This window comes from Acidovorax sp. Leaf191 (assembly GCF_001424425.1).
In the GTDB taxonomy this organism is placed as follows: Bacteria; Pseudomonadota; Gammaproteobacteria; order Burkholderiales; family Burkholderiaceae_C; genus Acidovorax.
Genome location: NZ_LMPT01000018.1, coordinates 1 through 229652 on the forward strand (window position 1 = coordinate 1; position 229652 = coordinate 229652).

General features: G+C 66.6%; 191 protein-coding genes and 5 pseudogenes (1 of these 196 running past the window's edge). 100 read left to right on the forward strand and 96 right to left on the reverse strand.

Features of this window, described 5'->3' with window-relative positions; all coding sequences use genetic code 11:
* Window positions 1-94: 94 nt before the first annotated feature.
* The 3 genes and pseudogenes from ASG27_RS11795 to ASG27_RS25950 all read right to left on the reverse strand — a co-directional run.
* Window positions 95-316: pseudogene (locus ASG27_RS11795) on the reverse strand (helix-turn-helix domain-containing protein); the annotation flags it as partial.
* Between the two features lie 444 nt (window positions 317-760).
* The gene (locus ASG27_RS25945) at window positions 761-1747 is read right to left on the reverse strand and encodes an RHS repeat domain-containing protein (RefSeq protein WP_082485956.1); all 987 of its coding nucleotides are present in this window, start codon (window positions 1745-1747) and stop codon (window positions 761-763) included.
* Window positions 1744-5127, reverse strand: a complete 3384-nt coding sequence (locus ASG27_RS25950) for an RHS repeat protein (RefSeq protein ID WP_200912428.1) — start codon at window positions 5125-5127, stop codon at window positions 1744-1746. The genes ASG27_RS25945 and ASG27_RS25950 overlap by 4 nt, the downstream gene beginning before the upstream one ends.
* An 804-nt stretch (window positions 5128-5931) precedes the next feature.
* On the opposite strand from ASG27_RS25950, the gene ASG27_RS11805 reads away from it, so the two are divergent.
* Window positions 5932-6924 carry a hypothetical protein gene (locus ASG27_RS11805; protein ID WP_056417170.1) on the forward strand — a complete coding sequence of 331 codons (993 nt, stop codon included), beginning with the start codon at window positions 5932-5934 and terminating at the stop codon, window positions 6922-6924.
* Window positions 6925-7143: 219 nt separating this feature from the next.
* A complete protein-coding gene (locus ASG27_RS11810; protein WP_156370701.1) occupies window positions 7144-8049 on the forward strand; it encodes a hypothetical protein in 906 nt (301 codons plus the stop codon).
* Window positions 8050-8646: 597 nt separating this feature from the next.
* Here ASG27_RS11810 and fusA read toward each other — a convergent pair.
* Window positions 8647-10689 carry an elongation factor G gene (fusA, locus tag ASG27_RS11815; RefSeq protein ID WP_056417174.1) on the reverse strand — a complete coding sequence of 681 codons (2043 nt, stop codon included), beginning with the start codon at window positions 10687-10689 and terminating at the stop codon, window positions 8647-8649.
* Window positions 10690-11228: 539 nt separating this feature from the next.
* Window positions 11229-12125: a LysR family transcriptional regulator gene (locus ASG27_RS11820; protein WP_056417177.1), complete on the reverse strand. Its 897-nt coding sequence runs from the start codon at window positions 12123-12125 to the stop codon at window positions 11229-11231.
* A gap of 87 nt (window positions 12126-12212) precedes the next feature.
* Between ASG27_RS11820 and ASG27_RS11825 the strand changes: the two genes are divergently transcribed.
* The 9 genes from ASG27_RS11825 to maiA all read left to right on the forward strand — a co-directional run bounded on the left by ASG27_RS11825 (window position 12213) and on the right by maiA (window position 19894).
* Entirely contained in the window at window positions 12213-12593 is a 381-nt protein-coding gene (locus ASG27_RS11825; protein WP_056417180.1) for a carboxymuconolactone decarboxylase family protein, read from the forward strand.
* A gap of 244 nt (window positions 12594-12837) precedes the next feature.
* Entirely contained in the window at window positions 12838-14100 is a 1263-nt protein-coding gene (locus ASG27_RS11830; protein ID WP_056417183.1) for an aromatic ring-hydroxylating dioxygenase subunit alpha, read from the forward strand.
* A 2-nt stretch (window positions 14101-14102) separates the two neighbouring features.
* Complete coding sequence (locus ASG27_RS11835; protein ID WP_056417184.1) at window positions 14103-14576, forward strand: aromatic-ring-hydroxylating dioxygenase subunit beta; 474 nt, start codon at window positions 14103-14105, stop codon at window positions 14574-14576.
* Between the two features lie 9 nt (window positions 14577-14585).
* On the forward strand, window positions 14586-14900 hold the full coding sequence (locus ASG27_RS11840) for a non-heme iron oxygenase ferredoxin subunit (protein ID WP_056417185.1): 315 nt from the start codon (window positions 14586-14588) through the stop codon (window positions 14898-14900).
* 28 nt (window positions 14901-14928) lie between these two features.
* The gene (locus ASG27_RS11845; protein ID WP_056417186.1) at window positions 14929-16206 is read left to right on the forward strand and encodes an NAD(P)/FAD-dependent oxidoreductase; all 1278 of its coding nucleotides are present in this window, start codon (window positions 14929-14931) and stop codon (window positions 16204-16206) included.
* An 82-nt stretch (window positions 16207-16288) separates the two neighbouring features.
* Window positions 16289-16996: a fumarylacetoacetate hydrolase family protein gene (locus ASG27_RS11850; protein ID WP_056417187.1), complete on the forward strand. Its 708-nt coding sequence runs from the start codon at window positions 16289-16291 to the stop codon at window positions 16994-16996.
* Window positions 16997-17028: 32 nt separating this feature from the next.
* Window positions 17029-18153 carry a cupin domain-containing protein gene (locus ASG27_RS11855; RefSeq protein ID WP_056417190.1) on the forward strand — a complete coding sequence of 375 codons (1125 nt, stop codon included), beginning with the start codon at window positions 17029-17031 and terminating at the stop codon, window positions 18151-18153.
* A gap of 98 nt (window positions 18154-18251) precedes the next feature.
* A complete protein-coding gene (locus tag ASG27_RS11860; RefSeq protein ID WP_056417191.1) occupies window positions 18252-19253 on the forward strand; it encodes a Bug family tripartite tricarboxylate transporter substrate binding protein in 1002 nt (333 codons plus the stop codon).
* A 2-nt stretch (window positions 19254-19255) separates the two neighbouring features.
* On the forward strand, window positions 19256-19894 hold the full coding sequence (gene maiA, locus ASG27_RS11865; protein ID WP_056417192.1) for a maleylacetoacetate isomerase: 639 nt from the start codon (window positions 19256-19258) through the stop codon (window positions 19892-19894).
* A 2-nt stretch (window positions 19895-19896) separates the two neighbouring features.
* Here maiA and ASG27_RS11870 read toward each other — a convergent pair whose 3' ends face one another.
* Window positions 19897-20883, reverse strand: a complete 987-nt coding sequence (locus ASG27_RS11870; RefSeq protein WP_056417193.1) for a 2Fe-2S iron-sulfur cluster-binding protein — start codon at window positions 20881-20883, stop codon at window positions 19897-19899.
* A 97-nt stretch (window positions 20884-20980) separates the two neighbouring features.
* On the opposite strand from ASG27_RS11870, the gene ASG27_RS11875 reads away from it, so the two are divergent.
* Window positions 20981-21919: a LysR family transcriptional regulator gene (locus tag ASG27_RS11875; protein WP_056417194.1), complete on the forward strand. Its 939-nt coding sequence runs from the start codon at window positions 20981-20983 to the stop codon at window positions 21917-21919.
* A 9-nt stretch (window positions 21920-21928) separates the two neighbouring features.
* Here the strand turns inward: ASG27_RS11875 and ASG27_RS11880 are convergent, their stop codons facing one another.
* The gene (locus ASG27_RS11880; protein ID WP_056417195.1) at window positions 21929-22171 is read right to left on the reverse strand and encodes a hypothetical protein; all 243 of its coding nucleotides are present in this window, start codon (window positions 22169-22171) and stop codon (window positions 21929-21931) included.
* Window positions 22172-22409: 238 nt separating this feature from the next.
* On the opposite strand from ASG27_RS11880, the gene ASG27_RS11885 reads away from it, so the two are divergent.
* Entirely contained in the window at window positions 22410-23297 is an 888-nt protein-coding gene (locus ASG27_RS11885; RefSeq protein WP_056418238.1) for an alpha/beta fold hydrolase, read from the forward strand.
* 186 nt (window positions 23298-23483) lie between these two features.
* On the opposite strand, the gene ASG27_RS11890 is transcribed toward ASG27_RS11885, so the two are convergent.
* The 9 genes and pseudogenes from ASG27_RS11890 to ASG27_RS11935 all read right to left on the reverse strand — a co-directional run bounded on the left by ASG27_RS11890 (window position 23484) and on the right by ASG27_RS11935 (window position 32880).
* Window positions 23484-24236, reverse strand: a complete 753-nt coding sequence (locus ASG27_RS11890; RefSeq protein ID WP_056417196.1) for an Hpt domain-containing response regulator — start codon at window positions 24234-24236, stop codon at window positions 23484-23486.
* Window positions 24233-24943 carry a helix-turn-helix domain-containing protein gene (locus tag ASG27_RS11895; RefSeq protein WP_056417198.1) on the reverse strand — a complete coding sequence of 237 codons (711 nt, stop codon included), beginning with the start codon at window positions 24941-24943 and terminating at the stop codon, window positions 24233-24235. Before ASG27_RS11895 ends, ASG27_RS11890 begins: the two co-directional genes overlap by 4 nt.
* A 135-nt stretch (window positions 24944-25078) precedes the next feature.
* Window positions 25079-25585, reverse strand: coding sequence for a chemotaxis protein CheW (locus tag ASG27_RS25955; RefSeq protein WP_082485957.1), 507 nt, complete (start codon window positions 25583-25585; stop codon window positions 25079-25081).
* Between the two features lie 29 nt (window positions 25586-25614).
* Window positions 25615-28143 (reverse strand): sensor histidine kinase, encoded by a 2529-nt coding sequence (locus ASG27_RS11905; RefSeq protein ID WP_235504022.1) that lies wholly within the window; start codon window positions 28141-28143, stop codon window positions 25615-25617.
* Window positions 28144-28145: 2 nt separating this feature from the next.
* A complete protein-coding gene (locus tag ASG27_RS26720; RefSeq protein ID WP_156370703.1) occupies window positions 28146-29165 on the reverse strand; it encodes a hypothetical protein in 1020 nt (339 codons plus the stop codon).
* Window positions 29162-29911 (reverse strand): ABC transporter substrate-binding protein, encoded by a 750-nt coding sequence (locus tag ASG27_RS11920; RefSeq protein ID WP_235504050.1) that lies wholly within the window; start codon window positions 29909-29911, stop codon window positions 29162-29164. Before ASG27_RS11920 ends, ASG27_RS26720 begins: the two co-directional genes overlap by 4 nt.
* 75 nt (window positions 29912-29986) lie before the next feature.
* Window positions 29987-30756: pseudogene (locus ASG27_RS11925) on the reverse strand (HD-GYP domain-containing protein).
* Window positions 30753-31124 carry a response regulator transcription factor gene (locus ASG27_RS11930; RefSeq protein ID WP_056418243.1) on the reverse strand — a complete coding sequence of 124 codons (372 nt, stop codon included), beginning with the start codon at window positions 31122-31124 and terminating at the stop codon, window positions 30753-30755. Before ASG27_RS11930 ends, ASG27_RS11925 begins: the two are co-directional and overlap by 4 nt.
* 130 nt (window positions 31125-31254) lie before the next feature.
* A complete protein-coding gene (locus tag ASG27_RS11935) occupies window positions 31255-32880 on the reverse strand; it encodes a methyl-accepting chemotaxis protein (RefSeq protein ID WP_056417215.1) in 1626 nt (541 codons plus the stop codon).
* Window positions 32881-32999: 119 nt separating this feature from the next.
* On the opposite strand from ASG27_RS11935, the gene ASG27_RS26725 reads away from it, so the two are divergent.
* The 7 genes from ASG27_RS26725 (at window position 33000) to ASG27_RS11965 (ending at window position 41929) form a co-directional block, all read left to right on the forward strand.
* Window positions 33000-33314: a hypothetical protein gene (locus ASG27_RS26725; protein ID WP_156371524.1), complete on the forward strand. Its 315-nt coding sequence runs from the start codon at window positions 33000-33002 to the stop codon at window positions 33312-33314.
* A gap of 67 nt (window positions 33315-33381) precedes the next feature.
* Window positions 33382-35103, forward strand: coding sequence for a methyl-accepting chemotaxis protein (locus tag ASG27_RS27870; protein WP_056417221.1), 1722 nt, complete (start codon window positions 33382-33384; stop codon window positions 35101-35103).
* A gap of 234 nt (window positions 35104-35337) precedes the next feature.
* Window positions 35338-37251 carry a hybrid sensor histidine kinase/response regulator gene (locus ASG27_RS11945; protein WP_162240446.1) on the forward strand — a complete coding sequence of 638 codons (1914 nt, stop codon included), beginning with the start codon at window positions 35338-35340 and terminating at the stop codon, window positions 37249-37251.
* A 225-nt stretch (window positions 37252-37476) separates the two neighbouring features.
* A complete protein-coding gene (gene paoA / locus ASG27_RS11950) occupies window positions 37477-38121 on the forward strand; it encodes an aldehyde dehydrogenase iron-sulfur subunit PaoA (protein ID WP_056418246.1) in 645 nt (214 codons plus the stop codon).
* Window positions 38118-39068, forward strand: a complete 951-nt coding sequence (locus ASG27_RS11955; RefSeq protein WP_056417225.1) for an FAD binding domain-containing protein — start codon at window positions 38118-38120, stop codon at window positions 39066-39068. The genes paoA and ASG27_RS11955 overlap by 4 nt, the downstream gene beginning before the upstream one ends.
* A 4-nt stretch (window positions 39069-39072) precedes the next feature.
* On the forward strand, window positions 39073-41313 hold the full coding sequence (gene paoC / locus ASG27_RS11960; RefSeq protein WP_056417227.1) for an aldehyde oxidoreductase molybdenum-binding subunit PaoC: 2241 nt from the start codon (window positions 39073-39075) through the stop codon (window positions 41311-41313).
* 199 nt (window positions 41314-41512) lie between these two features.
* Window positions 41513-41929 carry a surface-adhesin E family protein gene (locus tag ASG27_RS11965; protein WP_056417229.1) on the forward strand — a complete coding sequence of 139 codons (417 nt, stop codon included), beginning with the start codon at window positions 41513-41515 and terminating at the stop codon, window positions 41927-41929.
* A gap of 43 nt (window positions 41930-41972) precedes the next feature.
* Here the strand turns inward: ASG27_RS11965 and ASG27_RS11970 are convergent, their stop codons facing one another.
* Entirely contained in the window at window positions 41973-43529 is a 1557-nt protein-coding gene (locus ASG27_RS11970) for a methyl-accepting chemotaxis protein (RefSeq protein WP_056417232.1), read from the reverse strand.
* A gap of 389 nt (window positions 43530-43918) precedes the next feature.
* Between ASG27_RS11970 and ASG27_RS27990 the strand changes: the two are divergent.
* From ASG27_RS27990 to ASG27_RS12015, 11 genes and pseudogenes are all read left to right on the forward strand, one after another.
* Window positions 43919-44668: pseudogene (locus ASG27_RS27990) on the forward strand (exodeoxyribonuclease III); the annotation flags it as partial.
* A gap of 51 nt (window positions 44669-44719) precedes the next feature.
* Window positions 44720-47350 carry a DNA ligase D gene (gene ligD / locus ASG27_RS11975; protein ID WP_442854092.1) on the forward strand — a complete coding sequence of 877 codons (2631 nt, stop codon included), beginning with the start codon at window positions 44720-44722 and terminating at the stop codon, window positions 47348-47350.
* 123 nt (window positions 47351-47473) lie between these two features.
* Complete coding sequence (locus tag ASG27_RS11980) at window positions 47474-49681, forward strand: hybrid sensor histidine kinase/response regulator (protein WP_056417238.1); 2208 nt, start codon at window positions 47474-47476, stop codon at window positions 49679-49681.
* A gap of 248 nt (window positions 49682-49929) precedes the next feature.
* Window positions 49930-51162, forward strand: coding sequence for a SpoIIE family protein phosphatase (locus tag ASG27_RS11985; RefSeq protein WP_056417242.1), 1233 nt, complete (start codon window positions 49930-49932; stop codon window positions 51160-51162).
* 14 nt (window positions 51163-51176) lie between these two features.
* On the forward strand, window positions 51177-51749 hold the full coding sequence (locus ASG27_RS11990) for a SiaB family protein kinase (RefSeq protein ID WP_056417249.1): 573 nt from the start codon (window positions 51177-51179) through the stop codon (window positions 51747-51749).
* A 33-nt stretch (window positions 51750-51782) separates the two neighbouring features.
* Window positions 51783-52172 carry a DUF1987 domain-containing protein gene (locus tag ASG27_RS11995; protein WP_056417252.1) on the forward strand — a complete coding sequence of 130 codons (390 nt, stop codon included), beginning with the start codon at window positions 51783-51785 and terminating at the stop codon, window positions 52170-52172.
* Complete coding sequence (locus tag ASG27_RS12000; protein ID WP_056417255.1) at window positions 52173-52934, forward strand: GGDEF domain-containing protein; 762 nt, start codon at window positions 52173-52175, stop codon at window positions 52932-52934.
* Entirely contained in the window at window positions 52924-55182 is a 2259-nt protein-coding gene (locus tag ASG27_RS12005; RefSeq protein WP_156370707.1) for a putative bifunctional diguanylate cyclase/phosphodiesterase, read from the forward strand. Before ASG27_RS12000 ends, ASG27_RS12005 begins: the two co-directional genes overlap by 11 nt.
* Window positions 55183-55236: 54 nt before the next feature.
* Window positions 55237-55485 carry a hypothetical protein gene (locus tag ASG27_RS26730; RefSeq protein WP_156370709.1) on the forward strand — a complete coding sequence of 83 codons (249 nt, stop codon included), beginning with the start codon at window positions 55237-55239 and terminating at the stop codon, window positions 55483-55485.
* Window positions 55482-55778, forward strand: a complete 297-nt coding sequence (locus ASG27_RS12010) for a hypothetical protein (RefSeq protein WP_056417258.1) — start codon at window positions 55482-55484, stop codon at window positions 55776-55778. The genes ASG27_RS26730 and ASG27_RS12010 overlap by 4 nt, the downstream gene beginning before the upstream one ends.
* 321 nt (window positions 55779-56099) lie before the next feature.
* On the forward strand, window positions 56100-58697 hold the full coding sequence (locus tag ASG27_RS12015; RefSeq protein ID WP_056418250.1) for a membrane-bound PQQ-dependent dehydrogenase, glucose/quinate/shikimate family: 2598 nt from the start codon (window positions 56100-56102) through the stop codon (window positions 58695-58697).
* Window positions 58698-58706: 9 nt separating this feature from the next.
* Here ASG27_RS12015 and ASG27_RS12020 read toward each other — a convergent pair whose 3' ends face one another.
* On the reverse strand, window positions 58707-59651 hold the full coding sequence (locus tag ASG27_RS12020; RefSeq protein WP_056417261.1) for a LysR family transcriptional regulator: 945 nt from the start codon (window positions 59649-59651) through the stop codon (window positions 58707-58709).
* Window positions 59652-59827: 176 nt separating this feature from the next.
* Between ASG27_RS12020 and ASG27_RS12025 the strand changes: the two genes are divergently transcribed.
* Window positions 59828-61477 carry an argininosuccinate lyase gene (locus tag ASG27_RS12025; protein ID WP_235504023.1) on the forward strand — a complete coding sequence of 550 codons (1650 nt, stop codon included), beginning with the start codon at window positions 59828-59830 and terminating at the stop codon, window positions 61475-61477.
* A gap of 69 nt (window positions 61478-61546) precedes the next feature.
* Here the strand turns inward: ASG27_RS12025 and ASG27_RS12030 are convergent, their stop codons facing one another.
* From ASG27_RS12030 to ASG27_RS12060, 7 genes are all read right to left on the reverse strand, one after another.
* Entirely contained in the window at window positions 61547-63625 is a 2079-nt protein-coding gene (locus tag ASG27_RS12030) for a TonB-dependent receptor family protein (RefSeq protein ID WP_056417265.1), read from the reverse strand.
* Window positions 63626-63848: 223 nt separating this feature from the next.
* A complete protein-coding gene (locus ASG27_RS12035; RefSeq protein ID WP_056417268.1) occupies window positions 63849-65204 on the reverse strand; it encodes a PQQ-dependent sugar dehydrogenase in 1356 nt (451 codons plus the stop codon).
* A 276-nt stretch (window positions 65205-65480) separates the two neighbouring features.
* Window positions 65481-68105, reverse strand: coding sequence for a diguanylate cyclase domain-containing protein (locus ASG27_RS12040; protein WP_056422964.1), 2625 nt, complete (start codon window positions 68103-68105; stop codon window positions 65481-65483).
* 158 nt (window positions 68106-68263) lie between these two features.
* Window positions 68264-68980, reverse strand: coding sequence for a glutamine amidotransferase (locus ASG27_RS12045; RefSeq protein ID WP_056417274.1), 717 nt, complete (start codon window positions 68978-68980; stop codon window positions 68264-68266).
* Between the two features lie 88 nt (window positions 68981-69068).
* Complete coding sequence (locus ASG27_RS12050) at window positions 69069-69332, reverse strand: DUF2024 family protein (RefSeq protein ID WP_056417277.1); 264 nt, start codon at window positions 69330-69332, stop codon at window positions 69069-69071.
* A gap of 90 nt (window positions 69333-69422) precedes the next feature.
* Window positions 69423-70196 (reverse strand): hypothetical protein, encoded by a 774-nt coding sequence (locus ASG27_RS12055; protein ID WP_235504024.1) that lies wholly within the window; start codon window positions 70194-70196, stop codon window positions 69423-69425.
* A 256-nt stretch (window positions 70197-70452) separates the two neighbouring features.
* On the reverse strand, window positions 70453-72603 hold the full coding sequence (locus tag ASG27_RS12060) for a hybrid sensor histidine kinase/response regulator (protein WP_056422967.1): 2151 nt from the start codon (window positions 72601-72603) through the stop codon (window positions 70453-70455).
* Window positions 72604-72898: 295 nt separating this feature from the next.
* Between ASG27_RS12060 and ASG27_RS12065 the strand changes: the two genes are divergently transcribed.
* Window positions 72899-75295, forward strand: a complete 2397-nt coding sequence (locus ASG27_RS12065) for a catalase (RefSeq protein ID WP_056417284.1) — start codon at window positions 72899-72901, stop codon at window positions 75293-75295.
* 106 nt (window positions 75296-75401) lie between these two features.
* On the opposite strand, the gene ASG27_RS27875 is transcribed toward ASG27_RS12065, so the two are convergent.
* Window positions 75402-77030, reverse strand: a complete 1629-nt coding sequence (locus ASG27_RS27875) for a methyl-accepting chemotaxis protein (RefSeq protein ID WP_326938713.1) — start codon at window positions 77028-77030, stop codon at window positions 75402-75404.
* 341 nt (window positions 77031-77371) lie between these two features.
* Window positions 77372-78265 (reverse strand): non-homologous end joining protein Ku, encoded by an 894-nt coding sequence (ku, locus tag ASG27_RS12075; RefSeq protein ID WP_056417287.1) that lies wholly within the window; start codon window positions 78263-78265, stop codon window positions 77372-77374.
* A gap of 139 nt (window positions 78266-78404) precedes the next feature.
* On the opposite strand from ku, the gene ASG27_RS12080 reads away from it, so the two are divergent.
* Complete coding sequence (locus tag ASG27_RS12080; RefSeq protein WP_056417290.1) at window positions 78405-78746, forward strand: hypothetical protein; 342 nt, start codon at window positions 78405-78407, stop codon at window positions 78744-78746.
* 67 nt (window positions 78747-78813) lie between these two features.
* On the opposite strand, the gene ASG27_RS12085 is transcribed toward ASG27_RS12080, so the two are convergent.
* From ASG27_RS12085 to ASG27_RS12120, 8 genes are all read right to left on the reverse strand, one after another.
* Entirely contained in the window at window positions 78814-80484 is a 1671-nt protein-coding gene (locus ASG27_RS12085; RefSeq protein ID WP_056417292.1) for a response regulator, read from the reverse strand.
* A gap of 18 nt (window positions 80485-80502) precedes the next feature.
* Window positions 80503-82020 (reverse strand): ATPase domain-containing protein, encoded by a 1518-nt coding sequence (locus ASG27_RS12090; protein WP_056417296.1) that lies wholly within the window; start codon window positions 82018-82020, stop codon window positions 80503-80505.
* Window positions 82021-82397: 377 nt separating this feature from the next.
* On the reverse strand, window positions 82398-84146 hold the full coding sequence (locus ASG27_RS12095) for a RecQ family ATP-dependent DNA helicase (RefSeq protein WP_082485964.1): 1749 nt from the start codon (window positions 84144-84146) through the stop codon (window positions 82398-82400).
* Window positions 84147-84249: 103 nt separating this feature from the next.
* Window positions 84250-85614, reverse strand: a complete 1365-nt coding sequence (locus tag ASG27_RS12100; protein ID WP_056417299.1) for an iron-containing redox enzyme family protein — start codon at window positions 85612-85614, stop codon at window positions 84250-84252.
* Window positions 85615-85910: 296 nt separating this feature from the next.
* Entirely contained in the window at window positions 85911-87245 is a 1335-nt protein-coding gene (locus ASG27_RS12105; RefSeq protein WP_056417301.1) for a phosphoribosylamine--glycine ligase, read from the reverse strand.
* Window positions 87242-88189 carry a methyltransferase gene (locus ASG27_RS12110; protein ID WP_056417304.1) on the reverse strand — a complete coding sequence of 316 codons (948 nt, stop codon included), beginning with the start codon at window positions 88187-88189 and terminating at the stop codon, window positions 87242-87244. Before ASG27_RS12110 ends, ASG27_RS12105 begins: the two co-directional genes overlap by 4 nt.
* Before the next feature lie 23 nt (window positions 88190-88212).
* Window positions 88213-88695: a hypothetical protein gene (locus ASG27_RS12115; protein ID WP_056417307.1), complete on the reverse strand. Its 483-nt coding sequence runs from the start codon at window positions 88693-88695 to the stop codon at window positions 88213-88215.
* Window positions 88696-88888: 193 nt separating this feature from the next.
* A complete protein-coding gene (locus ASG27_RS12120; protein ID WP_056417310.1) occupies window positions 88889-90898 on the reverse strand; it encodes a S9 family peptidase in 2010 nt (669 codons plus the stop codon).
* A gap of 242 nt (window positions 90899-91140) precedes the next feature.
* Here ASG27_RS12120 and ASG27_RS12125 point away from each other — a divergent pair, with 242 nt between their 5' ends.
* The gene (locus ASG27_RS12125; protein ID WP_056417314.1) at window positions 91141-91377 is read left to right on the forward strand and encodes a hypothetical protein; all 237 of its coding nucleotides are present in this window, start codon (window positions 91141-91143) and stop codon (window positions 91375-91377) included.
* A gap of 45 nt (window positions 91378-91422) precedes the next feature.
* Here the strand turns inward: ASG27_RS12125 and ASG27_RS12130 are convergent, their stop codons facing one another.
* Window positions 91423-91878, reverse strand: coding sequence for an IPTL-CTERM sorting domain-containing protein (locus ASG27_RS12130; RefSeq protein WP_056417317.1), 456 nt, complete (start codon window positions 91876-91878; stop codon window positions 91423-91425).
* A 387-nt stretch (window positions 91879-92265) separates the two neighbouring features.
* Between ASG27_RS12130 and ASG27_RS12135 the strand changes: the two genes are divergently transcribed.
* From ASG27_RS12135 to ASG27_RS12155, 5 genes are read left to right on the forward strand one after another with little or no spacing between them, the layout of a single operon-like run.
* Window positions 92266-93726: an NAD-dependent succinate-semialdehyde dehydrogenase gene (locus ASG27_RS12135; protein ID WP_056417320.1), complete on the forward strand. Its 1461-nt coding sequence runs from the start codon at window positions 92266-92268 to the stop codon at window positions 93724-93726.
* Between the two features lie 18 nt (window positions 93727-93744).
* Window positions 93745-95112: an aminotransferase class III-fold pyridoxal phosphate-dependent enzyme gene (locus tag ASG27_RS12140; RefSeq protein ID WP_056417323.1), complete on the forward strand. Its 1368-nt coding sequence runs from the start codon at window positions 93745-93747 to the stop codon at window positions 95110-95112.
* Window positions 95109-96395, forward strand: a complete 1287-nt coding sequence (locus ASG27_RS12145; protein ID WP_082485966.1) for a Tm-1-like ATP-binding domain-containing protein — start codon at window positions 95109-95111, stop codon at window positions 96393-96395. Before ASG27_RS12140 ends, ASG27_RS12145 begins: the two co-directional genes overlap by 4 nt.
* The gene (locus ASG27_RS12150) at window positions 96392-97063 is read left to right on the forward strand and encodes an HAD-IA family hydrolase (RefSeq protein ID WP_056417327.1); all 672 of its coding nucleotides are present in this window, start codon (window positions 96392-96394) and stop codon (window positions 97061-97063) included. The genes ASG27_RS12145 and ASG27_RS12150 overlap by 4 nt, the downstream gene beginning before the upstream one ends.
* Window positions 97064-97095: 32 nt before the next feature.
* The gene (locus ASG27_RS12155; protein WP_056417330.1) at window positions 97096-98484 is read left to right on the forward strand and encodes a transaminase; all 1389 of its coding nucleotides are present in this window, start codon (window positions 97096-97098) and stop codon (window positions 98482-98484) included.
* Between the two features lie 70 nt (window positions 98485-98554).
* Here the strand turns inward: ASG27_RS12155 and ASG27_RS12160 are convergent, their stop codons facing one another.
* Genes ASG27_RS12160 through ASG27_RS12195 form a run of 8 tightly spaced genes read right to left on the reverse strand, consistent with a single transcriptional unit; the run spans window position 98555 to window position 107000 of the window.
* Entirely contained in the window at window positions 98555-99694 is a 1140-nt protein-coding gene (locus ASG27_RS12160) for an ABC transporter substrate-binding protein (RefSeq protein ID WP_156370711.1), read from the reverse strand.
* Window positions 99691-100635: a branched-chain amino acid ABC transporter permease gene (locus ASG27_RS12165; protein ID WP_056417337.1), complete on the reverse strand. Its 945-nt coding sequence runs from the start codon at window positions 100633-100635 to the stop codon at window positions 99691-99693. Before ASG27_RS12165 ends, ASG27_RS12160 begins: the two co-directional genes overlap by 4 nt.
* Entirely contained in the window at window positions 100632-101498 is an 867-nt protein-coding gene (locus ASG27_RS12170) for a branched-chain amino acid ABC transporter permease (protein WP_056417341.1), read from the reverse strand. Before ASG27_RS12170 ends, ASG27_RS12165 begins: the two co-directional genes overlap by 4 nt.
* Window positions 101499-101504: 6 nt before the next feature.
* Window positions 101505-102203, reverse strand: coding sequence for an ABC transporter ATP-binding protein (locus ASG27_RS12175; RefSeq protein ID WP_056417344.1), 699 nt, complete (start codon window positions 102201-102203; stop codon window positions 101505-101507).
* A complete protein-coding gene (locus tag ASG27_RS12180; RefSeq protein ID WP_082485967.1) occupies window positions 102190-102915 on the reverse strand; it encodes an ABC transporter ATP-binding protein in 726 nt (241 codons plus the stop codon). The genes ASG27_RS12175 and ASG27_RS12180 overlap by 14 nt, the downstream gene beginning before the upstream one ends.
* Before the next feature lie 12 nt (window positions 102916-102927).
* Window positions 102928-104241, reverse strand: coding sequence for an ABC transporter substrate-binding protein (locus ASG27_RS12185; protein ID WP_056417350.1), 1314 nt, complete (start codon window positions 104239-104241; stop codon window positions 102928-102930).
* A gap of 30 nt (window positions 104242-104271) precedes the next feature.
* Window positions 104272-105339, reverse strand: a complete 1068-nt coding sequence (locus tag ASG27_RS12190) for a CobW family GTP-binding protein (protein ID WP_056417353.1) — start codon at window positions 105337-105339, stop codon at window positions 104272-104274.
* On the reverse strand, window positions 105336-107000 hold the full coding sequence (locus ASG27_RS12195) for an amidohydrolase (protein WP_056417356.1): 1665 nt from the start codon (window positions 106998-107000) through the stop codon (window positions 105336-105338). Before ASG27_RS12195 ends, ASG27_RS12190 begins: the two co-directional genes overlap by 4 nt.
* A 162-nt stretch (window positions 107001-107162) precedes the next feature.
* Between ASG27_RS12195 and ASG27_RS12200 the strand changes: the two genes are divergently transcribed.
* Complete coding sequence (locus ASG27_RS12200) at window positions 107163-108305, forward strand: helix-turn-helix transcriptional regulator (protein WP_056417359.1); 1143 nt, start codon at window positions 107163-107165, stop codon at window positions 108303-108305.
* Window positions 108306-108307: 2 nt separating this feature from the next.
* Here ASG27_RS12200 and ASG27_RS12205 read toward each other — a convergent pair whose 3' ends face one another.
* On the reverse strand, window positions 108308-109246 hold the full coding sequence (locus ASG27_RS12205) for a SphA family protein (RefSeq protein ID WP_056417362.1): 939 nt from the start codon (window positions 109244-109246) through the stop codon (window positions 108308-108310).
* Window positions 109247-109447: 201 nt separating this feature from the next.
* Between ASG27_RS12205 and ASG27_RS12210 the strand changes: the two genes are divergently transcribed.
* Both ASG27_RS12210 and ASG27_RS12215 read left to right on the forward strand, forming a co-directional pair.
* Window positions 109448-110470 (forward strand): helix-turn-helix domain-containing protein, encoded by a 1023-nt coding sequence (locus ASG27_RS12210; protein ID WP_162240447.1) that lies wholly within the window; start codon window positions 109448-109450, stop codon window positions 110468-110470.
* A 325-nt stretch (window positions 110471-110795) separates the two neighbouring features.
* On the forward strand, window positions 110796-112913 hold the full coding sequence (locus ASG27_RS12215; protein ID WP_235504025.1) for a putative bifunctional diguanylate cyclase/phosphodiesterase: 2118 nt from the start codon (window positions 110796-110798) through the stop codon (window positions 112911-112913).
* 183 nt (window positions 112914-113096) lie between these two features.
* Here the strand turns inward: ASG27_RS12215 and ASG27_RS12220 are convergent, their stop codons facing one another.
* Window positions 113097-113585 (reverse strand): hemerythrin domain-containing protein, encoded by a 489-nt coding sequence (locus tag ASG27_RS12220; RefSeq protein ID WP_056417371.1) that lies wholly within the window; start codon window positions 113583-113585, stop codon window positions 113097-113099.
* Between the two features lie 229 nt (window positions 113586-113814).
* Here ASG27_RS12220 and ASG27_RS12225 point away from each other — a divergent pair, with 229 nt between their 5' ends.
* Window positions 113815-115548, forward strand: coding sequence for a hypothetical protein (locus ASG27_RS12225; RefSeq protein WP_156371525.1), 1734 nt, complete (start codon window positions 113815-113817; stop codon window positions 115546-115548).
* Between the two features lie 34 nt (window positions 115549-115582).
* On the opposite strand, the gene ASG27_RS12230 is transcribed toward ASG27_RS12225, so the two are convergent.
* The 7 genes and pseudogenes from ASG27_RS12230 to ASG27_RS12260 form a co-directional block, all read right to left on the reverse strand.
* The gene (locus ASG27_RS12230; RefSeq protein ID WP_056417377.1) at window positions 115583-116347 is read right to left on the reverse strand and encodes an SDR family oxidoreductase; all 765 of its coding nucleotides are present in this window, start codon (window positions 116345-116347) and stop codon (window positions 115583-115585) included.
* A gap of 236 nt (window positions 116348-116583) precedes the next feature.
* A complete protein-coding gene (locus tag ASG27_RS12235) occupies window positions 116584-117576 on the reverse strand; it encodes a Bug family tripartite tricarboxylate transporter substrate binding protein (protein WP_056417379.1) in 993 nt (330 codons plus the stop codon).
* Between the two features lie 192 nt (window positions 117577-117768).
* Window positions 117769-118083, reverse strand: coding sequence for an HU family DNA-binding protein (locus ASG27_RS12240; RefSeq protein ID WP_369817143.1), 315 nt, complete (start codon window positions 118081-118083; stop codon window positions 117769-117771).
* A 140-nt stretch (window positions 118084-118223) separates the two neighbouring features.
* Window positions 118224-118970, reverse strand: coding sequence for an amino acid ABC transporter ATP-binding protein (locus ASG27_RS12245; protein ID WP_056417380.1), 747 nt, complete (start codon window positions 118968-118970; stop codon window positions 118224-118226).
* The gene (locus tag ASG27_RS12250; protein WP_056417383.1) at window positions 118967-119698 is read right to left on the reverse strand and encodes an amino acid ABC transporter permease; all 732 of its coding nucleotides are present in this window, start codon (window positions 119696-119698) and stop codon (window positions 118967-118969) included. Before ASG27_RS12250 ends, ASG27_RS12245 begins: the two co-directional genes overlap by 4 nt.
* Window positions 119699-119714: 16 nt before the next feature.
* The gene (locus ASG27_RS12255; protein ID WP_056417386.1) at window positions 119715-120410 is read right to left on the reverse strand and encodes an amino acid ABC transporter permease; all 696 of its coding nucleotides are present in this window, start codon (window positions 120408-120410) and stop codon (window positions 119715-119717) included.
* Between the two features lie 92 nt (window positions 120411-120502).
* A pseudogene (locus tag ASG27_RS12260) lies at window positions 120503-121342 on the reverse strand (ABC transporter substrate-binding protein).
* 356 nt (window positions 121343-121698) lie between these two features.
* Here ASG27_RS12260 and ASG27_RS12265 point away from each other — a divergent pair.
* From ASG27_RS12265 to ASG27_RS12315, 11 genes are all read left to right on the forward strand, one after another.
* Window positions 121699-122586 (forward strand): TauD/TfdA dioxygenase family protein, encoded by an 888-nt coding sequence (locus ASG27_RS12265; protein ID WP_056417390.1) that lies wholly within the window; start codon window positions 121699-121701, stop codon window positions 122584-122586.
* A gap of 30 nt (window positions 122587-122616) precedes the next feature.
* Entirely contained in the window at window positions 122617-123627 is a 1011-nt protein-coding gene (locus tag ASG27_RS12270; RefSeq protein ID WP_056417393.1) for an ABC transporter substrate-binding protein, read from the forward strand.
* Window positions 123628-123629: 2 nt separating this feature from the next.
* Window positions 123630-124523, forward strand: coding sequence for an ABC transporter ATP-binding protein (locus ASG27_RS12275; protein ID WP_235504026.1), 894 nt, complete (start codon window positions 123630-123632; stop codon window positions 124521-124523).
* The gene (locus tag ASG27_RS12280) at window positions 124520-125392 is read left to right on the forward strand and encodes an ABC transporter permease (protein ID WP_056417396.1); all 873 of its coding nucleotides are present in this window, start codon (window positions 124520-124522) and stop codon (window positions 125390-125392) included. The genes ASG27_RS12275 and ASG27_RS12280 overlap by 4 nt, the downstream gene beginning before the upstream one ends.
* 81 nt (window positions 125393-125473) lie before the next feature.
* A complete protein-coding gene (locus ASG27_RS12285) occupies window positions 125474-126826 on the forward strand; it encodes an LLM class flavin-dependent oxidoreductase (protein ID WP_056417400.1) in 1353 nt (450 codons plus the stop codon).
* Window positions 126823-128052: an N-methyl-L-tryptophan oxidase gene (solA, locus tag ASG27_RS12290; protein ID WP_235504027.1), complete on the forward strand. Its 1230-nt coding sequence runs from the start codon at window positions 126823-126825 to the stop codon at window positions 128050-128052. The genes ASG27_RS12285 and solA overlap by 4 nt, the downstream gene beginning before the upstream one ends.
* Before the next feature lie 165 nt (window positions 128053-128217).
* Window positions 128218-128697 carry a rhodanese-like domain-containing protein gene (locus ASG27_RS12295; protein WP_056169053.1) on the forward strand — a complete coding sequence of 160 codons (480 nt, stop codon included), beginning with the start codon at window positions 128218-128220 and terminating at the stop codon, window positions 128695-128697.
* 23 nt (window positions 128698-128720) lie between these two features.
* The gene (gene epsC, locus ASG27_RS12300) at window positions 128721-129659 is read left to right on the forward strand and encodes a serine O-acetyltransferase EpsC (protein ID WP_056418269.1); all 939 of its coding nucleotides are present in this window, start codon (window positions 128721-128723) and stop codon (window positions 129657-129659) included.
* On the forward strand, window positions 129656-129928 hold the full coding sequence (locus ASG27_RS12305; protein ID WP_056417404.1) for a helix-turn-helix domain-containing protein: 273 nt from the start codon (window positions 129656-129658) through the stop codon (window positions 129926-129928). Before epsC ends, ASG27_RS12305 begins: the two co-directional genes overlap by 4 nt.
* An 82-nt stretch (window positions 129929-130010) precedes the next feature.
* On the forward strand, window positions 130011-130943 hold the full coding sequence (locus ASG27_RS12310; RefSeq protein ID WP_056167209.1) for a family 2A encapsulin nanocompartment shell protein: 933 nt from the start codon (window positions 130011-130013) through the stop codon (window positions 130941-130943).
* 6 nt (window positions 130944-130949) lie between these two features.
* The gene (locus ASG27_RS12315; protein WP_235504028.1) at window positions 130950-133082 is read left to right on the forward strand and encodes a family 2A encapsulin nanocompartment cargo protein cysteine desulfurase; all 2133 of its coding nucleotides are present in this window, start codon (window positions 130950-130952) and stop codon (window positions 133080-133082) included.
* Between the two features lie 136 nt (window positions 133083-133218).
* On the opposite strand, the gene ASG27_RS12320 is transcribed toward ASG27_RS12315, so the two are convergent.
* From ASG27_RS12320 to ligD (ASG27_RS12330), 3 genes are all read right to left on the reverse strand, one after another.
* Window positions 133219-133647, reverse strand: coding sequence for a surface-adhesin E family protein (locus tag ASG27_RS12320; protein ID WP_156370717.1), 429 nt, complete (start codon window positions 133645-133647; stop codon window positions 133219-133221).
* Window positions 133648-133729: 82 nt separating this feature from the next.
* On the reverse strand, window positions 133730-134230 hold the full coding sequence (locus tag ASG27_RS12325; protein ID WP_056417410.1) for a flavodoxin family protein: 501 nt from the start codon (window positions 134228-134230) through the stop codon (window positions 133730-133732).
* Between the two features lie 96 nt (window positions 134231-134326).
* Window positions 134327-135268 (reverse strand): non-homologous end-joining DNA ligase, encoded by a 942-nt coding sequence (ligD, locus tag ASG27_RS12330; protein WP_082485968.1) that lies wholly within the window; start codon window positions 135266-135268, stop codon window positions 134327-134329.
* A 96-nt stretch (window positions 135269-135364) separates the two neighbouring features.
* On the opposite strand from ligD (ASG27_RS12330), the gene ASG27_RS12335 reads away from it, so the two are divergent.
* Window positions 135365-135577, forward strand: a complete 213-nt coding sequence (locus tag ASG27_RS12335; protein WP_156370719.1) for a hypothetical protein — start codon at window positions 135365-135367, stop codon at window positions 135575-135577.
* A gap of 79 nt (window positions 135578-135656) precedes the next feature.
* Here the strand turns inward: ASG27_RS12335 and ASG27_RS12340 are convergent, their stop codons facing one another.
* The 8 genes from ASG27_RS12340 to ASG27_RS12370 all read right to left on the reverse strand — a co-directional run bounded on the left by ASG27_RS12340 (window position 135657) and on the right by ASG27_RS12370 (window position 145168).
* Window positions 135657-136820: an SDR family oxidoreductase gene (locus ASG27_RS12340; protein ID WP_082485969.1), complete on the reverse strand. Its 1164-nt coding sequence runs from the start codon at window positions 136818-136820 to the stop codon at window positions 135657-135659.
* 58 nt (window positions 136821-136878) lie between these two features.
* The gene (locus ASG27_RS27285) at window positions 136879-137025 is read right to left on the reverse strand and encodes a hypothetical protein (protein WP_200912429.1); all 147 of its coding nucleotides are present in this window, start codon (window positions 137023-137025) and stop codon (window positions 136879-136881) included.
* A 108-nt stretch (window positions 137026-137133) separates the two neighbouring features.
* Window positions 137134-137904 (reverse strand): alpha/beta hydrolase family protein, encoded by a 771-nt coding sequence (locus ASG27_RS12345; protein ID WP_056417416.1) that lies wholly within the window; start codon window positions 137902-137904, stop codon window positions 137134-137136.
* Window positions 137888-139054: a DUF3182 family protein gene (locus ASG27_RS12350; RefSeq protein WP_056417419.1), complete on the reverse strand. Its 1167-nt coding sequence runs from the start codon at window positions 139052-139054 to the stop codon at window positions 137888-137890. The genes ASG27_RS12345 and ASG27_RS12350 overlap by 17 nt, the downstream gene beginning before the upstream one ends.
* 300 nt (window positions 139055-139354) lie before the next feature.
* Entirely contained in the window at window positions 139355-140638 is a 1284-nt protein-coding gene (boxA, locus tag ASG27_RS12355) for a benzoyl-CoA 2,3-epoxidase subunit BoxA (RefSeq protein WP_056417421.1), read from the reverse strand.
* Between the two features lie 149 nt (window positions 140639-140787).
* Window positions 140788-142215 (reverse strand): benzoyl-CoA 2,3-epoxidase subunit BoxB, encoded by a 1428-nt coding sequence (gene boxB, locus ASG27_RS12360; protein WP_056417424.1) that lies wholly within the window; start codon window positions 142213-142215, stop codon window positions 140788-140790.
* A 123-nt stretch (window positions 142216-142338) separates the two neighbouring features.
* A complete protein-coding gene (gene boxC / locus ASG27_RS12365) occupies window positions 142339-144009 on the reverse strand; it encodes a 2,3-epoxybenzoyl-CoA dihydrolase (RefSeq protein ID WP_056417427.1) in 1671 nt (556 codons plus the stop codon).
* 217 nt (window positions 144010-144226) lie between these two features.
* Entirely contained in the window at window positions 144227-145168 is a 942-nt protein-coding gene (locus tag ASG27_RS12370) for a helix-turn-helix transcriptional regulator (RefSeq protein ID WP_056418279.1), read from the reverse strand.
* Between the two features lie 241 nt (window positions 145169-145409).
* Between ASG27_RS12370 and ASG27_RS12375 the strand changes: the two genes are divergently transcribed.
* The 10 genes from ASG27_RS12375 (at window position 145410) to ASG27_RS12420 (ending at window position 154924) form a co-directional block, all read left to right on the forward strand.
* Window positions 145410-145877, forward strand: a complete 468-nt coding sequence (locus tag ASG27_RS12375) for a 4-hydroxylaminobenzoate lyase (protein ID WP_056417430.1) — start codon at window positions 145410-145412, stop codon at window positions 145875-145877.
* A gap of 98 nt (window positions 145878-145975) precedes the next feature.
* Window positions 145976-147526 carry a 3,4-dehydroadipyl-CoA semialdehyde dehydrogenase gene (locus tag ASG27_RS12380; RefSeq protein WP_056417433.1) on the forward strand — a complete coding sequence of 517 codons (1551 nt, stop codon included), beginning with the start codon at window positions 145976-145978 and terminating at the stop codon, window positions 147524-147526.
* Between the two features lie 79 nt (window positions 147527-147605).
* The gene (locus ASG27_RS12385) at window positions 147606-149156 is read left to right on the forward strand and encodes a benzoate-CoA ligase family protein (protein ID WP_056417435.1); all 1551 of its coding nucleotides are present in this window, start codon (window positions 147606-147608) and stop codon (window positions 149154-149156) included.
* A complete protein-coding gene (locus tag ASG27_RS12390) occupies window positions 149153-149968 on the forward strand; it encodes an alpha/beta fold hydrolase (RefSeq protein WP_056417438.1) in 816 nt (271 codons plus the stop codon). Before ASG27_RS12385 ends, ASG27_RS12390 begins: the two co-directional genes overlap by 4 nt.
* Entirely contained in the window at window positions 149965-151137 is a 1173-nt protein-coding gene (locus ASG27_RS12395) for an ABC transporter substrate-binding protein (RefSeq protein ID WP_056417441.1), read from the forward strand. Before ASG27_RS12390 ends, ASG27_RS12395 begins: the two co-directional genes overlap by 4 nt.
* Window positions 151138-151179: 42 nt before the next feature.
* Window positions 151180-152052, forward strand: coding sequence for a branched-chain amino acid ABC transporter permease (locus tag ASG27_RS12400; RefSeq protein WP_056417445.1), 873 nt, complete (start codon window positions 151180-151182; stop codon window positions 152050-152052).
* 5 nt (window positions 152053-152057) lie between these two features.
* Window positions 152058-153092, forward strand: coding sequence for a branched-chain amino acid ABC transporter permease (locus tag ASG27_RS12405; protein WP_082493206.1), 1035 nt, complete (start codon window positions 152058-152060; stop codon window positions 153090-153092).
* Window positions 153089-153841: an ABC transporter ATP-binding protein gene (locus ASG27_RS12410; protein ID WP_056417446.1), complete on the forward strand. Its 753-nt coding sequence runs from the start codon at window positions 153089-153091 to the stop codon at window positions 153839-153841. The genes ASG27_RS12405 and ASG27_RS12410 overlap by 4 nt, the downstream gene beginning before the upstream one ends.
* Before the next feature lie 37 nt (window positions 153842-153878).
* Complete coding sequence (locus tag ASG27_RS12415) at window positions 153879-154580, forward strand: ABC transporter ATP-binding protein (protein WP_056418285.1); 702 nt, start codon at window positions 153879-153881, stop codon at window positions 154578-154580.
* Between the two features lie 65 nt (window positions 154581-154645).
* Window positions 154646-154924 carry a hypothetical protein gene (locus ASG27_RS12420; protein ID WP_056417450.1) on the forward strand — a complete coding sequence of 93 codons (279 nt, stop codon included), beginning with the start codon at window positions 154646-154648 and terminating at the stop codon, window positions 154922-154924.
* A gap of 45 nt (window positions 154925-154969) precedes the next feature.
* Here ASG27_RS12420 and ASG27_RS12425 read toward each other — a convergent pair whose 3' ends face one another.
* Window positions 154970-155665, reverse strand: a complete 696-nt coding sequence (locus tag ASG27_RS12425; RefSeq protein ID WP_056417453.1) for a Crp/Fnr family transcriptional regulator — start codon at window positions 155663-155665, stop codon at window positions 154970-154972.
* A gap of 132 nt (window positions 155666-155797) precedes the next feature.
* Here ASG27_RS12425 and ASG27_RS12430 point away from each other — a divergent pair, with 132 nt between their 5' ends.
* The 16 genes from ASG27_RS12430 to ASG27_RS12505 all read left to right on the forward strand — a co-directional run bounded on the left by ASG27_RS12430 (window position 155798) and on the right by ASG27_RS12505 (window position 174322).
* Window positions 155798-156721: a 3-keto-5-aminohexanoate cleavage protein gene (locus ASG27_RS12430; RefSeq protein WP_056417456.1), complete on the forward strand. Its 924-nt coding sequence runs from the start codon at window positions 155798-155800 to the stop codon at window positions 156719-156721.
* A gap of 74 nt (window positions 156722-156795) precedes the next feature.
* On the forward strand, window positions 156796-157791 hold the full coding sequence (locus ASG27_RS12435; RefSeq protein ID WP_056169065.1) for a Bug family tripartite tricarboxylate transporter substrate binding protein: 996 nt from the start codon (window positions 156796-156798) through the stop codon (window positions 157789-157791).
* A 55-nt stretch (window positions 157792-157846) separates the two neighbouring features.
* The gene (locus ASG27_RS12440; protein WP_056417459.1) at window positions 157847-158797 is read left to right on the forward strand and encodes a 3-hydroxyacyl-CoA dehydrogenase NAD-binding domain-containing protein; all 951 of its coding nucleotides are present in this window, start codon (window positions 157847-157849) and stop codon (window positions 158795-158797) included.
* Window positions 158798-158856: 59 nt separating this feature from the next.
* Entirely contained in the window at window positions 158857-160656 is a 1800-nt protein-coding gene (locus ASG27_RS12445) for a feruloyl-CoA synthase (RefSeq protein WP_056417461.1), read from the forward strand.
* Window positions 160657-160802: 146 nt separating this feature from the next.
* Entirely contained in the window at window positions 160803-161315 is a 513-nt protein-coding gene (locus ASG27_RS12450) for a sigma-70 family RNA polymerase sigma factor (protein ID WP_056417463.1), read from the forward strand.
* Complete coding sequence (locus ASG27_RS12455; RefSeq protein ID WP_235504029.1) at window positions 161312-162394, forward strand: FecR family protein; 1083 nt, start codon at window positions 161312-161314, stop codon at window positions 162392-162394. The genes ASG27_RS12450 and ASG27_RS12455 overlap by 4 nt, the downstream gene beginning before the upstream one ends.
* Window positions 162395-162624: 230 nt before the next feature.
* Window positions 162625-165081: a TonB-dependent siderophore receptor gene (locus ASG27_RS12460; RefSeq protein WP_056417466.1), complete on the forward strand. Its 2457-nt coding sequence runs from the start codon at window positions 162625-162627 to the stop codon at window positions 165079-165081.
* A gap of 157 nt (window positions 165082-165238) precedes the next feature.
* Window positions 165239-166861, forward strand: a complete 1623-nt coding sequence (locus ASG27_RS12465; protein WP_056417469.1) for a PepSY-associated TM helix domain-containing protein — start codon at window positions 165239-165241, stop codon at window positions 166859-166861.
* A 79-nt stretch (window positions 166862-166940) separates the two neighbouring features.
* Window positions 166941-167591 carry a nickel uptake transporter family protein gene (locus ASG27_RS12470; protein ID WP_056418291.1) on the forward strand — a complete coding sequence of 217 codons (651 nt, stop codon included), beginning with the start codon at window positions 166941-166943 and terminating at the stop codon, window positions 167589-167591.
* A gap of 6 nt (window positions 167592-167597) precedes the next feature.
* Window positions 167598-167909, forward strand: coding sequence for a DUF3649 domain-containing protein (locus ASG27_RS12475; protein WP_056417471.1), 312 nt, complete (start codon window positions 167598-167600; stop codon window positions 167907-167909).
* Window positions 167906-168268 carry a DUF3325 domain-containing protein gene (locus ASG27_RS12480; RefSeq protein ID WP_056417474.1) on the forward strand — a complete coding sequence of 121 codons (363 nt, stop codon included), beginning with the start codon at window positions 167906-167908 and terminating at the stop codon, window positions 168266-168268. The genes ASG27_RS12475 and ASG27_RS12480 overlap by 4 nt, the downstream gene beginning before the upstream one ends.
* 163 nt (window positions 168269-168431) lie before the next feature.
* Window positions 168432-169067, forward strand: coding sequence for a hypothetical protein (locus ASG27_RS12485; RefSeq protein WP_056417477.1), 636 nt, complete (start codon window positions 168432-168434; stop codon window positions 169065-169067).
* Entirely contained in the window at window positions 169067-170380 is a 1314-nt protein-coding gene (locus ASG27_RS12490; RefSeq protein ID WP_056417479.1) for an efflux RND transporter periplasmic adaptor subunit, read from the forward strand. Before ASG27_RS12485 ends, ASG27_RS12490 begins: the two co-directional genes overlap by 1 nt.
* A gap of 59 nt (window positions 170381-170439) precedes the next feature.
* Window positions 170440-172407 carry a MacB family efflux pump subunit gene (locus ASG27_RS12495; RefSeq protein ID WP_326938717.1) on the forward strand — a complete coding sequence of 656 codons (1968 nt, stop codon included), beginning with the start codon at window positions 170440-170442 and terminating at the stop codon, window positions 172405-172407.
* A gap of 35 nt (window positions 172408-172442) precedes the next feature.
* Window positions 172443-173852 (forward strand): efflux transporter outer membrane subunit, encoded by a 1410-nt coding sequence (locus tag ASG27_RS12500; RefSeq protein WP_235504030.1) that lies wholly within the window; start codon window positions 172443-172445, stop codon window positions 173850-173852.
* Window positions 173849-174322 (forward strand): transcriptional repressor, encoded by a 474-nt coding sequence (locus ASG27_RS12505; protein ID WP_056417484.1) that lies wholly within the window; start codon window positions 173849-173851, stop codon window positions 174320-174322. Before ASG27_RS12500 ends, ASG27_RS12505 begins: the two co-directional genes overlap by 4 nt.
* A gap of 81 nt (window positions 174323-174403) precedes the next feature.
* Here the strand turns inward: ASG27_RS12505 and ASG27_RS12510 are convergent, their stop codons facing one another.
* From ASG27_RS12510 to ASG27_RS27795, 3 genes are all read right to left on the reverse strand, one after another.
* Complete coding sequence (locus ASG27_RS12510; protein WP_056417487.1) at window positions 174404-174892, reverse strand: HU family DNA-binding protein; 489 nt, start codon at window positions 174890-174892, stop codon at window positions 174404-174406.
* 252 nt (window positions 174893-175144) lie between these two features.
* Complete coding sequence (locus ASG27_RS27290) at window positions 175145-175318, reverse strand: hypothetical protein (RefSeq protein WP_200912430.1); 174 nt, start codon at window positions 175316-175318, stop codon at window positions 175145-175147.
* Window positions 175287-175415: a hypothetical protein gene (locus ASG27_RS27795; RefSeq protein WP_255593410.1), complete on the reverse strand. Its 129-nt coding sequence runs from the start codon at window positions 175413-175415 to the stop codon at window positions 175287-175289. The genes ASG27_RS27290 and ASG27_RS27795 overlap by 32 nt, the downstream gene beginning before the upstream one ends.
* Before the next feature lie 169 nt (window positions 175416-175584).
* On the opposite strand from ASG27_RS27795, the gene ASG27_RS12515 reads away from it, so the two are divergent.
* Together ASG27_RS12515 and ASG27_RS12520 are read left to right on the forward strand one after the other, a co-directional pair.
* Entirely contained in the window at window positions 175585-176589 is a 1005-nt protein-coding gene (locus tag ASG27_RS12515) for a M14 family zinc carboxypeptidase (RefSeq protein WP_056417489.1), read from the forward strand.
* A gap of 43 nt (window positions 176590-176632) precedes the next feature.
* Window positions 176633-177457 carry an alpha/beta fold hydrolase gene (locus ASG27_RS12520; protein WP_056417492.1) on the forward strand — a complete coding sequence of 275 codons (825 nt, stop codon included), beginning with the start codon at window positions 176633-176635 and terminating at the stop codon, window positions 177455-177457.
* Window positions 177458-177497: 40 nt separating this feature from the next.
* Here ASG27_RS12520 and ASG27_RS12525 read toward each other — a convergent pair whose 3' ends face one another.
* From ASG27_RS12525 to ASG27_RS12535, 3 genes are all read right to left on the reverse strand, one after another.
* The gene (locus ASG27_RS12525) at window positions 177498-178280 is read right to left on the reverse strand and encodes an SGNH/GDSL hydrolase family protein (RefSeq protein WP_056417495.1); all 783 of its coding nucleotides are present in this window, start codon (window positions 178278-178280) and stop codon (window positions 177498-177500) included.
* 211 nt (window positions 178281-178491) lie between these two features.
* On the reverse strand, window positions 178492-179988 hold the full coding sequence (locus tag ASG27_RS12530; protein ID WP_056417498.1) for an SPOR domain-containing protein: 1497 nt from the start codon (window positions 179986-179988) through the stop codon (window positions 178492-178494).
* Between the two features lie 228 nt (window positions 179989-180216).
* The gene (locus ASG27_RS12535; protein WP_056417499.1) at window positions 180217-181278 is read right to left on the reverse strand and encodes a YcjF family protein; all 1062 of its coding nucleotides are present in this window, start codon (window positions 181276-181278) and stop codon (window positions 180217-180219) included.
* 393 nt (window positions 181279-181671) lie between these two features.
* On the opposite strand from ASG27_RS12535, the gene ASG27_RS12540 reads away from it, so the two are divergent.
* The 3 genes from ASG27_RS12540 (at window position 181672) to ASG27_RS25965 (ending at window position 184808) form a co-directional block, all read left to right on the forward strand.
* Window positions 181672-183186 (forward strand): AMP-binding protein, encoded by a 1515-nt coding sequence (locus ASG27_RS12540; RefSeq protein ID WP_056417502.1) that lies wholly within the window; start codon window positions 181672-181674, stop codon window positions 183184-183186.
* A gap of 216 nt (window positions 183187-183402) precedes the next feature.
* Entirely contained in the window at window positions 183403-183663 is a 261-nt protein-coding gene (locus ASG27_RS12545; protein WP_056417505.1) for a hypothetical protein, read from the forward strand.
* A gap of 227 nt (window positions 183664-183890) precedes the next feature.
* Complete coding sequence (locus ASG27_RS25965) at window positions 183891-184808, forward strand: tripartite tricarboxylate transporter substrate-binding protein (RefSeq protein WP_235504031.1); 918 nt, start codon at window positions 183891-183893, stop codon at window positions 184806-184808.
* Window positions 184809-185227: 419 nt separating this feature from the next.
* On the opposite strand, the gene ASG27_RS12555 is transcribed toward ASG27_RS25965, so the two are convergent.
* Window positions 185228-186298 (reverse strand): MBL fold metallo-hydrolase, encoded by a 1071-nt coding sequence (locus ASG27_RS12555; protein ID WP_235504032.1) that lies wholly within the window; start codon window positions 186296-186298, stop codon window positions 185228-185230.
* 183 nt (window positions 186299-186481) lie between these two features.
* On the opposite strand from ASG27_RS12555, the gene ASG27_RS25970 reads away from it, so the two are divergent.
* Window positions 186482-187150: a response regulator gene (locus tag ASG27_RS25970; RefSeq protein WP_082493200.1), complete on the forward strand. Its 669-nt coding sequence runs from the start codon at window positions 186482-186484 to the stop codon at window positions 187148-187150.
* Entirely contained in the window at window positions 187147-188562 is a 1416-nt protein-coding gene (locus ASG27_RS12560; RefSeq protein ID WP_056417510.1) for a sensor histidine kinase, read from the forward strand. Before ASG27_RS25970 ends, ASG27_RS12560 begins: the two co-directional genes overlap by 4 nt.
* A 111-nt stretch (window positions 188563-188673) precedes the next feature.
* Here the strand turns inward: ASG27_RS12560 and ASG27_RS12565 are convergent, their stop codons facing one another.
* From ASG27_RS12565 to ASG27_RS12575, 3 genes are read right to left on the reverse strand one after another with little or no spacing between them, the layout of a single operon-like run.
* Window positions 188674-190182 (reverse strand): tripartite tricarboxylate transporter permease, encoded by a 1509-nt coding sequence (locus ASG27_RS12565; RefSeq protein ID WP_056417514.1) that lies wholly within the window; start codon window positions 190180-190182, stop codon window positions 188674-188676.
* Entirely contained in the window at window positions 190182-190625 is a 444-nt protein-coding gene (locus ASG27_RS12570) for a tripartite tricarboxylate transporter TctB family protein (RefSeq protein ID WP_056417517.1), read from the reverse strand. The genes ASG27_RS12565 and ASG27_RS12570 overlap by 1 nt, the downstream gene beginning before the upstream one ends.
* A 3-nt stretch (window positions 190626-190628) precedes the next feature.
* Window positions 190629-191609 (reverse strand): Bug family tripartite tricarboxylate transporter substrate binding protein, encoded by a 981-nt coding sequence (locus tag ASG27_RS12575; protein WP_056417520.1) that lies wholly within the window; start codon window positions 191607-191609, stop codon window positions 190629-190631.
* A 436-nt stretch (window positions 191610-192045) separates the two neighbouring features.
* On the opposite strand from ASG27_RS12575, the pseudogene ASG27_RS25975 reads away from it, so the two are divergent.
* Window positions 192046-192835 (forward strand): annotated as a pseudogene (locus ASG27_RS25975) (IS5 family transposase).
* A gap of 15 nt (window positions 192836-192850) precedes the next feature.
* Here ASG27_RS25975 and ASG27_RS12585 read toward each other — a convergent pair.
* The 5 genes from ASG27_RS12585 to ASG27_RS12605 all read right to left on the reverse strand — a co-directional run bounded on the left by ASG27_RS12585 (window position 192851) and on the right by ASG27_RS12605 (window position 198113).
* Window positions 192851-193240, reverse strand: coding sequence for a hypothetical protein (locus ASG27_RS12585; RefSeq protein ID WP_235504033.1), 390 nt, complete (start codon window positions 193238-193240; stop codon window positions 192851-192853).
* Window positions 193233-193688 (reverse strand): hypothetical protein, encoded by a 456-nt coding sequence (locus tag ASG27_RS12590; protein ID WP_056417528.1) that lies wholly within the window; start codon window positions 193686-193688, stop codon window positions 193233-193235. Before ASG27_RS12590 ends, ASG27_RS12585 begins: the two co-directional genes overlap by 8 nt.
* A gap of 73 nt (window positions 193689-193761) precedes the next feature.
* Complete coding sequence (locus ASG27_RS12595; RefSeq protein ID WP_056417531.1) at window positions 193762-196068, reverse strand: TonB-dependent siderophore receptor; 2307 nt, start codon at window positions 196066-196068, stop codon at window positions 193762-193764.
* Between the two features lie 222 nt (window positions 196069-196290).
* A complete protein-coding gene (locus tag ASG27_RS12600; RefSeq protein WP_056417534.1) occupies window positions 196291-197142 on the reverse strand; it encodes an AraC family transcriptional regulator in 852 nt (283 codons plus the stop codon).
* 380 nt (window positions 197143-197522) lie between these two features.
* A complete protein-coding gene (locus ASG27_RS12605) occupies window positions 197523-198113 on the reverse strand; it encodes a hypothetical protein (RefSeq protein ID WP_156371526.1) in 591 nt (196 codons plus the stop codon).
* Between the two features lie 591 nt (window positions 198114-198704).
* Here ASG27_RS12605 and ASG27_RS12610 point away from each other — a divergent pair.
* Window positions 198705-199361, forward strand: a complete 657-nt coding sequence (locus tag ASG27_RS12610; RefSeq protein ID WP_056417539.1) for a DsbA family oxidoreductase — start codon at window positions 198705-198707, stop codon at window positions 199359-199361.
* A gap of 384 nt (window positions 199362-199745) precedes the next feature.
* Here ASG27_RS12610 and ASG27_RS12615 read toward each other — a convergent pair whose 3' ends face one another.
* The 3 genes from ASG27_RS12615 to ASG27_RS12625 form a co-directional block, all read right to left on the reverse strand.
* A complete protein-coding gene (locus ASG27_RS12615; protein WP_369817146.1) occupies window positions 199746-200273 on the reverse strand; it encodes a CreA family protein in 528 nt (175 codons plus the stop codon).
* A gap of 44 nt (window positions 200274-200317) precedes the next feature.
* Window positions 200318-202906, reverse strand: coding sequence for a cyanophycin synthetase (gene cphA, locus ASG27_RS12620; RefSeq protein WP_056417542.1), 2589 nt, complete (start codon window positions 202904-202906; stop codon window positions 200318-200320).
* Between the two features lie 237 nt (window positions 202907-203143).
* On the reverse strand, window positions 203144-205348 hold the full coding sequence (locus ASG27_RS12625; protein ID WP_056417545.1) for a cyanophycin synthetase: 2205 nt from the start codon (window positions 205346-205348) through the stop codon (window positions 203144-203146).
* Window positions 205349-205589: 241 nt separating this feature from the next.
* Between ASG27_RS12625 and ASG27_RS12630 the strand changes: the two genes are divergently transcribed.
* The 3 genes from ASG27_RS12630 to ASG27_RS12640 all read left to right on the forward strand — a co-directional run bounded on the left by ASG27_RS12630 (window position 205590) and on the right by ASG27_RS12640 (window position 209376).
* Window positions 205590-207899, forward strand: coding sequence for a cyanophycin metabolism-associated ABC transporter (locus ASG27_RS12630; protein WP_056417549.1), 2310 nt, complete (start codon window positions 205590-205592; stop codon window positions 207897-207899).
* Window positions 207900-207919: 20 nt separating this feature from the next.
* Window positions 207920-208444 (forward strand): cyanophycin metabolism-associated DUF1854 family protein, encoded by a 525-nt coding sequence (locus ASG27_RS12635; protein WP_056417552.1) that lies wholly within the window; start codon window positions 207920-207922, stop codon window positions 208442-208444.
* A gap of 500 nt (window positions 208445-208944) precedes the next feature.
* On the forward strand, window positions 208945-209376 hold the full coding sequence (locus ASG27_RS12640; RefSeq protein WP_056167321.1) for a hypothetical protein: 432 nt from the start codon (window positions 208945-208947) through the stop codon (window positions 209374-209376).
* Between the two features lie 378 nt (window positions 209377-209754).
* Here ASG27_RS12640 and ASG27_RS12645 read toward each other — a convergent pair whose 3' ends face one another.
* The 4 genes from ASG27_RS12645 to ASG27_RS12665 form a co-directional block, all read right to left on the reverse strand.
* Window positions 209755-210144: an EF-hand domain-containing protein gene (locus tag ASG27_RS12645; protein WP_082485996.1), complete on the reverse strand. Its 390-nt coding sequence runs from the start codon at window positions 210142-210144 to the stop codon at window positions 209755-209757.
* Between the two features lie 251 nt (window positions 210145-210395).
* Window positions 210396-211316, reverse strand: a complete 921-nt coding sequence (locus ASG27_RS12650; protein ID WP_056417558.1) for a 5'-nucleotidase — start codon at window positions 211314-211316, stop codon at window positions 210396-210398.
* A 181-nt stretch (window positions 211317-211497) separates the two neighbouring features.
* Window positions 211498-212730, reverse strand: coding sequence for a type II secretion system inner membrane protein GspF (gene gspF / locus ASG27_RS12660; RefSeq protein ID WP_056417563.1), 1233 nt, complete (start codon window positions 212728-212730; stop codon window positions 211498-211500).
* A gap of 162 nt (window positions 212731-212892) precedes the next feature.
* Window positions 212893-213933, reverse strand: a complete 1041-nt coding sequence (locus ASG27_RS12665) for an LLM class flavin-dependent oxidoreductase (protein ID WP_056417566.1) — start codon at window positions 213931-213933, stop codon at window positions 212893-212895.
* A gap of 200 nt (window positions 213934-214133) precedes the next feature.
* Here ASG27_RS12665 and ASG27_RS12670 point away from each other — a divergent pair, with 200 nt between their 5' ends.
* The 3 genes from ASG27_RS12670 (at window position 214134) to ASG27_RS27585 (ending at window position 216309) form a co-directional block, all read left to right on the forward strand.
* Window positions 214134-214619, forward strand: coding sequence for a CZB domain-containing protein (locus ASG27_RS12670; RefSeq protein WP_056417569.1), 486 nt, complete (start codon window positions 214134-214136; stop codon window positions 214617-214619).
* Window positions 214620-215005: 386 nt separating this feature from the next.
* Window positions 215006-215797 (forward strand): NlpC/P60 family protein, encoded by a 792-nt coding sequence (locus ASG27_RS25980; protein WP_082485973.1) that lies wholly within the window; start codon window positions 215006-215008, stop codon window positions 215795-215797.
* A complete protein-coding gene (locus ASG27_RS27585; protein ID WP_156370725.1) occupies window positions 215797-216309 on the forward strand; it encodes a hypothetical protein in 513 nt (170 codons plus the stop codon). Before ASG27_RS25980 ends, ASG27_RS27585 begins: the two co-directional genes overlap by 1 nt.
* Window positions 216310-216447: 138 nt before the next feature.
* On the opposite strand, the gene ruvC is transcribed toward ASG27_RS27585, so the two are convergent.
* From ruvC to ASG27_RS12685, 3 genes are all read right to left on the reverse strand, one after another.
* On the reverse strand, window positions 216448-216996 hold the full coding sequence (ruvC, locus tag ASG27_RS12675; protein WP_056417572.1) for a crossover junction endodeoxyribonuclease RuvC: 549 nt from the start codon (window positions 216994-216996) through the stop codon (window positions 216448-216450).
* 68 nt (window positions 216997-217064) lie between these two features.
* Window positions 217065-218057, reverse strand: coding sequence for a phosphatidate cytidylyltransferase (locus tag ASG27_RS12680; protein WP_056418300.1), 993 nt, complete (start codon window positions 218055-218057; stop codon window positions 217065-217067).
* Window positions 218058-218062: 5 nt separating this feature from the next.
* Entirely contained in the window at window positions 218063-218854 is a 792-nt protein-coding gene (locus ASG27_RS12685; RefSeq protein WP_056418302.1) for a lysophospholipid acyltransferase family protein, read from the reverse strand.
* A 146-nt stretch (window positions 218855-219000) separates the two neighbouring features.
* Here ASG27_RS12685 and ASG27_RS12690 point away from each other — a divergent pair, with 146 nt between their 5' ends.
* Both ASG27_RS12690 and ASG27_RS12695 read left to right on the forward strand, forming a co-directional pair.
* On the forward strand, window positions 219001-219492 hold the full coding sequence (locus ASG27_RS12690) for a tetratricopeptide repeat protein (RefSeq protein ID WP_056417575.1): 492 nt from the start codon (window positions 219001-219003) through the stop codon (window positions 219490-219492).
* Window positions 219489-220574 carry a hypothetical protein gene (locus tag ASG27_RS12695; RefSeq protein ID WP_156370727.1) on the forward strand — a complete coding sequence of 362 codons (1086 nt, stop codon included), beginning with the start codon at window positions 219489-219491 and terminating at the stop codon, window positions 220572-220574. The genes ASG27_RS12690 and ASG27_RS12695 overlap by 4 nt, the downstream gene beginning before the upstream one ends.
* 76 nt (window positions 220575-220650) lie before the next feature.
* Here ASG27_RS12695 and ASG27_RS12700 read toward each other — a convergent pair whose 3' ends face one another.
* Together ASG27_RS12700 and ASG27_RS12705 are read right to left on the reverse strand one after the other, a co-directional pair.
* On the reverse strand, window positions 220651-222480 hold the full coding sequence (locus ASG27_RS12700) for a M48 family metallopeptidase (protein WP_162240448.1): 1830 nt from the start codon (window positions 222478-222480) through the stop codon (window positions 220651-220653).
* A gap of 212 nt (window positions 222481-222692) precedes the next feature.
* Window positions 222693-223604, reverse strand: a complete 912-nt coding sequence (locus tag ASG27_RS12705; RefSeq protein ID WP_235504035.1) for an AraC family transcriptional regulator — start codon at window positions 223602-223604, stop codon at window positions 222693-222695.
* A gap of 76 nt (window positions 223605-223680) precedes the next feature.
* On the opposite strand from ASG27_RS12705, the gene ASG27_RS12710 reads away from it, so the two are divergent.
* Window positions 223681-225156 carry a cytochrome P450 gene (locus tag ASG27_RS12710; RefSeq protein ID WP_082485975.1) on the forward strand — a complete coding sequence of 492 codons (1476 nt, stop codon included), beginning with the start codon at window positions 223681-223683 and terminating at the stop codon, window positions 225154-225156.
* A gap of 39 nt (window positions 225157-225195) precedes the next feature.
* Here ASG27_RS12710 and mtgA read toward each other — a convergent pair whose 3' ends face one another.
* The 4 genes from mtgA to ASG27_RS12730 all read right to left on the reverse strand — a co-directional run.
* Window positions 225196-225930, reverse strand: coding sequence for a monofunctional biosynthetic peptidoglycan transglycosylase (mtgA, locus tag ASG27_RS12715; protein WP_056417582.1), 735 nt, complete (start codon window positions 225928-225930; stop codon window positions 225196-225198).
* 144 nt (window positions 225931-226074) lie between these two features.
* The gene (gene aroE / locus ASG27_RS12720) at window positions 226075-226923 is read right to left on the reverse strand and encodes a shikimate dehydrogenase (protein WP_056417585.1); all 849 of its coding nucleotides are present in this window, start codon (window positions 226921-226923) and stop codon (window positions 226075-226077) included.
* A gap of 127 nt (window positions 226924-227050) precedes the next feature.
* Window positions 227051-227911, reverse strand: a complete 861-nt coding sequence (locus tag ASG27_RS12725; RefSeq protein WP_056417588.1) for a TonB family protein — start codon at window positions 227909-227911, stop codon at window positions 227051-227053.
* Between the two features lie 53 nt (window positions 227912-227964).
* Window positions 227965-229652: the 3' portion of a ribonuclease catalytic domain-containing protein gene (locus ASG27_RS12730; protein WP_056417591.1), read on the reverse strand. The gene runs 391 nt beyond the window's last position; only the last 1688 of its 2079 coding nucleotides appear in the window; the start codon falls outside the window, past its right edge; it ends in the stop codon at window positions 227965-227967.

Genomic DNA, 229652 nt, shown 5'->3' on the forward strand with positions numbered 1-229652 from the left:
AGCCAAGAACTTATCCACAACGTGAGCGTGAAGCTCACGAACCAGGGTGGGTCAGATCGAGATGGAAATGGTGGGTTACGGTTGCATGGAAATCAACATGCACCACCACGGTTTCTTGCGCAGGCGTGAGCACGGTCTGCAAGTGATGGGCCGTGTGCGAGCGGTCCCCAAAGACCTCGCGGTTCTTCCACTTGTAGACCGTTTGCTCGGTGATCCCAAAACGCTGGGCCAGGACACTGGCAGTCTCGTTGCTGGCCGCAATCTCGGCACGCACGGCAGGCTTGGTGCGAGCGTTCTTGTGCAGGGCAATCAACATGGCTTCACTCCCCGGGTGGATTGCAAGGACTCTATCAACTCTTGCAGAACCGCTCGGGCAATGAAGAGTGGATAGCGTTTTGGATCGATGCAATCATTCGGGATGCGACATTTAATTGCCCAGAATACCCCCTCTTAATTGCCGACTCGTTAAACATCGGACTCGTGACGTATACCGTCAGAATTGATTCTGCAACACCATTTCACGTGCGCTCCCCATCCAGAAGATTTATTTTCTTCTACCGTGCCGCTGGCGACCAAGTTATCAGAGTCGCCTCGCTCATTGAAGTCCTCCATAAATAAATCAACTGCCATTCCGGGCCTCAAGGTAACCGTTTCGCCAAGCCAGTTTGTTCTTGCATCTTTTTTTGCTAGCAATACTAGGTCCGGTTCTAGCATCTCGTTAAAGTCGACTAAAAATCTGGGCGTCATCATTTTTTAAAAATTAATTGCCACGTTGTGCTGGAGGCACAGGATTATGACGTGTCGGTGAAAAAAGCTTCTCAAGCTGTTGTCCCGTCAAACCATCAACAGTTGCATGATTAGGGTTTTTGCTGTTGCCATCGGCTGTTACCCTGCCACCTGCACGTCTAATATCACCCACCGTGGTAATACCAATTTGGTTATTTTTGAATGGTTGAGCAAGTTCGGCAACGGAGCCGCCATTCTTACTTTGCGTAGAAACTCCACTAAGCGTACCGTCAGCAGCCTCCTTTACACCACTACCTTTCACGAAATTTTCTGCTTTACATTCTCCGCCGCGACAGACAAGGGCTGAGTCTTCCAAGACTTTAGCGGCAGTTGCAGCTCTATGAGCGGAGATAGCTGCTCCGGCACCACCGGGTACCAAAGGGATTGCAGCTGCAGCGCCGTCAACGCCGATGCCAAACCCATCCATTGCCGCACCGCTCCAATTGCCTGCCCGCAGATTACTAACAAGGCTCTGAAATCCCAAAGCGATGTTGAAGGCGTCCCAAACCGTCTCCGCAATTTTTCCATCCGGATCCACGTACTTGTACGGATTATTGTTCGCATACGCATACCGGTTAAAGCTGTGCGGCTGCTCAGGAACAATCCCCACAGGGTCGATGCCGGTAAACCGCCCCAGCAGCGGCATGTAGTACCGCGCCCCCATGTACGACAGCTGCGTCTCCGGGTCATACGCCTTGCCCGTAAACCACAGTTTGTTTCCGCCGCTGGCCGGGTCTGCCACTTGGCGGTAACCATAGGGCAGATAGTTCTCCTTCCACACCACGGCGCCAGCAGCGTCGGTGGCCAGCATCGGGGTGCCAGCAATATCGTTGTGGAAGTACGTGACGGTCTGCGCAGAAGCCGTGCCGAGCGTGCCCAACACCAGGGTGAGCATCAGCACCAGACGCGCCACGAAGCGGGGCATGGAAGTTCGCATAGCAGTTTTCAATGCGGTGATCATTGTGCGGACTCCTTCTGGGCGATGCGCTTGCCGTTGAGGTAGATGTATTCCACCAGCTTGCCGGGCACGCCGGGCGTGTATTCCGCCAGCAGGTTGCCGTGCACGCCGTGGAACTCGTAGGTCTTCACGCCTGCCTTGGTGACCGATGTCCGCTTCTGGTCGCCGTCGTAGGCGTACTGGATGCTGGTGGCGGGCGTGGAGCAGTTCACGCACGTGAGGTTGGGCACGGAGTCGTAGGTATAGGTGCGGCCCGACCCACTCGCGATGTTGCCTAAAGAGTCGTAGGTGAACGTCGTCGACAGCGTATTGGGTGTCGCCGTAAGTGCGCTCAGGCGGTTGTCGCTGTTGTACTGATAGTTCAACTGCTCACCATCGAAAGTCTGGCGGGTGATGTTGCCAACACCGTTGTACGTGATGGAGCCGGAGCCACCCCCGAAGGACATCGTGGTCAGGCGATCCATGTTGTCGTAGCCAAGGGTGCGGCTGTAGCTGTCGTCGCTGGTGTCGCTGATCCGGGTCAGGTTGCCCACGTCATCGTAGGTATAGGCCGCATTGGTGAACAATGAACCCGAGCGCGACGTTCTGAACGAACTGGGCCACAAGCGAGAGTTCTGGCCGTATTCCGATTGCGTGCCGTTCGCATACGTGATGCTGCGCAGCTGTCCTGACGGCCAGTAGGACACCGATGTCGCATACCCCGACACGGCCGTCGGCCTGCCCAAGGTGTTGACCGAGTAGTTCACCGTGGTGCCCGAGCGCGGGTAGGTGACGGAGGTCAACTGGTCGTTGCCGTTGTACCCATACTCTGCCCGCCAGCTCACTGCACCAGCATCCAGTTCTTCCTTGGTGAGATTGCCGTTGCCGTCGTAGGTGAAGTCCCGGGTCGCCTCCGAGGAAGTAGTTCTGAGCAGTCGATGACGCCGGTCGTAGGTATGTGAAACCGAGGGGGCTGAGCCTGGGTAATTGATGGTGCTCAAGCGGTTCTGGCTGTCGTACGAATACGAGATCGAGCCGGCCGAGCCCACGCTCTTGGAGGTCATGTTCCCTGCAGCATCGCGCCCAAAGGTGGTCGTGCCGGTCTCTGGGTGAGTCGCCGATGTCAGGTAGCCATTGCTGTTGTAGCCAAAACTGCGTGTCCAGCCATCCTGGGTCGCAGAGGTGATGAGATCCTTGTTGTTGCGGTCATAGCGCACGCTGGAACTGCTGTCCGGTGTGGACACTTCCATCAAGAAGGTCCTGTCAGGATCACCGTATGCGCGGTACGAGTAGCTGGTGGAATAGTTGCGCTCGTTTCTCACCGTCTTGGAGCCCGAGCCATACGAGATGGACTGCGTTGAACCGTCTGCGTTGCGGACCTCCTCCAGCCGATTGAGCATGTCGTAGCGGTAGGTCTGGCCCGATGAGCTGTCCGGGTCTGATGTGAAGGTGATACGCCCCAACGCATCCACTGTGTAGCTTCTGGAAATGCCGCCTCGGGTGACGCCCGTGACCCGGCCAAAGCTGTCGTACGAGGTGGTCTCGGACAGCGATCCCCGCGTGACTTGCCGGCTGGTGGCCGAGTAGCTGATGCTGATGCTGTTCCCTATCGGAAAATCGATCGACGTGAGCCGGTTGAGATCGTCATACCCATAGCGGGTCGTGCGGCTGTTGCCGTCAGTCTCCGAGGTCACGTTGCCCGCATCGCTGACTTGGCGTGATATCGAAATGCTTTCGGGCTGCGTCTCGCTTTGCGGCACTCCACGCATGTAGTTCGAGTACCGGTGTGTCAGCGAACGGGGAAAGGTCGTGCTGCTCACGTTGCCTTCTCCGTCGTAAGTGCGGCTGACGGAGACGCCGTCTTTGGTCTCGTTGGTCAGATTGCCGGAACTGTCGAAATCGCGGCTGACTGAGTGCCCAGCGGAACTTTCGTTCTCAGGCTGCTTGATGATCCACTTGGAGGTGTTGGTGTAGTAGCTGATGGTGGTCGTTCGACTGCCACCGTTGGGCCCGGACTCGGACACCGTGCGAGGATTTCCGTAGTTGTCGAAGCTGCTGAACGTGGTGCGGTAGGTTGCACCATTGCGGGTGATGGTCTTTTGCGCCAGCAGTGGCGCGTTGGTCTGCAGATAGTCAATTTTGGTCAGAAAAGCACCGGGCCGAAAATACGTCTCGTTGGAGATGGTCTGCTTTTCCCACACGTATTGCTCCACCTGCTCCGAGCCGATGCGCTTCTCGGCCAGAAGCCCCACCTTCCAAACACTTCCAGAGCCGGCATATCCCGGGCCGAAGTGCTTGTAGACGATGCTTCCAGCGGGTGTCGATACCGTGGTGGTGTCCAGCGAGCCCGTTCCCCCGGGCGCGTAGCTGAAAGTCCAGGTCCCGCCCGTGCTCATGGTCTTTCTGCTGACCACGTTGGAGCGGCTCGCGGGGTTGGATTGCGAGTCGAAGTACTCGAAGTCATACGAGTAACTGGTGGTCCCGCCTTGAGGCGTCTTCGCGGAGCGCATCAGGTAGCTGCCCGCCGACGTTCCGTTGTTGCCGTTGTACTCGTACGTCCAGTCGTTGTTGTCGGGGCGCACCACGCGAGTGAGCTGGTAAATGCCGCTGATGCCAGATGCTTGATAGCTGTACTGGTAGGTCTGGCCCGCACCCGTGATGGAGCGGATGCGCGGTATCGCACTGCCCGCGCCGTCGTAGCTGAAGGTCAGTGAGCGCCCGTCGCTGGTTGTTACGGTGCGGATCTCCGAGCTGCTGGCCGAGGCGTAGTTGATGGTGATGGAATTGCCATTGCGGTCCGTGATCTTCTTGGTGTGCCACTCGTACACCGGCGAGGAGGTAGACGAAAAGCCCAGAGCCTGCGTCATCTGGTACTCCACCCCGTCCGGCGATGTAACGATGAGACCGTCACCACCCGGGTTGCAGTCAGCCCGCCAGCGCTGAGTGGTCAGCGCCATGGGGGAGTTCTGGTTGGTGAAGGTGAGCAACTGACGGCTTCCGTCCGGCAACTCCAGCACTGGGTTCTCGGCGACTGTTTCCACGTTCTTGTTGAAGCACGGAAAGCCTTCGCGGGCTTTGAGGATGCGGCCGAAGTGAATGGTCCAACCCCACCCAGCCGTGGTTCTGGGCTGGCCGGCGCTGGCCGGGTCGACGTTGCTGCTGTTGTATGAGCGGATGACTTTGAGGTCCAAGCCGCCATTGCCCGGAATTCGGATGTCCACGTAGTGCCGCTGCAGCGAGCCGGTGAAGGGGTCGATGCTTTCGTGGTGGCTTTGATTGACCGCGTCGCGGTTGGGCTGGATCCCGGGCTCCTTATAGAAGTCGGGGATGACCTCCTGGGCTTGTGCTGCGCTGGCGGCAGCGATCAAGGCGAAGCTGATTCGCCGAAGGGTTGGGTTTGACACTGGGCTCTCCTCCCGTTGATGGTGATAAATCACTCAGCAAGCACATGCGTGGGGCGGCCTCACATGTGCTCACGTCTTGTCGCAATCTATCTCTTCAATATCTACCAGCGATGAAAACCTTAAAAACTACCTATGTGGTCTTATGCATAAGTTGACCGGAGAAGTCAATTTGCTTTTGTAGCGCGCAAATTTTCACCAGTATTCGGCGGAATCGTATTGTTTAGGGAAAGCAAAATGCAAATTAGTATCAGTGGCGAAGGTTGATTGCTGTTTTGCACACAACCTATTTGCTTTTGAATGTGACAATAATTCGAAATTTGCAACAAACGAAACGATTCACTTTGCTGTGGTGTATGGCGAAGTTAATTTGTAAGCATTAATTTGTTTTGCAACTAAACGATTCAAAAATCTCACATGTGTTAGTGATGAGGATATGGCGCCAATAAGCACAATCATGCAGTAAGTGAACACTTCCGCATACTTTCACTCACAAACAGCCCTTTTCAGAAACCATTGAAGCTTGCTTAATACAAATCAATCGCAATGGGTGGCTAGGCGGTGTTGTTTAAGGGCACCTATCAAAAATGATATTGCATCAGTTGCAGCTGCTGCATTATTTGCCGGTTATTGCGATTGCGCGCGTGAATAAGGATGAGGGATCTGCGACGTCTCGCGATGGAGCTGTCCTTGCACATTGCAAGTGAACCCTGCTGAAGTTCCACTGATGCAGATGAAACACCTTATTTACCGCATTGCTTGCCTTGCTGAAGTACCGACCTTGACCTCAACCAGGAGATTTTTCGCATGAAGCACATATTCCTTTCGGTGGCACTGCTCGCATCCGTGGCTGCGTCGGCCCAGGAGTTCGAGAAGGACAACGGTGTCATCCGCATCAAACTGAACGAGGCCATAGCGCCCTACGGAACCAACTCGCCGATGATCACGAACATGTGGATCGCCGGCCGGAAGGTGGTGCCCCACGACAACGCCGGCGCAGACTTTCAGATGACAAGCCGCAGTAGCCAAGGCAACAACTACAACCCGACGCAGGGTGGTGATTGCGCAGGGCGCACCTCAGTGCTGACGGGCTCGATTCCGAATTGGAATGGCGCCCAGCTCGGAACCCCGGCCAGCAACGGCATCCTGCTCGGAATCGATCCACTGCTCTATGACGAACCGGGCCTCTCCGGTACCTGCAATGGCGGGCAGCCAGGCGTTGCTCCGTACGACATGGCATTCGGCGTGACGTTGGGCGACGGCATTGCGGTACCGCGCGAAGCGATGGTCGTGGACATGTCGATTCGCAAGGACGGCCCGGCATCTCCTGACCTGGTCAAAGCCCTGTCGGAACTGCCGGTGGCTTTTGTGGATGCCAACTTCTTGCGCTATGCCTACTACAGCGTCGACGGAGTGAATTTTCAGCCACTGCTAGGGTCGACCGGACCTAGCGTCAGTCACGATATCAAGCAATGGGTCTGGAACGATAACTTTGAGCGGAGTGGTCACGCGATTGCACTTTGTGACCGCGCGGATGCGATCGAGCAGCCGGCTCAAGGTACGTGCATGGCGTTCTATGCGCACGAATTTACCCGCGTCTACGCGAGCCGGCGCCAGGGATCGCCGAACGAACTGGCGTTGATGTCCGTACTGGGTGACAACACAGCTGCACCCACCATCTCCGACACGCAGTGGCACACAGCCCGCCGGTTGGTCGCCGTCGGCAACTTGTCGACTGTGGCTGCAGTGATTGGACATGCCGAGCAGAACTACCCTGCGTCTGGATGGGCGCGCTGGTAGGACTGCGCTTGTACTTAACAAGCCCGGCCGCCGGGACGATGTGGGTGGGCAACCCCCATGACGTCACTCGGATTGGCACCTGATCAAGTGCCATATGCCGACATGACAAAAGTCGGCTTCGCCGCGGGCGGGTGCGCCGTGCAGCGAACCATCGTCCCGCGCACTTCCTGCCCAGGCCCGCCCATCGCGGCGCCGAGCCACCACCACTGAGGAGCTGTTATGAACATTGCACAATGTCGTCCCTTATTGCCCGCTCTGCTGCGTCTTGCCGCAACCGCAGCAGTGTCGGTCCTGCTGCTGGCGCATGGCAGCTTGCTGCATGCGCAAGTGATCCCCAAGAAGATCGCTGTCTATACCGACTCCATCGGGGACGGAGGCAACGTCGGTGGCAATCCCACTACCGCTGCTGGCGCACCTTTGGGTACGGGCCCAATTTCTCAGTTCACAAGCTACCCGGCTCATGGTGCACACCCCAGCCTCTACGATCTGGCGTGGCGTATCTTCGGTGCCAGCGGCGCCTCCAGCTACGACGCGCAGCAGTTTGGCGGAAGCACGCTCACCGGTATGGTCAACGGCTATCGCAAGAGCTACGCCACCGACCCCGCCAGCGACGTGTTGGCATGGGGCGGCCTGACGCTGGTGCAGCACGCTGCAGCCATCCAGGCTGATACCGTCATCATCCACCTCGGTGGTAACGACGGCGAGGGTGAAGGTGTTTTTAACACGACCGACAAGCACAACATCGTGGCCTACCAAATCGGCATGCTTGGCAAGCAACTGGCCGCCCAAGGTCGCCGCCTCGTAGTGATCGAAGCACCCTACACGGTGCCCGAAGACGCCTACGCTGCTGGTCTCGTAACGCCCGGCCTCACTCCAGCCTACATTGCTGCGAAGGTTTCGGAGTGGCAGGCGTATTTCCCTGCGACAAACACCGGCATCGACGCTGGTGTGGCCGAAGTGAATGCCCATTACCCCGGCTTCGCCATCCGCTCCAACTATTGGAGCGACGGCACCGTGGCGATGAACCCCGGCACGACCCACGAGGGCCTGCACCCGACGCTGGCAACGCACGCAGCCATTGCTGCGGCGGTGGCTGCGGACTTGAAGGCGTTTCGAGGCTGGTAAGCATGAGGGCTTAGGCCATCGTGGAGTGAAACATGGATCAGCTTCTCATAAGACTGATCTCTGTGGGCTGATTTGCATGGCGCGCTGAAGCAGAAAAGCCCGCAGACGATTCCGCGCCATCCAAGTCGCTGCAGAGAGTCTGCCGGAACCTTAGGCCGAAACACGGGCTACCCTGCAAGCCTTCGCCTCGGAAAACGACGGCGGTCGGGTATGCATGCGCCGATAGCTGGCGCCTAGGACTCGACGACCGTTGTGACAGTGCGCTTTCGCGTTCACGGTACTTCCCTGATCACAGGTCTGCAGGTTGGCACAGCGTGAAGTTTCGCGCTGAGCGTGTAGAGGGGGAAAACGCCCTGACTTCGCTCCGTGGAATGGCCCGTGTGTGCGGTTTCAGCCATGTGATTGACGCGACGGCCTTCTGTAAGGGCCCAACTGCACGTGTTTGGTTCGATAGTGATCCTGGGCTCGAGTGATCAAACTCAGCGGTGCACGCAGCCACAAAAAAAGGGGCGCAGACATGCGTCCGCACCCCTTCCTGCTTGTCGCTGGCACGCCCGGGCCATCCCGCCTGGCCTGGCGCGGTCCAACCCACTATGGCTACAAGGCAGCCATCTGCGCCGCAGGCACCACCTCGTAGTGGTCCAGCTGCATCGAGTACTGCGCTCTCCCTGAGGACAAGGCGCGCAGGCTGCCGATGTAGCCGAACATCTCCTTGAGCGGCACCTGGGCCTCGACCGTGGCCGCGTTGCCGCGCTGGCCCTGGCCGCGCACGAGGCCGCGGCGTCGGTTCAGGTCGCCGATGCTGTCGCCCAGGTACTCGGCCGGCGTGATGACTTCCACAGCCATCACCGGCTCCAGCACCTGCGGCCCGGCCTGCGCGAACGCCTCGCGGAAAGCGGCCATGGCCGCCAGCTCAAAGGCCAGCGTGGACGAGTCGCGTTCATGGAAGCTGCCATCCACCAGCGCGGCCACGAAGTCTACCGCCGGAAAGCCGGCCACCACGCCCGAGAGGGCGGCGCGGCGGATGCCGGTCTCCACCGCGGGGATGAACTCGCGCGGCACGGCGCCGCCGACGATGCGGCTTTCAAAGCGGATGCCTTCGCCCCGGGGCAGGGGTGCGAGCTGCAGCCTCACCTCGGCAAACTGGCCGGGGCCGCCCGATTGCTTCTTGTGCACATGACTCACCTCCACACTCCGTGAAATGGTTTCGCGGTAGGCCACCTGGGGGCGGCCGACCGACACGTTGACGCCGTGGCGGGCGCGCAGCTTCTCGATCGAGACTTCGAGCTGCAGCTCGCCCATGCCGGACAGAATCGTCTGGCCGGATTCGGCGTCGTGCTGCAGCCTGAGGCTCGGGTCTTCGCGCAGCAGGGACTGCAACGCCTTGGACAGGCCTTGCTGGTCCGCGCTCGTCTTGGGTTCGATGGCCACATGGATCACCGGCTCGGGCACGCTGATCTGCTCCAGCACCACGGGGTGTGCGGGGTCGCTCAGGGTGTGCCCCGTCAGCGTGTCCTTCAGGCCCACGACGGCGGCGATGTCGCCCGCCACCAGCTCGTCGCGCTCGATGTGCTGGTCGGCATGCACTTCGTACAGGCGCGACACCCGCTCGGTCTTGCCCGTGCTGGTGTTGAGCACCACATCGCCCCGGCCCAGCCGGCCGCTGTACACGCGCACGAACACCTTGGCGCCATGGTCGTCGGTGACGACCTTGAACGCCAGGGCCGCGAAGGTGTCGGCGGCCGCACCGGGCTTTCCACTGCCTTCGCGCACGATGTCGTCCGGCGAGGGCAGGTAGTCCACCACGGCGTCGAGCAAAGGCTCCACGCCGCGGTTCTTGAACGCCGAACCGGCCAGCGCGGGCACGAAGGCGCCAGCTAGCACACCCTTGCGGATGGCGGCACGCAACACATCCACAGCGATCTCCTCACCGTTCACGTAGGCCTGCAGGGCCGCGTCGTCTTGCTCCACCGCGGCCTCCACCAGGCGGGTGCGGGCGCGCGCTGCCTGATCGGCCAGATCGGCAGGCACATCGGCTTCGCGGTAAGGGGCACTCGCGTCGTCCTTGTCCCAGATGCGGGCGCGCAGGCTCAGCAAGTCCACCACGCCGCGGAAGTCGCCTTCCACGCCGATGGGGATCTGCAGCGGCACCACTTGCACGCCCAGGCGCTCTTGCATCATGGCCACGACGCGGTGGAAGTCGGAACCCACGCGGTCAAGCTTGTTGATGAAGGCGATGCGGGGTACATGGTACTTGTCGGCCAGGCGCCAGTTGGTCTCGGTCTGCGGCTCCACGCCGGCCACGCCGTCGAACACGACGACCGCCCCGTCGAGCACGCGCAGCGAGCGGTTCACCTCGATGTTGAAGTCGATGTGGCCGGGCGTGTCGATAAGGTTGAGCTGCGTGCCCTTCCAATGCACCGTGACGGCCGCACTGTTGATGGTGATGCCGCGCTTTTGCTCCTGCGGGTCGAAGTCCATGTGCGCCGTGCCGTCGTGCACTTCGCCGATGCGATGGCTCTCGCCCGTGTAGAACAGGATGCGTTCGGTGGTGGTGGTCTTGCCCGCGTCCACGTGGGCAATGACGCCGAGGTTGCGCAGTTGCGCGTTGCTGTGCGGGTTGCGTGAATTCTTGGTCATGGCGAATCTTTCAATCTGTCTTGCGGCTGCACTCGGCTCTGCGAGCAGCTGCCGCCTGGTTGGCTTTGCGCCAGCCCAGGCAAGATGGATTCGCCTGGTCGCTAGCGTCTGGGATGTGTGCTGTCGCCGGAGCCCGGGCGCACGGAACTCAAGCTCCGGCGGTCGGGAATCGTGGCGATCAACTTGTCGTAGGTACGCATAGGTGGGTGAGGGTGTCGATGGATCTGAAAGCAAAAAACCCCGGAGGGATGGGCCTGCCGGGGTTTGTTGGACCGGAAGGCGCACAGCCCTCCGACACGCGATCGAGGGGCGCAGCTAGGTGGCGAACGATGCCTTGATCACGTTGGTGAGAATTTTCATAAGAGCGAATTATCCTCCTCGCGCAAAAAGCTTGCAAGCGACCGTGCTGCCGGTGCCACGGGTCCGCATCACGTGCGCAGGCGGTGCCTCCAACGCCCGGGCCGGGCGCAGGTCTTGTCGCGCAGCGGCGCCACCGCCGCGCTGCATTGAGCGAGGCAGCGTGCGCTCAGAGGGCGCGATCAGACTGACTGCCGCACAAGTTCAAGAAACGACTTCAGGACGGGCGACGGATTGTTCTCAGCGTAGGCGACGGCAATTCCGCTGGAGAGATCCCTGGCTTCGCTCTTGAGCGGCCGAAAGACCACTCCGCGCCGTTTGACATTCTGCAGCGAGGGCGAGATGAAAGCGATGCCTTGCCCTTCGGCGATGAGCCCGAGCAGGATGTGATGGTCGTGGGGTTCCGGGATCGCGCGGGGCTTGAAGTCGATCCGTTCGAAGAAGGCTTGGCAGTGATCGTAGAAGCCGGGATTCAACCGGCGCTCGAAGCGGTAGATCGACTCGCTGCGCAGGTCATCGAAGCCGATCTTGCGTTTGCGAGCGAGCGCATGGCCTGCGGGCATGGCGACCAGGAGGGATTCTTCCCGCAATGTCTGCACCCGCAGGCCTTGGGCTTCGGTGTGCAGGCCGATGAATGCGGCATCCATCGTGCCGTTCTGGATGTCTCGCACCAGGCTGATGGAATGCTTGCCTTGGGTGACGATGCGCCATGCCGCGAAGCGCTCCTGCAAGCGCGCGGTCACGTCGGGTATGGCGCTTTTGTCGAACACCGTGGTGTATCCGATGACGAACTGCTGGCGCTTAGGGCCTCGCGCGGCTTTGGCGGCGGCCACGGCCTTGGCGGCCTGGGCGAGTGTCCGCTTGGCCTCCGGCAGGAATGCGGTTCCCGCCTCCGTCAGCGTCACACCGACCTTGGTGCGGACGAACAGCTCGACGCCCAGTTGATCTTCCAATTGTCGAATCTGCCTGCTCAGGGGCGGCTGGGAGATGTGCAGGCGCGCAGCCGCTCGACCGATGTGGCGTTCCTCGCTGACGGCGAGAAAGTATCGGAATTGCCGCAGGTCGATGGATGTGTTCATACCAAAAAGGTATCACACAAACGGTATTGGATGAACCTGCGGCACATCCGTAGAGTGCGCTGCATGAACACATGCAAAGGAAACGTCATGGACAGTGAACGCTATATCCGGGGCTGGAAGAGGCTGAAGGAAGTGGATGGACAGGCGGGCGAAAACGTCATCGAGAGTCTCAAGGACATCGCACCCGACTTCGCACGCATGCTCATTGAATTCCCATTCGGCGACATCTATTCGAGGCCGGGCCTCGACCTGAAGGTGCGGGAGCTCGCGGTGGTGGCAGCGCTCACCGCGATGGGAACAGCCGTGCCGCAGTTGAAGGTGCACATCCATGGCGCCCGCAACGTCGGCTGTACCCGTGAGGAGGTCGTCGAAGTGATCATGCAGATGGCTGTCTACGCCGGCTTTCCCGCGGCGCTCAACGGCCTTTTCGCGGCCAAGGAAATCTTCTCTCAGGAGACGCCTGCGTGAAGCAACGCCCGACGCTTGCCGGCGCGGACTTGCGGATGTGAGTTGCGGGGGGGCCTGCGTGGGCACTGTCGCGGCCCGGGGCCTGATGGATGCCCTGGTCATGGGTCCACGCAATATTCACATGGGTGATGTGAAACATCACTGTGGGTCCATTGACTGATATTGCAGTGGCGCGAATGATCGGTCCCCAGGCGCTGAATGCATCTGCATCGGCACCTGCCGACATGACAACAAGGAGACGCCCATGCATGAATGCCCCGTCACTGTCTTTCCGCAGCAGATACGCTGGGAAACGGACGGCACCAGCCGCATTCCTTTCCAGGCCTATACCGACGAGGCGCTTTACCGCAAGGAGCTGGACCGGCTGTTCTACAACGGCCACTGGTGCTACGTCGGCCTGGAAGCCGAGATTCCCAATGCGGGTGATTTCAAGCGCACCGTCATCGGTGAACGATCCGTGTTGCTGGTGCGTGACAAGGATGCTTCGATCCACGTGGTGGAGAACGTCTGTGCGCACCGCGGTATGGCTTTTTGCCGGGAGCGGCATGGCAACCGCGACAGCCTGACCTGCCCGTACCACCAGTGGAACTACACCCTGTCGGGTGACTTGCAGGGCGTGCCGTTTCGGCGTGGCGTCAAGCAGGATGGCAAGGTCAATGGCGGCATGCCGGCGGACTTCCAGCCAGCGGACCATGGCCTGACCAAGCTCAAGGTCGCCACGCGCGGCGGGGTTGTGTTCGCGTCTTTCGACCATGGCGTGGCGCCGCTGGAGGACTTCCTGGGGCCCGAGATCCTGGGCTACTTCGACCGGCTGTTCGATGGCCGCAAGCTCACGATCCTGGGGTACAACCGCCAGCGGATTCCGGGCAACTGGAAGCTGATGCAGGAGAACATCAAGGACCCCTACCACCCGGGCCTGCTGCACACCTGGTTCGTGACCTTCGGGCTCTGGCGCGCCGACAACAAATCCCAGCTGCTGATGGACGCGCAGCACCGCCATGCGGCCATGGTGTCCACCCGCGGCGCGGCAGGCAAGGCGGCCGACGTGACCCAGGTGTCCAGCTTCAAGGCGGGCATGCAACTGCACGACCCGCGCTTTCTCGACATCGTGCACGAAGACTGGTGGGGCGCGCCCACGGCCGTGATGATGACCGTGTTTCCGAGCGTCATCTTCCAGCAGCAGGTCAACAGCGTGTCCACGCGCCACATCCAGCCGGATGGCCAGGGCGCCTTCGATTTCGTCTGGACGCATTTCGGCTTCGAAGACGACAGCCAGGAGATGACGCAGCGCCGCCTGCGCCAGGCCAACCTCTTCGGGCCGGCAGGCTTCGTCTCGGCGGACGACGGCGAAGTCATCGAGTGGTCGCAGGAAGGCTTCGAGACCAAGCCGGCGCACCGCACGCTGGCCGAACTGGGTGGCCGGGAGGTGGGCGATACGGACCACATGGTCACGGAGACGCTGATCCGCGGCATGTACGAATACTGGCGCAAGGTGATGGAGGCGTGACCATGGAGTTCCAGACCTACTACGAGCTGACGCAGCTCTATGCCCGCTACGCAAGTGCACTCGATGCCGCGGATTGGGATGCCTGGCCGGAGTTCTTCATCGACGACTGCAGCTACAAACTGCAGCCGCGCGAAAACCACGAACGCGGTTTCCCGCTCGCCACGCTGGCTTTCGACAGCAAGGGCATGTTGAAGGACCGCGTCTATGGCATCCGCGAGACGCTGTTCCATGACCCCTACTACCAGCGCCACGTGGTGGGTGCGCCGCTCGTCCACCAAGTCGGTGCCGATGGCCGCATCCACAGCGAAGCCAACTATGCGGTGCTGCGCACGCGGCTGTCCAAGGAGTCGACCGTTTTCAACGTGGGCCGCACGCTCGATGAAGTGGTGCGCACGCCAGAGGGGCTGAAGTTCGCTTCGCGCCTGGTGATCTACGACAGCGAAATGATCCCCAATTCGCTGATCTACCCCATCTGAGGAACTGCCATGACCACGAACTGGATTGACGCGGCCGCGCGGAGCGACGTGCCGCAGGATGATGTGATGGGCCTGGCCGTTGCAGGACGCGACATCGCGCTGTATGGCGTGGACGGCGAGGTCTTCGCCACCGACAACATCTGCACCCACGGCCATGCACGGCTGTGCGACGGCTTTCTGGACGGGCACGAGATCGAATGCCCCCTGCACCAGGGCAAGTTCGATGTGCGATCCGGCCAGCCCACCTGCGCACCGGTGACCGAGCCGCTGCGCAGCTACCCCGTCAAGATCGAAGGCGGCCGCGTCTGGCTGGCCTTCGACTGAGCGCTGCCACCCCCCGCAAGGAGAGCCCATGACCGCCGAGCGACCAGAGGTTGCGGCCGCCGCATGGCCGGATAAAGGCGCGGACGCCCGCCCGATCCACACCATCGTGATCGTCGGCACCGGCCAGGCCGGTGGCTGGGCCGCGCAGACGCTGCGAAGCGAAGGCTTCAGAGGCCGCATCGTGCTGATCGGCGACGAGGTCCACCCGCCGCATGAGCGGCCGCCACTGTCCAAGGCGGTGTTGTCTGGTGCGGCACAGCCCGAGACCACGCGGCTCATGAAGCCCGAGGCCTTCGATGCCCTGGGTGCGCAATGGCGGCCCTGCGTGCGGGTGCGCCGCATCGACCGCGCTGCCAGGCAGGTGCTGCTGTCCGATGGCGAAGCGGTGCTGTACGACAAGCTCATCCTGTGCACCGGAGGGCGGGCCCGCACGCTCGCGCTGCCAGGGGCCGACCAGGTGCCGCTGCACACGCTGCGCACCATCGAAGATGCGATGGCGCTGGCACCCGCACTTGTGCCCGGCCGCCGCGTGGTGGTGGTGGGCGGCGGCTGGATCGGCCTGGAGGTGGCGGCCACGGCACGCCAGCGGGGCGCTGACGTCGTGGTGGTCGAGACGCAGGCCCGCCTGTGCGAACGCACCGTACCCGCCGAGATTTCCGACTACTTGCTCGCGCTGCATCGCGCCCAGGGAACACGCGTTGTGCTGGGCGCTGGCGTGCGGGGCTTTGCGCGCGCGGCAGATGGGCGCTCGGAAGTGCTGCTCGCTGATGGCAGCATGCTCGTGGGCGACACCATCGTGCTGGGCATCGGCCTCGTGCCCAACGACGAACTGGCGCGCGAGGCGGGCCTGGCCTGCGAAGGCGGCGTGCTGGTCGATGCCCGGTGCCGCACGTCAGACCCCGACATCCTGGCCGCTGGCGACGTGGCCGTGGCTCCCAACCCCTGGGCCGGGCGCAGGTTGCGGCTCGAGTCGTGGCAGAACGCGCAGGACCAGGGCATCGCTGCCGCGCGCTCGGCACTGGGGCACGCGGTGGACTACCAGCCCTTGCCCTGGTTCTGGTCCGACCAGTACGGGATGAACCTTCAGATCTACGGCGTGCCGACGCCGGCGCACCGTGTGGTGCAACGCGGCGACCAGGCCAGCGGCAGCTTCGTGAAGTTCTACCTGGCCGGCGATGTGGTTCAGGCGGCCATCGGCCCCAACGCGGCCCGTGACCTGCGCTTCGCGCGCCGATTGATCGAGCAGTGCAGGCCGGTCGATACCGAGCGCCTGGCGGACATGGGCACGCCGATGTCCAAGCTGTGAATCGGGCGCCCGTTGCTTCGCTGCCCAAGGCTTGAACCCTACCCCACCCCACCACCCTCACTTTCAAACAAGGGAAACCCCGATGACATCCACCTCCTATCTCTGGACTCCACCGCCGGTCTACGCGCTGCCGGTGCGTGGCCGAAGCGAGCGGCTACCGATCCAGCGGCTGTTTTTTGTCGGCCGCAACTACCACGCGCACGCGGTCGAGATGGGCCGTCCGGTCGACAAGTCGGTCGAGGTGCCTTTCTACTTCACGAAGGCACCGTCCACGCTGGTCGCGTCCGGTGCCACGGTGGCCTACCCGCCCGGTACCCAGGACTACCACCACGAAATGGAACTGGTGGTGGCCATCGGCGCGGCCGGCTTCCGTGTGAGCGATTCCGAGGCGCCGCGCCTCATCTATGGCTATGCCTGCGGTCTGGACATGACGCGCCGCGACCTGCAGCTCGCGGCGCGCGAGAAGGGCCGCCCCTGGGACCTGGGCAAGGATGTGGAGCAGTCCTCCGTGGTCTCGGAGGTCGTTCCGATGCCCCAGGTCGTCCTGAGCCAGGGCGAGCTGGCGATGTCGGTCAATGGAAAGGTGCGCCAGAAGTCCGACCTGTCGAAGCTGATCTGGAACATCCCCGAGCTGATTGCCGACCTGTCCAGGTTCTACCACCTGCTCCCCGGCGACCTGATCTTCACCGGCACGCCCGAAGGCGTGGGCCCGGTGCAGCCCGGTGACCACATCGAAGGCCGGATTGCCGGCGTGGGCAGCATCGTGCTCGACGTCGGTCCGGCGGAGTGACATGGCTGAACACCTTGAGGAGACAAACCACCATGACCACCGACCTGACACCTTCTCCCGTGCGGCTGCATGCCGTTGCGGGGCGGGGCCAGCCCGACCCCACGCCCGCACTGGAGCAGCTGTACCGAGGATTCGAGCAGGAACTGCTGGTCCCGCTCTGGACCGAGATCGGCGACCTGATGCCCCGGCATCCCCAATCCAGAGCCGTGCCGCACTTGTGGCGCTGGGACCGGTTGAAAGCGCTGGCCGCGCAGGCCGGCGAGATCGTGCCTGTGGGCCGCGGTGGCGAGCGGCGTGCGATCGCGCTGGCCAACCCGGCGCTGGGCGGCCGTCCATTTGCCACACCCACGCTGTGGGCCGCCATTCAGTACCTCATGCCGGGCGAAGACGCCCCTGAGCACCGGCACACGCAGCACGCCTTCCGGTTCGTGGTGGAGGGCGAGGGCGTCTGGACCGTGGTCAACGGCGATGCCGTGCGCATGTCACGGGGCGACTTCCTGCCGCAGGCAGGCTGGAACTGGCACGCCCACCACAACGCCGCCACCGAGCCCATGGCCTGGATCGACGGCCTGGACATCCCCTTTTCGTACTACACGGAGAGCCAGTTCTTCGAGGTCGGGCGCGATCGGATCTCGCCTGCCGAGCGCACCACGGCCGAGCGTTCGTACTCCGAAAGGCTCTGGGGCCACCCTGGCCTGCGTCCGGTGTCGATGGCGGGGGCGCAACTCGCCACGCCGCTCCTGGCCTACCGCTGGGTGGACACGGACCGCGCACTGGCCGACCAGCTCGCCCTGGAGGCCGAGGGCCAGGCCGGCACGCTGAGCCCGGGCCATGCGGCGGTGCGCTTTACCAACCCGGCCACCGGCGGCGACGTGCTGCCGACGATGCGCACCGAGATGCACCGCGTGCGCGCGGGCGGCGCAACGCGCGTCCATCGCGAGGTGGGCTCGTCGGTGTTCCAGGTGTTCGACGGCAGTGGTTCCGTGACGGTGGGCGATCGCACCTGGCAAGCGGCGCGTGGCGACTTGTTCGTGGTGCCGTCGTGGCAGCCGTTCTCGGCCCAGGCATCCGCCTGCGGTGCGCTCGACCTCTTTCGGTTCAGCGACACGCCGATCTTCGAGGCGCTGCACGCGCACCGCGCCCAGACCACCGGGTGAGCCGGCAGCCTCCGGCCCGCATCCCGCGCTTGCCCAGCCCACTGACCAGCCACGAAACAACAGGCCGATTCCGGCCCCAATGACAAGGAGACATAGCCATGATCACAGCCATCCGTACTTCCATTTTCCGCACGGCCACTGCGCTTTGCGCCTGGGCCCTGCTGACCGCCGCGGGCCTGCCCGGCGCAGCGGCGCAGACATACCCCGGCAAGCCCGTGCGCTCCGTCGCGCCGTATTCCCCGGGCAGCGGCCCGGACGCGGTAATGCGCATCCTCAGCGAGAGGTTGTCGCGCCACTGGGGCCAGCAACTGGTCATCGACAACAAGCCGGGCGCCAACGGTTTCATCGCCATTGGCGACGCCAAACGCGCAGCGCCTGACGGCTACACCGTGCTGCAGGTGGACAACACCCACATGGCACTGCAGCCGCATGTGTTCAAGCAACTGCCCTACGACCCGCTGAAGGACTTCGAGCCGGTGGCCCCGGTGTACTTCACCAACTTCTTCGTGGTGGTGGCGGCCAACTCGCCGTGGAAAGACGTGGGCGACCTGATCCGGGCGGCCAAAGCGGCACCGGGCGAGATCACCTATGGATCATGGGGTATCGGCAGCGTGGCCCATGTGGGGGCGGCGATGCTCGAAGCCGCGACCGATACGAAGATGATGCATGTGCCCTACAAGGACATGGGGAACGTCTACACCTCCGTCGCCACTGGCGACATCAAGTGGGCGTTCGGCACGGCGGCGACTGCCGGACCGATGTACCAGGCCAAGAAGGTGAAGTTCCTGGCACTGGCCGCGCCCAAGCGCCTGGCGGGCTTCACCGATGTTCCCTCCGTCGGCGAAGCGGGCGGACCGGCGGGGTTCGAGGTGAAGACCTGGGTCGGCCTGTTCGCGCCTGCAGGCACACCGAAGGCGGCGATCGAGAGAATCAACGCCGACGTCGGCAAGGTGCTTGCGACCGCCGAGGTCAAGGAGCGTCTGGCGACCTTCGGCTTCGAGCCCTACATGGGACCGCCCGGCGAGCTCACCAAGGCCATCGAACGCGACTCACGCACGTTCGGTGATGTCGTCAAGCGCGCCAAGATCGCTCTGGACTGATCATGAAGCTCTACACCTTTTTCCGCAGTGGAACATCCCACCGCCTGCGCATCGCGCTGAACCTGAAAGGCCTCTCGTACGACCAGGTCGCGGTCGATCTGCGGCGCGAGGAGCACCTGGCGCAGGCCTTCAAGGCGATCCATCCGCAGCAGTTCGTGCCCGTGCTGGACACGGAAGACCGCTTGATGATCCAGTCGCCGGCCATCATCGAATGGCTCGAAGAACGCCATCCGGATCCGCCGCTGCTCCCCAGCGACGTCGCAGAGCGTGCACAGGTGCGCGCGCTCGCAGCCATCGTGGGCTGCGACATCCACCCGGTCAACAACCGGCGCATCCTGGAGGCGTTGCGCCACCGCTTTGCCGCGGACGAGGCGGCGATCAACGACTGGTGCGGCACCTGGATCGGCGCGGGCTTCGACGCCATCGAGGCCTTGCTGGCGAGTGACCGGCGTCGTGGAGATTTTTGCTTTGGCAACCACCCGACGCTCGCGGATGTCTACCTGGTGCCGCAGGTGGAGAGTGCGCGCCGCTTCAAGGTGGACATGGCGCGTTGGCCGCGGGTTCGGGCTGTGGACGCGGCCTGCGGGCAACTGGACGCGTTCCGCCAGGCCGCGCCCGCTGCGCAGCCCGATGCGGGCTGACCTCAGTCGCCCTGCATGTAGAAGGCCTCGGCATGGATGTGGGCCGCCTCCATGCCCTTGCCGAGTGCGAGCAGTGTGGTGGTCTCCACCATCGGCGGCGAGCCGCACAGATAGGCGCTCCATCCACGCAAGTGGGTGTGGTCCTGTTCGATGGCCTGGGTCACCAGCCCGCGCCGCTGCGTGGCAGGGTCTGCACCCGAGGCCATCACCACATGCACTTTCAACGCAGGGTGCGTGCTGCGCAAATGGTCCAGCCATGCGAGTCCGTACAGGTCGCGCGGCGAGCGGAGCCCGAGGTACAGGTGGATGGGGTTGCGCATGCCGGCGGCCACGGCGCCCCGCACCACCGAGAGCACCGGTGCCAGGCCCGTGCCCCCTGCCACGCACAGCATGGGTCCGGCGTTCTGCTGGCGCAGATAGGCGGCGCCGAGCGGCCCGCTGACCTTGACCTTGTCCCCCACCTTCAGCTGTTCGGCGATGTAGCTGCTGACGCGGCCCTTGGGCATCAGCTGCACGTGAAACTCCAGCAGATCATCACCCGGCAGGTTGGCCATGCAGTAGGGCCGCGAGTGCTGTGGGGTCAAAGCGATCTGTGCGTACTGACCCGGAGAAAACGCAATCGGGTTGGCGACCTTGAGCAGCAGGCGCCGGATGTCGGCCGCCAGGGGTTCGATGGCGACGACGGAGGCCCTGGCCACACGCGCCCGGTGCACGACGGCCTCTTCAGGCGCTGGCACTTCGATCGTGCAGGCTTCGGTCACATAGGTCTGGCAGGCCAGTACGGCGCCGTCCATGCCGTCCAGCGGGCGCTGCTGCTCGCGCCCACCATCGAGCACCTCGCCATCGAGCACCCGGCAGCGGCAGATGCCGCAGCGGCCGGAGAGGCAGGAATAGGACATGGGAATCTGCGCCGCGCGCAGGGCGTCCAGCAGATTCGCACCGGGTGTGGCGCGGATCACGCGGTTAAGCGGCTGAACAAGGATGTCCACGGCGGTCGGCCTTCGGGGTCATGCACGCCATTGTGCCCACGAATCACCGGCTGCAATACCATTGCCGTTTCACATCATCGGAGATGATGGAGGCACCATGGAGCTATCCGATATCGATCTGAACCTGCTCGTGCTGTTTCAGCAACTCATGGTCGAGCGGCGCGTATCGCAGGTGGCCGACAACCTGGGGATCACGCAGCCGGCCGTCAGCAACTCGCTGGCCAAGCTGCGCAGAATCTTCGGCGACGAGTTGTTCCTGCGTACGTCCGGCGGCATGGTGCCCACACCGTTTGCCGAGCAACTGAGCGAGCCGGTGGGCTACGCGCTGGGCATGATCCACAGCGGGCTCAATCAGCGCACGCAGTTCACGCCGGCCACGCTCAAGCGCACCATTACCATCGGCATGACGGACATCGGCGAGATCGTCTTCCTGCCAGCCTTGCTGGAACGCCTGGGCCGGGAGGCGCCCGGCGTGACGCTCAACACGGTGCGCAACAACGCCACCAATCTGCGCGATGACATGGAAGCGGGCAAGGTGGATCTGGCCATCGGCCTGTTGCCGCACTTGAAGGCGGGCTTCTTTCAGCGCCGCTTGTTCCGCCAGCGGTATGTGTGCCTGTTTCGCCGCGGCCACGCGCTCGACAGGCCCAAGTTGCGGCTGGCTGACTACAAGGCGGCGGAGCATTTGGTGATCGTGTCCGCAGGCACGGGGCACGGCAAAATCGATGAGCTGATCCACAAGGCCGGCATCGATCGCCGCGTGCGGCTGAGCGTGCCGCACTTCGTGAGTGTGGGCCACATCCTTCAGAGTACGGCGCTGGTGGCGACGGTGCCCGAACGCCTGGCGCTCAAGCTGGCCGGGCCCTTCGGCCTGGTGCTGCGCACGCACCCCGTCCCCTTGCCCGATGCACCCATCAGCATGTTCTGGCACGCCAAGGTGCATCGCGAGCCCGTGAATCAATGGCTGCGCAGCATGGTGTTCGACCTGTTCGGAGGCGACCGGCCCGTCGACGGTGGTTCCGACGGTACAGGTTGAGTGGCCGCTTCAGCGGTCAACGCGCGGCGTCGATGACCATTCCGCCGTCGGGTGCCAGGCTGTAGGCTGCAGGCTGTAGCCGGCGATGCACTGCGCACCCTGGCTGGCCGGGAACAGGATCACCGGTGCGATGTCGTGCTCGGGCGATCCGTTGCGGTCGAACCAGGTGGGCAACAGCGGCCTGTCGCGGCCAAAGGTGTCCGCATTCAGCATGACGTTGTGGACGGTGATCTGGTCGGCGCCTCCATTCACGCGAGTTTGCAGAGATACCGCGGCGTGTCCAGTACGAGATGACGCAAAAACGCCCGCGGGCTGGGGCCGACGACGAAAGCGCCCATGGACTGGTGGGGCGATTACCGATACAGCGTGCCCGTCAAAAAGGCCGGGCGGGGCCGCACATTCCAGGCTGCCGCACCGGCCAGGCGGTGATGGCCGGCGCGGTCTAACGCGCGCTCTTCGTGCGGCTGCGCCGCCGTGTCAGAATGAAATGATGAGCACGTCGACATCCTCCTTCCTCTCTGACGCAGACGGCACGCAGGTCGTCACATACACCTGGGCCGACGTGTCGGGCCCACCGTTGGGCGTGGTGCAGATCTCGCACGGCCTTGCCGAGCATGGCGAGCGCTACGACCGGTTTGCCAAGGCGTTGAATGCAGCCGGATTCCTGGTGCATGCCGCCGATCACCGCGGGCACGGGCGCACGGCCATGGGCCAGTGGGGCAACTTCGGCAAGGCGGGGTTCGGCGGGCTGATCGCCGACGTGGTGCAACTGGGCGCAGCGCTGCGCGCGCAGCATGCCGGCCTGCCGCTCTTTCTGTTCGGGCACTCGATGGGTTCGTTTGCGGCGCAGGCTGCCATCCTCGAGCACGCATCGACGTGGTCGGGCGTGGTGCTGTCCGGCTCCACGGCGCTCGACGTGCTGGCCGCCGGCATGGCCAATGCGCCGGCCGACGCGCCCTCCGGGCTGGCGGCATTCAATGCGGGCTTCGAACACCGCACGGGGTACGAGTGGCTGTCGCGCGACGCCTCCGAGGTGGATGCCTACGTCGCTGACCCTTGGTGCGGATGGGATGTTCCGGACGATGTGATTCCATCACTGTTTGCGCCCGCATCCCGGCTGGCCGATCCTGCGCTGCTGGCGGGCATCCGCAAGGACCTGCCCCTCCTGATCGCCTCTGGCGACGCAGACCCGCTCGCTGGCGGTGGCGCGCTGATCCAGCTGCTGGGGCAGCGCTACCGCGATGCCGGTATTGCCGATGTTACGGTCACGCTGTACCCGGGTGCCCGCCACGAAATCTTGAACGAGACCCATCGCCTTGAAGTGACGGCCGATATCGTCGCCTGGCTGCGTGCGCACGCGGACTCCGCGGCGTTTTAGCCATCAGTTGCGCCAACACCTGTCCGGCGCACGGATGCGATCAACTTGCCGTGGGCCGTCGGGTCGCGGAGAGCGACGCCGGCTCTCCGCGCTGGCGCAGCACCATCGGCGATAGAACCGTGCAGGGCGAGCGCTCAAGGCCATCATCCTGATGTGGCCACCGCGCGGCATGGCGGCTCCCGGCAGTCAGTGGTCGGCCATGCTGAAAAGCAGACGTCGCAACGGGGCCCACGCAGTGGCCGAGGCGGTAGCATCGCCGGTGGCGGCCACGGTTTCGAGCCGTTGCGCCATGGAGGCGCCCTCTGCCGCTCCCAATGTACGCAGCACGGTGCGCAGGCTGTGCGCCAGCCGACGCAGCGCCCCCAGGTCTCCCGCGTGCAAAGCGGTATCCCCGTCTTTCAAGTCTTGGGAAAACTGGGCTGCGCACATGGCTTTGTATTCGCGAAACAGTGCGGCATTCCCACCGAAATAGGTATTCAGAAAGTCGCCGTCCTCGGCCGCGGGGGCCTCGCGGCACGTCGGGACCGCCGTGGCGGGTTTGTTTCGCTCCTCAGCCAGTGCGTCCTGCACACAGCTTTGCAGCTGCGCCACGGACGCGGGCTTGTACAAGATGCGCCATACGCCCATGCCTTTGAGCCCATTCTCGACACCTGCATTCATGCCTGCACTGAAGACCACGATCTTCGCCGCTCCGAGTCTTTCGGGGTGGTGCTGCAGCCGTTCGACCAACTCATAGCCAGATACGCCTGGCAGCATCAAATCGGTAATGATCAGCCGCACAGGCCGTTCGTCCAGCGATGTGAGAGCGCTCTCCGCGTCTGCGCAGACGACCAGATCAACCTGCTGGTCCTCCAGGGCCATGCCGATGAAGCGTGCGATCGAAGCATCATCCTCCACCACCAGCACACGCCGGACCGGAGTGTCCCCGGCGTGTGTCATGGATGGAGCGCGACAGCGGCGCTGGCATCCAGTCCGCGTGCCAGAAGCAAAGGCAGCTCGGTGACCAAGCGGGGCTTGTGGATGACATCCACGCCGTCGAGCGCAAACGCATAGGGAGCGCGTTGGGATTCGTCCAGCGAAGTCACGACAACAAGGCTGCTGTGGGTGAACTGGGGATGCGAGCGCAGCGTCATGATGAGCGCTCCGCCATCAATGCCGGGCAGCAGAAGATCCACGATCAAGATATCGGGTTGGATCTGGCCATACATCGCCAGCCCGGCAATGCCGTCATTGGCGATGTGCAACTGCCAGTCTGGGAAGTGCTGTTTGATCAGCAGGGATACCAGGTTCTGGAAATGGATGGAGTCCTCGATCAGCAGGATCTTCACGGCACCGGAGGCTTGGGCCTTGCGTTCACCCGTCTCCTGTGCCGTCCGGCCTGCAGGAGTGAACGGCTCTTGCGCGTGCGCATTGCTTGCGCGTGCACCTGGGCCTGGGTGCGTACCGCCGGAGCGCGAACGCAGCCACTGGGCGACCGAATCCCGCGAAATGCGCCGGTGCCCACCCGGTGTCTTCCAGGCTTGCAGCTCGCCGCGATCCACCATGAGTTGCACGGAGCGCACCGCCATGCCCAACATCCGCGCGGCCTCAAACGTAGTCAGTTGGTCGCCAGCAGTCGATGCGTCGAAAGGTGTGTCATTTTTCATGAGCACACCATTTTAGGTAAAAACAATGCTATTTATCTCGCATTGAAATGATCAAAATGAATTTTTTGAAACATTTGGTTTGCTGGGTGTCCATGGGCGAGCCATATGGCGGGACAGCCGGACGGCGGGCATCTGTCAGCACGCCACGGAGAGGTCGAGGGACGCGCAGTCGCGAATCCTCGAAATCATCTGGGAAGCGTCCAGGAGCAGCAGGGTGCGGTGCGAGCCCTCGTGCGTGACCTGTGCGATGCCGATGACCCCGTGCGAGTCTTCCGTACCGACCATGCCGGGCACCTCGCGGATTTGATCCCTGGTCAGCTCGACCACATCCGACACCGAGTCAACGACCATCCCAAAAGTGTCGTTGCCTACATTCGCGACCACCGTGACAGTGCTCGCAGTGAAGAGGGCGGTGATCCCGAGGCACACGCGCAAATCGATCAACGGCACGCTTTCACCTCGAAGGTCCAGCACACCCAGGATATGGGTGGGTGACCCTGCGATGCGTGTAGGCGATTCATAGAAGCGGATTTCCCGTACTCCCGAGATGGCGAGGCCATACTCCTGGTCGCCCAGGCAGAATGCCAGATGTTCTCCCGTTGTCGTGGGGCGTACGTTGCTGATGGTTGTCGATGTGTTCATATGCGCAGATGGCCGGTAAGGTGGAGTCTTCAGTTAAGTTCCGCAGGCATCGTGTCACTGGTGCGCGCGGGGAGGGTGATATGGAATACCGCGCCATGCGGTTGCCGGTTTTCGGCATAGATCTGGCCGCCCAGGGCTTCAAGAATCTTTTTGCAGATGGCCAAACCCAGGCCGGTGCCGCCCGATCCATCCTTCGTGGTGCTGGACTGCTTGAACGCCTCGAAAATCGTGGTGAGTTCGAAGGGCGGTATGCCAGGGCCGCTGTCGCCTACCGCAATGCGGATCTGCCCCTGGCTGTCCACTCTGGCATGGATCTGTATCTGGGACTCTTCAGGTGAGAACTTGATGGCGTTGGCCACCACATTGCGGATGACCTGCTCAAAGCGCACGGGATCGACCTTTGCGGTCAATGGCGCGTCGCCCAGGTTCAGATCCAGCAGGAGCCTGCGCTGCGCCAGCAAGGGCTGCAACTCCCGAAGCACTGGCCGTATGACCCCGCGTAAATCGACCTTTTCCAGATGGAAGGTTCCCACCGTGCTTTCCAGCTTGGCCACATCGAGCAAATCGTTCACCAGGGACAGCATGCGTTCACCCGCGCGGTGAACGTCCTCGAACATGGCAGCGAAGGCTGGGTGCGCTTTGGCGCGGTACATGCCCAGTTCTGAAAATCCCATGATGGATTGCAAAGGCGTGCGCAACTCGTGGCTCATGTTGGCGACAAACTCTGATTTCGAACGAGATGCTTCTTCGGCCGAGTCCCTCGCTTCGCGTGTCACCCTTTCAGCCTCACGGAAATCGCTCACGTCCATCAAGGTGCACAGAATGCCGGTGGAGACACCCTCGGAGTCGGCCACGATGGCCTTGGTCACCCGGGTGTCGCGCCAGGACTGGTTTCCATTCAGAACGCGCGTTTCGAAGCGGACCGTGCCACGCTCTCGCTTCAGTTGCTGGTCGGCCGCTTCGTGCACAACGGCTTCTTCCGAGGGCAAGAAGTCCTGCAGGCGCAGCCCGATGACGTCTTTGCGCCGTCGTCCCTTGTATTCCTCCCAGGCGCGGTTGACCAGCAGCAGGCGTCCATCCATGTCCGTCATGGAGATCGGAAGCGGGTTCATTTCCAGCAGCAGTCCGCGAAACTCCAGCTCGCTTCGCAGCTTTTGCTGAGCGATCCACCGCTCGGTAACGTCGACCGCACTGCCGGCAAAACCCACTACTTGCCCCTCGTGGAGCAAGGGGACCAGTGCCATGTCAAAAAGCTTCCTACGGCCATCATCAAGACGGACCGACGCCTGGCAATGGCGTGCCTTTCCACTGGCTCCGTTCTGGAACAGCTGGGCTACGGACTGTTGTGACCGGGGCTCCACCAGCTCGTGCAGCGGACGGCCGACTGGCGATGTCTGTCCATGGCTGCCAAGCGCTATCCACTGGGCGTTCACGAAGGTGATGTGGCCACTTTCATCGGTGCGAAAGATCACCTCCTGCACGCTTTGCATCAGCACGGCAAGCTCTCGCTCGCTCTGAGCGATCCTGTTTTGCGCATCCTCAGCCAGCAGTTGGGCGGACTCCCTCAGCCTCAAGCCGCGCCATGCGACCAGCGACAGGAGCAGCATCAATGCGCACGCACCACCGCCCAGCCAGAGGTAACCGACGGAGTCGTCCAGCCACCGGCTCAGCGCCAGCGCGCGCGGTTCCTCCACCACGATCACGACAGGGTGTGTCCTGGAGACGCGGAATGCCACGATCTGCTGCTCCCCACCCAGTCCTCTGCCAATGAAGCTGGCGTGTTCGCGCGCAGGGAGATGCTCTTGGAAAATGGGGAGCGACTGCATGCCGCTGGTCGGCAGGGTGATCGTCCCCGCTCCGGCCAGAAACTCTCCCTTGTAGGTCGCAACCGCCGAACTGTAGCCAGCTTTCTCGACGGCAAGCTGCTGGATGTTGGCGAGCGCGTCCGGGTTCAGGAGGCCCACGGCATAGACGGACTGCTGGTTCAGTGTCTTGAGCTTTCGCAGCAGCGGTATGAAGCCCAGTCCCTTGGGTGCCGCGATCTTGCCTGTGACGGAGGCCAGGCTACTGATCCCTCGTCCTGCGATCAGAGGTCCGATGGCGTTTTTGTCGTCCGCGGGCAAAGGACCCAGCCGGCGCATGTCTATCTGTATGCCCAGCTCGTCCGACGAGTTGCTGGCCAGTATCCGGCCTTCGCCGTTGATGACCAAGAGGCCTCTCATGAAGGGGACACCAAGCAGGGCATGTTTGAGCGCTTCGTCGCCACGGGACGGGCTTTCGATGATGTCCTCAAACACCCGCGACTCCGCAAGCGTAGCCAGTACGAAGAACGCGCTGTCCATGGTCCTCGTGGTTTGATCTTCCAGCATGCGCGCGAGCAGCTCGGCCTTCTCTCGATCGGCCTGGATCAACTGGTTGCGGTCCGTGGACGCCACCCAGGTGGTCGCCAGCCCTACCCCCAGCGTGAGCAAAACGCCCGACAGGAGGGCGACCGTGCTCAGTTGCCGTATCGAAAACGACGGCATGCGGCGCAGCGGAGAGCGTGAGGTGATGAACATCGCTAGCCTTCACTTGCCAGGTTCTTTGGCTCGCTCAGGACGAGTGCGAGCACCAGGGATGCGAAGCTCCAGCCTACGCCCGCCCACAGCCATTTCGCAAGGCCATCGTGCTTCTGTCCGATGGCGAGACGCACCGGTATTTCAGCAACCACCACCAGCGGCGAAATCTCCGACGAGCGAAATGCAACCACTTGCTGGCTGCCTTGAACGCCACGACCGATGTAGCTGTCAGCCTTGCCTGTCGAAGCAGGATGGCCAACCACTGGCAGTGCGCTGATGCGGCTTTGAGCGGGCATTGAGGCCCCAGTGCTCGCAACGATCAGGCCAGCGCTTGTCGCCAACGAGTACTGAAAATCAGGACGGCCCTGGTGCGATGCGCCATCTTGCAGCAAGGCCTGGGGATTGATCAGGGCCAGCAGGTGCATACGCCCCCTCGCGCTGTTGAGAAAGGAATGGTGAAGGACAAGTGCATGGGGCGGCGAGCGAAAAATCACAGTACGGGCATCCGATAGGCAGTCATGGGTGCTCCACCCGGCAGAGAAGGCGCCGGTAACGCCCCTCTCACCGGATGGCATTGCACCAAGACCATGAAGATCCACGAATTGACCCTGCTCGCCAGTGCGAGTGCTTGCATGCACACGTCCTTCCTCGTCCAGCAAGAGGGCGCCACACAGAGAGGGGGCGCTTGCCAGCACATTTCTCAATGCCTCGTTCAGCGAGATGGCGCCAAGCGGCTGCGCTTGCGAAGACAGCCTATCACCGAGATGGTCGAGCGCCAACATGCCGATGCGCAGCGTGCGACTGACCTGCTCCTCAGCCAGATCCACCGCAGCGCGGGCATGGCTTTCTCCCTGGTGCGCGGCCTCTTCGGGGGCAAGGATTGCCACGCCCACCGCGGCGAAAAACACCGCGGCGGCACCGAAGACACCTGAAAAGAGGCACAAGACAGCGAGCCCGGTTCTTCGTGGGCAGGAACGTGCCGGGCTGGACCGCCAGGCCTGCAAGCCACCAAGGCGCATCATGGCATCACAATGCTGCTGAGTCCGTTGCGAGCCGCCGCCGCCGCCAAGCGGCCGTCGCGCTTGATCCGGACCACGAAGTCATCCATGGTCTTGAGCCAGGCATCGTCGCCGGGTTTGACGGCATAGGCATACGGAAGCACGAACACAGGCTTGGGGGGGATCACCAGGCGCGCCCAGTCTGCGTTGTCGAGCAGGCGGCGGCTGTAGGGGTAGTCCGTCATGAACACATCGACGCGGCCACTTTCCAGTTCCCGCTCACGCGTCGCTGGCGGAGAGATCTTCACGACCTTTGCGTGCTTGAGCCGCTCTGTCATGACCGGCTCCATGAAGGTTCCCGTCTGCACCGCCACCGCAACCCCCGGCTGGTCGATGTCAGCCCACTCCTTGACCACGGCATTGCTTTTGGTGGTGACACCGTAGATGTCGCTGCTCAGGTAGGGCTGGGTGAATTTGAGCGCCGCCATGCGCTGCGGCAGCATGCCGATGGCGAACATCGCCACGTCGCAGCGGTCGCCGCGCAGGTCGTCGATCAGCGTGGCAAAGGACGAATCGACGTACTCCACTTTCGCTTTCAGGTCGTTGCCCAGTGCAGCAGACAGTTCGATGTCGATGCCACCCAGTTGCTGGGTGCGCGGGTTTCGGTAAGTGATTCCGTAGTAGTCCGGCCAGATGCAGATGCGAACGGAACGCTGGCCTTGAACCTTGTCCAGCACGGTGCCAGCCGTAGCAGGAAAAGCAGCTGTCATGCAGAACGCGAAAGCCACAGAGTAGGAGCGCGGGAGTGAAGGCATGGTCGGAGTCCTGAGTGTGTAAATGGGGTTTCAGGCCGCGTCGATGAGGTCCGAAAACGTCGGGCGGTCCCGAGTGATCTGAAGGCGCAGGGCGTCGAGCGTGGCGATGTTGTCGACGAACGCATCCACCACGACGGGGTCGAAGGCCGTGCCGCGCAACTCCACCAACATCTCCAGCGCTTTCTCCGCGCTGAACGCAGGGCGGTAGACGCGGTCCATGGTCAGCGCGTCGTAGAAGTCCGCCACCGCGGTGATGCGGCCGCAGAGCGGGATGGCCTCACCGCTCAAGCCTTTGGGGTAGCCTGTTCCGTCGAAGCGCTCGTGGTGCGTCAATGCGACTTCCGCGGCCAGGCGGAACACGGGAACGCGCGAGCTGCTGAGGATCTTGGCGCCCATTTCGGGATGCTGCTTCATCACGGCGCGCTCTTCGTCGGTCAGCGGCCCCGCCTTTTTCAGGACGTGATCCGGTGTGCCAATCTTTCCGATGTCGTGCATGGGGGCTGCACGGCGAAGCATGCGCGCGAACATTGTGTGGACCCCAGATGCAGCGCCAGTGCTTCGGCCAGATATCCGATCCGGATGATATGAACGGATGTGTCGTCGTCGCGGAACTCTGCCGCCATGGAGAGGTGCAAAAGCGCTTCATGGTGCGCGCGTGTGACCTCCCGCAATGCCTCGTTGCGCTCCCTGTACATGTGACCGAAGTCTTCAACGAAGCGCTCCATCTGCGCGGCCGCCTCTTCTGCAAAGCAGCGGGGCTCTTCCCGGGGCGCCAGCGGTGTCGTTCGGACGGCAGTCATGCCGCTGCTTCCGCGCGGTAGACGGCTTCCAGGACCTGCAAGGTGCTGAATGGTTTGACCAGATACTCGTCAGCACCGGCCTTTTCGCCGTCGCGCCGATCTTCCGCCTGGCCGCGGGCGGTCAACATGATCACCTTGGTATGTTTGAGCGCAGGATTGGACTTGATGCACCTGCACACGTCGAGGCCCGACAGAGCGCCCGGCATCATGACATCGAGCAGCACGACATCCGGCAAGATGTCGCGTGCCATCTGCAAGCCCGCCTCGCCGTTCGCTGCTTCATGGATGTCGAAATCCTCGAACTCCATCGTCATCTTCAGAAGCTTTCGAATGTCTACATGGTCTTCAACGATCAATACGGTTTTCATGGCTGCCTCTTGCATGTCTGCTGTGTGTCCGTCATCCGGGCCCCGGGATGCGGGAGATGAGAACGGGTAAAAAATTGGAGTGGCCAGGGGGCTCACCGCCCATCCACAACCGTCTTGTGGTCGTGAGCCTCTAGGCCGAGATGAGCTGGGGCGATGCATTCGATCGGCGCAGCCCGACGGCATCGATCTGGCTCAAGGACGTTTCACCCGACTTCAGGCGGAAAAGTCGCATGGAGTTGCTCACGCCCTGGACCTGGCCGTGCACGGATTGCGCCGCGGCGGCGAGTTCCTCCACCATCGACGCGTTTTGCTGCGTGATGGAATCCATGTGGGACACCGCTTCGTTGATCTGGGAGACGCCGACCTTCTGCTCTCCGGCCGCGGTGCTGATTTCATCCAGGACCGAGTTCACCTTCCCGATGGACTCCAGAACCGCCTGCATGCGTTCGCGTGCTTGTGCGGCGCTGGTCACCCCCGCCGTGACGCGCGTCCCGGATTCGATGATCAAATCCTTGATGTCCTTCGCGGCTGTGGCCGTGCGTTGCGCCAGGGCGCGAACCTCCGAAGCCACCACTGCAAATCCGCGGCCCTGATCTCCTGCGCGTGCGGCTTCGACGGCGGCATTGAGGGCCAGGATGTTGGTCTGGAAAGCAACCCCTTCGATCAATTGAATGATGTCCTCGATGCGCTTGGAGGAGGCAGCAATGTCCTGCATGGTGGCCGCAAGGCTCTGCACGGCTTCGTCGCTGCGGCGAGCGACTTCGGCAGTCGTGTGCGCCATGTGGGCTCCGTGGTTGGCGGAGCTGGCGCTATTTTGGATCGTGCCGTTGATCTGTTCCATGGAGGCGGCAGTCTGTTGCAGGTTGCCCGCCTGCGCTTCAGTGCGCGCCGAGAGGTCGTTGTTTCCAGAGGCTATCTCCTGGACGGCGATGTCCAGATGACCGACTTCTTCACGGACATCGCTGACCACGGTGCGCAGGTTCACGCTGACCTGGTTGAGCGCCTGCTGCAGTTGGCCCACGACGTCGCTCGCACCGGTTTCCACTGCGTGCGACAGGTCGCCGGATGCCAGGCAATTGGCGTCCCTGACCAAACGACGCAGTGGACTGACGGCAAAGGCGCGGATCAGCGCGAAGCTCCCGAGCACCGCGGCCGTTGCGACGGCGCCAGTCACATACCAGGCGGCACCCAACAGGGCAGGGGTCACGGTGGCCGTTGCAGCGGCCGCCTGCACGGCCATCACCTTGCTGGCCACTGAGGGGTGGGCCAGGCGCTTGATGCGCCCGAGCAGGCCCCTTTGCACGATGGCGCCGCGGTGCAGGCCATAGCTGGCCCGGCCTGAATTGCTCTGCCGGTTCAGTATCTCGTAGAAGGCTTCTGCTGCCCGCACCTGCTCCCTCGTCGGGGTCGTGCGCACCGAAAGAAAGCCTGTGATCTGGTTGCCGTCCATCATCGGAGTGGCATTCGCTTGAACCCAGTAGTGGTCGCCATCCTTGCGCCTGTTCTTCACGATACCCGTCCATGGCACGCCGGACTGGATCGTTTCCCACATGTCGCGGAAAGCTTCCGACGGCATGTCAGGGTGCCGCACGAGATTGTGTGGCTGCCCCAGCAACTCCTCTCTCTGGAACCCGCTGACCTGCACGAAGGCCCGGTTGCAGTAGGTGATGCGGCCCTTCAGGTCGGTCACAGACACCAGGGTTTCGTTCGCGGGGAATGTGAACTCTCTTTGGCTGACTGGGTGGTTGTTTCGCATCTTGGCTCCTTCGCTGAGTGGTCTGTCCGCAGTCGCGGCTGTCTGAAATCATCTTCAAGTTGCTTAAATGATAATTCTATCGCCTGGGAGATGTCAAATATGATTTTGCAGTTTTTGACTTGGATCAAGACTCTGGCTGTGCAGTGCACCGTTCTGACGCCGACGAAATGCAGAATTACTGCTCGAAGGCTGCTAAAGATCGAAAAAAATTGCGCGTTGTGCGAATTTTTCACGCCATCAATGATTTTTGCCGGCGTTTTGAGCAAGGCATGGCCGTTGGCTTTCATGACATCGCAATGTCAAAAACTGCCTTTCTCCGTAAGTTTCGCTTAAGAAATGATAAATATGATCTAAATGAATTCGGATTTCGCAGCCTGCCAGAACCCACGGTTAGCGCCGGGGCGGTATTCGAAGAAGAAGTAAGAGGTCTGTGAGCTCTGCGGGTGCGCCCGAGAGCTCATGGGCCACCAGAGGCCGTCATACCCAAGAGGGGCATCACTTATGAAAAACTTGAAGATTTCCACACGTCTCTACGGCACCTTCGGCTTGCTGGTGCTTTTGCTCGTGGGGCTGGCCGTCGTGGCGCTGCTACAGATGGGCTTGGTCAATGCTGCGACCACTGATATCGCGGACAACTGGTTGCCCAGCGTGCGGACTGCCAATGCGCTCGATGCCAAGGTCAAGGAACTGCGCATAGATCTGCTCAACCACGTGTTGAACACCGACGCTGCCACCATGGCCAGCATCGACCAGCGGATCGAGGCGGACCGCAGCGCGGTCGGCAAGCTCCGCAGCGAGTACGAGAAGCTGATCAGCAGTCCCGCAGAGCAAAAGTTGTATGAACGCTTCTCGGAAACTTGGCGCCAATACAGGGAGGCCAACGACCATGCCTTGGACTTCTCGCGCAGGAACGAGAACGACAAGGCGCGTGAAGTGCTGGACGGCGAGTCCCTGAAGTTCCACACCCAGATCAAGGCTCAGCTGGACGAGCTCGTCAAACTCAACAGTCAAGGAGCCGATGCTTCGCGCGATAGTGCTCATCAAGCCTACGCAAACGCTCAAAAAACTTTGCTGATCATTGCGATCGTCGCCATATCAATGGCAGTCGCCGCCGCCATATGGCTGGTGCGCTCCATCACACGCCCTTTGGCCGTGGCGGTGGGGGTGGCGCAACGGGTCGCTGCGGGAGACCTGACGGCCACCATCCAGGTGTCCTCCCGCGACGAGATGGGGGAACTGCTGGGTTCGCTGCAAAGCATGCAGCAAAGCCTGGTTCGTACCGTGGGCCTGGTGCGCGAAAACTCCCAGAGCGTGTCCACTGCATCTTCAGAAATATCTCAGGGCAACAGCGACCTGAGCAGCCGCACGGAGCAACAGGCCAGTGCGCTGGAGGAAACCGCGGCATCCATGGAGGAGCTGAACTCCACAGTCCGCCAGAACGCGGACAATGCACGGCAAGCCAACCAATTGGCAATGAGCGCCTCGTCGGTGGCCGTGCATGGCGGCGAGGTGGTCGGCCAGGTCGTGGCCACGATGCGCGAGATCAATGAAAGCAGCCAGAAGATTGCCGACATCATTGGCGTCATCGATGGAATTGCATTCCAGACCAATATTCTGGCGCTCAACGCCGCAGTCGAAGCGGCCCGCGCCGGAGAGCAGGGCAGGGGCTTTGCTGTGGTCGCCTCCGAAGTGCGGAACCTCGCGGGCCGCTCGGCTGATGCGGCCAAGCAGATCAAGGCCTTGATTGGCGCCAGTGTGGAGCGCGTGAGCCAAGGTGCGTCCCTTGCCGACCAGGCTGGCGAAACCATGAGCGAAGTGGTGGGCTCGATCAAGCGCGTCACCGACCTCATGGGTGAGATCAGCGCGGCGAGCACCGAACAGAGCCAGGGCGTGGCCCAGGTCGGCGAGGCGGTGACCCAGATGGACCAGGTGACCCAGCAAAATGCCGCGCTGGTCGAGGAGATGGCCGCTGCCGCCAGCAGTTTGAACAATCAGGCGCTGGAACTGGTGCGCGCTGTCGACTTCTTCAAGCTCTCCGACGAGCGTGAGGCCGCGTTCGGCTCCGTACCCGCGGCGGCGCCCGCGCCGACTGCGGCTGTGCGATTGAGCAAGCCCGCCAATGCACGCACCATCGCCGCGGGCCGGAGGCCCGATGCGCGACCTGTGTTCGCGGCGCCCCAGCTGGCTGCTGCCGCAGGCAATGTGGATTGGGAAGCCTTCTGAGGCGGGTGTGTGTGGCGGGGAGCTTGGCGCAACCCCGATGGGTTTCGGCGGAATCCAGGCGCGATGCCCAGCTGCATTTCTGCAATCTCGGGGAAGGACTTGGATAGCTTCACAGCCCAACGGCTCGGCAGCGGGGAGAATGGGCGGAAACCACCCGCAGTGCGGGGTGCAGGCGCAAGCCGTCGCCGCTAGGCTACGATTTCCGATCTGAAACCCTTGATGCCACCAGCGAACATGGAACAACCCGCCGAGTACAACGCAGCCCGCCAGGGCGACTCCGACGGCAGCCCGCGGCCAAGCGAGCGGACATGGTCGGTGACACCCGACGTGATGATGGTGGCAGACGGTGCGGGGCGCCTTCTCGATGTCAATCCGGCTTGGACGCGCACATTGGGGTGGAGCCGGGAAGAGAGCCTGGGCCGGAGCTTCGAATCGTTCGTCCATGCCGCGGATATGCCCGCGACCCAGGAGGCCTTCAGGCAGCTGCAGCGCGGCGAGCCGGTGCTGCGGTTCGAGAACCGCTACCGTGCCAAGGATGGAAACTACCGCTGGCTGTCGTGGATCGCGGTGCCTGAAGGCAACGAGTTTCGGTGTTCGGCGCGGGACGTCACGCAGGACAAGACAGCGTCCGAAGAGCGCTCGAGGCTCTGGGCGCTCTCTTCCGACATGCTGGCCAGGGCCAACTACGAAGGCATGATGACCGCGGTGAACCCCGCGTGGACGGCGGTGCTGGGCTTTGCACCCGAGGAGTTGCTGGCCACCCCCTATGTGGACTTCATGCACCCTGAGGATGCGGGCGTGACGCTGGCCGCGCTGGAGTCCATGGGGCAGACCGGCGATCCCACGCGGTTCGAGAACCGCATCCGCTCTGCCGACGGGCAATGGAAACACATCGAATGGACGGTGTCACCAGAGCCGGGTGGCGTCTATTTCGTGGCGGTGGGCCGTGACGTGAGCGAGCAGAAGGCCCGCGAGCGCGAGTTGGCCGAGGCCCAGGCGCTGCTGCGGCAGGCGCAGAAGATGGAGGCCGTAGGCCAGCTCACCGGCGGCATCGCCCACGATTTCAACAACCTCCTGAACGCCGTATCGCTCAATCTCGAGATGCTGTCGCGCCGCGTGGAGTTGGGGCAGTACGACGGTCTGGCCAAGTACATCGGCACGGCCCATGCATCGGTCAAGCGCGGCGCCACCCTCACGCAGCGCCTGCTGGCTTTCTCGCGGCGGCAGACCCTCGATCCCAAGCCGATCGATGTCAACCGGCTGGTGGCCGGGGTCGAAGACATCGTTCGTGGCGCCGTAGGCCCCTCCATCCACGTCGACGTGGTGCTGGCAGACGACCTGTGGCCCGCCAACGTGGACGCGTCGCAGCTGGAGAACTCCATCCTCAATCTGTGCATCAATGCCCGCGATGCGATGCTGCCGGAGGGTGGCAGGTTGGCCATCGAAACCGCCAACCTGTGGCTCGACAGCCACCAGGCGCGCGCGCGCGAGCTGCCGCAGGGCGAGTACATCTCTCTGGCGGTGTCGGACACGGGGTCGGGCATGGCGCCCGACGTGGTCGCGAGAGCGTTCGAACCCTTCTTCACCACCAAGCCCCTGGGGCAGGGCACAGGCTTGGGGCTGTCCATGGTGTACGGCTTCGTTCGGCAATCGGGCGGCCAACTGCGGGTGCAGTCCGAGGTGGGCCGGGGCACGACGATCCAGCTGTACTTTCCCCGCCATGTCGGCGCAGTGGCCGCGCCGCAGCCGCTGGCCGCCGATGAGGAATCCGCCACGGGCGGTGGCGAGGTCATCGTGTTGATCGACGACGAGGAAGCGATTCGCGTGGTGGCGGCCGAGGCCCTGGGCCTGGCCGGCTACCAGGTGTTGCAAGCGCAGGACGGGCCCTCCGGGCTGGCGGTGCTGCAATCGGGCCGACGGGTGGACCTGCTCGTGACGGACGTGGGCCTTCCCGGAGGCATGAACGGCCGGCAGGTCGCCGATGCCGCCCGGGTCGTCCGCCCGGGGCTCAAGGTGCTGTTCATCACCGGCTACGCAGCGACGGCGGCCGTTGGCAACGGGCATCTCGATGCGAACATGCGGGTGCTGACCAAGCCTTTCGAAATGGCCGCGCTCGCGAACAAGATCGACGAACTTCTCAAGCACTGACCACAGGCCCTCGCCACCCCGCGGTCGGCGGATGGCCAGGCGCGCGGCGGGCCGGTGTCGGGGCATGGCCCATGGTCCATCACCCCGTGCAGCCCCCTGCCGACGGCATGTGGCGCCGGCCAAACTGCGCCCTCGACCTACACAAGAAGTCTGTCCATCGGGTGATGCTGTTCGATGTGCCTGCTGCGGCGTGCACATCCCCACGACGACACGATGGACACACCCATGGACCACCATACCCAGCTTTCTGTTTCGCGGAGGGGCCTGCTGATCGCCGGTGCTTCCACAGCCGCCATGACCGCGGTGCCCGGCCAGGCGGGGGCGCAGACACCGCCCACACCCGTGCCCGAGGTGCCACACCAGCGCATGGCCTTGAAGGTCAACGGCACGGAGCACACCCTCCACCTGGACACGCGCACCACCTTGCTGGATGCCTTGCGCGAGCACTTGCAGCTCACCGGTACCAAGAAGGGCTGCGACCACGGCCAGTGCGGCGCCTGTACCGTGCTGGTGAACGGACGGCGCGTGGTGTCTTGCCTCAGCCTGGCGGTCATGAACGAGGGCACGAGCGTCACCACCATCGAGGGCCTGGGGACACCGAAGGCGCCCCACGCCTTGCAGGCGGCCTTTGTGCGGCACGACGGATACCAGTGCGGCTACTGCACGCCGGGGCAGATCTGCTCGGCTGTGGGCGTGCTCGACGAAATCAGGCAGGGCATGCCCAGCCATGCCAGTCCCGACATCGTGGCCCAGCCCCTGGTCTCGGCCGACGAACTGCGCGAGCGGATGAGCGGCAACCTGTGCCGCTGCGGCGCGTACTCCAACATCATTGATGCCATCACCGACGTGGCGGGGAGGGCTCGCACATGACCCCCTTCACCTACGAACGCGCAACATCGCCCGTGCAGGCCGCAGCCGCCTTGGCCGCACGGCCCGGCGCCCGCTTCATTGCCGGTGGCACCAATCTGCTTGACCTGATGAAGCTGCAGATAGAGACGCCCGTGCACCTGGTGGACGTGAACGCTGCCGGCATGGGCACGGTGGAGCCCACGGCGCAGGGTGGCCTGCGCATCGGCGCGCTGGTGCGCAACAGCGACCTGGCGGCCCACCCCCGGGTGCGGCGTGACTACGGTGTGCTGACCCGCGCGCTGGTGGCGGGCGCGTCGGGCCAGTTGCGCAACATGGCGACCACCGGCGGCAACCTGCTGCAGCGTACGCGCTGCCCATACTTCTACGACACCCACATGCCCTGCAACAAGCGCCTGCCCGGCAGTGGCTGCTCGGCGCTGGGCGGCGTCAGCCGCCAGCATGCGGTCATCGGCGCCAGCCAGGACTGCATCGCCACCCACCCGAGCGACATGGCCGTGGCGTTGCGCGTGCTCGATGCCACGGTGGAGACCGTCGATGCCGCAGGCCAGGCGCGCGTCATCCCGATTGCGGACTTTCACCGCCTGCCCGGCAACACGCCGCACATCGAGACCGCTCTGCAGCCCGGCGAGCTCATCACCTCTGTCACGCTGCCCGCCCCGGTGGGTGGCACGCACACCTACCACAAGGTGCGCGACCGGGCGTCCTATGCTTTTGCATTGGTGTCGGTGGCCGCCATCGTGCAGCGCGACGGCAGCGGCCGGGTGGCGCTGGGCGGCGTGGCGCACAAGCCCTGGCGCGTGGGGGCGGCCGAGGCGCTGCTGCCGCAGGGCGCGAAAGCCACGGCCGACCGCCTGCTGGCGGGCGCGCGCCCCACGCACGACAACGCATTCAAACTGCCACTGGCCGAGCGCACGCTCGCTGCCGTGCTGCAACAGGCCAGGAGCTGACGCCATGAAGTTCGACACCCCCGCCACCGTCAATCCCATTGACCAGCTCAAGATCATCGGCCAACCGGTGGACCGCATCGATGGCCTGCTCAAGACCACCGGCACCGCCCCCTACGCCTATGAGCGGCACGATGTGGCGCACCGGCCCGCCTACGGCCACGTGGTGGGCGCGGCCATCGCCAAGGGGCGCATCCGCAGCATCGACCTGGCGCAGGCGCGCCGTGCGCCGGGCGTGCTTGCCATTGTCACGGCCCAGACGGCCGGCAAGCTCGGGCAGGGCAAGATGAACACGGTCCCGCTGCTGGCCGGGCCACAGGTCGTGCACTACCACCAGGCGGTGGCCCTGGTCGTGGCCGAGACCTTCGAGCAGGCCCGCGCCGCGGCACAGCTGGTGCGTGTGGACTATGAACGCACCCCGGGCGCCTACGACCTGGCTGCGGCCAAGGACTCGGCCACTGTGCCCGACAGCATCAACGGCGACGCGCCGGACACGGCCATCGGTGACTTCGACGGCGCCTATGCCGCAGCGCCGGTGAAGGTGGATGCCACCTACACCACGCCCGACCAGTCGCACGCCATGATGGAGCCGCATGCCACGCTGGCTGCGTGGAAGGGCGATGAACTCACCGTGTGGACATCCAACCAGATGATCGCCTGGGGCCAGGGCGAACTGGCCACCACCCTGGGCATCCCCAAAGAGAAGGTGCGCCTGGTGTCGCCTTTCATCGGCGGAGGTTTTGGGGGCAAGCTGTTCCTGCGCGCCGATGCGCTGCTGGCCGCGCTGGGCGCCCGAGCGGCCCGGCGGCCGGTCAAGGTGGCGCTGCAGCGCCCGCTGATCGCCAACAACACCACCCACCGGCCCGCAACGATCCAGCGGGTGCGCATCGGCGCTGCCGCGGACGGCCGCATCACCGCCATCGGGCACGAGAGCTGGTCGGGAGACCAGCCCAAGGGCTCTGCCGATGGCGCCGTGGACCAGACCCGGCGGCTGTATGCGGGGCCCCACCGCATGACCGCCACCCGCCTGGCCGTGCTGGACCTGCCCGAGGCCAATGCGATGCGCGCACCCGGCGAGGCCACGGGCCACATGGCGCTGGAGGTCGCCATGGACGAGCTGGCCGAAAAGCTGCAGATCGACCCCGTGGAACTGCGCATCCGCAACGACACGCAGGTCGTGCCGGACACCGGCAAGAAGGGCCGGACAAAAGACAGCGCCGCAGCGGACAAGCCCTTCTCTCGCCGTGAGCTGGTGCAGTGCCTGCGCACGGGCGCCGAGCGCTTTGGCTGGAAAGAGCGCAAACCGCAACCCGCCCAGCGCCGCGAGGGGCGCTGGCTGGTGGGTCTGGGCGTAGCGGCGGCCTACCGCGGCGCGCCAGTTGAAAAATCGGCGGCCCGCGTGCGCCTGGATGGCCAGGGCCTCATCACCGTGGAGACCGACATGACCGACATCGGCACCGGCAGCTACACCATCATTGCCCAGACTGCGGCCGAGATGATGGGCGTGCCGCTCGAGCGGGTGCGGGTGCGGCTGGGAGACTCCAATTTTCCCGTGTCCTCCGGCTCGGGCGGGCAGTGGGGTGCTGCCAGCTCCACGTCTGGCGTGTATGCGGCCTGCGTGAAGCTGCGCGAAGCCATCGCCCGCAAGCTGGGCATGGATCCGGCGACTGTGCAGTTCGCCGACGGCCAGGTGCAGGCCGGCGAGCGCAGCGTGCCCTTGGGGCAGGCGGCCGCTGATGGCGACATCACGGCCGAAGACGCCATCGAATTCGGCGTGCTGGACAAGAAGACGCAGCAGTCCACCCTTGGCGCGCATTTCGTGGAGGTGGCTGTGGACGCCTACACCGCGGAAATCCGGGTGCGCCGCATGCTGGCCGTGTGCGCCGCGGGCCGCATCCTGAACCCCAAGTCCGCGCGCAGCCAGGTGATCGGCGCGATGACCATGGGCGTGGGCGGCGCGCTGATGGAGGAGCTGGCGGTGGACACGCGCCTGGGCTTTTTCGTCAACCACGACCTGGCGGGCTATGAGGTGCCGGTGCACGCCGACATTCCCCACCAGGAGGTGATCTTCCTCGACGAGGTGGATCCCATGGCATCGCCGATGAAGGCCAAGGGTGTGGGCGAGCTGGGCATCTGCGGCGTGAGCGCAGCCATCGCCAACGCCATCTACAACGCCACCGGAGTGCGCGTGCGGGACTACCCCATCACTCTGGACAAGGTCCTGGCCGGCATGGCCCGCGCCGCATGAGGACTGTGCCGTCACGGCATCAGCGCTCATCCATGGCTTGAAGGGGAGTGGCAGCACCCAATGAACTATGGGGCACTGCGCAGAGCTTCGACGCGCAGGCGGGAGTAGACTGCGCGCTTCATTCAATCCTTCGCCCACCGGCTTCCGGCACGGCCTGGCTGCACCAGCCACGCCATGCGCCTGCCATCCAAGGCCCACCATGATCTGCGCGATGTTGCTGTGCGTTGCTGCTGCGTCCTCCGCAGGCGCTGGGGAGGACCTCTGGTTTCCGCTGTACGGCGATCCGCAAGAGACGGGCGTGAACCTGGTGGAAGTCAAGCCCGAGCCCGTGGGATTGGACCAGCGTGTGATGCTGGACCTGCGCGTCTCGCGCGACAGGCCGCGCACATCCTTCCAGGGCCAGAAGTACCGGTCCTACTATGCGAAGGTGGTGGTGCATTGCCCGTCGCAAACGGCTTGGTATCTATCGCTGTCGTACTACGGACTTCCGCTGTGGAAGGGAGAGGTCGTGGGCCGCGAGGACTATGCGGAGGGCAAGGCCCCTGTGCTGTTCAAGGACGTGCCGGGGGAGCCCTACAAACGCATGATCGCTGCGGCCTGCAAGGTCCGGGGATAGCGGCGCGCCCCGCCCTGGCCTGGGCTGTTTCTGCAGTGGCCTCTCAGGCGGGTTCGTGCCCGAGCCGGAACACGGACACGGCGTGCACCAGTTCCTGCGACTGCGTGCTCAAGCTGAGCGCCGCCGCCGACATCTGTTCGACCAGTGCCGCGTTCTGCTGGGTGGCGGCATCCATGTGCACCACCGACTGCACCACCTGAGACACTTCGTGGTGCTGGTGCCTGCAAGCGGTGTTGATCGCAGCCACCAGCTCGGACACCTTGTGGATGGCGCTCACCGCCTCGCCCATCGTCGCACCGGCGCTGTCGACCAGGCCTGAGCCGTGCTCCACCCGGCTGACACTGGTATCGATGAGGTTCTTGATTTCCTTGGCGGCCTGGGCGCTTCTCTGCGCCAGGTTGCGCACCTCGCTGGCAACGACCGCGAAGCCGCGGCCCTGATCGCCTGCGCGGGCCGCTTCCACGGCGGCATTGAGCGCCAGGATGTTGGTCTGAAAGGCGATGCCGTCGATGACGCCGATGATCTCGGAGATCTTCTGGGAGCTGTCGTGGATGCCCTTCATGGTCTTGACCACTTCCTGCACCACCGAGCCCGCGTTGTTCGCCACCGAGGCGGCGACACCTGCGATGCGGTCCGCTTCGGTCGCGTTGTCGGCATTCTGGCGAACCGCCGAGCTCAGCTGCTCCATCGTGGCGCTGGTTTGCTGCAGCGTGCTGGCCTGGTGTTCGGTGCGGGTCGACAAATCCTGGTTGCCGTTGGCGATCTCCTGGCTCGCGGCTGCCACGTTGTCTGCGTTGTGCCTGACGGTGCGCACGGCGTCGGACAGGCGGTGCGACATCGTGGCGAGTGCGGCCATGGCGCTTTCCGAATCCCCGTCGCGCAGCCGGATGGCGCGGGCCAGGTCGCCGTCGGCCACCGACTGGGCCACATGCTTGAGCGCATGCGGGTCCGCGCCCAGTTGCCGCACCACGGAACGCAAGTACAGCGACAGTCCCAGCAGCGCTGCCGCGATGCCTGCCATGACGGCAATCACGATATTGCGGTCCAGCGATGCCAGCGACTGGATCTCCTGAATGCGAAAGGCCAGGCGGTTGCCTTGGCGGGTTTTTTCTGCCGCCAAAGGCTGCAAAAGCCGGTTGCGGGCCGGAATGGTCTTGTCCACCAGGAAGGCGAACGCTTCCTCCTTTTTTCCGGCCTGTATGAGTTTGACGTTCTCCTCGCCCACGGCCCAGAACTCCGTCATCAGCGAGGGCAGCGGGGCGAACGCCCGGCGCCCATCCTCGTCCATCATGTTCTTGCCCAGGTGGTCCAGATGGTCGAGCAGCAGCTTTTTCTTGGCCCCGATGTCCGCAAGCGTCTCCGCGAGCTCCGCAGGCGTGCGGGCCAGGATGGCATGGCGAAGCTGCAAGGACGTGCGGGTGACGTTGAGCTCCAGTTCCCCGATGGTCACCAGCTGCGGGACGTTGGTGAGGTTGACGCGGTCCGCTGCCTCCGTCACCTTGTCCATCATGGACCAGACGATGACTGCTGCGATCACGAGCACGCTGATCAGCGACCCATTGATGAGCGCAAGCCGTTGCGCCAGAGAGAGACTTTTCATCGGATTTCCTGTGGTCGTCAATCTTTTGAAATACCGACCGGATCGCGTGCCTGTTTTGCGCAACCCAACAGGGCATGCGCCAACTCCCTGAGGGGGAATAACTCCCTGTGGGGGAAGGTTTTCCCCGCATGGCCGCGAGCACGTCCAAATGCCGTCCAGACCAGTGTAGGGAAAGCACAAAATGCTGCAAGTTTTTTCTTGCGTGCTTGTCGTCCGCTCCTTTGATGGAAGCCTGGCCACATCCGATGCCGTCCCAATGGCGCTTTACATTGGACTGTGCTTCGATGAGCCGCCGCAGGAAGTTTTGCGCCCAAGTCGCGCTGCTGGCTGACACCGTTGAGCGGGTCGCGCCGTAGCATGATCGACTGGATCAAAAAGCCATTCACGCCGTGCGCATCGCGACCTGGAACATCAACCACATCAACAAGCGGATCGACCTGCTTGTGGACTGGCTGCGCCGCACCAGTCCGGATGTCGTTGCGCTGCAGGAGCTCAAATGCCCGGCGTCGGACTTTCCGGCTGCGGCCCTCGAAGCCGCGGGGTACCGGTCCCTCGTGGTGGGACAGCGAACGTGGAACGGCGTCGCGCTCCTCTCGCGTGGACAAGAAGAACCTCTGGCGGTGGCAACCGCACTGCCGGGCGATTCCTCGGACAAGCAGGCACGCTATGTAGAGGCTGCCATCCATGGGGTGCTCTTCGCCTGCCTGTATCTGCCCAACGGCAACCCCCAGCCGGGCCCCAAGTTCGACTACAAGCTCAGCTGGTTCGACCGCCTGCAGCAGCGTGCACAGGCGCTCTGGGACTCCGGCCACCCGGTGGTACTGATGGGTGACTGGAACGTGGTGCCGACCGACGCGGACATCTACAAGCCCGATACCTGGCGCAACGACGCGCTGCTGCAGCCCGGGCCGCGCGCCGCCTTTGCCCAGGTGCTGGCGCAGGGCTGGACCGATGCCATTGCCAAGGTGCATCGCACCAGTGTGCCGTTCACGTTCTGGGACTATCGGCGCAAGCGCTGGGAGCGCGATGCGGGTCTTCGCATCGACCACATCCTGGCGGGGCCGTCCCTGAAGGTGGTGGATGCCGGTGTGGACCGTGAAGAGCGTGCGCGGGAAGGCGCCAGTGACCATGCGCCGGTGTGGGCCGAACTCTCGCTGGGCAAGGCGCGCGCCCGGCGCAAGGCGGCGAGCCTGCCGGCGCCCGCCCGCTCGCGCACCGCGACCCCGCGGCCCGCGCCTGAAGCGCCGGCCGATCCGCCGCTGTCCCGCTACAACGCCAAGCGTGATTTCACGAAGACTGCAGAGCCCTCGGGCGTCATGCCCAAGAAGCGGCCTGCCCCACGGTCCGGGGCTGCGCAGCCGCTGCACTTCGTGGTCCAGAAGCACTGGGCGTCCCGCCTGCACTACGACTTTCGCCTGGAACTCGATGGTGTGATGGTCAGCTGGGCGGTCCCGAAAGGCCCGTCCTTCGACCCCGCCACCAAGTCGATGGCGATCCAGGTGGAGGACCACCCCATCGACTACAACACCTTCGAGGGCACGATCCCCAAGGGCGAGTACGGTGCGGGCACGGTCATCGTCTGGGACCGGGGCACCTGGGAGCCGGTGGACGATGCGCGGGAAGGCCTGCGCAAGGGCAAGGTCCTGTTCAGGTTGCACGGCCAGAAGCTCGCGGGCCTGTGGGAGCTGGTGCGCATCTCCAAACCCGGAGAAAAGAAGCAGGACCAGTGGATGCTCTTCAAGAAGCGTGGTGACGCCTGGGCGCGGCCGCGCGCCGAATACGACGTCATCACAGCGCTCCCCGACAGCGTGGTCGACAAGCCGCTCGGCCTCGTCGAAGAGCGGGAGCCGCGGGGCAGCGGGGCCGCGCCGCAGCGCGCGGCGCCTGGCGCATCCGACGCCGTGCAGGCGGCTCGCAAGGCCCGGCTCCCCGCCAGGCTGCAGCCCCAGCTCGCCACGCTGGTGGCGAGTGTGCCGGAGGGCGACTGGGTCGTCGAGACCAAGTTCGATGGCTACCGGGTGCTGGTGCGCATCGACGGCGAAGAGGTGCGCATCTTCACGCGCAACGGCAACGACTGGACCGCCAAACTGCAGCCCGTGGCCGTTGCGGTGGCCGCGCTGGGCCTCACGAGCGCCTGGCTCGACGGTGAGATCGTCGTGCTCAACGACGCAGGCCTTCCGGACTTCAACCGGTTGCAGAACGCCATCGACAGTGCCCGTCCGCGCGACATTGTGTTGTTCGTGTTCGACGTGCCGTTCCTGGGCGGCCGGGACCTGCGTGCCGTCCCGCTGGCAGCACGGAGAACAGTGCTGCAAGCGCTCTTCGATGAGCGCCACAGCGACACCGTGCGGTTCAGCGCGTCTTTCGATGCGCCGCCATCCCAGCTGCTCGGCGCCGCGTGCCAGATGGGCCTGGAAGGCGTGATCGCCAAGCGGGCGGACGCGCCCTACGTGTCGGGGCGCACCGAGACCTGGCTGAAGCTCAAGTGCCAGCACCGGCAGGAGTTCGTGGTGCTGGGGTTCACCGACCGGTCGCATGCGGCCCGGGAGGTCGGCAGCTTGCTGCTGGGCTACCACGAGGGCGGAAAGCTGCACTCCGCGGGCTCGGTGGGAACCGGCTGGGATGCCGCTACCGGCAGGCAGCTGTACACCAAGCTGGCCAAACTGGAGGTGGCGACCTCGCCGGTGAGCGCAGACGAGGTCAAGCCGGGGCGATGGTCCCGGCGCAAGGCCGGCAGCGAGCGGTGGGTGAAACCGTCCATGGTCGTGGAGGTGGCTTTTGGTGATTGGACGCCGGATCTGCGCATCCGGCACGCCGTGTTCCGGGGTATCCGGACCGACAAGCCTGCCCGCGCGATCGTCCGTGAACAGCCGCAGGCGCCGCTGCAACCTCCGCAAGGTCGGCAGCAGGAGGCCCCAATGCCGCAGAAGACCGCTCTGCGGCGCAAGGCCGGCACCGTGAAGATCACCCACCCCGAGCGGGTGGTCGACCCCAGCACCGGCCTGCGCAAGATCGATCTGGTGCACTACTACGAGAGCATTGCCGACAGGATGCTGCCGCACCTCAAGAACCGGCCTGCCTCCCTGGTGCGCGCGCCGACCGGCATCACGGGGCAGCTCTTTTTCCAGAAACACCCCGACAGCAAGATGCCGGGCGTGAAGGCACTGGACCCCGCGCTGTGGCCTGACCACGCGGCGCTGCTAGCCGTCCACTCGGTGGAGGCGCTCGTCTCGGCCGCGCAGATGAATGTGGTGGAGTTCCACACCTGGAACTCGAAGATTGCGCGCATCGACCAGCCCGACCGCATAGTGCTGGATCTGGACCCCGGTGAGGGCGTGACCTGGCCCATGCTGCAAGAGGCGGCCGAACTGACCCGCGTCATGCTCGCCGAACTGGGGCTGGAGAGCTGGCTCAAGACCAGCGGGGGCAAGGGCTTGCACGTGGTGGTGCCCATCACGCCGCAGCTCGACTACGACGCGGTGAAGGCCTTTTCCCAGTCGGTCGTCAAGCACATGGCCCGGATCATCCCTTCCAGGTTCGTGGCCGTCATGGGTGGCAAGAACCGCGTGGGAAAGATCTTCATCGACTACCTGCGCAACGGCCACGGGCAGACCACCGCCTGTGCTTTTTCTGCCCGTGCGCGGCCCGGCATGGGCGTGTCGATGCCCGTGGCGTGGGAGCAGCTGTCTGACCTCCAAGGCGGGGCGCAGTGGACGGTAGCGACAGCGCGGGAGTACCTGAGTTTTCAGAAGCAGGACCCGTGGGAAGGCTACTGGAAGAAGCGGCAGTCGATCCAGCAGGGCATCAAGATGCTGGCCTAGGGCTATCCGAAGCCCGGTGTGCGGCCTCAGAGGGCGGGCGCTATAGTCGGCCACCATCTCGTGGCCCCGAGGACGCGATATCTCCCCGTTTGTACCGCCAGATTCCTGTCTTGATCTGTGGCCATGCGCATCAAAAGTCAGCTGTTCGCTCTTGTCCTGTCCGTCCTCGTGCCTGCGTCTGTGGCTGCGATGCTGGCCATCTGGTACGTCTACCAGGAACAGCAGGCCACGCAGGAGACGGGGCTGAAGGAGGCGGCGCGCACGTTCTCGCTCCTGGTGGACAACGAGCTGCAGTCGCGGCAACGGGTGTTGCGCACCATTGCCAATGCACCTTCGCTGGCCAGCGGCGACATGGCAACGTTCTACGAATTCGCCATCAAGAACGCACCGACGCCGGACACGACGATCATCCTGTTCGACACGAGCGGCCGGCAACTGCTGAACACGCGGGTCCCGCTCGGCACCGCCCTGCCGACCCAACGGGCTTCCAACATCAACGATCTGATGCAGGGGGACGGAGGCGTCTCGCCCCTCGTGTCCGACGTGTTTTTCGCGCCGCTCGGAAAGCGGTACGACTTCGTTGTCCAGGTCCCTTTCATGGAGGGCGGCGTCGTTCGGTACTTCGTGGTGATGGGGGTGAATGCAACGGCCATCCAGGCGCTGCTGTCGGAGCAAAACATGCCGGCCACCTGGCTGAGCACCATCGTCGACCGCAAGGGGACGGTGCTGGCGCGGTCGCGGGATCCCGACAAGTTCGTGGGCAAGTCGTCGGACGAGCGGCTGCACAAGCTGTTCTCGTCGACCACCCAAGGCGTGACCCGCTCGGTCACGCTCGACGGCGTGGCCGTCAAGACGTTCTACCAGCGCGTTGACGCCTCCGACTGGACCGTCGTGCTCAGCATCCCCGAGAGCGAGATTCAAAGTTCGGCGATCCGGGGCGCTGGCATCTTCGCCCTGGCGGCGGTACTGCTGCTGGTCATATCGTTGCTCGTGGCGCGGCGCATCGGCGCAGGCGTCATTTCGCGGATGCACCGGCTTGAAATGGCGGCGGAGGCACTGGGCCGTGGTGAACAGGTGAACTACTCATCACAGGGCCTCGTGGAGGTCGATGCGGTGGGCATGCGCATCGCACAGGTCAGCGACCGGTTGCTGCTGAATCAGCGCGAACTGGAGCTGCGCGTTGCCCAAGCGGTCGCCGATACCGAGCGTGCGCAAAAGGCTTTGCTTCAGGGGCAAAAGATGGAAGCCTTGGGGCGCCTGACCGGCGGCATCGCCCACGAGTTCAACAACCTGCTGCAAACCTTGTCCACCTCGCTGCAGCTGGCCAAACGGGCCAATGAGTCCGAACGCGTGCAGGGGCTGCTCGATACCTGCACCAAGGCGCTCCAGCGCGCCAAGGCATTGACCGGGCAGCTCAGTGCGTTTGGCCGCACGCAGGACGCGCGGCTGGAGACCGTCAGCCTGCCCAAGCACATCCAGGATTTTCGCCAGCTGGTGGACAACGTGCTTCCGGCCAGCATCACGCTGGACGTCAGCATGTCGCAAGACGCGTGGCCCGTCACCATCGACCCCACGCAGTTCGAACTGGCCTTTCTCAACCTCGCCATCAACGCCAAGGATGCGATGCCGTCCGGCGGCACCATCCGCGTGGTGGTGGGCAACGAGCCCGGTGCGTCCCCGGCCGAGGGCCTGCCGGTGGGCGACTATGTCCGGCTGCGGTTTTCGGATTCGGGCATCGGGATGACGGCGGAGATCATGGCCAAGGCGCTCGATCCCTTCTTCACCACCAAGCGGGTGGGCGAGGGCACGGGCCTGGGGCTGCCCCAGGCCTTCGGCTTTGCGCGGCAGGCCGGCGGCACGCTGGTGCTCCACAGCCGCGAAGGGCAGGGTACCCAGGTGGACATCTACCTGCCCAGGGCGACAGGGGCGGTTGCAGGGCCGCAAGCCAGTGCAGTGCGTGCGCCGGAGGCTGCGGGCGTGAGCGGCGGCACGCTGCTGTTCGTCGAAGACGATGCCCTGGTGCGTGAAAGCGTTGCGCCCGCGCTGGAGGGCGGCGGGTTCTTCGTGATCATGGCCGAGAGCGCCGATGCGGCGCTGGCGTGCCTGGAGGCCGGCACCAAGGTCGACTTCGTCTTCTCTGACGTGGTGATGCCCGGCACGCTGAACGGAATCGATCTCGCACGCACGGTGGTGAGCCGTTTTCCGCACATCAAGGTGGTGCTGGCCACTGGCTATTCGGAAAACCGTGTGTCCATGCCCGGCGTCCAGGTGCTGGCCAAGCCCTACGATGTAGCGGATGTGCTGCGTGTGCTGAGAAAAGCAGCGGATTGACGGGCCGGTGCTCCGGCGCACCGGGTTCAGTGTCGGCGAGCGGCTGACGGGTTTTTCGTTGGTGTCCGTGCGCCAGCTGGGCCAGCGTCAGGGCCTGCTCTGGCGGTCGGCAAAGATTCGCTCGCGACCGCTTTTGGGGAGGTCGTAGCAGCAGTCGGGAGCAATGGCGCGGAATCGGTGTGATGGCGTCACAAAACCGAAACATCGTGTCGGTAACATTTGCTCACACCGATTCCCTGGCGCTGTCCATGCCCGCAACCACTGAGTACCTGAGCGACTTCCGGCCGCGTTTTCGCCAGCCCAGCGCAGCCGACCTGTGCATCGAAGTGCCGTGCATGACGACGGACGAGACCAATGAAAATGTGATGGAGGTGTTCAACCGCCACCGCGACCTCGTGAGTCTGCCTGTGGTGGAGGGCAGCCAGCCGATCGGCCTCATCAACCGGAGCATCTTCCTGTCGCAGATGAGCAAGCAGTTCCGGCAGGAGCTCTACGGCCGCAAGAGCTGCATCGCGTTCATGGACAAGGAGCCGCTGATCGTCGACGCGGGCCTGGACATCGACGCACTGACTTTCAAGACCGTCGAGTATGGAGAAAAGGCGCTGTCCGACGGCTTCATCATCACACGCGACGGGGCCTATGCGGGCGTCGGCAACGGCCTTCAGCTCATGCGGGTGGTGGCGGACATGCAGGCCTCCCGCAACCGCCAGATCATGCACAGCATCGAGTACGCCAGCGTGATCCAGCGGTCCACGCTGCGCAGCTCGCTCGACGCCATGGCGCGCGCCTGTCCGGCGGCCAGCCTGGTGTGGCAGCCGCGGGACATCGTGGGCGGCGACTTCTATCAGTTCAGCACGGACGCAGACGGCTGGTTCGCCACGGTGGCCGACTGCACGGGCCACGGCGTTCCCGGCGCCTTCATGACCCTGATTGCGTCCACCAGCCTGAACCAGGCCATCGAGCAGAACGGCCCGCGCGATCCTGCGAGCCTGCTCGGCCACGTGAATCGCAGCATCAAGCAGATGCTGGGCCAGGTGGATGGGCAGGATGGCACGCCGGGCTCTGACGATGGCATGGATGCAGCGTGCTTCTGGTTCGAGCCCGCGGCAGGCCGTCTCATCTTTGCGGGCGCGCGGCTGGCGATGTTCATGGTGCGCCCCGGGGCCGACACGGTGGACGTGCTGGAGGGGCAGCGCAAGGGTGTCGGCTATGTGGACAGCGAATTCGACTACGCATGGAAGAACCAGGAAGCGAACCTCCCCGTCGGCAGCCTGGTGTTCGTGAGCACCGACGGCCTGATCGATCAGATCGGCGGGGCCCGCGGCATTGCATTGGGCAAGCGCCGCGTGCGGGAGCTGTTGCTGGAGCACAAGGACAACACCCCGTCAGAGGTCAACGCAGCGCTGCTGGAGGCGCTGCGGGTCTGGCAGGGCGACCACCACCGGCGCGATGACCTGACCTTCTTTTGCTTTCGCACCTAGACAGACCACGACCTATGCCATCCCTCACGATCGCCAACAAGTACGGCTCGTTCTTCAATCTGGCGCGCCAGCACCAGATCATCTTCTACTACGTGGGGTACTTCTCGCAGCACATCGTGGCCGCGATGGCCGATGCGGTGAAGCTGCAGCTGGAAGTGGCCGGGGTTGCCGCTCCCACGCGGCGCAAGCTGTTCTCCTCGTTCGTCGAGATGGCGCAGAACATCATCCACTACTCGGCGGATTCCCTGACCCCTGCGAGCCAGAACAATGGCGAACTGCGCCACGGCTCGGTGTGCATTCGCCGCGAAGAGGACGGCAGCTTCTCGCTGCTGTGTGCCAACCCCATCGAACGCCTGGTGGCCGAGGAACTGCGCGTCAAGCTCAGTGCGCTGCGCAGCATGACGCTCGAGGAGATCAAGCAGGCCTACCGGCAGACGCTGCGCGAGGAGACGCCCGAAGGAAGCAAGGGCGCAGGCATGGGGTTCCTCACCGTCGCGCGCGATGCCCGCGAGCCTCTCGAATTTGATTTCGATGCCGACGATGACCATGGCCAATCGCCCGTCTTCTACCTGAAGGCGGCCATCTAGGCGCTGAGCGCTCGCAACGAATCGAGACTACTGATGGAAAACCTCTACATCGCACCCACGCCCAGCTCGCCTGAGGTGGACTTCAAGTTTGACACGCGCACGCTGAGCCTGCGGGGCGAGTCCTATCCCGAGAACGCGGCGGCCTTCTATGGCGACATCATCACGCGGCTGGGCGAGTTCCTGTCCACGCAGCACGGCGCCGCGCTGGAGGTGAACGTGGCGCTCGCGTACTTCAACAGCTCCAGCACCAAGATGCTGTTCAACCTCATCGAGGCGCTGAGCAACGCGGCCGAGGCCGGCAACCGGGTGGTCCTGCACTGGTACCACGATGAGGAAGACGACACCATCCTGGAGTTCGGCCAGGAGTTGAGCGAGGACTTCCCGGCCATCGAGTTCGTGACCCATGCAGTGGGAGCTGCTTGAATGGCAAGCACTGCGACGGGGCCGGCGCCCGATCTTTTCGATGCGGAGAACCAGACGCTCCTGGCCGCGAGAGCAGCCCACAGTGCCTGCGCCAGCGCCGCGCAGGACGCATGCGCACAGACCCTGGGCGAGCTGATCCTGGCGTACGAGCGGCTGCTGCGGGAGACGCGCAGGCTGGTGCGCCGCAGCGACAGGGCCGAGCTGGAAATGAACCAGATGAACACGCGGCTGCAGGACCTGGCGGCCGAGCTGGAGCACCGGGCCAACCACGATCCGCTCACGGGGGTGCTCAACCGTGCGGCCATCATCGAACGGGTCAACCGCCACTTCGTCCGCGAAGACCTGGCCCTGGTCGTGCTCGACATCGACCATTTCAAGCGCATCAACGACAGCTTCGGCCATCCGACGGGCGACAGGGTCATCCTGGGGGTGGTGGCCTGCCTGAAGGCCGTCGTTCCCGCCGCCGCGCAGATCGGGCGTGTCGGCGGCGAGGAGTTCACCGTCGTGCTGCCGCGGCATGGCGGCGCGGAATCCGAACGCGTGGCGCAGGAGCTGCGGCGCGCCATCGAGACGCATGGTTTCGACTTGCCGGACGGCAGTGGCGTGACGGCCAGCTTCGGCGTGTGCTGGGCACCTGCCGGCAGCGATTTCGACGGTGCCTATGGGCTGGCCGACGAAGCGCTCTATGTCGCAAAACGTGGGGGGCGCAACCAGGTCCGCATGGCGGCCCCGACCCTGCCCTCCCTCGAGCATGTGGTCTGAGGCCGAGCTGCGCAGGGCAGAACCCGGGTGGGCTGCCGTCGACGCCGCGCGGCGCGCTGGGCGCAGCCAGGGCACCCACTGGCGGATACTCGTGGTGGACAACGATCCCGATGTTCATGCCGCCACGCTGGCCGCGCTGGAGGGACGCACGCTGTTCGAGCGGCCTCTGGTGTTCATGCACGCCTTCTCGGGCGATGAAGCCAAGGCCTTGCTGCTCACCGAGACCGACCTCGCCATGGTCATCATTGACGTGGTGTCGGAGCAGCCCAGCGCAGGGCTCGATCTGGTCGACTTCATCCGCCATTGCGCGGGACTGAGAAACACCCGCATCGTCCTGCGCACCGGTCAGCCGGGCCAGGTGCCGGACCTGGAGACACTGCTCAGGTACGACATCAACGACTACCGGACCAAGGCCGAACTCACCCCGGACCGGCTGCTGGCGATGGTGGTGACCGCCGTTCGGTCGTACAAGCAGCTGTGCGCCGTGGATGCCAGCCGCGTCAGCCTGGAGCTGATCGTGCGCTCCAGCGCATCGCTGCTGGAAACCAAGGACGCCCACGAGTTCGCGTCGGCCGTGCTCACCCAGCTCGCCGCCTTGCTCCAGGTCCCCCGGGAAGGCCTGGTGTGCGTGCAGCGCGGTGAGGGCCGGCGCGACTACCATGTGCTGGCCGCTGCCGGCAGGTTCTCCGAACTTGCAGGCCTGCCACTCGACCTGCTGTCGCAGGGGCCGGAGCTGGACCTGCTGTGCGCCTCCATCAAGCGGCGGTACAACGTCTTCGGAGAGTCCGGGGGGCTCGCACTGCACATCGGGCACAAGGACGAGCAGGATTTCGTCGTGTTCATGGACGTGCCCGGGAACCACCGCGGCCTGGAGCCTCAGCTGCTCGATGTCCTGTGCGCCAACTTGAGCACGCTGCTGCACAACCGCGGCCTTCTGGGGCGACTGCACGAGAGCGCCTACCACGACCCGCTGGTGAACCTGCCCAACCGCGCGCACTTTGTCGAAGAGGTCCATGACTGCGCGCGGCATGGTGCCACCGACTACGTGCTGGCGCTGATCGACATCGACGACTTCAGTGCCACGAACGACGTGATGGGCCACCGGTTCGGTGATCGACTCCTGGAGCAGGTGGCCCGGTGCCTGGAGGCAGCGCTTCCACCAGGTGTGCTGCTGGCGCGCCTGGGCGCGGACACCTTCGGGGTGCTCGGCTCCCAGCGGCAGGTACAGCCCAGACAACTGCTCGATTGCGTGCGGCAGCCGCTGAACATCGACGGCGTTCCACACAAGGTTTCGCTTACCTGCGGGTACGTGCTGCTGCCGGCCGAGCCGCAAGCCGGCGTGGACCTGGTCAAGGACGCCACCATTGCGCTCAAACGCGCCAAGCGAGACCACCGCGGGCAGGACCTCCAGTACGCCGCGCAGATGGGGGCCGAGGCACGGGCCAGGGCGCTGCTGCGTTCGGAGTTGCGAGAGGCCATCGACGGCCAGCAGCTCTTCCTCGTGTACCAGCCCCAGCTGAACCTCAGCACCCATGCACTGGTGGGGCTGGAGGCACTGCTGCGATGGCGCACCAGCGACGGCAGGTTCGTCCCGCCGGACCAGTTCATTCCGGTGGCCGAACATTCCGGGCTCATCGTCGGGCTGGGCCAGTGGGTGCTGGCCACGGCCTGCGCCACCATGCGCGAGTTGCTGGATGCGAACGCAGCGCCGCAGCGGATGGCGGTCAACGTGTCCACCGTGCAGCTTCAGGACCCAGGGTTCTTCGACCTGGTGTGTGCCGCGCTCGAGCGCAGCGGGCTGCAGGGGCGGCACCTGGAGCTGGAGATCACCGAGTCGGTGGCAGTGCTTCCCACGCAGTTTCTGGAGCGCACCCTGTCCGCGCTGCGTGCCCAGGGGATCTCGATTGCGATCGACGACTTCGGGACCGGGTACTCGTCGCTGAGCTACCTGGAGCGCCTGCCGCTGGACCGGATCAAGATCGACCGCTCCTTCGTGCACCAGCTGGGCGAACCGCGCGGCGCCCGCATCGCAGAAATGGTGGCGCAACTGGGGCGCAAGCTGGGGCTGAAGGTGCTGGCGGAAGGGATCGAAGACGCGTCCGTCTGGCAGCCGCTGCTGGCCATGGGGTGCGAGGAGGGGCAGGGCTATTACATCGCAAGGCCCATGGAGAAGGACGCTCTCATCGCCTGGATGGAGCGCCAGGCTCGGCACAACGCGTGCGGGCCTCGGGACGCCCTGGCCGGTTGAGGGTTGTGCAAGGGCTTGGGCGGCCTCCTGCACTCACGCACGAACGCACACGCCTTGACGGCGCTGGTGGAGTCGTACGGCGGGCGCGAGTTCGCCGTCGATTGTTCTCAATACTGGAACGGTCAGTTGGCGACTGGGTGGTTTTTCTGGCGCGGCATGCGGCGTACAGTTCAACCCATCGATGAGCCGAAACCCGCAAGGCGACTCACCGAACCCGGCACGCAGCAGTTCATCGCATCTGCGCTTGGCACTTCGTTCCGGCTTTTTTTGAGCGCTTTTTTATCCCAAGGAATTTCATCATGAACAAGACCGTACGCTTCCTCTCCATCGCCGCTGTGTCCGCTTTCGCCGCATTTGGCGCGCATGCCGATGAAGCCGATGCTTCGCAGTTCGCACTGCAATTCGATACCAACCGCACCCGCGCCGAAGTCAATGCCGAAGCCGTGACGGAAGCCCGCACGCACAGCATCGAGCCTGCCGGCTCCCGCGTGGTGACCTACAAGTCCACGGCCGACCGCACTGCAGTCCGCGCCCAGGCCGCAGAGGCCGTGCGCACCGGCCAGATCTCGCACGGCGAAATCGGCAACCTCATGTAATGCAGGTGGCGCGGGCCTTCCCATGGGCGGCACCGTCCGGGTGTCGATGCCATGTGGACGTGTTCCCTACACTGCCCTGCAGTCTCGTCTCAAAGGGCTCCCTCGGGAGCCCTTTTTGCTTTGCACACGACCTGCCGACAAGGCCATCCCCGTACTGCTTCGGAACCTGGGAGCCGCTGCTGTAGGTGGGTGCGCACTCGCCGACAGCGCGAGAACCCACCCTGTGGAGTACAGACCGCGGGCACCATGTCGCTTCAGCGAGCGAGCGCGCATCGCGCAGCGCACGCAATGGATATCCACTGAGCAGACGGGATGGGCAGCATGGCAGTTCACACACGCAGGGCCAAGGTGACGGGCGTCGTCGTCGCTTTGTTGGGAGCAGCCATTGCGGCTGGCGGCATCTGGCTGGTATGGCTGGGCGGCAGCGGGTACTACGCGGCCGTCGGTGCTGCACTCATGGTCACGGGAGGGTTGTGGTTTCGCCAGAGCACCTGGGCGCGCAGCCTGTATGCCGTGGTGCTCGGTGGGTCGCTCGCGTGGGCGCTGTGGGAGGTCGGACTCGACTGGTGGCCGTTGGCTGCGCGGCTGGATGTGTTGTTCGTTCTGGGTGTGTGGCTGCTGAGCCCGTGGGCTGGGCATGCCACCGTTGCCTCTGCGCATGCGGTCCGAAGCCCATCGCAGCCAGCCGGCGCGCAGCCGGTGCGCCAGCGTTTCGGGGCGTCGCACCGGGGACTGCTGGCGGTGGTGATGCTCATGTCCGCCGCCGTGGCCGTAGCGTCTTGGTTCCGCGAACCCCATGACATGGCGGGGCAACTGCCGCAGATCCCAACTCCACCTTCTGCGCCGGCTGCGGCCAACCCCGTGGCAGACGCGGCGCCGGGCACGGCTGTCAATCCTGTGGTGCCGCCGGGCGAATGGCATGCCTACGGGCGCACGGGCCTGGGCCAGCGCTTTTCGCCCCTGGCAGACATCACGCCCGCCAATGTGGCGCAGCTGCAGCTGGCATGGGAATACCGCACGGGTGATGTGCGGGGCAAGCCGGGCGATCCCGAAGAGACCACGTACGAGGTCACCCCGCTCAAGGTCGGCAACCGGCTCTTCCTGTGCACACCGCACCAGTCGGTGATCGCGCTGGATGCAACCACCGGCAAGCAGCTGTGGCGCTACGACCCCCAGATCGAAAACCAGCTCGCTCTGCAGCATCTGACCTGCCGGGGCCTGTCTTACCAGCCGCCTCGCGGCGCGAGCGCAGGCTCCACGACGCCAATGTCAGCCGCGCCTGCCGCCGCTCCCGCGACGGGCAGGCCCGCCCAGTTGGCCGAGCCTGCGGCAGCGGCCCCTGGCGCTGTCAGCACGCGCCGCCCACCCGTCGCCGCACAGCGCGGGGCCACGGACGCGGCCTGCACCGCGAAGCTGTTCATGCCCACGGCGGATGGCCGCATCATTGCGTTGAGCCCCGAGACAGGCGCCGTGTGCGCCAACTTCGGGGGAGGTACTGGCCAGATCGACCTGTGGCAGCGCATGCCCAACCTTCGCCCGGGGGCCTACTACTCCACATCGCCCGTGGTGGTGACCGAGCGCTACGTGATCGTGGGCGGCACCGTGCTGGACAACGCGTCGGTCAAAGAGCAGTCGGGGGTGATCCGCGCCTTCGATATCGATACCGGTGCACTGGTGTGGAACTGGGATTCGGGCAACCCCGAGGACACCGCGCCGCTGCCACCGGGCCGCACGTACACGCCCAACTCGCCCAACAGCTGGTCGATATCGAGCGTGGACGAAGCGCTCGGCATGGTCTATGTGCCCATGGGCAACCAGCCGCCCGACCAGTGGGGCGGCCGCCGCACTCCGGCGGTGGAGCGCTATTCATCGTCCGTCGTTGCGCTGGACCTGGCCAGCGGCCGCGTGCGCTGGCACTTCCAGACCGTGCACCACGACTTGTGGGACTACGACGTGCCAGCCCAGCCGACCTTGATCGATCTGCAGGTCAACGGCCAGACCGTGCCGGCGCTGGTGCAGCCCACGAAGCAGGGCGAGCTGTTCGTGCTGGACCGCCGCACCGGCGCCCCGGTGCTGCCGGTGCAGGAAGAGCCGGCGTCCCAGGGTGCTGCCACCGGCGACCACACGGCGCCCACGCAGCCGCGGTCGGCGCTGTCGTTCAACCCGCCGCCACTGCGCGAGCGCGACATGTGGGGCGCCACGATGTTCGATCAGCTGGCCTGCCGCATTGCGTTCCATCGGCTGCGCTACGAGGGCCGCTTCACCCCGCCGTCCGAGCAAGGCACCCTGGTGTACCCGGGCAACTTCGGCGTGTTCAACTGGGGCGGTATTGCAGTCGACCCGGACCGCCAGGTCGCGTTCACCACGCCCACCTATCTGGCATTCGTTTCCCGACTGGTCCCGCGCAAGGACGACACCAGCCTGCTGGTGCAGGACGGCGGGCCGCCCAAAGGCAGCCTGCCTGCGCTCAACGAGAACTTTGGCGCGCCGTTCGCGGCGTCGATGAAGCCCTTCGTCTCGCCTATCGGTCTGCCCTGCCAGGCGCCGCCCTGGGGTTACGTGGCGGGCGTGGACTTGCGCACCGGCCAGGTTGCGTGGAAGCACCGCAACGGTACGGTGCGCGACCTGGCACCGGTGCCACTGCCGTTCCGCATGGGTGTGCCCGGCATCGGCGGGCCGGTGGTGACGGCAGGCGGCGTCGCCTTCTATTCGGGGGCGCTCGACAACTATGTGCGCGCCTATGCCGTGAGCGACGGCCGCATTCTCTGGCACGACCGCCTGCCCGCCGGCGGGCAGGCCACCCCCATGAGCTACACCGGTGGCGATGGCCGCCAGTACGTGGTCGTCGTGGCGGGTGGGCATGGCTCCACCGGCACCAAGGCCGGCGACTCGGTGCGTGCCTACGCGTTGCCGCGTTAGCCCGCAGCGCTACTGCGGTGTTGCAAGCAGGTGGTCGATGAAACGGCGGCAGGGGTGGGTGCGGTCCGCCATCGTGTCCACTCGGGCCAGTACGCCCAGCGGCGGTACGGGCCTGGGTTGCCACGCCAGGATCGCCAGGTCCTGCCGCTGCACGAAAGGCCGCACCAGGCTCATCGGCACGTACACCAGCAAGTCGCTGCCGCACAGCAGGGCGTAGGCGATTTCCGCGGAGCGGCCGGACACCCTGCACAGCTGCGGGACACCGCCCAGGTCGTCAAACAGCTGCTCGACCTGCTGGGGCCCGAGCCCGGTGAGCGGTGGTGCCAGCCAGCGCTGCGCGAGCAGGTCTGAGGCACTCAGCGCGGCCTGCCGGGTCAACGGGTGCTGGGGACGGCACGCAATGACGAACTGGTCGTTGTGCACCGCATGGAATTCGAACCCCTGGGGCATGGGATCCGGTTCGCGGCAAATCGCTAGATCCAGCTTGCCGTCCTGAAGGCTGGCCAGCAGGTTGTCGATGGTGACTTCCTGCACATCCATCACCACAGCCGGCTGCACTGCGCAGTACGCCGCAATCGCGGTGGTCAACAGGCCGTTGATACCCGCCGCAATGCTGCCGATACGGATCGGTGCGGAGGCCGCCCCCTGCTGCATGAGTGCTGCGTTGCCTGCCACGGCCTGTATGGGCACCAGGGCCGCCCGCAACAGCGGAAGCACCGCGCTGCCTAGGGTGGTCAGCCGCATGCCTTTGGCGTGTCTTTCAAAAATGGCTCCGCCCAGCGTGGCCTCCAGCTCTGCCAGGGCATGGGTGGCCGCAGGCTGGCTCAGTCCGATCGCCGATGCGGCCCGGTGCAGGCTTTGCAGGTCGGCGATCGCGATGGCCAGTTGCAGGTGCCGCAGGCGCACGCGCCCCAGGATGCGATTGAACAGGACCGAGGGGGAGGGCTCAGACATGGCGGCATTCAGAAAATGAATAGAGATGCGAAAGAACTATTGGTGGTGTTCGGGCCGGCATGCCACGATGCCGTGGCCTTGCAGAAGGGGCGCACGTACGCCCGTCCATCCAATTCACGAATGTTATTGCCGAAAGGGACATCAAAAGTCCCGGGGCTATTCAGGAGACAACACCCATGCCATCGCTTTCGACCCACCCGACCCGCTCGCCGCACCGCGCCACCGGACGCACCTCCCGCTTTTCCATGCTGGCGGTGGTCGCAGCCATCCTGTCGCTTGGCCAGGCGCAGGCCGCCGATACGCTGGACACCGCGTGCAAGACCACGGCCGAATGCCAGGCGCAGGTCGCCAAGATCCAGGGGGTGGTCAAAGGCGAGGCCACCAGTGCGCTGTCGCGGTCGCAGGACACCTTCTACTGGTTCGGCCGCATCAACATGGCTTCGGCCGTGATGAATGTGGAGCAGGGCATCATTCCCAAGCCCCTGGCAGGCCGCATTGCGCGTGGTGTCGAGCAGTCCATCGCCCAGGCCTCTGCGCCCGGCGGCAAGCGCCCCACCGACGTGCTGCAGGTCGAAAAGATCATCACCGATGCCGTGGGGCCCGAGGCCACGCTCATCCACACCGGCCGCAGCCGCCAGGACATCCATTCGACGCTGAATGCCGCGCAGTTGCGGCTGGAGATGCTGGATTTCGCGGACGCGCTGGACCAGGTGCGGGCGGGGCTCATCACCATCGCGCAGGCCCACACCGCCACGTATGTGCCGGCGTACACCAACGGCGTGCAGGCCATGCCCATCAGCTATGCGCACTACCTGCTGGCCTTTGCCGACTCGTTCGGACGGGACTCGGCACGCATCCGCGAGGCCTACGCGCGCGTCAACCTCAGCCCCATGGGCACGGCGGTTTTGTCCAACTCCAGCTGGAACATCAACAGGGAGCGCCTGGCCCAACTGCTGGGGTTCGACGGGCTGATCGTGAACTCGCTCGACGCCGGGCAGATCAGCACCTATGACATCCCCATCGAGGCCACGTCCATCGCCAGCTCCACCGCCATCCGTGTCGGTGCGTTCATGCAGGACGTCCATACGCAGTACCACCAGACCCGGCCCTGGCTGCTGCTGGCCAGCTCCAGAACCTACACCAGCAGCGCGATGCCGCAAAAGGCCAACCCCGGCATCATCCAGAACACCCGGGCCAAGGCCAGCGACGTGGTGGCGTCTGCGCAGGCGTCGCTGTGGCGCGCCCATAACGTGACGCCGGGCATGATCGACTACAAGAACACATGGAGCCCCGCCGGCGCCAAGACATTCGTGCAGGGGGTGGAAATGCTGCAGCAGTTCACCGATGTCCTGGACTCGCTGCGCATCGACCCGGCACGCGCATTGGAGGAGCTGGAGTCGGAATGGACCACGTCGATGGAGCTGGCGGAGGCCTTGCAGCGCAGCCACGGCATACCGTTTCGCGTGGGGCACCACTTCGCCTCCGATGTCGTGCTGTTTGCGAAGGAACGCAACATCCGGCCCAAGGACTTTCCGTACGCAGAGGCTGTGAGGATCTACCGCGAAGCAGGCAGAAAATACGATCTCAAGGAGCAGCGGCTTCCCTTGGGGGAGAAGGAGTTCCGCCGCGCGCTGTCGCCTGCGGAAATGGTCCTGACCCGCACCGGCACGGGCGGGCCGCAACCGCAAGAAGTTCAGCGGATGATCGCCAGCGGCAAGGACAGCCTGGCACGCGACCGCGCGTGGTCTGCAGAGGCGCGGCAGCGCCTGCTGTCGGCCGAAGCGGCGCTGAACGCGGCCTTTGCGAGCCTGGTGGCTGCTCCGTAAACGTTTGGCCTTGGCGCTGTGCGCTGAATCTGCGCGCAACGTGGCCGTGCGGTGCGGTCCCGTCTGGCCTCAGAGGAACTGCGCCCGCACGCCCACCATCAGCCGCCGGCCCGCCGCAGGCTCGAAGAAGCGGCCGTTGCCGTCGTTCACGATCAGCGTGCCTGCGTAGTGCCGGTTGAAAAGATTGTCGAGCCGGGCCCACAGCTGCCAGCGTGCTGCGCCGGGCGTGGTGCCGCGCAGCTGGTAGCCCGCGTGCAGGCCCACCACCGCAAAGCCCGCCGCGGATTCGCTGTTGGTGTCGTTCGCGAACACGCGGCCCGACAGGTTCACGGCGCCGCCCACGCGCCATTGGGAGCTGGGGGCATAGTCGACGGCCCAGTGCGCCACATGCCGGGCAGTGCCGGGCAACTGGTTGCCGGCGGCTATGGCGGCACCGGCTGCACCCGTGTAGGCGTTGCCGAAGTGCGCATCCAGGTACGTGTAGCTGGCACTGGGCGACCAGGCGCCCCAGGCCGCCCGCCAGGCCAGCTCCAGGCCGCGCCGGCGCACGTTGTCCACGTTCTGGAAGACGGAGCGGCCGTTGACGGTTTCCACCGGGACGATCTCTCCACGGCTGCGCGTATCGAACCAGGCGAGGTCGATCTGCTGGCGCTCGCCACGCCATTTGGCCCCGACCTCCCACTGCCGGCTTCGCGATGCGGACAAAGCGTAGTTGGGGCCTGCGTTGCCCGTGCTGTAGGCCATCTCTGCCAGCGTAGGTGTCTCGAAGCCGCGGCCCGCATTGGCGTAGAGGTTGAGCGCGTCGGTGGCCGCCCACACCACACCCAGCACCGGGCTGGTGTGGCGCCAGGTGCGGGACCCGCTGTCGTCGGGATTGGCAGGGGTGACGTAACGGTCGTCCACCCGCACCCTCACCTGGCTGGTGCGGACCCCGGCGATGGCACGCCAGCGTGGCGAGAGCCACGCGTCGAGCTGGCCGTAGACATCGGTGTTGGTGGCACGGTCGTCCTCGTTGCGGCGCAAGGCGCCGCTGTCGCCGGCTTCGTTCACGAAGCCCTGGCGCAGCTCGGCCATGCGGTGTGTCTCCAGGCCCGCCGTCCAGGTCACCGGCAGGCCGGATGCAAGCCGCACGGACCGCGTCCAGGTGGCGCCCACGCCGCGGTAGCTGCGGTCCAGTTCCACCACGCCGCCCGCGCTGTTGGCGGCGGCCCCGCTGAAGGACAGGTACTGCTTAAGCTCGCGCGCGCCGCCATAGGCCCGCAATTGCACGCTGTCCGCCGAAGACAGCTGGTGGTCCACCACCACGCCCAGCTGGTGTTGCGCCACCGATTTGCGGGTGTCAAAGGCCGTGGCGACCGCGGCGGCCTGGCGCGGGTCGTCCCGCATCTGGGTGCGCGTGAGGCCCAGGGGGTCTTGTGCCAGCGGCTGGTCGTACACATTTACCAGCGCGGTGATGCGCGTTCGCGCATCCGGCCGGGCCACCAGCTTGCCGTTGAAGTGCGTGCGCTGCGCAGCGCTGTGCGCCCGCCAGCCGTCGATCTCGAAATGCGACAGGTCCACCAGGCCGCCCAGGCGCTGGTCGCCAAAGTCCAGCGAGGCATCCACCAGCCGCTGGCCGAACGAGCCCACCGCCACGCCCGCTTGCGCGGTGCCGGCGGTGCGGGGCTCGCGCGTGGTGACCTGCACCACGCCGCCGGCCGCATTGCCATACAGCTGCGCCAGCGGGCCGCGCAGCACATCGACCTGTGCGGCAGACGGCAGGTGGGCGGTCGCGGCTTGGCCCTGGCCGTCGGGCATGGTCGCGGGAATGCCGTCGACCAGGATGCGCACGCCGCGCACGCCAAAGGTGGCACGCGTGCCGAATCCCCGCACGGCGATCTGCAGATCCTGCGCATAGTTGCCGCGGTCCTGCGTTACCACCCCGGCCTGGCCGCTCAGCAGCTCCGACAGGTGCACCAGCGGCATGGGCGCTGAAAAGCCGTCGACGGCCACGCTGCTGTGGCTGGCCGCGCTGTCGAAGCGGCGCTGGGCGGCGGTGCTGTCCAGCACCTCGACGGTGCCGAGCACCGGCGTGGCCTCGGCCACGGTGGGTGGCGCGGCAATGGCTTCGTCAGCGGCGTGCGCCGCGAGCCCGGCGCAGCCCGCCATCGCGAGACAAAGGCTGCGCCGGTGGGTGGGCGACAAGGTCAAGAGCACAGGTGAACCCGACAAAAGAGGATGTGGACGGCTTGCCCGCCATGGACCCGTGCGTGCCGTTCATGGCATGTGGCAGTCGCAAATGGCAAGTGGCACGCGGGATGTGGTACGTGGCACAGGAGATTGTCGCCGTGCCCGGCGCGCGAAATGACTTAGGTGCGCTGCGGCGTGGCGCTCATTCCGAGCGGACCACCCGCCAGATGGTGTTGCCGACGTCATCGGCCACCAGCAGCGCACCCTTGGCGTCCAGGGCCACGCCCACGGGGCGTCCATACGCCTTGCCGTCCTTGCTGAGGAAACCCGTCAGAAACTGCACCGGCGGCCCGGACGGCCGCCCGCCCGCGAACGGCACGAAGACCACGTTGTAGCCGGTGAGCTCCTTGCGGTTCCAGGAGCCATGCTGCCCGATGAAGGCGCCGCTGGCGTACTGCGTGGGCATGCGCTCATCGGAGAACGCCAGACCCAGCGGCGCCACGTGGGAGCCCAAACCGTAGTCGGGCGCCACGGCCTTGGCGACCATGTCGGGGTTGGGTGGCTTCACGCGGCTGTCCACATTTTGGCCCCAGTAGCTCCAGGGCCAGCCGTAGAAAGCGCCGTCCTTCACGGAGGTGAGGTAGTCGGGCACGAGATCGTTGCCGAGCTCATCCCGCTCGTTGACGACCGTCCAGAGCGCCTTGCTCTGCGGCTCCCAGCCCAGGCCGTTGGGGTTGCGCAGGCCGGTGGCAAACGGCCGCTTGTTGCCGGTGGCCAAATCCACCTCCCAGATGGCTGCGCGGCCCTGTTCGGCTTCCATGCCGTTGTCGCCGATGTTGCTGTTGGAGCCCACCGTCGCGTAGAGCTTGCTGCCGTCCGCGCTGGCGATGATGTTCTTGGTCCAGTGGTGGTTGGCACCTGCGGGAAGGTCCGTGACCTTGGCGGGGGCTGCCGTCACCGACGTCTGCCCGGTTTCATACGGCACCTTGACGATGGCATTCGCGTTGGCGATGTAGAGCTGGTTGCCCACCAGCGCCATCCCGAACGGCGACACCAGATCCTTCATGAACACCGCCCGGGTCTCCGCCACGCCGTCGCCGTCGGCATCGCGCAGCAGCGTGATCCGGTCCGCGCTGGGCGTGCCCGCGCCGGCACGTTTCATGACCATGCCCATGGCCTTGCCCCGCAGGCCGTCGGCATGGACATTCTTGGAGCCCTCTTCAGGCTGCGGCTTGTTGCTTTCGGCCACCAGCACGTCGCCGTTGGGCAGGGTGTACACCCAGCGCGGATGGTCCAGCCCGGTGGCCAGCGCGGTCACCTTGAACCCAGCAGGTGCCAATGGCATCGTGCCCTGCGGCCACTGGTCGGCCGGCGCGATGTTGAGCGTGGGAATGAGCAGGTTCTTTTGCGGTGGCGGTAGTGGCGGGTTGGGACCGACGCCCGGCGGTACCAGCGGCTGCGCCCCGGCGCCTGCGAAGGAGCAGCCGGCGAGCAGCGCCAGCACAGGCAGAGGCCACCAGGGCCGGGTCGGCGAAGTGTGTCGGGCAGGCGTTTGCATGGCGCAGTATGGGCAGTGCCGGCCCCCCGCCGATGTAGGCGGAAGCCGTCATTCTTGTGGCAAGTCAGGCACACACCGGGACGCACCGGGGGTCAGGCCTCCAGGAAAACAAATAAGGTCACGCGCCGGCGCGGCGACGGCTGCGCTCCAGGCGTGGGCCTGCCTGGGTCACCCTGCAATCAGGGCTCTGCTCGGCCCGGGCGCAGCATGGGCTCCTTCCGCAAGGGCCGATATAGCCGCGAAGTGCGCTACAACCAGCAGCGCTGAACCCAGCCGTCAAGCTGCCTGCTGCGCGCTGCCCGCCAGATGGATGCGCCCCTTGCCACCGCGCTTGGCCTGAAGCATCGCTCCGTCGGCCTCCGCCACCAGCACTTCAGCCTCGGTGCGGCCTTTGGACAGGGCGACGCCGATGCTCATCCCCAGGTTGACCTGCAACCGTTCACCCAGCGCGATCGGCGCATCGACAGTCTGCATGAGCCGCTCGAGGATGGCGTGCCATTCGTTGCCCGACAGCGGCGCGAGCAGCAGGACAAACTCATCGCCCCCGATCCGCGCCGCGGTGTCCGTCGCGCGGATGCTGGCGGTGATCCGTGCGGCGATCGCCACCAGCAGCTTGTCCCCCGCCTCATGCCCGTGCTGGTCGTTCACTTCCTTGAAGCCGTCCAGGTCGATGAAGCACACAGCCACCTCGTGCCCGAACCGCTGCGCGCCGGCCAGGGCCTGCTGCATGCGGTCCAGCAGCAGCAGCCGGTTGGGCAACTGCGTGAGCGCGTCGTGAAAGGCCACGTGGGTGATCTGTTCGTGCGCGCGTTTGGCTTCGGTGATGTCCACCGCCATCCAGAACGATTCGGTGTCGGACAGCTGGACGCCGTTGAGATCCACCCAGATCACGTCGCCGTGCTTTTTCTTCAGGCGCACGTCGTCCCGGTAGTTGTCCCCCCTGCGCAGGTCCAGCAGGGTCTCTTGCGCCAGCGCATGGCGATCGCCGTCTTCCGCACACAGGATGTCGATGGCGGCGCCGGTCAGTTCACCGTCTTCGTAGCCCAGCATTTTTTCGAATGCGCGGTTTTTCCAGCTGACCTTGCCATAGTGGAACTTGACCATGCCGACCACATCGCTGTTGAGCATGGCCGACTGCTCGCGCAACAGCGACTCCACACGCTGCTGCGCTTCACGCTGGGCCGTGATGTCCACCGCCACCGTGCGGCTCATCAGGAAGTTGCCATCGGCATCCCTTACGGCGGTGGAATTGATGCACAGGTGGCGCTGCGGGGCGTTGGCGGGCGAGATGCAGACCTCGATCTCGGGTGCGTGGAGCTGCAGGGCCAGGGCGATGAAATGGTCCCGAAACTGCGGGCGGGTCACCGCGTCCAGCAGCCCCACGAACTTCGCGTCTGACGGTAAATCTCCCCCCAGCCATGCCTTGGCAGTGGCGTTCAGGTGGACGAAGCGCCCGTCCGCGTCCAGCGAAAAGTATCCGCAGGGTGCGTGGTCATACAGGTCCTGGATGCGCGCCGAGGACTCTTCCAGGCTTTGGAGCAGGCGTTTCTTGTCGGTGATGTCCCTGGCCGAGCCGAAGATCAGCAGGTGTCCGTCGATGTCGACGGCGCGCCAGTGCAGGTCCACATCGATGATGCTGCCGTCGGAGCGCACATGCTGGACCTCCACACGCTGCCTGTCCCCATCCCGGATCTTGGCCAGCCAGGCATCGATTCGGGCCTCGTTCTGGTTCGCGTCCCAGCTCGACACATGCTGGCCTTGCAGCTTGTCCCGGGACGAGCCGTGCATTTCGGCGAAGGAGTCGCTCAATTCGACCAGGCGCCCCGCGCGGTCCAGGATGTGGATGCCGTCTCCCGCGACGCGCAGCAGCGTCTGTGTCTGCCGGCCTTGGGCTTGCAACGCAGCCACTGCGCGGAGAGCGCGGCTGCCGAATCGGTAGACGGCGATGGTCGCCGCGCAGCTCAGTGCCCACGCCAAGCCGGCCAGGAGCGACACTACCAGCATCTCGCCGCGCCATTGGCTCCACCGGATCGAGTTGTCCAGTCCGGCAATCGCGAGCAGGGGCCAGCCGTCCACCTGGCGGTAGGCGAAGGTGCGGCTGATGCCGTCGACTTTCGAGGTCGCCAGGTAGCTGCCGGCCGACGGCTTGCTGCGCAGCGAGTCCTGCAGTTCCTGCGCGACGTCCCGGCTGCCCACCGCCGCCGCACCGCGGCCCCGCGGGGATTGCAATGCCACCAGCTTCAGGTCGTTGGTTCTGAGTGAAATGCCGTCGGAATCGGCCAGCTCGTACCGTTTGAAGATTTGTTCGAAGTGCTCGGTATGGATGCTGGCGTACAGCACGCCCCGGAACTTGCCGTCCCATGCCATGGGGCGGGCCACGACGATGACCGGGTGGCCCGACACTCGCGAGATCACGGGGTCGGAGACGACCGCCTTGTCGGAGCTGGAATCCCTGGCGAAAAAGAAGAAGTCCCGGTCGGTGATGTCGGGTGGAGAGGTGCTGTCGATGAGGTTGCCCCACCGGACGAGACCGTTTTCATCCGCCACCCGAAACCCCTCCACCCCTGCGAGCACCCGGTGCTTGGCCGCCAGGTGGTCGTTGATGTCCTGCACGGTGGCGCCCGCGTCGAAGCCAGCCCGTTGCAGATCGCCCATGGTGATCTTCAGCACCGTGTCCACAACGCCCAGTTCCGACTGCAGGCTGGCACTGGCGATGGCGACGAACCGCTCGGCTGCAGCACGCGCCCGGTCTTCATGCGCTTGCCTGGAAGAGGACAGAACGGAAAGCACCAGACCTGCCAGCACTGCGCCGAGCAAGAGATTGCCCCCGACCAGCAGCGCGCCGAGCTTTCGGCGTTGTTGTTCGGCCTGACTCGCTGGCGTGATGGAGTTCAAGGGCATGGGGAATGTTACCCACACGGTCATCGCCGAGCGGCGGGTTTACCCTGAAAATTGCGGGGGCCGAAGTGCTCTCGCCGGCCTGATAGCCCCCCGAAATGCTGGGCGCTCACCAAGGCGGTGGTGTCAGGCTGGACCGAGCCGGGCGCGCCTGGATCTTTTTAAAGCTTGCACGATTCCAGCCAGCGGGTGAACACGTGCTGCGCGGCCTGTTCCAGCGCCCCACCCACCTTCAGCGCATCGGCGCGAATGCGGTGGGGCGCAACTCCCGCCTGCCGCAGCTCGCTGCTGTGGCCCACCAGCCATTGCTCGATGCGGCGAGGGTCTGCCTCCAGGTGGAATTGCAGCGCCAGCACAGCCGTGCCCAGGGTGAAGGCCTGCTCCTTGCACAGGGCGGTGCTGGCGAGAAGCTGCGCATGCCGGGGCAACTCAAAATGGTCGCCGTGCCAGTGCAGCACAGGGATGCCTGCCAGCGGGGCCAGCACGGACAGCTCCGGTGCAGTCCCCGACGACAGGGTCAACGGGCTGAAGCCTATCTCAGGGTACCCCATGGGCTGTACCCGGGCACCCGCAATCCTTGCAATGAGCTGTGCACCCAGGCAGATGCCCAGCAAGGGCTTGCCGCTGGCCAGTCGCCGCTCCAGCAGGCGCAGTTCCGCCGTCAGAAAAGGAAAGCGGTCCTCATCGACCGCACTCACCGGGCCGCCCAGCGCGACGACGAGTGCCGGTGTGGTGGGGTCGATGGCTTGCAGGTCGTCCAACGCAGGGTCGACATAGCGCACCTCGTAGCCGCGCCTGCGCAGCAGGGGCTCCAGGGTGCCCAGGTCTTCGAAGTGGACATGGCGCAAGGCCAGCACCATGGGGCGTTCGGTTTTCATGATGCTTCGGCCCTTGAAGCCTGCCGCCTTGGCGCCGTGGCAGGCGGTGCTGCCGGGCGGTCCATGCAGGCGATGGGCAGTGCGGCCATCACGTGCAGTGCTCCAGCTCGATGATGGCGAAGCCGTGCTGCGCGATCTCCTGCTCTACCGCTGGGTGGGCGGACTCGGTATGGCAGAAGTTGCACTTCTCGGCTTTCAGCGCGGTGGCTTTAAGGCCCCTGGCCGCCAGATAGGTGCGGCCATACTGCAGGACGCGCTCGTCATCGGCCAGGTTGGCAGGTACCAGGATGTCGAAGTGCATGCGCCGCCCGTCGGGGCGCTGCACGTAGGTGTCGTAGACTGAAATTTGCATGGGGTGTCCGGGTGTCGGTGGCAATGAATCACAGGCTTGCAACCGGTGGGCACACAGCCTGCGTGCCCTCGCGGTCGCTGTCTGCCCGTCCTACTTGTTCGTCTTGCCGGGCAGGGACAGGTCGCCCGACGCGGTCTTGAACACATCGACGACGCACAGCAGCGGGCTGTGCACGCTGGCATTCACGCGCAGCGCGGCCGTCACGCCGTCGAAGCTGGCTGCGTTGACGACACCGATGTCGTCAAAAGGCACGCGCACCTCCAGCGTGCCGCCGGAGAAGGTGGGGCTCCAGCCGGGGCTGTCGATCAGGATGGGCAGCCCGGGCCACGTCTTGGGGACACGGGACTTGCTGCCCTCTGGAATGTCCACTACCTTGAGCGCACCTTTGCCGCACGCCTCGTCGGGCTGCAGTACCACCCAGTGCGAATGCCACACGCCACCGTCGTTGCCGGTGCGGCCATCGGCGTTCTCGTCGAAGAGCGGGGTGTCGTCGAAGTCGGGGTGGGAAGTCACGGCAAATGCCAGGATGCCGCTGCCGGGCTCGAACCCCACCGATGCGGGGTCCAGCGTGGTGGGCCACACATAGGAGAACACGCTGCTGCCGGCCAGCTTGCCCGTTCTGGTCGGCTTGTTCGCGCCGGCTTTGCCAGACACGTGCATGTGAAAGATCGCCACATTTCCGTCGGTGGTGATCTTGGTGTGGACGATGTCGTAGGGTGCTTTGATGGCGGCCGAAGGCGCGCTCTGGATGCCGCCGCTATGGGCCTTGCCCGTGTGTGCAGTGCCGTGTGCCACGGCGACGGAGGCCAGCGTGGCGCAGGCCAGGGCCATGGTGGCGCGCTGAATGGAATGGTGCAGTGTCATGGGGTCCTCGCCTTGCAGTGGTCATGCTGATTGCATGGATGCAAGTGTTCCCCGGAGTGCCTTGGCGATGGCCGCCATTCGTGTTTTTAAGATATCCAATCGTCCAGGCGTCCAATCGTCCAGGCGTCCAGGTGTCCAGGTGTCCAGGTGTCCAGGTGTCCAGGTGTCCAGGCGTCCAGGCGTCCAGGCGTCCAGGCGTCCAGGCAGGCCGTTCTCAGGCCCATCCCAGCGCGATAGCGCAGTGCGAACCGGCCATTCAGCCTTGTGAGTGGGCCCGGGTGAGCTTCGCCAGCGCCGTGTACAGCATCTCCGGCGTGCAGGGCTTGGGCAGCACCTCGAACCCCAGGCCGCGGATGCTGTCCAGCTGCTCGGCATACCCCGTCATCAGCAGCAGTTGCTGCTGCGGCCAGGTCTGGCGGATGTACTGGGCCAGGCCCACCCCATCCATGTCGCCCGGCATGACCACGTCGGACAGCACGATGTCCGGCTGGTCGCCGCGCTCCAGCAGTTGCCGGGCCTTGGCCGTGCGGTCCACATGCGTCACGCGGCACCCGAGCGATTCGAGAATGGGCACCAGCGATGCGGCGACCTCTTCGTTGTCTTCCACCATCAGCACGGTCTTGCCCAGCGGTGCGAGCGTGGGTTGGGACGCCGAGGCCTGCTGCACCTGTGGCGCGGCTGCGGGCAGCAGCAGGCGCACCCGTGTGCCCACGCCCGGCTCGCTGGAGATCTCTGCCCGCCCGTTCAGGCGCTGGCACATGCCGTACACCTGGCTCAGGCCCAGGCCGGTGCCCTCGCCGACGGCCTTGGTCGTGAAGAAGGGCTCGAAGACCTTGCTGATCAGCTCCGGCGCGATGCCTGTGCCCGAGTCCTGCACGTCGATGAGCACCATGTCCGTGGGCGTGCTGGTGCCTGCTTCTGCGACGGTCGCATTGCGCGCCATGATCGACAGCGATCCGCCCTTGGGCATGGCGTCCCGCGCGTTGATGGCCAGGTTCAGCAGCGCCAGTTCCAGTTCCGCCAGGTCCAGGGTGACCGGTGCGGTGGCGGCATCCACCTGGACATCCAGCTGGATCTGGCTTCCCACCGCCGGGCTGACCAAGTCCTTGATGGACGGCAGCTTCTCCTGCAGCACCACGTGTTCTGCCACCAGCGGCTGGCGGCGCGAGAAGGCCAGCAGTTGCCGTGTGAGGTTGGTGGCCGACTTGACCGCCCGTGCGATGGAGTCCACTTGCTTCGTCGCCACGCCCGGTGCCGCGCGCCTGATGAGGTGCAGGTTGTTGCTCACCACCATCAGCGCGTTGTTGAAGTCGTGCGCCACGCCGCCGGTGAGCCGGCCCAGCGCCTCCAGCTTCTGGGCCTGCAGCAGGGCCTCTTCGGCGCGGTGGCGGGTTTCGATTTCCTTCTCCAGGCTCTCCATGGTCTGCAGCGCGGTCCGGGCGTTGCGCAGCGCGAGGGTGGCCGTCAGGAAAAGTGCCGCCACGGGCAGCGCGCCCATGGCGAACAGCGTCCCCAGCTCGGTCAGCACGTCATTGCGCAGCGCAATCAGGCTCATGCCCGTGCCCACGTAGAGGGGGTAGTTGTTGACCCTGCGGTAGGCCAGGAAGCTGTCTTCCCCGTTGACCGATGAAATGCCCCGCAGCTGCGCAGACTCCTCGCCCGTGCGCAGGTGCGTCAGCACCGGGCCTTGCGGCGACAGCCGGTCCGGCGCACCAGCGATGTCCGGCCACCGGGTGTAGATCTCCCCGCCTTCCCGAAACAGATTGACCGCCAGGCCCGGGTCGTCGGCCACCAGGTCGCTGTAGTAGCCGCGGAAGTAGGACGTCAGCAGGGTGACGTTGATGACCCCGGCGAACCGGCCCTCGTGGTCGTAAAAGCCGGTGCTGAGGTTGAGCACCGGTTCTTTCGTCGTGCGCGTGACGAGGGGCTTGGACAGGTAGGAGCCCTTGAAGCCCTGTTGATGGACCTTGAAGTACTCGCCGTCGGACAGGTCCGTGACCGGGAACGGCAGCAGGCGGCTGCTGGCGACGGTCTTGCCTTGGGCGTCCAGGATCAGAATGGATTGGATCTGGGGCTGGTCCACGGTCCTGGCCCGCAACGCCTCGTGCAAGGCGGTTTCGTTGCCGCGCAGTTCAGCCGGGTTTCTGCCGCTGACCAGCACCAGCACCTTGTCCTGCAGCGCTTCCGACGCCGCGATCACCTTGGACGCATGCTCATGGGCGACCCGCAGCGAGCGGCTCACGCGCGCGGCGGCGTCGTCGCGGGCGCCCACGTACCGCACCGCGCCCACCACCAGATAGATGAACAGGGGGACTGCAATGCTCAGCATGACCAGCAGGCGCAGCCAACGGACCGAGTCGCCCCGTTGGCGGGGAGCGTGGGGGGCTGCGGCGGGGCTGTCCGGCATGTTCCGTCCTTGCAATCACGGTTCGGTGGTGGCGGGGGTGCCGGGGCTCGGCACGCAAACCTGCAGTGTGGATTACAACCGATTCTTACTGGCAGGTAGGTGGCGCTGGCGTCTCTTGGGAAGGGTTGAGCTCCTTGGAGCGCGGGAAAGCGGGGACCTGAGCCGGTTCATTCCCTGACCGCCCTCCAGCGCCGCCGCCTACAAGCCCGCAATGGGGCCGTACACAAGATGAATGTGGCTTTGGAGCAGCACACCGCGCGTCCCAGGGCCTTCCACCACGCAACAAGGCCCCGCAATGATCAAAGACTCCCGTGCTGCAGGCACCTCGGCAGCTGCCGCAGCCAGAAACACCGACAGCGGCCCGTCCGCTCTCGGTCCGCCCGCCGATGCGCATTCCGCCAAGGCTGGCGAGACCCATGACATGGCGGCAGCCATGCCCTACAACCCGGGCAAGGCGGCCGAACACGGTTTTCAGAACGGCGTGAATCCCCCGGCGGGCACCACGGTAGAGGCACCGTCCCGCCTGCCGCTGGGCAGCACCTTGTCGGAGGCCAACAGCACCGAGAAGACAGGCACCGTGGCGCCCGAAGGTGTGAACGCCACCATCGCCCCCCTGGACAGGGTGCGGGTGGACTCCACCGGGCAGGTGCTCACCACCAACCAGGGCGTGCCGATTGCGGACAACCAGAACTCGCTCAAATATGGCGAGCGTGGCCCGGCCTTGCTGGAGGACTTCATCCTCCGCGAGAAGATCACCCACTTCGACCACGAGCGCATTCCCGAACGCATCGTGCACGCACGCGGCTCTGGCGCCCACGGGTTTTTTGAATGCTACGAGCCTTTGACCGAACTCACCCGGGCCGCACCGTTCAAGGAGGCTGGCAAGGTCACCCCGGTGTTCGTGCGCTTTTCGACGGTGCAGGGCGAGCGCGGTTCCAAGGACACGGCGCGCGATGTGCGCGGCTTTGCCGTCAAGTTCTACACCGACGAAGGCAACTGGGACCTGGTGGGCAACAACATGCCGGTGTTCTTCATCCAGGACGCGATGAAGTTCCCTGACCTGGTGCACGCCGTCAAGCCCGAGCCCCATCACCAGATGCCGCAGGCCGCAAGCGCGCACGACACCTTCTGGGACTTCGTCTCGCTGATGCCGGAGTCCACCCACATGCTGATGTGGGTGATGTCGGACCGCGCCATTCCGCGCAGCTACGCCACGATGCAGGGCTTCGGCGTGCACACCTTCCGGTTCGTCAATGCAGCGGGCGAGTCGGTGTTCGTGAAGTTCCACTGGAACCCGAAGGCCGGCACGCATTCGCTGGTGTGGGACGAGGCGGTCAAGATATCCGGCGCAGACCCAGATTTCCATCGCCGCGACCTTTGGGAGCGCATCGAGGCCGGTGCCTATCCGGAATATGAGCTGGGCGTGCAGGTGTTCACCGAAGAGCAGGCTGACAAATTCAGCTTCGACATCCTGGACGCCACCAAGATCATCCCGGAAGAGCTGGTGCCCGTGCGCCGCATCGGCCGCATGGTCCTCAACCGCAACCCGGACAACTTCTTCGCCGAGACGGAGCAGGTGGCCTTCTGTGCGGCGCACGTGGTGCCGGGCATCGATTTTTCCAACGACCCGCTGCTGGCAGGGCGTATCCATTCGTACATCGACACGCAGATATCGCGGCTGGGCGGGCCCAACTTCCACGAGTTGCCCATCAACGCCCCGGTCGCGCCCGTGCACAACAACCAGCGCGACGGCATGCACCGGCAGGCCATTCACCGCGGAAAGGTCTCCTACGAGCCCAATTCCCTTGCGGGAGGCTGCCCCTTTCAGGCGGGTGCGGCGCAGGGCTTCGTGTCGGTGCCCGCACGCATCGAGGCCAAGGAAGCACAAGGCAAGGTCCGCGCCAAGCCCGAGAAGTTCGCCGACCACTACACGCAGGCCCGGCTGTTCCTGGACAGCCAGACGCCCGTGGAGAAAGCACACATCGCTGCCGCTTTCCGCTTCGAGTTGAGCAAGGTGACGGTACCGGCAGTGCGGGAGCGCATGGTGGCATCGCTGCTGAATGTGTCCGAGGAGTTGGGCCACGAGGTGGCCGCCGGGCTGGGCATGGAGCCTTTGCCCCCACCCATGCAGTGCGCGCTCGCCAAGCCGCCCAAGCCCGAGGTGGCCCGATCGGACGCGTTGTCGCTGCTGGCCCGTCCGGGTGACGGCAGCCTGATGGGCCGCAAGGTGGCCATCCTGGTGGCTGATGGCGTGGTGGGGCAGAGCGCGGTGGATCTCCAAGCCGCGCTGTTCGCGCAAGGGGCGGTCGGCCGCTTCGTGGCGCCGCGCATCGGGCCGGTGAAAACGGCCGACAAGGTGGCCATCAACGCCGATGCGTCGCTGGAGAACGAGCCCGGCTTCCTGTTCGATGCATTGGCCCTGCCCGACGGCGATGCGGGGGTGAAGGCGCTGTCCGCGGACGGCCACACCATGGAATGCCTCAAGGACCAGTTCCGCCACGGCAAGACCATTCTGGTCATGCCGGCGTCTTCGGCGCTGATGCTCAAGGCGCAGATTCCGTCCACGCTCCCATCGGGAGACGCGGACCCAGGGATCGTGTTCGGTGCAGGGTCTCGGGAGTTCGAGCTGTTTATCGAGGGCATTGCCCGCCACCGCCATCCGGAGCGGGAGACGGACCCGCCGCTGGTCTGAGCGAGGGCTGCCACAGCGACGGCCCCCGCTGGTGGGGCCCGTCGCAAGTGGCAATTCGCAATTCGCTATTCGCAAGTGCCAGGTCGCAGTCGCCGCAGGCCGCGGCTCAAGCCGGTGCGAGCAAGGCCCGGGAGGGAACTCCAGCGATCGCACGCGTTGACCCCGCGTGCCCGAACGCGGTGCTTGCCGAGTCTTCCAGTTGGAAGGTGCGCACCGCCTCGGTCAGTTGCTGCGCCTGCATCTCCAGGCTCTTGGCAGCAGCGGCGCTTTGCTCCACCAGCGCTGCGTTCTGCTGCGTGGCATGGTCCATCTGATTGACGGCCTGGCCGATCTGGGAAATGCCCGTGCTCTGCTCGGAACTGGCCGAGCTGATCTCGCCGACGATGTCCGTCACGCGCTTGATCGCCCCCACGACCTCGACCATGGTCTGCCCGGCCTGGTCCACCAGACCGGTACCCACGGACACCTTTTCCACGCTCTCATTGATCAGGGCCTTGATCTCCTTGGCGGCGCTGGCGCTGCGCTGCGCGAGGTTGCGCACCTCGGTGGCCACCACCGCGAAGCCGCGGCCTTGCTCTCCAGCCCGCGCGGCTTCCACCGCGGCGTTGAGCGCCAGGATGTTGGTCTGGAAGGCGATGCCATCGATCACACCGATGATGTCCGAGATCTTGCGCGAGCTGTCATTGATGTCCCGCATGGTGGTGACCACTTTGGAGACCACCTCGCCGCCCCGTGTGGCCACGGCGGATGCGCTGATGGCCAGCTGATCGGCCATCTTGGCGTTCTCGGCGTTGTTGCGGATCGTGGAGGTGAACTCCTCCATCGTGGCTGCAGTCTGCTGCAGCGCGCTGGCCTGCTCTTCGGTGCGCTGGCTCAGGTCTGCATTGCCCATGGCGATTTCGCTGGTGCCGGTGGAGATGGAGTCGGTGGCGCCCCGCACCTTGCTCACGATGCTGGCCAGATTCTGCTGCATGGCGCTCAGCGATGCCAGCACGCTGCCGTCCGGAGCCGCGCTGGCCCCGGCAATGCTCGACAGGTTGCCGCCCGCCACCTTGCTGGCGGCACTGCTCAGCGCATCGGGCTCCGCACCCAGGGCCCTGAGCACGCCGCGGGTGATCGCCACCCCGCAGGCAGCCGCGATCACGGTGGCCAGCAGCGCGAGGCCGATCAGAAACCGCCGTTGGAACTCGAAGTCGGCCTCGGAGGAGTGCACCAGTTGGTGGGAGCGGTCATCGGTCGTTTTTTGGTATTCGCTGGTCTTGGCGATCAGGGCGGCGAGCAGCGGCCGGCATTCGTCATTGATTTTCGCAATGGCCTCGTCCTTTTTGTCGGCCATGGCCAAATCGACGATGGACAGGGCCACGGGACCGTACGACTGCTCGATCTTCGCGAGGTCGGCGACCAGCGCCTTGACGTTGGCCGGAATGCCCGGGCCCTCTACGGCCTGCTGGAGCAGGCCCAGGCGCTTCTGGACGTCTTCATGGGCTTTGGTGACGGCGGCTTTTTCGGCATCGCGCTCTGCGGGCTTGGTGGCCAGCACCAGGTTTCTCGCTGCCACCGCGCGCCGGTCCACAGCGCTTCGAATCTCCTGGGCCAGGTGGGCCCGTGCGTTGATGCCGGTCACAAAATCATGGAACTGCACCTTGGCGCTGCTCATGTCCTTGATGGCGACCGCAGACAGCAACACGATCAGCACCACCATCAGCCCGAACGAAAGCCCCAGTTTGGCCCGCATCGTCATATTCCGAACTACCATTTTTCCTCCCGCAATGACTTGATCTATGTCATGGTCCGGCCGGATGTAACACTTTGTCAATAGAAAATGGCTATGTCGATAGTGCGTGTTGATGTGGTGCCGAAATGCACGTAGAGCCCCGTATAGACGGCGCTCGAAGACGGAGTTAGTAAGCGCACGCTGCGAGCGCGCAGCAACATCCCGGTGGCTATGGGAGTGAAAACCAGCTCCGGCGCTCGACCCGCCTCAGTTGTTGCTATCAATTCAGGAATTTTCACGGTGCAGCCGTGCTGCTGCGATCGCATCCCCGAAAATCGCGGCAGCGGGCGTCGCTGTCCGGCTCAGGCAGCCTTCTTTTGCGCAGCAGCCTTTTTTGCGGGCGCTGCCTTCGCCGCGGCCTTTCGGGCAGGGGTTTTGGCGGGCGGCTTCGCGCCGGATTTGCCGCCGCCTTTGAGGCTGCGCTGGAGCAGCGCGGTGAGGTCGATCACTGCGCCGGACTTCGGCGCTTCCTCTTGCGGCTCCAGCACGGTCTTGCCTTCGCCGGCCTTGGCTTTCTTGTCCACCAGCTTCATCACCTGCAGGCGGAACTCGTCCTTGAAATCCTCAGGGTCCCAGGGGCCGGACATTTCCTCCACCAGCTGCTTGGCCATCTTGAGCTCGGCCGCGCTCACACCGTTCTTGCCGGAGGCGGGCAGGTCCAGTGAGTCCAGGGTCTTGACCTCGTCACCCCAGCGCAGAAGGTTCAGCACCAGCGCCGGCCCCGAAGGCACCAGTGCCGCCAGGTGCTGCTTGGTCGCGATGACGACCTTGGCCAAGCCGATCTTTCCGGTCGCCACCAGGGTCTCGCGCAAGAGCGCGTAGACCTTGTCGCTCTTGTTGATGGGCGCCACGTAGTAGGGGCGCTCCAGGAAGATGAAGGGCATCTCGTTGGCACCGATGAACCGCTGGATCTCGATGGTCTGCGTGGTCTTGGGAAACACCGCCTCGATTTCCTCGGGGCTGATGATCACGTACTTGCCGTCCTCGTACTCCACGCCCTTGACGATGTTGTCCTTGTCGATCTCCTTGCCCGTGCGCTTGTTGATGCGCTTGTAGCCCACCGGGTCCATGGACCGCTTGTCCAGCCAATCGAAATCCACCCCTTGCTCGCTGGAAGCGGTGTGCAGTCCGACAGGGATATGGACAAGGCCGAAGGTGATGGCGCCTTTCCAGAGGGTGCGACTTCCAGTGGCCATGGTGTGATCTCTCCGCACGGGGAACCCGGGTGTTACCAGTGTGCGGCGTGGCACCGTTGTGGGGTGTAGGTGTTTGCTTACCTGATCGGTAGGCCTCGGCATGGTCACGCCTTGGGTGCCCGGCCCCTATGCTCGCTGTATGCCAACCACACTGCGCCATATCTCCATCCATGTGGAAGAAACTTCGCCAAGCGCCTTTTACTGGGTGCTGAACGAGCGCGAGGACGGTGACCGCTGGAACGAGATCGCGAAATCGGACTCGGCGGCGCGCAGCTACAAGGACGCGATGGCCGAAGGATTGGCCGCGCTGCAAGCCCTGGTCGAAGACTTGGACGTGGGTCCACGCCGGCCCGGCAGATTGCGCAGCGACAGCGCCCGGGAGCCTGCCAAGCGCCGGCAGGCCCCGCCGGAAGAGGTCGTGCCAAGCAAGCCGAAAGAGTCCGACAGTCCTGCGCCATTCGGGTTCGGCCCGGCCGTTTGACCTTTCACAGCGGCCACGACGCCCCCCGCACGGCAAGGCTGCAGGCGCGCCGCGCCAGGGTCGGCCTTCAGGCCCGAAGGCGCCAGCGGGCCAGTTCGCTGCCCACCGCAGAGTTCAGTGTCTCCAGGTCGAACGGCTTCTTCAGCACGGATTGCACGCCCACCAGCCGTTCCACCTCGGCCATGTCCGCATAGCCCGTGGCCATCAGCACCGGAATTTCGGGGTAGAGCTGGCGGGCCGCCGCGATGAACTCGGCACCATTCATGCCGGGCATCAGGTAGTCCGCCATGAGCAGGTCGGGCATGCGGCGCTGCAACTCTCGCAGGCCGCTTTCGCCATCGCTGGCCTCGCGCACGCTGTAGTTCAGCAATCGCAGCCCTTCGGTGATGCCCCGCCTGACGGCATCGTCGTCTTCCACCACCAGCACCTCGGTGCGCCTGGCGGGGTTGGCGGCACCGCCCGGCGCGGCTGCGGCGTCCGGCGCGCTCTGCACCGCCGGAGTCGCCTGAGCGAACTGCAGCGTGACCGTGGTGCCTTCGCCCTCGCGGCTGTGGATCTCGGCGCTGCCGCCCGACTGGCTGGCAAAGCCATACACCTGGCTCAGTCCCAGCCCGGTCCCCTCGCCGTCGGCCTTGGTGGTGAAAAACGGATCGAACACCTTGGACTGCAGTGCTTCCGGAATCCCGCAGCCCGTGTCCTGCACGCTGATCTGCACCCGCCGTACACCGTCGTTGCCGGGGACCAGCCTGGTGCGGATGGTCAGGTGGCCACCGTCGGGCATCGCGTCGCGCGAGTTGACGGCCATGTTGAGCAGCGCCATTTCCAGCTGCGCACCGTCGAACAACGCCCACGCCTCGTCCTCGCACAAATCCATGTGCACCTGTACCTTGGAGCCCACCGATACTTCGATCAGCTCCCGCAGGTTGCCGACCATCGTGTTGACCTCGTGCAACTTCGGCAACAGGCTTTGCGCGCGTGAGAAGGACAGGAGCTGCGCGGTCAGTCTTGCTCCCCGGTCCACGGATTCCTTGGCACGGCGCGCGTAGTCGGCCAGCCGTTTCTCGTCGGCCAGCCGCATGATGAACTGCAGGTTCATGCTCACGGCGTGCAGCAGGTTGTTGAAGTCGTGGGCGATCCCCCCCGTGAGCCGGCCGATGGCCTCCAGCTTCTGGCTTTGCACGACTTTGGACTGGATGCGTTCCCGGTCGGCGATTTCGCGCATGAGGCGGTCATTGGCCCCAGCCAGATCGCTGGTGCGCGCGGCGATGCGGCTTTCCAGGTCTGCATTGAGCTGCTCCACGGTCTGCTTGGCAGATTCGATATCGGTCAGGTGCCGCCGCGAGGCGTATTGCCGTGCCCGCGCCCGAAAGGCCGAGCGCGCCGCACTGAGCAGCGTGTCGGGGTTGACCGGTCGCTCCAGGATCACCAGGTTGCCCAGCTCCTGCAGGGACAGCGCCGCACGTGCGGATCGGCGCACCGGCTGGCGCGTGGCCAGCACCACGAATGGAAAGTCCGACCATGCAGGCTGCTGCGCCAGATAGTTGCGCAGCGATTCATCCAGGCCGCCTGCCAGCACCTCTTCCGTGAGAACGGCGGTGGACGCCCCGGCTTCCAGCTCGGACAGCAGCGTTGCCGCATCGCTGCAGATCAGGCATTGCAGCGCATCGCGGCGCAGCACCGACTCGATCACCTGTGCGTCGCGACCGTGCGGCGCAAGGATTAGCACGCGACCTTCCATGCGATTCCCTTGTGTTTTCTATCGGGCCGGCACGGTAGTGTCCGAGTCGCCCAGCAGGGCATATGTGCCCGCATAGGCTTCGGTGCCGGCCAGTATTCCGTGAAAGTCGGCCAGCGGCTTGCCGATTTCCACACCATCCGGGCCCAGGCGGAATTCGCGGATGCTGGTCTCGTGCCGCATGGTGCGGCTTTTCACCACCGAGATCGCCTTGAGCAGGTTGCCGCGGGCTTCAAAGAAGCGGTACTGCACCATCGCATCGCTCAGATAGCTCAGGTCCACGTCCGTGCGCATCTCGCCCACCACGCCGTGCAGGGACAGAATGATCAGGGTCACCACACCCCGCAGGTTCAGGTACGCCAGCAGCTCGTGCATCTGCAGCTGCAGGTACTGCCCGCCGGGCATGGCCTGCATGTACGAGTTCAGGCTGTCGATCACCACCATGGTGACGCCGTCCTTTTCCACGGCGTCCCGTACGGCATGCGCAAACTGGCCGGGAGACACTTCCGCTGGGTCGAACGAGCGGATCAACAGCTGGCCCGACGTGATGAAAGGTTCGATGTCCAGACCCAGGAAGCGCGAGCGCACCCGGAGCGTGTTCAGGCCTTCGTCGAACAGGTAGTACGCCACCTTTTCGCCGCGCCGCATCGCGGCCACCGCGCAACTGGTGGCCGTGGTGGTCTTGCCCACCCCGGCAGGGCCGGCCAGCAGCAGATTGCTGCCCGGCGCCAAGCCGCCGCCCAGGAGTTCATCGAGCCCCGGGGTGCCGGTGGAGATGGGCTGGGTGTCGAAATCGCTGCCATGTTCGCCCGCCACCAGCCGTGGGAAGACCAGCAGCCCGCCCCGGTTCAGGTCGAAGTCATGGTCGCCGCTCCTGAACTTCACGCCGCGCAGCTTGACCACGCGCAGTCTGCGTTTGTCCGAGCCGTAGGCGTTCACGTTCTGATTGAGGTGAATCACGCCATGGGCGATGCTGTGCAGTTGCTGGTCGCCCTCGCCGACGGACTTGTCGTCCAGCATCAGCACCGTGCAGCCCAGTTGGGCGAAGAAGCGCTTGAGTGCAAGGATCTGGCGCCGGTACCGCAGAGCACTTTGGGCCAGCAGGCGCAGCTCCGACAGGCTGTCGAACACCACCCGGTGGGGCTTGAGCTCTCCCACCAGCCGCATCACATCGCGCGTGGTTTCTCCCAGCTCGAACTCCGAGGGGTGAAGAATGGTCTGCTCGGCGTCCTCGCTGAGCCCTTCGTCGCTGACGAGGTCGTAGACCTCGATGCCGTCCAGCGACCAGCCGTGGGAATGGGCTACCTGGGCGAGTTCTTCCGAAGTCTCCGACAGGGTGACGTAGAGTCCCCGCTCACCCTGGGCACGTCCCGACAACAGAAACTGCAGCGCCAGGGTGGTCTTGCCAGTGCCGGGGCTGCCCTCCACCAGATAAAGGTGCCGCTCTGGAAGGCCGCCGTTCAGGATATTGTCCAGCCCCGCGATTCCAGTGGGTGCCAGACCTTCGGGCGAGGAGGGGGCGCTTGAACTGTTTGACAAACCTGGATCCTTTCGATGGTGCAGCGGACTTTGCAACACGCAATCGCTGCTTCACCCATGGTGGCCTTTGTGTGTTCCGGCCAAGCCACTTCCGCCTGGCTGTGCCGACAGAGGCAAAAACTATACGCGGTCGGCCAATCCCAGGGGAGTCCGCCGCCACACGTCGACCGGAGCCATCAAGGCTGCAATGCTCCAGGCCACCATGAATGTGAATTCATTTTCGGATGTTAGGGGAGGTTTGCTGGTCAGCCTATGGCGACTGCTGGAGGGCGCCAGCTCCTACAGGTAGCGGTCCGGTCAGACAGCTACCGGCAGGTCGTTCGACGCGGCGTTTTTGAGAGGGGGCTACGGTTGCCGCCCACGGGACGGGTGTGTCGTCACGCGGCCACCAGTTGCTGCTGCAGCGGCGCCGAAGACCGAGCGGCGCGCACAAATTCGGGCAGAAAGGTGCGGCGCGTGCCGTTCGCAAACTCCACTGTCACAGCGTGCGAATTGGCTTCGACCACCTGGCCTGCGCCATAGCGGCGCGCACGCACCGCCTGGCCGCTGGTGAAGCTGGGTTTGGCGGTGACGGGCGGGCGGACCTCGATGGGGCGCTCCGGCATGGCCACGGCAGGTGCGAGGTGTTTCAACGCCGCCATGCGCCGGCAGTTGTCGCACCGGCCGCAGCCGTCGAACGGGGGCTCCTCACCCAGGGCGGACAGCACGGCGTGCCAGCGGCATCGCCCGCCCTGGGCGTAGGCCACCATCGCCTCGAGCGTCTCTCCGTCCTGCTCGCGCCGGCGCCGGTAGCCGCACAGCAGCTTTTCCAGGGCATCGCCGCTCAGCTCTCGTGCCACGCCAAAGCGCCCGGAGCGGTCGCGCCGCACGACCTTGTGGCTGCGCAGCAGGCTCAAACCCACCAAGGTCTTGGCCCGCGGCCGTGCGACAGCGTCGACGATGGCGTCGGCCGTCCAACCGCCTTCCGGTGCTGCCTGGTGCAGCAGCGTGTGCACTGCCTGCAGGTCGTCCAGCGTCGGGTAGCGGCCGGACATGAAGAACTGCTGCAGCGACCGGTCCTGCCGTACGTACAGCAGCGTGCATTGCGAGTCGTTCCCGTCGCGCCCCGCGCGGCCTGCCTCCTGGTAGTAGGTGTCCACGCTCGCGGGCATCTGGTAGTGCAGCACGAACCGGATGTCGGGCTTGTCGATGCCCAGGCCGAAAGCGTTGGTGGCCACCATCACACGCACCTTGCCGTCCATGAAGGCGTCCTGCGCCTCGGCGCGCCGGGCCGCGGGCAGCTTGCCGTGGTACAGGGCCACGCTTTCACCCGCCGCCGCCAGCTTGTCGTACAGCTCTTGGGCACTCTTGACCGTTGATGCGTACACCACCCCGGTGCCCTCGGTGGCAGCGATGTATTGCAGCGCGCGCGGCAGCCGATCCGCCGACCGTGACAGCTGCTCCACGGCGAGCTGAAGGTTCGGGCGGTAGGCACCGGCCTGAACGATGTTGCCGGACGCGATGCCGAACTGCGCCACGATTTCCTTCATCACCGCGGGCTTGGCGGTGGCGGTCAGCGCGAGCACGGCCGGCCGGCCCAGCGCCCGGACCGCGGGCGCAATCTCCAGAAACGCAGGCCGGAAGTCATGGCCCCATTGGGAAATGCAGTGCGCCTCGTCCACCACCAGCAGGCTCACCGTGTGCCGCGCCAGTGCGGCGGTGAGCGAAGGGTCGGCCATCTGTTCGGGCGTGGTCAGCACGATGCGGGCGCTGCCGTCGTCAATGGCTGCACGCGCGGCGCTCAGTTCCTCGGCCGAGATGGCGCTGTTGACCTGCACCGCCGCCACCCCCAGGCCCCGCAGCGTGTCGCATTGGTCTTTCATCAAGGCCACCAGGGGGGACACCACCACCGTGATGCCGGGCAGCAGCACCGCAGGCAACTGGTAGCACAGCGACTTGCCCGCACCGGTGGGCATCACTGCCAGGGTGCTGGCCCCTTGCAGCACGCGCTGCACCACGTCCCATTGCCCGGGCCGCAGGCGCTTGAGCCCGAAAACCTTCTTCAAGGTCTTTTGAATGTTGGCAGGTACCGGGGCCGGAATGGGCGTGGCGCCAGCCACGGCGGAGGCTTGGGATGTGGTGGTCATCGTCGAAGTGGATCTGTGGAGGCCGGACAACACGGCATTTCAGGGTTGCGGTCGGCGTAAAGGCATGGCCGATGGGCAGGGGTAAATGGCGCAGGCGCGCGTCTTAAGCTGTGTGGGGGGAAGCACGCTGCGATGGCGCGGCAGCGCCATGCAGCACCCGCACAAATTCACGTGTGGCTTCCAGGCCCGCGGGTGTCCAGTGCAGCGCAGGCGACAGGGCTTGCTGCAGCAGCTCGCGCTGCGCTTCACCTTGCAGCGATGGATACCGCTCACGAAAGATCGCAAGGTCGGCATCGAGCGACGCGTCGCTGGGCCCCTGCGCACCGCCCCGGGCTTGACGCAGCCTTTCAGCGACCCGAAAGCTCATCAGGCGGCGGGGGCCTGCTGTCGCTTGCGCGCCATCCGCAGCCGCCGCACCCGCGGTTTCAAACGCCGCGCCGTCTGCGCTGTCGGTGCCCCGGATCCAGTCGTGGATGACCTGCAGCTCATAACCAGAAAACACGCCGAACATTTCCGCGCGCTCGCCTTGCAGCAGCTTCCAGAATCGGCTCTCGTCCACCGGCCGGTTCCTCTTGATCCAGCCGTTGCGCTCAAGCGCTGCCAGGAAGGTCGACATCTCCTCGGGAACCGACAGCCAGTCGTTCACGCTGCGGCCCTCCACTTTGCAAAAGTCCGAATGTGCGCCGTTGCCGGCCGGGGACTTGTGCGCCATGATGCGGACCACTTCGGCCTCGATGTCGAAGCCCTGGATCACATCCATGGTGCTCACGCCAAGGTTGCCCAGCTTGGCGCCGGCCCGCACCCGCTGCCAGTATTCGCCGCCGTCAGGCATGCGGGGGGCGGCCTCCAGCGCTGCCTGGCAGGCGCGGCGCGCGTGCCCGGTGTCGGCGTTGTCGACGGTGACGTGCAGCGTGAAGTAATACGGGTCGATGCCCAGCTCGTTGAGCTCGTACGATGTGATGAGCAGGTGCAGCGGCAACTGCTCGTACGCCAGGTTGAAGCCGATGACTTCGGGCAGGAAGTCCTGCGCGTTCCATCCCAGCGCCAACTGGATCAGCCCTTGCTCATACAGCGCATCGGGCAGGCCATCGACTGGGTCCAGCCCGTAGCGTGACAGCAGGTTGCGGTAGAGCGTCACATGGTTCTTGTCCGGCTCCCCGTTGCCCAGCTCTTCGAGGTAGGTCGTGACCAGGTTGGACAGGCGCGGGTTGGCTGCGTGCGCACACAGGCCGTAGAGCCACGCACCGTCGACCAGTTTGGTGGGGGATACCTGCCGCAGAAAGTACAGCGCATGCGCGCGGTTGCCGAAGTAACGCCGCGGGGCACCTTCCTTGCGCGATTGCAGGTAGGACTGGTATTGGGCGTGAACGCGCTCCACGTTGGTGGTCATCCAGGTGGTGAGGTCGGCAGGGTCGGCGGGCAGGTCATCCACGTGCGTACCGGTGCGCTCCAGCGCTCCTGCCAGCATCTCTGCCGATTGCGCGATGTCATTGGCGGACGGAATGCCATCGGCAAGCCGGCCATACAGGTGCTGGAAAGAACGTCCTTCGTCGTTGCAGCAGTTGCTGGGAGTCCGAGCCCACGGCGCAGCCATCGGGAGGTCGGGACGATCGGAGAGTTCCTTCAGGATGGCAGACATGGAATGTGCGTGAGAGTGAGAAGTCTCCAGCATCGCGCCCGCCGATAACCGGTGGCATCGGGCCATACGCCATCACCGCGTGGGCACTCTCCTACGGCGGCGGCACGGCGCAAGGCACAGCGCACTCAGCCCAGCCATCCCAGGCGCTGCAGCCGCTCCCACTCGCCGCCCAGCTCCAGGCGCTCCCCGATGTCTCGGCGGTATCGGAGGTTGGGTACCACTACACCCTGTGCCACCCGCAGTGCCTGCGCATTGGCGCGACCTGGCGTGTCGCCGATGCCGGTGGCCACGCCCACATAGCCCGTGGTACCGCTCGTCACCAGATGGCCGCCGTGCAGAGCGACCTCTGCAAAGTGCAGCGCCGCGCGATCATCCCGGGACAGCGTGCTGCGCAGGTGGATGGGCAGGCCCCTGGACAGCTCGGCGTATCCGTGGCGATAGGGGAATGGCGGCACCGTCAGCACCACGCCCGCAGCGAACCCCGGGTGGGTGCGAAAGTGCAGTGCGCTTCGCTGGACCATGGCGGAAAAGATGGTCTCCCACGGGTCTGCGTGCAGCGCCTCGCAGATCGCAAAACCCGGGTATCCGAAACGGCTGGTGAACTCCAGCGGCCACAGCCCGCTTTCGTTGGCGATCAGGTTGACGTTGATGTACCCGCAGTAGCCGCCATCCCTAAGCACGGGGGCCAAGGGGGCCAGCACCGTGTCGAACAGCCGCTGCGACCGCTGGTAGGACACGATGGTGCCCATCTCGCCCGTCAGTTCCCCAAGGTCGCCCGGAAAGAACCGCTTGTGTTCGAAATCGATGCACGCGGGGCTCAGGAAAGCGTGTCCGTTGAAGTACCCACCCACGCCCACCTCCACGCCCTCCAGATATTCCATGAGCACAAAATCATCCCGATCCTGGCCATTGCCTTGGGGGCTGGCCGAAGCGGCTGTCGCGCTCGACCGGGCGTAGTGCGCCAGCAGCGCGATCACGTCCAGGCCGTCCGGTGCCACCCCGACATAGTTGCGCGTGCGCACGGCGTCGGCGCCGTTGAGCTTGAGCACATAGCGGGCGGGCCGCTCGTGGATGAAGGCGATCGCGGTGGCATGGTCGGCAAACCGGTGGCTGGCCGCCGTGTGCAGGCCGATGGATCGCAGCACGGCCTGGCCGAACTCCCGGTCGGCCTCCAGCCGGTCGCCGAACGCGCTGCCGCCGATGGCGTGGAATCCCTCTCGGCGCAACGCGTCCTGCGTGGCGCCGTCGCTGGCAGACTCGAAAAGTGCGATCCCGTCGTCGCCCGCCTCCCGAAGCCAGCCCAGCTCCTGTTGCCAATCGTCGGTGCGATCCAGCAGGCCCGCAAACACATCGTGATAGTCCGGGTCGCGCACGAACACCCGCACGTCGTGGCCCCGTTGCGCCAGGCCGAGGTACATCGCGGCCAGGTCATGGGTGTCCCCGATGCCGAGGAACCTCATGACTTGTGCACCACCACGCCCACGGCAGCGATGCGGTCCACCTCCGCGTACGCGGGGTTTTGCAGCTCCTCGCCGAAGACGTCCGGGTCGAGTTCCTCGTAGGTCCAGTTGCACGCCTGCGCGGCAAGCTCCGACGCGATGGCTTCGCCCAGATGATCCACCCCGTGCGAGATGGATGAACCCGTGTACAGAACCAGGCGGCCCCCCGGCGCCAGCCGAGGACAGCCCTCGCGCAGGATGCGGATGGACAGCGCTTCACCCCATCGGCCGCCACCGTGGCGGTACAGCCTTTGGGCGCCATCGTTCAGGTAGGGCGGGTTGGCCACGATGAAGTCGAAATCACCCTCGACGCTGCTGAACAGGTCTCCCTGGCGGAAGGTAGTGCCGGGCACGCCGGCCAGTTCAGCGCTGGCTTGCGCGAACCGCAGTGCCAGGGGGCTGATGTCCGCCAGCACCAGGTGGGCAGGCGCTGGGCGGTCATGGGTTGCAGCCACCAGGCCACCGGCACCGGATCCACAGCCCATGTCGAGCACGCGGGATCCGCCATGCAAAGGGGCCATAGTGAGCTGGCGCCGGATCAGCGCGGCAAAGCGGTAAGTGTCCGGACCGAAGAACACGGACTCGTTGTGAAGCGTCGGAAACGCAGAGTGGGGAAAGATGAGGTCCCCCAGCGTGGAGAACCGCACGGTGGCGCGCAGCAGGTGTGCTCCCCACTCCTGCACCAGTGCCGCGCGCTGGAGGTGGGTGACCACCTCGGGTGGCAACAGCGTCGGCGCAAAAGGCAGGTTCCACCCGAAGACGTCCCTCGGATCGTGTGCCGTCGCATCAGCGCGGCGGCCCAGCACCACCGCATGCGTCGCGGGCGTGGGCGTCACGAACCGATAGTTCACGGACTGCAACCAGCGGCCGATGTCCACCAGCGCAGCGGGTTCAACCGGGTTCATGGCGGTGCACCCAGGTGCTCAGCTCAGCGGCCGCTGGCGAACCCGATCTCTATGCCCTCGGGAGCCTCGCCGGTCTCGGTCAGCGCAAAGTTCAACAGCGCGACATCCGTGGCCATGGCGTTGCGCCGGCCATCGCCGCCGATGCGGAAATGCGCAGTCGGGCTGTTGGCCAACTGGAGCGTGGAGGCAAATGCATGGGACGGGAGGATCAGCGTGCCGATGGCTGCGTTGTCGACCAGCTCGAACGACGGCAGCATCACATCGTCCGACTCCGCGAACCCGATCTTGAGGAACGTGCGGAAGGTGCCCGCACGCATGCCGGACAGCTCGATGAAGCCACTGGCCAGGGGAATGGTGAAGCCCTCGGCATTGAAGGTGTCGATGCCGGAGAGCACGGCCGCACGCACGTGCTTGACCTTGGTGACGACATAGCCATCCCAGTCCGGCTGGTGGGTCTGAGCCCTTTGGAGATTCGATCCCCACTGGTGGGGGAGAGATGTGGTCATGGTGGCCTCTAGAAGGCGGTAGGCGCCTCGCAGCTAAGTCAATGGATGAAACGATGCTCGCGGGCACACCTGCGCGGGTCTGTAGGAACATGCCTATACCTCTGACAGCCAGTCTCGCCAGGGCCTGCGCTGAAGGCGCGCGGCGCCCCGGTGACCTTCGCGGGTATGGGCATGCGGGGCGGGGAGCGGGGCGTCATGGCGCAGCGGACTCCATCAGTCGGCCGGCATCGTCGTCCAGGGTGTGGTGCGTCACCCAGTCCACGATGCGTGCCGCGGCATCGGCCCTGCAAGCGGGGGCGCCTTCACCCAGAAAACCGTGGCCCTCCTGGGGGTAGAGCACGAGTTCACCGGGGGTTTCTCCGCCGCACATGAAAGCCACGAACAGCTCCTCGGACTGGCCCTGCGGGCACCGCGCGTCCGCTTTGCCCTGCATGAAGAGCGTGGGTGTCGTGGCGCTCCCGATGTACTGCACCGGCGAGTGGTGCCGGGCCTTCTCGCGGTCGAAACGCGGGGCTGTCGCCATGGAGAACGGGTCCACGTAGTAGCCGCTGTCGGACGTCCCGTAGTGGGTCTCGATGTTGCCCACCGGTGCCATGACCACGGCGGCCTTGAACATCTCGGTGTGGCCGATGGCCCAGGCAGAGAGGTAGCCCCCATAGGACTTGCCGCAGACTGCCAGGCGCTCATCGCAGATGCCTTGCGCTTTCAGGTCTTCGATGGCGGCGAGGTGCTGCGGCAGGTCATGCGTGCCCCAGTGGCCTTTCAGCGCGTGGGCGAATTCGTGTCCGAAACTGGCGGAGCCTGCGGCATTGAGCGCCAGTACCGACCACCCCTGCGAGCACAGCACATGCCAGTAGACGGCCGTGTCGAAGTCCAGCAGCGCATAGCTGGCCGGTCCTCCATGGATGTCGTTGAGCAGCGGAGACGGTCCCGCGGCAGCTTCGGCCCTGAGCAGCCAGCCTTCGATCTCCTGGACTTCCCCGTCGCCGCCGGGTACCTGGAACGACATCGCCTGCGCCTGGATGGGGATCCTGTCGTCCCACCATGGGTTGAGGCGGCTGATCTGGCGCAGGCTGCCTGCGCTGTCCTGTGCACGGCAGACATGCAGCTCGGACGGCAAGGACGGGTGGTGGATGGACATCGCGAAGTGTGTGCCGGTGGAACCGAACGCACCCAGCTGGTGGTCTTTGGCGAGCAGCACATGCAGATGGCCCTCCAGCGTGATCTGCGCAATCTCGTGACGGCCCCGATGGGCGCGCACAAAGGCGATGCTGTGGTCTCCCTCCGGCCAATGCACAGATGCGGGGTCTGCGACTTCCACATCGCCGAGCTGGCGCGCCTTGCCGGTCTGAGTGTCGAACAGCCACAAGCGAACCTCCGCATCACCCGCCAGCACCGCACCCGTGAAGGCGATGTAGCTCCCCGACGGAGACCACACCGGCTGCATGGCGTGGGTGTGGCTTTCGGTCAGGCGGGTGTGCCTGGCGCCATCCGCACTGCAGACCCACAGGTCCGTGGCATGGGCCAAGCGCCCATCCCGCGTGCGCACATAGGCCAGTTGCGTTCCATCGTGCGACACGTCATGGGCCAGCACGTTGAAGGCGCCATCGGACAGGGGCGTGACGTCGCCACTCGCCACATCGACCCTGAACAAATGGATCTCACGCGCCAGCAGATAGCCGACGCCATCGGACTTGTAGGGCAATTTCCACGCGACTTCGGCGGGGCTTTGGCGGGCGGGCGCGTCGCGCGGGGCGCGCGCGCCCCGCAAATCGGGGTTCACACTGACCGACGCCGTCACCACGAGCGACTTGCCGTCGGGCGCCCAGCACGGGCTCGCCACGGATCCGGCGAAGTGGCCGAGCGGCCGTGCCTCTCCCCCCGACATGGGCAGCAGATGGATCTGTGGGCTGCCACCCCGATCAGAAATGAAGGCCAGCGTCTGCCCGTCCGGAGACCAGCGGGGCGAGTGGTCGCTGCCGGTGCCGTGGGTGATGGGATGGCTTTCGGAGCCGTCGAGCGCAAACATCCATAGTCTGGATTGGTAGCTGTTGCTCTGACGGTTCACGGACCGGACCACGCAGGCCGCGCGCTCCGAGCCGGGTGCACAGTGCAGCGCGGTGATCTTCTGGTGAAGGTGGAGGTCGTCCACCGAAAAAGGGATGGGTGAGGGAGCGTGGGATGGCGAGGTGTCGGTGGTCATGGGTGTGCAGGGGCGAAGGACCCGTGAAAACTAACGCCGCCATCCGGCCGGGTTTGTAGGACGCCCGCCGAAGACACGACCTGGCTGTGATGTCGGAGCGTCACCCGCGCTGTTGCAGTGCCAGCGCTGGCCGTGGTCCTACACCGCAGGCACGCATCGCCCCACAGCCCCGATCTGCGTGCGCTTGAAGACTGAGGGTATAAGCTGGCCGTGCTTTTCGCGGGCCGCACACGGAGATACCCATGACTGCAAAAACCCCATCGCCCGACTACAACCAATATGGCCTCAAGGATACCGACGGGACGACCGACGATGTCTATGCCAATCGTCCCGGTGGCGAGCAGCCGGGGGTCGGCCCTGCCGACCAGGTCACCGCCTCTGGCCACCGGGTCGGAGCCATAGAGCAGCATCCTGACCCCAAGCCGTCCTCGCGCGCCGGTCAAAAAGTCCTGGGTGAGACGGACGACAAGCAGCGTTGAACCGGTCGCGGCGCTGGCGCTGTCCCCGCAGCCGCCGTGAGCACCTCAGCCGTTGGCGCGGCTTTTTGCCTTGACCTGGGCAAGCACCGCCACGCCCATCAGGGCTCCCATCACGATCAAGGCCCATTCCGACAGCGTGGGAATCGCGGCAGCCCCCGGCGCTGCCAGATGGCCGGGCAGGGTCAGGGTGTCGGTACCGCAGGTGAAGGACGTGAGGCCGTCGATGGTGCCTCGCGTCACCACCCCATTGGGCGCGGTCAGATCGACCGTACCGGCGTCCGGCGGACCGCCGATGAAATTGCTGTTGGCCAGCGGTGCTGCAGCCGTCACCCCGTTGACCGTCAACGACCAACTGACCGGCGGCGTGGTCGCATTGAAGAAGTCGACAAAGTTGCAGCTGATGCCTGTCCAGGTCAATGTCCAGTCCGTGCCCGAACGCGTTACCGTCGCAGCAATCGTGGCCGACCAGCCCACGGTGGCCATGCACAGCAGCGAGGCCATGACCGCGTTTCGCCCAACTACTATCCACCGCCGTCCTGCCCGCATATCGATTGGCTCCCAAAGCTGATGCATTGACCCCCTCGCGCCCGAAAGGCCGGCGCATCGTCCACAACGGCGCGGGTTTTCAGGCTTTCCAGACGGCGCGCGTTGGCCATGCCGTGACGAGAAGGGCGAAGGGGCCATCTTCAGGGGGCCGGCCCCATCCACCAATACAGGCCTCGTTATCGGAGCCATAAGCGGATCTTTGGCTTTGCTGCGCCCCGGGGGACGCGAGCCGAACCATCCCGCATTTGTGCAGAAAACTGATCACGCCCCGTGTGTCTTCGCACCTATCGTCCAGCCATCACCCCACGCCGCAACACCCGGCCCTCTCGATGTCTGGATGCCATGACGACTTCCTACCCTGCGCTCGCCCTGCATGTGGCGGGCCACTGGACCACCCACACCGGCGGCGGCACGCGCCCCGTCGTCAACCCCGCCAGCGGCATGGAGCTGGGGCGGCTACCGCTGGCCGGACCGCAGGAGCTCGCGGCAGCCGCCGAGTCCGCGCTGCGCGGCTACCGCAGCTGGCGCCAGGCGCGGGCGCACGAGCGCTACGCAGCACTGCGGCGTGCGGCCGCGCTGCTGCGGGAGCGCCTGGACCTGGTGGCCACCGTGCTCACGCTGGAGCAGGGCAAGCCGCTGGCCGAGGCGCGGCGCGAGGTGTCGCTGTCGGCGGACATCATCGACTTCCAGGCGGAAGAGGCCAAGCGCCTGTATGGCCGGACGGTGCCGCCCCGCGTGGAGGGCATCTTGTCGCACACCGTGGCCCGCGTGCCCGTGGGGCCGGTGGCGGCCTTCACCGCCTGGAACTTTCCGGTCAACCTGCCCAGCCGCAAGCTCGCCAGCGCCCTGGCGGCGGGCTGCAGCGTGGTGATCAAGCCGGCCGAGGAAACGCCGGGCAGTTGCATGCTGCTGGTGCGTTGTTTCCTCGATGCCGGCGTGCCGGCGGATGCGATCAACCTGGTGTGCGGCGATCCGGGCGAGGTGTCCTCGTTCCTGATCGAGCGCCCTGAAATCGCCAAGGTGTCCGTCACCGGGTCGGTGGCCGTGGGCAAGTTGCTGGGCGCCCAGGCGGCAGCCCATGTCAAGCGCTTCACCGGCGAGCTGGGCGGGCATGCTCCGGTCATCGTCTGCGACGACATGTGCGACGGCGACGCGCTGGACTTCGTGCTCCGGCAATCGGTGGCGGCCAAGTTCCGCAATGCCGGCCAGGTGTGCGCATCGCCCATCCGCTTTTATGTGCCCCGCGGCCACCTGGGCACGTTCGCCGAGCGCTTCAGTGCTGCCGCGCGGGCGTTGCGCCTGGGGCAGGGCGTGGATGCCGCCACGCAGATGGGGCCGTTGACCCATGCGCGCAGGGTGCAGGACATGGAGCGGTTCGTGGACGACGCGGTGGCGCAGGGTGCGCGCCTGCTGGCCGGTGGCCACCGGGTCAACCGCCCCGGCTTCTTCTTCCAGCCCACGGTGTTCGCCGATGCGCCCGCGCAGTGCCGCCTGATGCAGCAGGAGCCCTTCGGCCCCATGGCCGTGATCCAGCCTTATGACAGCCTGGACAGCGCCATTGAACAAGCCAATGCACTGCCCTACGCGCTGGGCGCCTACGCCTTCACCCGCGACCTGCACACCGCGCACCGGCTGGGCGAGGGCATCGAGGCCGGCATGGTCGGCATCAACCATTTTGGGGTGTCGCAGCCCGAGCTGCCTTTCGGCGGCCACAAGGAAAGCGGCCTCGGCCAGGAGATGGGGCCCGAGGGGCTCCTGCACTACACGGACGTCAAGACCATCACCGTCGGCACGCCTTTTTGAACCAGGACATTCTTCACCATGACGCGCACCATCGAACAGCTCAAGGCAGACAGCGGCCACTACCTGTGGCACCCCATGGCCCATCCCGCCGCCATGAAGAAAACCCCACCGGACATCGTTGCGCGTGGCGAAGGCTGCTGGATCTGGGATGTGGATGGCCACCGGATGCTCGACGGCGTGGGCGGCCTGTGGAGCAGCAACCTGGGCCACAGCGCCCGACCCGTGCGGGACGCCATCGTCGCCCAGCTCGATGAACTGCCGTTCTACAACGTGTTCCGCGGCACCACGCATCCGCGCGCCATCGAGCTGTCGCAGCGGCTGGTCCGGTTGATGCAGCCCGAAGGGGTCTCTGCCGTGCTGTTCTCCAACGGGGGCTCCGACGCGGTCGAGGGCGCGCTCAAGATCGCGCGGCAGTACCACAAGCTGCGTGGCCAGGCCGACCGCTACAAGTTCATCAGCCTGCGCCAGGGCTACCACGGCGTGCACTTCGGCGGCATGAGCGTGAACGGCAACACCAACTTTCGCCGCGCCTACGAGCCGCTGCTGCCGGGGTGCTTTCACATCGACACACCCTGGCTCTACCGCAACCCGTACACCGACGACCCGGTGGCACTGGGCGAGATCTGCGCCGAGCTGCTGGAGCGCGAGATCGTCTTCCAGGGGCCCGACACGGTGGCCGCGTTCATCGCCGAGCCGGTGCAGGGCGCCGGCGGTGTGATCGTGCCGCCTGCCAACTACTGGCCGGCCGTGCGCAAGATCTGCGACAAGTACGGCGTGCTGCTCATCGCCGACGAGGTGGTCACCGGCTTCGGCCGCACCGGCCATCTGTTCGGTACGCGGCTGTGGGGCGTCAACGCCGACCTGTGGTGCCTGGCTAAGGGCATCAGCTCGGGCTACGTGCCGCTGGGCGCGACCGCGATCTCGGGCAAGGTGGCGCAGGTGTTCGATGAGGACACCACGGGCCAGGCCGCGGTGAGCCACGGCTACACCTACAGCGCCCATCCCGTGGCCGCTGCGGCCGCGCTGGCCACGCTCGACCAGATCGAGGTGCTGGATGTGCCCGGCAACGCGGGCCGGGTAGGCGCCGTGATGCAGGAGCGCCTGCGCCAGCTGGAGCACACCTGCAGCTTCGTCGGCAACGTGCGCGGCGTGGGGCTGATGCTGGGCATCGAGATGGTCCAGGACAAGGCACTGCGCACGCCCATGCCGCGCAGCAGCGACATCCCCGCGCGCGTGGCACGGGAGGCCTACCGGCGCGGCCTGATGGTGCGCATCTCGGGCCCCAACCTCATCCTGTCGCCGCCGCTGGTGATCACGCTGGAGGAGGTGGACCACCTGTGCAGCGCGCTCGAGGCCGCCTTCGCTGCGGTGGAGGCATCGGCGTGACGCGCCCGCCCGCAGGCCGCCCGCCGGTCATCCTGCTGATCGGCACGGTGGACACCAAGAGCGAGGAGATCGCGTTCCTGCGCGAATCGGTCGGGCACTGCGGCGGCACCGCCCTGGTGATGGATGTCGGCGTGCTGGGCCGCGGCGGTGTCAAGCCCGACGTCCTGAACACCGACGTGGCAGCGGCTGCCGGCGTGAGCCTGCGCCAGGTGATGGACAGTGGCGACGAGAACACGTCCATGCAGCTGATGGCGCGCGGCGCGGCGCTGCTGGCGGCCCACTGGCACATCGAAGGCCGCTTCGACGGAGTGCTCATCCTGGGCGGCACCATGGGTACCGACCTGGCGCTGGATGTGGCCAACGCACTGCCGCTGGGCTGCCCCAAGCTGGTCCTCTCGACCATTGCGTATTCGCCGCTGATACCGCCCGAGCGGATACCGCCCGACCTCATCATGCAGCTGTGGGCGGGCGGGTTGTACGGCCTCAATCGCCTGTGCAAGGCGGCCCTGGGCCAGGCGGCTGGCGCGGTCGTGGGGGCCTGCCGGGCACGCACCGTGCAGGCCGACGCCCGGCCGGTCGTGGGCATGACATCGCTGGGCTCCAGTGCGCTGAGCTACATGAAGCTGCTCAAGCCCGCGCTGGAGGCGCGCGGCTACGAGCTGGCGGTGTTCCACACCACGGGCATGGGCGGCCGCGCCTTCGAGGACCTTGCGCGGCGCGGCTATTTCGCCTGCGTGATGGACTTCAGCCTGCAGGAGGTGGTCAACCACCTGGCGGGCAGTTGCGTGAGTGCGGGCGGTGACCGCCTGCTCGGTGCGGGCAGCGCAGGCGTGCCGCAGATCGTCGCCCCGGGCGCGACGGACATGGTGGACTTCGCGGCCTGGGCTGGCTGCCCCGCTGGGTTCGCACAGCAGCCGGTGCACGACCACAACCGCCTGCTGGCGTCGGTGGGCGCGGGGCACGCGCTGCGGCGCAGCGTGGCCCGCACGGTGGGCGAGCGCCTGGCGCAGTCCCGGGGACCGGTCTGTCTTTTGCTGCCCACGCGGGGCATCGAGGAGTGGGACCGCCCGGGCGGTGCCATGCACGACCCGCAAGGGCTGGCGGCCTTCATGGACGAGATCGGCATGGCCGCGCCGCCGTCTGCCACGGTGCACCGCGTGGACGCGCACATCAACGACGAAGCGTTCGCGCGGGCTGCCCTCGGCGTGCTCGACGGCTGGGTGCGCGACGGGCTGGTCGCGCCCGGGGTTGCTGCCAAGGGTGCGCAGGAGGTGGCGGCATGACGGCCTCTGCCCTGGTGCTCGACTTCGGCGGCGTGATCAGCCGCATGCTGTTCGAGACGCACCCCCTCACGGAAGCCGCGCTGGGCCTGCCCGCCGGTACGCTCACCTGGCGCGGCCCCTTCGATCCCGCCAGCGACCCGCTGTGGCAGGACATGCAGGCCGACCGCATCAGCGAGCGCGACTACTGGATGGCCCGCACCCGCGAAGTGGGGCGCCTGGTGGGTGAAGACTGGCGCAGCATGGAAACCTTGGTGCAGCGGGCCCGCGGGGCCGACGTGCGGGCGGTGATCCGCCCCGAAGCCCTGGCTGCGATAGAGGCTGCGCACGCGGCCGGCAAGCGGCTTGCCATCCTCTCCAATGAGCTCGACCTGTTCTACGGCGCCGAGTTTCGCCGCAGGCTGCCCCTGCTGCAGGCGTTCGAAGTGATCGTGGACGCCACCTACACCGGGGTCCTCAAGCCCGATCCGCGCGCCTACGCAGCGGTGACCGATGCGCTGGGCATCCCTGCCCAAGCGTGTGTCTTCGTGGACGACCAGCTGCGCAACATCCAGGGCGGCCTGCGTGCCGGGCTGCAGGCGGTGCATTTCGATGTGCTGCACCCGGCGGCGTCGTTCGGGCATGCGCTGGACTTGCTGGGCGTGGCCCGGCCGGCCTTGCTGGCGGCCTGAGCCGCCGCCCTCCCATCACTTCTTTCCAGACCATGACCTCTACCGTTTCAGGCGTTTCCTGCGCCCGCATTGCCGAACTGATGCGCGCCGAACAGTCAGACTACGCGGCCACCCATGTCCGCTCGGGGGCGCTGTACGCCCAGGGCAAGGGCAGCTGGCTCTACGGTGCCCCCTCCCACTGGATGCGCCGCTGGATCGGCGGCTGGCCGGTGTACATCGACGGCACGCCGCGCCCCTACGGCGTGCGCTTTGCGGACGTCGACGGCAACGAGTATGTGGACTTCTGCCTGGGCGACACCGGCGGCATGTGCGGCCACGGCCATCCGGCGGTGGTCGAGGCCATGGCCCGGCAGGCCCGGGTGGGCACGTCGCTGATGCTGCCCAACGGCGATGCCGAATGGGTGGGCGAAGAGCTGCAGCGCCGCTTCGGCCTGCCCTACTGGAACCTCACCACATCCGCCACCGACGCCAACCGGGCCTGCATCCGCCTGGCGCGCATGATCACCCACCGCCCCCGCGTGCTGATCTTTTCCGGCGCCTACCACGGCAACGTGGAGGAAGCGCATGTGGAGCTGCGCGAAGGGGCGCTGCACATGCGCAACGGGCTGCACCACAACTTCTTCCCGCACCAGGACCTGTCGGCGGTGGTGGAGTTCAACGATGTGGCGGCGCTGGAAGCCGCGCTGCGCCAGGGCGATGTGGCCTGCGTGCTGGCCGAGCCGGCCATGACCAACTACGGCATGATCGCGCCGCAACCGGGCTTTCATGCCGAACTGCGCCGCCTCACCCGCGAGACGGGCACGGTGCTCATCATCGACGAGACCCACACCATCTCCAGCGGACCGGGCGGCGCGACGCGCACCATGGGGCTCACGCCCGACATGTTCGTGCTGGGCAAGGCCATCGCGGGCGGTATTCCGGCCGCGGCGTTCGGCCTGTCGCAGGCCATGGCCGAACGGGTGTGGCAGGTGCTGCCGCCCGTGCACCCCACCGTGCGCCAGAGCGCCCATGCCGGCATGGGCGGCACGCTGGCGGGCAATGCCCTGACCGTGGCGGTGATGCGGGCCGTGCTGAGCGAGGTGCTGACCGATGGGGCGTTCGAGCGGATGCTGGTGCTCAGCGCCCGCTTGCACCAGGGCGTGGCCGACGCCATCGCACGCCACCGCCTGCCGTGGCATGCCACTCGGGTCGGCGCGCGCGTGGAAACCATGTTCGCGCCCGACGAGCCGCGCAATGCGAGCGACGTCAAACAGCACCGCCACGGCGAGCTGGAAGCACTGCTGCACCTGTACCTGATGAACCGCGGTGTGCTCATCACCCCGTTCCACAACATGATGCTCTGCTGCCCCGGAACGCAAGCGCAGGACGTGGACCAGCACAACCGTGCTTTCGACGCCCTCGTGCGTGATCTGCTGGCCTAGTGGCCATGCCGGGACGACGACCTTGCGGTGGGCGGACCCCACCGCAGCGCCGGCATCGCCCCGAATCCGGTCAGTCCGTGATCCATCCGTGGTGGGCCACGCGCCATTTGCCATCGATGAGCCGCATCGGCAATGCGCTGCGGTTGAGCGCATGCCTTCCATCGGCCGCCACGCGCAGCGGATGGGCCATCATGCCCCCGCTCCACAGCGTCGTGCGCTCCAGCGTCTCGGCGACTGAGGCCCGGGTGATGGGGACTTCCATGCCCCTCATCACCTGCACCAGGGCACGTGCAGCGATGTAGCCGCCCTGCGACAGCGAACTGGGCTCGATCTGGCTGGCGACCAGCAGCCGGCGCCAGTCGGTGGTCTGCATGGAGCTGCTGGACCAGGGGTCGAACTCGGCCATGGCGTAGATGGCTTCGGTCGTGGCCAGGTCGCTCAGCCACCGTGCGGTGTGGGACGTGTAGGAGGCGGTGAGCAGCACCACGGGGATGCCGGCGAGCGCGGGGTGGCTCTCGCGCATCCATGCGAGCGACGGGCCTTCGGGGCCGGTGTAGACCACCGCCTGGCATTGGCGCGCGGCCACGCGCTGCACCACCGCTGGCAAAGCGTCTTCCAGTCGGTACACATCCAGCGACGGCGTGGCTGCCTTCATGCGGCGGGACCAGTCGTTCACGGCCTGCGTGAAGGCGTCTGTCATGCCGGGCAGGGCCGGAGACACCACGCAGATCCTGGCGCGCTGCAGCACCTGGTGCACAAAGGTCAGGGCGTTGGCGGTGGATACGTAGGGGCCGGCATTCATGGGCGCGATGTGCGACGACGCAAAGCAGGCGGGGTCCACACCCGCTCCGGGCAGGTTGAACAGCCGGGCCTGGGCATAGCGTGCGTGGTTCACCCCGCACTCCAGAACGCTCGAACCACCGGCCAGCGCGACCACGCGCACATCGTCGATCAGCGCCGCCGCGCCCTGGCGGGCAACGTCCGGACGCATCTGGTCGTCGACCACGGTGTAGTCGATGCGGCGCCCCTGGATGCCGCCGGCGGCATTCACCGTGTCGAAATAGGCGCGGGCCGCCTGCACGCTGGCGGACGACGCGCCGGGGCCGCTCAGGCTGCTCACGGCGCCCACCACGATGGGCGGCTTGTCGGCCGCCTGTGCGCAGGTGCCGGCACACAGTGCCAGGCTTGCGGCGGCGACGGAACCTCTCATGGCGCGGCCACCCGCCGGGGCCACAGGCCCCACAGCCCGCGCGGCGCGAACAGGCTCACGGCCATGGCCACGCAGCCCATCGCGATGAGGTACCAGCCGCCGGAGATTCCGAGGGACACGGCCAGCACCTCCCGCAGGGCAAACCACACCAGCACGCCCACCACCGGCCCCGCGATCGTGCCGATGCCGCCGATCATGGTGGCAAACAGCATCATCACGACCCAGTTGATGTCGAACGCGGAGCCAGGCACCAGGAACATGCCGCCCATGAAATACACCGCGCCCGCCAGCGCGCAGACCGCGCCGGAGATCACGAAGGTGACCAGCCGCACGCGCTGCACGTCGATGCCCACGCTGCGCGCTGCCACCTCGTTGTCCCGCACCGCCGTCACGGCCAGGCCCAGCCGGGACTGCATCAGCAGGTACAGGCCGGCGATGGAGCCGGCGCCGAGCGTGCAGGCCAGCCAGAAGCTCACCCGGGCGAACAGCTCCACGTCGTCCAGCGTGGACATGTCCAGCGTCAGGCCCGCATTGCCGCCCAGCCACGCCGTCTTGGAGACCACCAGCGTGACGATCTCCGCCACCACCCAGATGCCGATGGAAAAGTACGCATCGCGCAGGCGAAACAGCGCGGGAGCGACCACCATCGCCGCCAGCGCGCCCAGCACACCCGTCGCTGGCAGCAGCAGGTAGGGCGACAGGCCCGTGCGTTGCGTGACATCGAACAGCGCATACGCGCCGATGCCGATGAACAGCTGGTGCCCCAGCGACAGCAGGCCGCCATAGCCGGCCAGCAGGTTCCACATCTGCGCCATGCACAGGGCCAGGAGCACCTCGCTCGCCAGCCGCATCATGCCGGCATCCAGCCAGCGGGGCGCGAGGGTCGCCAGCGCGGCGGTGGGCAGCAGCCAGGCCAGCACGGTGAGGGCGGGCCGCTTCATGGTCGACCCCCTGCCAGGCCGGTGGGCTTGAGGATGAGGGTGCACAGGAACAGCAGGTGCGCGTACAGCGAGCCGGCATTGGAGTCGATGCGCTGGCCCACCAGCTGGGCCACGCCCAGCACCAGGCCGCCCGCCATGGCGCCCCAGAAAGAGCCCATGCCGCCGATGATCACGACCTCGAACGCGATGAGCATGCGTTCCACGCCCGAGAACGGCGTGAACAGCGTGCGCTGCGCGAGCAGGTAGCCTGCGCCCATGGCAAAGGCCGCAGCCAGCCCCATCACCTGGCAGAACACCTGCTCGGGCTTGACGCCCATCAGGCGCACCATGTCAGGAAAGTCCGCCGTGGCGCGCACGATGCGGCCGAACTCGGTGCGCCGCAGCACCCACTGCAGCGTGGCGAACAGGGCCAGCGCCAGCCCCAGCATCAGCACCGGGTACACGCCCACGGAAATGCCGAAAAGGTCCAGGCTGGCGCTGCCCAGTCCCCCCGCATCCACGGCGCGGGAGTCCGCGCCGAACAGCTCGACCATGCCGTTGCGCAGCAGCACCGACAGGCCGAAGGTGAGCACCATGGGCGTGAGCACGTTGCCCGTGCGCACGGCCCGGTTGAGCACGCACGCCTGCAGCAGCCAGCCGAACACATAGCCCAGCACCACCACGGGCAGCAGCATCGCCCACACCGGCACCTGGCTGAACCAGCCCACCAGAAAGAAGCCCGCGTAGGCGCCGAGCACGATGAACTCGCCGTGCGCCAGGTTCACCACCCGCATCACGCCGAACACCAGTGCCAGCCCCAGCCCGAACAGCGCATACAGCCCGCCCAGCAGCAGGCCGTTGATCAATGTCGATATCCATTCCATGTCTGTTCATTCCCCGAAATAGGCCGCTGTGACCTGTGCATTGCTGACGGCAGCGCTTGCGCCCTGCAGCGTGACCTGGCCCTTGAGGAGGCACGCCATCTGGTCGGACACGGCGCACGCGCGGGCCACGTCCTGCTCGACCAGCACGATAGACAGCCCCTCGCCGCGGATGCGGGCAAAGGTGCGGTAGATGTCCTCGACGACCAGCGGCGCGAGCCCGAGCGAGAGCTCGTCGCACAGCAGCAGGCGCGGATTGCACAGCAGCGCCCGGCCGATGGCCACCATCTGCTGCTGGCCGCCCGACAGCTGGGTGGCGTTGCGCTGCCGCAGGTCCTTGAGCACCGGAAAGGTGTCGTACACAGCATCCAGGGTCCATCGCCCCGGGCGGCGGGTGAGGGTGCCCATCTGCAGGTTCTCGTGCACCGACAGCGACGGGAACAGCATCCGGCCTTCCGGCACCATGGCGATGCCGATGCGCGCCAGCGCTTCGGCGCTGTGGTGCGTCACGTCGGCGTTGTCGAAGCGGATGCTGCCCCCGCGGGCGGCATGCAGGCCCGTGATGGCGCGCAGCAAGGTGGTCTTGCCTGCGCCGTTGGCGCCGATGAGCGCCAGCACCTGGCCTTCCTCCAGCGACAGGGTGATGCCCGACAGCGCCTGGAAGTCGCCGTAGAACACGTCGGCCGCGTCGATCTCAAGCAGCGGCATTGGCGGGCACTCCCATGTAGATCTCGCGCACGATGGCGCTGTCCATGACCGCGCCGGGGCGGTCCTCCAGCAGCTTGCGGCCGAAGTGCAGCACCATGATGCGGTCTGCCACGGCCCGCAGGGCCTGGGCGATGTGCTCGATCCAGATCACGGCATAGCTTTCCTTGAGCTGGTTGACCAGGTCCACCATCTGGTGCACCTCGCGCTCGGTCAGGCCGCCGGCCACCTCGTCCAGCAGCAGCAGCCTGGGCTGTGCCGCCACGGCCTTGGCCATCTCCAGCCGCTTGCGGTCCAGCAGCGGCAGGGCCCCTGCGGTTTTGGCCGCTGCAGACGCCAGGCCGCAGCGCTGCAGGGCCGCATGGGCGGCGTGCGCCGCCGCATCGCCGCGCAGCCCCGCCGCGAACGTGGCGGCGGCCAGCACGTTCTGGAACACGGTGAGGTTGCCGAACGGCTGCGGCACCTGAAAGGCCCGCGCCACGCCCAGGCGCGCGCGCCGGTGCGCAGGCAGGCCGGACAGCGCGTGGCCGTCAAGCACGATGCGGCCGGCGTCCGCCCCCACGGTGCCGGTGAGCAGATGGAACAGGGAGCTCTTGCCGGCGCCGTTCGGGCCGATCACCCCCAGGCATTGGCCGACCGAGAGATCGATATCGATCGCATCGGCCACCACAACCCGGCCGTAGGCCTTGCACAGGCCTCTGACTTGCAGTGTCACGGAGATGTCCCTTCAGGAGATTTGCGAGAGCAGTTCCAGCCGCCCGCCCAGGGGCACGGCAGGGGCGAGCGCGTTGTTCACCACCACCAGCTCGTACGGGTGCTTGGCGCCTGCCGCCGTGCGGCGCCACTGGCCGCCGGCGAGCGCGGTCCTGGCCACGCTCTTGATGGGGCTGCCCTTGAAGTCCACCATGCCCACCAGCGTGTCCAGCGTGGTGTTCTGGATGGCGTCGCGCACGGCCTTGCGGTCGAACGGGTTGCCCGCCGTCTTGAGGGCATGCAGGCCCACCTCCCACAGGGCGTGGGCGTAGCCCAGCGGCTGCGTCCACTGGTTGCCGGTGTCCTTCTCCCACTCGGCGGCGAAGTCCGCGGCGCTCTGGCCGGTGAGCGAGGACTTGTACGGAAAGCTCGGCGACCACCAGACCTCGGTGGACATGCCGTTGCCCGCCGCACCCAGGGCCTTGAGCGCGCTGGGGAACAGGAAGGCCCCCGCCACGGTGCAGGCCTGCGGCTTGAAGCCCTGCTGCTGCGCCTGCTTCCAGAACGTGGCGAAGTGGCTCTCGTACATGAAGCCCGAGACGATGTTCGCATCGGCTTTCTTGAAGCCCGCGATCTGGTTGCTGAAGTCGTCCGTCGCGACCTTGAAGAAGCCCCCGTTCGACTCGCGGTAGCCGGTCTTGCTCAGCACCGGCGGCATGCCCATCAGCGGGTCGGCGAAGGCCGCGCCCGGCGGGTTGTCGATGTACAGCGTGCCCACGGTGCGGTTGGTCTTGGCGCTGTCCCACAGCGACACGAAGGTCTTGACCACGTCGTCGGCGCCCCAGAAGAAGTGGAACGAGAACGGAAACCCCTTGCTGACCTTGCCGTTGCGGGCAAACAGGAAGGCCTGCCAGGGCGACATGGTGCTGACCATGGGGATGCCGTGCACGTCGCACAGTTGCCCGGCAGGGGTGGACGCATCGCCGTCCTGCACCAGCATCAGGTCGACCTTTTCGCGCAGCACGAGCTCGCTGGCCACCTGCACCGACCGGTTGGCATCGGACTGGTTGTCGCGCAGCAGGATCTCCACGGGCACCTGCTGGCCACCGATGTCGATGCCGTTCTTGAGGCGCTCGCGCAGCTTGGCCAGGTGCCACTGGTCGGCCACGCCGAACGGCGCACGCGGGCCGGACAGGGCGGTGATGTAGCCGATGCGCAGGGTCCTGGGCTGCGCGAAGGCAAAGCCCGCCACGCTGCTGGCAGCCGTCAGCGCCAGAGAGTTCCGCAGGAACCGGCGGCGTGGTGCCTGGGGCAGCGCGGCTGCTGCGGGAGGTAGTGGCTTGGTCATGGGGAGACTCCAGAAGTGAGGATGACGAGGTCAGGCGTGGGAAGCGACGGCGAGGGCGCCGGTGAATTTCTGCAGCGTTCGGGCGATGAGCCCGGGCTCCATCCCCTGGGTGATGAACACCAGGAGCGAGCGTCGGTCCGCGCCCGGCCAGGCAGGCAGCCGCCGGGGCGGGTGCACCAGGTGCTGCGCGGCATGCACCACCAGCGGCCGGTCCGGGTCATCGGCGGCCTGGATCAGGCCTTTGAAGCGCAGCATGTGGTCTCCCCGCATGGCAGCCATCATTTCCAGCCAGTGCTGGAACACATCGGCCTGCAGCGGCTCGTCGAGGGCAAAGCACTCGGTGACGATGTCCGTGGCATGGGGCGGCGCAAATCGGTGCAGAACGGACGAGAGCGGGGGCTCCTGGCCTGGCGCTCCGCGCAGCAGCCATCCGCGGCCGATGCCGGGCAGCCCGGGGCTGCTGCGCGGGCGTGCCAGGAACTGGTGTTCCAGGTCCTGCAGATGCGCCGAATCCAGCTGGCCTTGCACCACCAGGTGCTGCGGTGCGCTGCCGTTGGTACGGGCCAGGCATTGCTGCAGTGCCTGCAGCGCTGGCGCACCGGCCAGGTCGGTCTTGGTCAGCAGCAGGGTGTCTGCCATGGCGACCTGCCGGCGCGCCTCTTCATGGCGCTGCAGCGTGGCGGCACCGTTGCAGGCGTCCACCGTCACAGCCACCCCGGACACCCGAAACCGGCGCGCCAGCGCGTCGTGCGTGGCCAGCGTGTGCAGCAGCGGCAGGGGGTCCGCCAGCCCGGTGGTCTCTACCACCACGCGGGCGAATGCCAGCTCGCCGCGCTGCCGGCGGGCGTGCAGTTCGGTCAGGGTGTCGACGAGGTCTTCGCTCACCGTGCAGCACACGCACCCGTTGGGCAGCACCTGAACGTCGGGGGCGACGTGCTGCACCAGCAGGTGGTCCAGGCCCATCTCGCCCAGTTCGTTGACGATGACGGCGGTGTCGCTCCATTCCGGGCGCTGCATGAGTTGCTGCAGCAGCGTGGTCTTGCCGCTGCCGAGAAAGCCGGTCAGCACCAGGACGCACAGGCGCGGGTCGTCTGTCATGCGGCCGCCCCGTGCACGCAGCGGCCCTCGAACCAGGTCTGCAGGGCGCGGGTCGCCCCCAGCTGGTGCGGCGGCGCCTCGAACAGGTGCGTGTCCAGCACCACCAGGTCGGCGGACTTGCCCACTTCGAGCGAACCCGTGAGGTGGCCCAGCCCGATGGCCTGCGCCGCCTGCAGGGTGTAGGCGCTGAGGGCCTCTTCCACGGTGATCGCTTCTTCGGGGCACAAGGTGCCCGGCAGGCGCCCGGTGGGGTCGCTGCGCGTCACCATGCCCTGGATGGCGGGCCAGGGGCTGGGGTCGGGGACCACGGGCCAGTCCGATCCACCAGCCACCAGCGCGCCGGCATCGATCAGCGAGCGGATGGGCGCGACCCGGTCCACGCGGGGTTGGGGCACCGTGGTGCGGATGGCGTCGATGATCACGCTCGGAAACCACAGCGGCGGCGACAGGTCGGCCACCACGTCCAGCTCGGCAAAGCGCGGAATCTCGGCCGGGTCGATGAAGCTGGCGTGGGCGATCTGGTGGCGCAGGCCCGGGCCGTTGAAGCTGCGCAGCACATCGATCGCATCGAGCGCCGCGCGCGTGGACGCGTCGCCCGTGCAGTGGATCTTCACGCGGATGCCGCGCCGTTCACTGTCGGCCAGCACCTTGGCCAGCTGCGGCACGGTGAGGGTGGTGCCGCCGCGAAAGCAGCAGCCGTGCACCGCGTCGGGCAGATACGGCTCCAGCATGGCGGCGGTGCGCGAGGTGGGTACGCCGTCCAGGAAGATCTTGCCCGCGTCGGGCATGAAATGCCGGGTGCGAAACTGATCGCGCAGCGCCAGCAACTCCTCACCCGCCTCGCCGGGGGCGAGCGGCGCGTCGGTCACCGGCACCGATCCCACCACCCAGGCGCTCAGCTGGCCCTGGTCTTCCAGGCCCTTGACGGCACGCAGCACGGCGCGGGTGGTCAGTGCCTCCTGCATGCCGGTGACGCCGCAGGCATTGAGGCGCCGCACCGCATGGGCGGCAGCTTCGATGTCCAGCTCTGGCGTGGCATCCATGGCCTTGGCCAGCGCAATCTCCACCAGGCTGCAGGCGGCCTCCAGCAGCAGGCCGGTGGCTTCGCCCGTGGCCGGATCGCGCACGATGCGGCCATTGGCGGGGTCTGCGGTATCGCGCGCGATGCCCGCTGCGGCCAGTGCGGCGGAGCTGACGAAGCGGTTGTGGTGGGAGTCGTCGCGCAGCATCACGGGGCGGCCGCCCGCCGCTGCGTCCAGCCGCTCGCGGGCAGCGTGGTCGAGCTGGTCCATCAGCGACGACCCCCAGATGCCGCCCACGATCCATTCGCCAGGGGCCTTGCGGGACGCGGCCTCCCGCACCGCCGCCAGCACCTGGTCGAGGCTGAACACCGGCGGCACGAACATTTCATACAGCTCGGCCCGGCCGGCCCAGACGAAGTGGTTGTGCACATCCACCAGGCCGGGCACGACCATGGCGCCCGGCAGGTTCACGACCCGTGCGCCGGGCAGTGCCGCCTGGGCTTCCTGCAGGGTGCCGACGGCCACGATGCGGCCTTCCTGCACGGAAATTGCTTCGGCCCAGGGGCGATCGGCCGCCATCGTGCAAATGCGCGGGTGGCAAAGAATCAGGCTCGGCAGCATGGGCGTGTCAGTGGTCATGGGCAGGTGTCTGTAGGTCGATGGGGTGAACAACGAGGGAATCCACCGTGGCGCGTCTGGCGGCAATCGGTACGCTCAGGGCCTGTGGTGGGTGCAGGCTGGCGTTGGCGCACTGCGTTGGGTGCGACCTGCGACGCCGGCCATCGAATTCATTTCTTTTTTATGAGCCACAGTGCCTCTGCATACCTGAGCAAGCCCGACGAACTGTTGCTGGACCTGTACGCCAGTGCCGCGCAACCGGCGCGCTGGACCCAGTCGCTGGACAGGCTGTGCCTGTCCACTGGCGCGTGCTCGGCGGTGGTGCAGGCATTCCGCTTCGAGCAGGGGCGCGCGTGCATCCTGTGGTCGGCCCGCGATTCGCGGACCCTGGCCGGGCTGGCCAGGGAGCCCCACGGGCTGGCCGATGGCGACAACCCGCGGCTGAATCTGCACCGGGCGCTGCGCGGGCTGGACCGCGTGGCCGGCGATGAAGTGCTGTTCGACCCCGGGGACGAAGCGCGGCCCCAGCTCGAGCAGCGCCTGGCCATGCTGGGCCTGGGCCGTTTCATCGGCACGTTGCAGGATGTCGGCCGTGGTGTGTACCTGGGCCTGGCGCTGCACCGGTCGGTGCAGGACTCGGGAGATTTCAGCGAGCAGCACGCCCACCGGCTGGCCGATCTGGCGCCGCATTTCGGCCAGGCGTTCCTGCTCACCGAGCAGCTCAACGCGTCGGTGCAGCGTGATGACCGCCTGCGCGAGTTGATGGATGCGCTGCGCTTTGGCATCGTGCTGAGCGACGACGAGGGCCGTGTGCAGTGGGCCAACCGCCAGGCCCTGGCCTTGCTCGGGCCCGAGGCGGCCCTCACACTGCGCGGCGAATCCCTGCAGGGCCGCAGCACGGTGGAGACGCGCCGGCTGCTGGACCAGCTTGCCAAGGTGCAGAGCGCACCCGGGCAAGAAGTCGGCTACATCCGAATGGGGCAGGGCGCGCAGTCGCTGCACGTGGCCGTGCAGGCCGCGGGCGAACCCGGGGCGCTGATGCTGGTCATCTCGGCCGCCGACCAGACGCTGGACCTGCCGCCCGGCGCGCTGGAAAACCTCTTCGGCCTGACGCCGACCGAGGCCCGCCTGCTCGCGGCCCTGGCGACCGGCAGCTCCGTGGAGGACTATGCCGTGCAGCGCGGCGTGTCGGTGGGCACTGCACGCGTGCAGCTCAAGCAGATACAGGCCAAGACCGGCCAGCATCGCCAGTCCGACCTGGTGCGCCTGGTGCTGTCGTCTGCGGCTGCGCATCTGTCGGGGCCGGACAGGTGGAGGGTTCGCTGAGCTCAGAACGTCCAGGCCGCACGCACGGCGAACTGGGTGCCCTGCGAGCGGTTGCGGGCGCCGAACTCCTTGTAGACATGCGCCCAGACCAGGGGCCAGTCGGAGCCCAGCTCGAAGAAGCTGATGCTGGGGCCGAGCGCCACCACGCGTGAGCGGTTCCCGTCCTGGAAGCGCACGCCATTGACCTTGTCGTCGGTGAGCTGCCTGTACAGGTAGCCGCCCATACCGAACGTCCACGGGCCCACGTGCTGGCCCACGGCGAAGTCATGCTGGTACTCCATGCCCGAGCGGTACTGCGTGTCCTTGTTCTTGCCGTGCACATTGACCTGGATGTTGGACGACACCTCGAACCCGCCGGGCGTGATGTAGGTGAACGCGAACGTGGGCGACGCCGTCCAGTGGTTGGTGCCTGCGTTGATGATGCGGGTGCGGTCGTACGAGCCAGTGGGCAGCTGCAGCTCCACGCGGGCGTTCATGAACACGCCGGGCGAGGGCGTCCACTTCACGATCACCGGTGCCACCTGCACGTCGCCAATGGCCCGGTTCTCGCCGCTGAGCGCCAGCGGGCCCACTGGCGTGGGCACATTCAGGCGGTTTCGCATGTCCAGGTACGGGACGACGGCCGAGAAGCCGTAGGTGCCGCCGAGCAAGGGCGTGTCCGTCATCTTCACCACGGCTGCACCGACGCTGGTCGCCCGGATCTTGATGCCCACGGGCGAAGCATTGCCGTTCGTGTCCTTCAGGCGCGTCGCGCTGTACTGCGCGGCGCGCACCCCCACGGTCGCCACATCCGATGGTGGGGGCAGCATGCCGGCGCCGAAATCGAACACCCCGATGGGGGTGATCGGGGCGCCGTTCTCGACGGCTTGCGCTGCGCAGGCCAGGCCCAGGATGCCGGCCGTCACCAGGTAATTGCGCGGGCGGATGGATGAAATTTGCATGGAATGCGTCTCGTGGAGGGAGGGTGGGTGGAAGAAAGCGTCTGTCTGTGCCAGAAGGTTAGGCAGGGGGCAGGGCGGCGGCACCTACCAAACGGGATATGCCGCGGTAGGGGTTTCTTCGGGGACCTGCATGCCGGGCGCTCGCCGATATTTCAGGCCCGCACCGTGGTGGCCCCGCGGGGCATGCAAGGAGGATCGTTGGTGAGAAACACGCAGGACGAAAGCGGCCCCGTGCCGCCAGGCGAAGCCGGCATGCGCCTGGGGCAGCACCGCGCCGATACCGCGGATGTGCAGGAGCACGCGAGCTCGTTGCCGCAGTGGGCGCTGCAGTACGAGCAGCTCTCGCAAGGCGTTTTCCAGGGACGGGTGGAGCACATCGCGCTGCCCGGCGCGTACATGGTCCGCGAGACCATGAACCGGTCCGTGCGCCAGCGGGGCGAGATCGGGCGGCACATGTATGGATTCGCGATGGTGCTGGAGCCCGATGGCCAAGCCATCTGCAACGGCCAGCGCTTCGGCGCGGGCGCGCTGCTGGTGGGCAGGGGCGATGACCTGGATCTGTGCAACAGCGGCGCGTCGCAGATCGGCGCCTTCTCGGTGGACTGCGATGTGGTCGAGGAACTCTCGCAGCGGATCTTTGACCGCCCCGTGGCCCCGTGGCTCGATCAACAACTGGCGGTGGCCGTGGACCCGGCCGTCGCGCAGGCACTGCGTGCGCAACTCCACCAGGCCTTTGCCGTGGCGCGTGCTGAAGATCAGCCCGCCGCGGGAACGCCCCAGGGGATGGCGCGGATGCGCGACGAGACTTTGCTGGCGTTTCTGGACTCGCTGCCGCTGCGGGCAGATACCTCGCACCTGAAATCCATCGCCTTGCGCCGGCGCATCGTGCACCGGGCGCGGGAGATGATCATGCAGCGCCCGGACGACCCGCCTTCGCTTCCCGACATCTGCCGCCACGTGGGCGCGAGCCTGCGCAAGCTCAACTATTGCTTTCAGGACATCGTGGGCATGAGCCCTGCGCGCTATCTGCGCGTGCTGCGGCTCAATGCCGCGCGCAGCCAGCTGCGGGCGGGCCACCGCCAGTGCGGCGGCGTTCACGATGCTGCGGCGCGCTGGGGGTTCTGGCACCTGGGGCTGTTCGCCGCGGACTATCGTCGCCAGTTCGGAGAGCTGCCGTCCAGGACGCTGGCCCTGCGACAGGCCGCAGGCACGGCTGGAGGCTGAACGCTCCTGCCGCCGCTTTCGGGTATTCACGCGGCAATGTCGCTGCACAAAGACTGCAAGATGTAACGCAATCCGGCCGCACTTGCGGTGGTTGGCGACCGATAGGGATCCTTTGCGTGTTCTCGGTGCGCTTTAAAACTTGCAAGTCCGCCAGGTTTTGGCACCATTTCACCCATCCACCTTGGTCGCATGCCCGCGTGGGGACCCGCGCGACCATGGCAACACCCCACTTGGAGGAAGCGTAGTGAAGTGCCCCCCTGTTCTGGAGTCAGAAGCCGCACGTCTTCAGGCGCTTTCCGATTACGGGCTTCACAGCGACCGCCCCTTGCCGAGCCTCGATTCCGTGGTGCAGATCGCCGCCAGGGTGTTCGGCATGCCGGTGGCCGCCGTGAACCTCGTGGGCGACGACCATGTGTTCTTTGCCGCCAGCACGGGTTTCGAGGGGCAGCGGGTGGACATGCGGCGAGACGTGTCGTTTTGCGCGCATGCCATCGCCAAGAACGAGGTGCTGGTCGTGCCGGACGCGACCCGCGATGCGCGCTTCTACGACAACCCGCTGGTCACCGGTTTTTCGGGCGTTCGGTTTTACGCCGGCGTGCCGCTGTACTCGCCGGCTGGTTTGCCGCTCGGTGCGCTGTGTGTGCTCGACAGCGTGCCGCATTTCGATTTCTCGGACGATGACCGCGCGCGTCTGTCGGACCTGGCCCAGATGGCCTGCGACCGTCTCGAACTGCGCAGGCTGGAGCACTCCACGGAGCGGGCGCGCCAGCCCTTCGGCGCAGATGCCCGCACCTCGCCCACGGCGGTGGTGTGGTTTGACGAGGGCCTGCGGATCATGGCCTGGAACAGGGCCGCCGCGGCCATCTTCGGGTACACGGCGGCAGACGGCCCGGGCCGGATAATGCCAAGCTTCCTGGCGGAGCGCCACCGCGACGCCGTGGCGCAGCTCGTGGCCCAGGCTGCCACCGCCGGGACGGCCGATGGCTTGGTGGTGCCCGACGGCTTGCGCGGCGTGCGCCAGGACGGCTCGGAGTTTCCTCTGGGGCTGGCGCTTTTTTGTTGGACCGACCAGGGCAAGCTCACCTTCCATGCGCATCTGCACGACCTGTCGGACAGCCACGCGCATTCTGCCGAGCTTCGCAGGCTGGCCACCACCGACCTGCTCACAGCACTGGCCAACCGCGCGAGCCTGTATCGGCGCATGGAAGAAGCGATGGCCGGGCCTGCGGGGGCCTGCCTGCTGATCATCGATATCGATGGCTTCAAGGAGGTGAACGACGCGCTGGGGCCTGCGGTAGGCGATGCCGTCCTGCGCGAGGCCGCCCGGCGGCTGGTCGAGTGCGCCCCTTCCCTGGCCACGGTGGCGCGCACCGGTGGGGATGAATTTGCGGTGCTCATTCCCGGGTGCACCAGCCGCGCGGAGTCGACCGCGGTCGCCCGAAACATGGTCGAGAGCCTAGCCGACCCGGTCAGTGTGAACGGGCAGGAGATTCTCATCACGGCGGGCTGCGGCCTGGCCACGTCGCCCCACGACGCGCACGAGGCGCTGGAGCTGTTCAGCAATGCGGACCTCGCGCTGTTCAAAGCCAAGAGCCACGGGCGCGGACAGGTGTTCGCGTACGTGGCGGACCTGCGCATGGAGGCCGCGGCCCGCAGGCTCTACAGCATCGAGCTGCACCGCGCCGTCAGCGAGGGCGAGTTCGTGTTGTTCTACCAGCCGCAGATCAGGCTGAGCGACGGTGCGCTGCGCGGCGCGGAGGCGCTGATCCGTTGGCAACATCCGCAGCGGGGCCTGTTGTCGCCAGCGGCCTTTCTGCCCGCGCTCGAGAGCGGCCCGCTGGCCGCGGTGGTGGGCTTCTGGGTGCTGGACGAGGCGTGCGCGCAAGCGGCACGCTGGCGCCGCAGCGGTGCCAGCGACTTTCGCATGGGGGTGAATCTGTTCAGCGCCCAGTTCAGGGTGAACGACATGGTGGCGGAGGTGGCCGCTGCGCTGCAAAGACATGGTGTGCCGCCGCAGGCCCTGGAGCTCGAGATCACCGAGAACATCGTGCTGGACGATGACGACCTGGTGCTGGGGGTGCTGCACCAGCTTCGCGACATGGGGGTGGGCATTGCGTTCGACGACTTCGGCACCGGGTACGCATCGCTGAGCCTGCTCAAGAAGTACCCGCTGAGCCGCCTGAAGATCGACCGGTCATTCGTGCAGAACACGCCGGAGTCTGCGCGTGACACTGCCGTGGTGCGCGCCGTCCAGGACATGGCCCGCAGCTTCAACCTGGAGACGGTGGCAGAAGGCATCGAGACCGCCGCGCAGCGCGACTATCTGCAACGCATCGGCTGTGAGGAGGGGCAGGGCTACCTGTTCAGCCGACCGGTGTCTGCCTACGAATTTTCCGAGGCGTTCCATCTGCATACCCCGCAAGTGATGGCGCAAAGGGCGTGAAAGCCGGCGCGGTGAGTTCCGGTCTGGCGCAGGCATCGGCCAGTACCGCCTGGCTGCAATGGCCCATCTTCACCGCAGAAGAAAACAAAAAGCCCAACAGCCCGCATATGCGGAGTGTTGGGCTTCTGGGCCGTGGTCCTCAGTGCCGTGCAGCTGCGCAGCTGCTCTTCTTGACGCTCATCTTCAAGCCGCGGCGAGGTGTTCGTCCATCAGTTCCTGCTTGCGGGCCTCGACCTCGTCGCGCATCGCCACCAGGTCCAGCTTCTTGGCCGCGCGGGCTTTCGGGAACATCTCGTTGCGCTCTTCCTTCACATGGTGGTCGATGTATTCGCCCAGCACCTTCACCTTGGCGTTGAACTCTTCGTCCGCGGTCTCGGCCGCTTCGATCTGGGCAATCAAGTCCTTGGCGGTCTGGTGCTCCACTTCCGCTTCGGCGATCAGGTCGGTTTCCTTGATGGCATTGCGCACTGCGGGGTAGAAGATTTCTTCTTCCACCTGGGCATGTACCGTCAGCTCCATGCAAATCTGGCGCGCGAGGTCCAGGCGCGACTGGGCGGCGCTGCGCGCCTTGGATTCGGTCAGAGCATCGAAATCCTTGAACATCTTCTTGACGGCCTTGTGGTCGGCATCAAGCAGATCGCACACGTCTTTCTGGCGTTGGCTGGTAGGCATGGGGAAAACTCCTGTGGGGTTGATATGGATATGCAACACCCATGTTCAGGATGCGGCGCAGGCGCTTTTGTAGGCGCACACCCTTGCTTTCCGTCATCACCCCGGATGCGCACCGCTGCAGGCGCGCCTGCATGGCCGGCGATGCCGGTCGCCGCCTTGCGATCTACGCTTCAGTTGTCGCGCCATCTGCCGATAACCCTCAGATAACAGCGGAGGAGAAGCATCGAAGATGAGCACTGTAGGCCTTGCCACTCCCTCTGCGGCCGTGCCCGTGCCTGTGCGCAGCTCCATGGGCGCGTCGTCGGTGTCGGTGGCGTCCCCGTCGCCTGCCGCCGGCGGGCCCGATGCCTCCGCCCGGTCCGTGCCCGTCACGTCGTACACGCCGGGCAGCGCAACGGCTGCCTACACCGCCAGCACGGCGGGGGGCGATCAGCGCTTCCTGCATGTCACGCAGATGCCGGGCAGCCTGGAGACGGCGCAAGCCACCTATGAAGCACTCCTGAACGTGCAGACCCGCGGCGGTCAGATGCAGGTCTGGGAACAGGCGCCCGATGATGCGCTGGCCGAGATCATGGGCCGCAACGCCAGTGGAACGACGCAGCAGGGGCGGCTGGCGGGTGTGGGGAGCGCATTGCTGGAACAGGTGGCCAGCACGGGGGCAGGGTACCGCCAGACCATCATGAACATCGGTGCGGCCTACTCGCCCGGCCAGATCCAGCGCAAGGCCGCCGATGCGCTGTGGGCCTTCCAAAGCAGGCCCAGCGCCAGTGCGGAGCTGTCCATCGAGACCGCCTCGGGCGCGAAAGTGCGTTTGTCCATCACGGACCAGAAGGAATACAGCCCCACCGGGTCCGGGATGTCGGTCTCCATCGAAGTGGACGGTGAACTCACCGCGCAGGAGCGCGATGCGCTCAAGGCCCTGGCGGCAGGGTTCGACGCAGCCGTGCAGGGCTTGGCAGGCGACGAGCCGCGGCTCGACCTGGAAAAACTGCTCCAGTTCGACAGCAAGGCGCTCGGGCGCGTGGAGCTCAAGTTCGAGCGCTACGGCTTCGACAACGAAGGCAAGCGGGTGCTGGAACTGGGCGCCGACCTGCGGCTCGATGCCAGCCGCCGCGAGGTCGAGATCAAGACGCGCGAAGGCGTGGTGGCGATGAACACCGACCTCCGGCAGCCTGCGCAGTGGGGCAGTGCTGCCCAGAAGGACAGGGCGGTGGCGCAGTACCTGGGCCGCATCGATCAGGCCGCAGAGCGTGGCCGGGCCAACCCTGGCCTGGTGGAGCTGTTCAAGTCCACCTTCTCTGCCATGCACGCGAGCTACCCCAGCGAGGGCCGTGACAGCAGCCGCCTGGGCATCAGTCCGGGCGCGCTGCCGCTGCGCAGCGATGCGCAAGCGTTCAGTGCCGAGGACCAGAGCCTCATGACGGGGTTGGCAGACTTTCATGCCAGCATCGCGGCCACCACGCGCGCCACCAACCCGCGGCGCACGCAGGAGCGGGATCAATTTCAGTACACGCTGAACCAGTCCACCGACATTGCCGGAACCTCGCGCGGCACCCGCGCCGTCGCACAGACGCAAACGTCCAAGCTCTCGGCCGCATACCACCAGTCGCTGTTGAGCTCGGCCGCGCCCAAGTTCGACTCCACCGCCGCGTCGCAGAACTACTACTACAACACGGTGGAGGACAGCAGCACGACCGAGATGCGGCTGGCCTATGACGATGACGAGCCCACGCGGGCCACGCTGACCCACCAGGCATCGCAATCGCTGCACAGCCTCAAGGTCGAAAACAACCAGGTGGTGGGCAGCCAGACCACGCCAGGCCAGCAGTCGAGCTACAAGGACCTGCTGCCCCTGATCAAGGAGCTGAAGCGCCAGCAGCGCGACCAGGAAGCGTCCGAACGCGATCGGCAGGACACGCTCGACGCCTTGCACACCCTGGTGCTGCAGGTCTCCGGCGCCTGACGGGCCCAGGCGAGCGGCACTGCAGCGCGGCAGGTCAGCCGCGGCCGACGAAAGGCATCTTGGTGGCCATCACCGTGTGGAACAGCACGTTCGCTTCGAGCGGCAGGTTGGCCATGTACAGCACGGACTGGGCGACGATGTCCACATCCATCAGTGGCTCCACCGCGATGTCGCCGTTGGCCTGCGGAACGCCCTTGGCCATGCGCGACGCCAGGTCCGTCATGGCGTTGCCGATATCGATCTGGCCCACCGCGATGTTGTACTGGCGACCGTCGAGCGACGCTGTCTTGGTCAGGCCCATGACGGCGTGCTTGGTGGAGGTGTAGGCGGCCGAGTTGGGCCGGGGCGTGTGGGCAGAGATCGATCCGTTGTTGATGACCCTGCCCCCCTGCGGGGCCTGGTCGCGCATGACGCGAAAGGCCTGCTGCAGGCAATAGAACATGCCGTTCAGGTTCACGTCCACCACATCGCGCCACTGCTGTGGCGTCCAGTCGAGAAAAGACCCCGGCGGGTTGCCGCGTCCGGCGTTGTTGAACAGCAGATCCACGCGGCCGAATCGGGCCACCGTTTGCGCAAAGAGCCGCTCCACGGCCGCAGGGTCGGCCACATCGGTGGGCACGCACAGCATCCGCTCGTCCGCGCCGGACAGAGCCTGGGCCTGTGCCGCCACCTCATCGAGCAACGCGCTGCGCCGCCCGGCAAGGACCACGCTGTACCCATCGCTCGCCAGGGCGAGCGCCACGGCCTTGCCGACTCCGGAACCTGCGCCCGTGACGACGGCGACTCTCTGCTGCTTCATGTGGAATGCTCCTTGATGGCGTGCTCGGCGGACCCCGGAATGTGCAGGGCGGGCCGGCGGATGGTGAGCCGTCATTGTGCGTGATCGGGTCTCGCCTTGAGCGGCGGCACGGGTTTGCCATCTGCAGGGCACGCACTCCCGCAGGATGCACCTGCGCGCGCTGCGCAGGCGCGGCGGGCTGGTGTTGGCGATGAAGTGCTGGTGCTTGGGCGGTGGCTCCACCGCCGCGGCCCGACTCATTCGATCTTGATGCCGGCGGTCTTCACGATCTGGCCGTACCGCACGTACTCTGCGGTCACCTGGCGCTGGAACTGCTGCTGCGGGTAGCCCGTGGCGTCGATACCCTGGGCGGCCAATTCAGCGCGCGCCGCGGGGGTCTGCACGATGCGCCCCACGTCCGCGGCAATGGTGTCCAGCACCGGCTGCGGTGTGTTGGCAGGCGCAAAAAGGCCAAACCAAGTGCCTGAGCCGTAGCCCGCATAGGTCTCCGCAATGGCGGGCACGTCCGGCAGCAGGGCGTTGCGCTTGTCGCCGGTGGTGCCCAGTGGCGTCAGCCTGCCGCTGCGGATGTGCGGCAGTGCGGGGCCCAGGGCGATGAACATCACTTCGACCTGGCCGGCAATCACGTCCTGCAGGCCCATGGGGCCGCCGCGGTAGGGGATGTGCGTGGCGAAGAAGCCGGCCTGCTGCTTGAGCATCTCCATGCTGAACTGCAGGGCGCTGCCGTTGCCGGCCGAGGCGTAGCTGTAGCGGCCCGGCTGGGCTTTGGCGGCGCGCACGAAGTCGCCCAGGCTGCGAAACCCCGTCTTGGGGTGGGCCACCAGCACGAAGTCCACATGGCCGAGCGAGACCACCGGAACCAGGTCGCGCTGCGCGTTGTAGGGAAGGTTGCTCTGCAGGTTGGGCAGGATGGTGATGGGGCCGTCACCACCCACCAGCAGGGTGTGGCCGTCCGCCGGTGCCTTGGCCAGCGCATCGGCCGCCACGATGCCGCCGGCGGCGCCGCGGTTGTCCACCACCACCGCGTGCTTCCATTGCTCGGACAGGCGCTGGGACAGGTAGCGCGCCAGCACGTCGGGCGCACTGCCGGGCGAGTTGTGCACGGTGACGCGCACCGTCTTGGTGGGGAAGGGCGTGGCGGGCGCTGGCTGCGCCAGCGCGGCACAGCTTGCCCACGCGGCGAGCCACAACACGACGAGGGACTTGAAGGGGGCTGCGGCGGCGTGCATGGTGATAGCGGTCGTGGACAGGAGCGGTGGAGGCGCGATTGTCTGGCCCTGCTGCTCTCAGGAGAACGACCGATTTGTCACATGCTTAGCTGCAAAGCGCCATATGAGCGGCGCCGCCCACCCTGGCCGCGCAAAGAAAAAACCGCCCGAGGCCGAAGCCTGAGGCGGTTGTGCCGAAGCGGCGGGGCCTGCTTACTTGGCCGCCTTGCGCTTGGCGGCCTTGGGATCGACGGCGGCCTTGAACTTGGCACCAGCGACGAACTTGGGCACGGTAGTGGCAGGGATCTTCAGGGCGGCGCCCGTGGAGGGGTTCTTGCCTGTGCGGGCGGCCCGCTTGGCGGACTTGAAGGTGCCAAAGCCCACCAGTTGGACGGTGTCGCCCTTCTTGACGGCCGTCTGCACGGTCTCGATCAGCGTCTCCAGCACGGCGTTGGCCGCAACCTTGGACAGATCATTCTTGGAAGCCAGGATATCAACGAGTTCTGCGCGGTTCATGGATGCTTTCACACAAAGATGGATGAGGTGCGCTATTTATAGCGCAAGCGCTGCCCGCCGGGCGCACTTGTTCTGCGCATATGCAAAGTCGGCGACGCTGAACGTCTATTTTTTCACAACGCCTGCATCCGGCCAAGGGTCAGGCGGCGGCGTCAGGTGGCCGCGTCAGGCAGCGGCGCCCGGATGTCCGACAGAAACTGCCGCGCGCGCGGGTGCTGCGGGCTGTCGAAGAACGCCTGGGGGCTGGCGCGCTCCAGCACGCGCCCCGCGTCCATGAACCAGATGCGGTCGGCCACCTCGCGCGCAAAGCCCATTTCGTGCGTGACGCACACCATGGTCATGCCGTCCCGCGCCAGGTCGCGCATCACCGACAGCACCTCCCCCACCATCTCGGGGTCGAGCGCGCTCGTGGGTTCGTCGAACAGCATGATGCGGGGCTCCATGGTGAGCGCGCGGGCAATGGCCACGCGCTGCTGCTGGCCGCCCGACAGCTCGGTGGCGTGGGCGTGGGCCTTGTGCGCCAGGCCCACGCGGTCCAGCAGGGCCAGCGCGCGCTGGCGGGCCTGGTCTGGCGACCCCTTGCGAAGATGCAGCGGCGCCAGCGTGCAGTTGTCCAGCGCCGTCAGGTGCGGAAACAGGTTGAACTGCTGAAAGACGAAGCCGATGCCTGCGCGCAGCACGTTCAGGTTGAGCTTGGAGGCGTGGATGTCCTGCCCGTTGACGGTGATGCGGCCTTTGTCGACGGGCTCCAGCCGGTTGATGGTGCGGATCAGCGTGGACTTGCCCGAGCCCGACGGCCCGCACACGACCACGACCTCGCCGGCGGCGACGGTCTCGGTGATGTCTGCAAGCGCGTGGTAGTCGCCATACCACTTGTTGACGTTGTCGAAGGTGATCATGGTGCGGCCCCCGCAGCGGGGGCGTGGAGAGGCATTGGGCGCGCAGCGCGCTGCGCAAGCCGGTGCTCCAGCCAGACCGCGAAGCGCGTCAGGCCGAAACACAGCACGAAATAGGTGAACCCCAGCACCAGGTAGACCTGCGTGGGCAGCGTGAACACGAGCGTGTTGATCTGCGAGGCGATGAACGACACCTCGGCCAGGCCGATGATGTAGCCCAGCGACGTGGCCTTGATGGTGGAGACGAACTGGTTGACCAGAGACGGCAGCATGTTGCGCAGTGCCTGGGGCAGCACCACCAGGCGCATGGACGCCAGGTACGGCAGCCCCAGGGAGCGCGCGCATTCCATCTGCCCCCGGGGCAGGCCGCGGATGCCGGCGCGCACGATCTCCGCCAGGTAGGCGGCGTCGAACACCACCAGCGCGATCAGCATGGTGGTGAACTGGCCGGTCTTGTGCCCGGTGATGCTGGGCAGGAAGAAGTAGGCCCAGAAGATCACCATCAACAGCGGTGTGCCGCGCACCACGAACACCAGCGCGCTCACGGGCCATCGCAGCCAGACCCAGGGGCTGACCCGGGCCAGGCCGAGCAGCAGGCCCGCGGGGATGGCCAGCAGCAGGGCGCACGACGCCAGGAGCAGCGTCAGCGCCAGGCCGCCCAGCGGCCCGTCGGGGTACTGGCCGATGAGGAAGAAAAGCCAGTAGGCATCGAGCATCTCGAGAAAACGCATGGTGGCGTGCCTCCTGTCATGCCGAGCGTGGCGGGTACCGGTGCTGGTACCACGCCGCAAGCGCGGTGATGGCCAGCGAGACGCCGAGGTAGCTGACCGTGGCGAACGTGAACGCTTCGAAGCTCTTGAAGGTCGCGCTCTCGACCTTGGCGGCCTGGTACATGAGCTCGGCCGTGCCGATCACGGTGGCGATGCTGGTGTCCTTCCACAGGTTGAGGGTTTGCGACACCAGCGGCGGCACGCTGGTGCGCACGGCCTGCGGCAGCACCACGAGCCGCATGGCGGGCACGAACCCCAGGCCCAGTGCGCGTGCGGCTTCCAGCTGCACCGTGGGCACGGACCGGATGCCGCTGCGGATGTCCTCGGCCATGAAGGCCCCGGCATACAGGCTGAGCGACACCACGGCCGCGATGGCCTCGATGTTGTGCTGGTAGAGCCATTCCCTGGCCGACTCCGGAAGGAGTTCGGGCGCACCGAAGTACCAGAACAGCATGTGCGCGAGCAGCGGGATGTTGCGCTGCGACTCCACGAACAGAAAGCCGGTCCAGCGCAAAGGCGCCAGCGGCGCCAGGCGCAGCACGGCCACCAGCAGGCCCAGCAGCAGGGCCAGGGGCAGCGTGACGGCCAGCAGGGTCAGCGACAGGCGCAGGCCTGCCCAGAGCATGGCGTGGTAAGGGCCCGCGAGCAGCAGCGAAAAATCGAAAGTGGGCATACAACAAAAAGCGGCGGCCTGCCTCTGTGTGAAAAGGCAGGCCGTCCTTTGGGCCTTCAGCGATCAGCGATCAGGGGACCAGCGTGCAGCGCTCAGCCGTTCACCTTGTCCGATTCGAAGCGGAACGTGCGCTTGGCGAACTTGAGCTTGCTCTGGGCGCCCCACCACTTTTCGTACAGCTTCTCGGCGTCGCCCGAGGCTTCAAGGCCGCGCAGCGTGTCGTCGATGGCCTTCTTCAGCGCGGTTTCACCCTTGCGGATGCCCAGGGCCAGTGGCTCGACGTTCAGGTTCTGCGGAAGGATCAGGTAGTCGCCGCCCTTGGCGCCCAGCTTGGCCACGTCGTTGTACAGCGACGACTCGTCGTTGACGTAGGCAATGCCCTTGCCCTGCTGCAGCGCCTGGAAGGCCTGCTGGGTGTTCTCGAAGGTCACGACCTCGGCAGTCGGCACGGCGCGCAGCAGGTTGGGCTCCTGCGTGCCGCCCTTCACGGTCAACACCTTCTTGCCGGCCAGGTCGGACACGTTCTGGATGCCGCTGCTCTTCTTGACCAGCACCTTGGAGCCGGTGACGAAATGGGTCAGGCCGAAGTCGATCTGCGCCTCGCGTTCCTTGTTGTGCGTGAGGGATGCGGCCAGCACGTCCACATGGCCCTGCTGCAGCTCGGGGATGCGCGCTGCCACGGCCAACTGCTTGAACACGGGTTTGACGCCCAGCTTCTTGGCCACCGCGGTGGCGATGTCGATCTCCTAGCCGATGAAGCCGCGGGTCTTGGGGTCCACGAAGCTGTTGGGCTCGTCGGTGCCCAGAACGCCGAAGACGATCTCACCCTTTTTCTTGATGTCGTCCAGTTGGTCGGCCTTGGCGGTGATGCCCACGAGCGCCAGCGCGGTGGCCGCAATGAAACCGGTGAGGGATGTGAATTTCAGTCGCATGGTGTGATGAATGAAGGATGCTGGTGGATAGGGCGCTGGCCTGCACAGATGCCCTTGCAGGCGGACAAGGCGCAGCGCCAGCGAGAGCCGCGACGATAGGCGCGCGCCCCGACCCGACCAACGAAGGAAAGCGCATATCCAAATCCGTTCAATGAGCGGCATGCAGCGGCGCGGCTGCGTTACCTTGCGAGCGAGTGCGCAGCTTTTGCCCGGCCGCACATCCACCGTGACGCGATTTCTTTGGATGTTTATTTCATAAACAAGCAACAAATCATTCGTTCCGTGTGGAACAAAGCATCCCTACAGTCGGCAGCTCCCATGCACCAGCCCCTGCGAACCGAGCGCGAGAGCCCCCAATGACTGCCACTGCCACCCGTTCTCCTGCCCCCGTACAGAACTTCGAGATACGGCCCTTCGATGCGCCCGTGGGCGCCGAGGTCGTGGGCTTGGATATCTCACGGCCCATCAGCGACAGCGAGTTCGCTCGCATCCACCAGGCGCATCTGGACCACCATGTGCTGGTGTTCCGCGACCAGCAGGTGACGCCTGCGGCCCATGTGGATTTCAGCCGGCGGTTCGGTCCGCTGGAGATCCACGTGCTGCACCAGTTCCAGCTCAAAGGGCACCCGGAGATCCTCATCGTCTCCAACATCAAGGACAACGGCGAGCCCATCGGCCTGGGGGATGCCGGCGTGTACTGGCACTCCGACATCTCGTACAAGCCGCACCCCAGCCTGGGGTCCTTGCTGCACGCGCAGGAGCTGCCCAGCGAAGGCGGCGACACGCTGTTCGCCGACCAGCACCTGGCCTGGGAGGCCCTGAGCCCCGAACTGCAGCAGCGCATCCTGCCGCTCAAGGCCGAGCACAGTTACCTCGCCAAGTACGAGGAACTGCGCTCCAAGAACCCCTGGCGCCCGAAGCTCTCACAGGCGCAGATCGACCAAGTCTCGCCCGCTGTGCAGCCCGTGGTGCGCACGCATCCCGAGACCGGCCGCAAGGCGCTATTCGTGAGCGAGCACTTCACCACGCGCATCGTCGGCCTGCCGCAGGCAGAGAGCGATGCGCTGCTGGCCGAACTGTTCGCGCACAGCGTCAAGCCCGAGTTCATCTACCGCCACCACTGGCAGCCGCACGACCTCGTCTTCTGGGACAACCGCTCGCTGATGCACCTGGCCGCCGGCACGCCCGACCACCTGCGCCGCAAGCTCTACCGCACCACGATCCAGGGCGATGCACCGTTCTGACCACCATCCTCCAGAGAGAAACACAAACCCATGAAGAACTTCACACGCAAAGCCACTGCCATCGCCACCGGCCTGGGCCTTGCCTTCGGCAGCCTTGCCGCCCATGCAGAAGGGCAGATCCGCATCGCCCAGCAGTTCGGCATCGTCTACCTGCTGCTCAACGTGGCGCAAGAGCAAAAGCTGATCGAAAAACACGCCAAGGCCGCCGGTGTGGATGCCAAGGTGGAATGGGTGCAGCTCTCGGGCGGCTCCGCCGTCAACGATGCGCTGCTGTCGGGCAACATCGAGATTGCCGGCGCCGGCGTGGGGCCGCTGCTCACCATCTGGGACCGCACCAAGGGCCGGCAAGACGTGAAGGGCGTGGCGTCGTTGGGCAACTTCCCGTACTACCTGGTCACCAATAACCCGAACGTGAAGACCATTGCGGACTTCACCGACAAGGACCGCATTGCGCTGCCGGCCGTGGGCGTGTCGGTGCAGTCGCGCGTGCTGCAGCTGGCATCGGCCAAGCTCTGGGGCGACAAGGAGTTCAACAAGCTCGACAAGATCAGCGTGGCGGTGCCGCACCCCGACGCAGCCGCCGCCATCATCAAGGGCGGCACCGAGATTTCGGCGCACTTCGGCAACCCGCCGTTCCAAGAGCAGGAGCTGGCGGGCAACCCGCAGGCGCGCATCGTGCTCAAGTCCTATGACGTGCTGGGCGGCCCCTCGTCGGCCACCGTGCTGTACGCCACCGACAAGTTCCGCACGGAGAACCCCAAGACCTACAAGGCCTTCATCGATGCGCTGAACGAGGCCTCGCAGTTCGTCACCGCCAACCCGGAGAAGGCGGCGGACATCTACCTCAAGGTGAGCAACGCCAAGACCGACCGCGACCTGCTGCTCAAGATCATCAAGAACCCCGAAGTCCAGTTCAAGATCACGCCGCAGAACACCTACGCGCTGGCCGAGTTCATGCACCGCGTTGGCGCCATCAAGAACAAGCCTGCCTCTGCCAAGGACTATTTCTTTGCAGACGCGCACAACGTGGCGGGGAACTGACCATGCCGGTGCTGGCGCCTGACCTCGCGCTGCGGCAGGGCTTTCTGGGTGAAGCCGCAGTGGATGCACCGCACGCCGCGCCGGCGCCAGCCGCCGCACCGCATGCGGCGACCGGCGCGCTGCTGCAGGTCGATGGCGTCAGCCTGGAATACCGCACCACCGAACGCGTGGTGCGCGCCACGCACCAGGTCAGCTTCGATGTGCACGCGGCCGACCGCTTCGTGCTGCTGGGCCCCTCGGGCTGCGGCAAGTCCACGCTGCTAAAGGCGGTGGGGGGCTTCATTGCACCCATCGAAGGCGAGATCCGGCTGGGTGGGCAACGGGTAACCGCACCCGGGCCGGACCGCATCGTGGTGTTCCAGGAGTTCGACCAGCTGCCGCCCTGGAAGACCGTGAAGCAGAACGTGATGTTCCCGCTGCTTGCGTCGCGCACGGTGGGCAAGAAGGAGGCCGCCGAGCGGGCCCTGCACTACCTGGCCAAGGTAGGGCTTGATAAATTTGCCGATGTGCACCCGCACCAGCTGTCGGGCGGCATGAAGCAGCGCGTGGCCATTGCCCGGGCGCTGGCGATGCAGCCCCGCATCTTGCTGATGGACGAGCCCTTCGCCGCGCTGGATGCGCTCACGCGCCGCAAGATGCAGGAAGAGCTGCTCGCGCTGTGGGACGAGGTGCGTTTCACGCTGCTGTTCGTCACGCATTCGATCGAAGAAGCGCTGGTGGTCGGCAATCGCATCGCGCTGCTGTCGCCACACCCCGGCCGCATGCGCGCCGAGATCAACAGCCACGACTTTCACCTGGGCAGCCTGGGCGGTGCCGCCTTCCAGGCCACGGCGCAGCGCATTCACCACCTGCTGTTCGAAGAAGAAACAACCCAAGAAGGGCACACGCAGCCATGAGCCCACTTTTGCACCCGCCCGTGCGGCCCGAGTACGAGCGCACCCTGGAGCCGTTTCGCGATGTGCCGGTGGAGCGCGCGCTCCCTTGGACAGACCGCATCTGGGGCCAGGAGTGGCTGCGCAAGGCGGTGATCCTGGCGGTGCTGGCCGCCGTGTGGGAGGTGGCAGCGCGCTGGCAGAACAACGATCTGCTGCTGCCCACGTTCAGCGCCACGATGAAGGCGTTGGCCGAAGGCCTCTGGAGCGGCGAGCTGATCGAGAAAGTGCGCCTGTCGCTGGTCGTGCTGGTACAGGGCTATGTGGCTGGGGTGGTGCTGGCGTTCGCGCTGACCACGCTGGCGGTGTCCACCCGGCTGGGCCGCGACCTGCTGGGCACGCTCACGTCCATGTTCAACCCGCTGCCCGCCATTGCGCTGCTGCCGCTGGCGCTGCTGTGGTTTGGCCTGGGGCGGGGCAGCCTGGTGTTCGTGCTGATCCATTCGGTGCTGTGGCCGCTGGCGCTCAATACCTACGCGGGTTTTCAGGGTGTGCCCGAGACCCTGCGCATGGCCGGCCGCAACTACGGGCTGCGGGGCATTCCGTATGTGCTGCAGATCCTCATACCCGCTGCGCTGCCGGCCATCCTGTCCGGCCTGAAGATCGGCTGGGCCTTTGCCTGGCGCACGCTGATCGCGGCGGAGCTGGTGTTCGGCGCATCGTCGGGCAAGGGCGGCCTGGGTTGGTACATCTTCCAGAACCGCAACGAGCTCTATACGGACCGCGTGTTCGCGGGGCTCGTCATGGTGGTGCTCATCGGGCTGCTGGTGGAGAGCCTGGGCTTTGCCACGCTGGAGCGGCTGACCGTGCGCAAGTGGGGGCAGCAGCGCTGAGCGCGGTGGCGGCTTGCCCGGGCCCAGGGCGGGGCGTGCAACCTTCTTCTTTCATTCTCGACGAGCGCAACGCCTTATCCCATGCCGACACCTTCTCCCACCATGCACCTGGGCGCCTTCTTCTTCGGCGTGGGGCACCACCTGGCCGCCTGGCGCCACCCGGACGTGAACCCCGGTGCGGCCAGCTCCATCGCGCAGCTGCGTGCATGGGCGCAGATTGCCGAAGCCGCCAAGTTCGACGCCATCTTCTTTGCCGACAATGTGGGCCTGCCGGGCCCGCCCGATGCGGTGGTCGCCAAGAACGCGCTGTGGTACCCGATGGAGCCGCTGCTGGCCCTGTCGGCACTCTCGCAGGCCACGGAGCGCATCGGCCTGGTCGCCACCGTGTCCACCACCTACCTGCCGCCCTACCACCTGGCGCGCAAGTACGCCACGCTCGACCAGGTCAGCGGCGGGCGCGCGGGCTGGAACCTGGTCACGTCGGGCAGCGACTTCGAGGCGCGCAGCTTTGGCCTCGACAAACAGCTCGACCATGCGCACCGGTACGCCCGAGCGCACGAGTACGTGCAGATCGTCAAAGGCCTGTGGGACACGTGGGAGGACGATGCCTTCATCCACGACAAGGCTGCCAACCAGTTCTTCGACCCCGAGCGCCTGCACCGCGTGGCGTTCGACGGCGAGCACTTCAAGGTGCATGGCGGCCTGCAGACGCCGCGCTCGCCGCAGGGCTACCCGGTGCTGGTGCAGGCCGGCTCGTCCAGCGACGGGCAGGACCTGGCTGCGTCCGCCGCCGAGGTGGTCTTTACCGCGCAGCAGACGCCCGAGGCTGCGCGCGCGTTCTACCAGTCGCTCAAGGGGCGTCTGCCAGCGTATGGCCGCACGCCGGACCAGCTCAAGATCCTGCCCGGCATCTCACCCTTCGTGGGGCGCACGCAGCAGGAGGCCCAGGACAAGTTCGACCAGCTGCAAGGCCTCATCGACCCGGTGCTGGGCGTCGGGCTGCTGTCCACCTTTCTGGGCAATGCCGACCTGTCCGCGTACCCGGTCGACGGGCCGTTTCCGCAAGACCTGCCAGTCACCCAGGGCTGGCAGAGCCGCCAGGAATTGTTCGCCAAGATGGCGCGCGACGAGGGGCTGAGCATTCGCCAGCTGTACGAAAAAGTGGCCGGCGCGCGGGGCCACTGGACGATGGTGGGCACGCCCGAGACCATCGCCGACCAGCTGGAGCACTGGTTCACCACCGGGGCGGCCGACGGCTTCAACGTGCTGGCGCCGACGCTGCCCCATGGCCTCAAGGACTTTGCCGAGCTGGTGGTGCCCGAGCTGCAGCGCCGTGGCCTGTTCCGCAAGGACTATGCAGGCACGACCTTGCGCGAGCACCTGGGCCTCGCGCGGCCCGCGCACCCTGCGCGGCGTGCCGGGGCCACGGCATGAGTTCGCCCACCCACGATATCCCCCACTACGACGCCATCGTGGTAGGCCTGGGAGCGGTGGGCTCCGCCACGCTGTACCAGCTGGCGCGGCGCGGTGCGCGCGTGCTGGGCCTGGACCAGTTCGCCCCGCCGCACAGCCTGGGCTCGTCGCATGGGCAGACCCGCATTACCCGCCTGGCCGTGGGCGAGGGCGAGCAGTACGTGCCCCTGGTGCGGCGCTCGCACGAGATCTGGGCGGAGCTGGAGGCCGCCACCGGCCAATCCATCTACACCCGCACCCATGGCCTGGTGCTGGGCCCGCGCGACGGCGCGGCCCCCCGCGCGGGCAAGCCCGATGATTTCGTGCGCCAGACCATCGGCATTGCACAGCGCCACGGCATTGCGCACGAGGTGCTGGACACGGCCGACCTGCGGCGCCGCTACCCGCAGTTCAAGCTGCGCGGCGACGAGTTCGCCTACTGGGAGCGCGATGCAGGTTTCGTCCGCCCCGAGGTGGCCATCGGCGCCCAGCTGCAGGTGGCGCAGACGCACGGCGCCGAGGTACATATCCACGAAACGGTGCTGTCCCTGGAGACGCAGGGCGATGCAACGGTGGTCACCACCACGCGCGGCACCTACCGCGCGGACCAGGTGGTGCTGGCCGCGGGCGCATGGCTGCCGCAGCTGGTGCAGGCGGGCGGGGCGCTGCACAGCGCACCACTGGCCGGGCAGTTGAGCGTCTACCGCCAGGTGATGTTCTGGTTCGACATCGGTGCCGATACCGATGCGTTCTCGCCTGCGCGGTTTCCGGTGTTCATCTGGGCGCAGGGGGATGAGGACGGCCCTGCGTTCTACGGCTTTCCGGCCGTGGGGCCCGGTGCTCCCGCCTTGAAGATTGCCACCGCCCAGTACCAAGCCACCACCACGCCCCAGGCGGTGGACCGCACGGTCGCCCCTGGCGAGGTGGAGGAGATGCTGCGGCGCTACGTGCAGCCGCGGCTCCATGCGCCCGAGGCGAAGTTCTCGCAGGCCCATGTGTGCCTCTACACCGTCTCCCCCGACCACGGCTTCGTCATCGACCGCCTGCCGGGATGGCCGGGCGTGCATGTGGCGTCGCCGTGCTCAGGGCACGGCTTCAAGCACTCGGCCGCCATTGGCGAGGTGCTGGCGCTGCGGGTGCTGGGGCTGCCGGAATGGGCGGACCTCTCGACCTTGTCGGCAGGGCGGTTTGCGCCGGCGGGAGCCTGAGCGGCGCGCACCCAGCGCGACACCCTGTCGAGGATGATGGCTGCCTGCAGATCGTCTAAGGATGTTTAGGTAATTTTGAACGGAGTTTTTATTCGTTTGTGATCGATGACTGGGCCCGTAGATTCGATGGCTATCACCACCGAATTCATTGCCAGGAGCCATTTCATGACCTACGAAACCGCAGACGCCGTGCTGCCCACCGCCCTGGAGCAGGTGCGCCAGGCGTCGGTGGAGCAAGGACTCTCTTATGCCGGCGGCGTGAAGCCACCCGCCGCGTGGGACCTGGTGCGCGAAGGCCAGGCCCTGCTGGTGGATGTGCGCTCCGCCGAAGAGCGCAAGTTCGTCGGCCACGTGCCCGGCAGCCTGCATGTGGCGTGGGCCACGGGCACGGCGCTCACCCGCAACCCCCGCTTCGTGCGGGAGCTGGAGGCCAAGCTCGCCAAGGACGGCGGCAAGGACGCCGTGGTGCTGCTGCTGTGCCGCAGCGGCAAGCGCTCGGTGCTCGCGGCCGAGGCGGCAGCGGCCGTCGGCTTCCGCCATGTGTTCAATGTGCTCGAAGGCTTCGAGGGCGAGATCGACGACCGCCAGCAGCGCGGCGGCAGCGATGGCTGGCGCTTTCATGGCCTGCCGTGGGTGCAGGACTGAGCAGCGCAGCGCACAAGGCACCCATGGCAAATTTCCACATCGAGCAGATCGCCGCTTCGCTGAGCGAGGTGCGCCGCGAATGGCGCGAGGCGCAAAAGAGATCGCAGGAGCCGGGGGGCCGCGAGTTCCCCTCGCGCGACGCGCTGGCCCAGGTGGTCGAGCAGCTCAAGGGCGCGCTCTTTCCCATGCGCCTGGGGCCCTACGACCTGCGCCAGGAGAGCGAAGACTTCTACGTGGCGCACACGCTCGACACCGCGCTGCACACGCTGTTCACGCAGATCAGCCTGGAGCTGACGTACAGCGCCCGCCACGAAGAGCGCGACGCCGACGGTGTGCAGGACCAGGCCCAGCAGGTCGCGCAGGCGTTTGCGCAGTCCCTGCCGCAAATCCGGCGCCTGCTCGACAGCGACGTGCTGGCCGCCTACCAGGGCGACCCCGCCGCGCGCAGCGTGGACGAAGTGCTGCTGTGCTACCCCGGCGTGCTGGCCATGATCCACCACCGCCTGGCCCACTGCCTGTACCGGCTGGGCCTGCCGCTGCTCGCGCGCATCGTGTCCGAGCTGGCGCACAGCCACACCGGCATCGACATCCACCCCGGTGCGCAGATCGGCGCTGGCTTCTTCATCGACCACGGCACGGGCGTCGTCATCGGCGAGACCGCCGTCATCGGCCAGCGCGTGCGCCTGTACCAGGCGGTCACGCTGGGCGCCAAGCGGTTCCCTACGGATGCCCAGGGCGTGCTGCAAAAGGGCCTGCCGCGCCACCCGGTGGTCGAGGACGACGTGGTCATCTATGCGGGCGCCACCATCCTCGGGCGCGTCACGCTGGGCAAGGGCGCGGTCATCGGCGGCAATGTCTGGCTCACGCATGACGTGGCGCCCGGCGGCAACGTGACGCAGGCCAGCAGCCAGGAGTCGGGGCGCACCCCCCGGCCTGCGGCCGCCGCCGAGGCACTGCCATGACCACCACGCTCATCAAAGGTTTCGGCATTGCGGTACGCCAGTCGCGCGAGGCCCAGGGCTGGTCGCAGGAGCGTCTGGCCGAGCACTCGGACCTCAACCGCTCCTACGTCGGCGAGGTCGAGCGCGGCCGCGTGATCGCGTCCCTGGTCACCATCGAAAAGCTCGCGGTGGCATTGGGCGTGACGCCTTCCACGTTGGTCACGCGCGGCGAGGTGGTGCACACCGCCAACCTGGTGCGCGGCCTGCAGTTGGCGGCTATAGCCTGTTGAAGCCCGGCCGCAGAGCTTTGACACTCAGCGCCGCAGTTTCATCTTTTTTCCCTTTCAGTTTTCAACCACACGGAGTTCTCACATGTCGGCAACAGTGGGCGGTACCACCGCACTCGGCGATCACGCAGCAAGGCAACTCGCCAACGCGACCAAAACAGTCCCCCAACTGGAGACCATCAGCCCGCGCTGGCTGACGCACCTGCTGCAGTGGGTGCCGGTCGAAGCGGGCATCTACCGCCTCAACAAGGTCAAGAACCCCGAGGCGATCAAGGTCGCATGCACCGCCAAGGAGTCCGAGAACCAGCTGCCGCGCACCTTCGTGGACTACGAAGAGAACCCGCGCGAATATTTCCTCAACGCCGTGAGCACCGTGCTCGACGTGCACACCCGCGTGTCGGACCTGTACAGCAGCCCGCACGACCAGATCAAGGAGCAACTGCGCCTCACGATCGAGACGATCAAGGAAAACCAGGAAAGCGAGCTCATCAACAATCCCGACTACGGCCTGCTGGCCCAGGTGACGGAAGAGCAGCGCATCTTCCCGCTCACCGGCGCGCCCACGCCCGACGACCTGGACGAGCTGCTGACCAAGGTCTGGAAGGAGCCCGCGTTCTTCCTGGCGCACCCGCTGGCCATTGCGGCCTTCGGCCGCGAAGCCACCCGCCGTGGCACGCCACCGCCCACGGTGAGCCTGTTCGGCTCGCAGTTCATCACCTGGCGCGGCATCCCGCTGATCCCGTCCGACAAGGTGCCCGTGGCCGACGGCAAGAGCAAGATCCTGCTGCTGCGCGTGGGCGACAAGCGCCAGGGCGTGGTCGGCCTGTTCCAGCCCGGCCTGCCGGGCGAGCAGGGCCCCGGCCTGTCGGTGCGCTTCATGGGCATCAACAACCATGCCATCGCGTCCTACCTGATCTCGCTGTACTGCTCGCTGGCCGTGCTGACCACCGACGCCCTGGCGGTGCTCGATGACGTCGAGATCAACAAGTACCACGACTACCCTGATACCTACAAGTAATCCGCGGTGAGCAATCTTCCATCCACGCCGCAAGGCGCAATCCCCCGCGCGCTGGAGGCGCCGATCAGCCCGGCGCTGCTGGCGCAGATGGCCACGGCGCTCTTCTCGGCCCGGCCGGGCGAGGCACCGGCTGTGCCCGCCGGCCCCGCCGCCGCGCTGCCGTCCACACCACCGGGCACCGCACCCGGGTTTGCGCAGGCGCTGTCGCCCGTGCCGGCCGGCGTGCAGGCACCCGTCAACATCGCGCCGCCGGGCTCGCCGCTGGTCAGCCCCGCGGGGTTCGGCCCCAGCGTGCCGGGCACGCCGATTCCGCCCGGCGTGCTTCCGGGCAGCAACATCGTCCCGGCATCGCCCACGCCCCTGGCGTCGCTCGCGCACCGGGCCCCGGCCCTGCTGCCGCACGCTACGGCGGGCAACGGCCTGCCGGACACCGTGGTCAGCGCACTGCCCGCGTACGAACCGCGCCTGGGCGGGGCCGTGCTGGGCGTGCCCGAGGCCTCGGGTGCCAATGCTGCTTCGGTGGCGCGCCACGCTCCGGCAGGCGGCGCTGCAGAGCCCGCATCGCCGTTCTACTTCCTCGCAGACCGCCATGGGCAGCCTTCGCCCGGTGGGCACCCGGCACCGTCCACAGGGGCGCCGTCGGGCGTACAGACCAGCGTAGCTTATGGTGCCTCTCCCAACGCACTGGGCGACACCCGCATCAGCGACGAGCTGGCCCGCCAGCCCTTCGCGTCGCTGCAGGGGGTGGACCTGCGCAGCGCGCCGTCCGCATCGCCCGGCGCGCTGGGCCAGTCGAGTGCCGGTGCTGCGCCTGCTCAGTTCTACTTCACCGATGCGGTGGTGCTGCCCAGCGGCTACGTGACGCCGGCCAAGCCTGCGCCGCACGCCACCGTGCCGCTCGCAGGGCAGGGCCACCATCCGCCGTTCGACGTGCACGCCATCCGCCGGGACTTCCCGGTGCTGGCCGAGCGCGTGAACGGGCGGCAACTGGTGTGGTTCGACAACGCGGCCACCACGCACAAGCCCCGCGCGGTGATCGACCGCATCAGCTACTTCTACGAGCACGAGAACTCCAACATCCACCGCGCCGCGCACGAGCTGGCGGCGCGGGCCACCGATGCGTACGAAGGCGCGCGCCAGCGCGTGAAGACCTTCATCAACGCGCCGGATGTGAACGAGGTGATCTTCGTGCGCGGCACCACCGAGGCCATCAACCTGGTGGCCAAGAGCTGGGGCGCGCAGCATGTGGGCGAGGGCGACGAGATCATCGTCAGCAACCTGGAGCACCACGCCAACATCGTGCCCTGGCAGCAACTGGCGGCCGCCAAGGGCGCGAAGCTGCGGGTGATTCCGGTGGACGACTCGGGCCAGGTGCTGCTCGATGAATACCAGAAGCTCCTGAACGAACGCACCAAGATCGTCGCGGTCACGCAGGTGTCCAACGCGCTGGGCACCGTGGTGCCGGTCAAAGAGATCGTGGCGCTGGCGCACCGCGCGGGGGCCAAGGCCCTGGTCGACGGCGCGCAGTCGGTGTCGCACATGCGGGTGGACGTGCAGGACCTCGACGCCGACTTCTTCGTCTTCTCGGGCCACAAGGTGTTCGGGCCGACAGGCATCGGCGTGGTCTGGGGCAAGCGCTCGGTGCTGGAAGACATGCCGCCGTGGCAGGGCGGCGGCAACATGATCGCCGACGTGACCTTCGAGAAGACGGTGTTCCAGCCCATCCCGAACAAGTTCGAGGCCGGCACCGGCAACATCGCCGACGCGGTGGGCCTGGGCGCTGCCATCGACTACGTGAACCGGGTGGGCATCGAGAACATCGCGCGCTACGAGCATGAACTGCTGGTGTACGGCATGCAGCAGCTCGCCACCATCCGTGGCGTGCGGCTCATCGGCACGGCGGCGGAAAAGGCCAGCGTGATGTCCTTCGTGCTGGCGGGCTACTCCACCGAAGAGGTCGGCAAGGCCTTGAACGAAGAGGGCATCGCGGTGCGCACCGGCCACCACTGCGCGCAGCCCATCCTGCGCCGCTTTGGTGTGGAGACCACGGTGCGGCCGTCGCTGGCGTTCTACAACACCTTCGATGAGATCGACCGCCTCACGGCGGGGGTCCGCAGGCTGGCTGCGCAGCGGATCTGACGGCTGCGAAGCTCGTTCGCTCTGGCGGGGGCGCTTCACCTCAAGGGGTGGAGAGCCCGCGGTCCTTGGGGGCTGCAGGTGGCCGGGTGGTGCGTGCCCTGGTGGGCGGGGCCGTGCAGCGCATCGGCCCCGGCGTTCACTTGTCCTGCAGCGACATCGCGCACGCGGCCTTGACCAACCGGTCCCGGGGGTTCTCGGCCATGTCCGCAAAGGCCAGGTCGCGCCCGTCGCTCTCCACGTACTCGTGCATCCGCATCTGGCCGTGCCACAGCGGCTTGTTGAAAAAAGTGATCGACCGGTGCCAAGCTTTCATCTGCGTGCAGTCGACCATGGCGGTGGAGTAGTACGAGTGAAAGGGCAGTCCATCGAAGGCGGTGCGCGGCTTGGCGCGGTTGACGCGCAGCTTGACCAGGCGCATGGACTCGAAAGCCACGGCGCTGGCGGCATCCACCTCCACGGTGTCGGTGAAACCATTGCCAGGGTCGCCGACCACGGTGAGCCAGCTGGGGCTTTGGGCCGCCACCGTGGCGGACACCAGCGCGGCGGCGAGCACGACGGATTTCATGGGCATCCTCTTTCGCAAAACGCTATTCAAGCACCAAACGGCCCGGCGGTGCAGCTTTTGGCATGGCCGGGCAACTGCAGGCTCAGAACACGCCCATCGCCAGCCCCGCCGCCAGCGCACGGCCCAGGGCGCCGCAGCGCTCCAGGTCGTCGGGGCCGATCTGCTTGGGGGCCAGGATGGCCTCTGGCGTCTGCGCGTGGGTGCAGACGATCAGCGGTTCGGCCACGGCCTTGAGGCGCCAGCCCGTGGCGATGCGCTCGATCTGGCGCGCCGCGTTGGCCCCGTCGCTGCCGGCGCAGACCAGGCAGGCGTAAGGGCGGCCATTGGCCTGGTCGAGCGCTGCGTAGTAGGTGCGGTCGAAAAAATCCTTGAGCTGGCCGCTCATGGCGGCCAGGTTCTCCGGCGTGGCGAAGAGGTAGGCGTCCGCGGCCAGCACGTCGGCTGCGACGGCCTGGCCCGCATGCAGCAGGCGCACGTGCACGCCGGGCTCCTGCGAGGCGCCTGCGCACGCAGCCTGGGCCATCTGCAGCGTGCCGCCCGTCATGGAGTGGTAGACGATGAGCAGCGTCTTCGTGGTGTGCATGGGGCGAGCATAGCGCTGGCGGGCGGGCAGGTTCGCTGGTGGCTGGCCTGGTTGCGCCACAGAAGCAGACCCCGCAGGACTGCGTGCCGAGGGCGCCTAGCCTTCGTCCGCCACGAAGCCCAGCCGCTTCATGGCCGTCCCGAGGCTGGCGGCTGCCTGGCCATAGCCGTCCCACGGCGTGTTGCCGGTGCCCAGGCGCGCGCCGATGTTCTGCACCGTCCAGTGGGCAGAGCTGGTCAGCGTGTCGAGCTCGTCCCATGCCACCGGCACGGACACGCCCATCCCCGGCCGGGCGCGGGCCGACCAGGCGCACACGGTGGTGGCCCCGCGCCCGTTGCGCAGGTAGTCCACGAAGATCTTGCCGATGCGGTTGCGTGGCCCGCTCTTGGCCACGAAGCGCTCGGGTATCGTGCGCGCCAGGTGCTCCACGATGGCCTTGGAGAATGCCCGCACCGTGGCCCAGTCGCGCAGGCGCTTGAGGGGCACGACCACATGCAGTCCCTTGCCGCCGCTGGTCTTGAGGTACGCCGGCAAGCCCAGCTCCTGCAGCAGCACCCGCACCAGGCGCGCACCCTCCTGCACCTGTTGCCACGAGGCACCGTCGCCCGGGTCCAGGTCGAACGTCATGCGGTCCGGGCGCTCGATGCGGTCCTTCAGCGCGTTCCACGTGTGGTATTCGATCACGTTCATCTGCGCATAGCTGCGCAGCCCCTGGGGCGAGGCGATCTCCATCAGCGGCGCATGGCCCTCGTCCAGGGCCGGGTCCATCTGCAGCACGCCCGCCATGGAGTCGCTGTCCTCGTGCTTCTGGAAAAACAGTTCACCCGCGATGCCATCCGGCGCCCGCACCACCGCCACAGGGCGTGCGGACAGATGCTCCATCATCAACGGCGCCACCTGCGCGCAGTAGTGCACCAGGTCCATCTTGGTGAAACCGGTGGAGGGGTCGATCACCCGGTCGCCATGCGTGATGTGGGGCGCTTCCGCCTCGCCTTTCGATGGCCGTGCGCGGGCAGCTGCTGGTGTGCGGGAGGGCATGCTCTGCGGCCTTTCTCAAGGGTGTGAGGGAAGCGCTGTTCGCTGACAGTGGCCGCGCGCCCGGCTGCGGACAATGGCCGTCACAAGGAGGTATTCATGCCACAGGAAATCCGCGAAGAAAACGTCTTCGGCACGTCCGACGCCAGCTCGTACTCGGCCGTGCTCTCGCACGCCGGCTCCGGTAAGGTGACCATTCAGAGCCTGCTCGTCGATGGCCACAACACGCCCCTGCGCGAAGCCACCTACGGCTCGCGCGACGAGGCCGTGGCGGCTGTCGAGGCATACGCGCGCGGCGACAAGAAGCCCTGAAGGCCCGGGCCCCGCGCGGCCCGTCGTGCGCTGGTGCGCCAGGGTGTGGTCAGCGGGGCCGGCGAGGGGCGGCGCGTGGTCAGCCGCCATCGCCCGCATTGCCCGTGATGGGCAGCACGATGCCGGTGATGTAGCTCGAGCACGCGGGCGCAGCCAGAAACACATAGGCCGGTGAAATTTCTTCAGGCTGTGCCGGGCGGCCCAGGTGCGTCTTCTCCCCGAATTCAGCGATGTCCTCGGGGCTCTTGTCCGCGGGGTTGAGCGGCGTCCACACCGGCCCGGGAGCCACCGCGTTGACGCGGATGCCCTTGTCCGCCAGGTTGTGCGCAAGCGCCTTGGTGAAGGCATGGATCGCGCCCTTGGTCGCTGAATAGTCCAGCAGTTCCTTGCTGCCGCGCAGGCCCGTCACCGAGCCGGTGTTGATGATCGCGTCGCCCCGCTGCAGGTGGGGCAAGGCCGCCTTGGCCATGTGGAAGTAGCCGTAGATGTTGGTGCGGAAGGTCTCGTCGAAACGTTCCTCGGTCAGGTCCGCCAACGATGCCGCGTGCTCCTGAAACGCCGCGTTGTTCACCAGCACGTTGAGCTTGCCGAATGCCTTGACCGCCTGCGCCACCGCCTGCTGGCAGTAGCTGGCATCGCGCACATCGCCGGGCAGCAGGATGCAGCGCCCGCCCTCGGCCTCCACCAGCTCGCGGGTGCGTTCAGCGTCCTCGTGTTCTGACAGGTACGCGATCGCCACGTCCGCACCCTCGCGCGCAAACAGCACCGCCACGGCACGGCCGATGCCCGAATCGCCCCCTGTGATGAGGGTGGAGAACCCCTGGAGCTTGCCGCTGCCCGCATAGTGCGGCGCCTCGAAGCGGGGCTGCAACTGCATCTGCGCTTCGCTGCCGGGCTTGGTGAGGTGTTGCCGCGGCAGGGGCGGTGCGGGCTCTGCGCGGCCCGGGCCTGGGGCGGCCTTCTTCTTGGCACTTGGGGAAGTGTCGGCCTGCTTGCCGTTGGGGGCCTTGCGATCCTTGGCATCCTGCTCGGCCTGGATCTTCTGCTGCTTGCGGGTGGTGGCTGCCGATGCGCTGGCGGCTGCCGGTGTGGTGGTGTTAGCACTGCCCCCGGCTTGGCTGGAGCCGGTCCTGGCTGGAGGTCGGGACGGTGCGGCAGCCCCTTTCTTCGCCGCCGGCTTGGCCGGGGTGGATGCGGCCGGCGCGGTGGCGGCAGGGGCTTTGGGGGCGCGTCGAGTGCTCATGGGTGAATCGATTCCGTAGTTGGGGTGCGCATGGGCGTTCGCCCGGGGTGCGTGCGTATCAGCCCAGCGGCTTCCACACCGGTGGCTCGGGGTCTGGGAAGCGCAGCGGGACCGAGCGGGGGCGGGCCATCGCCTCCCACTGGCGCATGCGCTTGCGGGCGCGGGGCTTGGTCTGGTCGGGGCCGGTGCGGTGGGTCTTCGACATGACGATCTCCTTGGAGCGTGATGCCTTCCATTACTCCACCGCCGGCTGCTGGACCGTGTCAGACAGCGTCTGCTTTGCGCATCGGCGCCACGTGTTGGCGCGGTGCTTTCAGCGGGTCGCAGCCTTGTCGCGCGCTGCGGCGCGCTCCTTGGCCTCGCCGAGCATTTCCTTCATCCAGTTCACCAGCATGCCGGTGTAGGCCTCGCTCCATTCGGGCTTGGCCAGCGCGTGGTCGGCACCAGCAATCACCCGGTAGGTCATGGAGCGGGTGCGCAGGAATGCGGCCCGGTAGTTCTCCAGCACCGGGTGGGGCACGATGTGGTCCATCTCGGATTCGACCAGCAGCACATCGCCTTCGAACACGGCACTGGCCGCCAGCGCGCGGTTGGCGTCGGTGGGCAGCTTCATGGCGCGGTAGCGGGCCAGTTCCTGGCGGTCGAGGTGCTGCTTGGGGACCAGCCAGTCCTCATCCTTGTAGAGGGCCGGCGCGCGCAGCGCCATCCAGCGCACCGGCCGCAGGGCGCTGAGCACGGTGGCCAGGTAGCCGCCGTAGCTGCTGCCCACCACGGCCACAGATTGGCTGTCCACGGCCGGATGCCCGGTGAGCAGGTCGTACGCGGCCAGCATGTCGTTGAGGTTGTCTTCCCGCGTCACGGTGTCGCGGTGCGCCTTGTCGCGGGCATGGCCGCGCAGGTCGATGGTGAGGCAGATGCAGCCCAGCGCCGCAATGGTGTGGGCGCGCGACAGGTACTGCTCCTGGCTGCCGTCCCAGCCGTGCACCAGCAACACGCCGGGCACCACGGTGTCCGGCGCCACCAGGGTGCCGGCGATGGTGCGGTCGCCCGAAGGGATCTGAATGTCTCTATGCCGTGTCGCCATCGGCTTGCACCACGGTGTACTTGGTCAGCGGCCCGACCTCGGGGTCCTCGCCCTGGAAGTAGACGATGGCGGATGCGGGCGGTGGCGCCAGAGGGCCGAACGCTTCGATGCAGCTGGCCCGCACCGTGTTCAGGCCGGGGTCGGCATGGAAGGCCTCCAGCGCGGCGATCTCCGCGCCGGTGGCGCCACCGATGCGCCAGGACTGCTCCAGCACGCCCGAGCTCCATTCGCCGCCGGCATGGATACCCTGTGCCACGTCGTAGTTGACACGCGATGCGTAAAAGCCCGGAAAGCACTGCCGCACCGAGGCGTCGTACAGCAGCGCCTGGTCCACGGCCTTGCGCACCGGGCCGGGGGGCAGCGTGGCCAGCAGCGCATGAAAGTCGCCGCGCACCACGGTCAGGTCCGACCCGCCGTACGCCACGGCGCCGCGGTTGTCGCGTGTGAGGCGCTGGCGGCCGTGGTACGAGGCCAGGATGCCCGCCACGCGCACCTGGCCGACGCTCAGCGTGTCGACGTTCGAGAGGTTGTGCTCCAGCACCACGCCATGCTCGGCAAAGGTGTTGTCGCTCAGCGCCGCCAGGCTCATGGTCAGCTCGCCGATGGCATGCACCACCGACTGCCCGCGCCCGCCGGTCTCCGCCACGGGCTTGATGCGCACGGGCCCCAGGGCCAGCAGCCGTTCGCCGGCCTCGGCCGCGTCGTGGCGCGTGAAGGCGGTGTAGCCCGCCAGCACGGCCTTCTCGACCGCTTCGGGCAGAACATGGCTCCAGCCCGGGGGCGCGGCGGCATCGGGCGCGATCAAGGGATGGGTGATGGCCTTGGTCGCCACGAAGGCGTGGGGCACCACGCCGCCGAACAGATCGTCTTCGCCGCGCAGGTGCAGGCTCAGGGCGGCGGCCTCCACCAGGGTTTCGCTCGGCACCAGGTAGGTGCGCTGCGTCCACAGCGAGGGGGGAAGTTCGTGGCTGAACGCACAGCCCTTCAGGTGGGCCACGCGGCGTGCGATGTGTTCACGGGTCTGGCGCTCGTGTTCGCTGGCATGGCCGCGCAGTCCCAGCGTGAACGGCATGACCACTTCTTCATGCTGCAGCGCCGTGTGCTGTAGCGCGGAGCGCAAGGGGCCGCCATGCGCGGTCGGGTCGGTCATGCAAGGTCCTTTCCTTTCGGAGGGCCGGCCAGCGGGCCGGCGGCGCCGGTACCAAAGCACGGGCGTTCTGAAAGCATCGTATTTTTGGACCGCTCCGTCCGGTGTAGGACGGATAAGCAAGCGCGGGACAGCGGCGCCACCCCGGCGCAAGCCATGCAACACGCCAGGCGCCGATGCACGCAGGGCTCTCAGCCCGGGCCTGCAGCGTGTTTTGCCGGCCTGGCATGCAGTTTGCTATTAAATATATAGCTTAAAAATGACGCCCATCAAGCGGTAGGGGCAGTTTGAACGCCTCACCCCTCAGTACGTCTCCAGGTGCAGCCGCCCTTCGCGCTTGAGCGCCGCGCCCACCTGGCCCCAGTCCAGCCCGCTGGCGGTGGCGATGTCGCGCAGGGCCATCACCACGCCTTCTTCCATGCTCTTGAGGCCGCACACGTAGAAGTGGCTGCTGCCATCGCGCAGCAGCGCAGCCAGGTCGGCGGCGCGATCGCGCATCAGGTCCTGCACATAGCGCCGGGGTTGCCCTGCGGTGCGCGAGAACGCGAGGTTGATGTCGATGAAGTCCTTGGGCAGGCTTTGCAGCGGGCCGAAGTAGGGCAGCTCCTGCTGGGTCCGCGCCCCGAAGAACAGCAGCAGCTTGCCGCCCTCGAACTTGCCGCTGCTGCGCAGCCGGCGGCGCCATTCGGTCATGGCCCGCATCGGTGCGCTGCCGGTGCCGGTGCAGATCATCACGATGTGCGAGCGCGGGTGGTTGGGCATCAGGAACGAGCTGCCGAACGGCCCCACCACCTGCACCTTGTCGCCCACCTGCAGGTCGCACACGTAGTTGGAGGCCACGCCGCGCACGGCGTGGCCGTCGTGGTCGGTGGTCACGCGCTTGACCGTGAGCGCCAGGTTGTTGTAGCCGGGCCGCTCGCCGTTGCGCGGGCTGGCAATCGAGTACTGGCGCGCGTGGTGTGCCTTGCCCAGCGCATCGGTGCCCGGCGGGATGATGCCGATGGACTGCCCCTCCAGCACCGGGAACGGCATGCTGCCGAAGTCGAGCACCACGTGGTGTGTCTCGCTCTCGAAACCCGCTTCGGTGCAGTTGAAGTTGCCCACGACTGTCGCGGTGGTGGGGCTTCGGGGCGGGAACAGGTTGGTGTAGGGGTGCGCGGCCGACCAGGGCGGCACGGTGGCACCGTACTGCGCCGATTGAAACGGCTGGGCCCCGGGCTCTGCCGAGGCGGCGGGCGGCGCAGCCCGCAGCCCGGTGGCCTGTGCCGCCGCGGCCGGTGCGCCCTCGGCCGCCAGCTCCTCGGGCGACAGTTCTGCGGGCAGTTCTTCCCACGTCAGCTGTTCCTCGATGCTGTAGGCCCGCGCCAGCGGCATGGTGCGCCAGTTGTCGATGGAGCCCGTGGGGCAGGGCGAGATGCAGGCCATGCAGCCGTTGCACACATCGGCCCGCACGACGTAGTTGTTGTCGTCGTGCGTGATGGCGCCCACCGGGCAGGTGGCCTCGCAGGTGTTGCAGCGGATGCAGATCTCGGGGTCGATCAGGTGCTGCTTCAGCATGCCGTTGTCGATCAGCGTGGTGGTATCCATATTTTTCTTCCAGCGAAGCCGCAGAATTCTTGGGCGATGCCTTGGATTGCGCGCGGCCCCGGGCCAGTGCCACCGCGCAACCGGCTCCGCCGGGCCGCCGGTGGCGTCCCCCCTCGGGGGGGGGAAGCCGCGCAGCGGCTCAGGGGGGCTCAATTAAAGCGGACGTATTCGAAATCGACCGGCTGGCGGTTGATGCCCATCACCGGTGGTGCGATCCAGCCCGCGAACTTGCCGGGCTCCACCACGCGACCCATCAGCGATGCGACGAACGCAAAGTCCTCGGGCGTGGGCAGCCACTCGGCCTTGCGCGCTGCCCATTCCACGTCGTTCACCACGCGGCCGTCGGGCGACATCTTGATGCCGGCCAGGGCGCCGATCTGGCGGTTGAAGGCCTTGTGCGGCACCGACAGGCGCGTGGGGATGCCGGCTTTTTCCAGCACCTTGTTCCAGCGGCCCACGCCGGCCATCGAGTCCTTGATGAAGTCGTCGCGCAGCACCTCGTTCAGCGCGTTGAGCATGGGCACGTCCTTTTCCAGCAGCTGGCCGTCCTTGACCTCCAGCACCTTGTAGGTCTGGCCCTTGAGGATGTGGTCGTCACCTCGTTTGCCTTCTTCGTAGCGGCCCTTGAGGCCCGAGCTGTAGAAGATGGCGGCGTTGCTCGACTGGTCGGCGCCGAACAGGTCGATGGTCACGCTGTAGTGGAAGTTCAGGTAGCGCTGCACCGTGCCCAGGTCGATGGCGCCGGCGGCGCGCACCTTGGCCGGGTCGTCGGTTTTCAGCTCGTTCATCACCTGCGCGGTGCGCGCCAGCACGCGCGAGACGCCGGACTCGCCCACGAACATGTGGTGGGCCTCCTCGGTCAGCATGAACTTGGTGGTGCGGGCCAGCGGGTCGAACGCGCTTTCGGCCAGGGCCGAGAGCTGGAACTTGCCATCACGGTCGGTGAAGTAGGTGAACATGAAGAACGCCAGCCAGTCGGGCGTTTTTTCATTGAAGGCGCCCAGGATGCGCGGGTTGTCCTGGTCGCCCGAGGTGCGCTGCAGCAGCGCTTCGGCCTCCTCGCGGCCGTCGCGGCCGAAGTGCTTGTGCAGCAGGTAGACCATGGCCCACAGGTGGCGGCCTTCTTCCACGTTGATCTGGAACAGGTTGCGCAGGTCGTACATGCTGGGCGCGGTGAGGCCCAGGTGGCGCTGCTGCTCCACCGACGCGGGCTCGGTGTCGCCCTGCGTCACGATGATGCGGCGCAGGTTGGCGCGGTGCTCGCCGGGCACATCCTGCCAGGCCTTCTCGCCCTTGTGGTCGCCGAAGTGGATCTCGCGGTTGGCGTCGCCCGGGTTCAGGAAGATGCCCCAGCGGTAGTCGCGCATCTTCACGTGGCCGAACTGTGCCCAGCCCTGCGGGTCCACGCTCACGGCGGTGCGCAGGTAGACCTCGTGGTCGGTCGAGCCCTCGGGGCCCACGTCGTCCCACCAGTTGATGAAGTTGGGCTGCCAGCCTTCGAGCGCGCGCTGCAGCGTGCGGTCTTCGCCGAGGTTGACGTTGTTGGGGATCTTCTCGCTGTAGTTGATCGTGCTCATGGCCAGTCCTTCAAGTGGAGGTTCATATCCGTTCGGCCTGAGCTTGTCGAAGGCTTGCGCAGGGCCTCGACAAGCTCAGCCTGAACGGGTGGGGAGGTCAATCGGTTGGTTGGGGCTTTGGGGTCAGACGCGGTTCAGATCGAAGCCGGCTTTCTCGCCGGTACCGTAGACCTTGAGCGCACCCTTGTCGCCCACGGCGTTCGGGCGGTTGAAGATCCAGTTCTGCCAGGCGGTCAGGCGGCCGAAGATGCGGGTGTTCATGTTCTCCTTGCTGGCAAAGCGCAGGTTGGCCTCCAGCCCGGTGAGCGAGTCGGGCGACATCGCGGCGCGCTCCTCGATGGCGATGCGGATCTCGTCGTCCCAGTCGATGTCGTCCGGGGCTGCGGTCACCAGGCCCAGGGCCAGCGCGGCGTCCGCATCCAGCGGCGTGCCGGCCGCGGCGCGCGCGGCTTCCAGCGGGGCGGCTTCTTCGTAGAAGCGGCGCTGCAGGCGGCTTTGGTCGTTCACCATCGGCAGCAGCCCGAAGTTGAACTCGTTGAGCGTGAGCTTGGGCGCGCGCTCGGCATCGTCGGGCAGGGCCAGCATGTAGGTGCGGTCGGCGGCCAGCGCCAGTTCGGCCAGCGATCCGGCAAACGCCGAGCCCGACTCCACCAGCGCGAACAGGCTGCGCGACGATACGTCCAACCGCGCGAACGTGCGGCGCAGCGCGCCGATGGTCTCGCGCACCAGCCAGTGGTCCTGGTGGGCAATCAGCGTGGCGTCGCTCGCCAGCACTGCCTGGGCGTCGCCCTCGGTCTTGAGCAGCCAGGTGCCGATGTCGAGTTCGTTGGTGCGCAGGTTCAGGATGGCGTCGTCCAGCTGGCGCGCCAGGGCCAGCGGCCACCAGGCGGCGCCTGCGGCCTCGATGCCGGCGATGTCCGTGGGTTGCGCGCCGGTGGGCGCCTTCAGCGTGAGCGTGGCCGTGCGGCGGGTGCGGTCGATGTCGACGCTGACATGGGCGTAGCGCAGGCTGTCGGCGCTCTCTTCGCGCTCCACGCGGGTCAGGGCCACGCCCTGTGCGTTGGCGGGGCGGTGGCTGCTTTCGGCCAAGCGGGTGGCGGTCTCATCGACAGCGGCCGCGAACTGCGCCGGCTTGGCGATGCGGTCCACCAGGCGCCAGTCCACCGCGCGCTGGCCGCGCACGCCTTCCACGCTGGTGCAGAAGATGTCGGCCAGGTCGTGGCGCACATGGCGCTTGTCGGTCACGCGCGTCAGGCCGCCGGTGCCGGGCAGCACGCCCAATAGCGGCACTTCAGGCAACGACACGGCCGACGAGCGGTCGTCCACCAGCACGATCTCGTCGCAGGCCAGGGCCAGCTCGTAGCCGCCGCCCGCGCAGGCGCCGTTCACGGCGGCGACGAACTTCAGGCCCGAGTGCTTGGAGGAGTCCTCGATGCCGTTGCGCGTCTCGTTGGTGAACTTGCAGAAGTTCACCTTCCAGGCGTGGCTGGAGACACCCAGCATGAAGATGTTGGCGCCCGAGCAGAAGATGCGGTCCTTGGCGCTGGTGACGATCACCGTGCGCACATGTGGGTGCTCGAAGCGCACGCGGTTGAGCGCGTCGTGCAGCTCGATGTCCACGCCCAGGTCGTAGCTGTTGAGCTTGAGCTTGTAGCCGGGGCGGATGCCGCCGTCTTCGGCGATGTCCAGCGACAGGCGGGCGACGGCGCCATCCACCGCCAGCTTCCAGTGGCGGTACTGCGTGGGGTCCGTGCGGTAGTCAACGCGGGTGGGTGCGGTGGTCTGGGCGGTCATGGGGCGTCTCCGTCAAAAACTGCTAACAGGAATAATAGTGCATAAATCCATCAACTGATGTGCATCATGATGCATGTTGGCAGGCGAGTCAATGCATGTTTGTGCTGATCGCCAATTTTTCTGACGCGATGGGCCGTGCAGAGGGCGCTCCGCCGGTCAGGCGGTCGGTGGCGCGTGGGGGGGGGCGCCCGGGGGGCGGGTGGGGGAGGCCGGGCTTTCAGTCGGGCCGGCTGGCCATCAGCCTGCGCACGCCGGTGCGCAGCTGCCGCAGGCTTTCCTCCAGGTTCTGCCCGGAGGTATCGATGGTCAGGTCCGCCTTGGAATAGAACGCCGCCCGGCCTTCCAGGATGCGGCGCAGGTCGTCCATGGCCTCCTTGCTGGCGGCCATGGGGCGCATGTCGCCCTGGGCCAGCACGCGGCCCATGTGCTCCTCGGGCGCGGCGCGCAGCCACACCGTGGTGCAGTGCGCCAGCAGCTCGTTGAAGGTGGCGGGGTCCGAGACGATGCCGCCGGGCGTGGCGATCACCACCTCGCTGTGGATCTGCACGATCTCCTCAAGCGCGCGGCGCTCGTAGCGGCGGTACGCGGTGGTGCCGTACAGGTCGTGGATCTCGCGCACGCTGCAGCCCGCCAGGGTTTCGATCTCGCGGCTCAGCTCGATGAACGGCACGTCCAGGTCGCGCGCCAGCAGGGGGCCCAGGGTGGACTTGCCCGCGCCGCGCAGCCCCACCAGCGCAATGCGCCGGTGGCGTGCCGTGTCGCTGGCGCCGCTGTTCAGCAGCTCGTGCAGGGCCAGCCGGGCGCGGCGCAGCTCGGGCTCGCTGCGGTGCTCCAGCAGCTCGCGGATCAACAGCCATTCGGGCGATCGGGTGGTGAAGTCGCCCACCAGTTCGGCCAGCGAGCAGTGCAGCGCGCCGGCCACCTGCTGCAGCACCAGGATGGACGCGTTGCCCGTGCCGTACTCCAGGTTGGCCAGGTGCCGCTCCGACACATCGGCCGCCACCGCCACCGCCTTGCGCGTGAGCCCGCGCTGCGCACGCAGGTTACGCACCCGCTCGCCCAGTGCGGTCAGCAGGGGGTTACGGGCTTCGTCGGCAGGCCCTGGCGCGACCTCGCCCAGGGCTGGGGGCAAGGTGGCGGTGTCTTCTGGTTCGTTCATGTCCATCCTCAAATTCACATCGGCTGCACCTGGGCATTTTGCGGTGCATCCCCCGGGCGGCCCGCGCGGCCGGACACCGTAAGGGAAAACACCATGCATGCACTATAGTGCTTGACACTGCATCAAGCATTATCTATCGTTCATGTGTAGGCAAGATACTGCACATTGCCGAATCCCACAAGAAAATGCATGCAGCACTGTGCACGCTGCGCTCCATTGTCCCAGCCACCCACGAGTCGCCATGTCCGATAAAGCAGCATTCCATGAAGCCCTGGCCGCATTGACCGGGCAGATCGCAGGCCGACGTCTGGACGGTGACCTGCAAACCTGGCTCAACCAGACGCACGGCCAGGGCAGCGACGCCTACCGGCAGCTCAAGGCGGGTTGCCTGGCGGGCGTGGCGCAAGGCTGGCTCTGCGAGCGCGAGGGCGGCGGCATCCGCTACGGCCGGGTCTTCCAGGCAGACGACGCGCTGCACCGCTTCTCGGTGGACGTGGTGGACATGCAGGACATCGCCGGCCCGCACCACACCCATCCGCTCGGAGAGATCGACCTGATCATGCCGCTGGAGGGCGACGCCACCTTCGACGGGCACCCCGCCGGCTGGTGCGTGTACCCGCCCGGCAGCGCCCACCGCCCCACCGTGGCCCAGGGCCGCTCGCTGGTGCTCTACCTGCTGCCCGAGGGGCAGATTCAATTCACGCGCTGAAGGCACGGCGGGCTCGCCGCCCGACTTGTCCGCTGCATCGCTGCCGCCACCGACATCGCCACCGCGGGCGCTGCCGACCACCTGCAAGAAAGATCCCCATGACCGAACTGCTCCCCAACTACGCTGCCGGACGCTGGCAAACCGGCCAGGGCCCGGGCGCCGTGCTCCAGGACCCGGTGCTGGGCCACGACCTGGTGCGCGTGGATGCCACGGGCCTCGACCTGCCCGAGGCCTTCCGGTTCGCCCGCGAACAGGGCGGCTCGGCATTGCGTGCGTTGACCTACCGGCAGCGCGCCGCGCTGCTGGGCGCCGTGGTCAAGGTACTGCAAACCCACCGCGACGCGTACTACGAGATCGCCACGGCCAACAGCGGCACGGTGAAGAACGACTCCGCCGTGGACATCGACGGCGGCATCTTCACGCTGGGCCAGTACGCCAAATGGGGCGATGCGCTGGGCGATGTGCGCGCGCTGCGCGATGGCGACGCCGCCCGGCTCGGCAAGGAGCCCGTGTTCCTGTCGCAGCACCTGCAGGTGCCCGCGCGCGGCGTGGCGCTGTTCATCAACGCCTTCAACTTCCCGGCCTGGGGCCTGTGGGAAAAGGCGGCGCCCGCGCTGCTCTCCGGCGTGCCGGTGATCGTCAAGCCCGCCACGTCCACCGCCTGGCTCACGCAGCGCATGGTGCGCGACGTGGTCGATGCGGGCGTGCTGCCGGCGGGCGCGCTGTCGGTCATTGCGGGCAGCTCCGCCGGGCTCATGGACCAGCTCGGGCCGTTCGACGTGGTCTCGTTCACCGGCTCGGCCGACACGGCCGGCATCATCCGCGCGCACCCCGCGGTGGCCCGGCGCTCGGTGCGCGCCAACATTGAGGCCGACAGCCTCAACAGTGCGCTGCTGCTGCCCGATGCGGCACCCGGCAGCGACGCCTTCAACCTGCTGGTGCGCGAAGTGGTGCGCGAGATGACCGTCAAGTCGGGCCAGAAATGCACCGCCATCCGCCGCATCCTGGTGCCGGCGGGCGTGTACGGCGCTGCGGCCGAGGCCATCGGCGCCAAGCTCGCAGGCGTGACGGTGGGCAACCCCCGCAACGACGGCGTGCGCATGGGCTCGCTCGTCAGCACCGCCCAGCTGCACGCCGTGCGCGAGGGGCTGGCGCAGCTGTGCGCCCACGCCGACATCCTGCACGACGGCCGGCAGGCGCCGCTGGTGGACGCCGACCCCGCCGTGGCGGCCTGCATCGGCCCGGTGCTGCTGGGTGCGCGCGACGCCGATGCGGCGGCCGTGGTGCACGACGTCGAGGTGTTCGGCCCGGTGGCCACGCTGGTGCCTTACCGCGATGTGGACCATGCCCTGGCGCTTGCACAGCGCGGCCAGGGGTCGCTGGTGGCATCGCTGTACGGCGCCGACGAGGCCGCGCTGGGGCATGCCGCCGTGCAGCTCGCAGCCAGCCATGGCCGCGTGCACGTGGTGACGCCCGACGTCGCGCAGGCCCACACCGGCCACGGCAACGTGATGCCCATGTCGCTGCACGGCGGTCCGGGGCGTGCGGGCGGCGGGGCGGAGCTCGCGGGCCTGCGGGCGCTGGGCTTCTACCACCAGCGCAGCGCCGTGCAGGCCAGCCCTGGTGTGCTGGCCGCGCTGGGCCTGTGACCGCCCAGGCGCAGACCACGGCAGCCGCCAGCCAGCACGCAGCACCAGAAAAACGCCAGCGAACCACGGAGACATCGCCATGACCACCCTGCCCGAGCGTTTCAACTTTGCGCAGCACCTGTTCGACCTGAACCGCGACCACGCGCAGCGCACGGCCTACATCGACGACCGCGGCACGCTGAGCTACGGCGACCTGCAGGACCGCGCCCGGCGCCTGGCCGGTGTGCTGGTGGATGCCGGCCTGCGCCGCGAAGAGCGGGTGCTGATGCTCATGCACGACACCAGCGACTGGCCCGTGTGCTTTCTGGGCTGCCTGTACGCCGGCGTGGTGCCCGTGGCGGTCAACACCCTGCTCACCGCAGACGACTACGCCTACATGCTGGGCCACAGCCGCGCCCAGGCCGTGCTGGTGTCGGGCGCGTTGCTGCCCGTGCTGCACAGCGCCATGGCGCTCGGCCCGCACGAGGTGGCCGCGCTGTGGGTGTCGCAGCCCACGCAGGCGGTCGGCAAAGGGGCCGTGGCGCTGGACGAGGCCATTGCCTATGCGCAGCCGCTGCCTGCGCCGGCCGCCACCGGACCTGACGACCCGGGCTTCTGGCTGTACTCGTCGGGCTCCACTGGCAAGCCCAAGGGCACGGTGCATACCCACGGCAATCTCTGGTGGACGGCCGAGCTGTACGGCAAGCCCGTGCTGGGCCTCACGCGCGACGATGTGTGCTTCTCGGCCGCCAAGCTGTACTTCGCCTACGGGCTGGGCAATGCGCTCACGTTCCCGCTGTCGGTGGGCGCCACCGTGGTGCTGATGGCCGAGCGGCCCACGCCCGATGCCACCTTCCAGCGCTGGGTGGACCACCGGCCCACCGTGTTCTTCGGTGCGCCCACCGGTTTTGCGGGCATGCTGGCCTCGCCCCGGCTGCCGGCGCGCGCCCAGGTGGCGCTGCGCATGTGCTCGTCGGCCGGCGAGGCGCTGCCCGCCGAGATCGCCCAGCGCTTCAAGGCGCATTTCGGATGCGACATCATCGACGGCATCGGCTCCACCGAGATGCTGCACATCTTCCTGTCCAACCGCCCGGGCGACATCCGCTACGGCACCACGGGCAAGCCCGTGCCCGGCTACGAGGTCGAGCTGCGCGGCGAGGACGGCCGCCCCGTGGCCGACGGCGAGGTGGGCGACCTGTACATCCGCGGCCCCAGCGCCGCCCTGATGTACTGGAACAACCGCGACAAGACGCGCGACACCTTCCAGGGCGGCTGGACCAAGAGCGGCGACAAGTACGTGCGCGACGCAGACGGCTACTACACCTACGCCGGGCGCAGCGACGACATGCTCAAGGTCAGCGGCATCTACGTGTCGCCCTTCGAGGTCGAGGCCACGCTGATGCAGCACGCCGCCGTGCTGGAGGTGGCGGTCATCGGCAAGCAGGACGGCGAGGGCCTGACCAAGACCAAGGCCTTCGTCGTGCTCAAGGACGGCCACGGCGCGACGCAAGAGGAGCTCAAGGCCTTCGTCAAGGACCGCCTGGCGCCCTACAAGTACCCGCGCTTCATCGAGTTCGTGCCCGAGCTGCCCAAGACCGCCACCGGCAAGATCCAGCGCTTTCGCCTGCGCGAGCAGGAGGCGCAGGCATGAGTGCCAAGGCCAAAATCAGCGAATTCGCCAACATTGCCTGGCGCGGGCGCGAGGTGCAGGTCGAGTACCAGTGGATCGCGCCCGAGCGTACCGACGCTCCGCTCGTGGTCTTCCTGCACGAAGGCCTGGGCTCGCTGGCGATGTGGAAGGACTTCCCGCAGCGGCTGTGCGCGGACGGCGGCTTTCGGGGCCTGGTGTTCTCCCGCCCCGGCTACGGCCGCTCCACGCCGCGCGCGGCCGACGAGCGCTGGGGCGTGGACTTCATGCACCGGCAGGCCGAGGAGGTGCTGCCTGCGCTGCTGCAGGCGCTGGGCGTGAGTGAAGCGCCCTGGCTGTTCGGCCACAGCGACGGTGCCTCCATCGCGCTGCTGTACGCCGCCCGCTTTCCGGAAAGCGTGGCCGGCCTGGTGCTGCTGGCGCCGCACATCTTCGTCGAGGACGTGACCATCGCCAACATCGAACAGGCGCGCGCCGCCTACGAGACCACCGACCTTCCGCAGAGGCTCGCCCGCTACCACGACGACCCCGATTCGGCCTTCTGGGGCTGGAACCGCATCTGGCTCGACCCCGCCTTTCGCGGCTGGAGCATCGTGGCCGACATCGCCGCCGTGCGCGCGCCTGTGCTGGCCGTGCAGGGCCTGGACGACGAATACGGAACGCTGGCGCAGATCCGCGGCATTGCCGAGCGCGTGCCGGGCACCCGCCTGCTGGAGCTGCCCGCCTGCGCGCATTCCCCCCACCGTGACCGGCCCGGCGACGTGATCGCCGAGACGGTGGCGTTCATCACGACAACATCCAGGAGACAACCATGACATCTCGCTACGCACGCACGGCATTCGCAGCGCTGGCACTGGCCTGCGGCGCCACCGCAGGCACGGCCCAGACCACCGACAAGCTCAAGGTCGGGCTCATGCTGCCGTTCAGCGGCACCTTCAGCGCGCTGGGCGTGGCCATCGAGAACGGCTTTCGGCTGCACGTGGCCGAGCAGGGCGGCAAGCTCGCGGGCCGCGAGATCGAGTTCTTCAAGGTCGATGATGAATCGGACCCGGCCAAGGCCACCGACAACGTCAACAAGCTCATCAAGCGCGACGGCGTGGACGTGATCGTCGGCACCGTGCATTCGGGCGTCGCCACGGCGATGGCGCGCGCCGCCAAGCAAAGCGGCACCCTGCTCATCGTGCCCAACGCGGGTGCGGATGCGGTCACGGGTGCCCTGTGCGCGCAGAACATCTTCCGTTCGTCGTTCTCCAACTGGCAGTCGTCCTACGGCATGGGCACCGTGGCCGCGAAGCAGGAGAAGAAAAAGACCGCCGTCACCATCACCTGGAAGTACGCCGCCGGCGACGAGATGACCGAGGCCTTCAAGGAAGGCTTTGAAAAGGAAGGTGGCAAGGTCGTCAAGCAGCTCACCGTGCCGTTCCCGAACGTGGAGTTCCAGGCGCTGCTCACCGAGATCGCGGCCACCAAGCCCGACGTGGTGTTCGCATTCTTCGCGGGCGGCGGCGCGGTCAAGTTCGTCAAGGACTACGCAGCCGCCGGGCTGAACAAGGTCACGCCGCTGTACGGCTCGGGCTTTCTGACCGACGGCACGCTGGAGGCGCAGGGCGATGCCGCGCAGGGCCTGCTCACCACCCTGCACTACGCCGACGGCCTGAACACCCCGCGCGACAACGCGTTCCGCACCGCCTACGCCAAGTCCTTCAAGCTGCAGCCCGACGTGTACGCGGTGCAGGGCTACGACGCCGCCCAGATCCTGGCCACGGGCCTGAAGGCCGTGAAGGGCGACATCGCGAAGAAGGCCGAGTTCGCTGCCGCCGTGCAGAAGGCCACCATCGACAGCCCGCGCGGCCCCTTCACCATGAGCCGCGCCCACAACCCCGTGCAGGACATCTACCTGCGCAAGGTGGACGGCAAGGAGAACAAGGTCGTCGGCGTGGCCGCCAAGGCGCTGGCCGACCCCGCGCGCGGCTGCAAGCTGTAAACGGCTGGCAGACCGTCTCCTTCAACACAGGACACACCTTCCATGGACATCGGAACCTTCCTGGTCCAGTGCCTGAACTCGGTCCAGTACGGGCTGCTGCTGTTTCTGGTGGCATCCGGGCTGACGCTGATCTTCGGCATCATGGGCGTGATCAACCTCGCGCACGGCAGCTTCTACATGATCGGCGCCTACATGGCGTTCGCGCTGTCGCCGCTGTTCGGCGACCAGTTCCTTGTCATGCTGCTCGCGGGCATCGCGCTGGCGGCGGTGCTGGGCTACCTGCTGGAGTGGGCGTTCTTCAGCTACCTGTACCAGCGCGACCACCTGCAGCAGGTGCTGATGACCTACGGGCTCATCCTCGTGTTCGAGGAACTGCGTTCGCTGCTGGTGGGCAACGACGTGCACGGCGTCAAGGCGCCTGCGTGGCTCGACGGCAGCTTCGCGCTGGGCGAACTCATGAGCTACCCGTGGTACCGCCTCTTCGCGTCGGCAGCCTGCATCGTGCTGGCCGTGGGGCTGTACTGGGTGGTCAACCGCACCCGCCTGGGCATGATGGTGCGCGCCGGTGCCAGCAACCGCGACATGGTGCGCGGCCTGGGCATCGACATCCGGCGGCTGTACCGCATCGTCTTCGCGGCGGGCGTGGCGCTGGCGGCGCTGGCCGGGATGATCGCCGCGCCCATGTCCTCGGTGTACCCCAACATGGGCGCCAGCGTGCTCATCATCTGCTTCGTGGTGGTCGTCATCGGCGGCATCGGCTCCATCACCGGGGCGCTGGTGGCGTCGCTGCTGGTGGGGTTTGTCGATACCTTCGGCAAGGTGTTCTTCGCGGAAATCAGCGGCATCGGCGTGTACCTGCTGATGGCCGGGGTTCTGATCTGGCGGCCCGAGGGGCTGATGGGGCGCAAGGCATGACGGTCATGAATCCATCCACTCCTTCACCGGCCCCCCTCCGCCCCGCGGGCCCCGCAGGCGCTGCGGCGGGCTCGCCCGGCAGGGCCGGCGGGCACCTCATCGCCACGCTGCTGCCGGTGGCCGCTGCCATCGCCGTCGGCGCGGGCGGCATGGCGCTCAGCCCCTACCTGTCGGACCTGCTGGTCAAGGTGATGATCCTGTCGATCTTCGCGCTCAGCCTGGAGCTGCTGGTGGGCATTGCCGGTCTCGTGAGCCTGGGCCATGCCGCCTTCTACGGCATCGGTGCCTACACGGCGGTGCTGGCCTCGGGCCAGGAAGGTGGCAACCTTGTCGTCCTGCTGCTGCTGTCGATGGGCGCCGCCGCCGTGTATGCGCTGGCCGTGGGGGCGCTCAGCCTGCGCACGCGCGGGGTGTACTTCATCATGGTCACGCTGGCGTTTGCGCAGATGGCGTACTTCGTGTTCCACGACACCAAGGTGGGCGGCGGCAGCGACGGCATCTACCTGGATGTGCGACCGTCCATCGGCAGCCTCAGCCTGGAGTCGCGCGGCGTTCTGTTCTACACGGTGCTGGCGGCGCTGGTGTTCACCTACGGGCTGCTGGCGCTGGTGCGGCGCTCGCGCTTCGGGGCGGCGCTGGCGGGCATCCGCGTGAACGAGCAGCGCATGCGCGCGGCGGGCTTTCACACCTACGGCTACAAGCTGGCGGCCTTCGTGCTGGCGGGGGCGCTCGCCGGGCTGGCCGGCTTTCTGCTGGCCGCGCGCGACGGCGTGGTGAACCCGGAGCTGCTGTCCTGGCACACGTCGGGCGACGTGCTGCTGATGGTGATCCTGGGCGGCATGGGACACCTGCGCGGCGCGGTGATCGGCGCGGTGGTGTTCACCCTGCTCAAGGAGCTGCTGTCCACGCACGCCGTCATGGGGCCGCTGGCCGACCACTGGCAGCTGACCCTGGGGCTGTCCATCATCGTCTTCGTCGCGCTGCTGCCCAAGGGCCTGGTGGGCGTGGCGCAGCGCCTTTCGCTGAAGGTCCGCCCATGAGCGCCGCCGCACTGCTCTCGGTCAAAGGCCTCACGCGCCGCTTCGGAGGTCTGGTGGCGGTCAACGCGGTGACGCTGGACCTGCGCCTGGGCGAGGTGCATGCCGTCATCGGCACCAACGGCGCGGGCAAGTCCACGCTCATCAACATGCTGTCGGGCGAGCTGGATGCCTCCGACGGGCGCATCGCGCTCGACGGGCGGGACATCACGCGGCAATCGCAGGCGCGGCGCGCGCTGGCCGGCGTGGGGCGCAGCTACCAGCGCACCACGATCTTCCCGGAATTCACCGTGCACGAGAACTGCCGCCTGGCAGCGCAGGCCGCGGCGCCCCAGCCCTGGAAGCTCTGGCAGGCCGCCGCGGCCTGCAGGCACAGCAACCAGACGGCGCACGAGGCGCTCGAAGCCGCCGGCCTGGCCGCCGACGCGCACCGCACGGCAGGCACGCTGAGCCACGGCGCCAAGCGGCAGCTGGAGGTGGCGATGTGCATCGCCACGCGGCCGCGCGTGCTGCTGCTCGACGAACCCCTGGCCGGCATGGGCGCCGAGGAAACCGACCGCATGCTCGCGCTGCTGTCGCGCCTCAAGCGCAGCCATGCGATCTTGCTGGTGGAGCACGACATGGATGCGGTGTTCCGCATTGCCGACCGCATCACCGTGATGGTCAACGGGGCGGTGATCGCCACCGGCGACCCCGCCGAAATCCGCCAGGACCCCGAGGTGCGCACCGCCTACCTGGGCGACGGGCACTGAGATGCGCACCGCCCCGCAGCAACCCAAGGAGACCGCCATGCTCAACGTCACCGGCCTGCACGCGCGCTATGGCGACAGCCATGTGCTGCGCGGCGTGGACGCCGAGATTCCCGCCGCCACCTCCGTGGGCCTGCTGGGCCGCAACGGCATGGGCAAGACCACGCTGATCCGCACGCTGATGGGCTACGTGCGCCCGCCGGCCGGCGAGGTGCGCATGGACGGCCGCGCCGTCACCGGCTGGGTGCCCGAGAAGATGGCGCGCCTGGGCATCGGAAACGTGCCCGAAGGACGCGGCATCTTCCCCAACCTGAGCGTGCGCGAGAACCTGGTGATGAGCGCCCGCGCCGGCCCGGACGGCGGCCGAGCCTGGACCTTCGACCGCGTGATGGCCACGTTCCCGCGCCTGGCGGAGCGGCTGGGCCACGGCGGGCAGCAGCTGTCCGGCGGCGAGCAGCAGATGCTGTCCATCGGCCGCGCACTCATGACCAACCCGCGCCTGCTGATCCTGGACGAAGCGACCGAAGGCCTGGCCCCGCTGATCGTGGTGGAGATATGGCGCGTGATCGCCGAGATCCGCGCGACCGGCATCGCCACGCTCATCGTGGACCGCGACTGGCGCAAGGTGCTGGCGCACACCGACCGCGCGATGGTGATGGAAAAGGGCCAGATCGTGCTGCAGGGCGCATCGGCCGGCTTGCTGGCCGATCCGCAGGCCCTGCATGGGCTGCTGAGCGTGTAAGCCCCCGGCGCACGCGCCCCACCGCAGCCGCTTCACCATTGCCCCCGGCGTTCCCAGGAGACCCCATGACACGCTCGATGGCGACTTCCCTGCATTGCCTGCGGTGGCCGCTTGCCGGGGCGGCGCTGGTCGCCCTGTTCGCCTGTGGCACCACCGGCCAGGCGCCTGCCGTGCCCGCCCCGGCCGATGCGCTGGTGCAGGTGCGCAACGCGCCGGCCGCGCCCTCCGCCACGGTGGCATCGCGCCCGCTGTGCCGCTACCCGCGCTACCCGCGCTATCCGCAGTACGTGGGCGGAGACGCGCGCAGCGCGGCCAGCTACCGCTGCGCCGTGTCCGCGCCCTGAGGCACCCACTGCCGGGCAGTGTCCACGGCAGCCAGGACGCCCGGTTCAGGCCGGCACGCGCCGCTGCAGTCCCGCCAGGTCCAGCACCGTGATGCCGCCATAGCCGATGGCGATCAGCTGCGCCTGCGCCAGCCGTTTCAGCGCCGCATTGCAGCGCTGGCGCGACAGTCCCGAGAGGTTGGCGATCTCCTCTTGCGAGACATGCAGGTGCGGGTCGCTGCCGGGGTGCAGGAAGGGGTGGAACAGCCCCACCAGCGCGCGGGCGACCTGCGTGTCGGTGTCCAGCAGGTGGTAGGCCGTGAAGTTGCCCAGGAACCAGTGCATGCGCTCGTTGATCTGGCGCAGCAGGAAGTGGTCGAAGCTGCGCTCCGTGGCGTGCAGCCATTCGAAGGTGTCCACCGGCAGCAGCGCCACGCGGCTGGGCCGCAGCGCGATGATGTCGGCGGTGCGGGGCACGCCGCGCAGCAGCGTGCCTTCGCCGAACCAGCTGCCCGCGGACAGGCCGCCCAGCGTCACCGAGCGCCCGTCGTCTGACGTCACCGTCCACTTGAGCAGCCCTTCGATCGCGCCGTACCAGTGCAGCGGCACGTCGCCGCGCCGGCACAGCGCGCCGCCCTGCGGCACGTCGACCTCGCGCAGGTCCTCCAGCACGCGCTGCTGGGCTGCGACGTTGAGCACCGGAAACCAGGCCGAGTCGTTCAGCAGTTCGGCGGCCGTGGGCGCAGCCTTTTTGACCAGCATGGGAAGCGTTCTCCAACGGGCAGGGCCGCACGGTTCCTCGTATACCCTGAGTCCAAATGTCATCGCAATGACTGAGTATGCAAGCGCCCGAAAAAATAATGCGTGCAGTACCATTTTCCCTCAGCCAATGCCATGACCCAGCGCAAAGTCATCGTCACCATCGCCCCCACCGGCGGCATGGCGCACAAATCGCAGAACCCGCACCTGCCCACCCAGCCCGCCGAGATCGCCGAGGACGTGCAGCGCTGCTGGAACGCCGGGGCCAGCGTGGTGGCCATCCATGCGCGCAGGCCCGATGACGGCGCCACCTGCAACGCCGACATCTACCGCGACATCAACACCCGCATCCGCGCCAAGGGCTGCGACATCGTCATCAACAACTCCACCGGCGGCGGCGTGCACGGCGACATGGTCAGGCCGCTGCCCGGCAACCGCTGGGAGATCGCCTGGGAAGAGCGCATCAAGGGCATGGACGCAGGCGCCGAGATGTGCACCCTGGACGCCACCACGCTCAACCTGAGCTTTGACGGCCGCGAGATCCTGATGGACACCCCCCTGAGCCGCGGCCGCGAACTGGCCGCCGGCATGAAGGCGCGCGGCATCAAGCCCGAGTGGGAGGTCTTCAGCCCCACCCACATCCTGCAGGACACCACCACCCTCATCGACGAGGGGCATGACGACGACGGTCCGCATTTCATCAACCTGGTGATGAACGTGCACCGCGCCTTCCAGAACGCCATGCCGTACTCGCCGCGCCACCTGCAGATGATGGTGGACACGCTGCCCCAAAACAGCCTGTTCTGCGTGAGCGGCATCGGCCCCTCGCAGCTCGAAGCCAACGTCGCGGCCCTGCTGCTGGGCGGCCATGCGCGCGTGGGGCTGGAGGACAACCTCTACTACCGCCACGGCGAGCTGGCCACCAACGTGCAGCTCACCGAGCGCATCGTGCGCGTGATCCGCGAGCTGGGCATGGAGCCCGCCACGCCCGCCGAGGCCCGCGCGCTGATGGGCCTGCCGCGCGTGGGCGGCCCCCGCCCCGAGTTCGCGCCGCACTGAACGTCACCATCCCGCCACCGCATCCATCGCCGCCGCACCCATCCCCACCAGAAAGAAAGAGGAGACAAGAAATGATGAAGCCGACACGCCGCCAGTTCATGCACCACGTGGGTGCTGCCACCGCGCTCGGGGCCCTCGCGCCCTGGAGCGCCTTTGCGCAGACCATCGAGCAGGTCAAGATCCTGTATGGCTTTCCGGCCGGCAGCGCGGGCGACAGCGTCGCGCGGCGCGTGGGCGAAAAGCTGGCGGGCTCCGCGTACACCCGCAACAGCGCTGTGGTGGAGAACAAGCCCGGCGCGGGCGGCCGCATCGCGCTGGAGTCGCTCAAGGGTGCACCGGTGGACGGCAGCGTACTCACGCTCTCGCCGTTCTCGTGCACGTCGATCTACCCGCACATCTACAGCAAGCTGAGCTACGACCCGGTGAAGGATTTCGTGCCCGTGTCCATCGGCGCGGTCATGCACCATGGCCTGGCCGTGGGCCCGCTGGTGCCAGCTTCGGTCAAGACCGTGAAGGACTACCTGGCCTGGGCCAAGGCCAACCCGGGCCAGGCCAACTACGGCTCGCCCGCCGCGGGCTCCACGCCGCACTTCATCGGTGCGCTGCTCGGGATCAACAACGGCGTGGACTTGAAGCATGTGCCCTACCGCGGCTCCATCCCCGGCGTGACCGATGTGGTGGGCGGGCAGATCGCGTCCATGGTCACCCCGAGCGGCGACTTCATCCCCAACCACAAGGCGGGCAAGCTGCGGCTCATCGCCACGTCCGGCCAGGCGCGTTCGCCGTTCTCGCCCGAAGTGGCGACCTTTGCGGAACAGGGCTTCCCCGAGCTCACGACCGAGGAATGGTTCGGGTTCTACGCCCCCGCCCGCACGCCGGCCAGCGTGGTGGCCGCCGCCAATGCAGCCATCAACCAGGCCATCAAGGAAAAGGCCGTGATCGACAGCCTGGCCGTCGTGGGCCTGATCGCCAAGGGGTCGACCCAGGCCGAGATGGCAGCGTCGCAGCAGGCGGAGTTCGAGCGCTGGGGGCCGCTGGTCAAGAAGATCGGGTTCACGGCCGAGTCTTGAACAGGTCTTGACGCACCCCTGAGCCGCTGCGCAACAACGACAAGGAAAATCTTCGATGGATTCGACAGTGAAGCGCGTGGCCGTGGTGGCCACCGGCGTCATCGGCGCCAGCTGGGCGGCCTACTTTCTGGCGCAGGGCCTGGACGTGGAGGCCACCGACCCCGCTGAAGGCGCCGAGCAGAGGCTGCGCGAAGCGGTGGCCCGCCACTGGCCCGCACTGGAGCAACAAGGGCTGGCACCCGGCGCCAGCATGGCCCGGCTGCGGTTTCACGCGCGGCTGGAAGATGCGGTGGCGCAAGCGGACTTCGTGCAGGAGAACGGACCGGAGCGCGAGGATTTCAAGGCCGACCTGATGCGCCGCATCGACGCGGCGGCACCCCCGCACGCCATCGTGGCGTCCAGCTCGTCGGGCCTGTCGGTGTCGGCCATGCAAGCGCAATGCGCCCGGCCGGAGCGCATTGTGCTCGGGCACCCGTTCAACCCGCCACACATGATCCCGCTGGTCGAGGTGGGCGGGGGCGAGAAGACGTCGCCCGAGGCCATTGCCACCGCAATGGCCTTCTACACCGCCATCGGCAAGCGCCCCATCCATGTGCGCCGCGAGATCCAGGGCCACATCGCCAACCGCCTGCAGGCCGCACTGTGGCGCGAGGCGTTCCACCTGGTGAACGAAGGCGTGGCCAGCGTGGCCGACATCGACACCGCCATCGCCCAGGGCCCCGGCGTGCGCTGGGCGCTGATGGGGCCTTTCATGAACCTGCACCTGTCCGGCGGCGACGGCGGCATGGCCTATCTGCTGGCCCACCTGGGCGGCCCCATCGAAGGCTGGTGGGACGACCTGGGCGCGCCGCGCATGACGCCCGAGTTGCAGCGCCGCGTGGTCGAGGGCGTGGACCAGGCGCTCGGCGGGCGCACCCAGGCAGAGCTGGCGCAGGCGCGCGACGCCCTGCTCATCGGACTGCTGCGCGCCAAGAGCGCATCCCCCGGGCTGGACACGCCGACCTGATGCGCCGGGCGCTCCCCATCACCTGCCTCACCCAGACACCGCCAGAGAGACACCACGCCATGCACCCCGGATTCCTTGACGACGACACTCAGATCGCGCTGGCATTGACCACCCAGACCCGTGCAGACGACGGCTCGATCACGCTGCAGTCCCCCGTGCCGCTGGGCGACTATGCGCGCTGCATCGGCGAGTGGCTGGAGCACTGGGCGCTTGAGACGCCCGACGCGCTGGCCCTGGCCGAGCGCGATGACAAGGGTGAGCACTGGCGCAGCCTGACGTACGGCGAGTTGCGCCGTGCCGTGGGCGCCGTGGCGCAGTCGCTGCTCGACCTGAAGCTGCCGGCCGACCGCCCCGTGGCGATCCTGTCGGACAATGCGGTGGACCACGCGGTGCTCATGCTCGCGGCGATGCATGTGGGCCTCGCTTCGTGCTCGCTGTCCAGCGCCTACGCGCGCTCCAAGGACTCCACTCGGCTGCACAGCATGCTCGCGGCGCTGGGGCCGTCGCTGATCTATGCATCCGATGCCCGGGCATACGCACCGGCCTTGGCGGGGTACGCATCGGACGCGCTGCAGGTGTTCAGCCGCCACGCCGACGAGGTGCCGGGCGCGCTGCCCTTCGCGCGGCTGCTGCAGGGGGTGGAGACCCCGGCCGTGCGCCAGGCGTTCGACGCCATCGCGCCCGACGACCATGCCAAGTACCTGCTGACGTCAGGCTCCACCGGCCGGCCCAAGGTGGTCATCAACACCCACCGCATGCTCTGCGCCAACCAGCAGATGATGGCCCAGACCTGGCCCTTCCTGACCCACGAAAAGCCGGTGCTGGTGGACTGGCTGCCGTGGAGCCACACCTTTGGCGGCAACCACAACCTGAACATGGTGCTGTGCCACGGCGGCAGGCTCTACATCGACGAAGGGCGGCCCGTGCCCGGGCTCATCGAGAAGACGGTGCGCAACCTGCGCGACGTGAAGCCCACCATGCTGTTCAACGTGCCGCGCGGCTTCGATATGCTGCTGCCCTTCCTGGAAGCGGACGAGCAACTGGCCGCCGAGGTCCTGTCGCGCATGCGGCTGGCGTTCTATGCGGCTGCGGCGCTCGCGCCGTCCACCTGGCAGCGGCTCGAAGCGCTGGCCCTGCGCGTGCGGCCCGCGCAGCCGCTGTGGCTGACCACCTCCTGGGGCTCCACCGAGACATCGCCCGCCGTCACCAGCGCGCACTGGCGGCTGGAGAAGGCCGGCTGCATCGGCGCGCCGCTGCCCGGGCTGGCGCTCAAGCTCGTGCCCAATGGCAGCAAGCTGGAGATGCGGGTCAAGGGCGTGTCGGTGTTTCCGGGCTACCGCAACGCGCCGGCCGAGACGGCGGCCGCGTTCGACAGCGAGGGTTTCTACCGCATCGGCGACGCCGGCTACCTGGTGGACCCCGAGCGGCCCGAGCGTGGCGTGGTCTTCAACGGACGGGTGGCCGAAGACTTCAAGCTCTCCAGCGGCAGCTGGGTGTCGGTGGGCACGCTGCGCGTGGAGCTGATCTCGCAGCTCGCGCCGCTGGTGCAGGACATCGTGCTTACCGGCCACAACCACGACGAAGTGGGCATGCTGGTGTTCCCGTCGGCAGCGGGCGCGGCCGACCCTGCGAAGCTCACCGCCGCCCTGCAGGGCGTGATGCGGGCCCGGCGCAACGCCGGCGCGGGCTCGTCGCAGTGCCCCACGCGCGCCCTGGTGCTGGCGCAGCCGCCCGATGCGGACAGCGGCGAGATCACCGACAAGGGCTACATCAACCAGGGCGCGGTGCTGGCGCGGCGGGCCGCCGACGTGGCGCTCCTGCAGGCCAGCCCGGTGGACGAACGGGTCATCACCGGCTAGTCCATCTTTACAAACCCGGGCCGGCCCAAGTCCTTACAATATGAGAATCATTCTTATTAGCCACGGGCCTGACCACACTGCGCCCCCAGCCGTCCCGGTCCCGAACCTGCCGCGTTCGGGCCGCCCTTTGTCAGGCTGCGTGCGCCGTGGTTGCCCACTATTACCAAGAACTGCTGAACTACTTTGCCCGCATGGTGCGCAGCCGCGACACGGCGGCAGACCTGGTGCACGAGGCCTACGCGCGCGTGCTGGCGCTGCAGCGCAGCGGCGAGGCCGTGGCCCAGCCGCGCGCGCTGCTGTACCGCACCGCGCGCAACCTGCTCATTGACCAGCACCGCCGCCATGTGGTGCGCGGCACGGTGCCTTCGGAGGCCGACGACAGCCTGCCCGATGTGTCCGAATTGCCCGCACCCGCCGTGTGCGAGCCCGAAGCCGCCTTCACCTCCGCGCAAGGCGTGGCCTCGATGATCGCCACCATCGAATCGCTGCCGCTGCGTTGCCGCGAAGCGTTCATCCTGCACAAGTTCGACGGGCTGTCGCAGGCCGAGGTGGCCGCGCAGATGGGCATCTCGCGCAAGATGGTGGAGCAGCACATAAAGCGCGCCATGGTGGCCTGCCGCGCGTGCCGCGCCACCGCACAGGGGGAGGACCAGCCATGAGCGCGCAGCCCCCCATGCCCGCGCCGGACGGCGCCAACGACTGCATCGACGCCATCGACCACTTCGACGGTGAAGCCTTGGACTGGCTCGTGCGCAGCCAGGGCGCACCGGATGCTGCCACGCTGCAGGCCCTGCATGCGTGGCGCGACGCCGACCCGCGGCATGCGGCGGCGCTGGCGCGCTGGCAGCAGGACTGGCGCGCGCTCGACGCATTGCCCGCAGCGGCAGTCCGGCAGCTGCGCGCGGGCTTGACGCAGGACAAGGCCCGTGCCGGCGCACCGGCCCGCCCACGTGCATGGACCTGGAGTTGGAACTGGAGTTGGGGGCAGGGCGCCGCCACGGCCGCATCGGTCTGCCTGGTGGTTGCTGCCACGGTCATGGGCTACCACCACTGGCAGCAGCAACCCGTGTATGAGCAGGCCCTCTCCACCGGCCTGGGCCAGCAGTCCGAGGTGCACCTGCCCGACGGCAGCACCGTGCGCCTGGACACCAACACCCGCCTGGACGTCACCTTTCGCCGCCAGCGCCGCGAGGTGGTGCTGCCCGAAGGTCAGGCCGTGTTCAGGGTGCAGGGCGATGCCGCGCGGCCGTTCGACGTGCTGGCAGGGCCCTTGCGCATCACGGTGGTGGGCACCCGGTTCTCGGTGCGCTACACGCCCGGCGTGCCGGGCGACGCCGGTGTGCGCGTGGCGGTGGAAGAGGGCCGCGTGCGCGTGGCGCGCGCTGCCGATGCCGGGCCCGAGGTGGTGGAGCTGACCGCAGGCCAGCAGGTGCGCAGCGCTGCGGACGGCCACCTTGCCGCCATCGCCCCCGTGCCCCCTGCGGGCATTGCACCCTGGCGCGATGGGCGGGTGAGCTTCGACGACACGCCCTTGTCGCAGGCGCTGGCCGAATTCGCCCGGTACGGCTCCACGCAACTCGTGGTGCGCGACCCTGGCGTGGGGGCCCTGCGCCTGACCGGCACGTTCGACCCGCGGCGGCTGGATAACTTCACCCGGTCCCTGCCCAGCGTGCTGCCCGTGCAGCTGCGCGCGCACGGCGCGGTCACCGAGATCGTGGCCGCTCCCCACCCCCAGTAGCCACCTCGGTATCGGCAGGCTGCAGGCCGTTCCTGGCCGTCCGCCGCCGGCGGATGGGTCTGCGCGCCTGTGGGCCCCGCGCGCCCCGCCTTGCCCTGCACAGGGCCCCGCATCTTTTTTCAAAAAACTTGGCCCACCGACCTAGGGGGATGGCTTCGGCCTGCGTCTACATGAGAAGGCGTCTTATTCAAACATCCATTCCAACATCCGTTTCCAGGGAGATCTCTCACATGCCCCGCACCCGATTCCGGCCCGCCCCGTTGGCCCTGGCCGCCGCGCTCAGCCTGGTGGCCATGGGCGCCAGCGCCCAGGTGGCGCCCGCCCCCGGGCAGCCCGCCGTGGCGCTCAGCATCGCGGCCCAGCCGCTGGCCCAGGCGCTCAACGACCTGGCGCGCCAGTCGCGCATGGAGCTCATGGTCCAGCCCGCATTGGTGGCCGGGCGCTCGGCCCAGGCCGTGAACGGGTCGCTCACCGTGCGTGAGGCGCTGGACCGGCTGCTCGCCGGCTCGGGACTGGTGGGTGTGATCGAAGGCACCAGCATCGTGGTGCGCAGGCCGCCCGCGGCAGCAGCAGCGGGTGCTGCGGGTGCTGCCGGCGAGACTAGCCTGGCCGAAGTGCGGGTACAGGCCCAGGCCGAGCCCAGCGCGCTCACCGAGCACAGCGGCTCCTACACCACGCGCCAGGCGGGCACGTCCACGCCGCTCGCCCTGTCGCTGCGCGAGACGCCCCAGTCGGTCAGCGTGATCACGCGCCAGCGCATGGAAGACCAGGGCCTGACCCAGCTGTCCGACGTGGTCGCGCAGACGCCCGGGCTGGTGTTCAGCCAGAGCGGCAACCAGGGCTCGGACACCTCGCCCATCTACTCGCGCGGCTTCTCGGTCAATACCTACATGATCGACGGCGTCCGCCAGACGGACTCCAACTACTCGAGCATCTTCCAGACCAACGACATGGCGATGTTCGACCGCGTGGAAGTGGTGCGCGGCGCCTCGGGCCTCATGAACGGCATCGGCACGCCGGGCGCGGCGATCAACATGATCCGCAAGCGGCCCACCGCCGACTTCCAGGCCTCGGTGCGGGCCGAGGCGGGCTCGTGGAACCATGTGCGGACCGAGGCGGACATCGCCGGGCCCATCAACGCGTCGGGCAGCGTGCGGGGCCGCCTGGTGGCCGCCGCGCAGGACAACGACTCTTACATCGACCGCCTGAAGGAGCGCAAGAAGCTGCTCTACGGCGTGGTCGAGGCCGACCTCACCGCACAGACGCAGTTGCTGGCTGGCGCTTCGGTGCAGCACCACGACGCCACGGGCCATGCGCGCGGCGGCCTGCCGGCCTACTACTCCGACGGCACGCGCACGCAATGGAGCCGCTCGGCCTCGGCCGCGCCGCCCTGGGCGTATTCCAAGCGCCACTACACCTCGGTGTTCGCGGCGCTGGAGCACCGCTTCAGCGACGACTGGAAGGTCAAGGCCACGGCCACCCGCACCAACAACTTCTACGACGAGCTGATCGGCTACGCCAGCGGCGGCGCGCCGGTGCGCGCGACGGGCGCGGGTGTCACGCTGTGGGCGGGCCGCTGGAGCGCCACGCCCCGCCAGGACAGCCTGGACGTGCAGACCACGGGCCGCTTCGACCTGCTGGGCCGCAAGCACGACGTGGCCTTCGGCGCGCAGATGTCGCGCACCAGCTACGACGCGCCGTCGTACACCAACTGGACGCACGCGGGCTGGAGCAGTGCCATCGGCAACATCTTCACCTGGGACGGCACCTCGCCCGCCGCGCCGCCCAACCCCAGCATCGGCCGCAACACCTCGGACGAACGCCTGAACAGCGCCTACGCCACCGTGCGCTTCAAGCCCACGGATGCGCTGGCCGTGCTGGCCGGCGCGCGCGTGGTGGACTGGAGCCGCGCGCAGACCAGCACCCGCTTTTCCACCGGCGCCACCACCGCCAACAACCGCTACGAAAGCGGCGAGGTCACCCCGTACCTGGGCCTGGTCTACGACATCGACCGCAACTGGTCGGCCTACACCAGCTACACCACCATCTTCACGCCGCAGAGCCTGCGCCTGGCCAACGGCGACTACATGGACCCGCAGACGGGCGACAGCTTCGAGCTGGGCGTGAAGGGCGCGTTCCTGAGCGACCGCCTCAATGTCTCGGGCGCCATCTACAAGGCGCGGCAGGACAACCTGGGCGTGGCCATTCCCAACGTGTTCGCCCCGGACGGCAGCCAGGCCTACGAGGCCGTCTCGGGCACCAGCACGCGCGGCTTCGAGGTCGAGGCCACGGGCGAGGTGCGCCCGGGCTGGCAGGTCGCGGCAGGCTTCTCGCGCAACCTCACGCAGGACCGCCTGCGCACCCGCCTGCTCACCGACGTGCCGCAGAACACGGCCAAGCTGTTCACCAGCTACCGCATCGCGGGCATCGGCAAGGGCCTGACCGTGGGGGGCGGCCTGCGCTGGCAGAACCAGATCTACCGCGACAACCAGGGCGCCGCGCGCGTGCGGTTCACGCAGCCCGCGTATGCGGTGGTCGACCTCATGGTGCGCTACGCCATCACCGACACGGTGGCCGTCACGGCCAACCTGCGCAACGCCCTCGACAAGGTGTACTACACCTCGGTCGGCAACTCGTACTACGGTGCGCCGCGCAGCCTGCAGGTGGCGCTGGACGTGCGGTTCTGATGCACCCCCTGAGTCGCTTTGCGCCGTCCCCCTGGAAGGGGGCCGCTCCCAGCGCGGCGGGGCGGCCCTTGCGCGGGAGCCCTGGCCTGTGTTGCGCCAGTTTTACCGGCAGGGGGTGATGCATGCCATCGCATCTCTGCAACCGGAGTGATCTGCCATGAAAGAAGGCTTTCGCCAGTGCATGGCCTGGCTGCACACCTGGGTCGGGCTGGTGGTGGGCTGGGTGCTGTTCTTCGTGTTCGTGACGGGCACAGCCGGCTACTTCGCGCACGAGATCGACCGGTGGATGCGCCCCGAGCTGCCCCTGGCGACCGATGCCGCGACGGTGGACCCGCACCGGGCGGTCGCGCTGGCGCAGGCCTACCTGCAGGCCAACGCGCCGCCACAGTCGCAGGACTGGTCGGTGCAGCTGCCCGGCCAGCGCGGCAGCAGCGCACTGAGCGTGAGCTGGCGCGAGCCGCCCGCCGATGGCAAGCCCGGCGCGCGCGGCCGCTTCGTGCGCCGAACGCTCGACCCGGCCACCGGCCAGGCAGCCGCCGAGCCCGTGGTGCGCAAGACCGGCGGCGGCCACCTGCTGTACCGCATGCACTACATGCTGCACTACGTGCCGTACGACGTGGCGATCCGGCTGGTGGGCGTGTGCACCATGCTGATGCTCATGGCCGTGGTGACCGGGGTCATCACCCACAAGAAGATCTTCGTGGACTTCTTCACCTTCCGGCCGGGCAAGGGGCAGCGCTCGTGGCTGGACGCGCACAACATCATCAGCGTGACGGCGCTGCCGTTCTTTCTGATGATCACGTACAGCGGGCTGGTGTTCTTCCTGTTCCAGTACATGCCGGCGGGCCTGGCGGCCAGCCACTATGCGGGCAACGCGCAGGTGTTCTACGACGACCTGCTGCAGCGACCGGCCGCCGTGGATGCCACTGTTTCCGCGCAGCCGCTCACCGCTTTGGCGCCGCTGGTGGCCCAGGCCGAGGCGCAGTGGGGCGCGGGCCAGGTGGCGCGCGTGGGCGTGCAGCAGCCCGGGCGCGCCGATGCCGACGTGCAACTGGTGCGCGTGGCGGGCGGGCAGATTGCCGGCAGCGACCGGCTGCGCTTTGATGCCCGCACGGGCGAGGCCCTGCCGCCCAAGGCCGAGGACGGCGCGGCCCGCGAGACGCAAGACGTCCTGCTGGCCCTGCACGAAGGCCGCTTTGCAGGGCCCGTGGTGCGCTGGCTGTACTTTGCGAGCGGCCTCTTGGGCTGCGCGATGATCGCCACCGGCCTGGTGCTGTGGACGGCCAAGCGCCGCGCCCAACAGGACAAGCGGGCCAAGGCGGGCGACAAGCCCGAGTTCGGCTTTCGGCTGGTGGAGTGCCTGAACATCGGCACCGTGGCCGGCCTGCCCGTGGCCGTGGCCGCGTACTTCTGGGCCAACCGCCTGATCCCGGCGGACTTCGCCACCCGCCGCGAGTGGGAGGCGCACGTGCTCTTCATCACCTGGGGCGTGCTGCTGCTGTACCCGGCCTGGCGCACGCCGCTGCGCGCGTGGCTGGAATCGCTGTGGCTGGCCGCCGCGGCGTTTGCGCTGCTGCCCCTGCTCAACGCACTGACCACCGACCGCCACCTGGGCGTCACCCTGCCTGCGGGCGACTGGGTGCTCGCCGGGTTCGACCTCACCATGCTGGCGCTGGGCGCGTGCCTTGCGGTCGCTGCACGCCGCGTGCACCGCCGCCAGCGCGCTGCGGCGGAGCCCGCACGCGCCCGTGGTGCCGTGGTCGCGGGTGCCGCCCTCTAGCGTGCCGCAGTGCTTCTTCCCCGATTTTTCTTTCTTCTTTTTCTTCTTCTTCTTCTTCTCGATTTTCAAAGGAGTCTCCATGTTCAAGAAAACCCTGCTCGCCGTCGCCCTGTCCGGCATCGCCCTGTCTGCCGCTGCCCACCAGCTGTGGCTGGAGCGCGATGCCACCGGCCCGGTGCGTGTGTACGTGGGCGATGCCGACAGCCAGCACGACAAGGGCGCCGAAGTGGCCAAGCTGGCCGCTACCACCCAGGTCTTCACCACCGACCGCCAGCAGACGGCCAAGCTCACCGCCAAGGAGGAATTCCTGGAGGCCGACGTGGCCGCTGCCGGCGACGTGCGCCTGTCCAACGACCAGGTCTGGAAGCCCTGGAAGGCCAAGGACGGCAGCTTCCAGGCCGCCGTGTTCAACGCGCGCGCCGGCCGCAGCGAGACGCAGGCCGTGCTCGACTACGAACTGGTGCCCGTCACGGCGGGTGGCAACACCTTCACGCTGGTGTTCAAGGGCCAGCCCGTGGCGAACAAGACCGTCACGGTGATCACGCCCGACAAGTGGACCAAGGGCTTCAAGACCGATGCGGCCGGCCGCGTCGACGTGCCGGTCAACGGCAAGGGCCGCTACGTGCTCGTCAGCACCCACGAGGCACCTGCCGTGGGCGATGTGGTCATTGCCGGCCAGAAGGTCGCCAAGCTGGGCTACACGACCACGCTGACCTTCGTCGCGCAGTAAGCCGCCATGGCCACGGCACACGCAGGCTCTGCCGCGCGCTACCGCTTGATGGTGGCCAGCCGCGCCCTGGCGGCGGCCCTGGGCGGCTATGCGCTGGCGTCGCTGTTCACCGCCGTGCTGGCCTTGGGGCTGCCCCGCGTGTCGGACACCAGCCGCGCCAGCGCGCTGCTCACGGCCACCCTGCTCAGCTTTGCGGTGTATGCGGCGGCGGTGATCTGGGCCTTCAGCGCACGCAGCGCACTGCGCGCCTGGATGGGCCTGGCCGTGCTGTCGGCCGTGCTGGCCGCTGCGCTCTGGGCGCTGAAGGTGGGTGCATGACGGCGGCGATCTGGGCCGCACCGCTGGCCGCGCTCACGCTGTCGTTCAGCGGCATGGCGGGCCTGGCGCTGGCCATGGACCGCCACCACGAACAGGTCACCGGCCGCGCCGAGGTGCCGCGCACACGGCGCCGGGCGCTGCGCTGGGCGGGCAGCCTGCTGCTGGCGCTGTCCCTGGCCGCCAGCATCGGGGCCTGGGGCGCCACCGTGGGGCTGACCGCCTGGTGCGGCCTTCTCACGGCGGGCGGCCTGCTGGTGGGTGTGCTGCTGACCTACGCGCCGCACCTGGCGGTGCGGGTGTCGGCGGCCACAGTGCTGGTGGCGGGCGTGTGCCTTGTGGGGTCCGCTGCGGGGCTGTAGGCACCGGCGGCGCCGCTTGGGGGGCGTCGGCAAAAAAAATGTCCCGAACAGCGTGCCCTTTTTTCCGTCTCGTTGGTCATAGGCAGTAGGTGCAGTGCGCGGGCCCTGCAGCCTGCGCCGTTGGCGGCCTGCGTTTTTTTCATCTTCGTTTTTCGACCCAGCCATGTCTTCACTCTTTGCCTCACCTTCCGCCGCCGCCGGTGCCTTGCTTGCGCTGGCCGCCTGCGCCTGGGCGGGCCACGCCCATGCCGACTATGTGTGGCTGCAGCGCGATGGGGCCCAGGCCCGCGCCTACGCGGGCGAGCTGCCCCGCCGCAGCGCGGCGCTGCCGCCCCTCCAGGCGCCGCGCGCCTACCTGGCCGACGGCAAGGACCTGCCCGTGGCGCCGCAGGCCGGCCACATCGACATCACCGCGCCGGGCGGGGACGACCTGCGCCTGAGCACCTTGCACGTCACCGGCCACGGCGCGGTCACCTACTACCAGGCCCGCAACGGCCGCACCGAGACCCGCGCCGCCAACGACCTGGAGCTGGTGCCCACCACGCCCGGCGGCAACACCTTCAAGCTGGTGTGGAAGGGGCAGACCGTGGCGGCATCACAAGTGAATGTGGACACCAGCGCCGGCTGGCGCCGCACGCTGGCCCCGGCGGCCGACGGCACGGTGCAGCTGGAGACGCCCTTCCCCGGCCTCTACGTGCTGGAGGTGAGCGCCAAGGTCAACGGCTCGGTCACCGTGGACGGCAAGAAATACGACGACGTGCGCCACACCGCCACGCTCAGCTTCGAGGTGCCCCGCTGATGGCCCCGACCCCACCCCATACACGCACCACACGCACTGCACGCACGGCCCGACGCGTGGGCGCCCTGGTGCTGCTGGCGGGTGCCATCGCCGCCGGCGCCTGGTGGTGGACGCGGCAGCCCGCCATGGTCTACGACACCGTGCCCGTGGCCCGCGGCGATATCGAGGCTACGGTCAGCGCCATCGGCACGCTGCAGCCGCGCCGCTATGTGGACGTGGGCGCGCAGGTGTCGGGGCAGATAACGCGCCTGCACGTGCAGCCCGGCACCGAGGTCAAGAAGGGCCAGCTGCTGGTCGAGATAGACCCCAGCGTGCAGCAGGCCACGGTGGACGGCGCGCGCGCCGCACTCGCCGGCCTGCGCGCGCAGCTGGCCGAGCAGCAGGCCCAGCACCGCCTGGCCCAGCAGCAGCAGGCCCGCCAGCAGCAGATGGAGCGCGAAGGCGCCACGCGGCTCGAAGACCTGCAGACGGCCGAGGCCGCGCTCGCATCGGCCGCGGCGCGCATCGACCACCTGAAGGCGCAGATCGACCAGACCCAGGCGAGCCTGAAGGCCGACGAGGCGCGCCTTGGTTACACCCGCATCTACGCGCCCATGGCCGGCACCGTGGTGGCGCTGGAAGCGCGCGAGGGCCAGACCCTGAACGCCACCTACCAGACGCCCAACATCCTGCGCGTGGCGGACCTGTCGACCATGACGGTGTGGACCGAAGTCTCCGAGGCCGACATCCGCCGCGTGCGGGCCGGCCTGCCGGTGTACTTCACCACGCTGGGCGGGCAGGCCGACGCCGCCGGGCGCCGCTGGCGCAGCACCGTGCGCCAGGTGCTGCCCGCGCCGCCCACGCCCGAGGCCAAGGCCGCGGGCGGCGCCAACGCACAGGCCGCCGCGAGCAAGGCCGTGTCGTACACCGTGCTGTTCGACGTGGACAACGCCGACGGCGAGCTGATGCCGCAGATGACCGCGCAGACGAGCTTCGTCACCGCGCAGGCGCAGGGCGTGATCGCCGTGCCGCTGTCGGCACTGGCCAGTCCGACCAGCCCTGCCAGACCGGCAAGCGGCAAGGCGGCGGGTGGCAAGGCATCTGATGCGGAGGGTGACGGTGACAGCGCTGGTGCCCGCGCTGGCGAGAAGGCCGCCGCAGCCACCCACAGCGCCCGCGTGCTGCGCGCCGATGGCGTGGTGGAGCAGCGCGCCGTCGTCGTGGCCGTGAAAAGCCGCCACCTGGCCGAGGTGCGCTCGGGCCTGCAGGAGGGCGAGCAGCTGGTGACCGGCGAGCGCCCTGCGCGCAGCGGCCCGCAAAGGTTCAAGCTGTGACCGCAGGCACCGGCACCCAACACGACACCCTGCACGGCGTCTTGCATGACGCCCCGGGTGTGCCACTGATCGAGCTGCGTGGCGTGCGCCGCCGCTACGGCGGTGGCGAGCAGCCCGAGGTGGAGGTGCTGCGTGGCATCTCGCTGTCCATCCACGCGGGCGAGTTCGTCGCCATCGTGGGCGCGTCGGGCTCGGGCAAGTCCACGCTGATGAACCTGCTCGGCTGCCTGGACAAGCCCAGCAGCGGCAGCTACCGCTTCCAGGGTGAAGACGTGGCGGGCTTCGACGCCGACCAGCTGGCCTGGCTGCGGCGCGAGGCTTTCGGCTTCGTCTTTCAGGGGTACCACCTGATCCGCGCCGAGTCGGCGTGCGAGAACGTCGAGGTGCCCGCCATCTACGCCGGCACCCCGCGCGAGGAGCGCACCCGCCGCGCAGCCGCACTGCTGTCGCGCCTGGGCCTGGCCGACAAACTGCACCACCGGCCCACGCAGCTGTCGGGCGGGCAGCAGCAGCGCGTGTCGATTGCGCGGGCGCTGATGAACGGCGGCCGCATCATCCTGGCCGACGAGCCCACCGGCGCGCTGGACACCCACAGCGGCGCCGAGGTGATGGCGCTGCTGCACGAGCTGGCCGATGCGGGCCACACCATCGTGCTCATCACCCACGACCGCGAAGTGGCCGCCCAGGCGCGCCGCGTGATCGAGATCCGCGACGGCGAGATCGTGGCGGACAGCGGTGCGGCCGTGGCAGGGGCGTTTGAAGCAAAAAATGCCTCTACCGCGCAACCAGCAAGCGCAAGAAGCTATAAAAATAGTAGCAAGCGTTCCGGCCGCGCCTTCTGGGCCGAACTGGCCGAGGCCGCTCGCTCGGCCTGGCGCGGCATGCGCATCAACCGCGCACGCACCGGGCTCACGCTGCTGGGCATCGTGATCGGCGTGGCGTCGGTCATCGTGATGATGGGCGTGGGCGAGGGCGCCAAGCAGCGCGTGGTGGAGCAGATGGGCTCCATGGGCACCACCATCATGTACCTGGGCGCCAGCCACCCGCGCGAGGGCGGGCCGCAGGGCGAGATCACCGCGGAGGACCTGGAGGCCATCGCCCGCCTGCCCGAGATCGGCCACGTGATGCCCGTCATCGGCGACCCCATCCCCGTGCGCCATGGCAATGTCGAGCGGCAGATCTACGTGTTCGCCGCCAGCGAGGACATGCCCCGCGTGCACCACTGGAAGGTGGCCCAGGGCCGCTACTACAGCGCGGCCGAAGACCGCGACCTGGCGCCGCTGGTGGTGCTGGGGCACAAGGCCAGCGCGCAGTTCTTTCCGGACCATCCGAACCCGCTGGGCCGCCACCTGCTGATCGGCAACGCGCCGTTCGAGGTGATCGGCGTGATGGCCGAGCGCGGCGCCGACTCGGGCGCGCAGAACTACGACGACATGGTGTTCATCCCCTACCAGTCGGGCCGCGCGCGCGTGTACCGCGTGCAGACCCAGCCCGACTACACCGTGGTCGCTGCCGCGTCGGTCGAGCAGGTACAGGCGGCCGAGAAGGCCATGCACGCGCTGCTGCTGTCGCGCCACGGGCGCGAGGACTTTCGCATCGGCAACGCGGCGGCCAAGCTGCAGGCCGAGGCGCAGACGCGCAACGCCATGACCATGATGCTGGGCCTGATCGCGGCCGTGTCGCTGGTGGTGGGCGGCATCGGCGTGATGAACGTGATGCTGATGACGGTGCGCGAGCGCACGCGCGAGATCGGCATCCGCATGGCCACCGGCGCGCGGCAGGGCGACATCCTGCGCCAGTTCCTCACCGAGGCCGTGCTGGTCACGCTGGTGGGCGGCGCGGCGGGCCTGGCCATCGGCTTGGCCGTGGGCGCGGTGCTCATCGTGTCGGGCGTGCCCGTGATCTTCTCGCTCACCGCCATGGGCGGTGCCTTTGCCTGCGCCGTGGCCACGGGCCTGGTGTTCGGCTACATGCCCGCCCGCCGCGCCGCCGGGCTCGACCCCGTGGTGGCCCTGGCTTCCGAATGATTGTGATGGTTGGTATGCGCACTTGTATTGCTTCTGTGTCCTGTCTTGCCGCCGGCGTGCTGCTGCTCGGCGGCTGCGCCGCGGTGCAGCCGCTGCCCGAAGACGCCGCTGCCGCACCCGCCTTGCCCGTGCACTGGACCAGCCCGGTGCCGCCCGCTCAGGGGGGGGCGACGGATGTCTCTGCGCTTGGCGTCGCAGAGCTCGACGCGCTCATCCGCGCCGCCCACGCGCAGAGCCCGGACCTCGCCGCCGCCATCGCGCGGGTGCAGCAGGCAGATGCCGTGGCGCGGGCCGCCGGCGCCAGCCTGCTGCCCGCCGTGACCGGCACGCTCGACGCCCGCCGCCAGGCCCGTGCCGGCGGGCAGGCCGAGGTGGCCGGCAACCAGATCGGCGCCGCACTCGTCGCCAGCTATGAGCTCGATGCCTGGGGCCGCCTGGGTGCCGAGCGCGCCAGTGCCCAGGCCCTGCGCACCGCCAGCGTGCACGACCGCGGCGCGGTGCAGATCACGCTGACGGCGGCGGTGGCGCAGGCATGGCTGCAACTGGTGGGCGGGCGCGAGCGCCTGGCGATTGCGGAACTGAACCTGCACAGCGCCGAGCGCGTGCTGGCCGTGGTCGAGTCGCGCGCGCGCGCCGGGGCCGCCACGCAGTTGGAGCTGGCGCAGCAGCGCGGCCTGGTGGCCACGCAGCGGCAGGTGCTGGAGGCACGGCGCCAGCAGGTGTCGGGCGCGCACACGGCGCTGGCCGCGCTGCTGGGCCAGGCGCAGTGGCCGCTGGTGCAGGCCAGCGCATTGCCCGCCACGCAGGCGCTGGCGCCCGCTGCCGGGTCGCCCGCCGACCTGCTGTTGCGGCGGCCCGACATTGCGCGGGCCGAGGCGCGGCTTTTTGCCGCCCACGCCGACGTGGCCGCAGCCCGCGCGGCGCTGCTGCCGCGCATCAGCCTGACTGCCAGCCTGGGCACCGGGGGCAGCAACCTGCCCCGCGTGTTCGACAACCCGCTCTACAGCCTGGCCGCCGCGCTGGCCGCGCCCATCTTCAACGGCGGGCGCCTGGCCGCCGACCGCGATGCGGCCCAGGCGCGCCAGGCCGAGCTGCTGGCGCAGTACCGCGCCAGCATCGTGGCGGCCGTGAGCGATGTGGAGCAAGCCCTGCAGGCCGTGGCGGGCACGCAGGCCCAGCGCACCGCGCAGGCGCAGGTGGTGCAGCAGGCGCAGCAGGCGGCCACGCTGGCGCAGTCGCGCTACCGCGCCGGGGCCGAGACGCTGCTCACGCTGCTGGATGCACAGCGCACGCTGTACGCCGCGCAGGACATGGCGGCCCAGCTGCACCAGGCCGAATGGCAGGCGCAGGTGGCGCTGTACCGCGCACTGGGCGGGGGCTGGCAGCCCGATGTTGACGCTGTCGCGCACAGCGTGGCCGCCATGGCCACCGTGGTGCAGCCATGAGGGCAGCCACCGACGAGCCGGTGACCATGCTGCAGCGCCTGCGCACCGCGGGCCTGCGCCCCACCACGGCGCGCATCGGCGTGCTGCAGGTGATCCACTCCGCGGGCAGCGCGGGCATCGGCGCGGACGAGGCGTTTCACCAGATGCTGCTGCGCGGCACGCACGTGAGCACCAGCACGGTGTACCGCATCATCCACGAGCTGCAGACCCTGGGCGTGCTGCTGCACGACCGCAGCGACCGGCGCCACACCGTGTACCGCCTGCGGCCCTTTGCGCCGCCGCCGTCGGCCGACGTGCGCATGGCCTGCCGCCGGTGCGAGCGCTCGGCCACGCTGCCCGGCGCACAGCTGCGCAACGAGCTGGAGCTGCGCGCGGCCGAGGTGGGCCTGCGGCCGCTGGTGGCGGGCTTGGTGCTGCAGGTGGACTGCCTGGGCTGCGACGGGGCCACGGGGCACTGCCAGCCCAACTAAAACCCCAGGCCCGCACAAAGAAAAAGGACCAGACGCCCGGAGGCATCTGGTCCTTGTCGCTGGGGAGCGCGGGCTGATTGATCAGGCCGTTGCGTCCTTGAGCTTCTTCAGCGCGCGGGTCTTGATCTTGACCGATGCGGGCTTGGCGGGGAACCAGCGCTCTTCACCGGTGAAGGGGTCCTTGCCGAAGCGCTTCTTCTTGGCCGCGACTTGCTGCAGGCCGATCTTCAGCACGCCTGGCAGCGTGAATTCGCCGGAGCCCTTCTTGTGCACGGAGCCCAGGATGGCGGCTTCGAGTGCTGCCAGCACGGCCTTGGTGGCCTTGGGTTCCACGCCCGATTGCTCGGCCAGGTGGGCGACCAGCGTGGTCTTGTTGAACGCTGCCTTGATGGGCTTGAGCGCTGCCGGCACGGCGGCGGCCTTGGCGGCAGGCGCCTTCTTGGCAGGGGCTGCCTTGGTCGCAGGGGCTGCGGCCTTCTTGGCGGGAGCCGCCTTCTTGGCTGCAGGAGCCGCGGCCTTGACGACGGCCTTCTTTGCGGGAGCAGCGGGGGTTTTTTTCGCAGTTGCCATGATGATTTTGTTGTTTCAGAGTTTCGAGACGTCCCTGTTCAATTTTTTGAGGGGACGCGCGATTTTAGGTGCGTATGCGCAACGCGCCAGCATATGGAAGACCCGCAGAGGTTTGAGGATTCTTGCAGCAGCGTTCGCGCAGCGCTGTGCGGGGGCGCGTCAAGCGCTGGCGCGGCCCGTGCGGCATGCGCGGGCAGGGCCTGTTCATGGCGCCGCAGAGGCCTGCGCAGGGCGCGCTGCGGCGGCTGGGGATTAACGCAGCAGGCGCGCGTCCGATGTGTGGTGCCTGTCGCGCCACAGCTGGTAGCGCGATCGCTGCAGCGCCAGCAGCTCCACCAGGCCCCACGCAAATGCGCAGCCCAGCGTGCCGCACAGCACCGCGAGGCGGTAGGCCTCAGTCTTGCGACGGGAGCGGCGCGTCGTCATGGAACCATCCGTCCGTGCGGGGCAGGTCAAAGCGCACCCAGCCTTGATCGAAGAGCTCATCCAGCAGCCGCTGCAGTCCGAGAATTTTCCAGAGCATGGTGTACCTCCACCCGTTGACTGCGGCCACGTTAGCCCGCCAATGTGACGGTTTGGCGTCACCGGGGTGAATAGCAACAGCCGCCCGCATGGGGCTATCGCGGGGCCGGGCGCCCGCTTAAGCTCGCCGGCTGGTGCGCGCCCCACGGGCCGCCATTTACCGGAAAAACATGCTGTCCGAGCTGCTGGCACTGGAAAAGATCATCGATCAGGGCGCTGCGCACCTGGACGTGCGGGTGGTGCGCCAGGTGCAGGTGCCTGCGGGGCCCAGCCTTCCCATCTACGCCATCGGCATCGGCAACGACGCGCCCGGTGTTCCGGCGGTGGGCTTCTTCGGTGGCGTGCACGGCCTGGAGCGCATCGGCACCGAGGTGGTGATGGCCTACCTGCAAAGCGTGGTGATGCGGCTGCGCTGGGACGCCACGCTGCACCGGCAGCTCGAGCAGGTGCGGCTGGTGTTCATGCCCATCGTCAACCCGGGCGGCATGTGGTCGTCCACCCGCGCCAACCCGCGCGGCGTGGACTTGATGCGCAACGCGCCGGTCGAGGCCATGGACCGCGTGCCGCTGTGGGTGGGCGGCCAGCGCCTCAGCGCGGGCCTGCCGTGGTTTCGGGGCCGTGCGGGCGAGCCCATGGAAGAAGAAGCCCAGGCCCTGTGCGAGGTGGTGGAGGCCGAGCTGCTGCCGCGCAGCTTCAGCCTGGCGCTGGACTGCCACTCGGGCTTTGGCGTGCAGGACCGGCTGTGGTTTCCGTTCGCCCACACGCGCAAGCCCATCCCGCACCTGGCCGAGCTGCATGCGCTGCAGGAGATCTTTTTGCAGGCCCACAGCCACCACCCGTACGTGATCGAACCGCAGAGCGCGCAGTACCTGACGCACGGCGACCTGTGGGACCACCTGTACCTGCAGGCCTGCCGCAACGTGCCGACCCACACCTTCTTGCCGCTGACGCTGGAGATGGGCTCGTGGCTGTGGATCAAGAAGAACCCGCGCCAGCTGTTCTCGCGCTGGGGCATCTTCAACCCGCTGATCGACCACCGCCAGCAGCGCGTGCTGCGCCGGCACATGCTGCTGCTGGACTTTCTGTCGCGCGCCGCGTGCAGCCACGCGCGCTGGGCCCCCGCGCCCGAGCAGCGCGCGCAGCGGCGGGCGGATGCGCTGGCGGCCTGGTATTGATGCGGTAGCCGCTGTGCCGCAGACTGTTGGTTGAAAGGAACGGATGCCCACCTGGATCTTCCTGCGCGGCCTCACGCGCGAGTCAGCGCACTGGGGCCGCTTTGTGGCCGACTTCGAGCGGGCGCTGCCGGGCCATGCCGTGACCGCGCTGGACCTGCCGGGCAATGGCGCCCTGCACCGGCAGCCGTCGCCCACCACGGTGGCGGGCATGGTGGCCGCATGCCGCGCCGACCTGGCACGCCGGGGCGTGGCGCCGCCGTACCACCTGCTGGCCATGTCGCTGGGCGCGATGGTGGCCACCGAATGGGCCCGGGTGGCGCCGCACGAGGTGGCGGGCTGCGTGCTCATCAACACCAGCTTCCAGCCCTTCAGCGCCTTCTACCAGCGGCTGCGGCCGCGCAACTACGCGGCGCTGCTGGGGCTGGTGCTACGGCCGCAGTCGCCCGAGCAGATGGAGCACACCGTGCTGCGCCTGACCAGCCGCCGCGTGGCAGACCATGGCGCTGCCGTGGCCGAGTGGGCGCGCGTGCGGCGGGCGCGGCCCGTGTCGCCGGCCAACGCGCTGCGCCAGCTGGCCGCTGCAGCCCGCTACCGCGCGCCGGTGGCCGCGCCGCTGCAGCGCGTGCTGATGCTCGCCAGCCAGCGCGACGGGCTGGTGGATGTGCGGTGCTCCATCGCCATCGCGCAGGCCTGGCAGGTACCTTTGCGGCTGCACCCCGGTGCGGGGCACGACCTGCCGCTGGATGACGGAGCCTGGGTGGTGGAGCAGGTCAGGGCCTGGGTGGCCGACGTGGGTGGTGATGGCAGTGCGCAAGGCAGTGCACAAGGCAGTGCCGAGGCGTGCACGGACAGCTCGGGGCCTGGTTGAACCGCCCGCCTCCCGCCGCGCCGGGCGGCGGCACAGGGGGTTATTCGGAAGCCGGGGTGGCGGTGGCGCCTGCCGTGGCGGGAGCCAGGCCGCCCTGGGCCACCAGCTCCTGGTACCACTGCGCATAGCCAGCGCTGCTGGGGTGCAGGCCGTCGGCGGCGTTCAGCTCGTCGCTGCGCAGCACGAAGGGGTCTTCATCGCGCGGGCGCAGCAGGCGCACGTAGCGCACCTGGTTGGCCGCGGCCACTTCCTGCACCATGGCGTGCAGCCGCTCGGACCGGCTGGACATGGCCCACGACAGCGGCGGTACGAAGAACGGCGCATGGCCCACATTGCCGCAGGGCATCAGCACCACGGTGCGGCCCTTTTCGCGCGCCAGCGCCACGGTCTGCTCCAGGTTGGCGCGCAGTGTCTTCTGGGTGGTGAGGCGGATCACATCGTTGCCGCCGGCCAGCACCAGCACCATGTCGTAGCCCGCCTCGGCGCCCTGCAGCTGCTGCGCCACGTCGCCGAACTTGGCGCCGTTGGCGGCCAGGTTGTCGATGCGCCACTGCGGGTGGGCCTTGCCGATCAGGCCCGCCAGGCTGTCGGCGGGGCTGCTGGCCCCCGTGCCCAGGGCCGTGCTGTCGCCCACGACCAGCAGCCGCTGGCTGGGCTGCGCGGGTTGCGCGGTGTAGGGCTGGGCCTGCTTGGCCAGGTCCACCGATGTGAATATGCGCCACGGCGCGCAGGCCGACACCAGCAAGGCGCCGCCGATGGCGGCCGCAGTGACCAGGGCCAGGCAGCGGGTGCGGGAGGGGTGGCGGTGGGCGTGGTGTGGCATGGTGGCGCAGGCAGGGCGTTGGGTATGCAGCCAGCGTATCGCCGCGATACCGCCGGGTAAGTCGGCGACGCGCCGCGGCCCGCGTAGGACAGCGCACCCCTGGGCGCCATCTGCGCTCACCCGCCAGCGTTGTTCTCCACCGCAGCGCGGGCAGCGGGCGGGTGACACGGGTCGCTGCCTGCCGCTACCGCTGACCGTTACCGCCGCAAACCTACTGCTTGAAGACCACCGCGTCCAGGTCCATCGCGCGGATGGATTCGGCCGCGGCGGCCGCCTGCGCCCGGCTGTCGTACGGGCCCACCCGCACGCGGATGCGGCGGCCCTTGGCGTTGTTCAGCTCCTGCCGGAAGGCAGGCAGCCCTTCGTTGAGCAGCCGCGCCTGCGTCTTGCGCGCGTTGGCCTCTTCGGCGAACAGGCCCACGTTGATGTAGTAACCCGCCGCGCTGCCCACGGTGGCAAGCGGTGCGCTGGCGGCCTCGGAGGCCGCTGCGGCGGCGGCGCCGGATGCGGCAGCCGCAGGCTTGGCGCCGCCAGCCTTTGCGGCGCGGGTGGCGCGCTCGGGGGCTGGCGCCGGCTTGCTGGCGGCCTTGGCCGCAGCCTTGGTGGTTGCAGCGTCTGCCTTGCTGGCCGGGGCTGCGGGCGCTGGGGCGGGTTTGGAGGCAGGTGCAGGTTTCGGTGCGGGTGCGTCGGCCTTGGCGGCGGCGGTCGCAGCGGCTGTGGCGGCGGCAGTGGCCTGGGCTTTGTCGCTCCTGGCAGGCGCTGATGCTGGCGCGGGCGAAGCCGCAGGGGCGCTGGCCTTGTCGTTGGCGGGTTTGTTTGCGGTGGGCGCCGCTGGCGTGGCAGGGGCTGCCGGCGCGGTGGCTGGTGGCTGGGCCTTGGCGGCGGGCGCTGCTGGTACCGGCGCGGTTGCCGGCATGGATGCGGGCGCGGGTGCCGGGGCCGTCGCCGCAGGTGCACCGCTGGCGGTGGCCATGGCGGCGGCAGGCGTGGGCGCGGGTGTCGCGGGTGCTGGCTCGGCCGCCGGGGGCTGGGCCGCCGCCTGGGCAGACGCCGCAGATGCCGCAGCGGCCGCTGCCGATGACGCCTGGGCCACGGTCACGGCCGGCGTCATCGACGTGTCGGCCTCGTTGTGAAACCCTGCCCCGGGCAGCGTCAGGTACGCCGCCACCGCGATGATGGCCAGGGCCACATTGACGCCCACGATGGCCTGCAGGCGCTTGCGGCTGCTGGCCCGCTGCTCCAGCAGCGCGCAGGCCTCGGGCACGGTGCGCGACGCGGCCAGCGCGCGCGAGATGCGCCGGCGCACGTCGGCGTGCAGGATGGCGTTGCCATACAGGCCCGGCACCGTGAACGCCAGCATGGCAAACGCGGCCAGCACGCCCAGTTCCACGCCCTGCGGCCAGTTCAAGAACTGGCGGCCCAGCGCAAACACCAGCAGCGCCAGGCCCTCGGCCACGGCCACATAGGCCAGCGCGCCGCTCCACACCTGGCGGAACACCATCCAGTTCAAAGTGCACAAGCTGGCTGCCCAGTTCCAGGTGGTGGTGGTGCGGCCCGCGGTGTCAAAGCGGGCGAAGACGGGAAGGTAGTAGTCGGTGTTGACCGGCCCCAGCGCCACGCGGTACAGCGCCGTCATGGCGTTGTCGGACGGGGAGTCCAGCGACATGGCGGGGATGAGGGAGTCTGCAAAGTCCGTGGTGGCGCGCATGCCTGATTCTGTCATGCACTGGCGCGCATTCACCGCGTGTTGCGGGCGCGCAGCGCCTGTGCGGTACCAGGGCGGCGCCCGCGGTGGGGGCTGGCAGCGCTGCGGCAGCAGGCCCGCTGGGGTGGCGCTGCCGCAGGATTGGATAAGAAATGGCCGCTACCGCTTTCTGGGCAAGCGCTAGCAGCTATCAAAATAGGAGCGGCGTGCTGCAGCCGCTCTGCCCCCGCCTCAGCCGCCCCGCACCATCGCCATGATCTTGCCGGCATCCAGCGTGGCCGCCTTTTGCTGGATCTGCGGCAGGTACTGCGACTGCATCTGCTTGGCCGGGCCCAGCAGGTTCTGAAAACTGTCGCGCAGCATGGCGGTGCTCATCACCCGGCCGCCCGCGTAGTAGCGCTTGGCCACCTGCCCCAGCGCATACGTGGTGGCAAAAGAAAACGCCATGCCGGTGGCCGCGCTGCCCACGCCCCCGATGGTGCGGCCCGCCACCTTGCCCAGCAGGCCGCCCAGCAGCTTGCGGCCAAACTGCTCCAGGTACTGCGACGTCATGCCCACGCCCGCCGCGGCGATGAACTCCTTGATGTGGCCCTGGTCCAGCTCCACGCCGTGCGCCTTGCCGATGCCGTAGACCATCTTCACCTGCATCGGGATGATGGCCATCGACGCCCACGACTGCGGCAGCAGCTCCAGCGCGCCGTTGAGCATCGCGTAGTTCAGGATGGACTTGTCCAGCTCGGCGTCGCCCGGGCCTGCGGGCACGGCCACCGGCACAGGCATGGATGCAGGCGACGAGGACGACGAAGAAGAAGGAGAAGAAAAAGGCGCTGACGCAGCGGCTGCATAGGCCGCAGCACCGGTGGCCGCAGCACCCGCCACGCCCCAGGGCACGGCAGAGGGCGGCGCTTTTTCGGCCACGTCCACCAGTGCATCGGCCTCGTGCTCGAAGGCGGCGGTCTGCTGCGCGCCCAGCTGCAGCGCAGACTTGAGCGTGGCCAGGAACTGCGCCTCCGCAGGCGTCTGGCGCCCATCCACATCGCACACGCACACGGCCATCTCATAGGCCAGCTGGCGCTGGCCGGGGTCGGTCAGTGCGGCGGCGGCGGCCTGCACCGTGGTGCGCTTGAGCAGCACGTCCTGGTAAATGCGCGGCAGGTCGGCCATGCCGCTGTCGCCTGCGAGGGACTGGGCGATGCGGCGGATCTCTTCACGCTCGGCGTCGTCCTTGGTGCCGTCCGCAAACGCGGCCAGCAAGGCGATGGTGAGAATGGATTTTTGCTGTTCTGGAGTCATGCGGTGCGGGCCTGCAAGGCCGTGAAATTAAGGGGGTTGGCACGCTGCCCTAGCTAGAAGGGGCTACGGGTGGCGTGCGGAGTCAGGTGCAGTCTAGGGCGCGCGCTTTCAACGCCACGGCTTGTGGGGACTTGCAGCCATCTGGTAACCAGGTGCATCGGGGCACCGGCTGCCAGCCCTGTGGCTCACCCGGGGTTCCCCTTGCGTAGTTGATCGGCTGTGCGCTTGGGCGCGGCTTGCGTACAGTGGCTGTCTCAATGCAAGGAGGCAAGGCGTGCGGCAAGCGGCGACGACCAGCAGGGCAAGCGATACCAGCGTTACGGGCAATACGGGCAGTAAGGGCAGCACCAGCAGGGCAGGCACCACCACGCCCAGCGCGCGGGGCGCCACCCGATGAACATCGCCCACCTGCTGCGCCGCAGCGCGCAACTGCACGCCCACCAGCCTGCCGTGCTGCAGGGCGACCAAGTGCTCTTCGACTACCAAACCCTGGGCGCCCGCACCGCCGCGCTGGCCGCCAGCCTGCGCACACGCTACGGCGTGCTGACCGGCGACCGCGTCGCCATCTACGCCGCCAATGCGCCCGAGTACCTGGAGGCGCTGCACGCCATCGTGTGGGCCGGCGCCGTGCACGTGCCCGTCAACTACAAGCTGCACGCCAAAGAGCTGGCCTACGTGCTGGCCGACTCCGGCGCGCGCGTGGTGCTGGTGTCCGACGCCCTGCACCGCGCCGCGCGTGATGCGGGCGCCGACCCTGCAGCCACCTTGGTGCTGGGCTCTGCCGACTACCTGCACGCCGTGCAGCAGCACGGTGCGCCGATGCCCGTGCACGACCGCGCCCCGGACGACATCGTATCGCTGTTCTACACATCGGGCACCACCGGCCGGCCCAAGGGCGTGATGCAGACCCACCGCAACCTGCTGGCCATGACGGCCTGCTACTTCACCGACGTGGACGACGTGGTGCCCGGCGACGCCATGGTCTACGCCGCGCCCATGTCGCACGGCGCGGGCTTGTACAACTACGCCCAGGTGCTGCGCGGCGGGCGGCACGTGGTGCCCATGTCCGGAGGCTTCGACCCTGCCGAACTGGTGCAGCTGGCCGCATCGGTGGGCCAGCTCACCCTGTTTGCCGCGCCCACCATGGTGCACCGCCTGGTGGACCATGTGCGCGCCACAGGTGCCGACGTGTCGGGCTTCAAAACGATTGTCTACGGCGGCGGCCCCATGTACGCCGACGACCTGCGCACCGCCATGGCCGTGATGGGCAACGACCGCTTCGTGCAGATCTACGGCCAGGGCGAAAGCCCCATGACCATCACCGCGCTGTCACGCGCGCACCTGGCCGACACTACCCACCCCCGCTGGGCCGACCGCATGGCCTCGGTCGGCGTGGCGCAGTCGCTGGTGGAGGTGCGCGTGGCCGACGCCCAAGGCCAGCCCATGCCCGCCGGCGACACCGGCGAGGTGCTGGTGCGCGGCGACACCGTCATGCCCGGCTACTGGAACAACCCCGACGCGACGGCCCGCACGCTGCAGGCCGGCTGGCTGCACACGGGAGACCTGGGCGTGCTGGATGCCGATGGCTTCCTGACCCTGAAGGACCGGTCGAAGGACGTGATCATCTCCGGCGGCAGCAACATCTACCCGCGCGAGGTGGAAGAGGTTTTGCTGCTGCACCCCCAGGTCCGCGAGGTGGCCGTGGTGGGGCAGCGGGATGCCGAGTGGGGCGAGGTGGTGGTGGCCTACCTGGTGGCGGGCGAGGGCGGGCCGGTGGGGGATGCGGTGCTGGATGCGCTGTGCGGGGAGCACATCGCGCGGTTCAAGCGGCCGAAGGTGTATCGGTGGGTGGAAGGGTTGCCGAAGAACAGCTACGGCAAGGTGTTGAAGACGGAACTGCGTGGGTAGACGCGTTGCATGGGGGTGGCAATGAAGCACCGGTTCATCGCTGCTCTCCATGCGCCTATTCAGCCACACATGCGCCACTTGTGAGCGGGTTCCGTTGCGGTCCTACAAGCGGTGGCCTCAGGTGTCCCTAAAGTTGCGGGCTTCGTGTGTCCGAGTCGAGCGGCAACAGCTCATCGGCACAACCTTCCTATTCACTTCGAATTTATCTCCCCGACCATGATGCAGATCGTCTCCGATGCAGCGCAACCCGGCCTCATCATCGTGAACCTGGACGCCCAAGGCCACGACCTCTCCGTCCGCCTGGACCGCGCCATGCTGGAGCACACCCTGGGCGTGCACGGCGCTTTTGCATCCCTGGCCCAGGCCGTGGGCCGCAACATCGAACGCATCCAGGACGCCGCATTGCGCAAGTACCAGCAGACCCGCCAGCGGTGTGTGATTTTGTCGAAGGCTGAGTTGATGCGGGTTGCGGGGTGATGGGAGCTGGCTAGCGTTGGGTCAATGGGCGATTTAATGCGTGTCTTTGACTGCTGTTCCTTGTTACGCGGCCAAGGCTTCCATGGACAGTGATGAGCATGTGTTGAAGACAGAATCTCAAGGGGAGTTAGAGGCCGGGGCGCATTTGCCAACTACCGATATAGGCTGGTTGCTGACGTTTAGCCTGGAGTCGTCGAACGACTGCTGCGATCGAGAGCAGACAGTGAATGCCATCACTGGGCGTTTTGCGAACTCAACTGCTTCCTTGGTTTGCTGATATCTCCATACGCATGCAGCACGCCCCCGTCATTGTAAAAGCGGCAGCCAATGGCTTTCACGGTCAGTTGCGTATCGCCTTGTCAGACGGCAGCAAGCATTCGCGCCTACCGTCTTTGCTGCCGCTGTGTCGGCAGGAAGAACATGACGTCGAGATCTGGCTGTTCGAGGTGGGCGATGGCGTCGTGGCCGGCCGAGGCGCTGGGGCGGGCGTGGCGGTGGACAACAAGCCCGGCGCCAGCGGCCAGCTGGCCGCATCTGCCGTGGCCCGCGCGACGCCGGATGGCACCACACTGCTGCTCGATGCATCGTCGTTCGCCGTCAATCCATCGCTGTATCCCAAGCTGCCCTACGACAGCAACACCGCCTTTGTGCCACTGGCCGTGTTGGCGACCTTGCCGAATGTGCTGGTGTGCCACCCAGGCTTTGGCGTCAACTCCGTCAAGGAAGTCATTGCACGCGCCAAAGCCAAGCCCGAGGACATGGCCTATGCATCGGCCGGCAATGGTTCGGCCCAGCATCTGGCCAGGACGTTGTTAGCAGAGCGTACGGACGTGCGGCTGTCACATATTCCCTACCGTGGGGGCGGTCCTGCCATGAACGACGTGATGGGTGGGCAGGTGCCGCTGTTCTTTGCCAATGTGGCTTCGTCCCTGGGCCACATCCAGGCGGGTAAGCTGCGCCCGCTGACGGTGACCAGCGCCGTACGCGCCTATGTTGGCTGGGACCCCAAGTCTCAGAGACGCAGAGGAGTTGGCACAGGCCTCACTTCTTATCAAGCTTGGCTTCCATCAATCTGTAATAAATGCCATGCGGGTCTTTCTGGAGAAGCTCAAGTCGTCCTATCAATGTCATTGGCTGTTGGCTAAACTTGAGCGGAGAGCCATGGACGTCAATGTATGAAGTTGGCCCGCCTTCCAAGCAGAACTCGCAATCTTGTGGCTTCTGGGTCAACAGATATCTGCTCTGTAAAGCCTTGGCTTCAAGCGGCACCATGAACCCAGTGATGGTCACATGCTTTCCGTTGTAAGGAAGGAGGACTGCTGGATAGGTGACCTCAATGGTTCCATTCCTGGCTTTGGCCGTGGCTTTGGCCAGTTGCTCCCACTGAATCTCTCCACCCTTTATGGACTGTGCATAAACTGGCATCGACGCCGCTATTGCGGCAAGTGCGCAGGTTGCCAAGAGCGCTTGCAAGGTTGTATGTATAAGCATCGCTATTCCATTTGATAGTGAGGCGCACTGGTCACGACGTGCGCCTGAGTACGTCCTTGGGCTCCGTTTCCAATCAATCTCCCGGACACTCCATGTCGCCAGCGCGAGGGTTGGTTCCCTGGGGCCCAGGGCCTATCCCATTTGCGGGTAACCCCATGGCAGCCTTCACTTCAGCATTGCCATCGGCGCGGATGCCGGTAGAGTCGTAGACGTACGCATCGAAGTAGTTCGTCGAGTAGAGCTGGGGCACGTTGTTAGAGGCCAAGAACTTCTTGAGTTCTGGCATCTCATCTTCTGAGTAAGGGTAGTGAAGACCTTGCGTGATGTTGAAGCCGCCGCGTGCGCCGTAGTGGTGTGGCATGAAGGTCTTGACGCCGAAGGCAGGGATAACCGTTCGGGCTTGGTTCACCACTCTCGATTCCGGGCCACCTTGCCAGACTTCAAAGCCGTCGATGTTGGCATCGCGCACTGCTTTCGCAAGATTGGTCAATGGCGCGCCCCGGTTCACGCCATCCGTATCAATTTGATCGGTGGTGAGGTCTCTGCCGCCTGCGCCGGAGTCGGTGACATACCACGTAAGAGTCTTGTCCGGAGTTTTGACTGTGAACAGGTAGCCGAAGGTCTCTATTCCTCCTCCGTTCTGAAGTAGACCGCAGCCGATGCTGTGAACCCACCTGACAACGCGCATAGCCACATGTTCATTCAACTGGACCTTTTCACCTCCGTAAAGCGAGGTGCACTTATCTCCAGAGATACCATAAGTCACAGCTTCCGCGCATGCTGCCTTCGAGCCATAGTACTGCGCCCCTGTTTGCTTTGCCCACTCAGGCGTGTCTACCGAATGGTCGCCGTGCAAGTGACCCAATAGCACCACGTCCACATCGCCTTTGAGCTTGAGCGCGTCGTGAACACGCGTGACCATGGCTGGGTTTGGATCACGTGCGGGATACCCCACGGCGCCGTCAAGGAGGATGCCCAGATCCCCAATCTGGTAATGCCAGTTCGTCACTCCGAACCATGTCATTCGTACGTTTTTCGGCCCACCGTTTCCGGCAGAAGAATCGTTGCCGCCACCGCAAGCAGCGATACCTCCCAGAACGAGGCACGCCGTCACGACTGCACTCAAGCAATGTTGTGTTTTCATGATTTGTCTCCTTGGTTGCCTGGCAAGAAGTTCGCCAGGAATTTGGTTCCACGATAGGCTGATGGAGCTTTCATCTCGCTTTCGAAACAGCTCTCGATCCACGAGGGTTTCCACCAAGCTGAATAGGTGCGACTACTTCGAGACAATCTGTGAGCGAATGCCCAAGCAAATAATGAAAGCAGCATGAAACTTCTACTTGCAGAAGACGAATCCGCGTTTGCCGACTGGCTTGTCCGCACCCTGGCACTAGGTGATAACGAGGTCGACTGGGTTGCCGATGGACGTCTTGTTCGACGTGCGCTACGCAGCACCCGGTATGACGCACTCATTCTTGATCTAGGCCTCCCGGGTCTTGCTGGAGAAGATGTGCTCCAGAGCCTGCGTGATGATGATGATCCAGTACCCATCCTGATCCTGACTGCACGAGACACGCTTGCCGAGCGTGTCTCGACATTGAAAGCTGGAGCCGATGACTTTCTTGCAAAGCCTTTTGAGGTAGAGGAGTTGGAGGCGCGGTTGCTAGCGCTTGTTCGCCGCGCAAAAGGCCGCGATCTCAAACGATTTGTTTGTGGCACGCTGTCTTTCGACTCAATGTCAAAGCGTTTTGAGGTTGCGCACGAGCCACTTTCTCTCACAGCGAGAGAACATGCGGTACTCCGAACGCTCATTCAAAGCGGTGGTGAACCGCTGACCAAACGAGAACTTCTCGAACGCGTTTTTCCTGACGACAGCGACGTCCATCCTGAGGCCGTCGAGGTTTTGGTCCATCGCCTTCGCAAGCGGCTTGCCGGTACAGGCGTTCAAATCTCGACGCTACGGGGCCTCGGGTACCTTCTAGAAGTCTGCATATGAACTTTGATTCCCTTCACCGGGTCAGCCTGCGCCGCACGCTCATCGTGGTGCTGCTGGCAGGGGTAATGGTCGGCAGCCTCATCCAGGTATGGCTGACTTGGCACACGGCTAAGTTAGCAGTCAATGCGGCATTTGACCGCTCGTTGTTCGGTGCCATTAAAGCGATCGATGCCAATGTGTCTACCGAGAGCGGCGGGCTTGCCGTAGAGCTGCCTTATGTGCTTTTTGAGTTCTTTGAGCTCACGGCCAGCGGACACGTTTTCTACCGTGTTGCCACCTTGGACGGACTGGTCGAAATCGGAAACCCTGATTTGCCACTTCCAACAGAGGTATTGCGTGACCGGCATCCGTACTTTGCCACGGTAGAGTACGCTGGAGCAGAGGTCCGGATAGGCACTTATGTCCGTCCGCTGGCGAACCCCGTCGGTGGCAGCAGAGATCGGCGTCTAGTGATTCAGGTTGCTGAGCCGTTTGCATCGCGAGATCAATTCAGTCGACAGTTCATCATCAATGCTGTGGCCCAGGATGCTGTTTTAGCTGCTCTCGCTGCAGGCGCGGTGGCTGCGGCCGTTGCATGGTCCCTGCGACCTCTGCGTCAGCTGCGGCAAGAGGTGAGGTCGCGTGCTCCCTCCGACCTTTCCCCGGTTGATATCAGCCGTGTCCCTGGCGATGTGCTCCCTTTGGTGGAAGCAATGAACCAGCATATCTACCGGTACAGGGAGCTTTTGGAGGGGCAGCGTAGGTTTGTTGATGATGCATCGCATCAGCTGCGCACCCCTTTGAGCACTTTGCTGACCCAGGTCGCTTTTGCGCAGCGAGCGCCCGACATTGAAAGTATGCGAGGTGCCCTGGTTGCCCTGCGGGAGCAGCTAAAGCATGCAGTGCGACAGACCAATCAGATGCTCGCCCTTGCTCGCGCAGACACTTTGGAGATTGCCACGCAAAGGATCGATTTGGACGTGCTTGCGCGCGACGTCACCAAACGGTGGTGGACTCAAGCCCGTAGCAAGAAAATCGACCTTGGCTACGAGGCCTCGTCTCTACCTGCCGAGATTCAAGGGCACTACAGTCTCATAGAAGAGGCGCTTTCTAACTTGATCGACAACGCTCTCAAGTACACACCCCGTGCAGGCCGCGTTACCGTAAAACTTTTCAGCAGCGCTAACTCGGTCGTGTTGTCGGTCAGCGATAGCGGTCCCGGAATGCTCGCGGAAGAGCTTTCCCATGCAACTGAGCGCTTCTTTCGCGCAAGCAATTCGCAGGGCACTGGGTCGGGGCTGGGTTTGGCGATCGTCAACTCAATTGTCCAGCGGCACCAAGGAAGCTTCGAGTTGCTGCGGGAGCCCAACGAGGGAGGGCTCATGGCTCGCATGGAGTTTCCCTGCGTAGCGCCCCACGCCGGGGTCCAGTAAGTTGCGCTGTCGTCTGATGTCGACACCAAATTGTGCGAGTGCATGCACATCCAATAAAAAAGTGTGCCGGACGTGGGAACGCCGCAGCACACTTTTGATTGCTGGCACGTTTCAGTTCGCCGCGGGTACTTCCTTGGAACGACTCATCATGCGGACCAATGGAGGAACGCAGAGCATTAACGCTGCACAAACCCATAGCACCACGGATATTGGGCTCTCGAACAGAATCGACGTGTCACCGTTCGTAATGGAGAGAGCCCGGCGAAGGTTCTGCTCCATCAACCCCCCCAGTACGAATCCGAGAATCAATGGCGCCATCGGCACACCTTGCTTGCGCAGCAGGTAGCTGCAAAACCCTAGTGCAGTCATGAGTGCCAGGTCGAACGTCGTGGCGTGGACGGAGTACACGCCGACAGCGCTCACGCAGAGGATGCTGGGTACCAGCAGCCAGTTCGGGACTGATAGCAGCTTGGAGAAGATGCCCACCATGGGGATGTTCATCACCAGCAAGATTACATTGGCCAGAAAAAGCGAAGCGATGAATCCCCAAACCAGATCTGCCTGCTGAGTGAACAGCGCAGGCCCCGGCGTGATGTTGTAGAGCGAGAGTGCACCCATCATCACAGCCGTCGTACCGGAACCAGGAACTCCGAGAGTGAGCATCGGGATGAAGGAGCCTGTAGCGGCGGAGTTGTTCGCCGCTTCCGGAGCAGCTACTCCCCGGATGTCACCCTTGCCAAATGTACCGTTCTTGTCAGTCAGCCTTTTCTCCATGGTGTATGTCATCGCGCTTGCGATAGTGGCTCCGGCACCAGGCAGGACACCCACGACGAAGCCGACCACGCTGGATCGCATCGTGCACCACCACGTTTCTTTGAACTCGGCTTTCGAGAACATCTTGCGCCCGGTGTCTTTGATCCGTTCGCCCTTGGCAACGTGGCTCTCAATCATGAGCAAAATCTCGCTGATCGAGAAAACACCGATGACCACCACGACGAATTCGATACCGTCGGACAGGTTAATGCTTCCCCCTGTCAATCGGTACACACCGGAATTCGAATCCAGACCTACGCACGAAAGGGATAGTCCAATGATGACTGCGATGCCCGCTTTCACTGGAGCATCCCCCATCAGACCGGCCACACAGGCGAATGCAAAGCACATCAGGGCGAAGTACTCGGCCGGGCCGAATGACAGCGCCCATCCCGCGAGAAGCGGCGCAAACAGGACTATGCCGACGGTTGCAACCATGGAGCCAACAAAAGAACTCCATGCCGATATGGATAGCGCAACACCGCCTCGGCCTTGCCGCGCCATTGGGTATCCATCAAGCGCGGTCATGATAGCCCCGGCGTCACCTGGTACGTTGAGCAAAATGGAAGAAATACGCCCTCCGTATTCGCATCCGATGTAGACAGCTGCCAGAAGAATCAAAGAGGTTTCTGGCGGCAGCTTCATGGCGAATGCCAATGGCATCAGGATGGCGACGCCGTTGATGGGGCCAAGCCCAGGAAGCAAGCCCACCACCGTCCCAATGAGGGAGCCGAGCGCGGCCACGAACAGATTGGTGGGAGATAGCGCTACACCGAAGCCGGATAGCAGATGACTGAGGACGTCCATTACGAACCTTGAAGCAGTGGGGCCAACCAGCCGGCGGGGAGCACGACGTCCAGCAGGCGGTCAAACATAAAGTACGAGCCAACGCCCAGGATCGCTCCTGCGACCAGGCAGTGAAGTGGCTTTCCTCCGAAGGCCATGCCCACGGGAACCGCCATGATCGTTGTGGCCAGCGGAAAACCAATCGCCTCGAATGCAAATGCGTAAAGCAAAATGGTGCCCGCACAAAAAAGCAGAGGCTTTAGAGGCAGCCCTGCGTATGGGTGCCCCGGCGCAGGCTTCAGCACCAGCCACAGCCCGCCAGCTGCCAAGAGTGCCGACAACAAGAGTGGAAACGCGCGTGGCCCGACAGACTCATACGAGAATGTCGCGGCATAGCCCTGCGCAGACCAGGCCATGCACGCCGCTATGGCGACGCACAGGCAGCCAAGGATTCGGTCCGACATGACTTACTTTGCGACGTTCAGGCCGAATTCTTCAACCAGCTTTCGGTAGTCCGCGACCTGCTTTTTCACATAGGCGTCCACGTCCTTTCCGACGAGTGCCAGGGGAAACAGACCTCGCTCCGTGCGCAGCTTGTCGTAGGCCGGAGTAGCCATCATCTTGCTGAAGGTGTCGCTCCAAACGCCGTAGTCTGCGTCGGATACCTTCGGGCCAAGATAGAAGCCGCGCACGATGGGCCATTCGATGTCAGCGCCTGCTTCCTTCGCCGTTGGAATGTTTGCCAGGTCGCCAGAGAGCCGCTTGTCCGACATCACTGCGAGCACACGCACCTTGGCCCCAGCTTTTTGCTGCTGGCTAGTCTCCGCAGCGTCGCCCGTGAACACATGAATATGACCGCCCTGCAGTGCCGTCATAGCTTCGCCGCCGCCTTCAAACGCCACGAAACGCATCATTTTTGGGTTGACGCCGGACGCTCGTGCCAGCAGCGCGGCCTTCATCCAGTCCTGGCTTCCAATCGTGCCCCCAGCGCCCAGCACGACCTTCGTTGCGTCGGCCTTCATGGCCTTCATGACATCGGCTAGTGTCTTGTATGGCGAGTTCTCTGCAACGACTACGGCGCCGTAATCCGTGCCAATGGCTGAGAGCCAACGCACGTCATTCTCGGTGTATCGACCGAACTTACCCTGCGCAAGGTTCAGCAGCGAGCCGCCTGAGAAGGCGACGATTGCGTTGCCGTGGTCAGGACGCTGCGCAATGACAGTGTTGTAGGCCACGGCACCGATACCACCGGGCATGTAGGTCACGCGCATGGGGTCCGCAATGTGCTTTCCGTCTAGCAGCCCGCTTTGGACCAGCTTGCAGGTAAGGTCAAAGCCGCCGCCGGGCTTGGCAGGGGCAATGCATTCAGTCTTGTCCAGTGGACCCGCCAGAGCGGCGGTCAAAAAAAGGGACGAGCCAAAAAATGTAAAAGCGGATGCGATTTTCATAGAGGTCTCCGGTGTAAAGGGCGTGTCGGAGTACCTTAAGAGACCGTTGCTTTCTAAGCGCTTTCAGTGGAGGACAGGGAAAACCCTTGGGTTGGATTCGTCGCCACTGCGCCAACCCGGATGCAATCTGAATATGTCTTTTGCTCAGCAGTTCAAGGTACACCGACTTCGTCTCGACGCGCTTGAACAGGCGCTGTACGCTCGTCAGCACGAAGCAGCTTGATTCACCACTCCGACCCTGCGCGGTGCGGTCCTCCTGCGCTCGCTCTCCAGTACTGGCTTGATGGTCTCGAATTATTCGCCACTGATGTCGCTCTGGTACCGTCGTGCAACGCTGCTTGGCTTATTCGGAGCGTCCATATAAGGTTCTAAGAACCTGTTCAAAATCTTTCCAAAATGATCGTTGGTAGCTGGCCGACGCTAAGCTGCGGGCTCCATGAGAGCCAAGTACCCCAGCGACATCAGCCCCGAGCAGTTTGAACCCATCCGCGCCTTGCTGGAGAGTGCCCGCTAGAGCACCCGCCCACGCAGTGTTGATCTGCATGAGGTGTTCTGCGCAGTGCTCTATTCGCTGCGCACCGGTTGCCAGTGGCGGGCGCTGCCCAGCGACTTCCCCAAGTGGCGCACGGTGCATGCGTACTTTGCCATCTGGAGTGAGCCGCGTGAGGGTGGCAGCCTGCTGGAGCAGGCTAAAAAATCAGGTAGGGGCGACCCGAGAGAGACTGGAGCGCAGCGCCTCAAGCGCGTTCTTGATCATGGACGCGCAGAGCGTGAAAAACACAGACACGGCGACCTTGAAGGGCTATGACGCGAGCAAGAAAGTCTCGGGCATCAAGCACCACATTGCGGTGGATACGCAGGGGCTACCGCACGCAGTTGCAGTGACCACGGCAGAAGTGACAGATCGCAAGGGGGCCTTGCAGGCATTGCAGCGCTGCAAATCTGCTTTGAGCCGGGTGCAAGCGCTGCTGTGTGACAGCGGCTACGTGGGCAAGCCGTTCGCACAGGGCGTCCAAGAGATTCTGGGCGGACACGTCAGCGCGCAAATTGCCAAGCGCAGTGAACTGCATACGTTCAAGGTGATACCCCAGCGCTGGGTGGTGGAGCGCAGCTTTGCGTGGTTGGAGAAGAACAGGCGGTTGTGGAAGAACTGCGAGAGGCTACTGAACACCAGCTTGCAGTTCATCCACTTGGCATTCTTGGCTCTGTTGCTCAAAAGATTTTGAGCAGGTTATGAGGCGTTACCTTACTTCTTGCGGAAGCAGTTCTCTGGCCATCTCCACGGCTTGCTCACGTGACTCAGCAAGAAGTAAAGGGTAGCCCCAGAACTTGGCGAAGACGGCCGCGAATGCCTTGTAGCCCAGACGTTTTGCAGAGTTGGACTCGACCATGATCATTGCCAGAACCAGTCTTCGCAATTCAACCTTGTGCTTTTTCATCCAAAGTGCGGTACGTTTCTTTTCTTGCGGCAAGTGTTCATGGGCTTCAACAGTTGGTACGGTATCGGTTAAGAGAACGAAGGGTTCTCCGCGCCGCAAATTGGCCTCGAACTCGTCGAAGTCCTTCTGATGATCATGTCCAGGTTCTTGCGTAAGATCCATCCAGACCAAAGGGAAGTCAGAACTATTCATAACCATGGCGGTTTCCTTTACTTTTGATGAAACGCCAGGTGGCCGCAATGGCGAACACACCAGGCAACGAGATGAAAAACACGGCTGAGAAGGCAACATGCCAGCCGTCGCGTAACCCGTCGGAGATCCCTCCTAGGGTATTCAGTACAACAAGCAGGGTGCCGAGGATCAGGGCAGCCCACTGAGTCGCGCGTGTTCCCATCAGTGCGAGCAGCACCGTGACGATCCAGGCACCATAGAACGCGGAAAACATCCACAGTACGCTTGGCTCAAACGTAATCGCCGACGTTGCTCCCTGCGCTCTCACGAAGTCGTTTACGTAGAAGAACAGCTGGAAAGTCACAAAAAGAACAGCACCCGCGGCTGTCGTCAACCAGCACAAGGCGACCTTGTTTGAGTTGTTCGTTGCCAGGTCTTGGGCGGGGCGTAGCGGGGGGCGAAGGGACATAGAAACTTTCTCGAGGTTCAATAGTTGTTTGTCTGGGGATTTCCAACGGGTGATTCGCGTGCCTACGGGCAAGTCAATACCTATAGTCCAGCGTCACCATCACACTGCGTGGTGCGCCATAACTTACGGTGTCGAAATTGCCTTTTTGTAGCGCGTACTTCTTATCGAACGCGTTGTTGACATTGACGGCCACGTTGGCCTTATTTGTGATGGCGTAACGTGCTACCAGTGACACGAGGGCATATGAACTCTGCTCTCCCCCCAACGAAGTGGTGCCAGTGTTAGGGGTCTGGTAAAAGCGGCTTTGCCATTTGACGCCTCCGCCAAGCGTCAACTTGCTCAACGCCCCGGGCAACTGGTAAGTGGTGAAAACCTGGGCCGTGCTGCGCGGTATTTGCGAATTCAAACGAGCGCCACCGCCATCTTGTGCCGTGAAGTTGGCGATACTTGCGTAGACGTTCCAGCCACGCGCCAGCTCGCCTTGCAAATCCAGCTCAACCCCGCGTGACTTCGTCCCATCCACACCTGCATAGACTTGGGCGCCGCTTGGCGTGTAGGTTCCTGCGACAAGTTGAGCCGCGTTGTCCAGCTCGGTCTGGAACAAGGTTAGCGCTCCATTCAGCCGCCCGTCCATGTAAGCGCCTTTGAGACCGATTTCCTTGGTTTTTCCTTTGGATGGCGTGAGCACATTGCCATTGCGGTCCCGATAGTCGGTTTGCGGATTGAATATCCTCGTATAGCTGACATAGGCCGAATAGGTCTTGTCAATGTTGTAGATCAAGCCCGCATAGGGAGTGAACTCACTGCTCTTTTTGTAGTGCAACGACATACCTCTGACGCTGTCGCCAATTTCGTAGCTGCTGAAGCGACCGCCAGCGATGAGGTTCAGAGGTTCAGACAGCGATATCCGGGTTGCGCTATAGACACCGCTTTGCTTGATTTGGGTGCGAGTCGGTATCGAAACCATCGCATCGAAGTTGGGGCGTGGAAAGGCCGGGCTCAGGTCGTAGACATTGACCGGCGCGAAGCCAGCGTAGAAAGGCGCTATATCTTCTTGACTGGCCGTACGGCGCGAACTCGTTGCCCCCACCACCAGGTCATGTTGGCGCCCCAACAGCTCGAAGGGGCCGCTCGCCATCACGTCGAAGGTGTTTTGACGGCTACGGCCTTCAGAGGCGAGCGCTACTGGATAGGCTCCGTTGGGATTGGAGCCGAGCCCCGTGGCACGATCGGGTCGGCCGACTAAACCAAGAAGTTCGGCATTGAAATCGGTACGGTACTTGTTAGCGACGGCCCGGAAGTTCCAGCCGTTGTCGAAGCGGTGCGCGATCTCGGCGAATGCCGTCTTGAGCCTATTGTCCCAATGGCTCCAATCCTGCGCGTAGTTCTTGGAGCGTGAATACACCGCCTGCATGCTGTCGCTGAACCATAGCGGCAAACCTCCCCAGGTCGAGCCCCGCGGCGTGATGTTCTGGTAGTCATAGCCCATGCTCACCGTCGTGTTTGATGTCAGGTCTGCCTGGACGATCCCGTACAACGCTTTCCTCTCGGGCTTATAGCCGTCGATGTAAGAGTGCCCGTCTTGGTACGTCCCTACCATGCGCGCGCGAATGCGGCCGTCCTGTGTCAATGGAGTCGATACGTCAGCCATTCCCCGGCGGGTATCCCAGCTCCCTGCACCGAGCGAGGCGGACGCCGAGAAGTCACGAGTCGGCCTTTTGCGCACGAGGTTGACTGCAGCCGAGGGATTGCCGGTGCCGGTCAGCAAACCGGAGCCGCCGCGCACTACCTCGACACGGTCATAGAACGCGGTGTCGATTGAACCGATGCCACTCCCATTGACAATGTTGCCAACGACGGTGGGTATGCCGTCATACTGAACGCTATTGATCAAAAAACCGCGTGAATAGAAGCTCGTCCGTTCGCTGTCGGACTGGTACGACGCGACACCGGTGGTGTTTTCCAGCACGCCCTGCGCCGTATTCAATTGCTGGTCATCCATGCGCTGGCGTGTCACCACTGTGACCGATTGCGGTGTTTCTTCAAGCGACAGTGGCAAATTCGTAGCAGTTGTCGTCTGGCCCGTGGTGTAGGAGCCAGTACCCTCGGTGGTCGCCGTAACCATGCGGCTCGTTACCGTGACGTCCGGCAACGGTATCTCTTCTTGAGACGACCCCGATGCGTTGGTTTGGATCTGCTCTGGCAGGGCGGCGAAGGCCCCCTGCGCGCTCATGAGAAAAGCCACCGCCGAGCCGAGCACGGCGCAGGATTTAATCCTGATGTTTCCCTTTAACGGCCCGTCCTGACGAAGGTAGTCGTAGGGCTTGGCGCGTATATCCAGTGTCTGAAGAGAGTCGCCTGTAGTTGAGATGGCGGGCATAAACAATACTCATTTGTATTTAGATGCCTTATTTGACCGTGGCGCGCAGAGAATTGATTGCGAAACTAAGCCAGATTGTTTTTCGATTAGGCCAATCGCTACGCTTCCAGCGAACTGACTGTCATGAGCGCGTCCTGGCGCGCGTGTGACAGCGAACATGCCGCAACCGATGGGAGCCGCGCCGACCCAGCCGGCAATCCGGGTCAATACAGTCGGATGGAATCAGCGGAGTGTTTCTCCGCGGAGAATGATTGCGTGCACGGGAGGAGGCTGCGCGCCGCTCGCGCGATCAGAGAGGTATCGCGCTGGAGGTTTGCCTACTGCCTTGCGGAACATGGTGACGAACCCACTAGCGTTTTCATAACCCAAATCCAACGCCACCGCTTGTACGCTCTGGCCCTTGGTCAAAAGTTGAAGCGCAAGGATCACATGCAACTGGCGACGCCAGTGCCCGAAGCTCATCCCAAGTTCTTGTAGCAGAAGACGGCTCATGCTTCGCTCGCTCATGCCAACACGAGTTGCCCAATCGGCCTTCGAGGTTTTGTCCGTTGGGTCATCCAGCATCATTTGCGCGAGGCGGCGCAATCGGAGATCGCGCGGCATGGGTAGATGCAAGTGCTCTACTGGCGCCGCCACCAACTCGTCGAGCAACGCGGCAATCAGCCGGTCTTCTCGGCCTCCCCAAGCGTATAACTCAGGAACACCGGCCACCTTCAGTAGCAACTCGCGGAGCAATGGAGTTACCGAAATGGTGCAGCACGTTTTCGGCAGACCGGGTGCGGCTTCGGGCTCGACGAACAAACAATAGCATTCGGTTTCACCAGCCCCCCGCGCCGAGTGGGGCAAGTCGCCAGGAATCCATATGGCGCACTGAGGCGGCACAATCCAGACACCATCGTCAATTTCACAGTTGAGGATGCCGCGCGCGGAGTAAATTAGCTGTGCCTTGCGGTGCTGATGCTTGGCATTTTCCCAGTCCTTTGTTACCGACGTGGCACTCATTGCCACAACTGGGCGCGGGACGCTGTCCATGTCCCTAGACACGGTGAACCCAGCTATTGCAATCTTTGGCATGACGTATACAGCTATGGTGAAAACTACGGGGTTGGCCTAATTGGAAAATATTAGTCCAAAATTACCCAATACTGCACATCAAACCCGTAGTTGTATTGCGACCAAGAGCCGGCCGTTCTTGTCGCTTGGTGAAGGGCCTCTGGCGTGTTTTGGCACCGATGCAGAAGTAAGCCACTTTTGACTCATATGCCGACGACCCCGTGAGCCACGCGAGTGGCTCTTTACCCACACGCCTGTTGGGTGCGGGTGTGGAAGAAGTGACGCAGTCGAAGGTCGGCGCGGTGGCTCACTCCGGTTTCGGCGGCAGCAAGCCTGGCCGTTGGCATCAGTCTGGTCCAGCCCAAGGCGCGACCAATCAGCCTTCGCGGAAGGCGGTTGCCTCAACCCGGTGTCTGCCCCGACTTGGTAGACGCCGCTGGCTTCACCAGCCGCGCAATCTCACCACCGCACGCGCTGAAGTTGCTGGCGTATTCCTCGGGGTTGTCGAACATCACCTGGGCTTGCATCAGGCGGTCGAGTTCCTGTTTCGCGTAGACCAGGATGCCCGCGCTGTTGCCGGCTGAGGCCCAGGGATAGTCCAGCGCGCGGAACTGGCGCGCGATGTCGCGGTGAATGCGCACATGCGTCTGCTCGTGTCTCATCACGTGCGCATAGGCACAGCTGCCCGGCGGGATCTCGCTGGCCACGCGCAGCACCGGTTTGATGTAATCCAGCCGCACGACGACGCCCTGGCAACTGGTCTGCGGCATCACCGCCAGCTTGGTCTCGACAACGACGTGGCCGAGTTGCGTACCGCTGCGGCCGGCGCCCGCGCCGATCTTCGTCAGTTCGGCGGCCGGTTTGGCGTTGTCCACTTCCGGGTCGGCGAACAAAGCCGCACTGAAACGCACCGCCTTGCCGCAGGGAGGCAGGTTGGCGGACTGCGCCTGGAAGCAGGCGCTGACTAGCAGCAGAGCGAGGAGACTTTTCATCATAGCCTTCTGGTTATCGGCAAGGCGCGCTTGTCCTGAAGCGGTGGCCGCAAGGCGGCTAGCCTGACCGGGGCGGACGAGCATGCCCGGCGCCGGCTGGTCGCCAGTTGGCGTTTTTTCAGCCTCCGATCGCATTGCCTGAAATCGTATTCGACCTGATTTGGCATCGACGCAATGACTCGCATCCCGCCCAGCTTTGGATCAGAGGACTAATCGCAGAGTGCTCGGCATCGTTGTGACCAGATACCCTGAAGCTCGCGGATAGAGGAGCCGCGCTGTCGCCCAAACGCGATACCGACGCTGTAAACCGGATGTCAAATGGAGCGAAGCCTAAGGCGCTTGAATCATCATGCGAACTCAGGGCCTGCTGCCAGTGAATGCAAACATTCAGCGAGTGCTTTATCAAACCGCCAACGGCAGCTCTTGCCCGATAGTGCGCCTTAGATGGCACGGTTTGGATGACAGCAATCGCTGCAAAGCAGTCAACCGCCTCACCGCCAGCCACACGAACCCACCCAGTAAACCCCCACCCACCACGGTTATCCCACCCCGCCTAACATCCCGTCCTTCTTCCCTTCCCAAGGCCCTCCCATGCCCAACCCCACCACCCTCAAAATCGATTTCGTCTCCGATGTCTCCTGCCCCTGGTGCATCATCGGCCTGCAGTCGCTGGAGCAGGCGGCGGACCGCCTCAAGGATGAGGTGGCGCTGGACCTGCACTTTCAGCCGTTCGAGCTGAACCCGCAGATGGGCCCGGAGGGGCAGGACATTGGCGAGCACCTGCAAGAAAAGTACGGCGCCACGCCCGCGCAGAGCCAGAAGAACCGCGAGGCGATTGCGGCGCGTGGGGCGGAGCTGGGCTTTACCTTCAGCATGGACAAGCGCAGCCGCATCTACAACACCTTCGATGCGCACCGGTTGCTGCACTGGGCCGAAGAAAAGGGCGTGCAGCCCGCGCTGAAGAAGGCGCTGTTCAAGGCCTATTTCACCGACGGGCAGGACCCGAGCAACCATGACGTGCTGGCGCGGGTGGCGGGCGAGGTGGGGCTGGATGTGGCCGAGGCGCGTGCGCTGCTGGCGTCGGACCGCTTCACGGACGAGGTGCGCGAGCGCGAGCAGTTGTATCTGCAAAGCGGCATTAATTCCGTGCCGGCGATCATCATCAACGAGCGGCACCTGATCCAGGGTGGGCAGCCGGTGGAGGTGTTCGAGCAGGCGCTGCGGCAGATTGCGGCGCAGCAGGGGTGAGGCTGTGATTTGCTATTGAATGTATAGCTGCTGGCGCTTGCTGGATAAGCGGTAGGGGCTGAAAATACATAAAACAAAGGGGCCCTGGGGCCCCTTTGTCGTTGTGGTGTGGTGGTGTGGTGGTGTGCTTGTCTTGCTGTGCGTTGGGTGCTTTGCGTGCTGTGCGCTCTCGGGCTGGGTCCGTTCACATGGCGTGAACGGGGTTGGGCGGCGTGCTGTATGGCGCTTCGACAGGCTCAGCGTGAACGGATTGGGGCGGGGTGGGGTGCCAGGGGCGGGGCGGGATGCTTACCCTGGCTGACAGTGACGCGGCTGCAGCCGCAGCCGCAGCCGCAGCCGCAGTCGCAGTCGCAGTTGCAACCGCAGTTGCAGCAACGGGGGGCATCACTTGCGCAGCGGGATGGCCGTGGCGCGGTCCACGGGCACGGCGGTCACGCTGTTCTGGGGGGAGCCGTCCACCAGTTTTTCTGAGTACGTCAGGTACACCAGCGTGTTGCGTGTGGCGTCCACCATGCGCACGATGCGCAGGCGCTTGAACAGGATGGACATGCGTTCGCTGAAGACTTCTTCCTGCTTTTTCAACGGCTCCGGAAAGCTGATGGGCCCGACCTGGCGGCAGGCGATGGAGGCCTCGGCTCGGTCTTCGGCCAGGCCCAGCGTGCCCTTGATGCCGCCGGTGCGGGCGCGCGAGACGTAGCAGGTCACGCCCTGCACGGCGGGGTCGTCGTACGCTTCCACGATGATGTCGTGGTCGCGGCCCACCCACTGGAAGGCGGTGTCCACGGTGCCGATCTTTTCGCCGGACGCGGCGTGCGCCGGTGCGGCCATGCCCATGCACAGGGCCGACGCTGCGAGCGCAGCGAAGGCGGCAGCGGCCCGGGTCTTGGTCGTCTGCATGGTCGTGATCTTCATGGTCATTGTGGGCCGCGCCTTCTTCGTCATCATCACAATCATCGTCACGCGGCCGTTCCGGGCGCGGGGGCGTCGGTGCAGCGCTGGGCCAGGTGGGCCAGGGCTTCTTCGACCTGGTCGACCAGCACCAGGCACAGGTCGCCGGGCTGCAGGCGTTCCAGGGCGGCGTCGATGGCGATGAATTCGCCGCGGATCTCTTCGACGTGCTTCGTGCGCGGCGCGCCGGCCAGGCCTTCGCGCAGCAGGTTCATCACCTCGCCGTCGGCACGGCCGCGCTGGGCCGCGTCCTGGTACAGGATGACGTCGTCGAACGCGGCGCCCAGGATGACGGTCTGCTCGCGGATGTCTTCGTCGCGGCGGTCACCGGCGCCGCTGATGACCACGCTGCGGCGCTTGGCGGGCAGGGCGTCCACGGCCTGCACCAGGGCGCGCATGGCGTCGGGGTTGTGGCCGTAGTCGGCGATCACGGTGGCGCCGCGGTAGTCCATGATGTTGAAGCGGCCCGGTGCGTTGTCGCTGTCGTTCACAAAGCCCGACAGGCCGCGGCGTATGGTCTGCCAGGGCATGCCCACGCCCCACGCGGCGGCGACGGACGCCATGACGTTCTCGACCTGGAAGCCGATCTTGCCGTTGCGGGTGATGGGCACGTCGCGCAGGTGGATGGTCTCGCGCCACGAGCCTTCGGATGCGACGATGGAGTCGCCGTCCACGTACACGGTGCGGTGGCCCTGCGCGCGGTGCGTGGCCATCACGGGGTGGTGGCGGTCGGCCGCAAAGAAGATGATCTTGCCGGGGCACGACGGAGCCATGGCGGCCACGATGGGGTCGGCGGCGTTCAGCACGCCGTAGCCGGTGGTGGCCACGTTCTGCACGATCACGCGCTTCAAGACCGCCAGGTCTTCCACCGTGGTGATGTAGTTCAGCCCCAGGTGGTCGCCCGCGCCGATGTTGGTGACCACGGCCACCTGGCAGCGGTCAAAGCCCAGGCCTTCGCGCAGGATGCCGCCGCGGGCGGTCTCGAACACGGCGGCGTCCACCTCGGGGTGCAGCAGCACGTTGCGGGCGCTCTTGGGGCCGCTGCAGTCGCCGCTGTCGATCTGGCGGCCGTTCACGTACACGCCGTCGGTGTTGGTCATGCCCACGCGCAGGCCTTGCGCGGTGAACAGGTGGGCGATGAGGCGCGCGGTGGTGGTCTTGCCGTTGGTGCCGGTGACCGCCACGGTGGGGATGCGGCCGTCGTCGCCATGCGCATACAGCTTGTCAACCATGGCTTGGCCCACGTTGCGGGGCTTGCCGTAGCTGGGCGCCAGGTGCATGCGCAGGCCGGGGGCGGCGTTCACTTCGACAAAGCCGCCGCCTTGCTCTTCCAGCGGGCGCAGCACGGTCTCGGCGACCATGTCCACGCCGCAGATGTGCAGGCCGACCATTTGGGCGGCGGCGATGGCGCGCGCGGCGACTTCAGGGTGCACGTCGTCGGTCACGTCGGTGGCGGTGCCGCCGGTGGACAGGTTGGCGTTGTTGCGCAGGATGACGCGCTGGCCCTTGTCGGGCACGGAGTCGGGCGTCAGGCCCTGCAGCGTGAGGCGTGCGACGGCGATGTCATCCAGGCGGATCTTGGTGAGCGAGGTGGCGTGCCCTTCGCCACGGCGCGGGTCCTGGTTGACGATGTCCACCAGCTCGCGCACGGTGCGCTGGCCGTCGCCCAGCACCTGGGGCGGCTCGCGGCGCGCGGCGGCCACGAGCTGGTCGCCCACCACCAGCAGGCGGAAGTCGTGGCCGGGCAGAAAGCGCTCGACCATCACGGTGCCGTATTCGGCCGCGGTGCGGAAGGCTTCGTCGAGCTGCGCGCGGTCGGTGATGTTGACGGTGACGCCCTTGCCCTGGTTGCCGTCCTGCGGCTTGACCACCACGGGCAGGCCGACCTTGAGGGCGACTTCCCAGGCCTCGTCCAGCGTGTCGACGGGCTTGCCCAGCGGCACGGGCACGCCGGCGGCGTGCAGCAGGCGCTTGGTCAGGTCTTTGTCCTGGCCGATGGATTCGGCCACGGCGCTGGTGGAGTCGACCTCGGCGGCCTGGATGCGGCGCTGCTTGGAGCCCCAGCCAAACTGCACCAGGCTGCCGCGCGTGAGGCGCCGGTACGGAATGTTGCGCGCCACGGCGGCGGCCACGATGGAGCCGGTGCTGGGGCCCAGGCGCTCGTCTTCGTCCAGCTCGCGCAGCTCGGCGATGACGGCATCGGCGTCGAAGCTGCCGGTGCCTTGCGCGGCGTGGATGAGGTGCTCGGCGTATTCAAACGCCTTGCGGCCCACGGCTTCTTCGCTGTATTCCACCACCACCTGGTACACGCCCGCGTCGGTGGTGGCGGTGGTGCGCGCAAAGGTGACGGGGCAGCCGGCCTGGGCCTGCAGCGCCAGGGCCGCAGTCTGCAGCACGTGGGCCAGCGAGATGTCGGGGCCGCCGCTTTCCGGGTGCAGTGCGCCGATGCCCGGGAACAGCGCCCGCAGGCGGGCTTCGAACCCGGCCATCTGGCTGACGGCACGCTCGGCTTCAGGGCAGGTCACGATGGCCTCGATGGCCATGTGGCGGCTCCAGAGATTGGGGCCGCGCAGGGCCCGTGTGCGGGATACATCCATGGGGAGTCTCTTTCTCAATATCCGTCGGGACCACAGTCCGACTTCACTACATCTGTCAGGTTGCTCAGCGTCAATTTCACACAGTACGTGGTGACGCCAGCGGCACATGAAACTGGCGCGACCAAGGCGAGTGCCCCCGCGCAAGGGCCGCCCCGCCGCGCTGGGGGCGTCCCCCTCCCGTATTGCGCAGCAATACGAGAGAGGGGGAAGGCGCGAAGCGACTCAGGGGGTGCCATTTCAGGTGGGCAGGCCAAGGGGTGCGGGCAGGTCGGGCTCGAAGGTCTTGATGCCCGCGCCGATCAGGTCGGGCGCGATGTCCAGCGCCCAGGCTGCGCCCACGGCGGCCAGCAGGGCGTCGGTGTCGGGGACCACGGCGTTGCGGCCGAAGGTCAGGTCGGCCAGCGAGCCCAGCACGTGCTCGGCACTGCCGGTGGCCAGCACCACGCGGCCGTTCTTGACGATGACGGCGCGGCCGTTGTCGGTGGCGCGGTGTTCGACGATCACGGGCAGGGTCGGGTCCTGCGCGTACAGCACGACCGAGCCGTCCGACAGGGGCGCCAGGTCGGCCACCTGCTCGATGGCGGCGTTCAGCACCGCGGCGCCTTCGGACAGCACCACGTCGACCTGGGTGCGCATCACCTTGGTCATCTGGTCTTGTTCATGCACGTCGAACTCGGCCAGCGTTTCCACGCCGTCCATGTCGGTCACCACGCCCACCTGGCAGCGGTCGTACGCCAGGCCGTCGCGCAGGATGGTGCGGGCGTCGCTTTCGATCACGGCGGCCTGCACGGTCTGGTTCATCAGCAGGCGGTGGGCGGCTTCCCAGTGCGCGCAGTCGGTGGTCTCGACACAGCGGCGGTCCAGGAACAGGCCTTCGCGGCAGGCCAGGCCGGTGTGGTGGCCGCCCAGGTGCAGCAGCCAGGCCACCAGCCGCGCAATGGTCGATGTGCTGCGCGTGCCGGCCACGCCCACCACCGGAATGCGGCCCACGGGGCCGGAGTCGTCTTCGGACGGGAACAGGTGCTCGGCGATGGCTTGGCCCACGGGGCGGGGCGCGCCCACGGCGGGCTTCAGGTGCATCAGCAGGCCGGGGCCGGCGTTCACTTCGACGATGGCGCCGCCCTGCGTGTGCAGGGGCTTGGAGATGTCGAGCGCCACCATGTCGATGCCGGCGATGTCGAGGCCCACCACCTTGGCGGCGAGCTGGGCGATGTACGCGACCTCGGGGTGCACGTCGTCCGTGCAGTCCACGGCCACGTTGCCGTTGCGCTGCACCACGATCACGCGGCCCGCGGCGGGCACGGAGTCGGCGCCGAGGTCCTGGCGCTTGAGTTCGAGCTGCACCTTGGTGTCGGTGGCCAGGTCGATGATCTCGAGCGGGTACTCTTCTTCGTAGCCGCGGCGCGGGTCGGAGTTGAGCTGGGTGTCGACCAGCTCGCGCACGGTGGAGCGTCCGTTGCCGGTGATGCTGACCACCTCGCCACGGGCTGCGGCCACCACCTTGCCGCCTACCACCAGCAGGCGGTGTTCGTCGCCGGGGATGAAGCTCTCGACCATGACGTCGCTGCCTTCGGGGTAGGCCACGTGGTAGGCGGCCTCGATGTCTTCCTTCTTGCGCAAATCGAGCGTGACGCCGCGGCCGTGGTTGCCGTCGGAGGGTTTGACCACCACGGGCAGGCCGATGTCCTGCGCGGCTTCCCAGGCTTCTTCGGGGCTGTTGACGACCTGGCCTTCAGGGATGGGCACGCCGCAGGACTTGAGCAGGGTCTTGGTCAGGTCCTTGTCGCTGGCGATGCCTTCGGCGATGGCGCTGGTGAATTCGGTCTCGGCCGTCCAGATGCGGCGCTGGCTGGCGCCGTAGCCCAGCTGCACCAGGTTGCCGTCGTTCAGGCGGATGTGCGGGATGCCGCGGTCGGTGGCGGCGGTGACGATGCAGGCGGTGCTGGGGCCGAGGTACTGGTCGTCGACCTCGGTGCGCACGCGGGCCACCGCGGCCTTCACGTCGAACGGTTCGTCGTTGATGGCCGCCATGATGAGTGCATGGCCCTGGGCCAGCGCCACGCGCGCCACGCTTTCGTCGCGGGCGCGGAACACCATGCGGTACACGCCGCGCTGGCTGGTCGAGCGCGTCTGGCCGAAGCCGGTGGGCATGCCCGCCAGGTTCAAGAGCTCGATCACGATGTGCTCGAGCACGTGGCCGCACCAAGTGCCTTCTTCCAAGCGCTGCAGAAAGCCGCCGCGCTCGCCCACGCCGCAGTGGTGTTCGATGAGTGCGGGCAGCCAGGCGGTCAGGCGGGGGGTGAAGCCGGGGATGGTGTGGGAGGGGTAGTCCTCCAGTTCGCCCAGGTCCAGCCAGACTTCCAGGACCGGCCGGTAGGTCCAGATATTGGGTCCGCGCAGGTAGTTGATGCGCAGCAGTTGGATGTCGTTGAGTTTCGCCATGGATTGCAGCGGGTGTGTTTGCGGCCTTGGAAGGGCGTCGAAGGACAAAGAAGACGTGATGGACGGGGATTGTGCGTCAGCCGCGCACTGGCTGGCAGTGTCAGCCAAATGATCGCTGCAGACGTTACATGAGGATGCCGCCACGCCTCGAAAGAGGTGCTGAGGCGCAGTATCGGCGAGAATTCGCGCTTTCGCGAGACCGGTTGCGGCAGGCTGCCGGGAGCGGGGATACCAACCAAAAATGCAACATCACCATTCTGTGGACGCCTCGGGTGTCTTTTCCAGCCCCGTGGGGGCTGATCTGCGGGCCATGCTCGCACCCAGAGAGAACGTACTGGCGGCGTTACAGGTTGACCTGAGCGCGGACCTGCGGTTCGCCGCGGGCTGGGTGGTGGTGACGTCGCAGCGCCTCATCGCCTGCGAGCCGGGCGCGACCACCTGGCGCGCCTGGCCCCTGGGCGACGGCCTGTCCCTGCGGCTGCAGGACCATGGCGGCGTGGGCTCGCTGGAGCTGCACGGCCCCGCCGAGCGCCTGGCGCTGTGGCGCTTCACCCTGGCGCACCACGCCCAGGTGCTGCGCGTGGTGCAGCGGTTCGAGCAGCAGGTGGCCCGCGGCGACCTGGATGCCGAGGGCGACGTGGACGAGCCCGTGTGCCCCACCTGCCACACGCCCCTGCCGCCCGACACCGAGGAATGCCCCGCCTGCGCGCGCGCACAGCCGCCGCAGACGTCCACCTGGGTGCTGCTGCGCCTGTGGCGCTTTGCACGGCCCTACCGCAAGCACCTGTCTGCCGGTTTCGGGCTGACGCTGGCGTCCACCGCGGCCACGCTGGTGCCGCCGTACCTGACCATCCCGCTGATGGACGACATCCTGATCCCGTTCCAGAACGGCAAGCAGATCGACCCGGGCCTGGTGCTGCTGTACCTGAGCGGCCTGCTGGCATCGGCCCTGGCGGCCTGGGGCCTCTCCTGGGCGCGCACCTACATCCTGGCGCTGGTGTCCGAGCGCATCGGCGCCGACCTGCGCACCACCACGTACGAGCATTTGCTGCGCCTGTCGCTCGACTACTTCGGCGGCAAGCGCACCGGCGACCTGATGGCGCGCATCGGCTCGGAGACGGACCGCATCAACGTCTTCCTGTCGCTGCACGCGCTCGACTTCGTGACCGACGTGCTCATGATCATGATGACGGCGGCCATCCTGTTCTCCATCAACCCGTGGCTGGCCCTGGTCACGCTGGTGCCGCTGCCCTTCATCGCCTGGATGATCCACACCGTGCGCGACCGGCTGCGCACCGGCTTCGAGAAGATCGACCGCGTGTGGTCCGAGGTGACCAACGTGCTGGCCGACACCATCCCCGGCATCCGCGTGGTCAAGGCGTTTGCTCAGGAAAAGCGCGAGGCCGAGCGCTTTCGTGCGGCCAACCAGCACAACCTGGAGGTCAACGACAAGCTCAACAAGACGTGGAGCCTGTTCACCCCCACGGTGTCGCTGCTGACCGAAATCGGCCTGCTGGTGGTGTGGGGCTTCGGCATCTGGCTGGTGTCGCGCAACCAGATCACGGTGGGTGTGCTGACCGCCTTCATCGCCTACATCGGGCGCTTCTACAGCCGGCTTGATTCGATGAGCCGCATCGTGTCGGTCACGCAGAAGGCCGCTGCGGGCGCCAAGCGCATCTTCGACATCCTGGACCACGTGAGCAACGTGCCCGACCCCGCCCAGCCGGTGAAGGTGGACCGGGTCGAAGGTGCCATCGCCATGCGCAACGTCGGCTTCAGGTACGGCAGCCGCTCGGTGATCAAGGGGCTGGACCTGGACATCCGCCCCGGCGAGATGATCGGCCTGGTGGGCCACAGCGGCTCGGGCAAGAGCACGCTGGTCAACCTGATCAGCCGCTTCTATGACGTGAGCGAAGGCTCCATCCAGGTCGATGGCGTGGACGTGCGCCGCTTCGCCGTGGCCGACTACCGCCGCCACATCGGCCTGGTGCTGCAGGAGCCCTTCTTGTTCTTCGGCACCATTGCCGAGAACATTGCCTACGGCAAGCCCGAGGCCACGCGCCAGGAGATCATTGCCGCCGCCCGCGCCGCGCACGCGCACGAGTTCATCCTGCGCCTGCCGCACGGCTACGACTCGCTGGTGGGCGAGCGCGGCCAGGGCCTGTCGGGTGGCGAGCGCCAGCGCATCTCCATTGCCCGTGCGTTGCTGATCGACCCGCGCATCCTGATCCTGGACGAGGCCACCTCGGCCGTCGATACCGAGACGGAAAAGGAGATCCAGAAGGCGCTCGACAACCTGGTGCAGGGCCGCACCACCATCGCCATCGCCCACCGCCTGTCCACGCTGCGCAAGGCCGACCGCCTGGTGGTGATGGACCGCGGCGAGGTGGTCGAGGTAGGGCCGCACGACGAGCTGATGGAAAAGCAGGGCGCCTACTGGCGCCTGTACGAAGCGCAAGCCCGCCGCGCCGAAGAAGACGCCCAAGCCGCTGGCGTCGTCATTGTCGACAGCAGCCTGCTGCACCCGGCGCACCCTGCCGGCAACGCCTGAACGAACCGCTGGAGCCTGCGATGAACGACGACGCCCACACTGCCAACGCCCGCCCTGCACCCCGCGCCGCGCTGCCGCTGGCCGCTTTCACGCTCAGCCGCAACGCGCATGGCCGGCTGGTGCTGACCTTTGCCGATGGGACGGTGCACGAGAGCATCACGCCCGTGCGGGCGTTCCCGATCGCCGCGCCGGACGAGGGGCTGTCTATCGTCGGCACCGACGGCCATGAACTGGTCTGGGTGGACCGCATGACCCAGCTGGACGCGGCCGCGCTGCGCCTGATCGAAGAGGAACTCGAAGCCCGGGAGTTTGTGCCCACTATCGAGAAAATTGTCGCCGTGTCGAGCTTCTCGACCCCCAGCACCTGGGATGTGGTGACCGACCGCGGTACGGCCAAGCTGGTGCTCAAGGCCGAGGAAGACATCCGCCGCCTGGGCGGGCGCACCCGGCTGTTGATCGCGGCCAACGACGGCCTGCAGTTCCGCGTGCCCGACACCACCGCGCTGGACAAGCACTCGCGCAAACTGCTCGAACGGTTCCTCTGACGTCGGGCCGCGCCTGCGGCCTCTCCAGACGAGCACCCCAATGGCGGCGCTGCGCACGCCCGCGCACATCTGCGCATTAGGGTCTTTGCATCTCCGGCTTGACGAGGGCGCTGTACGACGCTGCCCAGAGCGCCAATGGCCTTCATGGGGCCCTTGGATCGCATGGCGCCGGGGCATTGCCGCGCTGCTTGCCCCCCGTTGACAGCCGCCTTGTCCGAAAGCGGCTTCGATTTCGTCTTTTTCTGCCAAAAGGCGCGCCCACAACGGTGCGCCGGCTTCTGCATCTTCCGATCCAATCATCCTGAGAACCGCACCTATGGCGGCTCAAGGCCGTCTTAAGGCCTGCGGGCGGTTGCAAACGCCATCAAACACCTAGGGAAAACCCTATTTTTTGTTTGATCGGTGAAAAAGACCTAAATTTCCCTTTCTTTTTGCCGTAATGAAGTACGAAGAAGGTGAAAGACCCTCTGCACGTTTTTACCAACTACCGGGCCCTCGTCATGCAAATGCCACCTGTCGACCGATCGCCGAGTTGGCGTCCTCAGGGCGCTGATTTGTATTCCACCGGGGCCTCGGGCGCGCCACCCGTGCGTCCTGTCAACGCTCCCAACCCCGTCGAGTCCATGGACCGGCTGGGCGAGGGCGCCATCGTGCGAGAGCCGGACAAGCCGTCCAACCCTGACACCGCCAACCGCGACTGGACCGAGGTCAAGAAAAAAGACACCGTCGAGGAGCCGCCGGAGCCCCCCAAGGAGCCCATCTACAAGCAGCTGCTCGAACTGATCCAGTCCATGTGGCGCGCCAGCGGCAGCGCGGTGGAAGTGGCCCAGGACATCAACAAGATGACCCTGCAGGAGCGCCTGGCCCAGCAGGCCAAGAACGAGCCGCTGATCTACTCGGACCCGAAGGTCAAGCGCACGGGTGGGCTGTAGGCGGGCAGCGTCCGGTCGGTGCGGTCCAACAAAAAGCGCAGTGCGGTATCGCACTGCGCATTTTGTTGGGGCGGTTGCGGGGCTCTGCGCTGGGCCGCCAGTGGGGGGCCGGCAGAGGGTTGGTTGTCAGCAGGTGAATGCTATAAAAAAATATAGCTATTGGCGCTTGATGGATGGGCGGTAGCGGCCTTTTTGTGCTGTGAATCGATAGAAGTCGATGGGAATCGATAGCAATCGATAGAAATCGCGGGAGTCGATGGGATCGTCGCAAGCTGCCAGGCAGTGGCCCGTCCCGACCGGTGGGTATCTGTGGGTATCTGGATCTCCCCAAGAGCTTTGTTCCCCCGCGCGGCCTTCACCAGAACCGCGTGCCTCCCATCAAGGCTTCTGGTCCGATGCCGATGCCGCTGGGGCAGGGGCCGATGCCGCCGTCCCCGCAGCCTGGGCAGCCTGCGCGGCCTTGTTCCGCTCCCGCTCCGCGCGGTACTTGGCGGCGAACGCGCGCACTTCTTCGTACGACACGAAGCCGTCTCCATCGGTGTCCGCTTCGTCGAAGGCGGCGGCCAGGCGGGGGAACAGCTTGACCTCGCTGCGGCTGAGCTTGCCGTCTCCGTTGAAGTCCAGCATCTTGAACTCGCGCTGGGCCTTGATCTCGCCCTTGCTCAGCCCCGCCTGGGGTGCATCGGCGGGGGCGGTGGCCGCTGGGGGCTGCGCGGGCGCGGCGGTCTGGGGGGCCTGGGCCAGGGCGGCGGTGCCGGCTGTGGCCATCAGGGCGCCCCAGGAGCAGCCCACCACCCAGGTCCGCAGGGAAATTCTCTTGCGCAAATCATGCTCCTTCAAAGCTCGGCCACGATGGTTGCACAGTTGGGCGCCGCAAGGTCGATTGCAACCGGGGCTTTGCAGGGATTCACCCGGCGTTGCACAAGCTTTGCAGAACTTTTCTGCAGGCCCTGGTGGCATTCCGTCGCGGACCGCAACGATGGCGGTATGGGCTTGACCCTCGCCGCCCGGTGGCCCGCTCACCCGGCGGCTGGCGTGGGCGGGTTGGAGATGCCGCTGTTCACATGCCCTGCCGGCACATGGCGCGCTGCGGACGCCACGTGGCTGCGCTGGTCGTCGAAGAAGAAGTCGGGTTCGAACTCGCGCAGGAACGGGCCTTTTTCGAGGCCACCGAGAAACATCGCTTCGTCCACGGTGATGCCCCAGTCCATCAGGGTGCGCACGGCGCGTTCGTGCGCCGGGGCGCTGCGGGCGGTGACCAAGGCGGTGCGGATGCGCATGGTCTTGGAGGCGTCGGCCTGCTGCTGCAGCCGGTGCAGCGCCGCCAGCAGGGGCTTGAAGGGGCCGCCGGCCAGTGGCAGGGCGGCCTTGGTCACCTCGTTGGCCTGAAAGGCGGGCAGGCCGCCCTCCTGGTAGATGCGCTCGGCCTCGTCGGAGAACAGCACGGCATCGCCGTCGAAAGCGATGCGCACCTCGTCGGGGTACCTGTCGCCCGCGGGCGTCGAATCGGTCATCACCCGCGCAGCCGGAAAGCCGATGCTCAGCGCCTGCTGCACGTCCTTTTCATTGGCCGACAGGAACAGGTGGGAGCCCAGCGGCCGCAGGTAGGCGAACGGGTTGCGCCCGCGGGTGAACACGCCGCGTTCGATGTGCATGCCGGCTGCCTGGGCCGACGCGAACACCCGCATGCCGCTGGCCGGGTCGTTGCGCGAGAGCATGACCACCTCCACACGCTGAACATCCGCCGTGTTGAAGGCCAGCAGCTTGCGCACCAGCGGAAGCGCAATGCCCGGGCGCGCCGGCTGGTGCACCAGCTCCAGCTGGCGGCGCATATAGCCGGCCTCGTCGCCGGACTCGAAAATGCGGTTTTCTTCCTCCAGGTCGAAGAGGGCGCGCGACGAGATCGCGACCACCAGCTTGTCGTCCAGCGTCACGGCCATGTGGGGAACTCCATCGCAGGGCGCAGCAGCGCGCCGATGTTGCGGGATGCAGCCGCTGCCCGTGCCGGCGCCGCGCGTGTGGGCAGGGCTTTGCCGGCCCGTCGGGTGCGTCCTGCTTGCGACTGCGGCGCAGACTGTGGCAGCGCCAAGCGGCTCAAGGGGTGCTTCATGAACCCGTGCTTCATTTCACGAACTGGTTGAGCTGGATGATGGGCAGCAGCACGGCCAGCACGATCATCATGACGATGAGGCCCATGCCCACGATGAGCAGCGGCTCCAGGATGGTGGCCAGTGCCATGGCGCGGCGCTGCACCTCGGTGGACAGCTGGCGTGCTGCGCGCTGCAGCATCACCGGCAACTGGCCGGTCTGCTCGCCCAGCCGCGCGAACATCGACAGCAGGCCCGGAAAGCGCTTTTTCTGCGCCAGGGCCGAGGCCAGCGGCGCGCCTTCGCGCACCAGCACCAGCGCATCGAGTGCGTCGGCGCGCAGCGCCTGGTTGCTCAGCGTCTCGGCAGCCGCCTGCAGCGCCTTGAGGATGGGCACCCCGGCCCCCGACAGCATGGCCAGCGTGCCGGCAAACCGCGCCGCGTTGTAGCCGCGGGCCAGCTTGCCGACCAGCGGCAGGTTGAGCCACGCGGCGTCGAACCTTTCGCGCACCGAGCCGATGGTCAGCGCCCAGCGCCCGCCAAGGGCCAGCAACACCACGGCCAGCAGCAGGGCCCAGCCGTAGTTGCGCACGAAGGCGCTGATGCCCAGCATGGCGACCGTGAGGAAGGGCAGCGCGCGCTTGGTGCCTGCAAACACGCTGGCCACCTGCGGCACCACGTAGCCCACGAGGAACAGCACGATCACGATGGCCACGATGGTCACGATGGCGGGGTAGAGCGCCGCGCCCATCAACTTGGCCTTGAGCGCTTGGCGCTCTTCGAGGTCGTCGGCCAGCCGCTCCAGCACCATGCCCAGGTTGCCGCTGTGCTCGCCCGCGCCGATGACGGCGCAGTAGATGTCCGAGAACTCGCGCCGGTGCTGCGACAGCGCGCGCGCAAAACTGGAGCCGGCATTGACCTCGGCCCGCAGCGCCGCCACCAGATGGCGCTGGCGCTCGTCCTCGGCCTCTTCGGACAGGGCCGTGAGCGCACGCTCCAGCGGCAGGCCCGAGGACACCAGCCCCGCGAGCTGCCGCGTCCAGATCGACAGCGCCGTGGCGCCGAACACCGGCCGCGTGAACAGGCGCTGGCCCAGACCGGGCGCGCCGCCATGGGTGGACTGGCCGGTCTGCACCATCTCCACCACCAGCGGCACCAGCGCCTGGGCCCGCAGCAGGCCGCGCGCGGCCTTGGCGGTGTCGGCCTCCATGAGGCCCTTGCGGGTCTGGCCCTGGGCGTCCAGGGCTTCAAAGGAAAAAGCGGGCATGCGGCGTGGGCTTGGGGCGTGTGGAAGCAGTCGGTGCGCCGGCAGCCCATGTCAGGGCGTGTTCACCGGCGCATCAGTCGGTAGCCCGAGATGGTAGCCGCTACCTGCGGCCCCTGGCGTGACCCCTGGCGCTGATGCCGGTGCATCGCCGGGCGCACGGCCTCATGCCGTGACGGCCGGGCCGCCGGCCGGCAGTGCCAGGGCCGCATGCGCCTGCGCCGCAATCTCCAGCGAGCGCAGCCGCAGGGCCGGGTCGTACAGGTCGCTCACCAGCATGAACTCGTCGGCCTGCGTGGATTCGGCCAGTTGCGCCAGGCCCGCGCGCACGGTCTCGGGCCCGCCGATGACGGCTGCCGCCAGGAAGTCGCCAATCGCCGCGCGCTCCTGCGGCTGCAGGCGGGCGGCGAAGTTCTCGACGGGCGGCAGCAGGCGGCGGCGGTCGCCCGTCAGGATGCCCAGTACGCGCTGGTAGGTGCTGCTGGCCAGGTACTCGGCCTCGTCGTCGGTGGGCGCGGCGATCAGCGGCACGCCGATGGCCAGGTACGGCTTGGGCCAGGCGGCAGACGGGCGGTACAGGTTGCGGTACAGGTCGATGGCCTGGTGCAACAGCCGCGGCGCAAAGTGCGATGCGAAGGCATAGGGCAGGCCGCGCTCGGCCGCCAGCTGCGCCGAGAACAGGCTCGAGCCCAGCAGCCAGATGGGCACATTGGTGCCCGCACCCGGCATGGCGATCAGCCGCTGGCCTGGCACCTCGGGCGCCAGCAGGCGCTGCAGCTCGGCCACGTCCTGCGGAAAGTCGTCGGCCGTCTCCACCCGGCTGCGGCGCAGCGCGCGCATGGTGGCGGGGTCGGTGCCCGGCGCGCGGCCCAGGCCCAGGTCGATGCGGCCCGGGTACAGCTCGGCCAGCGTGCCGAAGGCCTCGGCCACCACCAGCGGCGCGTGGTTGGGCAGCATCACCCCGCCCGAGCCCACGCGAATGCGCGACGTGCCGCCCGCGATGTGGCCCACCAGCACCGCTGTGGCCGAGCTGGCGATGCCCGACATGTTGTGGTGCTCCGCCAGCCAGTAGCGGGCAAAGCCCAGCTTTTCAGCATGTTGTGCGGTGCGCAGGGCGATCTGCAGCGCCTCGGCCACCGTGCCGCCTTCGCGGACGGCAACCAGGTCGAGCATGGACAGGGCGGAACGGGGTGCAGTGGAAGTCATGCACCTATTGTCTTGCGCGCAAGGTATTTGTGCCGGCAGGGTCACCAGAGCCGGCTGCGCCAGAAGGGTTGCCTTCGGGCCGAACAGGCACGGCGCAATTTTTTGATAGCCAAAAATGCGCAAGCGACACAAAATGTTTCAAGGCATTTCTGGCGGGACGATTTTCGGCCCCGTGCACGAGGCTTTTACCGGTAATTAGCATGGGTTTTTTCAGCCGCCTGTTCAAGATCAAGGAACAAGATCCCACCAGCCCCGACACCACCTGGGCCCTGGAGGAAAACGGCAGCGAACTGGTGCTGGATGCCGAGTACGCATCGATGCTGATGACCGAGATCGACATCGACGCCGCCATCGCCAGCCACGAGCGGTGGCGCCTGCAACTGCAGGACATGGTCAACGGCCGCTCGCAAGAGGTCATGCGCCCCGAGCGCATCTGCCAGGACGACCGCTGCGACCTGGGCCGCTGGCTCTACGGCACCGGCAAGGTACGCCTGGGGCATTTTCCGGCGTTCGCGATGCTGGTCGCGCGGCACAAGTACTTTCACCAGCAGGCGGCCGATGTCGTGACGCTGTTCCAGGCGGGGGAGCGGCAAAAAGCGGTGCAGTTGCTCAACAGCAGCTGCCGGCATGCGTCGAACCAGGTGTTGTTGTTGCTCAAGGAGCTCAAGCGGGGTTTGGGGCGGTGAACGCCTTGCCCCATATCCGGTTGCCCATACAAAGAGCTTGAGCGTCAATTCGGCTGCGTATTAAAAAATTGCACTCTGGCAGATGGCTCCCCGCGCAGTTTTTTAATGCGCATCTTTGGATGGCTGTCCGCTATCGCGCGTCAAGCGCCGCTGCGGATTTCAGTCTCACGCAGAGTGTTTTTGTCTTGCGTGTGATGGAGTAGGACAAGCGCGTTTGCGAATTGCGCATCGGCACACAGTTCTTACATCTGCAGACGTCTACCCGACTGTAAATCAGGGCTTCCGTCGCTATCCTTCGCCGCGAGCTCATCAGCTGTTCATGACAGCCTGTGCGCAGCAAATAATCTCTAAAAACTTGGACAGCCGGCGAAGGCATAGGAAACCCGATGATCACGGACACCGTTGGCCAAGGCGGCCGCAATTCCCTGAACGACACCATGATCGTGCAGCGGCTGCTCAACGAGATCGATATGCCAGGAGCGCAGCAATTGGTTGCTGACGGCTCGCCTGGGGCGCGGACCATTTTCAAGATTCAGGCCTTTCAACGCAGCATAGGTATGTCGCGTCCGGATGGTTTGATTCGGCCCGGCAGCAAGACGATGACGGAGCTCATGTGTCGGGCAGACGCGGAAAACACCCTGCATACAAAGGTTGCATTGACCAATCCGGCACCTACTAGTGCAGACTTGGGGGCACCTTGGATTGCGACTGCCGAAAGTGAAATCGGGCAGAAGGAGGTAGTTGGCTCAAAGGCCAATCCGCGGATCATGGAGTACCACAAGGCTTCCAAGCACTGGGCCAAAGATGATTCAGGAAAACTGGACGCGTGGTGCGGATCGTTTGTTGCGTGGGTCATGGCTAAGCATGGCTACGCACCACCCAGGGATGCTTACCGAGCCTTGGAGTGGGCTAAATTTGGTACTGCGCTCAAAGCACCTGTTTATGGCGCCATTTGTGTGAAAAGCCGGACTGGTGGTGGGCACGTAGCATTCGCCGTGGGACAGAGCCGCGATGGCAAGGACTACTATGTTCTGGGCGGCAATCAAGACAACGAGGTGAACATCAAAAAGTATCCTGCGACTGTGTGGGACGCTTTTGTGTTCCCCCTGGGAGCCGGGGCTGGGACCTCGCTGCCTGTCTATCAAGGGACTGCGGGAAATGCTGGAAGGGAGTCGTGATGCGGCGCAAGAGTTTGAGGTTATGTTGGATGCTGCTTCTCGGGGCGGGCATTGCGGCTCCGGTGGTATGGGCCCAGGTTCCTCTGCCCCATGCCAATGAGGCCGCCCCGTCCCTCAAGGAGCCGCTGGAGAGGGCTGTCGCACAGACACCCTATTCAGCACTTGTCATTCATACCCGCGTTGATATCGAGCCTGTGCGCCCGAAGAAAGGCGCATCAGCGGGTCAAGATGAATACACCGAAGAACGCACTGTCTATCACGCACGCGTGCTAGAAACGTTTCGCGGCAATGCTGTTCGGCAGGTCCGGTACGAGGTGTGGGGAGAGCGTGGCGAATCGGCAGTCATTGACAGCAAGCCCCAGATACTAACTTTGTGTTCTGGACCTCGCGGCTTCTATTGGCCTGGCACCGGAGCAAGCTTTCCTGCAGATCCAGAGCTTTTGGTGCTGGCACGGCGTGTCGGCCGCGAAGCGGCTGCGGGTTCGTCGCACAAATTTGTGCAGTGCCATTGATTTTTACGCGCGACGTGTTTTCCTGACCACGCATTGCAGGGTACAAGCCGACGAGCCAGTTCGGCTACTGCGGATGAGCGGCGCTGCGGGCGACCGGTGTCGACCGACGTGCCTGCGGGCCTGACATGGGCCCGACCCTCAATAACTCCGCCCCCCCTTGTACATCGCATGCTGCCGCCGATTCAGCGTGGCCGCCTCACCCAGCCGGCCCATGGCGGCCCCCGCATGCGCATGGGTGATGGCCATGCCCAGGCCATCCGCTGCATCGGTACCCGGCAGGCCGGGCAACTGCAGTAACCGGCGCACCATCTCCTGCACCTGGCTCTTGGCCGCGCGGCCGTGGCCTACCACGGCTTTTTTCATTTGAAGCGCGGTGTACTCGGCCACCGGCAGGTTGCTGGCCACCAGGGCCGTGATGCACGCGCCGCGCGCCTGGCCCAGCAGCAGGGTGGACTGGGGGTTGACGTTGACGAACACGATCTCGACCGAGGCCACGTCGGGCTCGTAGCGGGCCGCCACCTCGGTGATGCCGTCGAACAAGATCTTCAGGCGGCCGGGCAGGTCCCCCAGCGCCAGCGTGGTGGTGCGGATGGTCCCGCTGGCCACGTAGCTGAGCTTGTGGCCGTCCATGTCCACCACGCCGAAGCCGGTGGTTTGAAGGCCAGGGTCGATGCCTAGAATTCGCATTGCTATTGTTTTGCTATTATTTTTGTAGCTTCTGGCGCCTGTCTATCAAGCGGTAGAAGGCTTTTTTCTTATAAACCGAAGTACCAGCGCACGGAGTGGAAGAACATCGGTGCCGCAAAACACAGCGCATCCACCCGGTCAAGCAGGCCGCCCGCGCCGGTGACCGACATGCCCTGCATGCCCCAGCTCGTGATGCCGCGGTCGCGCTTCAGGGCCTTCATCACCAGGTGCCCCAGGCTGCCCGCCACGCAGGCCAGCAGCGCCATGCCCAGTGCCTGGCCGGGCTTGAAGGGGGTGATGAAGGTCAGCAGCCCGCCCATCAGCCCGCCGACCGCCACGCCGGCGAGCCAGCTGGTCCATTGAAAGCTCTGGCTCACCTGGGGCGCCACGGGCCTGTGCGGAAAGCGGCGGCCCAGCAGGTGCTGCACGACCATGCAGGTCTGCACCACGAAGACCAGGAAGAACACGAGGAACGCACCCTTGTCCTTGTAGCCCGGAAAGTCGAGCAGCAGCAGCGCGGGCACGTGGCTCATGCCGTACACGCAGACCATGATGCCCCACTGCAGCTTGGCATTGCGCTCCAGAAAGCGCTGCGGGTCGTTGGCCAGCGCGCTCACCACGGGGATCGCCAAGAACACGTAGACAGGGATGAACACGGTGAACAAATCGAAGTGCTTGCTGCCCACGATCCAGAACTGCAGCGGCAGCACCACGAAGAACGCCAGCACCAGGCTGCGGTGGTCGCCCCGCCGCGTGGGCGACAGTGTGATGAACTCGCGCAGCGCAAAGAACGCCACGATGGCGAACAGCACCGTCGCCACGGTCTCGCCCAGCACCCAGCCCACCCAGAACACCGTGGCCATCATCCAGGACGTCTTGAGCAGCCCCCAGAAGCGCTTGGCCTCCACGACGCGGGCTTCGGCCTGCGGGTCGTCGCTGGCATGTTCGCGCAGATTGCGCACAAAGGCCCACACGGTGACGATCGAAAGAATGCCGAACACGGCCAGGAACAGCGCCCCGATCTGCTGCGTGGCGGTGAGATTGCGAAGGAAGTCGTTCATGGTGGTCAAACTTCCCGCAGGGCGATCACCGCGCGGCGTGCGCGGTCGAGGAAGGGGCGGCGTTCTTCGCCGGATTCGAGCGCAATCGGCGCGCCGAACGTCACCGAACACAGGATGGGCACCGGCACCACTTCGCCCTTGGGCATGACGCGCTGCACGTTGTTGATCCAGGCGGGCACCAGCACCACCTGCGGGAACATCTGCGCCAGCTTGAAGAGGCCCGACTTGAACGGCTGCGGCTCATCACCGTGGCCGCGCGTGCCTTCCGGAAAGATCACGATCGAGTCGCCGCTCTCCAGCGCACGCACCAGCGGTGCCAGCGGGTCCGATTCAGGCAAGGCCGCGCGCAGCTCCTCTGGGGTGGGCGCGCGGGGTGGGGCTTCGGGCGACGGGTCGGGGCCGCCGGCCATCGCGGTGTCTGCGTCTGACGGTGCCGTGGCCGCGGCATCGGTCACGCCCGGGGCGTCGGTAGCCACAGGAGCCATCGGGGCCGCCGCAGCGGGCGGGCGCGCGGGCGTGGCCTGCCGGTCCACATACACCGCGTTGAACACGGCCGTGGTGATCCACTGGCGAAACGGCGTCTTGGTCCAGTAGTCCTTGGCCGCGATGGGGCGGGTGATGCTGCGCAGCTCCTCGGGCAGCGCGGCCCAGATCAGCACCATGTCGGCGTGGCTCTGGTGGTTGGCGAAATAGATGCGCTGCTCGGCCTTGGGCGGGCAGCCATACCAGCGGGCCTGGGAACCGGTCAGAAACCGCACGATCCCCAGCAGGAGAAGACTCATCAACTTGGCAAGCATGGGCGGGATCATACGGGGCGGGGTGCGCACGGCAGGGCGGGGCGCTGCTGGATGGGGGCTGCACGCAAAGAAGTCGCCGGGTGAGGAACTCCCGGCGTCCGCCTGTTACTCAGTGGTCACTGGATTGACCAGGCAGGAGCACCACCATGAACCCCACATCCGACGCAAACCACGTCGACCTCAGCACCCCGGAAGGCATCGCCGATGCTTTCGTCAACCATGGAGTCACCCTGGCCTCGGTCAAGGGGATGTCCGACGATGACCTGGAGGCGCTCTATGCCGTGGCCTACGAGCACCTGGCCGAGGGCCGCGCGCAGGACGCGGTGGAAGACCTGCTCCTGCTGGTGACGCACGACGCCTGGGAGCCGCGCTTTCAGTTCGCGTATGCGCTGGCCTTGCAGATGCTGGGGCACCATGAGGCGGCCGCACAGCACTACGCACAGGCGCTGCTGATGGACGCCACCAATGCGGGCTGCATCCTGCGCCTGGGTGAATGCATGGAAGCGATGGGCAACGCCCAGGAAGCCGAAGAAGCGTTCCGCGCCTGCATCCAGTTGAGTTACCTGAGCCCCGAGCACCACCTGGTGCGCGCCCACGCACAAGCCCGCCTGTCCAGCCTGACCGGAGGTGCAGCATGAGCTCCCCCATCGGCGTAGGAATGGGCCGGCCGGCCAATCTGTTCTCGACCACGGGCAGCGGGCCCGCGCAGCAAACCGCCAGCACGGCACAGGCGGCTGCGACGCAGGCACCCGTGTCCCTGACGCTGCCCCCGCCACCGCGCAGCGATGTGACGGCGGGGCAGGCAGACCGTGTGCGCTCGGTAGCCTCCGAGCCCGTCCGCGAAGGCGCGACGACCTCGACACCTTCGCGGGCAGACGCTGCCAAGACCAAGCTGCTGGCGGCTGGCGACAAGCTGCTGCAGGCCCGGCAAGAGGGCGTGGATGTCGCCAAGACATCGTTCTGGAAAAAGGCGCTGGGCGTGGCGCTTTCGGCGGTGGCGGTGGGTGTGGCCGTGGGCCTCACGGCGATATCGTTCGGCGGCGCCACGCCGCTGCTGGCGCTGGCCTGCGTGAACTTCGCGGTCTCCACCGGCGACGCCGTCTGCGCCTACCGCAACATGCGCAACATGGAAGCCATTGCCGACCACAGGCCGCCGCCGTACGAAAAGCTGCCCATGGGCAACAGCATCGTGGCCAACGTGGTGCACGGCGTGCTCACGCGCGGCGGCATCAGCCCGGAGACGGCCGCCACGGCCGCCAAATGGACGGGCATCACGGTGGGCGTGGGCCTGGCAGTGGCTTCGGTCGTCGTCAGCGCAGGGATGTCGGGCCTGCCCACGGCGTACGACCTGGCCGGCAAGGTGGCGTCGTCGGTCGGCACAGCGGTGGCTGTGGCTTCCACCGTCGGCGGGTTGTTGACGGACGACATGGACCGCGAACTGCTGCAAGAGAGTTTGGACGAGGTTCGCGGGGATGTGATGGCCTTGAAGGAACCATCCGGTGGCCGCACGGAACTCGATCCGGACGGCGGGCTGGTGGCGTCCGCGTTGATCCGCTCGCTGGACGGCAAAGATACGGCCTCGGCCACCGAACTGCACGAAAGCGCGCTCACCGATGCCGGCCGCACCAAAGATGCCGTGACCGGCGCCGTGGGCGTGTTCAAGGCCGTCGACCCTGCGATCGGGGTGATGAGCATGGTCAAGGGCGCGATCATGGGGTGAGGCGCTTCGGAATCGGCGCGCTGGCTGCAGGCGTTGCTACACGCGAGCCACCGGCTCGGCCTGTATCAAAGCACGTTCAGAGCACGTCGATTCTGATCACGTTCTGGTTCAAGGCGCCCAGAGGTTGCGCAATGCACACCTCTGGGTATTTGTTGATGTTCTGCAGGAGCCGGGGGTTCAACGGCTCGGTGTAGAACACCGCTTTCACGCAGGTGAGTTCATCGGGCCTGGTCACCGTCTCCAGCAGGTGAGCCATGTGCGCTTTCATGCGGTCTTCGGTATGGTGGGGCGAGAGTTCACCCGACCCATCCATGCGGAACACGACCAGATTGATTTTGAACTGGTGCCCGTCGATGGGCCTGGATTGAAGGCTACCCACCCAGCATCCGTCTATCCGTGGGTTTGCGCGGACCGCATCGCGGAACAGCCCCCGGGCCGCGGCCGGCAGAGGCTCCAGCGGTTCGTTGGCGAACCGGCTCCAGAGGTCCCGATCGAAGAAGGCGTCTGTCCAGCGCAACGCGGCATCCAGTTTTCGGATGGACCGTTCGATGGCTTGCGCGCAGTCGCGTTGCAAGCGGTGCTCGGAGATCCTTCGCAGCGCTGGCACCGCCATCTTCTTGTTCAGCCGGACGGCGGCCTGCAGATAGTCGACGCCGTCCTCATCGTCGCTGTCGAGCAAGGCACAGCCGAGTTCATAGTTCAGGTAAGCGTTGGCAGGATGGTCTGCCACCAGTGCCCTCAGCGCGTCCACTGCCGTGGTGGATGTGGACAGTGACGCCATGGCAACGGCCTGCAGTGCCACGTCGTTCGGGTGGGCATCGGCCTGGGCTTGCAGCCAGCGCAAGCGGTAATGCGCGAAGTACCACGCATCCCGGTGCTTGCCCACCCATGCCGCCTGGTGCGCTTGAAAGATGGACGCCCAGTCGTTCGGAAAGGCTTCGGCACCCGCGCAGACGCCATGCCATTGCGGCGGCTCGATGGTGACGCAAAGGTGGTCTGCGCGCTGTTGGAGGCGGGGGTGGGTGTCGTACAGGCGTGTGGGGCGCGCCTGGGCCGCCGCCAGCATCGGGGCGAAGGCCGGCGCGGCGTAGCGCTGTATGTGTTCGAGGGTGGTCTCCAGGATGTTCGGGGGCGGGGAGTCCGACTGGAGCTTCCATTGCACCCAGTCCTGCTGCATCACATGCTGCTCGATGTGCTGGTGCAGCTCCACCTTCACCAGCGCGTCGATCAGGCTGCCGGCCAGGCCCGCACGCTGGGCGCAGGCGTCGGCTTCGTATTCGCACTGGTGTGACCAGGCAGAAGACTGGTGCAGAAAATACGGAATGAACCAGCGGGCCACGAGCTTTTGCGCCGACTGGATGAACCCGTCCGCATCGGACCTGTGTGCCAGCAGATAAATGCCCCACTTGTACCTGACGCGGTAGACCCAGTGGCCCGCCCGATTGTGCTGCCGTGAAAAGTGCCCGAGCTCATGCGCCACCACAGCCTTGACTTCATGGCTGGAGAGGCACTGCAGCAGGGGCAGTCCGATGCGGAGGGTTCGGCGCGCGCCCAGCCCCATGAACCCGGGCGATACGTAGGCCGAAGCGTTGACCTCGTCGGTCAACACGATGCGGTGAATCCTGCCCCCGTCCACGGCCGCCGACAGCGCGTGGACCCACTGTTGCAGCACGCTGCCCGGCGCGACGGCCATCGCATCCCGGTCGTCGATAGGGTCTGGCTGGATCGCCCACACGACCACCAGAAAAAGCGTGGCGCCGATCATCAGCGCAGTGGTGGGCGGATAAAAGATGGCGCTGAGCAGCGTGAATGGCACGACGGGGACGAGCGCCAGGATGTAGTAAATGCCTTCTGCCAACAAGCACAAAACTATCAGTTTGAGTTTTTGAACAATCGGAAATTGCATGGCGTTTTTGGATGTGTCGCCGATTGGAATGCCAGACCCGCGGCGTGTACAGACCGGGCTGCGCGATGGGGGCAAATTGCAACAGATAAAAAAACGAGCGCAGACAGATGCAGAACTCGACAAACCAGGACCGTGATCACCCTGCAGCATGGCGTTTGCTGCACAGACGAGCAATAGACAGCTGCGACCTGCCCATCCAGTACCAACCGCCGCTACACCCAGATCCTGTACACCCAGAAAGCCTCTTCTCGGTGGATGCCCTCGTAAAGCGCCTGCGGCGCATACCCGGTGATGCGCCGCGTCACGCGGCACAGGTGCGACTGGTCTGAAAACCCCGCCCCTGCGGCCACGTCGGCCCACTTCACCGACTCGCCTGCGGTGTCGGCCGCGATGGTGTCGAAGAACGCCTGCTCCGCCTTGCCGAAGCCGCGCAGCTCGCGCAGCGGCAGCCCGGCCCAGCGCTTGATGCGCCGCTCCAGCTGGCGCAGGCTGCGGCCCGGGGCGGACATGGCCGCGCGCTGCGCCAGGTGCGCGGCCCAGTCGCCGTAGCGTTGCGTGTGCAGCGGTTGCGTGGGGCGGCAGGCCTGCCAGCGGGGCTCCAGGAAGTCTTCCAGGCACTCCAGGCGGGCAGCGTCGTCGGCCTGGCGCTGCACGGCCTCGCACATCGCGATCCACTCCGGCGGCAACAGGGTCTGCGCGTCCACCATGCGGTCGGTCAGCGCCTGCGGCTCCAGGCCGGTGAGCTGGTGCAGCGCATCGGGCATGAACATCACCATCATCGCGTGGGTGGGCCCGGCGCAATGGCTGCTGCTGGGGCGGGTTTGCGGGCCTGCCAGCACCCAGCGGCCGGGGTAGGCCTCGCGCGGGCTGTTCAGGTCGGCCATGGTGTCGGGCCGCTGGGGCACCAGGTGTTCGCTGCGGCCGGCAAACCACCAGCTCAGGCTGCACAGCGGCGTGGCCGGAAAGCGGTTGATGCGGTCCTCGTCGCTGAGCACATGGCCCACCGTGCTGCGCACGATGGTGCCGCGCAGGCAGGCCGCGAGCGTGGGGCGTGCCAGCCAGAGCTGGCCCGAAGGGATCAGCCCGTCGGGCTGGCGTGCGTCAGAGGAAACCAGGGTGGCCATGCGCGGCGAGTGTAGGCCAGTGCGGATGTCGAATTCGTTCAAGACCGCCGCGCGATCGCCCCGCACCATCGGCGGCATGATCCCAACCACGTCCGTCCACACCCCCCTGCCTGGTGCATCTTCGGCCTCTTTGGCGGCTCCAGCGTCCAGCGCGCCCACGTTGAAAGCCGGTGGCCCGCCCCACCGATGGTGGGGCCTGCCCCTGCTGCGTGCCATGCGAGCGGACTATCTGGGCTTCGTGCAGCGCCTGCAGCGCGACCACGGCGATCTGACCCGCATGCGCATCGTCAATGAAGACGCCTGGGACCTGATGTCGCCCGCGCTGGTGCGCGAGGCGCTGGTCACCCACGCCGACTCGCTCATCCGCTGGGAGCGTGGCATCGCCGTGTTCGAGCAGGTGTTCGGCCAGAGCGTGCTGGTGACCGAAGGCGACACCTGGCAGCGCCAGCGGCGCATGCTGATGCCGGCCTTCAGCCCCCGGCGCGTGGCGGGCTACGCGCAGCTCATGACCGACGCGGCGCAGACCGCGCTCGACGCGGCCGTGCCCGCAGGCCAGTCCGAGGCCCTGGTGACCATGGACACGCTTTGGACCGATGTGGCCATGGACGTGATCCTGCGCACCCTGTTCAGCGAATCGGCGCAGGCCGATGCGCGCGATGCGGCCTGGGCCACGCAGACCTTGTCGGCCGCCGCGTTCCGCGAAATGTTCATGCCGTTCACGCTGCCCGACTGGCTGCCCCTGCCCGGCAAGGCCGCCAAGCGCCGCGCGCTGAAGGCCCTGCGCGGCCTGGTGCAGCGGCACATCGATGTCCGCCGACAAGAAAAAGGCGCGCCGCAAGGCCCGCCAGCGCCCGAGCGCGCCGACCTGCTGCACATGCTGCTGGCACTGCACGACGAGACCACCGGCGAGCCGCTATCGCCGCAGGAGGTGTTCGACCAGTGCATGGTGAGTTTTCAGGCGGGCCACGAGACCAGCGCCACTGCCTTGCTGTGGTGGAGCCGCCTGATGGCCGAGCACCCCGAGGCCGCCCGGCGCGCGCAGGCCGAGGTGGACACCGTGCTGCAAGGCGGCACGCCGGGGCCCGAGCACATGGCGCAATTGCCCTGGCTGACCGCCACCCTGAAGGAAGCGCTGCGCCTGTACCCGCCTGTGGCTGCGTTGATGACCCGCCGCACCACCGCTCCCATCACGCTGGGCGGCGTGGCCGTGCCGCGGGGCGCCATGCTGCGCATCACCCCGTGGGTGCTGCACCGGGACGAGCGCTGGTTCGCACAGGCCGACCGGTTCGTGCCCGGGCGGTTTCTGGAGGGGGCGGCACCCATCGAGAAGGGCGCGTGGATCCCCTTCGGCGTGGGCCCGCGCGTGTGCATCGGGCAGCACTTTGCGATGCTGGAGATGACGCTGCTGGCGGCGATGCTGCTGCAGCGCTACACGCTGCATCAGCCCGAGCCTGCGGTGGCGTGTGCGCCCCAGCTGCACGTGACGCTGCGGCCTGATGTGCCGGTGGTGCTGCGGCTGGTGCAGCGGCGTCAGATCGATCTGGCGGGGTGATGTGCGGCCAGCCGTTGCAGCGGCGCGCGGGCGCCATGTTCACGGCAGCTCCGCACTCCCCATCCGCGCCATGATCGTGCGGGTGCGCCCGGCCAGGTAGGCCGAGCCTGGCGCTTTTTCAAAGCGCTTGGGGGCCGGCAGCATCACGGCCAGGCGGGCGGCTTCGCCGGCGCTGAGTTTGCTCGCGCTTTTGCGAAAGTAATGCTGCGCGGCCGCCTCGGCGCCGAACACGCCTTCGCCCCATTCCACGCTGTTGAGGTAGATCTCCAGGATGCGCTGCTTGGAGAGCAGTTGCTCCAGCAGCAGCGTGAGCACGAACTCCTGGCCTTTGCGCAGCAGCGTGCGCTCGCCCGACAACAGCAGGTTCTTGGCCAGTTGCTGCGTGATGGTGGAGCCGCCGCGGATCTTGGGCGCGCGCTGCGGGCGGTCTGGCGCGCGGGCCTGGGCCTTGCTCGCCTGCGCTTCGGCCTTGGCATTGCGCTCCCAGGCTTTTTCGATGGCGTTCCAGTCCACGCCGTCATGGCTGACGAAGCCGTCGTCTTCCGATGCGATCACGGCGCGCTTGAGGGTGTCGGAGATGCCGGCATACGGCACCCATTCCTGGCGCCAGCGGACATGGCCGGTGCTGGACAGCTGGGCCCAGGCTTCCGAGCGCTGGAAGCTGGTGGATTCCGGGTCGATCACGGTCATGGCCGCGATGCGGACCACGAAGAACAGTTGCAGCGCCACGAACGCGAGCACCACCAGTCCCAGCCAGCGCAGCACGGCTTTCATTGGAGCGTTTTTCTCTGTGTTGGGTGTTGTGGATGGATGGGCCTGCCCTTGCAAAACCGTTCGGGCTGAGTGGGTCGACGCCTTGCCCGGCGCTCAGACACGCTCAGCGTGAATGGTTCGAGGGGCTTCATGCCGACCCGTTGCTCAAACGGCCTGCTGCATTTCTTGCAGCACCTGCGCCGACGGCGGGCGCACGCCGCGCCACAGCAGGAACGCCTCGGCCGCCTGCTCCACCAGCATGCCCAGCCCGTCGCGCGGCGTGGCGCCGTGCTGGCGGGCCCAGTCGAGGAACCCCTGCGCGGCGGGGCCGTACATCATGTCGTAGGCCAGGCTGCCAGGGCGCAGCACGCGCGCCGCCACGGGTACGCCCGCGCCGGCCAGGCTGGTGGCCGTGGCGTTGATGATCACATCAAAATCGGCCTCTACCGCTTGCGGGGTAAGCGCTACCAGCTCTGATTTTTGTAGCGTTGCCAGCGCGCTGTGCGATTGCACCAGCGCCTGGGCTTTCTCCAGGGTGCGGTTGGCCACGGTGATGTGCCGCACGCCCGCCAGCAGCAGCGGGCCCAGCACGCCGGCCGCGGCGCCGCCCGCGCCCACCAGCAGCACATCGCGCCCGGCCAGCGACACGCCGGCGTTGCGGGTGATGTCCGCCACCAGGCCCAGGCCGTCGGTGTTGTCCGCGTAGATGCTGCCGTCCGCGCGGAAGGTGAGCGTATTGGCCGCACCTGCCAGTTGCACGCGTGCGCTGGATTCGGTGGCCAGGCCCGGCGCGTCGATCTTGAACGGCACGGTGACATTGCAGCCGCGCCCGCCCTGGGCCGCGAACTCGCGCACCCCTTGGGCGAAGCCGTCCATGGGCACCAGGCGGCGCTCGTAGGCGATGGGCTCGCCCGTCAGTTCGGCAAAGCGGGCGTGGATGGCCGGCGAGCGGCTGTGCGCTACCGGGTTGCCCATCACGCAGTACAGATCAGCGGGGAAAGACGAAGAGGTCATGGGAACAACAACAACGGGGGCTGCATGCAGGGGGCGGTGCCGGGCGAGGGCTGCCGCGGAACTGGCTTTGCCAGGCCGCTGGCAGCGTCCCTCCGGGGGGAAGGCGCCGCAGGCGACTCAGGGGGAGCTACCTCACACTCGTCTCCAGCGTCTGGTCCCGGGTGAACTTGAAGCGCGCCACCATGGCGATCTGGTCGGCTTTCTTGCGCATGTCGGCGTCGAAGGTGCCAAAGGGTCCGGCGGCGCGGGCGATGGCCTCGGCGCGGCGGTCCAGGGTGGCGTTGCCCGAGCTTTGCACGATCTCGGTGTCAAGCACGCGGCCGTCGTGGTTGACGGTGACGATCATGGTGAGCTCGCCGTACAGCTTCTTGCCGCCCTGTTCGGGGAAGTTCTCGGTGCCCTTGTCTTCCACCTTGCGGCGCAGGCCGTCGTAGTAGATGGCGTAGGCCTCCTCGCGCGTGGCGGGGCTGATGTAGCGCTTCTTGGGGCGCGAGTTTTCTTCGTTGATGCGCTTTTCGATCTCGGCCAGCAGCTTGACGAGCTGGCGGCGCTTTTCCTGCTCGGCCACCTGCTCGGCGCTCTGGCTGGGTTTGCGCGGGTCGGGCTCGGGCAGGGTGGCCAGCTGTTTGCGCAACTGGGCCAGCAGTTGCGACTGCTGCTCCTGCATCGCGTCCATCTTGCGCTGCGCTTCCTCGAAGTCGTCCCCGATGGCGGTGAGGGCCGAGTAGGGCAGGGGGCTGGTGGCCCGCCCCTTCTCGGCATCGCCGCCGCCTGCCAGGTTGGACTGGGCGATCGCCTGGGCCTTGTCGGGGCGTTCGTTCGACTTGGCATTGACCAGGATGACTTCGAGCGGAGTGTCCTGGAACACGCGGTTGAAGCCCTCGGGGTCGATGAAGCGCACCGAGATCAGCGCAGCGTGCACGGCGATGGACACGCCCAGCGCCAGCTGCAGCGTGCTGAAGGTGCGAAGGAATGCGGGGAGTTTCATCGCCGGCAATTATCAGGGGGTGTTACGGGGCTGTCGGTAGCTGTTGCAGGCGGTCAGGAAGCCGCGGCTGCCGCAGCGGCTTCGGCGGGGGCCTCGTTCACATCCACCGCGATGGCGATCGGGCCGGCCACGGCGTCGTCGTCTTCCTCGGCGTCCTCCACCGGGCCGTCGTCGCTGCTATCGGCCGGGTCGTCCAGGCGCTCGATCACGGTGCCGTGGATGTCGAGGGTGATCTCGTCCGCCTCGCCCAGCTTGACTTTCAGGCGCGCGCCGCGCGGCAGGTTCTGCGCGCCCAGCACCGGGAAGACCAGCGGAATGTCGTCCGCCCGCACCAAAAAGCTGCCGCCCGGACCTTCCTTGAAGACGGTGGCATTCAGCTCGGTGATGCCGTTCTGCTCCACGTACTTGAGCGTCCAGAAGCGCTCCATGCCGCCCTGGTAGCCGTTGTAGGCGCTGTAGGCGGCATCGAAGCTGCTGATGATGGAGAACAGGTCGGCGTCCTTGGGCTTGAAGGGCGCGGCCAGCGCCGCGGTCTTGCCGTGGCGGGCGCAGGCAATGATCTGCCATTGGTTGACCAGGTCGGTGTAGCGGCGCAGGGGCGAGGTGGCCCACGAATACGCTTTGACGCCGATGCCCGCGTGCGGCAACGCCTTGGTGCCCATGCGCACCTTCACGCCGGGCGCCATGCTGGCCTGGCTGCGGTAGATGCCGGGCACGCCCAGCTCGGCCATCCAGCTGCCCCAGGTGCTGTTGGCCACGATCATGGCCTCGGCCACGATCAGGTCGAGCGGCGCGCCGCGCTGGCGCACGCTGATCTGCACCTGCTCGTCGCCCGTGGGCTCGGCGCCGTTGTTGCCGACCAGGCGGAAGTTGTAGTCCGGCCGGTTGAAGTTCTCGGGCTTGCCGCGCACGACTTCGCGGCGGGCCTTGAGGTCCTTGGCCAAGCGGTGCAAAAATGATAGCTGGGGGCGCAGGTCAGACAAGCGCTGCGGGTCGTTTTGGTGCTCGAACGCGGGGTTGGACAGCCATTCTTCCGTCACCACCGCGTCGAGCTGGTCGTGGCGCAGGTTGGCGACGACGTGCACGCGCTCCAGTTTGGTTTCAGAACCCTTGAACTCCAGCGTGGCTTCGTCGATGGTCACGTACAGCGACACGGCCGGGTTGGCGCGGCCCTCGTCCAGCGTGTAGGTCTGCACTACGTCGTCGGGCAGCATGGTGATCTTGTAGCCCGGCATGTACACCGTGGACAGGCGCGCGCGGCCCAACTGGTCGATGGCGCTGCCCGGCTGGATCGCCAGGCCCGGCGCGGCGATGTGGATGCCCAGCACCACGGTGCCCGTGCCCAGGCCCTGCACCGACAGCGCATCGTCGATTTCGGTGGTCTGCGAGTCGTCGATGGAGTACGCCTGCGCGGTGGACAGCGGCAGCTCGTCGGCAATGACGGGCGCCGTGACGGCCGGAAAGCCCGTGCCCTTGGGGAAGTTCTCGAACAGAAAGCGCTTCCAGTGGAACTGGTAGGCCGAGTCGATGGCGCCGGCCTTTTGCAGCAGGTCGAGCGGCGCGGTGTGCGTGGCGCGGCTGGCGTCCACCACGGCCTTGTATTCGGGCGCGTTCTTGTCCGGCTTGAACAGAATCTTGTAGAGCTGGTCGCGGATGGGCTGGGGGCACTCACCGCGCCCGAGCGCTGCGGCCCACTCGTCGATCTGCGCAAGCAGGGCTTTTTTCTTCTCGATGGCGGCCA

What these genes read in the sequence shown, in the direction of transcription:
- ASG27_RS25945 (WP_082485956.1), bottom strand. Translation starts at nt 1,747, where the DNA reads ATGATCACCGCATTGAAAACTGCTATGCGAACTTCCATGCCCCGCTTC.
- ASG27_RS11805 (WP_056417170.1), top strand. Translation starts at nt 5,932, where the DNA reads ATGAAGCACATATTCCTTTCGGTGGCACTGCTCGCATCCGTGGCTGCG.
- ASG27_RS11810 (WP_156370701.1), top strand. Translation starts at nt 7,144, where the DNA reads ATGAACATTGCACAATGTCGTCCCTTATTGCCCGCTCTGCTGCGTCTT.
- fusA (WP_056417174.1), bottom strand. Translation starts at nt 10,689, where the DNA reads ATGACCAAGAATTCACGCAACCCGCACAGCAACGCGCAACTGCGCAAC.
- ASG27_RS11820 (WP_056417177.1), bottom strand. Translation starts at nt 12,125, where the DNA reads ATGAACACATCCATCGACCTGCGGCAATTCCGATACTTTCTCGCCGTC.
- ASG27_RS11825 (WP_056417180.1), top strand. Translation starts at nt 12,213, where the DNA reads ATGGACAGTGAACGCTATATCCGGGGCTGGAAGAGGCTGAAGGAAGTG.
- ASG27_RS11830 (WP_056417183.1), top strand. Translation starts at nt 12,838, where the DNA reads ATGCATGAATGCCCCGTCACTGTCTTTCCGCAGCAGATACGCTGGGAA.
- ASG27_RS11835 (WP_056417184.1), top strand. Translation starts at nt 14,103, where the DNA reads ATGGAGTTCCAGACCTACTACGAGCTGACGCAGCTCTATGCCCGCTAC.
- ASG27_RS11840 (WP_056417185.1), top strand. Translation starts at nt 14,586, where the DNA reads ATGACCACGAACTGGATTGACGCGGCCGCGCGGAGCGACGTGCCGCAG.
- ASG27_RS11845 (WP_056417186.1), top strand. Translation starts at nt 14,929, where the DNA reads ATGACCGCCGAGCGACCAGAGGTTGCGGCCGCCGCATGGCCGGATAAA.
- ASG27_RS11850 (WP_056417187.1), top strand. Translation starts at nt 16,289, where the DNA reads ATGACATCCACCTCCTATCTCTGGACTCCACCGCCGGTCTACGCGCTG.
- ASG27_RS11855 (WP_056417190.1), top strand. Translation starts at nt 17,029, where the DNA reads ATGACCACCGACCTGACACCTTCTCCCGTGCGGCTGCATGCCGTTGCG.
- ASG27_RS11860 (WP_056417191.1), top strand. Translation starts at nt 18,252, where the DNA reads ATGATCACAGCCATCCGTACTTCCATTTTCCGCACGGCCACTGCGCTT.
- maiA (WP_056417192.1), top strand. Translation starts at nt 19,256, where the DNA reads ATGAAGCTCTACACCTTTTTCCGCAGTGGAACATCCCACCGCCTGCGC.
- ASG27_RS11875 (WP_056417194.1), top strand. Translation starts at nt 20,981, where the DNA reads ATGGAGCTATCCGATATCGATCTGAACCTGCTCGTGCTGTTTCAGCAA.
- ASG27_RS11885 (WP_056418238.1), top strand. Translation starts at nt 22,410, where the DNA reads ATGAGCACGTCGACATCCTCCTTCCTCTCTGACGCAGACGGCACGCAG.
- ASG27_RS11890 (WP_056417196.1), bottom strand. Translation starts at nt 24,236, where the DNA reads ATGACACACGCCGGGGACACTCCGGTCCGGCGTGTGCTGGTGGTGGAG.
- ASG27_RS11895 (WP_056417198.1), bottom strand. Translation starts at nt 24,943, where the DNA reads ATGAAAAATGACACACCTTTCGACGCATCGACTGCTGGCGACCAACTG.
- ASG27_RS25955 (WP_082485957.1), bottom strand. Translation starts at nt 25,585, where the DNA reads ATGAACACATCGACAACCATCAGCAACGTACGCCCCACGACAACGGGA.
- ASG27_RS11905 (WP_235504022.1), bottom strand. Translation starts at nt 28,143, where the DNA reads ATGTTCATCACCTCACGCTCTCCGCTGCGCCGCATGCCGTCGTTTTCG.
- ASG27_RS26720 (WP_156370703.1), bottom strand. Translation starts at nt 29,165, where the DNA reads ATGATGCGCCTTGGTGGCTTGCAGGCCTGGCGGTCCAGCCCGGCACGT.
- ASG27_RS11920 (WP_235504050.1), bottom strand. Translation starts at nt 29,911, where the DNA reads ATGACAGCTGCTTTTCCTGCTACGGCTGGCACCGTGCTGGACAAGGTT.
- ASG27_RS11930 (WP_056418243.1), bottom strand. Translation starts at nt 31,124, where the DNA reads ATGAAAACCGTATTGATCGTTGAAGACCATGTAGACATTCGAAAGCTT.
- ASG27_RS11935 (WP_056417215.1), bottom strand. Translation starts at nt 32,880, where the DNA reads ATGCGAAACAACCACCCAGTCAGCCAAAGAGAGTTCACATTCCCCGCG.
- ASG27_RS27870 (WP_056417221.1), top strand. Translation starts at nt 33,382, where the DNA reads ATGAAAAACTTGAAGATTTCCACACGTCTCTACGGCACCTTCGGCTTG.
- ASG27_RS11945 (WP_162240446.1), top strand. Translation starts at nt 35,338, where the DNA reads ATGGAACAACCCGCCGAGTACAACGCAGCCCGCCAGGGCGACTCCGAC.
- paoA (WP_056418246.1), top strand. Translation starts at nt 37,477, where the DNA reads ATGGACCACCATACCCAGCTTTCTGTTTCGCGGAGGGGCCTGCTGATC.
- ASG27_RS11955 (WP_056417225.1), top strand. Translation starts at nt 38,118, where the DNA reads ATGACCCCCTTCACCTACGAACGCGCAACATCGCCCGTGCAGGCCGCA.
- paoC (WP_056417227.1), top strand. Translation starts at nt 39,073, where the DNA reads ATGAAGTTCGACACCCCCGCCACCGTCAATCCCATTGACCAGCTCAAG.
- ASG27_RS11965 (WP_056417229.1), top strand. Translation starts at nt 41,513, where the DNA reads ATGATCTGCGCGATGTTGCTGTGCGTTGCTGCTGCGTCCTCCGCAGGC.
- ASG27_RS11970 (WP_056417232.1), bottom strand. Translation starts at nt 43,529, where the DNA reads ATGAAAAGTCTCTCTCTGGCGCAACGGCTTGCGCTCATCAATGGGTCG.
- ASG27_RS11980 (WP_056417238.1), top strand. Translation starts at nt 47,474, where the DNA reads ATGCGCATCAAAAGTCAGCTGTTCGCTCTTGTCCTGTCCGTCCTCGTG.
- ASG27_RS11985 (WP_056417242.1), top strand. Translation starts at nt 49,930, where the DNA reads ATGCCCGCAACCACTGAGTACCTGAGCGACTTCCGGCCGCGTTTTCGC.
- ASG27_RS11990 (WP_056417249.1), top strand. Translation starts at nt 51,177, where the DNA reads ATGCCATCCCTCACGATCGCCAACAAGTACGGCTCGTTCTTCAATCTG.
- ASG27_RS11995 (WP_056417252.1), top strand. Translation starts at nt 51,783, where the DNA reads ATGGAAAACCTCTACATCGCACCCACGCCCAGCTCGCCTGAGGTGGAC.
- ASG27_RS12000 (WP_056417255.1), top strand. Translation starts at nt 52,173, where the DNA reads ATGGCAAGCACTGCGACGGGGCCGGCGCCCGATCTTTTCGATGCGGAG.
- ASG27_RS12005 (WP_156370707.1), top strand. Translation starts at nt 52,924, where the DNA reads ATGTGGTCTGAGGCCGAGCTGCGCAGGGCAGAACCCGGGTGGGCTGCC.
- ASG27_RS12010 (WP_056417258.1), top strand. Translation starts at nt 55,482, where the DNA reads ATGAACAAGACCGTACGCTTCCTCTCCATCGCCGCTGTGTCCGCTTTC.
- ASG27_RS12015 (WP_056418250.1), top strand. Translation starts at nt 56,100, where the DNA reads ATGGCAGTTCACACACGCAGGGCCAAGGTGACGGGCGTCGTCGTCGCT.
- ASG27_RS12020 (WP_056417261.1), bottom strand. Translation starts at nt 59,651, where the DNA reads ATGTCTGAGCCCTCCCCCTCGGTCCTGTTCAATCGCATCCTGGGGCGC.
- ASG27_RS12025 (WP_235504023.1), top strand. Translation starts at nt 59,828, where the DNA reads ATGCCATCGCTTTCGACCCACCCGACCCGCTCGCCGCACCGCGCCACC.
- ASG27_RS12030 (WP_056417265.1), bottom strand. Translation starts at nt 63,625, where the DNA reads ATGGCGGGCTGCGCCGGGCTCGCGGCGCACGCCGCTGACGAAGCCATT.
- ASG27_RS12035 (WP_056417268.1), bottom strand. Translation starts at nt 65,204, where the DNA reads ATGCAAACGCCTGCCCGACACACTTCGCCGACCCGGCCCTGGTGGCCT.
- ASG27_RS12040 (WP_056422964.1), bottom strand. Translation starts at nt 68,105, where the DNA reads ATGCCCTTGAACTCCATCACGCCAGCGAGTCAGGCCGAACAACAACGC.
- ASG27_RS12045 (WP_056417274.1), bottom strand. Translation starts at nt 68,980, where the DNA reads ATGAAAACCGAACGCCCCATGGTGCTGGCCTTGCGCCATGTCCACTTC.
- ASG27_RS12050 (WP_056417277.1), bottom strand. Translation starts at nt 69,332, where the DNA reads ATGCAAATTTCAGTCTACGACACCTACGTGCAGCGCCCCGACGGGCGG.
- ASG27_RS12055 (WP_235504024.1), bottom strand. Translation starts at nt 70,196, where the DNA reads ATGACACTGCACCATTCCATTCAGCGCGCCACCATGGCCCTGGCCTGC.
- ASG27_RS12060 (WP_056422967.1), bottom strand. Translation starts at nt 72,603, where the DNA reads ATGCCGGACAGCCCCGCCGCAGCCCCCCACGCTCCCCGCCAACGGGGC.
- ASG27_RS12065 (WP_056417284.1), top strand. Translation starts at nt 72,899, where the DNA reads ATGATCAAAGACTCCCGTGCTGCAGGCACCTCGGCAGCTGCCGCAGCC.
- ASG27_RS27875 (WP_326938713.1), bottom strand. Translation starts at nt 77,030, where the DNA reads ATGCGGGCCAAACTGGGGCTTTCGTTCGGGCTGATGGTGGTGCTGATC.
- ku (WP_056417287.1), bottom strand. Translation starts at nt 78,265, where the DNA reads ATGGCCACTGGAAGTCGCACCCTCTGGAAAGGCGCCATCACCTTCGGC.
- ASG27_RS12080 (WP_056417290.1), top strand. Translation starts at nt 78,405, where the DNA reads ATGCCAACCACACTGCGCCATATCTCCATCCATGTGGAAGAAACTTCG.
- ASG27_RS12085 (WP_056417292.1), bottom strand. Translation starts at nt 80,484, where the DNA reads ATGGAAGGTCGCGTGCTAATCCTTGCGCCGCACGGTCGCGACGCACAG.
- ASG27_RS12095 (WP_082485964.1), bottom strand. Translation starts at nt 84,146, where the DNA reads ATGACCACCACATCCCAAGCCTCCGCCGTGGCTGGCGCCACGCCCATT.
- ASG27_RS12100 (WP_056417299.1), bottom strand. Translation starts at nt 85,614, where the DNA reads ATGCTGGCAGGAGCGCTGGAGCGCACCGGTACGCACGTGGATGACCTG.
- ASG27_RS12105 (WP_056417301.1), bottom strand. Translation starts at nt 87,245, where the DNA reads ATGAGGTTCCTCGGCATCGGGGACACCCATGACCTGGCCGCGATGTAC.
- ASG27_RS12110 (WP_056417304.1), bottom strand. Translation starts at nt 88,189, where the DNA reads ATGAACCCGGTTGAACCCGCTGCGCTGGTGGACATCGGCCGCTGGTTG.
- ASG27_RS12115 (WP_056417307.1), bottom strand. Translation starts at nt 88,695, where the DNA reads ATGACCACATCTCTCCCCCACCAGTGGGGATCGAATCTCCAAAGGGCT.
- ASG27_RS12120 (WP_056417310.1), bottom strand. Translation starts at nt 90,898, where the DNA reads ATGACCACCGACACCTCGCCATCCCACGCTCCCTCACCCATCCCTTTT.
- ASG27_RS12125 (WP_056417314.1), top strand. Translation starts at nt 91,141, where the DNA reads ATGACTGCAAAAACCCCATCGCCCGACTACAACCAATATGGCCTCAAG.
- ASG27_RS12130 (WP_056417317.1), bottom strand. Translation starts at nt 91,878, where the DNA reads ATGGCCTCGCTGCTGTGCATGGCCACCGTGGGCTGGTCGGCCACGATT.
- ASG27_RS12135 (WP_056417320.1), top strand. Translation starts at nt 92,266, where the DNA reads ATGACGACTTCCTACCCTGCGCTCGCCCTGCATGTGGCGGGCCACTGG.
- ASG27_RS12140 (WP_056417323.1), top strand. Translation starts at nt 93,745, where the DNA reads ATGACGCGCACCATCGAACAGCTCAAGGCAGACAGCGGCCACTACCTG.
- ASG27_RS12150 (WP_056417327.1), top strand. Translation starts at nt 96,392, where the DNA reads ATGACGGCCTCTGCCCTGGTGCTCGACTTCGGCGGCGTGATCAGCCGC.
- ASG27_RS12155 (WP_056417330.1), top strand. Translation starts at nt 97,096, where the DNA reads ATGACCTCTACCGTTTCAGGCGTTTCCTGCGCCCGCATTGCCGAACTG.
- ASG27_RS12160 (WP_156370711.1), bottom strand. Translation starts at nt 99,694, where the DNA reads ATGAGAGGTTCCGTCGCCGCCGCAAGCCTGGCACTGTGTGCCGGCACC.
- ASG27_RS12165 (WP_056417337.1), bottom strand. Translation starts at nt 100,635, where the DNA reads ATGAAGCGGCCCGCCCTCACCGTGCTGGCCTGGCTGCTGCCCACCGCC.
- ASG27_RS12170 (WP_056417341.1), bottom strand. Translation starts at nt 101,498, where the DNA reads ATGGAATGGATATCGACATTGATCAACGGCCTGCTGCTGGGCGGGCTG.
- ASG27_RS12175 (WP_056417344.1), bottom strand. Translation starts at nt 102,203, where the DNA reads ATGCCGCTGCTTGAGATCGACGCGGCCGACGTGTTCTACGGCGACTTC.
- ASG27_RS12185 (WP_056417350.1), bottom strand. Translation starts at nt 104,241, where the DNA reads ATGACCAAGCCACTACCTCCCGCAGCAGCCGCGCTGCCCCAGGCACCA.
- ASG27_RS12190 (WP_056417353.1), bottom strand. Translation starts at nt 105,339, where the DNA reads ATGACAGACGACCCGCGCCTGTGCGTCCTGGTGCTGACCGGCTTTCTC.
- ASG27_RS12195 (WP_056417356.1), bottom strand. Translation starts at nt 107,000, where the DNA reads ATGACCACTGACACGCCCATGCTGCCGAGCCTGATTCTTTGCCACCCG.
- ASG27_RS12200 (WP_056417359.1), top strand. Translation starts at nt 107,163, where the DNA reads ATGAGCCACAGTGCCTCTGCATACCTGAGCAAGCCCGACGAACTGTTG.
- ASG27_RS12205 (WP_056417362.1), bottom strand. Translation starts at nt 109,246, where the DNA reads ATGCAAATTTCATCCATCCGCCCGCGCAATTACCTGGTGACGGCCGGC.
- ASG27_RS12220 (WP_056417371.1), bottom strand. Translation starts at nt 113,585, where the DNA reads ATGCCTACCAGCCAACGCCAGAAAGACGTGTGCGATCTGCTTGATGCC.
- ASG27_RS12225 (WP_156371525.1), top strand. Translation starts at nt 113,815, where the DNA reads ATGAGCACTGTAGGCCTTGCCACTCCCTCTGCGGCCGTGCCCGTGCCT.
- ASG27_RS12230 (WP_056417377.1), bottom strand. Translation starts at nt 116,347, where the DNA reads ATGAAGCAGCAGAGAGTCGCCGTCGTCACGGGCGCAGGTTCCGGAGTC.
- ASG27_RS12235 (WP_056417379.1), bottom strand. Translation starts at nt 117,576, where the DNA reads ATGCACGCCGCCGCAGCCCCCTTCAAGTCCCTCGTCGTGTTGTGGCTC.
- ASG27_RS12245 (WP_056417380.1), bottom strand. Translation starts at nt 118,970, where the DNA reads ATGATCACCTTCGACAACGTCAACAAGTGGTATGGCGACTACCACGCG.
- ASG27_RS12250 (WP_056417383.1), bottom strand. Translation starts at nt 119,698, where the DNA reads ATGCGTTTTCTCGAGATGCTCGATGCCTACTGGCTTTTCTTCCTCATC.
- ASG27_RS12255 (WP_056417386.1), bottom strand. Translation starts at nt 120,410, where the DNA reads ATGCCCACTTTCGATTTTTCGCTGCTGCTCGCGGGCCCTTACCACGCC.
- ASG27_RS12265 (WP_056417390.1), top strand. Translation starts at nt 121,699, where the DNA reads ATGACTGCCACTGCCACCCGTTCTCCTGCCCCCGTACAGAACTTCGAG.
- ASG27_RS12270 (WP_056417393.1), top strand. Translation starts at nt 122,617, where the DNA reads ATGAAGAACTTCACACGCAAAGCCACTGCCATCGCCACCGGCCTGGGC.
- ASG27_RS12275 (WP_235504026.1), top strand. Translation starts at nt 123,630, where the DNA reads ATGCCGGTGCTGGCGCCTGACCTCGCGCTGCGGCAGGGCTTTCTGGGT.
- ASG27_RS12280 (WP_056417396.1), top strand. Translation starts at nt 124,520, where the DNA reads ATGAGCCCACTTTTGCACCCGCCCGTGCGGCCCGAGTACGAGCGCACC.
- ASG27_RS12285 (WP_056417400.1), top strand. Translation starts at nt 125,474, where the DNA reads ATGCCGACACCTTCTCCCACCATGCACCTGGGCGCCTTCTTCTTCGGC.
- solA (WP_235504027.1), top strand. Translation starts at nt 126,823, where the DNA reads ATGAGTTCGCCCACCCACGATATCCCCCACTACGACGCCATCGTGGTA.
- ASG27_RS12295 (WP_056169053.1), top strand. Translation starts at nt 128,218, where the DNA reads ATGACCTACGAAACCGCAGACGCCGTGCTGCCCACCGCCCTGGAGCAG.
- epsC (WP_056418269.1), top strand. Translation starts at nt 128,721, where the DNA reads ATGGCAAATTTCCACATCGAGCAGATCGCCGCTTCGCTGAGCGAGGTG.
- ASG27_RS12305 (WP_056417404.1), top strand. Translation starts at nt 129,656, where the DNA reads ATGACCACCACGCTCATCAAAGGTTTCGGCATTGCGGTACGCCAGTCG.
- ASG27_RS12310 (WP_056167209.1), top strand. Translation starts at nt 130,011, where the DNA reads ATGTCGGCAACAGTGGGCGGTACCACCGCACTCGGCGATCACGCAGCA.
- ASG27_RS12320 (WP_156370717.1), bottom strand. Translation starts at nt 133,647, where the DNA reads ATGAAATCCGTCGTGCTCGCCGCCGCGCTGGTGTCCGCCACGGTGGCG.
- ASG27_RS12325 (WP_056417410.1), bottom strand. Translation starts at nt 134,230, where the DNA reads ATGCACACCACGAAGACGCTGCTCATCGTCTACCACTCCATGACGGGC.
- ligD (WP_082485968.1), bottom strand. Translation starts at nt 135,268, where the DNA reads ATGCCCTCCCGCACACCAGCAGCTGCCCGCGCACGGCCATCGAAAGGC.
- ASG27_RS12335 (WP_156370719.1), top strand. Translation starts at nt 135,365, where the DNA reads ATGCCACAGGAAATCCGCGAAGAAAACGTCTTCGGCACGTCCGACGCC.
- ASG27_RS12340 (WP_082485969.1), bottom strand. Translation starts at nt 136,820, where the DNA reads ATGAGCACTCGACGCGCCCCCAAAGCCCCTGCCGCCACCGCGCCGGCC.
- ASG27_RS27285 (WP_200912429.1), bottom strand. Translation starts at nt 137,025, where the DNA reads ATGTCGAAGACCCACCGCACCGGCCCCGACCAGACCAAGCCCCGCGCC.
- ASG27_RS12345 (WP_056417416.1), bottom strand. Translation starts at nt 137,904, where the DNA reads ATGGCGACACGGCATAGAGACATTCAGATCCCTTCGGGCGACCGCACC.
- ASG27_RS12350 (WP_056417419.1), bottom strand. Translation starts at nt 139,054, where the DNA reads ATGACCGACCCGACCGCGCATGGCGGCCCCTTGCGCTCCGCGCTACAG.
- boxA (WP_056417421.1), bottom strand. Translation starts at nt 140,638, where the DNA reads ATGGATACCACCACGCTGATCGACAACGGCATGCTGAAGCAGCACCTG.
- boxB (WP_056417424.1), bottom strand. Translation starts at nt 142,215, where the DNA reads ATGAGCACGATCAACTACAGCGAGAAGATCCCCAACAACGTCAACCTC.
- boxC (WP_056417427.1), bottom strand. Translation starts at nt 144,009, where the DNA reads ATGACCGCCCAGACCACCGCACCCACCCGCGTTGACTACCGCACGGAC.
- ASG27_RS12370 (WP_056418279.1), bottom strand. Translation starts at nt 145,168, where the DNA reads ATGAACGAACCAGAAGACACCGCCACCTTGCCCCCAGCCCTGGGCGAG.
- ASG27_RS12375 (WP_056417430.1), top strand. Translation starts at nt 145,410, where the DNA reads ATGTCCGATAAAGCAGCATTCCATGAAGCCCTGGCCGCATTGACCGGG.
- ASG27_RS12380 (WP_056417433.1), top strand. Translation starts at nt 145,976, where the DNA reads ATGACCGAACTGCTCCCCAACTACGCTGCCGGACGCTGGCAAACCGGC.
- ASG27_RS12385 (WP_056417435.1), top strand. Translation starts at nt 147,606, where the DNA reads ATGACCACCCTGCCCGAGCGTTTCAACTTTGCGCAGCACCTGTTCGAC.
- ASG27_RS12390 (WP_056417438.1), top strand. Translation starts at nt 149,153, where the DNA reads ATGAGTGCCAAGGCCAAAATCAGCGAATTCGCCAACATTGCCTGGCGC.
- ASG27_RS12395 (WP_056417441.1), top strand. Translation starts at nt 149,965, where the DNA reads ATGACATCTCGCTACGCACGCACGGCATTCGCAGCGCTGGCACTGGCC.
- ASG27_RS12400 (WP_056417445.1), top strand. Translation starts at nt 151,180, where the DNA reads ATGGACATCGGAACCTTCCTGGTCCAGTGCCTGAACTCGGTCCAGTAC.
- ASG27_RS12405 (WP_082493206.1), top strand. Translation starts at nt 152,058, where the DNA reads ATGAATCCATCCACTCCTTCACCGGCCCCCCTCCGCCCCGCGGGCCCC.
- ASG27_RS12410 (WP_056417446.1), top strand. Translation starts at nt 153,089, where the DNA reads ATGAGCGCCGCCGCACTGCTCTCGGTCAAAGGCCTCACGCGCCGCTTC.
- ASG27_RS12415 (WP_056418285.1), top strand. Translation starts at nt 153,879, where the DNA reads ATGCTCAACGTCACCGGCCTGCACGCGCGCTATGGCGACAGCCATGTG.
- ASG27_RS12420 (WP_056417450.1), top strand. Translation starts at nt 154,646, where the DNA reads ATGACACGCTCGATGGCGACTTCCCTGCATTGCCTGCGGTGGCCGCTT.
- ASG27_RS12425 (WP_056417453.1), bottom strand. Translation starts at nt 155,665, where the DNA reads ATGCTGGTCAAAAAGGCTGCGCCCACGGCCGCCGAACTGCTGAACGAC.
- ASG27_RS12430 (WP_056417456.1), top strand. Translation starts at nt 155,798, where the DNA reads ATGACCCAGCGCAAAGTCATCGTCACCATCGCCCCCACCGGCGGCATG.
- ASG27_RS12435 (WP_056169065.1), top strand. Translation starts at nt 156,796, where the DNA reads ATGAAGCCGACACGCCGCCAGTTCATGCACCACGTGGGTGCTGCCACC.
- ASG27_RS12440 (WP_056417459.1), top strand. Translation starts at nt 157,847, where the DNA reads ATGGATTCGACAGTGAAGCGCGTGGCCGTGGTGGCCACCGGCGTCATC.
- ASG27_RS12445 (WP_056417461.1), top strand. Translation starts at nt 158,857, where the DNA reads ATGCACCCCGGATTCCTTGACGACGACACTCAGATCGCGCTGGCATTG.
- ASG27_RS12455 (WP_235504029.1), top strand. Translation starts at nt 161,312, where the DNA reads ATGAGCGCGCAGCCCCCCATGCCCGCGCCGGACGGCGCCAACGACTGC.
- ASG27_RS12460 (WP_056417466.1), top strand. Translation starts at nt 162,625, where the DNA reads ATGCCCCGCACCCGATTCCGGCCCGCCCCGTTGGCCCTGGCCGCCGCG.
- ASG27_RS12465 (WP_056417469.1), top strand. Translation starts at nt 165,239, where the DNA reads ATGAAAGAAGGCTTTCGCCAGTGCATGGCCTGGCTGCACACCTGGGTC.
- ASG27_RS12470 (WP_056418291.1), top strand. Translation starts at nt 166,941, where the DNA reads ATGTTCAAGAAAACCCTGCTCGCCGTCGCCCTGTCCGGCATCGCCCTG.
- ASG27_RS12475 (WP_056417471.1), top strand. Translation starts at nt 167,598, where the DNA reads ATGGCCACGGCACACGCAGGCTCTGCCGCGCGCTACCGCTTGATGGTG.
- ASG27_RS12480 (WP_056417474.1), top strand. Translation starts at nt 167,906, where the DNA reads ATGACGGCGGCGATCTGGGCCGCACCGCTGGCCGCGCTCACGCTGTCG.
- ASG27_RS12485 (WP_056417477.1), top strand. Translation starts at nt 168,432, where the DNA reads ATGTCTTCACTCTTTGCCTCACCTTCCGCCGCCGCCGGTGCCTTGCTT.
- ASG27_RS12490 (WP_056417479.1), top strand. Translation starts at nt 169,067, where the DNA reads ATGGCCCCGACCCCACCCCATACACGCACCACACGCACTGCACGCACG.
- ASG27_RS12505 (WP_056417484.1), top strand. Translation starts at nt 173,849, where the DNA reads ATGAGGGCAGCCACCGACGAGCCGGTGACCATGCTGCAGCGCCTGCGC.
- ASG27_RS12510 (WP_056417487.1), bottom strand. Translation starts at nt 174,892, where the DNA reads ATGGCAACTGCGAAAAAAACCCCCGCTGCTCCCGCAAAGAAGGCCGTC.
- ASG27_RS27290 (WP_200912430.1), bottom strand. Translation starts at nt 175,318, where the DNA reads ATGACGACGCGCCGCTCCCGTCGCAAGACTGAGGCCTACCGCCTCGCG.
- ASG27_RS27795 (WP_255593410.1), bottom strand. Translation starts at nt 175,415, where the DNA reads ATGCTCTGGAAAATTCTCGGACTGCAGCGGCTGCTGGATGAGCTCTTC.
- ASG27_RS12515 (WP_056417489.1), top strand. Translation starts at nt 175,585, where the DNA reads ATGCTGTCCGAGCTGCTGGCACTGGAAAAGATCATCGATCAGGGCGCT.
- ASG27_RS12520 (WP_056417492.1), top strand. Translation starts at nt 176,633, where the DNA reads ATGCCCACCTGGATCTTCCTGCGCGGCCTCACGCGCGAGTCAGCGCAC.
- ASG27_RS12525 (WP_056417495.1), bottom strand. Translation starts at nt 178,280, where the DNA reads ATGCCACACCACGCCCACCGCCACCCCTCCCGCACCCGCTGCCTGGCC.
- ASG27_RS12530 (WP_056417498.1), bottom strand. Translation starts at nt 179,988, where the DNA reads ATGCGCGCCACCACGGACTTTGCAGACTCCCTCATCCCCGCCATGTCG.
- ASG27_RS12535 (WP_056417499.1), bottom strand. Translation starts at nt 181,278, where the DNA reads ATGACTCCAGAACAGCAAAAATCCATTCTCACCATCGCCTTGCTGGCC.
- ASG27_RS12540 (WP_056417502.1), top strand. Translation starts at nt 181,672, where the DNA reads ATGAACATCGCCCACCTGCTGCGCCGCAGCGCGCAACTGCACGCCCAC.
- ASG27_RS12545 (WP_056417505.1), top strand. Translation starts at nt 183,403, where the DNA reads ATGATGCAGATCGTCTCCGATGCAGCGCAACCCGGCCTCATCATCGTG.
- ASG27_RS25965 (WP_235504031.1), top strand. Translation starts at nt 183,891, where the DNA reads ATGCCATCACTGGGCGTTTTGCGAACTCAACTGCTTCCTTGGTTTGCT.
- ASG27_RS12555 (WP_235504032.1), bottom strand. Translation starts at nt 186,298, where the DNA reads ATGAAAACACAACATTGCTTGAGTGCAGTCGTGACGGCGTGCCTCGTT.
- ASG27_RS25970 (WP_082493200.1), top strand. Translation starts at nt 186,482, where the DNA reads ATGAAACTTCTACTTGCAGAAGACGAATCCGCGTTTGCCGACTGGCTT.
- ASG27_RS12560 (WP_056417510.1), top strand. Translation starts at nt 187,147, where the DNA reads ATGAACTTTGATTCCCTTCACCGGGTCAGCCTGCGCCGCACGCTCATC.
- ASG27_RS12565 (WP_056417514.1), bottom strand. Translation starts at nt 190,182, where the DNA reads ATGGACGTCCTCAGTCATCTGCTATCCGGCTTCGGTGTAGCGCTATCT.
- ASG27_RS12570 (WP_056417517.1), bottom strand. Translation starts at nt 190,625, where the DNA reads ATGTCGGACCGAATCCTTGGCTGCCTGTGCGTCGCCATAGCGGCGTGC.
- ASG27_RS12575 (WP_056417520.1), bottom strand. Translation starts at nt 191,609, where the DNA reads ATGAAAATCGCATCCGCTTTTACATTTTTTGGCTCGTCCCTTTTTTTG.
- ASG27_RS12585 (WP_235504033.1), bottom strand. Translation starts at nt 193,240, where the DNA reads ATGAATAGTTCTGACTTCCCTTTGGTCTGGATGGATCTTACGCAAGAA.
- ASG27_RS12590 (WP_056417528.1), bottom strand. Translation starts at nt 193,688, where the DNA reads ATGTCCCTTCGCCCCCCGCTACGCCCCGCCCAAGACCTGGCAACGAAC.
- ASG27_RS12595 (WP_056417531.1), bottom strand. Translation starts at nt 196,068, where the DNA reads ATGCCCGCCATCTCAACTACAGGCGACTCTCTTCAGACACTGGATATA.
- ASG27_RS12600 (WP_056417534.1), bottom strand. Translation starts at nt 197,142, where the DNA reads ATGCCAAAGATTGCAATAGCTGGGTTCACCGTGTCTAGGGACATGGAC.
- ASG27_RS12605 (WP_156371526.1), bottom strand. Translation starts at nt 198,113, where the DNA reads ATGAAAAGTCTCCTCGCTCTGCTGCTAGTCAGCGCCTGCTTCCAGGCG.
- ASG27_RS12610 (WP_056417539.1), top strand. Translation starts at nt 198,705, where the DNA reads ATGCCCAACCCCACCACCCTCAAAATCGATTTCGTCTCCGATGTCTCC.
- ASG27_RS12615 (WP_369817146.1), bottom strand. Translation starts at nt 200,273, where the DNA reads ATGAAGATCACGACCATGCAGACGACCAAGACCCGGGCCGCTGCCGCC.
- cphA (WP_056417542.1), bottom strand. Translation starts at nt 202,906, where the DNA reads ATGGATGTATCCCGCACACGGGCCCTGCGCGGCCCCAATCTCTGGAGC.
- ASG27_RS12625 (WP_056417545.1), bottom strand. Translation starts at nt 205,348, where the DNA reads ATGGCGAAACTCAACGACATCCAACTGCTGCGCATCAACTACCTGCGC.
- ASG27_RS12630 (WP_056417549.1), top strand. Translation starts at nt 205,590, where the DNA reads ATGCAACATCACCATTCTGTGGACGCCTCGGGTGTCTTTTCCAGCCCC.
- ASG27_RS12635 (WP_056417552.1), top strand. Translation starts at nt 207,920, where the DNA reads ATGAACGACGACGCCCACACTGCCAACGCCCGCCCTGCACCCCGCGCC.
- ASG27_RS12640 (WP_056167321.1), top strand. Translation starts at nt 208,945, where the DNA reads ATGCAAATGCCACCTGTCGACCGATCGCCGAGTTGGCGTCCTCAGGGC.
- ASG27_RS12645 (WP_082485996.1), bottom strand. Translation starts at nt 210,144, where the DNA reads ATGGCCACAGCCGGCACCGCCGCCCTGGCCCAGGCCCCCCAGACCGCC.
- ASG27_RS12650 (WP_056417558.1), bottom strand. Translation starts at nt 211,316, where the DNA reads ATGGCCGTGACGCTGGACGACAAGCTGGTGGTCGCGATCTCGTCGCGC.
- gspF (WP_056417563.1), bottom strand. Translation starts at nt 212,730, where the DNA reads ATGCCCGCTTTTTCCTTTGAAGCCCTGGACGCCCAGGGCCAGACCCGC.
- ASG27_RS12665 (WP_056417566.1), bottom strand. Translation starts at nt 213,933, where the DNA reads ATGACTTCCACTGCACCCCGTTCCGCCCTGTCCATGCTCGACCTGGTT.
- ASG27_RS12670 (WP_056417569.1), top strand. Translation starts at nt 214,134, where the DNA reads ATGGGTTTTTTCAGCCGCCTGTTCAAGATCAAGGAACAAGATCCCACC.
- ASG27_RS25980 (WP_082485973.1), top strand. Translation starts at nt 215,006, where the DNA reads ATGATCACGGACACCGTTGGCCAAGGCGGCCGCAATTCCCTGAACGAC.
- ASG27_RS27585 (WP_156370725.1), top strand. Translation starts at nt 215,797, where the DNA reads ATGCGGCGCAAGAGTTTGAGGTTATGTTGGATGCTGCTTCTCGGGGCG.
- ruvC (WP_056417572.1), bottom strand. Translation starts at nt 216,996, where the DNA reads ATGCGAATTCTAGGCATCGACCCTGGCCTTCAAACCACCGGCTTCGGC.
- ASG27_RS12680 (WP_056418300.1), bottom strand. Translation starts at nt 218,057, where the DNA reads ATGAACGACTTCCTTCGCAATCTCACCGCCACGCAGCAGATCGGGGCG.
- ASG27_RS12685 (WP_056418302.1), bottom strand. Translation starts at nt 218,854, where the DNA reads ATGCTTGCCAAGTTGATGAGTCTTCTCCTGCTGGGGATCGTGCGGTTT.
- ASG27_RS12690 (WP_056417575.1), top strand. Translation starts at nt 219,001, where the DNA reads ATGAACCCCACATCCGACGCAAACCACGTCGACCTCAGCACCCCGGAA.
- ASG27_RS12695 (WP_156370727.1), top strand. Translation starts at nt 219,489, where the DNA reads ATGAGCTCCCCCATCGGCGTAGGAATGGGCCGGCCGGCCAATCTGTTC.
- ASG27_RS12700 (WP_162240448.1), bottom strand. Translation starts at nt 222,480, where the DNA reads ATGCAATTTCCGATTGTTCAAAAACTCAAACTGATAGTTTTGTGCTTG.
- ASG27_RS12705 (WP_235504035.1), bottom strand. Translation starts at nt 223,604, where the DNA reads ATGGCCACCCTGGTTTCCTCTGACGCACGCCAGCCCGACGGGCTGATC.
- ASG27_RS12710 (WP_082485975.1), top strand. Translation starts at nt 223,681, where the DNA reads ATGATCCCAACCACGTCCGTCCACACCCCCCTGCCTGGTGCATCTTCG.
- mtgA (WP_056417582.1), bottom strand. Translation starts at nt 225,930, where the DNA reads ATGAAAGCCGTGCTGCGCTGGCTGGGACTGGTGGTGCTCGCGTTCGTG.
- aroE (WP_056417585.1), bottom strand. Translation starts at nt 226,923, where the DNA reads ATGACCTCTTCGTCTTTCCCCGCTGATCTGTACTGCGTGATGGGCAAC.
- ASG27_RS12725 (WP_056417588.1), bottom strand. Translation starts at nt 227,911, where the DNA reads ATGAAACTCCCCGCATTCCTTCGCACCTTCAGCACGCTGCAGCTGGCG.